This window comes from Propionibacterium ruminifibrarum (genome assembly GCF_900289195.1).
Classification (GTDB): domain Bacteria; phylum Actinomycetota; class Actinomycetes; order Propionibacteriales; family Propionibacteriaceae; genus Propionibacterium; species Propionibacterium ruminifibrarum.
Map to the genome: position 1 here is coordinate 113,901 of NZ_OMOH01000004.1, position 230,686 is coordinate 344,586.

Annotated in this window: 195 protein-coding genes, 1 tRNA gene, 4 pseudogenes, 1 CRISPR repeat array and 1 riboswitch (2 of these 202 only partly in view); of the genes and pseudogenes, 85 read left to right on the forward strand and 115 right to left on the reverse strand. The window is 68.7% G+C overall.

Going from position 1 to position 230,686, the window contains the following annotated elements; all coding sequences use genetic code 11:
* The 5 genes from PROPJV5_RS05845 to PROPJV5_RS05865 all read right to left on the reverse strand — a co-directional run.
* On the reverse strand, positions 1–730 hold the start of the coding sequence (locus tag PROPJV5_RS05845; RefSeq protein ID WP_119715412.1) for a DUF5682 family protein. Its footprint begins 1,589 nt before the window's first position; 730 of the gene's 2,319 nt are visible here — the first part of the coding sequence; its start codon is at positions 728–730; its stop codon lies off the left edge, out of view.
* Positions 727–1,818: an ATP-binding protein gene (locus PROPJV5_RS05850; protein ID WP_119715413.1), complete on the reverse strand. Its 1,092-nt coding sequence runs from the start codon at positions 1,816–1,818 to the stop codon at positions 727–729. Before PROPJV5_RS05850 ends, PROPJV5_RS05845 begins: the two co-directional genes overlap by 4 nt.
* A complete protein-coding gene (locus PROPJV5_RS05855) occupies positions 1,815–3,278 on the reverse strand; it encodes a DUF5691 domain-containing protein (protein WP_119715414.1) in 1,464 nt (487 codons plus the stop codon). Before PROPJV5_RS05855 ends, PROPJV5_RS05850 begins: the two co-directional genes overlap by 4 nt.
* A complete protein-coding gene (locus tag PROPJV5_RS05860; RefSeq protein WP_119715597.1) occupies positions 3,275–4,597 on the reverse strand; it encodes an SWIM zinc finger family protein in 1,323 nt (440 codons plus the stop codon). The genes PROPJV5_RS05855 and PROPJV5_RS05860 overlap by 4 nt, the downstream gene beginning before the upstream one ends.
* A 190-nt stretch (positions 4,598–4,787) precedes the next feature.
* A complete protein-coding gene (locus PROPJV5_RS05865; RefSeq protein WP_119715415.1) occupies positions 4,788–5,369 on the reverse strand; it encodes a TetR/AcrR family transcriptional regulator in 582 nt (193 codons plus the stop codon).
* A gap of 30 nt (positions 5,370–5,399) precedes the next feature.
* On the opposite strand from PROPJV5_RS05865, the gene PROPJV5_RS05870 reads away from it, so the two are divergent.
* Together PROPJV5_RS05870 and PROPJV5_RS05875 are read left to right on the forward strand one after the other, a co-directional pair.
* Positions 5,400–6,101: a hypothetical protein gene (locus tag PROPJV5_RS05870; RefSeq protein ID WP_220474350.1), complete on the forward strand. Its 702-nt coding sequence runs from the start codon at positions 5,400–5,402 to the stop codon at positions 6,099–6,101.
* The gene (locus tag PROPJV5_RS05875; protein ID WP_220474351.1) at positions 6,094–6,696 is read left to right on the forward strand and encodes a class I SAM-dependent methyltransferase; all 603 of its coding nucleotides are present in this window, start codon (positions 6,094–6,096) and stop codon (positions 6,694–6,696) included. Before PROPJV5_RS05870 ends, PROPJV5_RS05875 begins: the two co-directional genes overlap by 8 nt.
* Positions 6,697–6,723: 27 nt before the next feature.
* Here the strand turns inward: PROPJV5_RS05875 and PROPJV5_RS05880 are convergent, their stop codons facing one another.
* The 3 genes from PROPJV5_RS05880 to PROPJV5_RS05890 form a co-directional block, all read right to left on the reverse strand.
* The gene (locus PROPJV5_RS05880; RefSeq protein ID WP_119715417.1) at positions 6,724–7,347 is read right to left on the reverse strand and encodes a class E sortase; all 624 of its coding nucleotides are present in this window, start codon (positions 7,345–7,347) and stop codon (positions 6,724–6,726) included.
* A gap of 183 nt (positions 7,348–7,530) precedes the next feature.
* The gene (locus PROPJV5_RS05885) at positions 7,531–9,129 is read right to left on the reverse strand and encodes an alpha/beta hydrolase (RefSeq protein WP_182858593.1); all 1,599 of its coding nucleotides are present in this window, start codon (positions 9,127–9,129) and stop codon (positions 7,531–7,533) included.
* Between the two features lie 238 nt (positions 9,130–9,367).
* On the reverse strand, positions 9,368–10,198 hold the full coding sequence (locus tag PROPJV5_RS05890) for a spermidine synthase (RefSeq protein ID WP_119715419.1): 831 nt from the start codon (positions 10,196–10,198) through the stop codon (positions 9,368–9,370).
* A gap of 143 nt (positions 10,199–10,341) precedes the next feature.
* Here PROPJV5_RS05890 and PROPJV5_RS05895 point away from each other — a divergent pair, with 143 nt between their 5' ends.
* Positions 10,342–10,524, forward strand: coding sequence for an Rv0909 family putative TA system antitoxin (locus PROPJV5_RS05895; RefSeq protein WP_119162906.1), 183 nt, complete (start codon positions 10,342–10,344; stop codon positions 10,522–10,524).
* Positions 10,525–10,626: 102 nt separating this feature from the next.
* Here PROPJV5_RS05895 and clpB read toward each other — a convergent pair whose 3' ends face one another.
* Entirely contained in the window at positions 10,627–13,230 is a 2,604-nt protein-coding gene (gene clpB / locus PROPJV5_RS05900) for an ATP-dependent chaperone ClpB (RefSeq protein WP_119715420.1), read from the reverse strand.
* Positions 13,231–13,456: 226 nt separating this feature from the next.
* On the opposite strand from clpB, the gene PROPJV5_RS05905 reads away from it, so the two are divergent.
* On the forward strand, positions 13,457–14,356 hold the full coding sequence (locus PROPJV5_RS05905; RefSeq protein ID WP_119715421.1) for a sulfurtransferase: 900 nt from the start codon (positions 13,457–13,459) through the stop codon (positions 14,354–14,356).
* A gap of 145 nt (positions 14,357–14,501) precedes the next feature.
* On the opposite strand, the gene PROPJV5_RS05910 is transcribed toward PROPJV5_RS05905, so the two are convergent.
* Genes PROPJV5_RS05910 through PROPJV5_RS05920 form a run of 3 tightly spaced genes read right to left on the reverse strand, consistent with a single transcriptional unit; the run spans position 14,502 to position 18,363 of the window.
* Complete coding sequence (locus tag PROPJV5_RS05910; RefSeq protein ID WP_119715598.1) at positions 14,502–16,568, reverse strand: PTS fructose transporter subunit IIABC; 2,067 nt, start codon at positions 16,566–16,568, stop codon at positions 14,502–14,504.
* 26 nt (positions 16,569–16,594) lie between these two features.
* Positions 16,595–17,605, reverse strand: coding sequence for a 1-phosphofructokinase family hexose kinase (locus PROPJV5_RS05915; protein WP_119715422.1), 1,011 nt, complete (start codon positions 17,603–17,605; stop codon positions 16,595–16,597).
* A complete protein-coding gene (locus tag PROPJV5_RS05920; protein ID WP_119715423.1) occupies positions 17,602–18,363 on the reverse strand; it encodes a DeoR/GlpR family DNA-binding transcription regulator in 762 nt (253 codons plus the stop codon). Before PROPJV5_RS05920 ends, PROPJV5_RS05915 begins: the two co-directional genes overlap by 4 nt.
* Before the next feature lie 340 nt (positions 18,364–18,703).
* On the opposite strand from PROPJV5_RS05920, the gene PROPJV5_RS05925 reads away from it, so the two are divergent.
* On the forward strand, positions 18,704–20,269 hold the full coding sequence (locus PROPJV5_RS05925; protein ID WP_119715424.1) for an aspartate:alanine exchanger family transporter: 1,566 nt from the start codon (positions 18,704–18,706) through the stop codon (positions 20,267–20,269).
* Positions 20,270–20,376: 107 nt separating this feature from the next.
* Here the strand turns inward: PROPJV5_RS05925 and PROPJV5_RS05930 are convergent, their stop codons facing one another.
* The 5 genes from PROPJV5_RS05930 to PROPJV5_RS05950 form a co-directional block, all read right to left on the reverse strand.
* Positions 20,377–21,111: a hypothetical protein gene (locus PROPJV5_RS05930; protein ID WP_147385365.1), complete on the reverse strand. Its 735-nt coding sequence runs from the start codon at positions 21,109–21,111 to the stop codon at positions 20,377–20,379.
* 73 nt (positions 21,112–21,184) lie between these two features.
* Complete coding sequence (locus PROPJV5_RS05935) at positions 21,185–22,633, reverse strand: APC family permease (protein WP_119715426.1); 1,449 nt, start codon at positions 22,631–22,633, stop codon at positions 21,185–21,187.
* 268 nt (positions 22,634–22,901) lie between these two features.
* Positions 22,902–23,126: an NIL domain-containing protein gene (locus PROPJV5_RS05940; RefSeq protein ID WP_119715427.1), complete on the reverse strand. Its 225-nt coding sequence runs from the start codon at positions 23,124–23,126 to the stop codon at positions 22,902–22,904.
* A 493-nt stretch (positions 23,127–23,619) separates the two neighbouring features.
* Positions 23,620–24,666 carry a zinc-dependent dehydrogenase gene (locus tag PROPJV5_RS05945; RefSeq protein WP_119715428.1) on the reverse strand — a complete coding sequence of 349 codons (1,047 nt, stop codon included), beginning with the start codon at positions 24,664–24,666 and terminating at the stop codon, positions 23,620–23,622.
* Positions 24,667–24,671: 5 nt separating this feature from the next.
* Entirely contained in the window at positions 24,672–26,636 is a 1,965-nt protein-coding gene (locus PROPJV5_RS05950) for a PTS mannitol transporter subunit IICBA (RefSeq protein ID WP_119715429.1), read from the reverse strand.
* An 845-nt stretch (positions 26,637–27,481) separates the two neighbouring features.
* On the opposite strand from PROPJV5_RS05950, the gene PROPJV5_RS05955 reads away from it, so the two are divergent.
* The 4 genes from PROPJV5_RS05955 (at position 27,482) to PROPJV5_RS05970 (ending at position 30,781) form a co-directional block, all read left to right on the forward strand.
* Positions 27,482–28,963, forward strand: a complete 1,482-nt coding sequence (locus PROPJV5_RS05955) for an amino acid adenylation domain-containing protein (RefSeq protein WP_119715430.1) — start codon at positions 27,482–27,484, stop codon at positions 28,961–28,963.
* On the forward strand, positions 28,951–29,442 hold the full coding sequence (locus tag PROPJV5_RS05960) for a GNAT family N-acetyltransferase (protein ID WP_220474352.1): 492 nt from the start codon (positions 28,951–28,953) through the stop codon (positions 29,440–29,442). The genes PROPJV5_RS05955 and PROPJV5_RS05960 overlap by 13 nt, the downstream gene beginning before the upstream one ends.
* Positions 29,443–29,682: 240 nt before the next feature.
* On the forward strand, positions 29,683–30,087 hold the full coding sequence (locus PROPJV5_RS05965; RefSeq protein WP_220474353.1) for a winged helix-turn-helix transcriptional regulator: 405 nt from the start codon (positions 29,683–29,685) through the stop codon (positions 30,085–30,087).
* Positions 30,080–30,781, forward strand: coding sequence for an alpha/beta hydrolase (locus PROPJV5_RS05970; protein ID WP_182858594.1), 702 nt, complete (start codon positions 30,080–30,082; stop codon positions 30,779–30,781). The genes PROPJV5_RS05965 and PROPJV5_RS05970 overlap by 8 nt, the downstream gene beginning before the upstream one ends.
* A 154-nt stretch (positions 30,782–30,935) precedes the next feature.
* Here the strand turns inward: PROPJV5_RS05970 and PROPJV5_RS05975 are convergent, their stop codons facing one another.
* The 5 genes from PROPJV5_RS05975 to PROPJV5_RS05995 form a co-directional block, all read right to left on the reverse strand.
* Positions 30,936–31,361 carry a heat shock protein transcriptional repressor HspR gene (locus PROPJV5_RS05975; protein WP_119715432.1) on the reverse strand — a complete coding sequence of 142 codons (426 nt, stop codon included), beginning with the start codon at positions 31,359–31,361 and terminating at the stop codon, positions 30,936–30,938.
* 4 nt (positions 31,362–31,365) lie between these two features.
* Complete coding sequence (dnaJ, locus tag PROPJV5_RS05980) at positions 31,366–32,520, reverse strand: molecular chaperone DnaJ (protein ID WP_119715433.1); 1,155 nt, start codon at positions 32,518–32,520, stop codon at positions 31,366–31,368.
* Between the two features lie 72 nt (positions 32,521–32,592).
* Positions 32,593–33,258, reverse strand: a complete 666-nt coding sequence (locus tag PROPJV5_RS13035) for a nucleotide exchange factor GrpE (protein WP_119715434.1) — start codon at positions 33,256–33,258, stop codon at positions 32,593–32,595.
* Positions 33,259–33,484: 226 nt separating this feature from the next.
* On the reverse strand, positions 33,485–35,332 hold the full coding sequence (gene dnaK / locus PROPJV5_RS05990) for a molecular chaperone DnaK (protein WP_119715435.1): 1,848 nt from the start codon (positions 35,330–35,332) through the stop codon (positions 33,485–33,487).
* Between the two features lie 435 nt (positions 35,333–35,767).
* Positions 35,768–36,124: a hypothetical protein gene (locus PROPJV5_RS05995; RefSeq protein ID WP_119715436.1), complete on the reverse strand. Its 357-nt coding sequence runs from the start codon at positions 36,122–36,124 to the stop codon at positions 35,768–35,770.
* Positions 36,125–36,521: 397 nt separating this feature from the next.
* Here PROPJV5_RS05995 and PROPJV5_RS06000 point away from each other — a divergent pair, with 397 nt between their 5' ends.
* On the forward strand, positions 36,522–36,962 hold the full coding sequence (locus tag PROPJV5_RS06000; protein WP_182858595.1) for a DUF4213 domain-containing protein: 441 nt from the start codon (positions 36,522–36,524) through the stop codon (positions 36,960–36,962).
* Between the two features lie 18 nt (positions 36,963–36,980).
* Here PROPJV5_RS06000 and PROPJV5_RS12870 read toward each other — a convergent pair whose 3' ends face one another.
* The 7 genes from PROPJV5_RS12870 to PROPJV5_RS06035 all read right to left on the reverse strand — a co-directional run bounded on the left by PROPJV5_RS12870 (position 36,981) and on the right by PROPJV5_RS06035 (position 45,080).
* Positions 36,981–37,385 (reverse strand): endonuclease domain-containing protein, encoded by a 405-nt coding sequence (locus tag PROPJV5_RS12870; RefSeq protein WP_147385366.1) that lies wholly within the window; start codon positions 37,383–37,385, stop codon positions 36,981–36,983.
* Entirely contained in the window at positions 37,348–37,902 is a 555-nt protein-coding gene (locus PROPJV5_RS06010) for a type IV toxin-antitoxin system AbiEi family antitoxin domain-containing protein (protein ID WP_119715439.1), read from the reverse strand. The genes PROPJV5_RS12870 and PROPJV5_RS06010 overlap by 38 nt, the downstream gene beginning before the upstream one ends.
* Before the next feature lie 337 nt (positions 37,903–38,239).
* Positions 38,240–38,806, reverse strand: coding sequence for a DinB family protein (locus PROPJV5_RS06015; protein ID WP_119715440.1), 567 nt, complete (start codon positions 38,804–38,806; stop codon positions 38,240–38,242).
* 450 nt (positions 38,807–39,256) lie between these two features.
* Positions 39,257–40,366: an NADH:flavin oxidoreductase/NADH oxidase gene (locus PROPJV5_RS06020; protein ID WP_119715441.1), complete on the reverse strand. Its 1,110-nt coding sequence runs from the start codon at positions 40,364–40,366 to the stop codon at positions 39,257–39,259.
* 556 nt (positions 40,367–40,922) lie between these two features.
* A complete protein-coding gene (gene gadC, locus PROPJV5_RS06025; RefSeq protein ID WP_220474354.1) occupies positions 40,923–42,470 on the reverse strand; it encodes a glutamate/gamma-aminobutyrate antiporter GadC in 1,548 nt (515 codons plus the stop codon).
* A gap of 11 nt (positions 42,471–42,481) precedes the next feature.
* Positions 42,482–43,906, reverse strand: a complete 1,425-nt coding sequence (gene gad / locus PROPJV5_RS06030; protein WP_119715442.1) for a glutamate decarboxylase — start codon at positions 43,904–43,906, stop codon at positions 42,482–42,484.
* Positions 43,907–44,183: 277 nt separating this feature from the next.
* Positions 44,184–45,080, reverse strand: a complete 897-nt coding sequence (locus PROPJV5_RS06035) for a LysR family transcriptional regulator (protein WP_119715443.1) — start codon at positions 45,078–45,080, stop codon at positions 44,184–44,186.
* A gap of 293 nt (positions 45,081–45,373) precedes the next feature.
* On the opposite strand from PROPJV5_RS06035, the gene PROPJV5_RS06040 reads away from it, so the two are divergent.
* The 7 genes from PROPJV5_RS06040 to hrpB all read left to right on the forward strand — a co-directional run bounded on the left by PROPJV5_RS06040 (position 45,374) and on the right by hrpB (position 52,389).
* On the forward strand, positions 45,374–45,772 hold the full coding sequence (locus tag PROPJV5_RS06040) for a VOC family protein (protein WP_220474355.1): 399 nt from the start codon (positions 45,374–45,376) through the stop codon (positions 45,770–45,772).
* 330 nt (positions 45,773–46,102) lie between these two features.
* On the forward strand, positions 46,103–46,825 hold the full coding sequence (locus PROPJV5_RS06045) for an energy-coupling factor ABC transporter permease (protein WP_119715444.1): 723 nt from the start codon (positions 46,103–46,105) through the stop codon (positions 46,823–46,825).
* A complete protein-coding gene (locus PROPJV5_RS06050) occupies positions 46,818–47,243 on the forward strand; it encodes an energy-coupling factor ABC transporter substrate-binding protein (RefSeq protein ID WP_119715445.1) in 426 nt (141 codons plus the stop codon). Before PROPJV5_RS06045 ends, PROPJV5_RS06050 begins: the two co-directional genes overlap by 8 nt.
* On the forward strand, positions 47,240–48,043 hold the full coding sequence (cbiQ, locus tag PROPJV5_RS12695) for a cobalt ECF transporter T component CbiQ (protein WP_220474356.1): 804 nt from the start codon (positions 47,240–47,242) through the stop codon (positions 48,041–48,043). The genes PROPJV5_RS06050 and cbiQ overlap by 4 nt, the downstream gene beginning before the upstream one ends.
* Positions 48,040–48,858, forward strand: a complete 819-nt coding sequence (locus PROPJV5_RS12700) for an energy-coupling factor ABC transporter ATP-binding protein (RefSeq protein ID WP_220474357.1) — start codon at positions 48,040–48,042, stop codon at positions 48,856–48,858. The genes cbiQ and PROPJV5_RS12700 overlap by 4 nt, the downstream gene beginning before the upstream one ends.
* Positions 48,859–48,887: 29 nt before the next feature.
* A complete protein-coding gene (cobA, locus tag PROPJV5_RS06060; RefSeq protein WP_119715446.1) occupies positions 48,888–49,661 on the forward strand; it encodes a uroporphyrinogen-III C-methyltransferase in 774 nt (257 codons plus the stop codon).
* A 139-nt stretch (positions 49,662–49,800) separates the two neighbouring features.
* Positions 49,801–52,389: an ATP-dependent helicase HrpB gene (hrpB, locus tag PROPJV5_RS06065; protein ID WP_119715604.1), complete on the forward strand. Its 2,589-nt coding sequence runs from the start codon at positions 49,801–49,803 to the stop codon at positions 52,387–52,389.
* Between the two features lie 29 nt (positions 52,390–52,418).
* Here the strand turns inward: hrpB and PROPJV5_RS06070 are convergent, their stop codons facing one another.
* The 3 genes from PROPJV5_RS06070 to PROPJV5_RS06080 form a co-directional block, all read right to left on the reverse strand.
* A complete protein-coding gene (locus tag PROPJV5_RS06070) occupies positions 52,419–54,161 on the reverse strand; it encodes an alpha/beta-hydrolase family protein (RefSeq protein ID WP_119715447.1) in 1,743 nt (580 codons plus the stop codon).
* A gap of 73 nt (positions 54,162–54,234) precedes the next feature.
* A complete protein-coding gene (locus PROPJV5_RS06075; RefSeq protein ID WP_119715448.1) occupies positions 54,235–54,462 on the reverse strand; it encodes a hypothetical protein in 228 nt (75 codons plus the stop codon).
* Positions 54,459–55,712, reverse strand: coding sequence for an inorganic phosphate transporter (locus tag PROPJV5_RS06080; protein WP_119715449.1), 1,254 nt, complete (start codon positions 55,710–55,712; stop codon positions 54,459–54,461). Before PROPJV5_RS06080 ends, PROPJV5_RS06075 begins: the two co-directional genes overlap by 4 nt.
* A gap of 359 nt (positions 55,713–56,071) precedes the next feature.
* Between PROPJV5_RS06080 and PROPJV5_RS06085 the strand changes: the two genes are divergently transcribed.
* The 3 genes from PROPJV5_RS06085 to PROPJV5_RS06095 all read left to right on the forward strand — a co-directional run bounded on the left by PROPJV5_RS06085 (position 56,072) and on the right by PROPJV5_RS06095 (position 58,864).
* Positions 56,072–56,806 (forward strand): response regulator transcription factor, encoded by a 735-nt coding sequence (locus PROPJV5_RS06085; protein WP_119715450.1) that lies wholly within the window; start codon positions 56,072–56,074, stop codon positions 56,804–56,806.
* A gap of 73 nt (positions 56,807–56,879) precedes the next feature.
* Positions 56,880–58,547: a sensor histidine kinase gene (locus tag PROPJV5_RS06090; protein WP_182858596.1), complete on the forward strand. Its 1,668-nt coding sequence runs from the start codon at positions 56,880–56,882 to the stop codon at positions 58,545–58,547.
* 110 nt (positions 58,548–58,657) lie between these two features.
* Entirely contained in the window at positions 58,658–58,864 is a 207-nt protein-coding gene (locus PROPJV5_RS06095; RefSeq protein WP_147385367.1) for a hypothetical protein, read from the forward strand.
* A 32-nt stretch (positions 58,865–58,896) separates the two neighbouring features.
* Here PROPJV5_RS06095 and PROPJV5_RS06100 read toward each other — a convergent pair whose 3' ends face one another.
* The 3 genes from PROPJV5_RS06100 to PROPJV5_RS06110 all read right to left on the reverse strand — a co-directional run bounded on the left by PROPJV5_RS06100 (position 58,897) and on the right by PROPJV5_RS06110 (position 64,706).
* Positions 58,897–60,669 carry an FHA domain-containing protein gene (locus PROPJV5_RS06100; RefSeq protein WP_119715453.1) on the reverse strand — a complete coding sequence of 591 codons (1,773 nt, stop codon included), beginning with the start codon at positions 60,667–60,669 and terminating at the stop codon, positions 58,897–58,899.
* A gap of 118 nt (positions 60,670–60,787) precedes the next feature.
* Positions 60,788–63,445: a pyruvate, phosphate dikinase gene (gene ppdK, locus PROPJV5_RS06105; RefSeq protein WP_119715454.1), complete on the reverse strand. Its 2,658-nt coding sequence runs from the start codon at positions 63,443–63,445 to the stop codon at positions 60,788–60,790.
* A gap of 370 nt (positions 63,446–63,815) precedes the next feature.
* Positions 63,816–64,706, reverse strand: a complete 891-nt coding sequence (locus PROPJV5_RS06110) for a pyruvate, water dikinase regulatory protein (protein ID WP_119715455.1) — start codon at positions 64,704–64,706, stop codon at positions 63,816–63,818.
* A 485-nt stretch (positions 64,707–65,191) separates the two neighbouring features.
* Here PROPJV5_RS06110 and PROPJV5_RS06115 point away from each other — a divergent pair, with 485 nt between their 5' ends.
* Positions 65,192–65,995, forward strand: coding sequence for a CPBP family intramembrane glutamic endopeptidase (locus PROPJV5_RS06115; protein WP_182858597.1), 804 nt, complete (start codon positions 65,192–65,194; stop codon positions 65,993–65,995).
* Between the two features lie 208 nt (positions 65,996–66,203).
* On the opposite strand, the gene PROPJV5_RS06120 is transcribed toward PROPJV5_RS06115, so the two are convergent.
* Positions 66,204–67,037 (reverse strand): carbon-nitrogen hydrolase family protein, encoded by an 834-nt coding sequence (locus tag PROPJV5_RS06120; protein ID WP_119715457.1) that lies wholly within the window; start codon positions 67,035–67,037, stop codon positions 66,204–66,206.
* A 233-nt stretch (positions 67,038–67,270) separates the two neighbouring features.
* Between PROPJV5_RS06120 and PROPJV5_RS06125 the strand changes: the two genes are divergently transcribed.
* The gene (locus tag PROPJV5_RS06125) at positions 67,271–67,633 is read left to right on the forward strand and encodes a hypothetical protein (RefSeq protein ID WP_119715458.1); all 363 of its coding nucleotides are present in this window, start codon (positions 67,271–67,273) and stop codon (positions 67,631–67,633) included.
* Between the two features lie 58 nt (positions 67,634–67,691).
* Here PROPJV5_RS06125 and PROPJV5_RS06130 read toward each other — a convergent pair whose 3' ends face one another.
* Positions 67,692–68,630, reverse strand: coding sequence for a hypothetical protein (locus PROPJV5_RS06130; protein WP_119715459.1), 939 nt, complete (start codon positions 68,628–68,630; stop codon positions 67,692–67,694).
* 426 nt (positions 68,631–69,056) lie between these two features.
* Here PROPJV5_RS06130 and PROPJV5_RS12380 point away from each other — a divergent pair, with 426 nt between their 5' ends.
* Complete coding sequence (locus tag PROPJV5_RS12380; protein WP_147385368.1) at positions 69,057–69,284, forward strand: IS110 family transposase; 228 nt, start codon at positions 69,057–69,059, stop codon at positions 69,282–69,284.
* 416 nt (positions 69,285–69,700) lie between these two features.
* On the opposite strand, the gene PROPJV5_RS06135 is transcribed toward PROPJV5_RS12380, so the two are convergent.
* The 7 genes and pseudogenes from PROPJV5_RS06135 to PROPJV5_RS06160 form a co-directional block, all read right to left on the reverse strand.
* The gene (locus PROPJV5_RS06135; protein ID WP_239018412.1) at positions 69,701–70,690 is read right to left on the reverse strand and encodes a zinc-ribbon domain-containing protein; all 990 of its coding nucleotides are present in this window, start codon (positions 70,688–70,690) and stop codon (positions 69,701–69,703) included.
* A 75-nt stretch (positions 70,691–70,765) separates the two neighbouring features.
* A pseudogene (locus PROPJV5_RS13135) lies at positions 70,766–71,512 on the reverse strand (zinc-ribbon domain-containing protein); the annotation flags it as partial.
* 175 nt (positions 71,513–71,687) lie between these two features.
* Positions 71,688–72,242 (reverse strand): hypothetical protein, encoded by a 555-nt coding sequence (locus PROPJV5_RS06140; RefSeq protein WP_220474358.1) that lies wholly within the window; start codon positions 72,240–72,242, stop codon positions 71,688–71,690.
* A gap of 183 nt (positions 72,243–72,425) precedes the next feature.
* Positions 72,426–73,100 carry a DUF4241 domain-containing protein gene (locus tag PROPJV5_RS06145; protein ID WP_182858599.1) on the reverse strand — a complete coding sequence of 225 codons (675 nt, stop codon included), beginning with the start codon at positions 73,098–73,100 and terminating at the stop codon, positions 72,426–72,428.
* A gap of 255 nt (positions 73,101–73,355) precedes the next feature.
* Complete coding sequence (locus PROPJV5_RS06150) at positions 73,356–73,889, reverse strand: cyclophilin-like fold protein (RefSeq protein WP_220474359.1); 534 nt, start codon at positions 73,887–73,889, stop codon at positions 73,356–73,358.
* A 94-nt stretch (positions 73,890–73,983) separates the two neighbouring features.
* Positions 73,984–74,211 carry a hypothetical protein gene (locus tag PROPJV5_RS06155; RefSeq protein WP_119162873.1) on the reverse strand — a complete coding sequence of 76 codons (228 nt, stop codon included), beginning with the start codon at positions 74,209–74,211 and terminating at the stop codon, positions 73,984–73,986.
* Positions 74,212–74,250: 39 nt separating this feature from the next.
* Positions 74,251–75,573 (reverse strand): MATE family efflux transporter, encoded by a 1,323-nt coding sequence (locus PROPJV5_RS06160; protein ID WP_119715461.1) that lies wholly within the window; start codon positions 75,571–75,573, stop codon positions 74,251–74,253.
* A 167-nt stretch (positions 75,574–75,740) separates the two neighbouring features.
* Here PROPJV5_RS06160 and gdhA point away from each other — a divergent pair, with 167 nt between their 5' ends.
* The 6 genes from gdhA to PROPJV5_RS06190 all read left to right on the forward strand — a co-directional run bounded on the left by gdhA (position 75,741) and on the right by PROPJV5_RS06190 (position 84,198).
* Positions 75,741–77,087, forward strand: coding sequence for an NADP-specific glutamate dehydrogenase (gene gdhA / locus PROPJV5_RS06165; RefSeq protein WP_119715462.1), 1,347 nt, complete (start codon positions 75,741–75,743; stop codon positions 77,085–77,087).
* A 387-nt stretch (positions 77,088–77,474) separates the two neighbouring features.
* Positions 77,475–78,464 carry a class I SAM-dependent methyltransferase gene (locus PROPJV5_RS06170; RefSeq protein WP_119715463.1) on the forward strand — a complete coding sequence of 330 codons (990 nt, stop codon included), beginning with the start codon at positions 77,475–77,477 and terminating at the stop codon, positions 78,462–78,464.
* A 307-nt stretch (positions 78,465–78,771) separates the two neighbouring features.
* Positions 78,772–79,563, forward strand: a complete 792-nt coding sequence (locus PROPJV5_RS06175) for a YwiC-like family protein (protein ID WP_119715464.1) — start codon at positions 78,772–78,774, stop codon at positions 79,561–79,563.
* Positions 79,564–79,919: 356 nt separating this feature from the next.
* A complete protein-coding gene (locus PROPJV5_RS06180; protein WP_119715465.1) occupies positions 79,920–80,777 on the forward strand; it encodes an aldo/keto reductase in 858 nt (285 codons plus the stop codon).
* A gap of 301 nt (positions 80,778–81,078) precedes the next feature.
* On the forward strand, positions 81,079–82,266 hold the full coding sequence (locus PROPJV5_RS06185) for a DUF1015 family protein (RefSeq protein WP_119715466.1): 1,188 nt from the start codon (positions 81,079–81,081) through the stop codon (positions 82,264–82,266).
* Positions 82,267–82,683: 417 nt separating this feature from the next.
* Positions 82,684–84,198, forward strand: coding sequence for an acetyl-CoA hydrolase/transferase family protein (locus PROPJV5_RS06190; RefSeq protein ID WP_119715467.1), 1,515 nt, complete (start codon positions 82,684–82,686; stop codon positions 84,196–84,198).
* Positions 84,199–84,428: 230 nt separating this feature from the next.
* On the opposite strand, the gene PROPJV5_RS06195 is transcribed toward PROPJV5_RS06190, so the two are convergent.
* On the reverse strand, positions 84,429–85,079 hold the full coding sequence (locus PROPJV5_RS06195; RefSeq protein WP_119715468.1) for an HAD family hydrolase: 651 nt from the start codon (positions 85,077–85,079) through the stop codon (positions 84,429–84,431).
* A gap of 472 nt (positions 85,080–85,551) precedes the next feature.
* Here PROPJV5_RS06195 and PROPJV5_RS06200 point away from each other — a divergent pair, with 472 nt between their 5' ends.
* From PROPJV5_RS06200 to PROPJV5_RS06210, 3 genes are all read left to right on the forward strand, one after another.
* A complete protein-coding gene (locus tag PROPJV5_RS06200; RefSeq protein WP_119715469.1) occupies positions 85,552–86,346 on the forward strand; it encodes a hypothetical protein in 795 nt (264 codons plus the stop codon).
* Between the two features lie 14 nt (positions 86,347–86,360).
* Entirely contained in the window at positions 86,361–86,978 is a 618-nt protein-coding gene (locus tag PROPJV5_RS12875; protein WP_239018413.1) for a type II toxin-antitoxin system PemK/MazF family toxin, read from the forward strand.
* A 79-nt stretch (positions 86,979–87,057) separates the two neighbouring features.
* Positions 87,058–87,131: transfer RNA gene (locus tag PROPJV5_RS06210), tRNA-Gly, on the forward strand.
* Between the two features lie 229 nt (positions 87,132–87,360).
* Here the strand turns inward: PROPJV5_RS06210 and PROPJV5_RS06215 are convergent.
* Positions 87,361–88,986 (reverse strand): ABC-F family ATP-binding cassette domain-containing protein, encoded by a 1,626-nt coding sequence (locus tag PROPJV5_RS06215; protein WP_119715470.1) that lies wholly within the window; start codon positions 88,984–88,986, stop codon positions 87,361–87,363.
* Between the two features lie 471 nt (positions 88,987–89,457).
* Here PROPJV5_RS06215 and PROPJV5_RS06220 point away from each other — a divergent pair, with 471 nt between their 5' ends.
* The gene (locus PROPJV5_RS06220) at positions 89,458–89,886 is read left to right on the forward strand and encodes a hypothetical protein (protein ID WP_119715471.1); all 429 of its coding nucleotides are present in this window, start codon (positions 89,458–89,460) and stop codon (positions 89,884–89,886) included.
* Positions 89,887–90,133: 247 nt separating this feature from the next.
* Positions 90,134–90,364 carry a hypothetical protein gene (locus PROPJV5_RS12385; RefSeq protein WP_147385370.1) on the forward strand — a complete coding sequence of 77 codons (231 nt, stop codon included), beginning with the start codon at positions 90,134–90,136 and terminating at the stop codon, positions 90,362–90,364.
* A gap of 178 nt (positions 90,365–90,542) precedes the next feature.
* Here PROPJV5_RS12385 and PROPJV5_RS06225 read toward each other — a convergent pair whose 3' ends face one another.
* Together PROPJV5_RS06225 and PROPJV5_RS06230 are read right to left on the reverse strand one after the other, a co-directional pair.
* Positions 90,543–91,724, reverse strand: coding sequence for an aminotransferase class I/II-fold pyridoxal phosphate-dependent enzyme (locus tag PROPJV5_RS06225; RefSeq protein WP_119715472.1), 1,182 nt, complete (start codon positions 91,722–91,724; stop codon positions 90,543–90,545).
* Between the two features lie 297 nt (positions 91,725–92,021).
* A complete protein-coding gene (locus PROPJV5_RS06230; RefSeq protein ID WP_220474360.1) occupies positions 92,022–92,681 on the reverse strand; it encodes an endonuclease III domain-containing protein in 660 nt (219 codons plus the stop codon).
* A gap of 132 nt (positions 92,682–92,813) precedes the next feature.
* On the opposite strand from PROPJV5_RS06230, the gene PROPJV5_RS06235 reads away from it, so the two are divergent.
* The 3 genes from PROPJV5_RS06235 to PROPJV5_RS06245 all read left to right on the forward strand — a co-directional run bounded on the left by PROPJV5_RS06235 (position 92,814) and on the right by PROPJV5_RS06245 (position 95,331).
* Positions 92,814–93,323 (forward strand): cyclophilin-like fold protein, encoded by a 510-nt coding sequence (locus PROPJV5_RS06235; RefSeq protein ID WP_119715473.1) that lies wholly within the window; start codon positions 92,814–92,816, stop codon positions 93,321–93,323.
* A gap of 210 nt (positions 93,324–93,533) precedes the next feature.
* Positions 93,534–94,235 (forward strand): ATP-binding cassette domain-containing protein, encoded by a 702-nt coding sequence (locus tag PROPJV5_RS06240; RefSeq protein ID WP_220474361.1) that lies wholly within the window; start codon positions 93,534–93,536, stop codon positions 94,233–94,235.
* 70 nt (positions 94,236–94,305) lie between these two features.
* Positions 94,306–95,331 (forward strand): hypothetical protein, encoded by a 1,026-nt coding sequence (locus tag PROPJV5_RS06245; protein WP_147385372.1) that lies wholly within the window; start codon positions 94,306–94,308, stop codon positions 95,329–95,331.
* 166 nt (positions 95,332–95,497) lie between these two features.
* Here PROPJV5_RS06245 and PROPJV5_RS06250 read toward each other — a convergent pair whose 3' ends face one another.
* Entirely contained in the window at positions 95,498–95,917 is a 420-nt protein-coding gene (locus tag PROPJV5_RS06250; RefSeq protein ID WP_182858600.1) for an MmcQ/YjbR family DNA-binding protein, read from the reverse strand.
* A gap of 319 nt (positions 95,918–96,236) precedes the next feature.
* On the opposite strand from PROPJV5_RS06250, the gene PROPJV5_RS06255 reads away from it, so the two are divergent.
* From PROPJV5_RS06255 to PROPJV5_RS06275, 5 genes are all read left to right on the forward strand, one after another.
* Positions 96,237–97,193 carry an L-lactate dehydrogenase gene (locus tag PROPJV5_RS06255; RefSeq protein ID WP_119715476.1) on the forward strand — a complete coding sequence of 319 codons (957 nt, stop codon included), beginning with the start codon at positions 96,237–96,239 and terminating at the stop codon, positions 97,191–97,193.
* An 81-nt stretch (positions 97,194–97,274) separates the two neighbouring features.
* Positions 97,275–97,646, forward strand: coding sequence for a nuclear transport factor 2 family protein (locus PROPJV5_RS06260; protein ID WP_119715477.1), 372 nt, complete (start codon positions 97,275–97,277; stop codon positions 97,644–97,646).
* A gap of 270 nt (positions 97,647–97,916) precedes the next feature.
* The gene (locus PROPJV5_RS06265) at positions 97,917–99,407 is read left to right on the forward strand and encodes a carboxylesterase/lipase family protein (protein ID WP_182858601.1); all 1,491 of its coding nucleotides are present in this window, start codon (positions 97,917–97,919) and stop codon (positions 99,405–99,407) included.
* Positions 99,408–99,616: 209 nt separating this feature from the next.
* Positions 99,617–102,115, forward strand: a complete 2,499-nt coding sequence (locus PROPJV5_RS06270; protein ID WP_119715479.1) for a glycoside hydrolase family 31 protein — start codon at positions 99,617–99,619, stop codon at positions 102,113–102,115.
* Positions 102,116–102,244: 129 nt separating this feature from the next.
* Positions 102,245–102,808 (forward strand): DUF1707 SHOCT-like domain-containing protein, encoded by a 564-nt coding sequence (locus PROPJV5_RS06275; RefSeq protein WP_119715480.1) that lies wholly within the window; start codon positions 102,245–102,247, stop codon positions 102,806–102,808.
* 476 nt (positions 102,809–103,284) lie between these two features.
* Positions 103,285–105,124: a CRISPR direct-repeat array (repeat unit 36 nt; unit sequence GTTTCCCCACCTGAATAGGTGGGGCTCCATTGAGGC).
* 452 nt (positions 105,125–105,576) lie between these two features.
* Here the strand turns inward: PROPJV5_RS06275 and galE are convergent.
* A complete protein-coding gene (galE, locus tag PROPJV5_RS06280; RefSeq protein WP_119715481.1) occupies positions 105,577–106,545 on the reverse strand; it encodes a UDP-glucose 4-epimerase GalE in 969 nt (322 codons plus the stop codon).
* A 278-nt stretch (positions 106,546–106,823) separates the two neighbouring features.
* On the opposite strand from galE, the gene bsh reads away from it, so the two are divergent.
* Positions 106,824–107,819, forward strand: coding sequence for a choloylglycine hydrolase (gene bsh / locus PROPJV5_RS06285; protein ID WP_119715482.1), 996 nt, complete (start codon positions 106,824–106,826; stop codon positions 107,817–107,819).
* A 171-nt stretch (positions 107,820–107,990) separates the two neighbouring features.
* Here bsh and PROPJV5_RS06290 read toward each other — a convergent pair whose 3' ends face one another.
* The 5 genes from PROPJV5_RS06290 to PROPJV5_RS06310 all read right to left on the reverse strand — a co-directional run bounded on the left by PROPJV5_RS06290 (position 107,991) and on the right by PROPJV5_RS06310 (position 113,106).
* Positions 107,991–108,779: a class I SAM-dependent methyltransferase gene (locus tag PROPJV5_RS06290; RefSeq protein WP_119715483.1), complete on the reverse strand. Its 789-nt coding sequence runs from the start codon at positions 108,777–108,779 to the stop codon at positions 107,991–107,993.
* Positions 108,776–109,576 (reverse strand): ABC transporter ATP-binding protein, encoded by an 801-nt coding sequence (locus tag PROPJV5_RS06295; RefSeq protein WP_119715484.1) that lies wholly within the window; start codon positions 109,574–109,576, stop codon positions 108,776–108,778. The genes PROPJV5_RS06290 and PROPJV5_RS06295 overlap by 4 nt, the downstream gene beginning before the upstream one ends.
* Complete coding sequence (locus PROPJV5_RS06300) at positions 109,573–110,574, reverse strand: ABC transporter substrate-binding protein (protein WP_119715485.1); 1,002 nt, start codon at positions 110,572–110,574, stop codon at positions 109,573–109,575. The genes PROPJV5_RS06295 and PROPJV5_RS06300 overlap by 4 nt, the downstream gene beginning before the upstream one ends.
* Positions 110,575–110,625: 51 nt before the next feature.
* Positions 110,626–111,603 carry a FecCD family ABC transporter permease gene (locus PROPJV5_RS06305; RefSeq protein ID WP_420812719.1) on the reverse strand — a complete coding sequence of 326 codons (978 nt, stop codon included), beginning with the start codon at positions 111,601–111,603 and terminating at the stop codon, positions 110,626–110,628.
* A gap of 591 nt (positions 111,604–112,194) precedes the next feature.
* The gene (locus PROPJV5_RS06310; RefSeq protein ID WP_119715487.1) at positions 112,195–113,106 is read right to left on the reverse strand and encodes a sulfite exporter TauE/SafE family protein; all 912 of its coding nucleotides are present in this window, start codon (positions 113,104–113,106) and stop codon (positions 112,195–112,197) included.
* Between the two features lie 392 nt (positions 113,107–113,498).
* Between PROPJV5_RS06310 and PROPJV5_RS06315 the strand changes: the two genes are divergently transcribed.
* Positions 113,499–114,083, forward strand: a complete 585-nt coding sequence (locus tag PROPJV5_RS06315) for a hypothetical protein (RefSeq protein WP_119715488.1) — start codon at positions 113,499–113,501, stop codon at positions 114,081–114,083.
* 6 nt (positions 114,084–114,089) lie between these two features.
* On the opposite strand, the gene PROPJV5_RS06320 is transcribed toward PROPJV5_RS06315, so the two are convergent.
* The gene (locus PROPJV5_RS06320) at positions 114,090–115,487 is read right to left on the reverse strand and encodes a hypothetical protein (RefSeq protein WP_119715489.1); all 1,398 of its coding nucleotides are present in this window, start codon (positions 115,485–115,487) and stop codon (positions 114,090–114,092) included.
* A gap of 153 nt (positions 115,488–115,640) precedes the next feature.
* On the opposite strand from PROPJV5_RS06320, the gene ppgK reads away from it, so the two are divergent.
* Complete coding sequence (ppgK, locus tag PROPJV5_RS06325) at positions 115,641–116,384, forward strand: polyphosphate--glucose phosphotransferase (protein WP_119715490.1); 744 nt, start codon at positions 115,641–115,643, stop codon at positions 116,382–116,384.
* A 303-nt stretch (positions 116,385–116,687) separates the two neighbouring features.
* Here the strand turns inward: ppgK and larC are convergent, their stop codons facing one another.
* The 6 genes from larC to PROPJV5_RS06355 form a co-directional block, all read right to left on the reverse strand.
* Positions 116,688–118,019, reverse strand: coding sequence for a nickel pincer cofactor biosynthesis protein LarC (larC, locus tag PROPJV5_RS06330; RefSeq protein WP_119715491.1), 1,332 nt, complete (start codon positions 118,017–118,019; stop codon positions 116,688–116,690).
* Positions 118,020–118,029: 10 nt separating this feature from the next.
* Entirely contained in the window at positions 118,030–118,743 is a 714-nt protein-coding gene (larB, locus tag PROPJV5_RS06335; protein ID WP_119715492.1) for a nickel pincer cofactor biosynthesis protein LarB, read from the reverse strand.
* Positions 118,736–119,605, reverse strand: a complete 870-nt coding sequence (gene larE / locus PROPJV5_RS06340) for an ATP-dependent sacrificial sulfur transferase LarE (protein WP_119715493.1) — start codon at positions 119,603–119,605, stop codon at positions 118,736–118,738. Before larE ends, larB begins: the two co-directional genes overlap by 8 nt.
* Positions 119,602–121,236, reverse strand: coding sequence for an arginine--tRNA ligase (gene argS, locus PROPJV5_RS06345; protein ID WP_119715494.1), 1,635 nt, complete (start codon positions 121,234–121,236; stop codon positions 119,602–119,604). The genes larE and argS overlap by 4 nt, the downstream gene beginning before the upstream one ends.
* 151 nt (positions 121,237–121,387) lie before the next feature.
* A complete protein-coding gene (locus PROPJV5_RS06350; RefSeq protein ID WP_119715495.1) occupies positions 121,388–122,047 on the reverse strand; it encodes a SanA/YdcF family protein in 660 nt (219 codons plus the stop codon).
* A gap of 148 nt (positions 122,048–122,195) precedes the next feature.
* The gene (locus PROPJV5_RS06355; protein ID WP_119715496.1) at positions 122,196–123,971 is read right to left on the reverse strand and encodes a DEAD/DEAH box helicase; all 1,776 of its coding nucleotides are present in this window, start codon (positions 123,969–123,971) and stop codon (positions 122,196–122,198) included.
* Between the two features lie 453 nt (positions 123,972–124,424).
* Here PROPJV5_RS06355 and PROPJV5_RS06360 point away from each other — a divergent pair, with 453 nt between their 5' ends.
* Complete coding sequence (locus tag PROPJV5_RS06360) at positions 124,425–126,437, forward strand: S1C family serine protease (RefSeq protein WP_119715497.1); 2,013 nt, start codon at positions 124,425–124,427, stop codon at positions 126,435–126,437.
* Positions 126,438–126,702: 265 nt separating this feature from the next.
* The gene (locus PROPJV5_RS06365; protein ID WP_119715498.1) at positions 126,703–130,101 is read left to right on the forward strand and encodes a PPi-type phosphoenolpyruvate carboxykinase family protein; all 3,399 of its coding nucleotides are present in this window, start codon (positions 126,703–126,705) and stop codon (positions 130,099–130,101) included.
* 64 nt (positions 130,102–130,165) lie between these two features.
* Here PROPJV5_RS06365 and PROPJV5_RS06370 read toward each other — a convergent pair whose 3' ends face one another.
* Entirely contained in the window at positions 130,166–130,807 is a 642-nt protein-coding gene (locus tag PROPJV5_RS06370) for an aminodeoxychorismate/anthranilate synthase component II (RefSeq protein ID WP_119715499.1), read from the reverse strand.
* Positions 130,808–131,134: 327 nt separating this feature from the next.
* Between PROPJV5_RS06370 and PROPJV5_RS06375 the strand changes: the two genes are divergently transcribed.
* The 9 genes from PROPJV5_RS06375 (at position 131,135) to PROPJV5_RS06415 (ending at position 137,281) form a co-directional block, all read left to right on the forward strand.
* Positions 131,135–131,374: a CopG family transcriptional regulator gene (locus PROPJV5_RS06375; RefSeq protein WP_119715500.1), complete on the forward strand. Its 240-nt coding sequence runs from the start codon at positions 131,135–131,137 to the stop codon at positions 131,372–131,374.
* A 390-nt stretch (positions 131,375–131,764) separates the two neighbouring features.
* A complete protein-coding gene (locus PROPJV5_RS06380) occupies positions 131,765–132,403 on the forward strand; it encodes a hypothetical protein (protein WP_119715501.1) in 639 nt (212 codons plus the stop codon).
* Between the two features lie 161 nt (positions 132,404–132,564).
* Positions 132,565–133,194 carry an RNA polymerase sigma factor gene (locus PROPJV5_RS06385; RefSeq protein ID WP_220474362.1) on the forward strand — a complete coding sequence of 210 codons (630 nt, stop codon included), beginning with the start codon at positions 132,565–132,567 and terminating at the stop codon, positions 133,192–133,194.
* Positions 133,187–133,984: a hypothetical protein gene (locus PROPJV5_RS06390; RefSeq protein ID WP_119715502.1), complete on the forward strand. Its 798-nt coding sequence runs from the start codon at positions 133,187–133,189 to the stop codon at positions 133,982–133,984. Before PROPJV5_RS06385 ends, PROPJV5_RS06390 begins: the two co-directional genes overlap by 8 nt.
* 65 nt (positions 133,985–134,049) lie before the next feature.
* Entirely contained in the window at positions 134,050–134,676 is a 627-nt protein-coding gene (locus tag PROPJV5_RS06395) for a hypothetical protein (RefSeq protein ID WP_119715503.1), read from the forward strand.
* Positions 134,673–135,449, forward strand: coding sequence for a murein hydrolase transporter LrgB (locus PROPJV5_RS06400; protein ID WP_119715504.1), 777 nt, complete (start codon positions 134,673–134,675; stop codon positions 135,447–135,449). Before PROPJV5_RS06395 ends, PROPJV5_RS06400 begins: the two co-directional genes overlap by 4 nt.
* Before the next feature lie 11 nt (positions 135,450–135,460).
* The gene (locus tag PROPJV5_RS06405) at positions 135,461–136,327 is read left to right on the forward strand and encodes an ATP-binding cassette domain-containing protein (protein ID WP_119715505.1); all 867 of its coding nucleotides are present in this window, start codon (positions 135,461–135,463) and stop codon (positions 136,325–136,327) included.
* Positions 136,324–136,698: a hypothetical protein gene (locus PROPJV5_RS06410; RefSeq protein WP_220474363.1), complete on the forward strand. Its 375-nt coding sequence runs from the start codon at positions 136,324–136,326 to the stop codon at positions 136,696–136,698. Before PROPJV5_RS06405 ends, PROPJV5_RS06410 begins: the two co-directional genes overlap by 4 nt.
* Positions 136,699–136,993: 295 nt before the next feature.
* The gene (locus PROPJV5_RS06415) at positions 136,994–137,281 is read left to right on the forward strand and encodes a cell division protein CrgA (protein WP_119715506.1); all 288 of its coding nucleotides are present in this window, start codon (positions 136,994–136,996) and stop codon (positions 137,279–137,281) included.
* A gap of 31 nt (positions 137,282–137,312) precedes the next feature.
* Here PROPJV5_RS06415 and PROPJV5_RS13085 read toward each other — a convergent pair whose 3' ends face one another.
* The 14 genes from PROPJV5_RS13085 to PROPJV5_RS06485 form a co-directional block, all read right to left on the reverse strand.
* Positions 137,313–138,587, reverse strand: coding sequence for a dihydrolipoamide acetyltransferase family protein (locus PROPJV5_RS13085; RefSeq protein ID WP_119715507.1), 1,275 nt, complete (start codon positions 138,585–138,587; stop codon positions 137,313–137,315).
* A gap of 18 nt (positions 138,588–138,605) precedes the next feature.
* Positions 138,606–139,577, reverse strand: coding sequence for an alpha-ketoacid dehydrogenase subunit beta (locus PROPJV5_RS06425; protein ID WP_119715508.1), 972 nt, complete (start codon positions 139,575–139,577; stop codon positions 138,606–138,608).
* Positions 139,574–140,671: a thiamine pyrophosphate-dependent enzyme gene (locus PROPJV5_RS06430; protein WP_119715509.1), complete on the reverse strand. Its 1,098-nt coding sequence runs from the start codon at positions 140,669–140,671 to the stop codon at positions 139,574–139,576. The genes PROPJV5_RS06425 and PROPJV5_RS06430 overlap by 4 nt, the downstream gene beginning before the upstream one ends.
* A 178-nt stretch (positions 140,672–140,849) precedes the next feature.
* A riboswitch (cobalamin riboswitch) is annotated at positions 140,850–140,971 on the forward strand.
* Between the two features lie 390 nt (positions 140,972–141,361).
* Positions 141,362–141,709 (reverse strand): hypothetical protein, encoded by a 348-nt coding sequence (locus PROPJV5_RS12705; RefSeq protein WP_220474364.1) that lies wholly within the window; start codon positions 141,707–141,709, stop codon positions 141,362–141,364.
* Positions 141,710–141,716: 7 nt separating this feature from the next.
* Positions 141,717–143,294: a class I adenylate-forming enzyme family protein gene (locus tag PROPJV5_RS06440; protein WP_119715510.1), complete on the reverse strand. Its 1,578-nt coding sequence runs from the start codon at positions 143,292–143,294 to the stop codon at positions 141,717–141,719.
* A 25-nt stretch (positions 143,295–143,319) separates the two neighbouring features.
* Complete coding sequence (locus tag PROPJV5_RS06445; RefSeq protein ID WP_182858602.1) at positions 143,320–143,742, reverse strand: nuclear transport factor 2 family protein; 423 nt, start codon at positions 143,740–143,742, stop codon at positions 143,320–143,322.
* Positions 143,729–144,142, reverse strand: a complete 414-nt coding sequence (locus tag PROPJV5_RS06450) for a nuclear transport factor 2 family protein (RefSeq protein ID WP_119715512.1) — start codon at positions 144,140–144,142, stop codon at positions 143,729–143,731. The genes PROPJV5_RS06445 and PROPJV5_RS06450 overlap by 14 nt, the downstream gene beginning before the upstream one ends.
* A 28-nt stretch (positions 144,143–144,170) precedes the next feature.
* A complete protein-coding gene (locus tag PROPJV5_RS06455; protein WP_182858603.1) occupies positions 144,171–145,088 on the reverse strand; it encodes an MBL fold metallo-hydrolase in 918 nt (305 codons plus the stop codon).
* A 14-nt stretch (positions 145,089–145,102) separates the two neighbouring features.
* Positions 145,103–145,996 (reverse strand): aromatase/cyclase, encoded by an 894-nt coding sequence (locus tag PROPJV5_RS06460; protein WP_119715514.1) that lies wholly within the window; start codon positions 145,994–145,996, stop codon positions 145,103–145,105.
* 21 nt (positions 145,997–146,017) lie between these two features.
* Positions 146,018–146,791, reverse strand: a complete 774-nt coding sequence (locus PROPJV5_RS06465; protein ID WP_119715515.1) for an SDR family NAD(P)-dependent oxidoreductase — start codon at positions 146,789–146,791, stop codon at positions 146,018–146,020.
* 19 nt (positions 146,792–146,810) lie between these two features.
* Positions 146,811–147,062, reverse strand: a complete 252-nt coding sequence (locus tag PROPJV5_RS06470; protein ID WP_119715516.1) for a phosphopantetheine-binding protein — start codon at positions 147,060–147,062, stop codon at positions 146,811–146,813.
* Between the two features lie 29 nt (positions 147,063–147,091).
* The gene (locus PROPJV5_RS06475) at positions 147,092–148,288 is read right to left on the reverse strand and encodes a beta-ketoacyl synthase N-terminal-like domain-containing protein (protein ID WP_119715517.1); all 1,197 of its coding nucleotides are present in this window, start codon (positions 148,286–148,288) and stop codon (positions 147,092–147,094) included.
* Positions 148,285–149,610, reverse strand: coding sequence for a beta-ketoacyl-[acyl-carrier-protein] synthase family protein (locus tag PROPJV5_RS06480; RefSeq protein WP_119715518.1), 1,326 nt, complete (start codon positions 149,608–149,610; stop codon positions 148,285–148,287). The genes PROPJV5_RS06475 and PROPJV5_RS06480 overlap by 4 nt, the downstream gene beginning before the upstream one ends.
* 23 nt (positions 149,611–149,633) lie before the next feature.
* On the reverse strand, positions 149,634–150,335 hold the full coding sequence (locus PROPJV5_RS06485) for a TetR/AcrR family transcriptional regulator (protein WP_119715519.1): 702 nt from the start codon (positions 150,333–150,335) through the stop codon (positions 149,634–149,636).
* Positions 150,336–150,878: 543 nt separating this feature from the next.
* Here PROPJV5_RS06485 and PROPJV5_RS06490 point away from each other — a divergent pair.
* The 3 genes and pseudogenes from PROPJV5_RS06490 to PROPJV5_RS06500 all read left to right on the forward strand — a co-directional run.
* Positions 150,879–151,253, forward strand: a pseudogene (locus PROPJV5_RS06490) (FecCD family ABC transporter permease); the annotation flags it as partial.
* Positions 151,250–152,077 carry an ABC transporter ATP-binding protein gene (locus PROPJV5_RS06495; protein ID WP_119715521.1) on the forward strand — a complete coding sequence of 276 codons (828 nt, stop codon included), beginning with the start codon at positions 151,250–151,252 and terminating at the stop codon, positions 152,075–152,077. The pseudogene PROPJV5_RS06490 and the gene PROPJV5_RS06495, both read left to right, overlap by 4 nt.
* Positions 152,074–153,159: an ABC transporter substrate-binding protein gene (locus PROPJV5_RS06500; RefSeq protein ID WP_119715522.1), complete on the forward strand. Its 1,086-nt coding sequence runs from the start codon at positions 152,074–152,076 to the stop codon at positions 153,157–153,159. Before PROPJV5_RS06495 ends, PROPJV5_RS06500 begins: the two co-directional genes overlap by 4 nt.
* A gap of 113 nt (positions 153,160–153,272) precedes the next feature.
* Here PROPJV5_RS06500 and PROPJV5_RS06505 read toward each other — a convergent pair whose 3' ends face one another.
* Positions 153,273–154,604, reverse strand: a complete 1,332-nt coding sequence (locus tag PROPJV5_RS06505) for a dicarboxylate/amino acid:cation symporter (protein WP_119715523.1) — start codon at positions 154,602–154,604, stop codon at positions 153,273–153,275.
* A 262-nt stretch (positions 154,605–154,866) separates the two neighbouring features.
* Here PROPJV5_RS06505 and nhaA point away from each other — a divergent pair, with 262 nt between their 5' ends.
* The gene (gene nhaA, locus PROPJV5_RS06510; RefSeq protein WP_119715524.1) at positions 154,867–156,735 is read left to right on the forward strand and encodes a Na+/H+ antiporter NhaA; all 1,869 of its coding nucleotides are present in this window, start codon (positions 154,867–154,869) and stop codon (positions 156,733–156,735) included.
* Positions 156,736–156,933: 198 nt separating this feature from the next.
* Here the strand turns inward: nhaA and lysS are convergent, their stop codons facing one another.
* The 9 genes from lysS to PROPJV5_RS06555 all read right to left on the reverse strand — a co-directional run bounded on the left by lysS (position 156,934) and on the right by PROPJV5_RS06555 (position 169,378).
* Entirely contained in the window at positions 156,934–158,400 is a 1,467-nt protein-coding gene (lysS, locus tag PROPJV5_RS06515) for a lysine--tRNA ligase (RefSeq protein WP_119715525.1), read from the reverse strand.
* A 138-nt stretch (positions 158,401–158,538) separates the two neighbouring features.
* The gene (locus tag PROPJV5_RS06520) at positions 158,539–159,999 is read right to left on the reverse strand and encodes a UDP-glucose dehydrogenase family protein (protein WP_119715526.1); all 1,461 of its coding nucleotides are present in this window, start codon (positions 159,997–159,999) and stop codon (positions 158,539–158,541) included.
* A 50-nt stretch (positions 160,000–160,049) separates the two neighbouring features.
* Positions 160,050–161,051 carry a phosphotransferase gene (locus PROPJV5_RS06525; RefSeq protein WP_119715527.1) on the reverse strand — a complete coding sequence of 334 codons (1,002 nt, stop codon included), beginning with the start codon at positions 161,049–161,051 and terminating at the stop codon, positions 160,050–160,052.
* The gene (locus tag PROPJV5_RS06530; protein WP_147385374.1) at positions 161,048–162,172 is read right to left on the reverse strand and encodes an aminoglycoside phosphotransferase family protein; all 1,125 of its coding nucleotides are present in this window, start codon (positions 162,170–162,172) and stop codon (positions 161,048–161,050) included. The genes PROPJV5_RS06525 and PROPJV5_RS06530 overlap by 4 nt, the downstream gene beginning before the upstream one ends.
* Before the next feature lie 2 nt (positions 162,173–162,174).
* Complete coding sequence (locus PROPJV5_RS06535) at positions 162,175–163,977, reverse strand: ABC transporter ATP-binding protein (RefSeq protein ID WP_182858604.1); 1,803 nt, start codon at positions 163,975–163,977, stop codon at positions 162,175–162,177.
* Positions 163,970–165,100, reverse strand: a complete 1,131-nt coding sequence (locus PROPJV5_RS06540) for a glycosyltransferase family 4 protein (protein WP_119715529.1) — start codon at positions 165,098–165,100, stop codon at positions 163,970–163,972. Before PROPJV5_RS06540 ends, PROPJV5_RS06535 begins: the two co-directional genes overlap by 8 nt.
* Positions 165,100–167,496: a glycosyltransferase gene (locus PROPJV5_RS12890; RefSeq protein ID WP_239018414.1), complete on the reverse strand. Its 2,397-nt coding sequence runs from the start codon at positions 167,494–167,496 to the stop codon at positions 165,100–165,102. Before PROPJV5_RS12890 ends, PROPJV5_RS06540 begins: the two co-directional genes overlap by 1 nt.
* A gap of 569 nt (positions 167,497–168,065) precedes the next feature.
* A complete protein-coding gene (locus tag PROPJV5_RS06550; RefSeq protein ID WP_239018415.1) occupies positions 168,066–169,028 on the reverse strand; it encodes a class I SAM-dependent methyltransferase in 963 nt (320 codons plus the stop codon).
* The gene (locus tag PROPJV5_RS06555; RefSeq protein WP_119715530.1) at positions 169,025–169,378 is read right to left on the reverse strand and encodes a cupin domain-containing protein; all 354 of its coding nucleotides are present in this window, start codon (positions 169,376–169,378) and stop codon (positions 169,025–169,027) included. The genes PROPJV5_RS06550 and PROPJV5_RS06555 overlap by 4 nt, the downstream gene beginning before the upstream one ends.
* 225 nt (positions 169,379–169,603) lie before the next feature.
* On the opposite strand from PROPJV5_RS06555, the gene PROPJV5_RS06560 reads away from it, so the two are divergent.
* The 5 genes from PROPJV5_RS06560 to PROPJV5_RS06580 all read left to right on the forward strand — a co-directional run bounded on the left by PROPJV5_RS06560 (position 169,604) and on the right by PROPJV5_RS06580 (position 175,297).
* Positions 169,604–170,209: a TetR/AcrR family transcriptional regulator gene (locus tag PROPJV5_RS06560; protein WP_220474365.1), complete on the forward strand. Its 606-nt coding sequence runs from the start codon at positions 169,604–169,606 to the stop codon at positions 170,207–170,209.
* Positions 170,210–170,222: 13 nt separating this feature from the next.
* A complete protein-coding gene (locus PROPJV5_RS06565; RefSeq protein ID WP_119715532.1) occupies positions 170,223–171,959 on the forward strand; it encodes an ABC transporter ATP-binding protein in 1,737 nt (578 codons plus the stop codon).
* On the forward strand, positions 171,956–173,947 hold the full coding sequence (locus PROPJV5_RS06570; RefSeq protein WP_119715533.1) for an ABC transporter ATP-binding protein: 1,992 nt from the start codon (positions 171,956–171,958) through the stop codon (positions 173,945–173,947). The genes PROPJV5_RS06565 and PROPJV5_RS06570 overlap by 4 nt, the downstream gene beginning before the upstream one ends.
* 227 nt (positions 173,948–174,174) lie before the next feature.
* Positions 174,175–174,792 carry an NADPH-dependent F420 reductase gene (locus PROPJV5_RS06575; RefSeq protein ID WP_119715534.1) on the forward strand — a complete coding sequence of 206 codons (618 nt, stop codon included), beginning with the start codon at positions 174,175–174,177 and terminating at the stop codon, positions 174,790–174,792.
* 103 nt (positions 174,793–174,895) lie between these two features.
* On the forward strand, positions 174,896–175,297 hold the full coding sequence (locus tag PROPJV5_RS06580; protein WP_119715535.1) for a winged helix-turn-helix transcriptional regulator: 402 nt from the start codon (positions 174,896–174,898) through the stop codon (positions 175,295–175,297).
* A gap of 21 nt (positions 175,298–175,318) precedes the next feature.
* Here the strand turns inward: PROPJV5_RS06580 and PROPJV5_RS06585 are convergent, their stop codons facing one another.
* The 4 genes from PROPJV5_RS06585 to PROPJV5_RS06600 form a co-directional block, all read right to left on the reverse strand.
* A complete protein-coding gene (locus tag PROPJV5_RS06585; protein WP_119715536.1) occupies positions 175,319–176,146 on the reverse strand; it encodes an NAD(P)H-binding protein in 828 nt (275 codons plus the stop codon).
* A 157-nt stretch (positions 176,147–176,303) separates the two neighbouring features.
* Positions 176,304–176,882 carry a hypothetical protein gene (locus tag PROPJV5_RS06590; RefSeq protein WP_147385375.1) on the reverse strand — a complete coding sequence of 193 codons (579 nt, stop codon included), beginning with the start codon at positions 176,880–176,882 and terminating at the stop codon, positions 176,304–176,306.
* A gap of 109 nt (positions 176,883–176,991) precedes the next feature.
* Positions 176,992–179,352: a glycoside hydrolase family 31 protein gene (locus PROPJV5_RS06595; protein WP_119715538.1), complete on the reverse strand. Its 2,361-nt coding sequence runs from the start codon at positions 179,350–179,352 to the stop codon at positions 176,992–176,994.
* A 64-nt stretch (positions 179,353–179,416) separates the two neighbouring features.
* Positions 179,417–180,010: a hypothetical protein gene (locus PROPJV5_RS06600; protein WP_119715539.1), complete on the reverse strand. Its 594-nt coding sequence runs from the start codon at positions 180,008–180,010 to the stop codon at positions 179,417–179,419.
* Between the two features lie 272 nt (positions 180,011–180,282).
* Between PROPJV5_RS06600 and PROPJV5_RS06605 the strand changes: the two genes are divergently transcribed.
* The 3 genes from PROPJV5_RS06605 (at position 180,283) to PROPJV5_RS06615 (ending at position 182,595) form a co-directional block, all read left to right on the forward strand.
* Positions 180,283–180,888, forward strand: a complete 606-nt coding sequence (locus tag PROPJV5_RS06605; protein ID WP_119715540.1) for an FMN-dependent NADH-azoreductase — start codon at positions 180,283–180,285, stop codon at positions 180,886–180,888.
* Between the two features lie 295 nt (positions 180,889–181,183).
* Positions 181,184–181,846, forward strand: a complete 663-nt coding sequence (locus PROPJV5_RS06610) for a hypothetical protein (protein ID WP_119715541.1) — start codon at positions 181,184–181,186, stop codon at positions 181,844–181,846.
* Positions 181,847–181,935: 89 nt separating this feature from the next.
* Positions 181,936–182,595 carry an ankyrin repeat domain-containing protein gene (locus PROPJV5_RS06615; RefSeq protein WP_119715542.1) on the forward strand — a complete coding sequence of 220 codons (660 nt, stop codon included), beginning with the start codon at positions 181,936–181,938 and terminating at the stop codon, positions 182,593–182,595.
* A 201-nt stretch (positions 182,596–182,796) separates the two neighbouring features.
* Here the strand turns inward: PROPJV5_RS06615 and PROPJV5_RS06620 are convergent, their stop codons facing one another.
* The 6 genes and pseudogenes from PROPJV5_RS06620 to uriH all read right to left on the reverse strand — a co-directional run bounded on the left by PROPJV5_RS06620 (position 182,797) and on the right by uriH (position 187,584).
* Positions 182,797–183,105, reverse strand: a complete 309-nt coding sequence (locus tag PROPJV5_RS06620; protein ID WP_119162010.1) for an AzlD domain-containing protein — start codon at positions 183,103–183,105, stop codon at positions 182,797–182,799.
* A complete protein-coding gene (locus PROPJV5_RS06625) occupies positions 183,102–183,812 on the reverse strand; it encodes an AzlC family ABC transporter permease (protein WP_119715543.1) in 711 nt (236 codons plus the stop codon). Before PROPJV5_RS06625 ends, PROPJV5_RS06620 begins: the two co-directional genes overlap by 4 nt.
* 329 nt (positions 183,813–184,141) lie before the next feature.
* Positions 184,142–185,089, reverse strand: coding sequence for a nucleoside hydrolase (locus PROPJV5_RS06630; RefSeq protein WP_119715544.1), 948 nt, complete (start codon positions 185,087–185,089; stop codon positions 184,142–184,144).
* 118 nt (positions 185,090–185,207) lie between these two features.
* Complete coding sequence (locus PROPJV5_RS06635) at positions 185,208–186,305, reverse strand: nucleoside transporter C-terminal domain-containing protein (RefSeq protein ID WP_220474366.1); 1,098 nt, start codon at positions 186,303–186,305, stop codon at positions 185,208–185,210.
* Positions 186,306–186,353: 48 nt separating this feature from the next.
* Positions 186,354–186,479, reverse strand: a pseudogene (locus PROPJV5_RS13140) (hypothetical protein); the annotation flags it as partial.
* Between the two features lie 163 nt (positions 186,480–186,642).
* Entirely contained in the window at positions 186,643–187,584 is a 942-nt protein-coding gene (gene uriH / locus PROPJV5_RS06640) for a uridine-preferring nucleoside hydrolase UriH (RefSeq protein ID WP_119715545.1), read from the reverse strand.
* Between the two features lie 188 nt (positions 187,585–187,772).
* Between uriH and PROPJV5_RS06645 the strand changes: the two genes are divergently transcribed.
* The 6 genes from PROPJV5_RS06645 (at position 187,773) to PROPJV5_RS06670 (ending at position 192,272) form a co-directional block, all read left to right on the forward strand.
* Complete coding sequence (locus PROPJV5_RS06645) at positions 187,773–188,861, forward strand: LacI family DNA-binding transcriptional regulator (RefSeq protein WP_182858605.1); 1,089 nt, start codon at positions 187,773–187,775, stop codon at positions 188,859–188,861.
* A gap of 94 nt (positions 188,862–188,955) precedes the next feature.
* On the forward strand, positions 188,956–189,864 hold the full coding sequence (locus tag PROPJV5_RS06650) for a ribokinase (protein WP_119715547.1): 909 nt from the start codon (positions 188,956–188,958) through the stop codon (positions 189,862–189,864).
* A gap of 160 nt (positions 189,865–190,024) precedes the next feature.
* Entirely contained in the window at positions 190,025–190,465 is a 441-nt protein-coding gene (locus PROPJV5_RS06655) for a hypothetical protein (protein ID WP_220474367.1), read from the forward strand.
* Between the two features lie 347 nt (positions 190,466–190,812).
* Entirely contained in the window at positions 190,813–191,541 is a 729-nt protein-coding gene (locus PROPJV5_RS06660; protein WP_119715548.1) for a hypothetical protein, read from the forward strand.
* A gap of 120 nt (positions 191,542–191,661) precedes the next feature.
* On the forward strand, positions 191,662–191,937 hold the full coding sequence (locus tag PROPJV5_RS06665) for a hypothetical protein (protein ID WP_119715549.1): 276 nt from the start codon (positions 191,662–191,664) through the stop codon (positions 191,935–191,937).
* A 71-nt stretch (positions 191,938–192,008) separates the two neighbouring features.
* Positions 192,009–192,272: a helix-turn-helix domain-containing protein gene (locus PROPJV5_RS06670; protein ID WP_275403704.1), complete on the forward strand. Its 264-nt coding sequence runs from the start codon at positions 192,009–192,011 to the stop codon at positions 192,270–192,272.
* Between the two features lie 337 nt (positions 192,273–192,609).
* Here PROPJV5_RS06670 and PROPJV5_RS06675 read toward each other — a convergent pair whose 3' ends face one another.
* From PROPJV5_RS06675 to PROPJV5_RS06700, 6 genes are all read right to left on the reverse strand, one after another.
* Positions 192,610–195,693, reverse strand: a complete 3,084-nt coding sequence (locus PROPJV5_RS06675) for a type I restriction endonuclease subunit R (protein WP_119715551.1) — start codon at positions 195,691–195,693, stop codon at positions 192,610–192,612.
* Complete coding sequence (locus PROPJV5_RS06680; RefSeq protein ID WP_182858606.1) at positions 195,690–196,856, reverse strand: restriction endonuclease subunit S; 1,167 nt, start codon at positions 196,854–196,856, stop codon at positions 195,690–195,692. The genes PROPJV5_RS06675 and PROPJV5_RS06680 overlap by 4 nt, the downstream gene beginning before the upstream one ends.
* On the reverse strand, positions 196,853–198,412 hold the full coding sequence (locus PROPJV5_RS06685) for a type I restriction-modification system subunit M (RefSeq protein WP_119715552.1): 1,560 nt from the start codon (positions 198,410–198,412) through the stop codon (positions 196,853–196,855). Before PROPJV5_RS06685 ends, PROPJV5_RS06680 begins: the two co-directional genes overlap by 4 nt.
* 466 nt (positions 198,413–198,878) lie before the next feature.
* On the reverse strand, positions 198,879–199,886 hold the full coding sequence (locus PROPJV5_RS06690) for a dihydroorotate dehydrogenase-like protein (protein ID WP_275403705.1): 1,008 nt from the start codon (positions 199,884–199,886) through the stop codon (positions 198,879–198,881).
* Positions 199,887–199,977: 91 nt separating this feature from the next.
* Positions 199,978–203,568, reverse strand: a complete 3,591-nt coding sequence (gene nifJ, locus PROPJV5_RS06695; protein WP_119715618.1) for a pyruvate:ferredoxin (flavodoxin) oxidoreductase — start codon at positions 203,566–203,568, stop codon at positions 199,978–199,980.
* A 185-nt stretch (positions 203,569–203,753) separates the two neighbouring features.
* The gene (locus PROPJV5_RS06700; RefSeq protein WP_119715554.1) at positions 203,754–205,382 is read right to left on the reverse strand and encodes an NAD(P)-binding protein; all 1,629 of its coding nucleotides are present in this window, start codon (positions 205,380–205,382) and stop codon (positions 203,754–203,756) included.
* Positions 205,383–205,960: 578 nt separating this feature from the next.
* Between PROPJV5_RS06700 and PROPJV5_RS06705 the strand changes: the two genes are divergently transcribed.
* Positions 205,961–206,194, forward strand: coding sequence for a DUF2191 domain-containing protein (locus PROPJV5_RS06705; protein WP_119715555.1), 234 nt, complete (start codon positions 205,961–205,963; stop codon positions 206,192–206,194).
* A gap of 5 nt (positions 206,195–206,199) precedes the next feature.
* Positions 206,200–206,637 carry a TA system VapC family ribonuclease toxin gene (locus tag PROPJV5_RS06710; RefSeq protein WP_119715556.1) on the forward strand — a complete coding sequence of 146 codons (438 nt, stop codon included), beginning with the start codon at positions 206,200–206,202 and terminating at the stop codon, positions 206,635–206,637.
* 46 nt (positions 206,638–206,683) lie between these two features.
* Here PROPJV5_RS06710 and PROPJV5_RS06715 read toward each other — a convergent pair whose 3' ends face one another.
* On the reverse strand, positions 206,684–206,992 hold the full coding sequence (locus tag PROPJV5_RS06715) for a thiamine-binding protein (protein ID WP_119715557.1): 309 nt from the start codon (positions 206,990–206,992) through the stop codon (positions 206,684–206,686).
* A 163-nt stretch (positions 206,993–207,155) separates the two neighbouring features.
* Here PROPJV5_RS06715 and PROPJV5_RS06720 point away from each other — a divergent pair, with 163 nt between their 5' ends.
* Positions 207,156–207,746: a YagU family protein gene (locus tag PROPJV5_RS06720; RefSeq protein ID WP_119715558.1), complete on the forward strand. Its 591-nt coding sequence runs from the start codon at positions 207,156–207,158 to the stop codon at positions 207,744–207,746.
* Between the two features lie 23 nt (positions 207,747–207,769).
* On the opposite strand, the gene cydC is transcribed toward PROPJV5_RS06720, so the two are convergent.
* From cydC to PROPJV5_RS06740, 5 genes and pseudogenes are all read right to left on the reverse strand, one after another.
* Complete coding sequence (gene cydC / locus PROPJV5_RS12720) at positions 207,770–209,338, reverse strand: thiol reductant ABC exporter subunit CydC (RefSeq protein WP_420812720.1); 1,569 nt, start codon at positions 209,336–209,338, stop codon at positions 207,770–207,772.
* 234 nt (positions 209,339–209,572) lie between these two features.
* Positions 209,573–211,183: pseudogene (cydD, locus tag PROPJV5_RS12725) on the reverse strand (thiol reductant ABC exporter subunit CydD); the annotation flags it as partial.
* A gap of 140 nt (positions 211,184–211,323) precedes the next feature.
* Positions 211,324–212,448: a cytochrome d ubiquinol oxidase subunit II gene (gene cydB / locus PROPJV5_RS06730; RefSeq protein ID WP_420812721.1), complete on the reverse strand. Its 1,125-nt coding sequence runs from the start codon at positions 212,446–212,448 to the stop codon at positions 211,324–211,326.
* 26 nt (positions 212,449–212,474) lie between these two features.
* Positions 212,475–213,983 carry a cytochrome ubiquinol oxidase subunit I gene (locus PROPJV5_RS06735; RefSeq protein WP_119715561.1) on the reverse strand — a complete coding sequence of 503 codons (1,509 nt, stop codon included), beginning with the start codon at positions 213,981–213,983 and terminating at the stop codon, positions 212,475–212,477.
* Positions 213,984–214,205: 222 nt separating this feature from the next.
* Complete coding sequence (locus PROPJV5_RS06740) at positions 214,206–214,829, reverse strand: 3'-5' exonuclease (protein WP_119715562.1); 624 nt, start codon at positions 214,827–214,829, stop codon at positions 214,206–214,208.
* Positions 214,830–215,049: 220 nt separating this feature from the next.
* Here PROPJV5_RS06740 and PROPJV5_RS06745 point away from each other — a divergent pair, with 220 nt between their 5' ends.
* From PROPJV5_RS06745 to PROPJV5_RS06780, 8 genes are all read left to right on the forward strand, one after another.
* Positions 215,050–216,135 (forward strand): heme biosynthesis HemY N-terminal domain-containing protein, encoded by a 1,086-nt coding sequence (locus tag PROPJV5_RS06745; protein ID WP_119715563.1) that lies wholly within the window; start codon positions 215,050–215,052, stop codon positions 216,133–216,135.
* 67 nt (positions 216,136–216,202) lie between these two features.
* On the forward strand, positions 216,203–217,426 hold the full coding sequence (locus PROPJV5_RS06750; protein ID WP_147385376.1) for a hypothetical protein: 1,224 nt from the start codon (positions 216,203–216,205) through the stop codon (positions 217,424–217,426).
* A gap of 110 nt (positions 217,427–217,536) precedes the next feature.
* Positions 217,537–218,757, forward strand: coding sequence for a hypothetical protein (locus PROPJV5_RS06755; protein ID WP_119715565.1), 1,221 nt, complete (start codon positions 217,537–217,539; stop codon positions 218,755–218,757).
* 8 nt (positions 218,758–218,765) lie between these two features.
* Positions 218,766–219,797, forward strand: a complete 1,032-nt coding sequence (locus PROPJV5_RS06760; protein ID WP_119715566.1) for a hypothetical protein — start codon at positions 218,766–218,768, stop codon at positions 219,795–219,797.
* 119 nt (positions 219,798–219,916) lie between these two features.
* Complete coding sequence (locus PROPJV5_RS06765; protein WP_119715567.1) at positions 219,917–221,062, forward strand: hypothetical protein; 1,146 nt, start codon at positions 219,917–219,919, stop codon at positions 221,060–221,062.
* Positions 221,063–221,328: 266 nt separating this feature from the next.
* On the forward strand, positions 221,329–222,717 hold the full coding sequence (locus PROPJV5_RS06770; RefSeq protein WP_119715568.1) for a flagellar basal body-associated FliL family protein: 1,389 nt from the start codon (positions 221,329–221,331) through the stop codon (positions 222,715–222,717).
* On the forward strand, positions 222,705–223,352 hold the full coding sequence (locus PROPJV5_RS06775; protein ID WP_239018416.1) for a nucleoside/nucleotide kinase family protein: 648 nt from the start codon (positions 222,705–222,707) through the stop codon (positions 223,350–223,352). Before PROPJV5_RS06770 ends, PROPJV5_RS06775 begins: the two co-directional genes overlap by 13 nt.
* Before the next feature lie 52 nt (positions 223,353–223,404).
* On the forward strand, positions 223,405–223,779 hold the full coding sequence (locus PROPJV5_RS06780; protein WP_119715569.1) for an FKBP-type peptidyl-prolyl cis-trans isomerase: 375 nt from the start codon (positions 223,405–223,407) through the stop codon (positions 223,777–223,779).
* Positions 223,780–224,080: 301 nt separating this feature from the next.
* On the opposite strand, the gene PROPJV5_RS06785 is transcribed toward PROPJV5_RS06780, so the two are convergent.
* From PROPJV5_RS06785 to PROPJV5_RS06810, 6 genes are all read right to left on the reverse strand, one after another.
* The gene (locus tag PROPJV5_RS06785) at positions 224,081–224,806 is read right to left on the reverse strand and encodes a hypothetical protein (protein ID WP_147385377.1); all 726 of its coding nucleotides are present in this window, start codon (positions 224,804–224,806) and stop codon (positions 224,081–224,083) included.
* 129 nt (positions 224,807–224,935) lie between these two features.
* The gene (locus PROPJV5_RS06790) at positions 224,936–225,838 is read right to left on the reverse strand and encodes a sensor histidine kinase (RefSeq protein WP_119715571.1); all 903 of its coding nucleotides are present in this window, start codon (positions 225,836–225,838) and stop codon (positions 224,936–224,938) included.
* 12 nt (positions 225,839–225,850) lie between these two features.
* Positions 225,851–226,678 carry a hypothetical protein gene (locus tag PROPJV5_RS06795; RefSeq protein WP_119715572.1) on the reverse strand — a complete coding sequence of 276 codons (828 nt, stop codon included), beginning with the start codon at positions 226,676–226,678 and terminating at the stop codon, positions 225,851–225,853.
* A gap of 1 nt (position 226,679) precedes the next feature.
* Entirely contained in the window at positions 226,680–227,582 is a 903-nt protein-coding gene (locus PROPJV5_RS06800; RefSeq protein ID WP_182858607.1) for an ABC transporter ATP-binding protein, read from the reverse strand.
* A 116-nt stretch (positions 227,583–227,698) separates the two neighbouring features.
* Positions 227,699–228,385: a response regulator transcription factor gene (locus PROPJV5_RS06805; RefSeq protein ID WP_182858608.1), complete on the reverse strand. Its 687-nt coding sequence runs from the start codon at positions 228,383–228,385 to the stop codon at positions 227,699–227,701.
* A gap of 56 nt (positions 228,386–228,441) precedes the next feature.
* Positions 228,442–230,686, reverse strand: partial view of a heavy metal translocating P-type ATPase gene (locus tag PROPJV5_RS06810; protein ID WP_119715575.1) — the 3' portion only. It continues 29 nt past the right edge of the window; the window shows 2,245 of its 2,274 coding nt (coding positions 30–2,274); its start codon lies beyond the right edge, outside the window; the stop codon is at positions 228,442–228,444.

Sequence of the window (230,686 nt, forward strand, 5' to 3'; positions counted from 1 at the left end):
CCCGTTCGTGGCCGCGCCGCCTGGCGGCCCTGAGCACCTTGCGCATGTGGGCCTCGCGGCGCAGGGTGCGCGGATCGGTCTCGGGCGTGGCCTCGCGCAGCAGACCGATGGCCTCGGTGAGGTCGTCGAAGGGATCCCCCGTGCTGCGCAGTTCCACCGCGTCCTCCCACCAGGCCTCCGGGTCGTCGTAGCCGGCGATCCGCGCCAGTTCCGCGATGGGGTCGGTGCGGTGGCCGGCCCGTGGGTCCTCCTCGGGCGCCTCCCCGGCCGGTCCTTCGGGGTCGTCGGTGAGCCGGTCGGCCCCGGCCTCGGGAAGCTCCCCGTCGGCCGGTACCTGGCCCTGCGCGTCGTCCGGATCGGGTTCGTCCGGGTCCTGCCGGCCGGTGGCGGCGAGTGTCATGGCGGCGGGCAGGTCCATGAAGTGGGTCTCGGCGCCGTTGCGGGTGGCCCAGCCCAACGCCTGCCACTCCGGCGAGAACACGGCCATCGGCCAGAACGCGGCGTTGGCGGGACGATCGGTCTGCCAGGCCAGCAGCGCCACGGGCGGCCTCATGACGGGGTCGGCGACCCACTCGATGAGCTTGTCAGCGTCGGCGGGCCCCTCGATGAGCACGCAGTCCGGGGCGTAGGCGTCGAGCGCGGCCGCGAGGGCGCGGGCGGACCCGGGGCCGTGGTGGCGCACCCCGAAGACCCGTACCGGCGGGGGCGCCGCGGCCTCGGCGCTGCTCACTCGTCCACCTCGCGGCAGGCGCGGTAGAAGTCGGCCCAGTCGGGGCGCTCGCGCACCACGGTCTCGAGGTACTCGGTCCAGACGGCCCGGTCCGACACCGGGTCGGAGACGACGGCGCCGAGGATGCCGGCGGCCACGTCCCTGGGGCGCAGCACGCCGTCGCCGAAGTGGGCGCTCATGGCCAGCCCGTTCGTCACCACCGAGATGGCCTCGGCGGTGGACAGCGTGCCCGAGGGGCTCTTGAGGCTCGTCGCCCCGTCCTCGGTGGCGCCCTGGCGCAGTTCGCGGAACACGGTGACGACGCGGCGGATCTCGTCGACCGCCTGGTCGGCGGGCGGCAGCTGGAGGGCCGAGCCGAGGTCCCGGACGCGGCGGGTGACGATCGTCACCTCCTCCTCGGCGGAGGCCGGCAGCGGGAGCACCACCGTGTTGAAGCGGCGGCGCAGGGCCGAGGACAGGTCGTTGACGCCCCGGTCGCGGTCGTTGGCTGTGGCGATGAGGTTGAAGCCGCCGCGGGCCTGCACCTCGCTGCCCAGCTCGGGCACGGGCAGGGTCTTCTCGCTGAGCACGGTGATGAGGGCGTCCTGGACGTCGGAGGGCATGCGGGTGAGTTCCTCGACGCGGGCGATGCGGCCCGAACCCATGGCCTCCATGACGGGCGAGGGCACGAGTGCGGCCTGCGAGGGGCCCTCGGCGATGAGCCGGGCGTAGTTCCAGCCGTAGCGGACGGCCTCCTCGGTAGTGCCAGCGGTGCCCTGGACGAGCAGCGTGGACGTGCCGCTGATGGCGGCGGCGAGGTGTTCACTCACCCACGACTTGGCGGTGCCGGGCACGCCGAGGAGCAGCAGGGCGCGGTCGGTGACCAGGGTGGCGACGGCGATCTCGGCGAGCCGCCGGTTGCCGACGTACTTGGGCGTGATGACGGTGCCGTCGCCCAGCGTGCCGCCCATGAGGTAGGTGACGACGGCCCAGGGCGAGAGCCGCCAGTTGGCGGGTCTCGGCCGGTCGTCCACGGCGGCCAGGGCGGCCAGCTCGCCGGCGTAGCGCTGCTCGGCGTGGGGGCGCAGGAGGGTGGTCTGGGTGTTCATGTGGTCTCCTCGTCGATGATCCGGGTGAGTTCCTGGCGTCCGCGCAGATGGCTCAGTGCCTGCTCGATGCCCCGAGTGTTCTGCTTGGGGGCGACCGGGACGGCCTCGAGCAGGGACAGCGCCTCGGGGATCAGCTCCGCCGGGGTGTCCTGCGCCATGACCCAGCACAGCTCGAACAGCTCGAGCCCCATCCGCTGAGTCGAGGACCAGGCGGTTGCCTCGGCGACCCGGTGCAGCATCGCCCGGGACAGTGGCCGTGGCCAGAAGCGCCCACGGAACCTGGCGAGGGTGGGCGTGTCGAACAGTTCCAGGATGAGCTGCTCACGCCGGCCCGCGCCGAGGACGTCGAGGAGCTCGCTGGGCTCGGGGCGGGCCCTGAGAAGGGCCTCTGCCAACTCCGCGTCATGGAACTTGTGGGCAGACCTCTTGAGCGCGTCCTGGAACGCCTCGCTGATGTCGGCACCCTCGAGGAGCACGTGGGCGGACGCGAGTTCGGTGGTGGACAGGCCGATGAGCCCCGCCAGGCGGCGGGACGGCACCCGACTCACCGCCAGCTGCAGCCGCGTGACCGGCATCGGCGTGCCGAAGCCGTGCTCCCAGTCGTAGCCGTCGCGGATGAGCTCGTCGGTCGGCTCGATCGGCGTGCCGTCGATCACGGGGGGATCGGGCGGGCCCGCGCTGACTTCCAGGTGTGTTTTGAGCAGTTCCTCGGCCTGCCGGACAGTCCTCGAACCCTTGATCGAGCTCAAGAGCTCGGCTGCGACCCACCGGACGTGTGCGTCCTCGTCGTCGAGGAGGGCCTCGAGATGGGGTTCGTCGTCGGGACCGAGCCCGACCGACATCTTCTTCAGCATCAAACTGCGTATCTTCGACTCCTCGCCCAGCCAGGTGCCGTCGGCGAGCAGGGTCCAGGCTGCCGTGGGGTCATCGCGTCGCACCTGCCCGAGGTAGTCGACGCGTTGCCAGGGCGTGCCCTCGTCCCACAGCGCACGACCGGACTTCGGGATGTCCAGGCCCGGTCTGTCGGTGTCGAACAGGGCGCGGGCCCTGTCGTCCATGATCACGTGGGCGCGGTCGGGCGTGGGAAGGGAGTTCAGCACGCGCAGCAGCAGGTCGGGCGGCAGGGTCCAGCCCTGGGCACCGACCATGCTCAGGGTCTCGTGAAACAGCTTGCGCCGCGCCTGGTCGCCGAACAGGCGGCGGACTCTCGTCTCCAGATGTGGCGGCAGCACCTCGCGGGTGGCCGGGGGGAGCCCGAGCGGACGGGCCCGCGGAGAGGAGCCGATCCGGGCGCGGTGCGCGACCGCGTAGGCCGCAGCGGCGTCGAGTGCCAGGTCTGTGGTCGTGGCCGAGTCCTCGGCCAGGGCCGACCGCACCTCTGGTTCGAGGCCGTCGGCGGTGAGGGGCCGGGTTCCCAGCCCCACCGTCGCGCACCGCACCAGCTCGTCGAAGCCGTTCACAGCGACCTCACCCGCCCGCCGTCGAGGACGCTCAGGGGCCGCAGCCCCTCGGTGGAGAGTTCGCCGAATGCGACGAGGTCGTCGCGACCCGCCGCCAGGGCGAGCCTGCGCAGGCCCACGAGGCCGCCGACGAGCGGCAGCGCCCCGTCGTCGTCGCTCAGGGCGTAGCTGCCCGAGTCGTCGACGGCCAGGCGTCCGGCGACGAGCACCGGGTGGTTCTCGGTCCACGGGTCGAGGGCCACCGCGTCCCGCCACGCCACGCGTGCCGCGGCGGTGCCGACCGGCTGGGGCTGCCAGGACAGCGGCTGGGGCTCGCGCTGCGAGGAGAGGGCGCAGCGCAGCTGGCCGCGGCCCGGGTAGGGGTGGGTGCTGGCTTCCACCTGCTGGCCGGGGAACAGGTCGGCCGGAAGCGCCACGTGGTTCGCCGCGAAGGACAGCTGGAGCGCCCAGCGGCCGGTCCGCCGGCCGAGCAGCCACACGCGGCGCGCGACGACCCGACCCTCCTTGCTGTCACGCATGCCAAGGACGGCCCAAGTGTCCTCGATGCCGGGGCCCGCGAGGACGTCCTCGACGTGCACCGGCACGCCGAGGTGGGAGCGGACGGTGGCCGCGACGTCCTCGGGCAGTTCGGCGCGGCGCTGCCAGGCTCTGGTCAGCAGCCGCATCATGCCGAACCCTTCGACGACGGCGGCGGGCCAGCCGGGTGTGGCGTCGCTGACGTCGGCGAGCGCGGTGAGCCGGGTGGCCATGCCTGGGGCCTGGGCGTCGACCATCCGGGCGGCCATGTCGCGCAGCTCGTCGCGGCGGTGCGTGCCGGCCCTGGCCAGCCCCTCGTGCAGCTGGTCACCGAGCCAGCGGTCGAGATCGGCGAGCCCGTCGGTGATGCGCTGCTCGCGGCGGGCGGCCCGCGCCTCGGCGTCGGCCCTCTGCTCGGCGGAGCGTTCGCTCCTGGAGGTCTTGGCGGCCGCTTTCGTGGCACGGTCGGCCCGGCGCCTGCGCCATTCCTCGGCGAAGTCGGCGGGCTCGGCCGGCTCGACCTCGCCCTGGCTCCACAGGTGGAGCAGGGCGACGGCGTGCTTGCAGGGGAACTTGCGGCTCGGGCAGGAGCACTTGTAGGCGGGGCCCGACAGGTCGACGCACACCTGGTAGGGCTTCTTGCCCGATCCCTGGCACAGGCCCCACAGCAGGGCTTCGGAGACACCGAGCCCGGGCCACCGATCCGGCACGGCCAGTTTGAGACCCGCCCTGGTCGTCTGGGCGTCGGGGGCCTGCGCGTCGATGCGCTCGGTCGTCCATCGTTCGATGGCGGGGGTGCTCATGGATGCCACCCTAACGGAGCCCTCCGACACGAATCGGTCTGTTCATCAGATGCGTCCCGCTGCGAAGTGACCCTCGGAACAGCCGTCTCGCAGCCCCGGTGGCCGGGGAGCATTCACCGATCGCACCGGCCGCAGCCGTGTCGTTCACCCACCGAGGAGCCCTCGGATGCACCTCCGTGATGCTCTTCCGTCAGTCCCCCAGGGCCGCGATGGCTCGGGCGCAGGCGGCGGTGGCGTCGTCGATCCAGTCGGGAATCGGCCCGCCCAGGTGAGGACGCACCAGCCCGTAGGGGCACTGTCTGGTGGCCGTGGTCAGCAGCGTGGTCCGCCACTCATCGGCGACTCCGTAGCGTCTGCGTGTCAGTTCGAGCGAGAGGGCGTTGACCTGATCGTTGACGGTCGCCACCTCGTCTCGCAGGGACTCGGGGGCGGCACGGACCAGCTCGGCCTGCCGATAAAGCGTCATGGCTCGCGCCTCGGCCGGATGCTCACGGCAGTAGACCGGGATGTGCCGTGCCGCGGCCACGACGGCGTCGGCTGCCGGCTCCAGGCGGCAGGCCGCCATGAAGCCCTGCTGGAAGTCGCGCACGGAGCGCAGCCAGAGGCTGACGAGCAGCTCGTCCCGTGAGGCGAAGCGGTAGTAGACCGAGCCGACGGGCGCCCCGACCTCGCGGGCGATCTCCGCGACCGGCGGGCTCCCTGAGCGTGTGAGAACGACTCGGGCGGCGGCATCGAGGATGTCATCGGCGCTGAACTTCACCGGCCTTGCCACGGTCCGAAGTGTACAAGGACAATTTAGAACATGGATTCTAAAACTGTTTCGCAGGCAGCGACCACGGGCCGCCGACCGCAGCGCTGGGCGACAATCGCCTGCTGGACCGCCTTCTGTTCGGTGCTGCCCTCAGCGGCATGGCGCCTGGCGATGCTCGCCGGCGTGGATACCGGATTCGGATATGCGCAGTTCTACCGCGACGGCGGCGCAATGACGGCCTATGTGCTGAGGCTGGAGGCGATTCAGCTCGGCGCCGCGGCACTGTGCCTGGGCCTGTGCCATTCGTGGGGCGAACGGGTGCCGCGGTGGGTGCCGGGAATCGGCGGGCGCGTGATCCCCCGCTCGCTGCCCGTCGCGATCGGCGGACTGGGCGACGCGATGCTGTACGCGATCATCGGTAGCACGGCGGCCAGGTTCGCCAGCAGGTGGATGGGGATGTCAGTGGGGCTGACGCCCACCGATGGCATGAGCTCGGGCGCGGTCACCGTCCTGGCCCTCGCCTACGCCCCCATGCTCATCTGGCCCGTCGCGCTGACTGTTGCCCTGGTGGGCTACTGGAGGCGGCGCTCGCCACGCGCGCACCGACATGCGCCGCCTGGTGATCGTCGAAGGGGACGGGCCGATGAGACGGGAGAGGACGACGCCGACCGGAGACCGAGCTCTGCCCATCGGGCGTCTGACGCGTCGCCGCGGCGGCCGGAACAGGGGGACCATGAAGAAAACCATGGATGACTACTGGAACCACAACACCGCGTACCACCGGTGGATCCTGCGCACCGTCGAACGGCAGGGGCACCGCGACGTCCTCGACGTCGGCTGCGGCGAGGGGCTGCTGCTGCAGCGGCTGGCGCCCCTGGTGTCGACCGTCACCGGTGTTGAACCGGATGCGGAGGCCCTAGAGAGGGCCCGGGTACGCCTCGCCGGGCTGCCCACCGCGCGCCTCGTCCCGGACCGGTTCGAGCAGGCCGCTCTGGACGAGGCGGGCTACGACCTCATCACCTTCGTCGCGAGCCTGCACCACATGGAGCCCCGGCGGGCGCTGAGCCGTGCGGCGCGGCTGCTCAGGCCCGGCGGTGACCTGCTGGTGGTCGGCCTGGCGGCGAATCGCAGCCCGGTGGACTGGGCGTTCAGTGCCCTGACACTGCCGGCCGCCAGGATCGGCTCACTGGCGCATCACGAGACCCGCGACATCGGCGTGCCGGTCGCCGAACCCCCGGAGGACCTGCGCGAGATCCGCCGGACGGCCGGGGAACTCCTGCCCGGCGCGCGGATCAGGCGGGGCCTGTACTACCGCTACCTACTGCGCTGGACGAGACCCGCCGACTGAACCCGGAACACCCGGGCCTCGCCCTCGCTACTCCTGCAGGTGCGCGAACCCGACCGCACGGTCGCCGGTGGGCAGCAGATCCTGGTTCGCGGTCAGCGTCATGACCGCCTCCGTCGGCAGCTGCTCGGGACGCCCCGGCACCGCGTCGAGCACCCAGCCGTCGTCGGAGGCCACCGTGAGATCGCGCGGAGCCACGTCGATGACGTAGGTGTAGGTGTCCTGGCAGACCTGCACCGTGATCTCGTCGCCCTCGTCGAGGTCGAGGAGGCCGGCGAACGGTTGGCCGTAGCCGACGCGGTAGCCGGCCACGGCGAAGTTGCCGACCTGTCCGGGTTCGGCGCTCGTGGGGTACCAGCCGACCCCGCCGCGCAGCGAGACACCGCCGGTGCCCTTGCGAATGGGGGCCTCGACGTCCAGCGCCGGGATGGACAGCGAGCCGATGACCTCGCCGTCGGCGGCCGCGTCGAACTCCTGCCCGGTGCAGCCGGCGCGGTAGGTAGCCAGCGCGTCCGCCTGGTGCGAGGAGGCCCAGGCCGTGGAGCCCCAGCCGACCCAGGCGATGCATGCGGCACCGGCCACGACGGCCAGCACGAGGACGCCGACGACCACGCCGAACAGCCGTGACCGTCTCCCCTGCGCGTGCCCGACCATGGCCCCCAGCTTATGGCCCGCCCTCTGCCGGGTGCGGACCGAACCAGACGCAAGGCCAGGGCGCAGGTCACGCCCCGCCTCGGACGATGGCGGGACGAGCACGGCAGCCGTGCGGGGCTGCACGGCATGACCGCCGCATCGTGGCCGCTCGCCTGCGGCTGCCGGCCGATGGGCACCCGGCCGTCATTTCTGAAGTTTGCCCTCGCAGACAAGGTCCTCGCCGGGCAGTTCGCCACGCAGCAGGTAGGTGTCCACCGTGTCGTTGACGCAGTCGCCCAGCCGCTGGTAGGCGCCGTGCCCGTTGCCCGTCACGGTCACCAGACGGCCGTATTTGAGCTGGGAGACCAGGGCCTGGGCCCACTCGTACGGGGTTGCGGGGTCGCCGGTGACGCCGAGGACGAGGATCGGCGCGGCCCCGGTCGACGTGAGTTCGGCGGGCTCGTGCCCGCTGTGGTGGCCCCACCCCTGGCAGAAGGCGTCCTGGTAGGCGAGGCCCTCGCCCATGATCGGTGCGACCTCCTTGATCCTGGCAGCCTCGGCCTCCCAGGCGGCATGGTCGCCCTTGACCGGGTAGTCCTGGCAGTCGACCGCCCGGTCGGCGGCCTGGTTGGCCAGCTTCCTGGCGGCCGCCTCCGGGGTCTCGTCGGGATCCTGCGGGTCGATCAGGTCGTTGAGGGCCGTGGCGTCGTTGTCGGTCATCGCCTTGCTCAGCGCCTCGTTCAGTTCCGGCCAGAGCCGGTCGTCGTAGAGCAGGTTCCCGATGCCGGTGACCATGTCCCGCCCGTTGAGGGCCTCCCCGGACTCGCCCACGGGGATCGGTTCGGCGTCGGCACGGTCGATCAGATCCTTGAGTTTGGCCTTGCCTTCCTCGAAGTCCCCGGTCAGCGGGCAGCCGAAGCCGGCCTGGCAGGACTCGATGTAGGTGTCGAGGGCCCGTTCCAGCGCGGCCGCCTGGTCGATGCGCAACTGGGCCTGCTGCAGTGAGGGGTCCTGGGCGCTGTCGAGTACCATGCGTCCGACGTTGTCGGGGAAGATCTCCGCGTACCTGGCCCCGAGGTAGGTTCCGTACGAGGCGCCCAAGTAGTGCAGCTTCGAGTCCCCGGCGAGGGCGCGCAGCATGTCCATGTCCCTGGCCACCGACGCGGTGTCCATGTGGTCGAGCAGGCCCTGCGCGGAGTTCTGCTCGCACGCCGCGGCCAGCTCGACGGCCGACTTGGTGGAGCCCTGGGCCGAGTCCTCCCCCGAACCCGCCGATTCCTCCGCGCCCAGGGGGTCCTCCCCCTTCTTCACGGCTTCGGTCGCCTCGGTGATCTCCTCAGGGCTCAGGCAGGTCAGCGGGGTTGACTCGCCGACGCCGCGGGGGTCGAAACCGATGATGTCGTACGACCTTCGCAGGTTCTTGGTGAAGGCCTCCTTCTCGCTGACGTATTCCAGGCCGCTACCGCCGGGGCCGCCGGGGTTGACGAGCAGGGAGCCGATGGGCTTGCCGGAGCTCGCGGGGAGCTTCTTGAGCGCCAAGTCGATGCGTTTACCCGCGGGATCGTCGTAGTCGAGGGGCGCCTGGACGGTCGCGCACTGGTAGTCCCTGTCGTCCTCGCAGGTCTGCCAGGACACCTTCTGCAGGTAGAAGTCCTCGAGCCCCTTGGGTACGGGGGCTGCGGAGGGGGATATGGCGACGGGCTCGATGGAGCCCTGGGCGCAGCCGGAGATCATGATGCCGGCCACTATGGCGGACGTCAGGGGCAGTAGCCACGCCCTGCCGTTCTGGAAAGCGATTCGCATGAAGGGAAGCGTAGGGTCACTACTGCTCATAGCAGTTCCCCCTCGTGGACGAATTGTGTCCGCCGCATGCCTCCACCGCCGGGAGGGGCGCGTCAGCCCGCGGGTGGAGCATCATGGCCCGACGTCATCGGCCGAACCTCGATCTCTCCGGCCGGGCTGACCGGCGCCGACCCGTCCGCCGCGTACCCCATCGCACGCCGCTGCGCACGCGATGACGGCTCCGGGGTACGACCGGCCGTCACGAGAAGCGCGTCCGGGTGTCTCCCGATATCGGGCTGGGTACGGGCGCCGTGTCGTCGAAGGGCTCGACCCGCCCGCGCCAGCGGGTCATCTCGTCGGGCTGGATCCAGCGGTAGGGGAAGACCGCCGAGGCGCCCCTGCGCAGCAGGTCCTCCATGGGGAGCCGCCGGTTCGAGGCGAACATGACGAGGTTCCCCATGCGGCGGCCCTTGAGGATCGCCGGTTCGGAGCTGACCGCCTGTTCGCTGAAGCGGGTGGCGGCCCCGGCCAGGACGCCGCGGGCCCAGCCGAACGGCCTGGTGTCGGTGACGTTGAGCACCACGACGCCGCGCGGGGTGAGCACCCTGGCGTACTCGGCGAAGGCCTGCCGGGTGACGAGTTCGCCGGGCACGGACAGGTCGGTGAAGGCGTCGACGATGACCATCTCGGCGTAGTCCGCGGGCATGGCGGCCAGGCCGGTGCGGCCGTCCTGGGCACGCACCTTGATGCCGGAGCGCGGCGGCAGCGGCAGCTTCTCGCGCACCTCCGCGGTCAGCCCGGCGTCCGGTTCGAGGACGATCTGCGGCGAGGTCGGGCGGGTGTGCGCGACGTAGCGGGCCAGCGTCATGCCCGCGCCCCCGACGTGGACGACGCGGAAGCGCTCACCGGCCGGCGCCCACAGGTCGATCAGTTCGCAGATGCGTTCCATGTAGGGGAACTCGACGTGCGTGGGATCGGCCGGGTCGACGAACGAGTGCTCCACCCCGCCGCCAGCGACGACGAAGGCACCCGGCACGTAGCGGTCGGGGACGACACGCAGGACGGAATCGCCGTGCGGCTGCTCGCCCATCGCGCCCCTCCCCCACTCGACGGCCCCGGCCCGGCGGGACGTGGCCAGGCTAGCGCCGCGCTGGCGGCCGGGACGACCGGCTGGCACGATGGGGTGCGGCGGGTGCCGCCCGGCGCCCGTCTGGCCGACGAAAGGAGAACTGCATGGGTCTGGATGATCTCGCGAAGAAGGCCGGGGACGCGCTCCACAGCGATCAGGTCGAGAAGGCCAGCGACCAGCTCCTCGGCAAGGCGAAGGACACGGCGAAGAAGGTCACTGGCGGCAAGTTCGACGAACAGATCGACAAGGCCGCCGAGAAGGCCGACAAGGCCATCGGCACCGAGTGACCTGCACATGACGAGGTGCCGCACCCCTGGGGTGCGGCACCTCCGCCGTGTCAGTGGGAGCCGAGACGGTTCCCGTCGCCGGGGCCCACCGGCCCGGCCCGCTCAGTCCCGCTGATCCTCGTCGATCGTCTCGGCGATGCGCAGACCCGTGCCACCGTCCTGGTCGAAGCGGACGCGCTGGCCGTCGGTGACGCCGCCGGACAGCATGGCGCGGGCCAGCTGGTCCTCGACGGTGGTCTGCATGAGGCGGCGCAGCGGGCGGGCGCCGTACACCGGGTCGTAGCCGGTGTCGGCCAGCCAGGCCCGGGCCGCCTCGGTGGTCTCGACCGCGATCCGGCGCTCTGCCAGCCGCCGGTTGAGCCGGTCGAGGTTGATCTCGACGATGCGGTCGAGGTCCTCGCGGCTCAGCGCGTCGAAGAGCACCACCTCGTCCAGCCTGTTGAGGAACTCGGGCCGGAAGGCGTCGCGGACGACGGCCATCACCCGGTCGCGGCGCTCCTGCTCGTTCAGCGTCGGATCGGCCATGTACTGCGAGCCGAGGTTGCTGGTGAGGATGAGGATCGTGTTGCGGAAGTCGACGGTGCGCCCCTGCCCGTCGGTGAGGCGGCCGTCGTCGAGCACCTGCAGCAGGATGTTGAAGACGTCCGGGTGGGCCTTCTCGATCTCGTCGAGCAGCACCACCGAGTAGGGGCGGCGCCGCACCGACTCGGTGAGCTGGCCGCCCTCCTCGTAGCCGACGTAGCCGGGCGGGGCGCCGACCAGGCGCGAGACGGCGTGCTTCTCCATGTACTCGCTCATGTCGATGCGCACCATGGCGGTCTCGTCGTCGAAGAGGAACTCGGCCAGTGCCTTGGCCAGCTCGGTCTTGCCGACGCCGGTGGGGCCCAGGAACAGGAACGAGCCGGTCGGCCGGTTCGGGTCGGAGATGCCGGCCCGGGCGCGCCGGACGGCGTCGGAGACCGCCCTCACCGCGGTCTCCTGGCCCACCAGGCGGACGGCCAGCCGGTTCTCCATGTCGAGCAGTTTGGTGCTCTCGCCCTCGAGCATCTTGCCGACGGGGATGCCCGTCCAGGCCGAGATGACCTCGGCGATGTCCTCGCTGGTGACCTCCTCGGAGACCATCGCGGTGCGCTGGCCGTCCTCCTCGGCGGCGGTGGCCTCGTCGAGCTGCTTCTCCAGGGCCGGGATCTCGCCGTAGAGGATCTGGCTGGCGCGCGCGAGGTCGCCATCGCGGGTGTAACGCTCGGCGTCGGTGCGCAGGGCGTCGATCTGGGTCTTCAGCTCGCCGACCCTGTTGAGCCCCTCCTTCTCGGCGGCCCAGCGGGCCTCCAGGCCCCGCAGCTCCTCCTTCGCGTCGGCCAACTCCTGGCTCAGGTGGGCCAGGCGGGCCTTGGAGGCGGGGTCGTCCTCCTTCTCGACGGCGAACTGCTCCATCGTGAGCCGGTCGACCTGGCGGCGCAGGTTGTCGATCTCCTCGGGGCTCGAGTCGATCTCCATGCGCAGCCGGCTGGCGGCCTCGTCGACGAGGTCGATGGCCTTGTCGGGCAGCTGACGGCCGGTGATGTAGCGGTGCGAGAGCTGCGCGGCGGCGACGAGTGCCGAGTCGGTGATGCGCACCTTGTGGTGGGCCTCGTAGCGTTCGCGCAGGCCGCGCAGGATGGCGACGGTGTCCTCGACGGAGGGCTCGCCGACGAACACCTGTTGGAAGCGGCGTTCCAGGGCGGGGTCCTTCTCGATGCGCTCGCGGTACTCGTCGAGGGTCGTGGCGCCGATGAGGCGGAGCTGGCCGCGGGCGAGCATGGGCTTGAGCATGTTCGAGGCGTCCATCGAGCCCTCGGAGGCGCCCGCCCCCACGACGGTGTGCAGCTCGTCGATGAAGGTGATGACCTGGCCGGAGGCCTCCTGGATCTCCTTGAGGACGGCCTTGAGGCGTTCCTCGAACTCGCCGCGGTACTTCGCGCCGGCCACCATGGAGGACAGGTCGAGCGAGACGAGGCGGCGGCCGCGCAGCGAGTCGGGCACGTCGCCCTTGACGATGCGCTGGGCCAGGCCCTCGACGACGGCGGTCTTGCCGACGCCGGGTTCGCCGATGAGCACCGGGTTGTTCTTGGTGCGGCGGCTGAGCACCTGGGCGACGCGCCGGATCTCGGCGTCCCGGCCGATGACGGGGTCGAGTTTACCGTCGGCGGCCTCCTTGGTGAGGTCGACGGAGTACTTGTCGAGCGCGCTCTCGCCGCCCTCGGCCTCGGGGTTGGTGATGCGCCGGTCGCCGCGGGACTCGTTGAAGGCCTGTTCGAGGGCCTCGGTGCCCACGCCCGCGCCGGACAGGATGGTCTGCGCCTCGCCCGCCACGGCGGTGAGGGCGATGAGCAGGTGCTCGGTGCTGACGTACTGGTCGCCCAGCCGGTCGGCCCGGTTCTCGGCGTCGGCCATGACGCGCGCGAATGCGCCGGACAGCTGGGGCTGGGAGACCGACGAGCCGCTGGTGCTGGGGAGTCGCTTGATGGCGCGCTGGGCCTCGGCGTCGATGCGCGCGGGATCCGCGCCGACGCCGCTCAGCAGCGGACCGACGGAGTTCTCCGGCACCATCAGCATGGCGTGCAGCAGGTGCACGGGCTCGGCGGTCGGGTTGCCCTCGGTGAGGGCCAGCCGCACAGCGGTCGTGACCGCGTCACGGCTCATCGTGGTGAGTTTCTCGGTGTCCATGGGTCCTTCTTGCTCGAACGAAGACTAAGTTGAGTCTACCTCACTCAACTCTTGGGGAGGGGTATCTATTCCATCTGGGGCCACGCGGACGAGGTACGCCCTCGTGAAGGGCAGCTCCACAGGGCATGGACCGGCCCAGCCCCACGCGGCGAATTGCTCGATGACGACTCAGCTCCCAGTACGCTGAAGTCAGCCGGAACAGCGTCGCCCCGCGAGAGGAGCACCGATGAGCGATACGACACCGGACAGCACCCGGACGCCAGGTCCCGCCGCCGGAACCGGGGCGGGAGCACCCGCGCTGGTGGACGTGTCCTGGCTCGCCGAGCACCTGGGCGAGCCGGGCCTGGTGGTGCTCGACGCCACGATGGGCCCGTCACCGTCCTCGCCGCGCATCCCGGGCGCCCGGTGGTTCGACCACGACGAGGCCATGGCCGCGCCCGGCTCGGACCTTCCCCACACACTGCCCGGCATCGAGCACTTCCAGGAGCAGGTGCGCCGGCTGGGCGTCGACGATGCCGGTCACGTCGTCGTCTACGACGGCACGGGGATCTTCTCCTCGCCGCGGGCCCGGTGGATGTTGCGGCAGGCCGGGCACGGCCGGGTCAGCGTCCTCGACGGGGGCCTGCCCGCCTGGCTGGACGCCGGCCTGCCCACCGAGCCCTGGCCCGAGGAGGCCGACCCGCGCCAGGGCCCCGAACCAGGCGACTTCACGGCGACCGGGAGCTTCGAGCCGGCCGTCGTGCCCTTGGCGGGGCTGGAAGCGCTGCTGACCGATCCGGGGTTCACCGTCGTCGACGCCCGCGCCCACGAGCGTTTCACCGGGCAGGTGCCCGAGCCGCGCCCGGGGCTGCGCTCCGGCCACATGCCCGGCGCGGTCAACCTGCCCTTCACCGAACTGCTCGTGGACGGACGCCTCATGCGTTCACCCGACGAGCTGCGCCGGATCCTCGACGCCGCGATCCCACCGGGCACCCGGCCCGTCGCGTCCTGCGGCTCGGGGGTCACGGCGACCGTCATCCTGTTCGCCCTGGAACTGGTCGGGCGCGGTGACGGGCTGCTCTACGACGGCTCCTGGTCTCAGTGGGGGCGCCCCGACGGCGGGGCGGTCGTGACCGGCGAGGCCTGAGCCGGCACAGCGCAGGCACCCCGGCCCCTCCCCTCTGAACGCCGTGGGGCCGGGGTGATGGCCCGGCCGGGAATGCCAGTGGCGCCCGGGCCGGAGCCCGGGCGCCACTGGGTGTGCGAAGCGGAGAAGTGGTCCTTGTCGGCCGTCAGGCGGCTACGGCCTCTGCCTCAGGGGCCGCCTCCTGCTGGGACTCGGCGTTCTTCTTGCGCCAGGCCGCGCCCTTGAGCACGGTGACGAGCAGGCCCGCGACGATCGCGCCGACAACGATCGACAGCACGAAGGCCCAGAACCTCTCGATGGCGAAGAAGACGAAGATGCCGCCGTGCGGGGCCATGGACGCGGCGCCGAGCGCCATGGACAGGGCACCGGTGACGGCGCCGCCAGCCATCATCGAGGGGATGACGCGCAGCGGGTCGGCCGCGGCGAACGGGATGGCGCCCTCGGAGATGAACGAGGCGCCGAGCAGCCAGGCCGCCGTGCCGTTCTCGCGTTCGGCGGGCGTGTAGTACTTCGGGCGCAGGGCCGTCGACAGGGCCAGGGCCAGCGGGGGCACCATGCCGGCCGCCATCGTCGCGGCCATGACGCGCATCGAGCCGACGTTGTTGATGTCCAGGTTCGTCGTGGCGAACAGGTAGGCGGCCTTGTTGATCGGGCCACCCAGGTCGAAGCACATCATGAGGCCGAGGATGATGCCCAGGATGATCGCCGAGGTGCCGCTCATGCCCGACAGAGCGTTGTTCATCGTCGTGGTGAGCCAGGCCAGCGGCCGGCCGAGGACGACGTACATGAGGCCGCCGGAGATCAGCGAGCCGACGAGCGGGATGACGGCGACCGGCATGAGGCCGCGCAGCCAGCGCGGCGCGTTGAGCGTGGTGAACCAGTAGGCGACGAAGCCGCCGACCAGGCCGCCGACGATGGCGCCGATGAAGCCGGCGCCGGTCAGGGACGCGATCGCGCCGGCGACGAAGCCGGGCACGATGCCGGGACGCTCGGCCAGGCCGAAGCCGATGTAGCCGGCCAGTGCCGGCAGCAGGAAGCCGAAGGCTGCCTGCCCGACCGCGAAGAGCACGGCGCCGATGTAGGTCATGAGGGCCGAGCCGGCCAGGGCGTGGCCGGTGGCCTCGGGCAGGTTCGCGAGGCTGTTCTCCAGGGCGATGTCCAGGCCGTTGTCGGCGATCTCGTAGCCGCCGAACAGGAAGCCGAGGGCGATGAGCAGACCGCCGGCGGCGACGAAGGGGATCATGTACGAGACGCCGGTCATGAGGGACTGCTGGATGCGCTTGCCCCAGCCGAGCTGGGAGGCCTCCTCCTCGGCGTCGGCGCTCGCCCCCTCGGCGACGGCGTGCACCTTGTGGGCGTTGGGGTCGCCGATGGCGGCGATGGCCTCGGCGACCATGACGTCGGGCTCGTTGACGGCGCGTTTGACGCCGGACTCGATGACGGGCAGGCCGGCGAAGCGGTTGCGGCCCTTGACGCCCACGTCGGTGGCGAAGATGACGGCGTCGGCGGACTTGATGACCTCGGGCGGCAGGGGCTCGTAGCCGGAGGAGCCCTGGGGCTCGGCCTGCAACTCGACGCCGGCCTTCTTCGCCGACTCGGTGAGGTAATCGGCGGCCATGTAGGTGTGGGCGATGCCGGTGGGGCAGGCGGTGACGGCGACGATGCGGGCCTTGGGGGCCTCGCCGGACGCGGCCGGGGCCTCATCGGCCGCCTCGGTAGCGGCCGCTGCGGCCTGGGGGGCCGGCTCGGCCGCGGCGGGCTGCGGTTCGACGATGCCGCGCACCAGGGTGACGATCGCGTCGGCGTCGGGGGCCTCGCGCAGTGACTGCACGAAGTCCTTCTTGACCATGGCGCGGGCCAGTTTGGTGAGCAGCTTCATGTGCTCCTCGCCGCCGTCGGCGCCGGCCGCGATGAGGAAGACGATGTCGGCCGGGCCGTCCTTGCCGCCGAAGTCGACGGGATTGGCGAGCCTGGCGAAACCGAGCGAGGACCTGCTCACGGCCTCGGAGCGGCAGTGCGGGATGGCGAAGCGGCCGGGCATGCCGGTGGGGAACTTCTCCTCACGGGCCAGCGCATCGCGTGTCAGACCCTCGGCCTCGGCACGCCCCGCCGCGGCGATGATGCCGGCCAAGGCGGTGATGACCTCGGTCTTGGTCGAGCCGAGATCGACGTCGAGAGCGACGATCTCCGGCTCGATGATGGACTCGGACATGAACATTTCTCCTAACCAGGATGTTCTCAGGATGGGATGTGTTCGGCGCGCTGCTGGGGCCGGGCGCCTTCGGTGGGTGTCTGGACGGCCGTGACGCTGGTCTGCACCTGCGCCGCGAGGTCGGGGTCGGGAATGGTGGATCCGGGCAGGCCGGCTGCGGCCGTGCCCCAGGCGACGGCCCCTGCCAGGGCCGCGTCTTCATCGGCGTCGCCGGTGAGCCCGATGAGCAGGCCCGCCAGGGAGGAGTCCCCCGCTCCGACGGTCGAGCGCACCTCGATGGGCGCGGAAACGGCGTGCCAGGCGCCGCTCGCGGTGACGAGCAGGGCGCCCGCGCCGCCGAGGGTCACCATGACGCGTTCGATGCCCCGGGCGACCAGGCCGCGGGCCCCGTCGAGGACGGCGTCGAAGTCGCCGCGCGCGGCGGCCTCCTCCATGGCCTCGCCGTCGCCGCCGCAGATCTGGGCGAGTTCGGTGGAGTTGGGCTTGATCAGGTCGGGGGCGGCCTGCGGCAGCGCCTCGGCCAGTGCCAGGAGCGGGGCGTCCGAGGTGTCGACGCAGACCCGGGCGCCGCGGGCGCGGATCCTGGGCACCATCTGGGCGTACCAGTCGGCGGGGAGGCCGGGCGGCAGGGAGCCGGTCATGACGACCCAGTCGGCCCCGTCGGCCGCCGCGAGCACGGCGTCCTCGAGCCGGGCGCGTTCCGCCTCACTCAGCTCGGCCCCGGGCTCGTTGAACTTGGTGGTGGTGCCGTCGGGCTCGGTGACCGTCAGGTTCGTCCGCACCGCGTGGGTGACGGGCACCCCGCGATGGTCGATGCCGGCCGCGACCATGCCCTCGAGCAGCGGGTCGTGCTCGGGGGCCGGGACGACGGCCAGCGTCGGGACGGCCGCATTGTGCAGGGCGCGCGAGATGTTGACCCCCTTGCCGGCTGCGACGGTGGTGATGTCGGTCAGGCGGTGCACCTGGCCGCGGACGATGGGCGCGGACAGGGCCGCGGAACGGTCGAGGCTCGGGTTGGGAGTGACTGTGACGATCATGCGCAGACCACCTTCAGGTCCTTGTTCTGGATGAGTTCGAGTTGACGGTGTGGGATGCCGGTGTCGGTGATGAGGACGTCGATGTCGTCGAGTGTGGCGAAACGCACTGTGGACTCGGCGCCGATCTTACGGGAGTCGGCGAGGACGACGACGGTGCGGGCCGCGCCGATCATGGCTGTCTTCGTGGCGGCCTCGTCGACGTCGGGGGTCGACAGGCCGTGCTCGACCGAGAGCGCGTTGGTCCCCATGAAGGCCACGTCGACGCGCAGCCGCTCGAACTCGCCCACATTGCCGACGGTGGCGGCCGTCGTGCCGCGCAGCCGCCCGCCGACGAGGCGCACCTCGCAGCTCGTGCGCGCCCCGACCTGGGCGGCGATGGGGGCCGAGTTCGTGAAGACGATGAAGTGCGCGTCCGCCGGCAGGTGGGCCGCCAGCCGCGCGGCCGAGGAGCCGGCGTCCAGCAGGACCGTGCCGCCGTCCGCCGGCAGGTGTTCGACCGCCTTGAGGGCCATGCGCTCCTTCTCGTCGACCGCGGAGGCGTCGCGGGTGTCGAGCGGGGCGTCACCCAGTTGGTCGAAGTCGGCGGGGATCGCGCCGCCGTGGACGCGCCGCAGCAGCGCCTTGGCGTCGAGCGTGTCGAGATCGCGTCGGATCGTCTCGGGAACGACGCCGAGATGGGCGGAGGCCTCGGCCACCGAGACGCGGCCGTTCTGGCGCGCGTGCTCGACGAGCCACTTGTGGCGTTCCTGCGGATACATCCGCCCACCTCCTGCCCGGAACCGCCGTGGAGCCGGTGTCAGGGCGATACTCCTCGCATCGCCTTCGGAGCGGGGCCGGGAGGATCATCGCAACCCCGTCGTTGACCGCGTCACGTTCCCAGCCCACTGAATGTTGTTATGCGTTGGACATTAGCGGGATCTCCGGGAAAAAGCTAGCCCTTTGACCCACAAGAACTCACTCATCCCAACATTCAGGTTCTGAGGGCCCTCCCACCGGACGGCGGTAGGCTCGACGGGTCCGCAGCGCAGTGGTCAGGCGCCGCCCGCGCCGACGGCTCCGGCACGGACGTCCACCAGAACCGAGCGTCCAGGGCCAGGAATGATCGCATATCTCGTCGCGCACCCGCTCCTCACCATCATGGGTGTCCTCGCCCTCGGGGCGCTGCTGGGCCAGATCAGATTCGGTCCGCTGCGCTTCGGTGCCGCCGGCGCGCTCTTCGTCGGCCTGCTCGTCGGCATGGTCGATCCGGGGCTGGGCGACGGGCTCGGCCTGGTCAGGCAGCTCGGCGTCGTCCTGTTCTGCTACGCGGTCGGCCTGTCGGCCGGCGCCACCTTCCTGACGGACCTGAGGCGCCAGTGGACGCTCATGGCGGCGAGCGTCGCGGCACTGATCCTCACGGCGGGGGCGGGCGTCGTCGCCGGCAGGGCCGCCGGCCTGACCCCGGCCCACGTCTCGGGCCTGTTCGCCGGCGTGCTCACCTCCCCCGCCATCGACGCCGCCCAGCAGGCCACCGGCGACGACCCCGACACCCTGTTCGCCTATGCGGTCTCGTACCCGACCGGTGTCGTCGTCGCCATGATCATGGTCGCCCTCGTCGCCACCCGGCGCTGGCCCAGCAGGCGCGACAACGTCTCGATGGCCGAGGCCGGCATCAAGGCGGTCAGCACGAAGGTGACCCGCGACACCGCCATCGAGCAGATTCCCGGCTGGCCGTCGCGGATCCGCATGAGCTATCTGCTGCGCGACGGCCAGATGCGCGTCATGAGCCGGCGCGACGAACTGCACCGCGGCGACGAGGTCCTCGTCGTGGGCATGCCCGCCGACGTCAACGAGGCGGTCGGTTTCCTCGGCTACCGCACCCGGCACGTCCTCACCGAGAACCGCCGCGACGTCGACTTCCGCAGGTTCGTCGTGTCGAACCCGAACCTGGCGGGACGGGCCCTCGGCGACATCGACGTCCGGGAGCAGTGCGACGGGCTGGTCACCAGGGTGCGCCGCGGGGACCTGGAGATGCTCGCCACCGACGACCTCGTCCTGCAGCCCGGCGACCGGGTACTGGCGGTCGTGCCCCGCGGGCGGCTCGGGGACGCCCAGGACTTCTTCGGCGACTCGGAGGCCCGCGTATCCCAGGTCGATGCGCTGACACTCGGCCTGGGGATCGCCATCGGCCTGCTGGCCGGCGCCGTCTCGGTGCCGCTGCCCGGTGGCCTGCGGTTCAGCCTCGGCGCGGCGGCCGGGCCGCTCATCGCCGGCATGGTGCTCGGCGCCCTGCACCGCACGGGGCCCTTCCGCTGGCAGCTGTCACATGCGACGAACCAGGTGCTGCGCCAGTTCGGCCTCATGATCTTCCTGGCCTGCGTCGGCCTCGCGACGGGCCCGGCCTTCCGGTCCGATCTGCTCAGCTGGGACTGTCTCAAGGTCGTGCTCGTCTCGGCCGGCTGCCTGGCCCTGGGCGGCGGCGGGCTGCTCCTGGCGGCCAACCGGCTCGGGCTGTCGGCGCAGCGCGCCGCGGGCGGGTTCGCCGGATTCGTCGGCCAGCCGGCGGTGCTCGGTTACGCGAATTCGCTCGTCAACGACGAACGCATCGACTCGGCCTACGGCGCCCTCTTCGCCCTGGGCACGGTGGTCAAGATCCTGCTCGTGCAGGTGATCGCGCTGGCCTGAGCCGGCCGCTGCGGCCCGGGCTGCTACGGCCGCCGGTCGTCCTCCCGGGGCTGGAATCCGCAGGAAACCCCCGGGTCGGGTTCACCCGTTCCGGTCGGCGATCCGGCTCAGCCGCCGGTGCCGTCGACCGTTTCCTCGGCGGCCGGCGGCTCGTGCACCGGCACGTCGTCCCAGCGGTCGAAGGTCAACGTGCTCGCGCCGTCGGTCATCGAGATCGGCAGTTTCGTGTCCGGGTCGATGACGAACTCGGTGTTGTGGCCGTCCGAGAACACCCAGGTCTCGGCGCCGTCCTCTGTGCTGCCGACGCTGGCGCGGTTGACCGTGCTGGTGTCGAGGTCGGCCATGACGAGGTCGATGAGCGCGCTCGGTGCGGTCGACTTGCCGAGCCGCTCGCTGTCCTCGGCACCGACCTTGACCCACTTGTCCTTGATGAACTCGTACTGCTCGCTGGTGATCCCGTTGGCAGTCCAGTAGGCCTCGTTGCCGCGCACGTAGGTGGTGCCGTCGACGACGACGATCTCGGCGGACCGGTCGTCCTCGGTGACCATGGCGTAGACGTTCGAGCCGTCGACCGTGCCGAGGATGTCCGCGTTGCGCATCGTCCCCTCCTGGTCGATGCGCCAGCTGCCCACCACGTGCACCGACGAGACCTGGGCGATGGCGTCGTTCATCTGCTGCAGGGCAGTCTCGGGCGCGACGGACGGGGTGGGGGTCGGGGTTGGCGTCGCGCTCGATGCGGAGGCACCGTCGGCCGAGCCGTTCTCGTCGGAGCCGCAGCCGGCGAGGCCGCCCACGGCGAGGATACCGGCCATGACGACCGCCGTCAGACGCATCTTTCTCATGTCGCTCCCTGATGGACGAGGATCTCGCCTCGATCTTCCCACACCGGCCCGGTCCACCGGGCGGCCGCGGGGTTCAGCCCACGTATTCGCGCACCTTCCTGCCGCGGATGTAGCCGACCAGTGCGAGCAGGACGATGAAGGCCAGCGTACCCAGCGTCAGGGCCTCGAAGGAGGCGTAGGAGACGCCGGAGGCCTGTGAGAAGTCGTAGTCGATGCCGATCAGCGTCTCGAGCGTGCCGGGGAAGATGCTCACCCACGAGCCGAGGGCGACGAACGCCGTGGTGATGATGCACAGCGCGCTGAAGACTCCGTTGGGGCCGGGCACCCGGAAGGGCCGCACGGCCTCCGGCACGGACAGGCGCAGCTTCATGGCGGCCGGGATGACGATGAGATAGCTGAACAGGTAGGTCGTGATCGAGACGCCGAGGACGACGTCGAAAAGGGCCGCGCTGGAGCCGGTGAGGCTCATGGCGGCGATCATGAAGCTGGTCGAGACGACGCCCGACAGCAGGTTGACGCGGATCGGCGTGCCGAGCCTGGGGTGGAAGCGACCGAAGAAGCCGCCGAAGAACGAGCCGTCGGCCGCGGCCATGGCCTGCATGCGGTCGGACATGATCATCCAGGCGGCGCCCTGGCCGATGTTGGCGAGCGTGAACATGGCGACGGCGAGCGTCATCATGACCGGGGCGGCCTCGCCGTAGACCGAGAAGACGGTGGACACGGCGGCCAGCAGCCCGGAGACGCCGTCGATCTGGCTCGGCGGGATGACGAGCAGGATCGTCAGCACGGGGATCGTGTAGAAGACGCCGGCCATCGCCGAGGACCGCAGCACCGAGACCGAGACGTCGCGCTGGGCGTTCTTCATCTCGCCCGAGGCGCTCGAGGAACTCTCGAAGCCGAGGAAGGCGAACAGCAGCAGCGGGATGAGGGTGATGAAGCCCTCCTTGGTCGGGACGAAGTCGGAGCCGCCCAGCGGCTGGATGCCGTCCCTGGCCCCGTAGACGATGGCGGTGCCGACGAACAGGGCGATGAAGCCGAGCTTGAAGAAGGCCCCCACCGTCGGGATCCACTTGGCCTTCGACAGCGACAAGATGGCGGCCAGCACGGTGATCCAGATGAAGCAGATCTTGAAGGCGTAGTCGGCGGCCGATCCCTCGTGGAAGTGGACGAGGTAGGTGCGGGCGGCCTCGGCGTTGAGGAAGGCCATGGACCCGCCCACCCACACAGGCTGGGTGATCCAGGTGAGGGCGGATGCGACGGCCGCGGCGGGGCGTCCGAAGGCCCGGCGGGCCCACAGGTAGACGCCGCCCTCGCCGGGGAATGCCGAGCCGGTCTCGGCGAAGATCAGGGCGTAGGGGACGAGGAAGACGATGATGAGGAAGACCAGCCAGGTGAAGGTCTCCGGCCCCTGCGCCGACACCGAGCCCAGCATCTCGAGGCCGACGACGGCCGAGAAGATGAGGAAGACGATGTCGAAGCGGCCGAGGGTGCGTTGCAGGCGCCCGGTCTGCCGCTGCGCCATGCGCGTGTCGGTGGAGTGGTCCGCCCCGGCGGGGCGGTTCGCCCTGGTGGGTTGATCCGTTGTCGCTGTCACATCTGCCTTCCCGGCCGCGCGGCCGGCGCGCGCCTGAACCGCCCCCGGTCCCGGCGGGCAGGGGCACCTGGACGATCGTAGGCCCTGCACGGGGTCCGGGGCGAGTGGCAGGGCGGGGATGGACGGGCGGCAGGCCCGGCCCGTGGCGAACGACCGGCCCGGGTTCCGTCCGCCCAGCGCCCGGTGCCCGCGCGGATCAGCGGGCGATCCAGTGGATGCCGTGCGCGTCGAACCAGCTCGTGGCGGCGGTCTGCGCGTCGGCGTCGGCGTCGAACTCGACGGTCGTCACGTGCACCGGGAAGATCTCCATGGTGGTGGTGCGGCTGCCCGTGACGCGGGAGGCGAGGCCGAGGTCGGTGGTGAGCCTGTCGAGGACGGAGCGGGTGGCGTCCTTCTGGACGAAGAACAAGTCGAGAGTCATGATCGGTTCCTGGGCGTCGTGGTGGTTGGTGCCGGGGCGGTGCCTGCTGCGTACCGACGGGCGCCGGACCGTTCACCGGTGGGACGCCGTCAGGAGCGGGCGCAACAGCACTGACAACAACGGTCAGCGGGCATGGTGAACCGCGGCATTCGCGCACGCGTCACCTGGAACATGCCTGAGAGTGTAGGCCGGGCGGCGCGGCGAGGCCAAGTACCCCGTCCACTGGGTGGACAGGCCTCACGCCGACATCCGGCATGTAACCCGGCGAGACGGGCGCCGAGATCCTGCCGTGCCGGCCGGACCGGCCACGCCGGTCCCTCACGGCGTGGCCGTCCCGAGTCTGCGCCATCGCTCGGCACACTCCCGAGTGGCCCGGCTTGCAGGCGCGCTCCACCGCCGGCCCACCAGTCCCGGACACGCAGGTGCCCCCGCCCACTCAGTGGAGTGGGCGGGGGCACCGTGCCGGTCACGGCTTCACCGTGGTACGGAGCCGTCAGGGCTCGACGGTGACCTTGATGGCCTCACCCTTGGCCACGACGTCGAAGGCGTCGAGGGCGTTCTCCAGCGGGATGTGGCGGGTGATGAGGTCGGCGACGGGCACCTGGCCCGAGGCGATGTAGGCCAGGGCGCGCTTGTTGTGCTCGGGGGCCGAGCCGTTGGCGCCGTGGATGTGCAGCTGGCGGTAGTGCACCAGGTTGGAGTCGCAGGTGATCGTCGGGTTGGTCTTGGGCAGCCCGCCGAAGAACGAGATGCGACCGTTGCGGGCGGCCATCGCCAGCGCCTGCTCCTGCGCCACGTTGGCCGGGGTGGCGGTGATGATGACGTCGGCGCCGCGGCCGCCGGTGAGCTCCATCACCTTGGCGACGACGTCCTCGGTGGAGCCGTCGATCGTGATGTCGGGGCTGACGGCCTGGGCGGACATCGCCAGCCGCTCGGCGTTGATGTCGATCATGACGATCGTCCCGGCCTTGTGCACGCCGCGGGCGATGCGGGTGTGCATGCAGCCGATCGGGCCGGCGCCGAAGATGACGACGAAGTCGCCCTCCTCGATACCGAGCTGCTCCTGGGCATTGATGGCGCAGGCGAAGGGCTCGGCGGCGCTCGCCTCGTCGTAGCCGACGCCGTCGGGGATCTTGTTGAGGCCGTCGACCTTGAGCACCTCGGCCGGCACGATCATGTACTCGGCGAAACCGCCGTCGTACTGGTAGCCGACGCTGGTCTGGTTCTGGCAGACCTGCATCCAGCCCTTCCGGCACTCGTAGCACTCGCCGCAGGGCACGGCGGCGATCGACTGGACGCGGTCGCCGATCTTCCAGTCACCGGTCACATCGGCGCCGATCTCGACGATCTCACCGGCCACCTCGTGGCCCATCGTCGTGACGCGGGTGATGTTCTGGTGCCCGTTGTGGAAGATCTTCACGTCGGTGCCGCAGGTGGAGCAGTTCTTCACCTTGATCTTGATCTGGTCGGGCCCGCACTCGGGCTCGGGGACGTCCTCGAGCCTGACGTCCTCGGGGGCGTGGAAACGCAGTGCCTTCATTGTGTTCAGTCCTCCTCCGGTGCAAGGAGTTCCTGCACCTGTTCAACGGTGGTGGCGGTGCGCAGCTGCTCCGCCCTGTTCTTGTCGGCCAGCACGCTCGCGAGTGCTGACATGATGCCGATGTGCTCGTCCGAGGCCGAGGCGATGGGGATGGCCACGTAGCACGTCTTGCCGTTCCAGTCGACGCCGTCGGGGAACTGCAGGAACCCCAGGGCGGCGTGCTTGATGTGGGCGCGGGCCTCGTTGGTGCCGTGCGGGATCGAGAAGCCCTCGCCCATGTAGGTGGACACCTGGCCCTCACGCTCGATCATGCCATCGACGTACTCGGGGCCGGCGGCCTGGACGTCGACGAGCACCTGACCGGCCTGGCGGACGGCGTCGTCCTTGTCCACGGCGCTCAGACCCAGCTTGATGGCCTCCGCGGGCAGGATGTCGGGCGCCAGGGACTTCTTCTTGCGGGTGGCCCGGGCGGCAGCGACCGCCACGGCGGCGTCGCCGTCACCGGCGGCAGGGGCCTCGGCGGCCTGCGAGCCACCGGAGTGGGCGGCCTTGACCTTCTCCTCGACCTCGGTGAAGACCGGGTCGCCGACGTAGTTCTTGAACGGGACGACGGCGGCCTGCGGCACCTTGGCGTGGGCCCGTTCGGCCAGGCCCTCCTGGGTGAGGACGACGGTGGCGTCGGACGGGATCGAGTCGATCGGGGTGTGGATGACCTCGACGCCGTACGGAGCCAGCTTCTTCTTCATGGTCGAGGCGACCATGACCGAGGAGCCCATGCCGGCGTCGCAGGCGATGACCAGCCTGGTGAGGGAGGCCGCGTCGAAATCGCCGCTGGGGAGCGAGGCGGCCGTTTCGGAAGCGGTCGCCTCCGCTGCAACGGCACCGCCCTCCTCGGCGGCGGCCGCCGCCTCGTCCTTCTTCTTGTCGGGGCGGATGAGCGCCGCGGCGACGAGGAACGAGACCGCAGTGGCGACGACGAAGTCGGCGATCATCGGCAGGTAGCCGCTGCGCGGGCACATGAGGAACCAGGCGATGATCGAGCCCGGCGAGGCCGGGCCGGACAGGCCGGCCCCGAGCAGGGTGCCAACGGCCAGGCCGGACATGGCGCCGGCGATGGTGGCGAGGATCGTCTTCGGCTTCATGAGCACGTAGGGGAAGAAGATCTCGTGGATGCCGCCGAACAGGTGGATGATGACCGCGCCGGGCACGGACTGGCGGATGTGCTTGGCGCCGAAGGCCCAGTAGGCCAGCAGCAGGCCGAGGCCGGGGCCGGGGTTGGACTCCACCATGAACAGGATCGACTGGCCGGCGGCGTGCACCTGCTCGGTGCCGAGCGGGGTGAGGATGCCGTGGTTGATCGCGTTGTTGAGGAAGAGCACCTTGGCGGGCTCGACGAGGATCGAGGCCAGGGGCAGCATGTGGTGACCGATGAGGAAGTCGACGCCGGCGGCCATCCACCCCATGAAGAGGTTGACCAGCGGGCCGATGCCCTGGTGGCCGAGGATGGCCAGGAGCAGGCCGAGAATGCCCAGCGAGAAGTTGTCGACGAGCATCTCGAAGCCGGAGGGGACCTTGGACTCGAGGAAGCCGTCGATCTTCTTGAGCAGCCACGCCGCGAGGGGGCCCATCACCATGGCGCCGATGAACATGGGGATCTCGGCGCCGACGATGACACCCATCGTGGCGATCGCGCCGACGACGGCGCCACGGGTGCCGTGGACGGTCCGGCCGCCGGTGTAGCCGATGAGTAGCGGGAGTAGGTAGTTGAGCATGGGATCGCTCAACGTGACGAGGTTCTCGTTGGGGATCCACCCGGTCGAGATGAACAGGGCCGCCACGAAGCCCCAGGCGATGAAGGCACCGATGTTCGGCATGATCATCCCGGCGAGGAAGCTGCCGAAACGCTGGATCGAGGCACGGACGCCCCTGCCCTCAAGGTTCTTGTTGACTGTTGCGTCAGGTAGAGACATCGAATCTCCTGATGAACGGTGCCGCGAACGGCAGGATCTGCTTTGATCTGTGTTCGATTCTGGTTGTGTTGGTTTCTGTTGTCAAGGGGACAGAACCAGAAACTTATTCGGGCAAGCTCCAACATGGATGCGCAGACCGGCACCCCACCCCGCAACCGACGCACCAAGCCACCCCCGCCCCGCGCGCGGAACCCGAGGTGGCGCTGGTCGCATTCATTGCGGACGCACGGGCCCCCGCCCCGGGCGAAGACCCGAGGGGCGGCGCCACTGGCGGGTGTCGGAGGCGACGGGCCCATACCCCGCGCGAAGCCCCAGGATCCAACGGCGTCGGGCACAGCCCCTGCACGATCGCCCACGCCCCGCGCCGGACCCGAGGGCCCTTTTGGCGCAGGCGCAGCCGTTGCGGGCACAGCACCGCCGCAACCCAGACGGGTCAACAGCGCCACCGCGCCCGCCCTCTGCGAGCACGGCGTACAGGAGCGCGATCCGCACGGGCGGGGACGATGGTCACGGCATCGGATCACGCGGCACGCAGCCGCCCGGCTCCCAGATCGGAGCGCCGGGCGAGTCGGGTGACCGCCCGGCCCCGGCGACCACGGACGCACCACACCCGGGGAGCCCCCGCACCCGGGGCAATCGGCACAGGCCACCCGGGGTGAGGCTCTGCGCCCTGGGCGAAATCACCGCGTGGCGGCACAGGGGTCTCACCCCCGGAAAAGCCGCTCACCTTGGTATCGCCGAGCGTACTAAGTACGGTAATTCTGGGTACTTGATCCACTATCACACCGTGATATAAATTACGTACACCCCGTTCCGAGTGAAAACATATTATGCGTACTCCAACAATGAATACGATCATCCGGACCATAACACAGAAAACGAAGGAATCCCCCTCCGCGAAGTCGGTTTTCGACGCCGAACGCACTCTTTCCAGGGAAGATCTCGCAGCACTCGCCGATACCATTGCGGCACGCCTGCCGACCGACTGCGATCGTGTCGGGATCGTCATGGATCATTCCGTTGAAATGATCGCCGCCATACTCGCCGTACTGAAGAAGGGTGCGGCATATGTGCCGGCAGAACCATTCCTCCCGACCGAACGCATCCGGTTCATGATGCGCGACTCCGGGGCCCAGGTCGTCATCACGAACTCGCATCACGAGGAACTGCTCAACGGCTTTGATCTCCTGATCGTCGACCGCGGCCTACCGGTGGCCACCGATGCCGGCTACGCGACGACGACAGGCAACCAGGACCAACTGGCCTACATTCTGTACACATCGGGGACGACCGGCAGACCAAAAGGAATCGCCGTCACTGATGCGAATGTCAGCCACTACGTGCGGGCCTTCCAGAACGAGTTCCACCCGACCGATTCCGACATCATGCTGCAGCACTCGGTGTGCTCCTTCGACATATTCGTCGAGGAAGTGTTCGGCGCGCTGCTGTCCGGAGCCGCACTCGCGATCCCGAGCGTCGCGGAGCGCAACGACATCGGCTCGCTGATGGGTTTCATCGAGAAGAACCACGTGACCATGCTCACCGGCTTCCCGTATCTGCTGCAGGAAATGAATGAGCTCCCGGCGATCCCGCCGAGTCTGCGGCTGCTGATCAGCGGCGGCGACGTGATCCGGGAGGCCTATGTGACGAATCTCGTGGACAGGATCCCGGTGTACAACACCTACGGCCCCACCGAGACGACCGTGTGCGCCTCCTACTACAACTGCTCGACCGGGAAGGCCCTGCCGGACGGCACCTACCCCGTCGGCAAACCCATCCTGGGCGTCGACGTCGTGGTCATGGACGAGGCCGGAAACATCGTGCCCGACGGCCGCCCCGGAGAACTGTGCATCCTGGGCGGTGGCGTCTCGAACGGCTACGTCGGCGACCGCGAGAAGGAGAACGAGGCCTTCGTCACCCTGGCGGACGGCCGGCGGATGTACCGCAGCGGGGACCTCGGCTACGTGCTCCCGGACGGCAACATCGCCTTCCTGCACCGCAAGGACACCCAGATCATGATCCTCGGCAAGCGGGTCGAGGTCAGCGAGGTGGAGAACGTCCTCATGCAGTCCGGACTCGTGCGGCAGGCCCACGTCAGCCCGAGAACGGACGACCGGGAACTGTCGTACATGGTCGCCTACGTCGTGCCGGAGCGGGAGGAGACGACGACGGACGAGATCAGGACCTATCTGAGCGACTACCTGACCGACTTCATGATTCCCGAGTTCATCGTCAACCTGGACTCGCTCCCGCTGACCCCCAACGGCAAGGTGGATGTGGACGCTCTTCCCGCCACACCGCGCAGGACGGCCCCGTGCCCGAGCTGACGATCACGCAGATGACCCCCTCGGACATCACCCTGCTCGTCGCGCTGAGGATGGAGGTGCTCTCCCACGTGTTCGAGCAGGAGAAGAGGGGCATGTCTGAGCGGGAATGGGAGGACCTGGCCGAGCAGAACCGGGAATATTATCTCCGGGAACTCCCCGCCGGGAGGCACCTCGCCTGCGTCGCGTATCTGGGCAATGATGTCGTCGGTTGCGGCGGCGTCTGCTTCCAAAGAGAACTGCCCTCCCCCGACAACAGGAGCGGGCTGTGCGCCTATCTCATGAACATCTACACCAGAGCGGAGTTCCGGGGCAGTGGGTTCGCCCGCCGGATCTGTGAGTGGCTGATCGAGAAGGCACGAGCCGCGGGTGCCGGGAAAATCTACTTGGAGAGTTCAGCCGACGGCCGGGCGCTTTACCACTCGCTCGGCTTCCACGACATGGCGGACTACATGGCGCTGCCGACCGCGACCCCGGCCTGACCCGGCACCCATGCCGGTTCCCAGCCACGGGCCTCGGCCGCCCAGCAGCCGCTCGGCCCGCGGCGAATGCCCCGCCCCGTTCCGATTGCCGGTACCGGCCGTGCCGATTCTGCCGGGCGCCTTCCCGGCGTTCGACGCCCGAGCCGGGGTTCCGGCCCCGGCGCGTCGCGTATGATGCGGGAAGCGGCAGCGCCCTGACGATCCCTCCCCGCCGCGCGGTGCGGGGAACCGAGGAGCACAATGGCTGACAGCACCGGTGACTACATGTCGTACGAGGAATATCTCACCCGGGTCAAGGAGGGTGTGCTGACCGAGAGCGGGAACTGCCCGGTGACGCCCTTCCTGCTCATGGTGCAGGGCAAGTGGAAGGCTCAGCTGCTGTACGAGATGTGCATCTACGACAGTGTCCGCTTCGGCCAGCTCAAGAGGGACCTGCCGGGCATCACGAACACCATGCTCACCAGGAGTCTGCGCGAACTGGAAGAGGACGGACTCATCAAACGCGAACAGTTCAATGAGATCCCTCCGCACGTCGAGTACTCCTTCACCGACATGGGGAAGGACCTTCTCCCGGTTTTCTACGCCATCACGAACTGGGGCTTCCGGCACGAGCAGGAACTCTACAAGGACGCGCCCGATGAGTGAACACGACAACCAGCCGGGGCGACGTGCCATGCGCGTCGGCGGAAAGGACGTGACGGTCTTCCCGGCCACCGGGCAGGACGCGCCCCTCGTCCTGCTCCACACGGTCAGGGGCGAGGGCCCTCTCGTGCACGATGCCGTGCGCGAGCTGACCGATTCCCCCTTCTCCCTGGCCGCCATCGGGGATCTGAACTGGGACGACGACATGACGCCATGGCCGATCCCGCCGATCTCGGCCGATGATTCCCCGTGCGCCGGGCTCGCGGATCACCACCTCGCCACGCTCACCCAGGAGATCCTCCCCGAGGTCGGGGCAGGATTGCCCTCCGAGCCGTCCTTCATCGCCCTGTCGGGGTATTCGCTCGCCGGGCTCTTCGCCGTCTACGCCCTGTACCGGACAGACGTCTTCGACCGGGTCGCGAGTGCCTCCGGCTCGTTCTGGTACCCGGGATTCATCGACTTCGCGACGACGCACGAACCCGTGAAAAAGCCCGACTGCGTGTACTTCTCGCTCGGCGACACCGAGGAGAACAGCCCGTACCCGATCCTGCAGCCCGTCCGAACCAATACGGAACGGCTTGCCGAGTGGTACCGCGGGCAGGGCGTCAGGACGACATTCGAGCTGAACCCGGGGGATCATTTCAGGCAGGGCGTCGAGCGCCTGGCGAAAGCCATCGCCTGGGTGCTGGACCACTGACGCCGCTCAGCGGGTGCGTGCGCCGAATCGGCCCCGGAACGCGCCCGGTCCGCCGCCTGCACCAGCCCGGTCCGTGCGGGCCGGGCGCGCCGCGGGAACAACAGGACCGGCTGCTTTCTGCGGCCCGGATCGGCCGGTGCGGCCGGGCGTGCCCTCACATCTCGATGGCGCGTGGCCTGGGGGGTCTGCGGTACCGGCTGTAGTCGACCTCGCCGCCCGGGCCGGCCAGGAAGACCCGCTGGGCCTCCTCCTGCACCTCGGTCATCCGCGCCATGAGTTCGGCCATCTGGTCGAGTTTGCGCTGCATCTGGTCGAGCTCGTCCTGCATGTCGATGATGCGCCGGATGCCGTTGAGGTTGATGCCCTCCTCCTGCGACAGCTGCTGGATCAGCCGCAGCCGGGAGATGTCCCGCGGCGAGTAGCGCCTGCCCCGCCCCTTCGCGCGTCTGGGCACGACGAGACCCATGCGGTCGTAGCCGCGCAGGGTCTGCGGGTGCATGCCGGCCAGTGAGGCCGCCACCGAGACGGTGAAGATCGGGGCGTCCGGGTCGATGACCTGGGGCAGTCTGTCCTCGAACATTGCGTCACCTCATCGCTGCCTTCGCGGCCAGGCCGGCCCTCGGGTCCGGCTCGTTGACCGCCCGTGCGTAGTCCTCCAGTGCGGCGCGGGCCGCGTCCGACAGGTGCGGCGGCACCTGCACCTCGACGCTCACGAGCAGGTCGCCGTAACCTCCCCGGGCCTTGCTGATGCCCTTGCCGCGGACGCGGAAGGTGCGCCCGTTCGGGGTGCCGGCGGGGACACGCAGCCGCACCTGGCCGCCCTCCAGGGTGGGCACCTCGATCTCGGCGCCGAGCGCCGCCTCGGCGTAGGTGACCGGGACGGTGACGGTGAGATTGTCCCCGCTGCGGCCGAACAGCGGGTGCTCGGCGACATGCACCAGGACGTACAGGTCGCCGGGCGCTCCTCCGTTCTCGCCCTTGCTGCCCTTGCCCTTGACGCGGATGCGCTGGCCGTCGGTGACGCCAGCGGGAATGCGCACCTGCATGGTGCGCTGGCTCTTGGCCCGCCCCGAACCGTGACAGTTCGTGCACGGGTCGTCGACGATCATGCCGCGCCCGCTGCACGTCGGGCAGGGCTCGGTGAGCCCGAAGACGCCCTGGGCGCTGCCGGTCTGCACGCCCGAGCCCTGGCAGTTGGGGCAGACGCGCGGGACGGTGCCCGTCTTGGCGCCGGTTCCCCGGCAGGTCGGGCAGGCCTCGTCGGAAACCATCTGCATGCCGACCGTGGTGCCCTTGACGGACTCCCCGAAGGAGATCGATACCTCGCCCTCGACATCGGCGCCGCGACGGGCGTGGCGGACGTTCGTGCGGCGGGTTGCCCCCGTGTTGAACAGGCCGCCGAACAGGTCGCCGAGTCCGCTGTCGCCCATGGTGCCGGTCATGTTCCTGAAGACGTCGTTGACGTTGCCGCCGCCGGCCCCGCCCGGGCGGGAGAAGTGGAAGCCGCCGCCGGCGCGCAGTTCGTCGTACTCCTTGCGCTTGGCCGGATCGGACAGCACGTCATGGGCCTCGGAGGCCTCCTTGAAGCGTTCCTCGGCCTTCTTGTCACCCGGATGCTGATCGGGATGGTTCTCGCGGGCGATCCTGCGGAACGCCTTCTTGATCTGCTCGGGCTTGGCGTTCTTGGAGACGCCCAGGACCTTGTAGTAATCCTTCTCGAGCCAGTCCTTCGTGCTCATCGTGGCGCCTCCTCACCGTGCCGTGCCATTGCGAACGTCATCCCGGTTCTCCCCGACGGATCGTCTGCGTCCCTAGGCGCCCTCCGGTTCGTCACCGTCCTGCGACTGTTCGCCCTCAGCGGCCGTGTCGTCCTCCCCGCCCGCGGGAACGGCGACGACGACGCGCGCCGGACGCACGATGGTGCCGGCCAGCTCGAAGCCGCGTTGCATGACCTCGTGGATGGACATCTCATCACTGCCCGGCACGGGCACCTGCATGAGGGCCTCGTGACGGCGCGGGTCGAACTCCTCACCGGGCTCGCCGAAGGCGACCAGCCCGTGCCGGGACGTGACCTTGGCGAGTTCGTCGGCGACGAGCCGGAAACCGCCGGTCAGCTCGCCGTGGGCCTCGGCCTGGACGATGGCGTCGAGCACCGGCATGAGGTCCCGGACGATCGACTCGACGCCCTGGGTGCGGGCGACGTCGCGGTCGCGTTCGACGCGCTTGCGGTAGTTGACGTACTCGGCCTGCAGGCGTTTGAGGTCCTCGGTGCGCTCGGCGAGTTCGGTGCGGGCGGCCGTGAGCGGATCGGCGGACTCCTCCTCCCCCTCGGCCGCTGGCTCCGCTGCGGCCGGCTCGGCGGCCGTGTTGTCCGCGGTCCTCGCGAGGAACTCCTCAGGGGTGAGACCGGCGAACTCCTCGCCGATGCCCTCGGCGGGCTCGTTCTGCTCGGCGCCCGGGTCCGGGGTCTGGGTCATGTGCTCGCTCCTCATGCGCTGGCACCGGGTGATCGTCCGGTGCGCTGCGGCCGTGCGGGGCGACCCGCACGGCCAGTGGGTACTAGTTCAGTTCTGTTCGGCACTGCTGGGCGGGCGGGGGATGACGGCCGGGAGGCCGTCCGGGTGACTGGACGGCCTCCCGCCGTGATCCCGCTGGAGCCGCGCTCTCAGCAGGTCTGGAACGCCGCTCGGCGACGCTCGACGGTCACTTGTCGTCGTCGACGATCTCGGCGTCGACGACATCCCCATCGTCGCCGCCGTCGCCCTCGCTCGAGCCGCTGTCGCCGGCGGGGGCCGAGGCGGCAGCGGCCTGGGCGGCCTGGTACATGGCCTGGCCCATGGCCGAGGCCTTCTGGTTCAGGTCGTCCATGGCGGCCCGGACCTCGTCGTCGTTGTCGGTGCCCTTGAGGGCCTCCTTCAGCTTCTCGACGGCCTCGGTGACCGGCGCCTTGACGTCGTCGGAGATCTGCTCGGCGTTGTCGGCCAGCAGTTTCTCGGTGCGGAAGACCAGGGAGTCGGCCTCGTTGCGCATCTCGACGGCCTCGCGACGCTTCTTGTCGGCGGCCTCGTTTGCCTCGGCGTCCTTGACCATGCGGTCGATCTCGTCCTTGCTCAGGGCCGAGCCGCCGGTGACGGTCATCGACTGCTCCTTGCCCGTCGCGGTGTCCTTGGCGTAGACGTGCACGATGCCGTTGGCGTCGATGTCGAAGGTCACCTCGATCTGCGGCATGCCGCGCGGGGCGGGCATCAGGCCGGTGAGCTCGAAGTTGCCGAGCGACTTGTTGTCGCGGGCGAACTCGCGCTCGCCCTGGTAGACCTGGATCATCACCGACGGCTGGTTGTCCTCGGCCGTGGTGAAGATCTCCGAACGCTTGGTCGGGATCGTCGTATTGCGCTCGATCATGCGGGTCATCACGCCGCCGCGGGTCTCGATGCCCAGGCTCAGCGGGGTGACGTCGAGCAGCAGCACGTCCTTGACCTCGCCCTTGAGCACGCCGGCCTGCAGGCTGGCGCCCAGCGCGACGACCTCGTCGGGGTTGACCGACTGGTTCGGGTCCTTGCCGCCGGACAGCTCCTTGACCAGGTCGCGCACGGCCGGCATGCGGGTGGAACCGCCGACCAGGATGATCTGGTCGATGTCGCCGACGCTCGTCTTGCCGTCCTTGAGCACGGAGCGGAAGGGCTCACGGCAGCGGTCCAGCAGGTCCTGCGTCAGACGCTGGAACTCGGCGCGGGTGAGCGTCTCCTCCAGGTGCAGCGGTCCGGACTGGTTGGCCGTGATGTACGGGATGTTGATGTTGGTGCTCGTGGCCTGCGACAGTTCGATCTTGGCCTTCTCGGCGGCCTCCTGCAGACGCTGCTTGGCCATCTTGTCGTTGGCCAGGTCGACGCCGTTCTTGTTCTTGAACTGCTCGACGAGCCAGTCGACGATGCGCTGGTCCCAGTCGTCGCCGCCCAGCCGGGCGTCGCCCTTGGTGGCCTTCACCTCGAAGACGCCGTCGGAGATGTCGAGCAGCGAGACGTCGAAGGTGCCGCCGCCCAGGTCGAAGACGAGAACCGTCTGCTCCTGGTCGGCCTTGTCGAGGCCGTAGGCCAGGGCCGCGGCGGTGGGCTCGTTGATGATGCGGTCGACGACGAGACCCGCGATCTCACCGGCCTCCTTGGTGGCCTGGCGCTCGGCGTCGCCGAAGTAGGCCGGGACGGTGATGACGGCGTTCGTGACGTCCTCGCCCAGGTAGGCCTCGGCGTCGCGCTTCAGCTTCTGCAGCACGTAGGCGCTGACCTGCTGGGGGCGGTAGTCCTTGCCGTCGATCTGGGTGGTCCAGTTGGTGCCCATGTGACGCTTGACCGAGCGGATGGTGCGCTCGGGATTTGTGACGGCCTGACGCTTGGCGACGTCACCGACCAGCACCTCGGCGTTCTTCGAGAAGGCGACGACCGACGGGGTCGTGCGGGAGCCCTCCGCGTTCTGGATGACGGTGGGCTCGCCGCCCTCCAGAACGGCGATGACCGAGTTGGTGGTGCCGAGGTCGATACCTACTGCACGAGCCATTGTTGTTCCTCCACTAGTGGGACGGCCTTCACCGCCCTGCTTCCATGCCTCCCGGACCGCACCTGGTGCGACCCGGGCGAGTGTTGAATTGTTCGGGCCGGCTACGCCGGGCTACTGTTCGTATCCGGCCCGCAAGCCTTGTTCGCTCCTGCGGTGCGTCCAACGCCCGCCGAGCGGCACACCGTTGAGTGTAGCGCACTCAACCCGTCACGTTGAGTCCACATGGCTCAACCGTTTCATGACGGTGATTATTCCGGATCGGCGGCGCAACCGTGCAGTCGCCCCGGGCGCGTCGCGCGGATCGCAACATCGCCCGGGGGCAGTGGCCGTGGCCAGGCAGTCGCTCCTGGCGCGCCGCGCGGATCGTGCGGCCGCCGCAGGCGCCGCGTCCATCCCGGACTCCCCCGGTGCCGTCGGCTGCCGCGGTGTGACGGGTCACCAGATCCAGTCGGGCCCGTCGGAGTGCGTGCCGGGACGATGCAGGACGGCGTGATCGGGTCGGACGCGGATGTCCTCCCCGTCGACACGGCCCCACCCGTCGAGGACGAGGCTGTGGCCGTGGCGCGCCGGCGACGGCCACACGAGGGTGACGAGGGGGTTCCCGGCGACGCGGCGCAGACCGGCCGGGTGGGGCGCGACGATGACGACCTCGACGCCGCCGGCCGTGCCCTCGGCGCGGGCGTCGACGGTGAGCACCCGCGACCAGCCGTCGGGCCGGGGCGTCACCATGACGGCCGAGCCGAACCGGTCGAGGACGGCCAACAGGGCCTCGTCGGGAACGGGAATGGTCATCGTCGGCTCCTTCGTCCGGATATCAGCACCATCATCGCGCCGAAGGGGCGCCCACGGTTCGCGACAGTGCCACCCCCGCGGGGCGCCGGGCGGCCCTCCACTGCGACCCGGTCATGGCCTGCTGGTGGACCGCGCCCCAGCGGGGCACGGGGCGGCCCTCCACTGGGACCCGGTCATGGCCTGCTGGTGGACCGCACCCCCGCGGGGCGCGGGGCGGCCGGAGGCAGCTGCTCAGCCGGCGCCGGCCGCGCCCCGGTCGGATGAGGGGCCTGGCGCACAACGACGCCCCGTCCGACCGCGGAACGCCGCGCAGCTGTCGTCGGCGCCGAGGCGTGGCACGATGTCGAGCACGAAGGCATCACGGCCGTGCGTGGCGCACCCGGGATGGAGGAATGCCATGACGGATCCCTGGCACCTGTACGAACGTCTCGTAGACGGGGTGCCCGCCGGTATCACGGTGACGCGGGCGCTGGTGAACCGCTGGACCGTGGTCGGCACCGATGACGGCACGATGGGTGTCGCCATGACCTGCCGCGGTGGGCCCCGGCTCCCCGAGCCGGTGATCGTGGGCGCCGAGCTGCGCGAGGTGGCCGCGCTCGTGACGAGCTGGGACCTGCGGCTGGCGAGCCTGGGCGTGGCCGCGCTCAACGCCTGGTATGCCCAGCCGGCGCGCCTGGAGGGTCTGGCGGGGCTGGTCTGGGACGAGCAGGCGGACTGGGCGGCCCGGCTCGCGCCGCACCTGGGAGCCAAACCGAGTGCGGTCGTCGGGCACTTCCCGGTCGCCCGGCGGTTCGCCTCGCCCTGCCCCAGGCTTCGTCCTGCGGTCTTCGTGAAATGACGCACAAGAAACGCGGGGCTATGCCGCCGAGGCGGTACGGCAGCGGGGGCAGCGGGCGAGCCGGCCCGACCAGCCCTTGCGATGCAGCACCGCGGCGATCTGCGCCGCGACGTCACAGGGTCGCCCAACCACATCGGCCCAGCCATAGCGGAGCGTCTCGATGCCCAGCTCCGCTGCACTGAAGTTGTCGCGTTCCATGTCACGGAACCGGCGGTCCTTGTGATAGCGCTCACCGTCCAGTTCGACTGCGAGCCCGAACCACGGCCAGTAGCAGTCGAGCCGCGCGAAGAAGAACGGGACCTGCCGCAGCGGGCGCACGAGCTGGTGGGCCTCCACCACGTCCTTCGCGAAGCGGAGCTCCAGCGGGCTGTCGACCCCCACCAGGTCAGTGCACAACTCGGTGATGAGCCGTCGATGACTCACCCTTGCCCTGCGGTCCATTGCCTCGAGAAGCCGCTCGCGGGTCGTCGCCCTCGACCGCATGACCTGTCCCAGGACGTCGATGACCTCCCCCCTGCGAGGCGCCGCGGGCCAGATCGAGGATGCTGTCCTCCGGGTAGGTGCGCACCGGGTGTCCATGAGCGGGACGCGATCCCTCACGGAAGACGACCCCCGGGCAGTGCGCCCGCCTGGCCGTGTGGGTGCGCCAGATGAGGATCGACGCCGGCTCGTCGCTGAGCGCGCCGTCCAGGTAGAGGGCGGCGGCCCCGCCGATCACCGCGTCGCCGCGGCAGCACAGCACTCCGGCCCAGACCCGGGACCGCCACGTGGGCTCCTTGATGCAGTAGACGCCGCGGGCGAGGGTCACCCAGCCGCGCGCCAGGCCTCGCGTCTGCTCGGCGCTGAGCCCGGCGGCGAGGCACTGCCGGCGGGTGAGGCACCCGCCCTGTGCGTTGGCGAGGGAGATGAGGCGGGCTGGTGGGGTGGCGTGGCGTCGCATGCACGTACTGTGTCCAGGACGGATCCCGCCCGATCAGGCGGCACCGCCCTGTGTACAGCGGTCGCACCGCGCTCTCACTCTGCGGTTCTCGTGTGTCATTCCACGACGACCGCAGGACGATTATCGCGAAGCTCGCGGGACGAACCTCGGACAGGCTCCGCACCGGCGGCAGCCGCGTCCCGCACCCCACCTCACCCTGCGGTTCTCGTGCGTCATTCCACGAGAACCGCAGGACGAAACCTGGGATGACTTTGCACTAGCAGCGGCCCTGTCCCGCACCCCGCCTCACCCTGCGGTTCTCGTGCGTCATTCCACGACGACCGCAGGACGAACGCGGTCAGGGTTGCGGGGCGAACCGGTGAAGGTACAGGTCGCGCAGCAGGGCGATCTCCGCGCCGTGATGGATGAGCTCCCGGTTGATGTGCAGGACGAGGGAGGCGCGGCTCACGCGCGGGTGCAGGAAGGGCTCGGCGTCGCCGACCGGAAGAGCGAGGTCCTCGGTGCTCCAGGACCGCACACCGGCGATCCACTGGGCGTAGAAGTCGTCGAGCAGGGCCAGGGCCTCACGGGCGTGCCCCGGAAACTCGAAGTGCGCGTAGTCGATGGGCGAGCCCCCGAAGTGACTCGCGATCCTCACCCCGAGGACGCTGACGAGGATGTGGTTGAGGCGCCACGCGATCGTCGTCACCGGGGCGGGATCCGGCGCTGGGAACACAAGGTCGATCGTCCACTCACCAGTACCGGGCGAGAAGGCCGACTCCGATGTCCGACGCAGATTCCAACTGCCCTCGACGGGCTCCCACAGATATTCCTCGTCGGTGAGACCGTACAGCCGGGCACGCAACTGGCGCATGTTCATGTCGGCCTGGGTGGTGAGTTCCGCAGTGACGTCAAGATCAGCCATGACCGCATGATGGCATGTTGAGAGGCGACTGGCCTTGCGCTTCCCGTGGCAGGACACCCCAGAAACGCAGGCCGATCATCGCCGCTGGCGCCAGGACGGCGGACGAGCGCTCGGCCCTCTTGTGGGACTGAGCAGCAACTGCGGTCTGGCCCTGCGTTTTTCGTGCGTCATTTCACGACGACCGCAGACCGAAACCTGGGACTGGCTCCACACCGGCGGCAGCCGCGTCCCGCACCCCGGCCCCACCCTGCGGTTCTCGTGCGTCTTTTCACGACGACCGCAGGACGAACCTCGGACAGGCTCCGCACCGGCGGCAGCCGCGTCACGCACCCCGGCCCCACCCTGCGGTTCTCGTGCGTCATTCCACGAGAACCGCAGGACGAACGCGGTCGGGGCTGTGGACTGAACACTGTTGGAGGCCGAAGGTCGGGCGGGATGCCCAGGGCGGTGTCAGTGGCGCCAGGCGCCGCGGAAGCGCTGCGGGGCCCAGGGGGCCTGGTCGTTGGGCAGGCCCAGTTCGTGGGCCGCGCGCAGCGGCCAGTTGGTGTCGCGCAGCGCGGCCCGTCCGAGATCGATGGCGTCGGCGCGGCCCTCGGCGAGGATCTGCTCGGCCTGGGCCGGGTCGTCGATGAGACCGACGGCGACGGTGGGCAGGTCGGCCTCGCGGCGGATCCTCTCAGCGAACGGCACCTGGTAGCCGGGACCCACCGTGATGTCGGCGCCCGGGAGCCCGCCCGAGGAGGCGTCGATCGCGTCGACGCCGATCTGCTTGAGGCGTTTGGCGAGTTCCACCGAGTCCTCTGGGGCGAAGCCCTCGGGGTGCCAGTCGCTGCACGTCAGCCGGATGAGAACCGGCTTGTCGGCGGGGAAGGCCTCGCGGACGGCGCGGGCCACCTCGAGGATCAGGCGGCTGCGGCCCTCGGCGTCGCCGCCCCAGCGGTCGGTGCGGTGATTCGTGAGCGGCGAGTAGAACTCGTGCAGCAGGTAGCCGTGAGCGCCGTGGATCTCGACGGTGTCCAGGCCGGCGGCGTCGGCGCGGCGGGCGGCGTCGGCGAAGTCGGCGATCACCTGGACGATACCGTCCTCATCCAGCCCGTGGACGGGCACGGTGGAGCCGTCCAGGGCGGTCAGGGTGTCGTCCTGGGGGCCGACCGGTTCCCAGCCGCCCTGCGTCGCGGGCACGACGCCCTCGAGGACGCCGGGCCACCACTGGTTCGTACTGGCCTTGAAACCGGCGTGGCCGAGCTGTGCGCCGAGCGCGGCGCCGTGCGCGTGGACGAAGTCCGCGATGCGAGCCCAGGCGGGCACCTGGGCGTCGTCCCACAGACCGAGGTCGAAGGGCGTGATGCGGCCGACGGGCTGCACGCCGCTGGCCTCGGCGATGATGAGGCCGAAGCCGCCGATCGCCAGCGAGCCGTAGTGGACGAGGTGGTAGGTGTTCGGCACGCCGTCACGGGTCTCCACCGAGTACTGACACATCGGCGGCACCCAGGCGCGGTTCCGCACGGTGAGTCCGCGGAGCGTGAGTGGTTCGAACAGGAGTGGACGATCAGGGGCCATGGGTTTCCTCTCCTCAGCATGTCTTCGGCACACGCCATTGTGCCAAGTCGCGGCCAAGACGCGGGGATTGTTCCCCGGACCGTGAACGCGCCCCGGCAGCGGACGCGCCCGGAGCCCGCGAGCCGTGCGGCGCCCGACAACACTCACGTCTGATCACCCCCGACCGGACGCACCGCGGCCCAGGACGCGGGCGCGGCGCGGCAGGGCGGCGCCCGCGGATCGTGGGCGGTCCCCGATCATGAGCGGCCTGTCGAGACCGGCCTCAGGGCGTTTCACAGATCGTGGGCGGCCCCCTGGTCCAGCCCGCCAGGGGCTCAGGGAACCACATGCGCACGGTCCAGTACGCCCATCCCATCCGCGCCCGGGACCCACCCTGTCCACCGGGTTGCCCAGCTCCGCCGCGTGCCCCGTTCCGGCCGCGCCCGGGCCCACGTTGGGGAGCGCCCGGAAGACGCCGGGCAGGGCGCCGGCGCACGGGCCGGGCCCGGGCCGCGACCGCACCCAGGAATCCTGGATGATCGGCCGACGGACCGGGCCCGGCCCCGCCAGGGGCGCCTCAGGCGGCGTCAGGGGTCTCCGTGTCGGTGGTCTTGCGGGACATGATCGCCGTCTCGATGATCCGCCGCGCGGCTGCCGAGTCGCCACCCAGCCCCGACTTCGGCGGGTTCACCAGGATGTCCTCCCCGGTGGCGTGGTCCGGTTCGAGGCACCAGCGCGGCTTGCGCAGCGCGTAGAAGATGAGCGGCGGTGCGCCGAGCACGACGATGACCACGCCCACCACGAGGCCGTATCCCACCGTGCTGAGCCCGGTGAACCCGGCCGGGCGGATGAACGACAGGACGAAGGCCGCGGCGCAGGCCACGAAGCCGACACCGGCCACCAGCCGCATCGCCGGGGTGCGGTAGGTGCGCTTCACCTGGGGCCGCGTCGTCCGCAGCCGGATGGCGGCGGCGAACATGAGCATGTACATGATGAGGTAGAGCGCGGCCGCCATGTCGATGAGGGTGACGAAGGCCGTGTTGCCGTTGGGGATCACGACGAACAGCAGCGCCAGGATCGTCACGATGAGGCCCTGCAGCACGAGGATCGAGCGCTGCACGCCGGCCCTGTTGCGCCGCTGGAGCAACGGCGGCAACAGGCCCGTCCTGGCCGCGGCGAGCAGGCCCTTGGACGGCCCGGCGATCCAGGTGACCACGGAGGCGAAGGCGCCGAGTGCGATGAGCAGTGACATCACCGGCGTTCCCCAACCGATGTGCCAGTGGTCGAAGAAGGCCTGGAAGGCCAGGTTGATGCCGTCGACGACGCCGAGGCTGCGCTGGGGAACGGCGATGGCGATCGCCAGCGTGGGCAGGATGAAGATCGCCAGGATCATGGCGGCCGAGGTCAGCACCGAGCGCGGGTAGCCCCGCCCGGGGTCGGCCATCTCGTTGGCGTGCACCGCGTTCACCTCCATTCCGGCATAGGCGAGCACATTCGACACGATGAGCACGATGGACGCCAGGCCGGTCCAGGGCGGCAGGGCGGCCTGGGCGGTCAGCGGGGTCTGCGAGGGTGTGCCGGTGGCCAGCCAGGCCAGGCCGAGGACGACGAGCAGCACCGCCGGGAAGATGGTGCCCACGATGCCGCTCCACGACCCCACCTTGGCGAAGAGATTGCCGCCCGCCAGGGTGATGAAGGTGGACACCCAGTAGAGCACGATGATGACGATGGCCACGTAGAGGCCGTTGCCGGCCAGCTCGCCGCGGTTGACCACGTAGGACAGGCTCACGGCGATGAAGGCGATCTGCGTGGGGTACCACACGACGTTCTGCACCCACTGCAGCCAGATGGCCAGGAAGCCCCAGCGCTCACCGAAGGCCTCCCGCACCCAGATGAACACGCCGCCCTTCCAGCCGGTGGCGAGTTCGGCGGCCACCAGGGCGGTGGGGATGAGGAACAGGACCGCGGGAATGACGAAGAGCAGCACCGAGGCCAGCCCGTAGCTGGCCATGGCGGGCAGCGAACGGAGTGAGGCCACCGCCACCACGGTGAGCATGGCCAGGTTGAAGACGGACATCGCGGCGGGTGCGCGACCCGTTGCGGCGCCGGTTGTGTTGGTTGTCATCTCGATCCTCCTCAGTGGTGGAAGGCCGCGGGCCGGCCGGACTCGTGGGGCAGCGGCCCGTCGAGCCGGTCGAGGTAGGCGACCTCGGCCCGCAGGTCCTCGAGGAAGGCGTCGGCCAGGTCGTGGCTGAGCCCGTTGCGGACGACGATCCGCTGCACCGTGACATCGGTGAGGTCGTCGGGCATCGGGTAGGCGGGCACCAGCCAGCCCTTCATGCGCAGCCGATCGGACAGGTCGTACAGGTCCCACCTGTCCGTGTGCCCGTCGCGCAGCCGCCAGGCGAACACGGGGATGTCCGAGCCGTCGTTCCACAGCTCGAACGGGCCCATGCCGGCGATCTCACCGGCCAGGTAGCGGGCCACGTCGCGGCTGTTGGTCTGCACGCGCCGGTAGCCGTCGAACCCGAGCCGCAGGAACATGTAGTACTGCAGCAGCACCTGGGCGCCCGGCCGGGAGAAGTTGAGCGCGAACGTCGGCATCTGCCCGCCGAGATAGGAGACCTCGAAGATGAGTTCATCGGGCAGGGCCGCCTCGTCGCGCCACACGACCCAGCCGATGCCGGGGTACACCAGCCCGTACTTGTGGCCCGACGTGCTGATGGACGCCACCCGCTTGATGCGGAAGTCCCACGCCAGGTCGGGCTGCACGAAGGGGGCGATCATGGCCCCCGAGGCGCCGTCGACGTGGATGGGGACGTCGAGACCGGTGCGCTCCTCGATGGCGTCCAGCGCCCGGGCTATCTGTGCGACGGGCTCGTACATGCCGGTGTAGGTGACCCCCATGATCGCCACGACGCCGATGGTGTTCTCGTCGACGTAGTTCTCGAGCCCGTGGCCGTCGAGCACCTTGTGCTCCTCGCTGATCGGCACGAAGCGCGGTTCGACGTCCCAGTAGTTGCAGAACTTCTCCCAGCAGACCTGCACGGCGCTCGACATGATGAGGTTGGGCCTGTCGGTCGACTTCCCGGCGGCCTTGCGGGCCTTCTGCCAGCGGCGCTTGAGGGCCAGGCCGCCGAGCATGCAGGCCTCCGAGGACCCGATCGTCGAGGTGCCGATGGTGTGTCGCGGGTCGGGGGCGTGCCACAGGTCGGCGAGCATCGTCCAGCACCGGGTCTCGATCTCGGCGGTGCGGGGGTACTCGTCCTTGTCGATCATGTTCTTGTCGGCGGCCTCGAGGTAGAGCCGGTTGGCGTGGTCGTCCATCCAGGTGCCGACGAAGGTGGCCAGGTTGAGCCGGGCGTTGCCGTCGAGCATCGCCTCGTCGTGGACGACCTGGTAGGCGGTCTCGGGCAGTGCCTCCGTGCTGGGGAACCGGAACTTCGGTAGATCGGAGGCTTCTCCAGGACGGGCGAAGAGCGGGTTGAGCTCGCTGGCTCCCAGATCCTTGACCGAGGACAGGGCCTGGGCAGTCGAGCACTGCGAAACTGATCGTGACATGTCGAAAACTCCTCTCAGCAAGTGGGTTGCCCGAAGGTTTTCACCAATGTGCATTCCGTGCCACGAGAAGCACCTATCGCCCGATAGCCCCCACCTATCAGGGTAGGATCAGGGTGCACCATCAGGGCCAGCTCAGGGTGTCATCGCGGGCCGGGGCCGTCCTGTCCTGGGCGCAGATTCAACCCGGAGGCGCTTGCCGGCCCCCGGTGAGGCCCGAACGCCGACCTCGCCGGCGGCCCCGAGGTTCAGATCACCTGCCGTTCCCCCGGCGGCTGCGTCACCGAGCGCCCGCGGCGCTGGAGCACACGGTGACGGCGGACTCGACCAGCGCCTCGACGACCGGGCTCATGGGCTCGGCGGAGCGGTGCGCCAGCACGATCCGGGTCTGGACGACCGGTTCGACGAGTTCGAGGAGCGCCAGGTCGGTCACCTGCCCGGAGTCGAGCACCCAGCGGTCCGGCACCACGCTGGCCCACCGGCCGGTGTTGACGAAGCCGAACAGCGAGGCCACCGAGTCGGTCCGGATGGTGATGTGGGGAGTCACGCCGGAGGCCTCGAAGGCCCCGACCATGGGCGTCAGGCCGTGGGTGGGGCCGAGCATCACCAGCGGGTAGCTGGCCGCCTGCGCCCAGGTGATGGACTCCGCGGCCTCGTCCACCATGTGCTGGGGGGCGAGGAAGGCCCAGGTCTCGTCGTAGAGCGGCCGGTAGCGCACCAGTTCGTTGCCCACCGGGTAGCAGATGCCGGCGTCGAGGTCGTAGTTGGAGATCTGCTGGATGATGTCGTTGGTGGACAGCATCGACTCGATGTGCACCTCGACCAGCGGGTGCTCGGCGCAGAATCTGTCCAGCACCCTGGCGACCGTGGTGGTGGCCGCCGGGACGACCCCGACGCGCAGTGTTCCACTCAGCCCCGATCGCAGGACCGCGGCCGCGTCGTGCAGGGCCCGGCGGTCGTCGACCATGCGCTGCGCCCAGACCACCAGGCGGCTGCCCTCGGGGGTGAGCCCCTGGAAGGTGTGGCCCCTGCGGATGAGTGGCATCCCGAGTTCCTGCTCCAGCTTGCGCACGCCGTCGGAGAGGGTCGGCTGGGAGACCCCGCAGACCTCAGCGGCGCGGGCGAAGTGCCGTTCGTGCGCCACCGCGACGAAGTACTCCAACTGTCTGAGGAGCATGCGGCCCTCAGCCTCCCACCAGGTCGTTCACAAAAAGGCGAGTGTAGGCAGCCGCGAACAGGTGCCAGCTGTGCCCCGGATGTGACATTCCTGTCGGCCACGCCGCGCCGAACGGCCCCGCCCGGGGCCTCCAGGGCGTGCGGATCGGGCCGACGATCTGGATGGCCGACACCGCCCGGGCCACCTGAGCACGGCGGCGGCCCGTCGTGCGCGCACCGCCCGTACCGCCGTGGCCCCGATGGACCGACGGGACACGCTTCCCCGGGGCGGGCGCAGGTGGTTGACTCGGGGCCATGAGCAGAAATCCCGGGATTGCCGGCATCCACCACATCGGCATCACCGTCACCGACCTTCAGGCCAGCGTGGAGTGGTTCACCAGCGTGCTGGGCGCCGAAGAGGTGGAGCGGTTCGACATCGGCCCGATGTCGAAGGCCATGATCCGTCTGGGGGACGTGACGCTCAGCCTGGTGAGCCACGGGCCCGCGGGGATAGCCGGGCCCTTCGACGAGCATCGGGTGGGGCTGGACCACCTGAGTTTCGCGGTGCCGAATGCCGGCGTCCTCAAGACGTGGTCCGGCCGGCTCGACGACGCCGGGGTGGAGCACAGCGGCATCGTCGCCGGCGCGATGGGTTCGCTCCTGGCCTTCCGCGGCCCGGACAACATCGCCCTGGAGTTCTACACCCTCGGCTGACCACGACGGGCCCTGCGCCGGCCCTCCGCCACATCGCATGCGAGCCCCACCGGGCCGCCACCATGCCGGACGATGAGGATCACGCCGGCGGGCCCGCCCGTTCATCGGTCTTCCCGGGCCACCGGCCGGCCCGAGGAGACCGACGGGAAGCGGCGGTGCGATACTCGGAACACAACTGAACAACGCGAACAGCCACCGAGGCGGCAGGAAGCCGGGAGAAGCCGGCACGGTCGCGCCACTGTGCACGCCCTGCGGGACGGGAGTCAGGAACTGCGCCTCGGCGGACCCTTTCCACGACGGGACGCACGATCCCGAGAAAGGAATGACTTCATGCACATCGCTGAAGGCGTTCTCCCCCCTGTCCAATGCGCCATCTGGTACGCGGCGGCCGCCCCATTCGTCGTCCACGGCGCCTACCGAATCGTCAAGGAGGTGCGGGAACGCCCCGAGAACAAGCTCCTGCTGGCCACGGCCGGCGCCTGCACCTTCCTGCTGAGCTCCATCAAGCTGCCGAGCGTCACCGGCTCGAGCTCGCACCCCACCGGCACCGGCGTGGGGGCGATCCTGTTCAAGCCACCGGTCATGGCCTTCATGGGCCTCATCGTGCTGATCTTCCAGGCGCTCCTGCTCGCCCACGGCGGCATCACCACGCTCGGCGCCAACACCTTCTCCATGGCCATCGCCGGCCCGTGGATCGGCTACTGGGTCTACCTGCTGACGAAGAAGCTGCACGGCCCGAACGCCCTGGCGATCTTCCTGTGCATGGCGCTCAGCGACCTGGCCACCTACTGCGTGACCAGCCTGCAGCTGGCCTTCGCCTTCCCGGACGCCTCCAGCGGCGTCCTGGGTGCGGCGGCCAAGTTCCTGGGCGTCTTCGCCGTCTCACAGATCCCGCTGGCCATCATGGAGGGCTTCCTCGGCATCCTGCTGTTCCGCTTCCTGGTGAAGGTCGCCGCCCCGCAGCTGGCCGGTCTCGGCCTCGACCTCGTACCGGGCGGCCGGGCCGCCGACCCCGCGTCCGACGCCACCGCGAAGGAGGGCTCGCATGCCTGAGACATCAAGCACCCTGACCAGCCAGAAGAAGTGGGTGAGCTGGGCCCTGCTCGGCGCGGTCGTCCTGGTCTTCCTCATCTCGCTCGTCGTGGGGAACCAGATGGCCGGCGGCTCCGAAGAGGCCTTCGGCGGCACGGACGACGCGGCGACCGAGGCGGCCGAGGAGGCCGGCGCCGAACCCTGGTTCGAGCCGCTGTTCGAGCCGGCCGGCGAGGTCGAGTCGGGCCTGTTCGCCATCCAGGCGGCCATCGGCTCGGGCATCATCTTCTTCTGCCTCGGCCGCATGAGCGGCCGGCACGCCGCGGCCCGCCGGGACGCGTCCGAGGACGGTTCGACCGAGGCCGCCCGGGTGGCCGATGCGGAGACGGCCGGGGCGCAGGCGCTCGACCGGACCGCACCGACCGAGTCGGACGCATGAGCGCCCACTCGCACCACATCAACGCCCTCGACGACGCCGCCTGGGACTCCCCGTGGCGGCGTCGCCGCGTCGGCGAGAAGGTGCTCTGCTCGATGGGTCTGGTGCTCACCGCGCTGCTCACGCCGGTCTGGCCGGGCACCGTCCTGGTCGCGGTGGCCGCCGTCTGCTTCATCATCGGTTCGGCGCGGATCGGCCCGCGTGTCCTGGCCGAGGCGATGACCGGCCCCGCCATCTTCCTCGTGCTGGGCGGCGTCTCGGTGCTCTTCTCGGTGGGCCAGTCCCCCACCGACGCGTGGTGGAGCCTGGGCGCGCTCAGTATCGGCCCCACCTCCGCCGCCCAGGCCCTGCGCCTGTTCCTGCACGGCATGGCGGGGACGCTGGCCGTCATGGTGCTGGCCACCACCACGCCGATGGTCGACCTGCTCACCTGGCTGCGCCGCTTCCGCATCCCCGAGCCGCTGCTGGAGATCGCCAACCTGACCTACCGCCTGCTGTTCGTCCTGCTCGACACGATGCTCACGGTCATGGAGGCCCAGCGCTGCCGCCTCGGCGACAACCCCGTCGGGCCGATGCGGGGCCTGCGTCGCCGCTGGGAGAACACGGCAGCGGCCATCGGCGCCATCGGCGTCCTGGCCTGGGAGCGGGCGGGTCGTCTCAACGAGGGCATGAGCCATCGGGGTTTCGAGACCACGCTGGCCACCCTGCCGGTGCGGCGCACCGCCTCACCGGGTTTCATCGTCACCACCGTCGTCGTCATCGCGGCGATCTGGGCCATCAGCTGGGGGGTTTCCGCACTGTGACAGCACTTCTCGAGGCCGAGCACATCCTCGCCGGGCATCCCGGCCGACCACAGGTGCTGGACGGCGTCGACCTGCGCATCGAACGGGGCACCCGTCTCGCGCTGCTCGGCGCGAACGGTTCGGGCAAGACGACGCTCATGAGCGTCCTGGCCGGTTCGCTGGAGCCGGCCTCGGGCCGTGTCCTGCGCGAGGGGGAGCCCCTGGCGTGGTCGCGCAGGGCGCTGCGCGAGCACCGCCGCCACGTCCAGATGGTGCTGCAGGACCCCGACGCCCAGCTGTTCAGCGCCGACGTGGCCCAGGACGTCTCGTTCGGACCGATGAACCTCGGCCTGCCCGCCGAGCAGGTGCGCGACCGGGTCGACGAGGCGCTGCGGCTGCTCGGCGCCGACCACCTGGCCGAACGCGCCACCCACCACCTGTCGTACGGCGAACGCAAACGCGTCGCGACGGCCGGGGCGGTGGCCATGCGCCCCGACCTGCTCCTGCTCGACGAGCCGACCGCCGGCCTCGACCCGGCCGGTGTCCGCCAGACCCGCGAGGCGCTCGACCGGCTCACGGCCGCGGGCACGACGATCCTCATGGCCACCCACGACGTGGCGCTGGCCCTGGACTGGGCCGATGAGGTCGCCGTCGTCCACGACGCCACCGTGCGTCAGGGGCCCGCCGACGAGCTGCTGGCCGACGCCGAACTCGTCGCACGGGCCCACCTCGAGACGCCCTGGCCCCTTGCCCTGGCCGCGGCGCTGGGATACCGGCAGCGACCCCGTAATCTTGAGCAGGCCATCGCTCTGCTCACCGAGCCTGGCACGCACTGAGCCGCGCGTCGGCGGGCAAGGAAGGACACATGGACATCACATTGCAGCCCGGCACCGTCACCCTTGTGGGGGGCGGACCCGGTGATCCCGATCTCATCACCCTCGCCGGGCTCAAGGCCATCCGGCAGGCCGACGCCGTGCTCTACGACCGGCTGGCGCCGGCCGAGGTCCTCGACGAGGCGCCGGCCGGCGCCGAACGCATCCCGGTCGGCAAGGTCCCGCAGGGCGAGTACGTGCCCCAGGAGCGGATCAACCAGCTGCTCGTCGCCCACGCCCAGGCGGGCGAGAGGGTGGTGCGGCTCAAGGGCGGCGACTGCTTCGTCTTCGGCCGCGGCGGCGAGGAGTGGCAGGCCTGCGCGGAGGCGGGCGTCCCGGTGCGCGTCGTGCCCGGCGTCACCTCGTCGACCTCGGGCCCGGCGCTGGCGGGCATCCCGCTGACGCACCGCCACCTGGTGCAGGGCTTCACCGTGGTCTCCGGGCACGTCTCGCCGAACGACCCGCGTTCGGAGGTGCCCTGGCGGGAGCTGGCCAGGACGCGGACCACGCTGGTGATCCTCATGGGTGTCGCCCACCTGCGCGACATCGCCCCCGAGCTGATGGCCGGCGGGCTGCCCCCCGCCACGCCGGTCGGCGTGGTGTCCAACGCCTCGCTGCACGACCAGGACTCGTGGACGACCACCCTCGGCGAGGCCGCCGAGGCGATGGCCGCCCGCAGGGTGCGGCCCCCGTCGCTGGTCGTCGTCGGCGAGCTGGCGGCCATCGACCTCGACCACCCGGAGCGCCGGGCGCCGAGCGACCACTGAGCCTGCCGTACCCCATCGCGGCCGGCGCAGCCGTCCACGGCCACGCGGCCGCTCGCCGTGCCCCGGGGCCGGGGACGACACACACCCGCGCCCGCCCCAGGGGCTGCCCGCTGTGGCGGGGGCGTGGCAGACTTCGGACGTGTTCGACATCGCCACCATCGCGGCGGGACTGCCCGTCGGGCAACGGGCCCCACAGCTGGCCGGGGCCGCGGCGGCGGCCGGTGCGCGTCTGGTCGTCACCGCTCCCCCGGGCTCGGGCAAGACGACGGTGGTCCCGGCCGTCCTCGCCAACGTCTTGGAGGGGCTCGACCCGGCTCGGCCCGGGCGGGTCGTCGTGACCCAGCCGCGGCGCATGGCGGCCCGTGCCGCGGCCCGCCGGCTGGCGCACCTGGCCGGGGTGCGGCTCGGACGCGAGGTGGGTTTCACGGTGCGGGGGCAGTCCCGCACCAGCGCCGCGACACGCGTCGAGTTCGTGACGGCCGGGGTCCTGGTGAACCGGCTGCTGGGCGATCCGGACATGACCGGTGTGGGGGCGATCGTCCTGGACGAGGTGCACGAACGCGACCTGGACACCGACCTGGCGTTCGCCATGGCCCACGACGTGGCCGAACTGCGCGGCGACCTGACGCTGGCCGTCATGTCCGCCACCCTCGACGCGGGGGCCTGGGCCGAGCTGCTGGGGCCCGCCGCGCGGGTCATCGACGCACCGGGCGCGCTCTTCGACCTCGAGGTCTCGTACGCGCCCGTGCCGGGCGGCGCGGCCGCCTCGCACCGCGGGCGCCTGTCGCGCGCCATCGCCGCGCACCTGGCCGGCCTCGCCGAGGAGCTGGCGGCGCGCACCGACGGTTCGGTGCTGGTCTTCGTCCCAACCAGGCGCGACGTGGCGGACCTGCTGGGACTCATCCGGGTGCCCGGCGTCGAGACGCTGGGGCTGTCGGGCGCGCAGTCGGCCCGCGAGCAGGACGCCGTGCTGGCCGGCGGCGACGTGCCACGCATCATCGTGGCCACCTCCGTGGCCGAGTCGAGCCTCACGGTGCCCGGGGTGCGGGCCGTCGTCGACTCCGGCCTGTCGCGCGAACCCCGCTTCGACGCGGGACGCGGCGTGCAGGGCCTGGTGACGATCCGCGAATCGCGGGCCGGCGCAGAGCAGCGGGCCGGCCGGGCGGCCCGGCTCGGCCCCGGCACGGCGGTGCGCTGCTTCGGCGCCGACGAGTGGGCGGGCATGGCCGCTCAGGCCACCCCGCAGGTGCGGGTCGCCGACCTGTCGGGCGCCGTCCTGACCCTGGCCTGCTGGGGGGACGCGCGCGGCGTCTCGATGGCCCTTCCCGATCCGCTGCCGGCGGCGGGTGCCGACCGGGCGGTCGGCCTGCTGCAGCGCCTCGGCGCGCTCGACGCCGGCGAGCGCGTCACCGACCTGGGCCGCCGCCTGGCCCGGATACCCGCCGAGCCACGGCTCGCCCGGGCGCTCCTCGACGGCGCGGACCGGGTCGGTGCGCGGGCCGCCGCCCAGGTGGTCGCGATGCTCGCCGCCGAGGACGCACCCGCCGACGGCGACCTGGTCGCCCAGTACCGCGCGCTGGCCGGCGGCGGCACGCCGCGGGCGCGGGAGTGGGCGCGTGAGACCGCGCGGCTGGCCGCCCTCGCGTCCCGGCCCGAACCGGGCGCACCGGCCGACCGCACCGAACCACCGGCGGGAGGCGACGAGACCGGAGCCGGCCGGCCTCAGACGTCCCCGTCGTCCCGGGCGATCGGGCTGGTCACCGCGCTGGCGCACCCGGAGTGGATCGCCCGTCGGCGCGCCGACGGCCGCTCCTTCCTCACCGTCGCGGGCACCGGCGCCGACGTCCCGCCGGGCCCGCTGGGCCGCCACGAGTGGCTCGCCATCGGCCGGCTCAGCCGCGTCGAGACCGGCCGGACGAACACCTCCGGCAGCCTCGTGCGGGCAGCGGCCCCCATCGACGAGGCCACCGCCCTGGCAGCCGGGCCCGCCGTGGACGAGTCGACCGCGCTGAGCTGGGACCGCGGCAGCGGCCGGATCCGGGGTCGCGTCGAACGACGGCTCGGGGCGATCGTCCTGTCGAGTACGCCCTGCACGCCCAGGCCGCAGGAGCAGGAGGCGTTCGCCGTCGAGCAGCTCGCCGTGCAGGGGCTGGGGCTCGACGGCCCCGGGCTGCTGCGCTGGTCGGACGCGGCGCTGGCGCTGCGCGACCGGCTCGCCTTCGTGCACCGGGCACGGGGCGGGCCGTGGCCGGACATGAGCGCCGAGTCGCTCGCCGCCCGGGCGCCGGCCTGGCTCGCCCACCGGCTGGGCGTCTGCTCCAGCACCTACGACGTGGACATGGCCGAGGCGCTGCGCGAACTCCTCGACTGGCGCCGGCTGGCCGAACTCGACCAGATCGCGCCGGAGCGCGTGGAGGTGCCGACCGGTTCGCGCATCCGCGTACGGTACCCGGCCGCCGGGACGGACGGCCCGCCCGTGCTCAGCGTGAAACTGCAGGAGTGCTTCGGCATGCGGGACGGCCCCAGCATCGCCGGCGTCCCGGTGCTCATGGAGCTGCTGAGCCCGGCCCGCCGGCCGCTCGCGCTGACCGACGACCTGGCGTCCTTCTGGGTGAACGTCTACCCCCAGGTGCGAGCCGAGAACCGGGGCCGCTACGCGAAACACCCGTGGCCGCAGGACCCGCTGACCGCCCCGGCCCGCCGCGGGACGACCCGGTCCGGCCGGTAGCGTTCCCGGCCTGGCGGCCCGGCACCCGGTCAGTGCCGCCGGGGGCCGCTGCCGCGGATGTCCTCGAGCAGGGCGTCGATGATCGCCTGGTTGTCGTCGGTGGGCTCACCGCCGAGCACCGACGCCCAGGCGGGCACGACCTGCGTGGCCGAGTACTTGTGGCCGAAGCCCTCGAGCATGCGCGCGCACACGGGCATGTCGCAGGCCACCTGCCAGAAGGTGACGAACGGCACCCAGTGCATGCGCGCCATCGTGCTGCCGGCAGGACGCAGCCCGTCGAACCATTCGGGTTTGCGCCACAGCAGTCTCGTGCCCCACCACACGACGGGGTCGGTGTCGTTCTGCAGGTAGACGATCCGGGGGAACGCCCAGGGGCCGAGTTCGCGACCGAACTCGGAGTGGGTTAGGTGCCAGGGCTGGCCGGCGAAGCGCACGTGCCGGCCGTCGTCGACGACCGGCACGACCACCGTCGACCCCTCGTCGCGGCCAACGGTCAGCTCGGACTTGAGGGGGGTGAAGTCGGGCGCCCCCATCCAGACGGCGCCATCGACGCGGGCGAGCAGGTCCTCCACATCGGCGAAGACGCCGTTGGAGCCGAAGGCGCCGAGCGACTCGCCGGCCAGGTGGACCCGGGGCCGCTGCCCGGGGGGCAGCGTCGACAGGCGGTGCTCGATGGCGTCGAAGAGCGCTCGCGAGGCGACGACGGGGATCTGCTTGTCGGTGAACAGCGTGATGGCACTGGGCAGGCCCGAGTACTGCATGCCGATGGTGCAGCAGTCGCCCCCGGTCAGGTATTCGAAGGCCGAGGCGCTCCACTCGTTGGCGCTGCCGCGCCCGGTGGTGGTGACGATGCACAGGTGCGCACGGTGCCACGCGTCGGTGCGGTCCATCTCGGCCAGGACCGCCTCCGTGACGCCCCGCAGGCTGCGCGAACCCATCGCCGCGTAGACCCGCAGCGGCTCCTTAGCCGGGCGGGCCGTCACCTGTTCGATGCGCGCCGCGTCGGGCCCGCCGGTGACGAAGATCTTGCCCTGCAGGCCGAGGGAGGACCAGGCCTCGCGCGAGTCTGGGCTGCCCGACCGGGTGGGTGAGGCGGGCTCGTGCATGCCCTCGGGCGTGGTGAGGTCGAGACGGCCCGAGGCGGTGCGTCCCACCTGGATGACGCCGTGCAGGATGACGGTGTCGAAGATGACGACGATGGTGGTCAGCACGACGAGTGTCGCCACGAGACGTTCGGCCACCCGCCAGGCGATACGGCCGTGCAGCCGCGAACCGACCCAGTCGATGGCCGCGGCGGTGGCCCGCCACTGGGCCTGGAGCAGCAGGAAGAGGCCCGCCCCGGCGGCCGCCGAGGCGAGCTGCCAGCCGGCCGTCGGCTCGTCGGCGCGGCAGGCCCGGGCCGTGCGGCGCTGGGAGCGCAGGGCCGCCAGCGGGACCCCGACGGCGGCGGCCGCTGCGGCGGTGAGCGCCGCGGCGGTGAGGGCGCGCTGGGCGCCCCGGCCGAGTCGCCTGGGGTCGAACCGCATGCCCAGCACGTCGCCGAGCAGGCCCGCGCCCCACCCGGTGAGCATTCCCACCTGGTAGCCGAAGGCGGACGAGACGGCGGCGACGACGCCCTGGAAGGTCCAGGTGCGTGGCAGCAGGGACGGCGAGTACGCGGCGACATATCCGGCGAACGCACCGATCGAACCCCCCACCGACGGCGGCTCGGCGTGCGGTCGGCGGATGCGCGGCCGGTGGCCGGGGCTCGGGTGTGGACGGTGCAGCCGCATGCCGACCAGTCTAGAGGCGCCTGGCGGTCCGGCCGGGGCGGTGCTCCACCCGCCGGCGGGCCGGCCGGGTCCGTCAGAAGTACGGGATCATCACCCACAGGCCGAACAGCAGGATGGCCACGCAGCAGCAGACGAGGGCGATGGCGGCGGCCCTCAGCGCCGGCGAGGGCCGGCCCGCCTGGGCGCGTGCGTGTGACATGTCGACGAGGAGTGCCGCGCACGAGACCACGCAGACGACGAAGACCGTGCCGAGCAGGGTGACGAGGCTGACGACGCCCAGCGCACCCCAGTTGATGTTCACGGGCCGACTCCGCTACCGGTGAGGCGCTGGCCCCGGTCCTGCCCGGGCAGGAGGCCGGCGCCGCGCTCCCTCGCGTCGTCGAGCACCAGCTCGGCCTCGTGCGCGACGGTGCCGGCAGGTGCCGGGACGTCCTCGACGGTGCGTTCGGCACCGGGAGCGGGCGTGTCGTTGACGTTGTCGCGGTGGACCTTGTTGCGGTTTGCCTTGGCGAGGATGGCGACGGCCGCCGCGACGAGGAGCGCGCTCACGATGAGCATGCCGACGATGCCGCGCTCGGCGAGCCAGCCGGCCAGGGCTCCGACGACTGCCGCGCACGGCAGGGTGGCGATCCAGGCGCTGCCCATCTGGCCGGCGATCGACCAGTTGACCTTGGTGCGCCGCCCGACGCCCGAACCGAGGATGGAGCCGGTGCACACGTGGGTGGTGGACAGGCCGAAACCGAGGTGGCTGGAGGCCAGGATGGCGACGGTCGAGGCCGTCTCGGCGCAGAAGCCCTGCGGCGGCTCGACCTTCACCAGGCGGCTGCCCATGGTGCGCATGATCCGCCAGCCACCGGAGTAGGTGCCCAGCCCGATGGCGCCGCCGGCCAGGGCGATGACCCACCAGTGCGGGTGGGTGCCGGGCTCCTGCATGCCGGCGGCCACGAGGACGAGCGTGATGATGCCCATCGTCTTCTGCCCGTCGGAGGTGCCGTGCGCCAGGGCCACCATCGAGGCCGAGACGCGCTGACCCATCTGGAAGGACCTGCTGGCGTGCGTCACCGAGTGGCTGGTGATGCGGTAGGCGCACCAGGTGGAGACCGCGGCGGCGACGCCGGCCACGAAGGGCGCCACGAGCGCGGGCAGCACGATCTTGGAGATGATGACGCCCCAGTGCACGCCATTGTGGCCCGCCGTGACGAGGACGGCGCCGATGAGCCCGCCGAACATGGCGTGCGAGGAGCTGGACGGCAGGCCGAGCAGCCACGTGACGAGGTTCCAGATGATGGCGCCGGCCAGACCCGCGAAGACCATCGTCGGGGTCACCAGGGAGTCATTGACGATGCCGGAGCTGATCGTCTTGGCGACCTCGGTGGACAGGCAGGCGCCGACGACGTTGAGGACGGCCGCCACGGCGACAGCGGTCCGGGGCTTGAAGGCGCCGGTGGCCACGGAGGTGGCCATGGCGTTCGAGGAGTCGTGGAAGCCGTTCGTGAAGTCGAACACGAGAGCCGTGATGACGACGATCACCACGAGAGCCAATGTCATCATCGATGCTCACGCCTGTCAGGACAGTCGCTTGCAACTGCTGTCATCACGCACCTCACGCAATCATGGCAGTCCGGCTCGATCGGACCGGTCGCCCCGGGATGTCCACCCTCCGGACGAGACGTCCGCAGGGTTTGGGCGACATCTGGTTGTCGAATTCGATTCTTGCGCATCCGAGCCTGCCGCCCCAGGACGGGGCGCCCCTGTTCACCAAGTGTTCATCTTGCCGCCGGTCCCGCGCGCACGGACCGCGGCATCGGCGGCCGCCGGCCCCGCGCGCACCGATCAGCACCTGTTCTTCTCACAGAAAACCGAAAGCAGATGTATAGAAAGGTCAGGAGAAGAGCTGTCACAGTAGACACATGCCAGGTCCACAGTCTCCGGAAACGATCTCACGTCCAGACGGCACACCGATCCGCGTGCTCGCCGTCGACGACGAACCGAGTCTCACCGAGCTCCTGTCCATGGCCATGCGCTACGAGGGCTGGGATCCCAGCACCGCGGCCAGTGGTTCGGAAGCGGTTCGCGTCGCCCGCGATGTGCACCCCGATGCCGTCGTCCTCGACATGATGCTGCCCGACTTCGACGGCCTCGAGGTCATGCGCCGCATCCGCGCCGAACAGCCCGAGGTGCCCGTCATCTTCCTCACCGCGAAGGACGCCGTCAACGACCGCATCAACGGCCTCACCGCCGGCGGCGACGACTACGTCACCAAGCCCTTCAGCGTCGAGGAGGTGATGGCGCGCCTGCGCGCCCTGCTGCGCCGCAGCGGCGCCGCCTCCAAGCGCTCCGAGTCCGAGCTGATCGTCGGCGACCTCGTCCTGGACGAGGACTCGCACGAGGTCACCCGGGGCGGTGAGGAGATCCACCTGACCGCCACCGAGTTCGAGTTGCTGCGCTATCTCATGCGGAATCCCAAGCGCGTGCTGTCGAAGGCGCAGATCCTCGACCGGGTCTGGAACTACGACTTCGGCGGCCAGGCGAACGTCGTGGAACTGTACATCAGCTATCTGCGCAAGAAGATCGACGCCGGCCGCGCACCGATGATCCACACCATGAGGGGCGCCGGATATGTTCTCAAGCCGGCAGTCGGCTGAGCCGAAACGCTCCGCTCCCCCCACATCCGACGAACTGGCTGCCGTCAGCGATTCCGAAGAGAACCACGCCGCGATGTCCGATGGGGGCGGGGGGGAACAGCCCTGGCACCCGATGGGCCGGGGCACGCTGAGCTACAAGCTCGTCGTCCGGCTCAGCGCGATCGTCGCCGTCGTGGCGATCATCCTGAGCATGTTCAGCGCCATCATGGTGCACCACATCCTGGTGCAGCAGGTGGACGCCCAGCTTGCGGAGGCCCTCGGCCTGCAGGGGGCGACGAGTAAGCAGCCGCAGGACAGCCCCTCCGGTTCGGGGGGTGACACATCGGACGGCCAGAACCAGGGCACCTCGGCCACCGACTCGATCTTCGGCACGAGCGACGTCCCGCTGGGCGGCCTGCCGGTCGGCGCCGTCGTCGTCCTCATCGACACCGAGGACAACGTCCAGGGCATCATCGAGGACGTCGACCGGCGCAACACCGTCAAGACCTCCGACGAGGTGAACACGAAGATCGCCGAGATCACCGCGGACGGCAAGCCCCACGACATCAAGCTGCCCGAGCTGGGCGGCTACCGGATCATGGCCCGCTCGGTCATGGTCGCCATCGTCGGCGAGGACGGCTCCACGTCGAGTGTGCGCGGCACGCTCTACGTCGGGGTCCCGATGACGCAGTGGACCCGCGTGATGCAGCGGCTGATCATGGCCGAGGCCATCATCGTGGGGCTCGCCATCGTCGCCTCGGCGGTCGCCGCGACGGCCGTCGTGCGGCAGACGCTGGCGCCGCTCAACCGCCTCATGACCACGGCCAACACCGTCTCCGAGATGGACCTCGAGACGGGCCTGGTCACCCTGCCGGACCGTCTCGACGCCCGCGACCTCAACCCGCGCAACGAGGTGGGGCGCGTCGGCCGCTCCTTCAACCGCATGCTCGACAACGTCGAGGGCGCGCTGAAGGCCCGCGAGCAGTCCGAGTCGAAGGTCAAACAGTTCGTCGCGGACGCCAGCCACGAGCTGCGCAACCCGCTGGCCGCCATCCGCGGCTACGCGGAACTCAGCCTCAAACGTCCCGAGCAGCTCAGCGAGAACACCGAGTTCGCCATGAACCGCATCGCGAGTGAGGCGCGGCGCATGAGCTCGCTCGTCGACGACATGCTCCTGCTGGCCCGTCTCGACGCCGGCCGCGAGACCGAGTTCACCGACGTGGACACCGGCGAGGTCGTGCTCAACGCGGTCTCCGACGCGCAGGTCTCCAGCCGCGACCACACCTGGCAGCTCAACCTGCCCGACAGCCCGCTCATGGTGCGCGCCGACGAGCTCCAGCTGCACCAGGTCGTCGCCAATCTGCTGTCGAACGCCCGCAAGCACACGCCGGCCGGCACGGTCGTCACGACGACGCTGCGGGCCGACGGCCGGGACGCGGTGATCACCGTCGAGGACAACGGCCCGGGCGTGCCGCCCGAGATCATCGACCACGTCTTCGAACGCTTCGCCCGCGCCGACACGGCACGCACCCACTCCGAGGAGGGCTCCACCGGCCTGGGCCTGGCGATCGTGGCCTCGGTCATGAACGCCCACCACGGCAGTGCAACGGTGGACTCCCGTCCCGGCTACTCCTGTTTCACGCTGCGCATGCCGCGCATCGTGGAGCCGGGCGAGGTGGACGACACGCTCGTGGACGAACCGCTGTCCGGTCCGGCCGCCAGGGCCAAGGGACGTCAGGGGCCCTTCCGCGGGCGCCGCTGAACCGGAGCGCTCGTGTCTGCGGCACGGCTCTCGGCCCTGTCGTACTCTGAGAGTCAGGGCGGGCCGGGGCCACCGGCCCGGGAACCGGAAGCATGTCGGGGGCGATCACGATGTCGCAGTTGGTCTCATACACCGAGTCGGGGGAACAGGACGAGCAGCGCCCATCAGGCGCGCTCAGCACCGTGCGCCGCAGCCGGGGCGGCCTCACCCGGGTCGCGGGCGGCGTCATGCGGTCCCGTGCCCTGCACGTCGCGTTGGCGCTCACCCCGGCCGTCATCGCCGTCGTGCAGACGATCGTGACGCGCAGGCGGCGCTGACCCGCGCCGGGCCGCCTCGGCCGGGCACCCGCTCAGCTCAACGGCACCGAGAGGTTGACCTGCTCGCCGTCCCCCAGGTCGAGTGTCGTACCCACCGGGACGAGGATCGACTGGCCGTCCTCGAGCCGCAGCGGGTTCGCATTGGGCATGTAGATGATCGTGCCGTTCGTGGAGTTCATGTCGGCGACGAGGATCTGGCCGTCCTGTGGCTCCAGGTAGACGTGGGAACGCGAGATGTCGTGATGCGGACTCGGGACGCGCAGGGTCTCGGCCGTCATGCCCTCGGGCAGCTGCGGGGAGCGTCCGATGAGCAGCGGGCCGTTCAGCGGCTGCGACAGGCCACTGATGGTGACGACCTGGGCGAAGGCCCTGGGCTGCGCCTGCGGCGACCAATCGCCACGTGAGGGGCTGGACGATCCGACGGCCTCCTGGCCGAGGGTCCGTTCGGCCGGAGCGTACTGCTCCTGCGGGCCTCCGGAGCCCTGGTCCCCGGGGGCCCCGACGGCCTCCTGGCCGAGGGTCCGTTCGGCCGGGACGTACTGCTCCTGCGGGGCGCCGACGGCCTCCTGGCCGAGGGTCCGTTCGGCCGGGACGTACTGCTCCTGCGGGGCGCCGGGGCCATAGCCCGCCGAGGGCCCCGGACCGTAGCCGTCGGCCGGGGTCCACGGCGTGCCGTCCCAGGCGGGCGGCGAGTCGTTCCCGGGCTGCTGCTGGGCGGCGGCCTCATCGGCCGCGTACTGCTGAGCGGCGGCCTCATCGGCCGCGTACTGCTGAGCGGCGGCCTCATCGGCCGCCGGGCCCTGCTGGTAGCTGCTGGGCGAGGGCTGCCCGGGGCCGCCCAGGGGCCCTGGACCGTTCCCGAGCACCTCGGTCTTCTCGTACATGAAGGAGTCGTCGCGGGGTTGCTGCGCCATCCAGTTCATCGCCGCGTTGTCGGCGGGCTCGTTCTGCTCGCCCTGAGCCGGTTGCGGCTCATAGGGGCCGGTCGGCGATGCCGCCGAGGTGGACGCCGGCCGGTCGTCCTGGTCGTCGGAGGTGTCGGCGAGGACGTCGAACTTCATGGTGGACACCGACGAACCGGCGGGCTGCACCGTGCCGACGGGGCCGGTCGTCTCGGCCGCCGGGCCCTGGCCCTCCTCGGCCTGCTCTTCCTGGTTGACCGGGCCGCCCCAGTCGCGGTGGTGGTCGACCCCGAGTTCCGCGGCGCCCTGAACGTCGCCGGCGACCGGATGCCACTGGTCGCCCTGGGCGCCATCGTCCGGCTGGGCCACGGCAACGGGCTGCTCCTCGACGGCTACGGGCGGCAGGTCGTCCAGGTCGACGAGCAGGCCGGAGCACTGGGCCGCGCCGACGACGAGCGGCAGCTCGAGCCCGCCGCCGGTCTGGCCGACGTCGACCCGGACGCGGCCGGTGGGGATCTGGGCCTCACGCCACGTGATGACACCGGTGCCCTCGACGAGGGACGCCCCCGTGTCGGCGTCGAGCACCCGCACCCCGCCACGGACGAGGGTGCGCATGACCCCGTTCTCGATGAACAGGACGACCAGGTCGGCGATGCGGTCCAGGCCACGCGCCGCGAGCTTGCTCACGAGAGCGGCGACCGAGGCGGCGCCGACGACGTCCTCCCACAGGTCGTTGACGAACTCGCTGGCCTGACCGGGCTGGGCGTCCAGCATCACGAGCGAACTGGGGCCGGACAGCACGAGCCACGAGCCGGGCTGGTAGGTGACTCGCCAGCCACCGAGCCCGGCGTGGGAGAAGTTCCGGGACTGTGCGTTCGCGGCGTCGTTGACCTGGTCAGCCATGCGTCGTGGTCCTTTCATCGGCTTCACCGCCTGAGCGGTCTTTCTTCATTGTGACCCGTCATGACCGGTCACAGTCAATGGGCGCGGGGCCGACTCGCGGCCCCGCGCCCATGTGCGGTCACTTCGCGGCGTCTGCCTGGGCCAGCTTGGCCTTGGCCGCCGCGAACCGGGCGATCGGGACGCGGTACGGCGAGCAGGACACGTAGTCCAGGCCCACCGTCTGGAAGAAGGCGATCGAGTCGGGGTCGCCGCCATGCTCGCCGCAGATGCCCGTGTTGAGCTGCGGGTTCACCGAGCGGCCCTTCTCGACGCCCATCTTCACCAGCTGGCCGACGCCGTCGACATCGATCGTGGCGAACGGGTCGCGCTGGACGACGCCGGAGCTCTCGTACCAGCCGAGGAAGCCGTTCTCGGCGTCGTCACGGCTGATGCCCAGCGTGGTCTGGGTCAGGTCGTTCGTGCCGAAGCTGAAGAAGTCGGCGTGCTCGGCGATCTGGTCGGCGCACAGGGCCGCGCGCGGCAGCTCGATCATGGTGCCGACCTTGTAGTCGAGCTGCTTGCCGGCCTTGGCGAGCTCGTCGTCGACGGCCTTGACGACGATCTCGCGCTGGGTCTTCAGCTCCTGCTCCAAGTGGACGAGCGGGATCATGATCTGCAGCTGCACGGTCTCGCCCTCACGGTCGAGGACGGCCAGGGCGGCGCGGGTGATGGCGCGGGCCTGCATGTCGGGGATCTGCGGGTAGAGCATGCCCAGACGGCAGCCGCGCGTGCCGAGCATCGGGTTCTGCTCGTGCAGCTTGCGGACCTGCGCCAGGAGCGTGCGCTCGGACTCCAGGGTGGCCTCGTCGGCGCCGGTGAGCTCCAGCTCCTGCACCTTGAGGGCCTGGCTGACCAGGTCGGGCATGAACTCGTGCAGCGGCGGGTCGAGCAGGCGCACGGTGACGGGCAGGCCCTTCATCGCGGTGAAGATCGCCTCGAAGTCGTCCTGCTGCATCGGCAGGATCTTGTCGAGGGCGCTCTGGCGCTCCTCGTCGTTGGTGGCGAGGATCATCTCGTGCATGGCCGGCAGGCGGTGCTCGCCGAAGAACATGTGCTCGGTGCGGCACAGGCCGATGCCCTCGGCGCCCAGCTCGCGGGCCTTCGCCGCGTCCGGGCCGTTGTCGGCGTTGGCCTCGACACCCAGGTCGCGGATCTCGTCGGCCCAGCCGACCACCTTCAGGAAGTCCTCGTTGAGGCGCGGCGGGATGAGCGTGAGCTCCTCGTTGAAGACCTCGCCGGTGGAACCGTTGATGGTGATCATGTCGCCCTCGCTGATGACGGTGTCACCGACGGTGACGGTCTTGGCGTCGGGGTCGATCTTGATCGTCGTGGCGCCGGCGACGCACGGCTTGCCGAAGCCGCGGGCGACGACGGCCGCGTGGCTCGTCATGCCGCCGTGGGCGGTGAGCACGCCCTGGGCCTGCAGCACGCCGTGGATGTCGTCGGGGGTCGTCTCGAAGCGGATGAGGATGACGGGCTCGCCGGCGGCGCCCTTCTCGGCGGCCGTGTCGGCGTCGAAGACGGCGGCACCCACGCCGGCGCCGGGGCTGGCGGGCAGGCCCGTGACGACCGGGCTGGCGGTGTGGTTGGGGTCGATGGCCGGGTGCAGGAGCTGGTCGAGCTGCTCGGGCTCGATACGGCGAACCGCTTCCTCCTTGTCGATGAGGCCCTCGTCGACGAGATCGGCGGCGACCTTCAGCGCGGCGGCGGCGGTGCGCTTGCCGTTGCGGGTCTGCAGCATGTAGAGCTTGCCGTTCTCGATGGTGAACTCCATGTCCTGCATGTCGCGGTAGTGGTTCTCCATCGTGCCCATCGTGGCGATGAGCTGGTCATAGGCCTCCGGCAGCACGTCCTTGAGCTCGGACAGCGGGCGCGGGGTGCGGATGCCGGCGACGACGTCCTCGCCCTGGGCGTTGGTGAGGAACTCGCCGTACAGGGCCTTCTCGCCGGTGGAGGGGTTGCGGGTGAAGCAGACGCCGGTGGCGCTGGTGTCACCGCGGTTGCCGAAGACCATCTGCATGACGTTGACGGCGGTGCCGAGGTCATCGGGGATGTGGTTGGCCTTGCGGTAGACCTGGGCGCGCGGGTTCTGCCAGCTGCGGAAGACGGCCTCGACGGCGCGGAACAGCTGCTCGCGGGGATCGTTCGTCCAGTTGCCGCCCAGCTCCTCGTTGGAGATGCGCTTGAACTCGGCGGTGAGCTCCTTGAGGTCCTCGGCGGTCAGGTCGGTGTCCGCCTCGACGCCCTTGGCCTGCTTCATGGCGGTCAGCGCGTCCTCGTAGACGTGGGAGCTGAGGCCCTCGACGACCTCGCCGTACATCTGGATGAAGCGGCGGTAGCAGTCCCAGGCGAAACGCTCGTTGCCGGACTCGGCGGCGATGGCGCCGACCGACTCGTCGGAGATGCCGAGGTTGAGGATGGTGTCCATCATGCCGGGCATCGACACGACGGCGCCGGAGCGGACGGAGACGAGCAGGGGCTTCTCCGTAGCGCCGAGCACGCGGCCGGCGCGCTGTTCGAAGCGGGCGAGTGCGTCGGCGATCTGATCGCGGAGACCATCGGGCCATTCGCCGTTGTTGTTCATGGTCTCGATGCAGGCCTGGGTGGTGACGGTGAACCCGTCGGGAACCGGAACACCGAGACGCATCATCTCGGCGACACCGGCGCCCTTACCGCCCAGGAGCGGCTTCATCGAAGCGTCGCCCTCGGACAGGTCGTAGATGTACTTTTCACTCACTGCGCATTCTCCTTTGACATGCCTCTGCGTGGGCGGGCCCCTGCCGGACGCCCGTAACACCCACCGGCGACGGCCAGCGCTGACGATGGGTCGGCACCGATGGCTGTGACGCCTGCATTCCACTTGTCTCTTCGATTGTGCGGACCGACCGGCCACCCACTACTGGTTTCCGGTGGTTCCGCGCTCGTGCACGCCGGTGACGGGCGCACGACTGATTCTCCCCTTTCCGGGCGGGGGCCTCAACCTGCCCGCCACGGAGCGAGACCGGCGACACGGGGCCGGTCCCTCGACAAGGTCACTGTAAGCCCTGGACGGGCCGTCCGGCGATTCCTTGGATGTTTGCTTCCGACGAACGCGACGAATCACCCGGTCATGGGGCCAGTTTCATGGAGCCGGCGGGGCGCCGCAGGTGGGCGCCGGCCCTGCGGGCGCGTTCCTCGACGATCTCGATGACCCGGGCCGCCGCCTCCTCCAGGGCCAGCCCGGTGGTGTCGACGACCGGGCAGCCGAGGGAACGCTGGACCTGGCCGACCTCGTCGAGTTCGTCGTAGATGCTCAGCAGGTCGGCGTAGCCGTCCTGCTGTCCGAAACCGCCCATGCCCTTCACGCGGCGGGTGCGGATCTGAAGCAGGCGTTCGGCGTCGATCGTCAGGCCGACGATGCGCCACCGGTCGATGGTCCGCAGCTGCGGGGGCGGGGCGATGCCCGGCACGATCGGCACGTTCACCGTCTTGTAGCCGGCGTAGCCGAGGTAGATGGACAGCGGCGTCTTGCCCGAGCGGGAGGCGCCCACCAGGCAGATGTCGCACTCGCGCAGCGAGTCGGGCATGACGCCGTCGTCGTTGCGCACGGCGAACTCCATCGCCGAGATGCGGTCGAAGTAGTCGGCCTCGACGCCGACCGGGCGCATCGGCACCTCGTCGGCGTCCGCGCCGGCGGCCTCGCCCAGCGCGGCGAGGGCGTCACCCATGAGGTCGGCGCACGGGATGGACTTGTCGCTGCAGAAGCGGGCCACCATGCCGCGCAGCTCGCCGTTGACGAGCGTGTAGAAGATGGCGCGCCCGGCCTGGCCCCGTTCGGGGTCGGCGGAGGCACTGATCGCGTCGAACACCTCGAGCATCTGCTCGGCGTTGTGCACCCGGGAGTGCCGGACGATCTGGAACTCGTGGTCGGGGAACTGCATGCGGGCCGCCCTGGCCAGCCGCGCGGCCGTCTCACCCGAGGAGTCGGCGATGACGTGGATCTCCAGTGATGGGCTCATGGGCGGAAGTCTACGGGCAGCCGGGGCAGCGAGGAGGCTCGGCGACCAGCCGGGCTCACAGGGGTAGGGCGCAGGAACTTCGACGAAAGCGCCTTGGGTCGTCAGACCATTTGTTACGAACCGGCCGGAAGATCGCGCCGACGGCGAGCAGCCCCTCGACGTGTTGACGTCTCCCCTTATCGGATAACGATTCTTGGTTCACGGGAAAACATGTGGTATTGTGCGCTCGCGCATCGTGCCCTGTGCCTTTCACGCCCCCTTCGTGAATAGCCTCCAAGGGCCTGTTCAGTGCCGCCCCGGGATGCGCATGCTCGAACCATGGCGAAGCCCTTCGAGGGGCGCCACGGAAATCCTCTTGACGACGCCGAGGATAGATGAGTGGGGCGAAACTCCACGTGACAGTCCACCGAGCATGGACCCACTGGCCGAATCAAGGACACGCCGATGTGACATCCACTGCGGGCGTCGCACGACAAGGAGACAATGTGACACGAACGAGAACTGCGCGGATCACGATTGCATGCGCGATCGCCTACATCCTCGTCATGGGGCTGGGCAATGCAATCGTCCACAACTTCTCCCACGTTAGTTACGGGGATACCAATTATGTCAGGGCGATGCTGCCCTTCCTCTTCCTCTTGGCCGCGGGGACACTGTGTTGCTTCCTCGTCCGCAGGAAGCAGCTGGCCCCGGTGAGCAATGAACGCGGCAGGCTGCCGCTGTTCCTGTTGCTGTTCCTCCCACTGGTGGGCATGGCCCTGTTCTACGTCTTCACGAACGGGGAGCTGAGCGCCGCGTTCCTGACCCCGCTCGTAGCCACCCTGCTCGTGGGTTTCGCCGAGGAGATGATGTTCCGTCGGATTCTCTACATGGGACTGCTTCGCGAGCCCGGCGGGCAGAGCCTCAAGGGCGCCCTGCTCGTCTCCTCAGTCGTCTTCAGTCTGCTTCACTCGGTCAATGTCCTCGCCGGATCCCCCTTCTCGAACGTGCTGGTGCAGCTTGTAACCACTTTCGTCGCCGGATTGTTCTACGCCTTGATGTACGACTACACGAGAAACATCGGCCTGCTCATTGCCTCGCACTTCCTCTGGGATTATCTCCTGCTGGGCGGGGCCGCGACGAAGATTCCCGTATTCGGCGTCGTTATCACGATGCTGAACGTCGCACAGTTCATCATCGTCGTCGTGTTCCTCGTGCAGAGGTGGAAGCAGGAGAAGGCGCACGAGACCGCCCAGCAGGCTGCAGCGCCCCGCGACCACGATTCGATGAACACCACGACCGGGATGTGAGGCCGCTCCGCCGCTGCCCGGACCCCGATCGCACGGGCCAACCTTCTCAGGGGCGTGACGATGCGGCGGGGCAGCCCAATGCTCTCGGACTGGGCTGCCCCGCCGTACTCATGTGACGGCCGACAGTCCGCAAGGATCGGTTCAGAACCGCCTCGGATGAGCGGTCATGGCTGCCCGACCCGACCCTCACCTCAAGCCGCGCGTCGGATCAGAGGACATTCTCAGACCCGTCGTCGGCCCAGCCGCTCCTCGTGGTGAGGAGACGGGGCGAGTAGCTCACGTCGGCCAGGACGGGCAGCCGCTCCCTGGCCCGGTCGGCCAGGGCGAGGTCGAGGTTGACGACGGCCAGGTCGGGCTGCTCCCCCAGTTCGAGGAGCACCCGGCCCGAGGGGTCCACGACCATCGAGTGGCCCACCCCGGTGGGCAGACCGTAATCCTCGGCGGGGCCGGCCTGGTCGACGGCGACGACGAAGGACACCGAGTCCATCGCCCGCGCCGTGACGAGGGTCCGCCACTGGTGCACCTTGTCCGGGCCGGGCGCCCAGGAGGCGCACACGAGCATGGCGCGGGCGCCGCGGCGGGCCAGCTCGGTGAACTGGGCCGGGAAGCGGACGTCGTAGCAGATGGCGAGGCCGAGGCGTTCGCCCGCGACCTCGGCGACGACCAGCCGGTCGCCGGGCGCCACCCGGTCGGACTCCCGCTGCCCGAGGGCGTCGAAGAGGTGGATCTTGTCGTAGCAGACCAGGTCCCGGTCCGTGACGAGAAGCGTGTTGCGCACCCTGCCGTCCGGGGCCGTCGTGAACATGCCAGCCGCGATGACGACGCCCAGCTCGGCGGCGAGGGCCTGCACGGCGCTCGCCCACGGCCCGCCGGCGGGCTCGGCCGCCCTCGCCGGGTTCCGGCGGAAGGAACACATCGTGGCCTCGGGGAACACGACGAGTTCGGCCCCCTCGCGTGCGGCGCGGGAGGCGAAATCCGAGACCAGCGCCAGGTTCTCCTGGGGATCGGTGGTGACCGTGAGCTGGGCGAGAGCGATCCGCATGGGCCCACTCTCGTCCCTGAGCGCCGCCTGCGGCAACACCCTCTCGCGGGGACCCGACCCTGCCGTCCGCGTTCGCCCTCACCGACGCGATACAGCATCGCCCACTCGCGGGCCGTGACTCATGCTCCGCCGGGCACAACGCCTTCGCGGCGCGCCAATACTGAATCACCGGTGCGTCTCCGGGACTGTGGACAGTGCCGCGCGCCCGACCGTCCGGTTCTAGACTTCGCGGCATGGCCGTCTTCGAGCAGCACACCACCCTCAGCAGGCAGTACCCCCTGCCCTACGCCACCGTCTTCAACGCAGTACCCCAGGTGATCCAGCACCTGGGCCACCGACTGCAACACGCGGACCCGAACCAGGGCATCATCCGGTTCTCGACCGGCATGAGTCTCACCACGTGGGGCGAGAACCTCACGGCGCAGATCGCCCCGGTCGACCCGCAGCAGTCGGCAACCGCCGTCCAGCTGACCTCCAGCGGCGCCCTGCCCACGCTCATCGCTCAGGGCAAGCGCAACCGCAAGGTGATCAACGCGTTCTTCGATGAGTTGGACCGGGCCCTGCAGTGGCAGCAGGGCGCCCCCGGGCAGGGCTGAGACGGCGGGCGCCCGACACTCCGCGGCCGCCACGACGCCATCGGCTTGGCGTCCCGGACTATTCGAGCCCCATGACGAACCGCCGACTGAATACCATCCCCGGTTGGATAACGAGCGTTCCGTCCTCGGGCAGATCGAGGTCGTGACCATGACTGGCGGCACGATCATGGACCTCTTGGTAACTACCCATCTGAGGTTCGATCGTGCCGTCCGGCGCCCAGTAGAAGACATTGCGGCTCAAAAGCCCTCCGGGATTGTTGAACCCCGCCTCAGGGGTGAAGGAGCCAATCATCTGGGCGATGCCGAGGATACTGGTGAGGCCTTCTTCGCGCGTCGGGAGCGAATACATCAGGAGTGACCGGTTCGGCACCGCGAAGAGCAGGCCGTCAGGCGCCTCCACGCCGAGCCGCCCCAGCAGCGCGGGTATGTTCCCGATCTTGGACGCGATGAACATCGAGTCGCCTGTTACAAAGTGCACGCCACCCTCGTCGAAGGTTTCATCGATCGGTTCAGCATCGGTGTTGATCTGCCCCAAACCGAAGAGCACGTCAAGAGGCACCTCAAGATCGCCGATGTTCTTGTCGGTCAGCGTGACGACATGGGTCGGGTAGTCGAGGCAGAGCACTTGGAACAGGCCCTCTGCGAAAGGGCGTCCATAGTCGCAGCCGTCGGCATCGGCTGTGGCGATGATGCGGGTGTACACGATGGGCAGCACTTCATCAACGCTGAGCCTGGGTGCCGACTGGGCCCGGGATGCCTCAATGGCGAATTGCACCCATCGTTGCAACGTCGCCTCCCACTGTGACTGCGGGGTTCGCATCAGGTCGTCTGCGACGTTCTCCATCGACAACCTGCCCATGTCAGCGAGCTGGAGGGCTTTGCCATGCTCGGTCATGACGGGTTCCGCGGTGATGCCTTGCCGGACCAGTTCCTGGATGAGGTAACCCGCGGCACCGTTGAGCACCGAATCCCTGTCCGGCCCTTGATCAGCACTCATGGCACCTCCATAGTCATTGCTTGCTCCAAGCTTAGGCGGTAAGGGTGACCCCGAATTGTGGCGAGGCTCTGCGGGCCAGAGCCTAGCCGCGTAACGATGCGTGGGTTGCCGGACAGGGGCCTGTCTGGCCTCACACGGCCATACGTATGCCCGGTTGTTCACGTGCGCGGGCGAGTGTTGGTCTGGACATGCATGCTCACTCCGTCGTAGCGCATATGACGAACGCCAAGACCGACAAGATCTTCAGGGACTAGGTTCTGCCCCGACTCGGACGAGATCATGGCTCGACAGAACCCTGTTAAGGCCAGCTGCCGTGATATACGAGACCGACCCGATTAGATGCAGCTCTACCAAAGCACTCCCGTCGCAAGGCATCAGGACAGTGGTCGCCGCTCCCTCGAAACACCAGAATCCCTCAGATCGAGGGTGAAAGCCGAAGCGATCGACGCCAAGCACCTCTCGACTCTGCTGTGTCTGGATGCGTCCACCGCAGTGACGGTCCCCGACGAGTTGACCGAGGCTGCTCGTAATCTTGTCAGGGTCCGTGAGGACTGCCGCCCGGATCTGACGCGGGTCCGGCACCGGTTGTCGAAACTGCTGCTGCGACACGGGATCGCCAACTTCGCGGGGGCAGGCCCGGCCCAGGGCTCATAACGCGTGGCTACGCGGGCAGCGGTTCGATTCACTCCACCCGGGCCTCATTCGATAAAGCCTACGAGAGTGTGGCCCCGATCACGGCACCGTGACCGTCTCGACGAACACATCGCCGCCATGGCCGTTGACAGCCGATACACGCCTGTGAGCCGAGGGCTGGGGGTTTGCGTGGAATCTCCACCCTGACCAGGTTCGCCCAGTGGTCAAGATCAATGACTGGTCCCAGTTCATTGGTAACTCGCTCGCCGGACTAGTCCTCTCGAAGAATTCGTCAGGACAGAAACGAAGCCAAGGGCCAGTCACCAAGACCAACAACAGCCATGCCTGTGGCGCACCTCACCACTCCACGCCAGAGCCAGCAGCAAGAGCACCCATACCCTTCATATCTCGCGACGACAGAAAGCAGGAGATTACACTTATCTAATGATCATCTCATCGATACGCGCGACATCGCGAGCTGGGTCCTGGGCAGCGGGATACACGGTGAACTCGTAATAGTTAGGATGCGCGATCTGCAGTGACGGAAGTGGAGACTCTCTGAGTCGAACGAGGATGAAGGTGTCTGCGAGGAGGTCTAAACTCTTGGCGCGATCGGTGTCGAATTTGTCGCGATGCCAGTATGATCCGTCGTATTCAATTGCGAGTCGCTCATCCGCTGTCAGATTAACTAACACATCAATAGTCCACGACGAATGGGTTCGGAATCTTGCAGAGTGGACGCGAAAGCCTGATTTCGCATTCCCCCATCGCGCGAGAGCCGCCAAATAGTACTCGCCCTCAATCCGCGACTTGCCAGTTTCAATACACTCGGGACATTGAGATCCATTAACTCTGGCTGTCGGCATTGCCCGCCATACGTGAGTCGGATCATTTTTACATACCCACAGGGGCGGTTCTTTAAGTTGGGTGGTATTTGAACGAATTTCCCATGGGGAAATTGGATTATCAACCGACCACTCTTCAGCCAGTTCTGGATAGTGATATGCCAGCGAGTCAAGGATAGTGCGGCACAGCGGACACCTCCAGCGGTCGTACTTGTCGCGCTCACGGGGCGTGGCTTGGAACTCATGACCACAGACAGGATCTCGCCACCAGATCATGCGACGAGAGTTTGGAGAGATGTTCGCGAGTCGCAGATTGCCGTTCTTCGTAGGATGCCATTGACTACTGATCTCGGGCGTCAACCGGCTTGCGGCAGGGTTCACATCCGCTCGTTTTGCATTAGCCTCGCGCGTCTCGTTAGCCTTGCAAGCAGAACAGCCATCAAAAAGATAACTGAGAGGGCTGCGCGTATTGCGATGACCAGAAGGGCATCGAAATCTGTAGCCCGAGCCCATGTATTTCTTATCGACCAGAACATTCGCTGGCGGGATGTCTTCGTCCCAAGCAGTCAAAAGCTCGGGCACGTCAGCAATGGTCTTCCCCCTAAGCAACGCCAACTTTTCTTCCCAAGCCGCCCGCCTAATCGATTGACACTCCGGACACGAGAAGGAGTCGTTCGTGACATCGAGGATACGAGCTTTGAATGAATGACCTTCAGAACAAGTCCACCAGGCTTCGCGACGGGATTTGATCGTTGCGACTTCCCAAAAGGAATCCGAGTTGCATTCGTGATCCCACCATACGATCGCTCGATTGTCAGAGTTCTTGAGAAGGTTCGCACCCTGAGTCTTCTTGGTGCCTACTGTCGCAGTTTTTTGATTTCGCCGACATGAACAGCCCCAACCAATATCCCCGCTTCGCTGCGCCTCAACTCTGCCACAGGAATTACAGCGTGTAGCATGGGGGTCATCTTCAAGACTGGGATTCGTTAGCGGACCAAGATAAGTGAACCCATTCTCTTCCGCAGCCTGTCGCACGGTGGATATATCTACGGCCCGTTCAGCTCTGCCCGACATGGAACGTGCGTTTCTAGCCCACGAACGCCAGTAGCACGCTCGACAAACAGCTTCACCAACTTGTATTCGGTCAAGAATATACTCGAAACGGTAGTGCCCTTGGAAATTGCATCGTATACATCGAGTCAACAAGTAAGCAGATGGCTTGGTGAAGTCTTCAAGCAGGATCAGGCCACCTTGAGAATAAAGTTGACAGAGGTGATCGCGGCACCATGTTGGCCGCGTTCGAGTTGCAAATGCTCCGGGTTGTTCACACCCTTCCACACTGCAAGTCTTCATGATGTACCTCATTTCGTCCTTGACTATTAACACCATAGTTGAACCACTCATACAACCAGCTCGTACGAGTAATAACTAATGCCCCAACCAAGGTTGAAAGCTTTGACCACACGCAATCGCAGGATCGCGTCCGTAGCGAAGAGCTGCCACTGGGAACAGTCCTAGCCCTGGTGCGGGCACGGCATGGGGACGAGGAGTCCAGGTGAATGAGACAGCATGGCGTTGACTAGGAGCGGAGCGTGTACTGGGTGCGACGTGGTGGGCCTCGTCCTCCACGAGGACGTCGAAGGCGTAGCGGCGCGCCGACCCCGCCCTGCCGTCGTCGGCGAGCAGCAGATTGGTGCGCGGGGCCTCCAGGGCTCGGCGCAGCGGTTCGAGCTGGTAGGACTCCCGAGCGGAAGGGCGCCTGGAAGGCCTTCGGGTCGGCCGAGGTCACCGCGCCCCAGCGGACGGCGTCGACGAAGGCGCCGAGCGTGTCCGGCTCGTCGAACGAGGATGCGTCGATCGTCTCGGGCAGGCCGCGGTCGGGGACGATCGAGGTGCCGACCTCGAGCTCCCAGACGACGGTGAGTTCCTCGCCCATGCGGTCCTCGGCGAGTGACTGCAACGCGACCAGGTGTTCCAGGCCGGCACGTGCCTCGTCTGCGGGGCTGCGGGACAGGCCCTGCTCACGGACGTCGGTGACCGCCCAGGTGGCGCCACGGACCTGGACGACCTGGCCGGGTTCTGGCACAGAGACCGGCCCTGTGGGCGTGGACGTGTTGAGCTGTTCGGTGGTCATCGCATCCCTTGGCTTGGTTCGCACAGTCGCCGTGCGACGACGTCACCCTATCGGAAGGGTCCGACATCACGGTGCAAGCTCAGGCGTGGCGCGGGCGACACAAAGCGTATCGAGGGGTTGGCGCACGGGGCGTCACCAGGTGGCCGGCTGCCGAGGCCCCGCACAAGACCGCGGGCCTCAGCGTCACTGCGGCTCGGGAAAGCTGCCCACAACCCCGAGGTCGATGTGCAACCCCAGCGGCACGCCATCGGCGTCGCGGGTGAGCACGACCGGATAGACGCCGTCGCCCCAGCCGGAGTTCGAGATCACGACGTTCTCCCCGTTCGAGGCGAGCGGCATGACGATGTTGGCCGAGCCTTCACGGTAGTACTCGGGGTCGTACAGGAGATCGAACCACGAGCCGGGCTCTTCGGATTCAAAGACCTCACAGTCCCACTCGAGGTCATCGGGCGGCATAGCGGTGGCGACGGCGTCATGGTCGACGAAACCGACCGTTCCTGCGTCCACGAAAACGCCTGACTTCCTGCCGTCCGCCGTCTGGGCGTCCTCGACGGAGGCGGCCTCGCCGTCTGCAAGGATGACGGACAGATAGGCCTCGCGCAGGTGCGCGCCGTCCTGCGTCGGAGAGACGTCGGCGACCGTGACCCGCACCGGGTAGTCGCCCGGCTCGACGGCGAAGAACGGACCGTTACCAAGGGTGACGAAGGGGTCACAGGCCTCCAGGCGCCCCGAGGGCACCCGCAGCATCCCCAGGTCAGTCACGGTGAGCCCGACTGACCCGGCGGGGTAGTAAAAACCGTCCTCGAAAGGGCTTGGCACCAGCCCGGAGACGAGGGCGTAGAAGTCGAGATCAGGCATGGTCCGAATACTACTGGGAGCGTTGCCGCACGCAGGTGGCGCTGTGGCGGGCCGGGTGAGCTTTCGACGCATCGCTGGCGGGTGGGGTCGGACCGTCATGGCGATCTCGACCGTCAATCAGTTGTCGGGCCTGGCGCGACCTGACGTTGCTGCCGCTGCGCGCGGAATCCGCATCAAGGGTCCAGCCGACCCGCTCGACCGCCCAGCGGAGCAGCTCAGGGGCGACGCCGACATGGGCGACCACCGCAGCACCTCCTAAGAGACCGAGAAGGTCATGCGCACATCGCCCGACCCGAGCAGCGCGCCCAGTTCGTCGTCGCTCATGCCCCGGATCCTTCCCAGCCTCGTGTACTCCCAGGTGTTGGATCCGTAGAACACGACGATCTGGTCGCCCGTGTACAGGACGATGTCGCCGGCCTCCGTGGTGATCCGCTCGTCGTCGTGGGGTAGGTCGAAGCCGAGGCCACCGACCTGCTCGAAACCGCCGTACCTCGACATCTGCACGGTCACCGGCTCGTCCGCGGCGGCGTCGGCCAGCGCGCGGACCGTCTCGTTGTCCTCCCACGCGACGTCGACGTCGCGGCCGTCTATGGACAGGGTGAGCATGCCGTCCTCCTCGTCGTGTCGCGCGGTGGACGAGCCCGTGGGCGAGGACTGCCCGGCGGCGGGTGCGTCGTCGGCGCCACCGCTCCCGCGGCCGCAGCCTGCCGAGGCGACGAGTGTCGCGGAGGCGGCCCCGGTGAGCAGCGCCGCGAAACCCCGGCGCGACAGGGCGATCCTGTTCAACATGGGCTGGTCACGTCCCTTCCCTAGGAAAACCGAATGGTGTGAAGGGGACCATTCCATGGTGCCACAGCGCACCCCAGGAGGAGCCCGGCGTCTCCTATTCCTCTTGCCCGTCCGGCCCGGCGATCCTGCGGAATGCGACCGTCTGGTTCTTCAGGGATATCTTGTCGACCCGATAGCCGAAGTCGAGCAGTTCCTTCTTGTAGGTCAGGAAGGAGTGGTCGATCGGTACACCGGCGATGTCGCCGATCTGCTCGAAACTCAGCTGGAACGACGAGCGGCCGTCTTCCTGCACGTGCCGCCACAGTGCGTCGTACTTGCTCATGTGTTCCCCTCCCCCCTGAACACCAGGTTCACGAGCCGTCTACTCGGCGCCCGTGCGCAGCCAGCGACCGGTCCGGGCGCGCAGGGTGAGGGTCAAAGCCCGGGCAGCGAGGAAACCAGAGTAGGCCACCCACAGCCAGACCAGGCCGGCGGGCCCGCCGGTGCACCAGTGCGCCACCGCCACGAGCATCGGCAGGTGGCAGGCCGCGACGAACATCCCGGCCAGCGCCAGGTAGCGGGTGTCGCCGGCGCCGATGAGCACCCCGTCGAGCACGAACACGAGCGCGGCCAGCGGCATGATGGCCGCCAGCACGACGAAGGAGTGCATGGCCAGCTGCTGCACCGCCGCGTCGGAGGTGAACAGCCGCACCAGCGGGGGCCTGAGCGCGACGAGCAGCAGCCCCATGACGACGGCCTGCACGCAGCCCCAGCCCAGGGCCCGTTTCATGACAGTCCGCGCCCCGGCCGTCTCGCCGGCCCCGAGGTGGCGTCCGATGAGGGCCTGGCAGGCGATGGCCAGGGAGTCGAGGGCGAAGGTGAGGACGGTGTACAGCGAGTTCGTCACCTGGTGGGCGGCCAGGGTCAGCGAGCCCAGGCCGGTGGCGACGACGGTGGTCGCGGTGAGCGAGAACCACAAGGTGGCGGTGCGCAGCACGAGCCAGCCCCCGGACGACGCCGAGGCGACCATGCCGCGCGGGTCCGGGCGCAGCCGCATGCCCAGCCCTCGGCAGCGGCGGATGATGACGGCGGCGAGCGCGAGGCACGACAGCCCCTGGGCGGTGGCGGTGGCGACGGCCGAGCCGGCGATCCCCAGGCCGAAACCGTAGATGAGCAGGGCGTCCAGGCCGATGTTCGCCACGTTGACGCCGATCGCCACCACCATGGGGGTGCGGGTGTCCTGCAGGCCGCGCAGCAGCCCGGTCGAGGCGAGCACGACGAGCTGGAAGGGCAGGCCGGCCGCGACGATCCGCAGATAGGTGACGGCCGCGTCGGCCACGTCCGGCGCGGGCCCGTACCAGCCGACGATCGTCGGGGCCAGCAGGGCGAGCAGCCCGGCGAGCACCACACCGAGCGCCCCGCCGAGGGCCATGCCGTCACGGCCGGCCTCGTAGGCCGCCAGGTCGCGGCCCGCGCCGAGGCGGTGGGCGACGACGCTGGTCGTCGAGTAGGCCAGGAAGACGCACATGCCGGTGATGACGCCCAGCACGTTGCCGCCCAGCCCGAGTCCTGCCAGCGGGACGGCGCCGACGTGCCCGATGAACGCGGTGTCGGCCATGACGAGCAGCGGCTCGGAGACGAGGGTGGCGAAGGTGGGCAGGGCCAGCGCCAGCAGGTCACGGTCGTTTCTCGTCCACAGCGCCACGGGCCACGAGGCTACCCCGCCGGCCCGGTAACCGGGGTGAAACACAATCGTTACAAATATCTTGACGTCAAGACATGAGATTGCTTCATTTCGCGCAGGTCGCGGTGACATATTCAAGATGTCCCCGGTGAAGGCCGGGAGGAATCGAAGTGACAAGGAGCCACGCCATGCGCGAAGCCGTTCAGTCCATCTACGACGGGGTGGTCGCCCGCAACCCCGGCCAGCCCGAGTTCCAGCAGGCCGTCAGGGAGGTCTTCGAGAGCGTCGAACCCGCGTTGGAGCGCAAACCCGAGTACCTCGACGCGGCGATCCTCGAGCGCATCGCCGAGCCCGAGCGCCAGATCATGTTCCGCGTCCCGTGGGTGGACGACGCCGGGAGGGTCCGGGTCAACCGCGGCTACCGCATCGAGTTCAACTCGGCGCTCGGCCCCTACAAAGGCGGCCTGCGGTTCCGCGAGAACGTCGACCTGTCCATCATCAAGTTCCTCGGGTTCGAGCAGATCTTCAAGAACTCGCTCACCGGCTTGGCCATGGGCGGCGGCAAGGGCGGCTCAGACTTCGACCCGCACGGCAAGTCCGACGCCGAGGTCATGCGCTTCTGTCAGTCCTTCATGACCGAGCTGTACCGCCACATCGGCCTCAACACCGACGTCCCGGCCGGCGACATCGGCGTGGGCGGCCGCGAGATCGGCTACCTGTTCGGCCAGTACAAGCGCATCACCAACCGCTTCGACGCCGGCGTGCTCACCGGCAAGGGACTCGCCTGGGGCGGCTCGCTGGCCCGCACCGAGGCCACCGGCTTCGGCACCGTCTACTTCACCAACCGCATGCTCGGCACCAGGAACGACTCGATCGACGGCAAGCGCGTCGTCGTGTCGGGCTCGGGCAATGTGGCCATCTACGCCATCGCGAAGGCCCAGGAGCTGGGCGCCACCGTCGTGGCCTGCTCCGACTCCTCGGGCTTCGTCGTCGACGAGAAGGGCATCGACGTCGCCCTGCTGCAGTCGGTCAAGGAGCAGCGCCGGGCCCGCATCAGCACCTACGCCGAGGAGCGCGGCGCCTCCGCCACGTTCACGCCCGCCGACAAGGGCCGCATCTGGCAGGTCACCGCCGACGTCGCCCTGCCCTGCGCCACCCAGAACGAGCTGGACCTGGACGACGCGAAGACCCTCATCGCCAACGGCGTGAAGGCCGTTGCCGAGGGCGCCAACATGCCCTGCACGCCCGAGGCCTTCCACGCCTTCCAGGAGGCCGGGGTGCTCTACGCGCCCGGCAAGGCATCGAACGCCGGCGGCGTCGCCACCAGCGGCCTCGAGATGGCCCAGAACGCCGCCCGCGACTCCTGGACCTTCGAGAAGACCGACGGCCAGCTGCACGCGATCATGGACAACATCCACGACACCTGCCAGGCGACGGCCGAGGAGTACGGCCGCCCCGACGACTACGTCGTCGGCGCCAACATCGCCGGCTTCACCAAGGTCGCCGACGCCATGCTCGACTTCGGCCTGGTCTGATACGGCAGCAGGCCCGGCCCGCCCGGCGGTTCCGTCGCTGATACGGCGGCCCCACGCCGTTGGGCAGGTCCGGCCCGGCCCAGCAGACCCGAACGACTCGGAGGCGGTCACCTGCACGGTGGCCGCCTCCGGCGTTCCCGCCCGGCGCCCAGCACGCGTATCAAGCCGGTCCCCGGGTCGGGACGCACCCGGCTCGGGCAGGCCGCGCCGGGCGCCGGGTCACCGGCGGGAACACTTCGTGGCTCACACGACCAGCGTTCCCGTGCCGTACAGGAGCGCATCGGATGCCCGCTGGCCGCGCAACTCATGGCTCCCGGACCATCCGGGCCGGTGCACCGTCTCCCCTGACAGGATCGCCGCCTTCCTCCCGTGGATAGGTTGGGGCCCATGGATGCCGTGGAGCGCCTCATCGTCGCCGAATCCCCCGAGCGCGCCGGGCACGTGCTCGTCATCAACTGCCCGGGCCTGGTCGAGGCCGCCCAGGAGATCGCGCCGCGGGTGAGCGTGTGGTGCGACGACCGCCGCGACGCCGACGAGGGGCCCGCCGGCCTGCTGCTGGACGCCTTCGACGAGCCCTCCCTGGCCGGCGTCGACCTGGTGTGGCTGCGCCTGCCCAAGGCCCTGTCGGCCCTCGACGACTACACCGAACGCCTCGCCGTCTGGGCGGCGCCCGAGGTGCGCCTGATCGCCGCCGGGCGCCAGAAGAACATGACGCATTCGATGAATGACGTGCTGCGCCGCCACTTCGGCGAGGTCTCGGCGTCGCTGGGGGTCGGCAAGTGCCGAGCCCTGCGGGCCTCCCAGCCGAGGAAGCGCCGGCTGCGCTGGCCCCGCGAGAGGACGCACCCCGAGCTGGGCATCGGCGTCATCGCGCACGGCGAGGTCTTCGCCACCAACGAGGTGGACGACGGCACCCGCCTGCTCGCCGAGCTGTGCGGCGACATCCACGGGGACGACCTGCTCGACCTGGGCTGCGGCTCGGGCATCCTGGCCACGCTGCTGGCCCGCGCCAACCCCGGCGCACGGGTGCACGCCGTCGACGTGAGCCGCGCCGCCGTCGAGTCGGCCCGGCTGACCGCCGAGGCCAACGGCAAGGACGTCCAGGTGCACTGGGCGTCCCGGCTCGACGGCTGGGCCCCGGACAGTCTCGACGTCGTCGTCATGAACCCGCCCTTCCACCGCGGCATCGCCAAGGACTCCGAACCGGCCCTGGCCATGTTCGACGACGCGGCCCGCCTGTTGCGGCCGGGCGGCGAGCTGTGGTGCGTCTACAACTCGCACCTGCCGTGGCGCAAACGACTGAACGAGAAGGTCGGCCGGACCACCGTCGTGAGGCAGAACCCCTTCTACACCGTCACCCGCACGATCGCCCGCTGAGCAGCACCGGGCACCGGGCGGCGCGTCCCCCCGCTCGGCGGGGCCCGAGGACCGGCACCGGCTCGTCTGCGGCATGCCCTCGCGATCCGGCGTCGAGGGCTGCCGGGCCGGGGCGTAGCGACACCCAGCTCAACGCCTACACCCTCCGCCCTGTCGGGATGCCCGGGTCGGGGCGGCAGCAGGATCAGCATGTGCCCGCAAGCCGACACCAAGGCCCCGGACCCCACCAGGAGCGCAAGGAAATACACCGGATTCCCCCGGTTTTTGGGACTCCCCGTCGCTGCAGAGTTGCCACTATCGTTCGGGCATGGCCGCGGCGAAGAACTGGAAGAAGCGGTGGCTGCCGAATCAGCACGGGGCGTGGGCGATGCTCATCGTCCCCTTCGTCGTCGGCGCCCTGACCCGCCATCGCGCGGACGGGCTGCCGATGTGGTGGGTCCCGCTGGCCGTCATGTGGCTCGTCGGCTACTGCCTGTTCGCCCAGTGCGTCAGCTGGCTGAAGACACCGGCACGGCGCCGGGGCGAGCTGCGCACCCCGATCATCACCTACTTCGTCGTCTGCGTGGCCTGCGGCCTGGTGGTCCTGGCCCTGGGCGGGGCCGGACTGGCGATCTGGCTGGTGGGTTTCGCACCCCTCGTCGCAGCGGCATTCGCCCTGGTCCGCAACCGCGAGGAGCGTTCGGTCACCTCGGGCATGACGACGGTCGCGGCGGCCTGCCTCATGTTCTACGTGGTGCGCTGCGGCGGCTGGCCGGTGCTCAGCCCCGGCCTGCACGACACGGTGACCGGGATTCTGCTGTACGGCTACTTCGCCGGCACCGTCTTCCACGTGAAGTCCTTCATCCGCGAGAAGAACAATCCGGCGGCGGCCCGCAACTCGACGCTGTGGCACGGGGCCTGGCTCGTCGCGGCGGCAGTCGCGTGCGGGCCCTGGCTCGGCCTCGGCTCGCCCTGGTGGATCGTCTTCTTCGCAGTGGCCCTGGCCCGCACGATGGTCATGAAACGGATGCAGAACAACGGTTTCCCCTTCCGTCCGGGGACGCTGGGTGTCATCGAGATCATCCTCAGCGCCTCCGCCATCGCCTGCTCGCTGCTCTGAGCGCCGCCCACCCCGCACTCCGCGCAAACCCTGCGCTTCTCGTGTGTCATTTCACGACAGCCGCAGGCCCACGCACTCCAGCACAAGAGCTCACTCCAGCGTCCCGCACATGTTCCATACATAGGGCTGCGCTTCTCGTGCGTCTTTTCACGACAACCGCAGGACAGCCCGATGCGACCAGCTCCACCGCGAAACGCAGGGCGTTGGCCCCTCGCCGCAGCAGGACAAGCCAGCCCCAGCCTTCCACCTAGACCCTGCGTTTCCTGTGTGTCATTTCACGACGACCGCAGGACTACCCGCCCCGGGCTTCGCCCGAAACGCGGGCCAGATCTTCCCCGCGGGACTACGGTGGGGCCATGACAGCTGTTCCCGCATCGATGATCCGACTCAGCAACGCCACCAACGGCACCGTCGAGATCCCCCAGCTGGGTTTCGGCACCTACAAGGTGCCGCCCGCCGAGGCCGAACGCGTCGTGGGCGAGGCGCTCGAGGTCGGCTACCGCCACATCGACACCGCGCAGATGTACGCGAACGAGGCCGGTGTGGGTCGCGCGATCGCCGCCAGCGGCATCGACCGTGACGACCTGTTCGTCACGAGCAAGCTCAACAACAGCAACCACGCCCGCGACGACGCCCTGCGGTCCTTCGACCAGACCCTCAAGGACCTTCAGCTCGAACGGCTCGACCTGTTCCTCGTGCACTGGCCGATGGCCGCCGCGACGAATCTCGTCGAGACCTGGCAGACCATGATCGAGATCCTGCAGTCCGGCCGGGTCCGCGCGATCGGCGTCTCGAACTACCAGCCCGACCACCTGCGCACGATCACCGACGCCACCGGCATCGCCCCGGCCGTCAACCAGGTCGAGATCAGCCCCTACCTGACCCAGGAGCCGCTGCGCGCCCTGCACACCCAGATGGGCATCGCCACCGAGTCCTGGTCGCCACTCGCCCGTGGCAAGGTGGCCGACGACCCGGCGATCAAGGCGATCGGCGAAGAACTCGGCCGCACCGCATCCCAGGTCGTGCTGCGCTGGCACCTGCAGCGCGGCGACATCGTGTTCCCCAAGTCGATGCACCGCGAACGCATGGTCGAGAACGCCCAGCTGTTCGACTTCACGCTCTCGGCCGCCCAGATGGACGCGATCAGCGCCCTCAACCGGGACGAGCGGCAGGGCAGCCACCCCGACGAGGTGCAGTGGACCAAGCAGCCCTGATCCCGTATCGCTCGGGGCCACCGCGCCTGGTCCACGGCTGTCATCTCAGTCGATTGCCCTGGTCCTGCGCCAGGACCACCGCCCTGCACGACGGCGAATCGGCCACCCAGCCCCCAGGCTACGGGCAGCGGTCGGCGCCGATCGTAGAGCCGTGACCGGTGCCGCGTCTCTCCCCGGCCTCCCGGGAAGCGGCCATCCCCGGCAAGGTGGCCGGCCCGGTCACGCCCGCGCCGGCCGCACCATTCGACTTTGCCCTGCGGCCAATGGCGCGGCGCAAGGCCCGTCCCGCTAGCCTTGGCCCATGCCGCGTTTCGAGCCCTTTCCCGCACTGCGCTATGCACCGCAGACCGACCTTGACGCCGTCATCGCGCCGCCCTACGACGTACTGAGCGACGCCGACATCGACGCGCTGGAGGCCCGCGACCCGTACAACATCGCCTGGATCGACGATCCGCGCGGTGGCGAGGACCGCTACGAGAAGGCCGCCCAGACCCTCAGGCAGTGGCTCGCCGAGGGCGTCATGGTGCCCGACCCCGTGCCGAGCTTCACGATCTACCGCATGGCCTTCACCGACGCCACTGGGGCGAGCCGTGTCATCTCCGGCGTGCTAGGCGGTCTGGAGGTCGTCGACGAGGGTGCCGGGGGCGTGCTCCCCCACGAGCGCACCACGAAGAAGGCCGTCACCGACCGCCTCGACCTGACCCGCGCCACTGCCACCAACGGCTCCCCGGTGTGGGGCCTGTCGCTCGCGTCCGGCCTCACCCAGGCCCTCCAGGCCCCGGCAGAGCCGGTCGGCGAGATCACCGTCGACGGTGTCCGGCACAGCGTCGAGCGCGTCACCGATCCCGACCGCATCGCCGAGATCAGCGCCATCATCGGCTCCGACGACGTCCTCGTCGCCGACGGGCACCACCGCTACTCGATCTCGCGCACCTACCGCGACGAGGTGCGCGCCGCCACCGGCCGCACCGACACCGAGGCCGAACTCACGTTGACCTTCGTCAACGAGCTGGTGGACGACCAGCTGTCGATCGAGGCCATTCACCGCCTGGTCGACGGCATCTCCTGGGACGACCTGGTCGCCGCGCTGGAGCGCTTCTTCACCGTCGAGCCCCTCGACGAGGAGCTCAGCCCAGCCACCCTGGCCCGCATGGTCGCCGAGGGCCGGCTGGTGCTGCTCTCCCCCGACGGCCGGGCCTGCTGGCTGACCGCCCGGCCCGGCGTCTTCGACGACGTCCGCTCCCTCGACGGGGCCTGGCTCGAGAAGGCCCTGGGTGACACGAGCGCCGTCTTCAGCTACCAGCACGGCCTGGACGAGATGCGTGAGGCCGTCACCGGCCACACCGCAGGCATCCTGATCCGCCCGACCAGCCTGGACGAGATCATGCGCACCGCCCGCGAGGGCCTGCTCATGCCGCCGAAGTCGACCTTCTTCACCCCGAAGCTGCGCACCGGCTTCGTCATGCGCCCCACCGCCCCGCTGGGCTGAGCAGCAGAGCAGAGCCGACCAACGTCGGCGGGCGTCCGGGGCAGCACGGTCCCGGACGCCCGCCGGCTGCCGTCGGTGTCCACGCTCGTCCAGATCCGGGGCCAGCACGGTCCCGGACGCCCGGCTCGACGGGCTCACGGGCCTCCCCGTCGCCCACCTGACGTGTCCGGGCGGCCCGGCACGGCGTTCGCCTCGCCGGCCAAGGACCGGGGCCGCCATCACGCGCAAAGCCGGTCGGGCCGAATTCCCCTCGACCGCCGGGGACCGAGGACTTCCACTTGGTTCATGGCCGCACGGCATGAGTTCTGCTCTGCGCCGTACTCGCCGCCCTGCCGTCGGGGGCGGGGAAATGCCACGCTAAAGTCAGTGAATGGGCCGTGACACCGGCGTGCGCGGCCACGGACCAGGAGAGGAAACATGACAGACCGCATTGCCAACGCACAGCTGCGCGGCAAGGTGATGAGCGCGGACGAGGCTGCCGCCCTCATCCCGGCCGGGGCCCAGATCGGTTTCGGCGGATTCACCGGATCCGGTTACCCCAAGGAGCTTCCCCAAGCTCTCGCCGCCCGCATCAGGGCTGCGCACGAGGCCGGTGAGGACTTCACCGTCAACGCGTTCACCGGTGCCTCCACCGCTCCAGAGCTCGACGGCGCACTGGCCGACGCCAACGGCATCGGCCTGCGCACCCCGTACCAGTCCGATCCGCACATGCGCGCCAAGATCAACGACGGCACGTCCTACTACATCGACACCCATCTCTCCCATGCCGCCCAGGTGGTGGCGGAGGGCTTCTACGGCAAGCTCGACTTCGCCGTCGTCGAGGCCACCCGCATCACCGAGGAGGGCAACATCATCCCGACGTCCTCGATCGGCAACAACAAGACCTACCTCGACTGCGCCGAGAAAATCATCATCGAGGTCAACTCCTGGCAGTCCCTCGATCTTGAGGGCATGCACGACGTCTGGAACGGCTACCTCACTCCTCCCAACCGCCCGATCATCCCGATCGTCAAGCCCGGAAACCGCATCGGCGACAACTTCCTGACGATCGACCCGAACAAGGTCGTCGCCATCATCGAAACCGACGACCCCGACCGCAACACGCCGTTCAAGCCGATCGACGACGATTCTCGCGCCATCGCCGGCTACCTGCTCGACTTCTACGACAACGAGGTCAAGCACGGCCGCCTGCCGAAGAACCTGCTGCCGCTGCAGTCCGGTGTCGGCAACATCCCGAACGCCGTGCTCGACGGCCTGCTCAACTCCGACCTGGAGAACCTCACCAGCTACACCGAGGTCATCCAGGACGGCATGGTCGACCTCATCGACGCCGGCAAGCTGACCGTCGCCTCGGCCACGGCCTTCTCGCTGAGCCCCGAGTACGCCCACAAGATGAACGACGAGGCGGCCAGGTACCGCAACTCGATCATCCTGCGCTCGCAGGAGATCTCGAACCATCCCGAGGTGATCCGTCGTCTCGGTGTGCTGAGCTGCAACGGCATGATCGAGGCCGACATCTACGGCAACGTGAACTCCACCCACGTCGCTGGCACCCGCATGATGAACGGCATCGGCGGCTCGGGCGACTTCACGCGCAACGCCTACATCTCGGCGTTCGTCTCGCCGTCGGTCGCCAAGGACGGCGCCATCTCGGCGATCACCCCGATGGTCAGCCACGTCGACCACACCGAGCACGACGTCATGGTGATTATCACCGAGCAGGGCCTGGCGGACCTGCGCGGTCTGGCGCCGCGTCAGCGGGCCAAGAAGATCATCGAGAACTGCGCCCATCCCGATTACAAGGCCCAGCTCACCGAGTACTACGAGGCCGCGCTGAAGTCCTCGAAGGCCAAGCACACGCCGCATGACCTGGCGCACAGCTTCGACTTCCACCGCAGCTTCCTCGAGAACGGCACGATGAAGCTGAGCTGACGCTCCTGGACACGCTGAGGGGGTCACCGTGACGGTGGCCCCCTCATGCTGTTCCTGGCTTTGGCCGCCGGGCCACGGCACGGGCACATGGCCCCGTGCCACGCGCCCCTCCCCGGGCCAGGGGTTCGCGCGGCGGCAGACCACCCCTCGATCCATCGGGGTGTGTTCTCGCGCCCGGTTGGGTCCTCTCACCGCTGGCCGCCCACCCCACGGCACCCGGCAGGGCGGGATCAGCCGAGCAGCCGGGCGGCGAGCTGATCGGGGGTGTCGACGACGGCGACGGCCTCTTCGGCCCGCAGTTCGTCCGGGTTCCCGGCGCCCCAGGTGACGCCGATGCCTGGCATCTTGGCGGCTCGGGCCGCCCGCAGGTCCCAGACGGCGTCCCCGACGTAGGCGACCGAGCCGAGGGAGCCGCCCATGCGGGTCAGCCCTGCCAGCAGCGGCTCGGGGTCGGGCTTGTGCCTGGTGGTGTCCTCGACGCCGCAGGCCACCTCGATGAGATCGCCGTAGCCGGACACATCCAGGCCGTGCTCGGCGAGGGAACGCATCTTGGCGGTGACGACGCCGACGCGCAGCCCCGCGTCCCGCAGGCGGCCGACGAGGTCGACCATGCCGGCGTAGGCGGTGACGTACTCGTCGTGGTGGGCGACGTTCCACTCGTGGTAGAGGCGGACGACCTCGTCGGGACGGTCGGGCACGACACTGGCGACGGCCTGGCGAAGGGGCAGGCCGATGAGCGGGGTGACCTCGTCGCGGGACAGCTGCCGGTCGAGGACCTCACGGCCCAGGTACTGCCAGGTGGCGACGATGAGGTCGATCGAGTTGATGAGGGTCCCGTCCAGGTCGAAGAGGACGAGTTCGTAGGGCGCCGCGGTGCTCACGGGACGAGTCTATGGCGCCCTCGTCCGGCCGCGTCCGGCCCGATGATCCGGACGACGACAACCCCGGTCTGCGATGGCTCGCGGCGAGGGAGCCGGCACAGCGCATGCTGGGTGGGGTCAGCCACGAAACCCCGACCGAGGACTTCCAAGGAGTCGGCGCGGCGCACGGGCAGCGGCCCGCCCCGGCACCCCCGGCCCCGTGCCGCCGGCCGGGCCCGGACCGCGAGGGGCCGAGGTCGTTGCCGATGTGCCAGGCGGGGTGGTGGCGGCAGCGGGCAGAGGCAACCCGCTCAATTTGCCACCGCCCTCGTGGCACAGCGGGCCGGGCGCGCGCGGGCAGAGGTCGGCCACGTCGTCGGGGACGCTGATCCCCAGGCAGCGGGCCGGGCCGGCGGGGGCAGAGGGGCAGTAGGCTTGGCGGGGGCCGAGCGACCCGACGCAACCGACGAGGCAGATGAGGTGAGCCCGCAGCATGAGTTCCGACCCGAGCGCCCAGGGCGTGCCGCCGAGTGAGCAGGACCCCGCATCCGGAGCGCGCCGCGTCGGTGAGGCCCGGGCCCCGCTGGACGAGTCCACCCGCCCGAACCGCCGGGCACTGCCCGGCGAGGTGACGCCCGCCACCGGCGGTGGGGCCGAGGCGCAGGTCGCCTCCGCGGCAGACCCGGCCGGCCCCGGGGAATGGCAGGGCATCGGCCAGGCACCGGCACACCGCGTCGAGACGCTTCCTCCCCTGGAGGAGATGCACCATGGCGTGCCCGTGTCCCCCCGCACGGGGGAACCGAGACGCACAGGCCCGCTCGTCGCGTTGCAGTGCTTCCTGTACGCGGCCGCCACCGCCAGCGGACTGGGATACGCCCTGTACTGGTGGCGGGCGATGCACGTGGAGAACTTCGACCGGTCGGCGTGGATCATCGGCCTGCTCGACCCGCGCCCCGGCAGCGCGGGCTCCATCGTGCTCGTCATCGTGCTGGCACTGCTCGTCATCGTCATGGTCGGTGCGCCGTCCGTCGCCGCCTACCAGGCGTGGACGGGTGAGCGCTTCGCACAGAAGCTGGCACTCGTCGCGCTGGGGGTCGCCTTCCTCGGCGCACTGCTCAACCCGCTGGCCTGCGCCGCCGTCCCGCTGGCGGCCGCCGGCGTGGCGTTGTCGCGCACGAGCGGCGTGACGAGCTACTTCGACGCCTGGGAGGCGCTGCGCGCACCGGTGCGCGAGACCGAGACTGCGGGCAGGAACGTCTTCTACGGGCGCCTGCCCCGGTTCCAGTGAGAGGTGGGCCGATCGTGGCGAACAACCAGGTTTGGGGCGCGCTCGGACGCATCGCCCGCGACGTGCTGCGCAGCTCCCTGCGCGAGGCGGAGAAGAAGGCGCGCAGGGACGCGCGAAGAGCCACGAGGCAACCAGCTCGTACCCCTTCTCAGCGCGGCAACGGCGAACAGACCCGTCTGCAGCAGGGTGTCGCTGCCGCGCGCCCCGCGCCGCATCCGACGAAGGACTACCCGGGCGACTACGTCCGCAAACCCGCCCTGACCTACGACCCGCACCCCGACCGGATGGCCGATCCGGGTGAGGTGGTGTGGACCTGGGTGCCATTCGAGGAGAACTACGCGCTGGGCAAGGACCGTCCGGTGCTCATCATCGGCCGTGACGACGACTGGCTGCTGGGGCTCATGCTGAGCAGCCAGGACCACGACGACAGGGCCCAGGTGGAGCAGCGCGAGGGTCGCTGGTGGTGCAACATCGGCTCGGGCGAGTGGGACCAGCAGGGGCGCGAGTCCGAGGTGCGCACCGACCGCATCATCCGGGTCGACCCCGGCAACGTGCGGCGCCTGGCCGGCAGGCTCGACAAGAAGCGGTTCGACCTGGTGGCGTCCGAGGTGGAGAAGCACTGGAACGACTGAGTCGGGCTGCTGCACCAAGCGCGACCAGGCTGCGCCGGACGGGCCGGGTGCGCTACAGTTGTCCCGGCCTCACGGCCACGCGGGCGTAGCTCAATGGTAGAGCGCCAGCTTCCCAAGCTGGACACGCGGGTTCGATTCCCGTCGCCCGCTCCAGTTTTGCAGCAAGCACGTTCCCATCTGATTTGCTGCTCCACGAGCGGTCGCTCAACTCGTCCTCACCTCGGTGGAATCGGCGGCTCGCCTTTTAGGCAGAGAAGATGACCACTTGTCATGGCCGGGGCACCGACCAGCATCAGGGCACAACGCGGTGAGCGAAACCCCGTTGTGCAACCCAATCGGAGCTCTAATAGAGGAAAGACACGAACCGAGACAAACAGGCGCGTCAGGCCGGTTCGAGGTGCAGGCCGCGCCCATGCCAGTGGTCGATGAGCCAGCGGTCGTGGCTGGCGACGACCAGCGTCCCGGTCCACCTGTGGAGCGCTTCCTCCAGTGCCTCCATGGTGTCGAGGTCGAGGTAGTTGGTCGGTTCGTCGATCACGAGGACGGGCGGGCGCCCGGCGAGCGCCATCGCGAGTTGAGCGCGCCGCTGATTGCCCGCCGACAGTTCCGGAACGGGGACTGTCCACATGGACGGGTGGAGGATTCCCCGCCCGAGTTCACCGATCCCCCTGAGCCAGATCTCCTCGGCGAACCCCGGATCGCCCGCTCTCGGCAGGTGTTGGGGAACGAATCCGATGGGCCGGTCGGATGCGATCGTTCCGCTGGCCTGCGCACCGGCAGGCGGCTTCCCAGTGGCGATCCAGCTCAGCAGCGTGGTTTTCCCGGCCCCGTTGGAGCCCGTCACGAGCAGGTGCTCACCACGGGCGAGGTCGAAGCTGGTCGACGCCAGCCGCCGTCTCACCGCCACCCGGCGTGCGGACAGCGCCGACCCAGGGCGGACCGGCACCGGATTCATCGGAAACGAAAGCTCGTAGCCGCGAGGTTTGCGCACCTCCTGACGTGAGAGGTCCTCCAGCCGCCGGTCATCGTTGCGGGTCCGGCGGGTGGCTGTCGCCGCCGCCCGGTCGGCGAAGTACTTCTTGGCCATGCCCTCGGCCCTGGCCAGCCGGACGCCGCCTCGGGCGATCCTGGCGCCGGCCTGCCGATGCTCCCGCAACCCGCGCTTCTCGGCCTGCTGGGCGGCATGCAGTTCCGAATGCCTGGCGCGGGCCCTCCTCTTCTCTTCGAGATAGTCGGAGTAGTTACCCGCGCATCGGTGGAGGCCGGTGAATTCGTCGGCCCCCTCGGCCCTTGCGAGGGCGCGCCACACGTCGATGTCCATGTCGTAGGTGACCGTGGCGGTGTCCTCGATGAAGGCGCGGTCGTGGCTCGCCATCAGCACCGGCCCGTGCCAGTGGTTGACGGTCCGCGCCAGGAAGCCCACCGCGCCGGCGTCGAGGTGGTTGGTCGGTTCGTCCAGGATCAGCGTCTCGGGTCGGACGAGGAGTGTCGCCGCCAGCCGGAGTCGCCCGCGCTGGCCGGGGGACAACGATCCCAGGCTTCTGCCGCGCCCGGGGCCAGTGAGTTCGGACAGGCCGAGCCCCGCGAGCGTCTCGTCCACCCGTGCGTCGAGCGACCACACATCGCGGGCCGTCATCTGGGCGAGCAGCCGGTCATACTCCCGTGCCAGGCGATCGCCGCCGCCTTCGGAGATCCGGGCAGTGATCTCCTCAAACCTCGTGAAGAGCACGCGCAATGGGCGAAGTGACGCGTCGAGGTACTCGCCGACGGAACCGCCAGAGCCTTCGGTGTCCGGGATGAGGCGTGGGCCGGCATCGCCGGCACACGTCACCGTGCCCCGATCCGGCAGTAGGCGGCCGGTGACGATACGGAGCAACGTGGTCTTGCCGCATCCGTTCGGGCCGATCAGGCACGCACGCTCGCCGTCACCGACGCGAAGGCTGACGTGATCCAGCAGCGGGGATGACGAATAGGAGAAAGAAATGTCGTCGAGAATGATGGCAGGCACAGTGATCTCCGGGACGCGGGAACTGGTCAGCGTCTCAGCCGGGCTGAGTGAAGATCACATGAACATCGCTGCGGCATCCTCCTCGGCAGAACCGGCAGCGCCCTTGGGGCGCGCCGCCGCGGCCAAGTGTAGTCGACTCCCCTCCATCCTCACCGGCCCCGGGCGGGAGTCCGCCGAGAGCGTCGGCGGTGTGACGGTGCGGTGGGACCCAGCCGCTCGTGGCGCCGTGGATCGGCGCGCCTGCGCCGCCACCTGGTCGACGGGCTCGGCAGCCCATGGCGGTGTGGGGGCACGTTCTCCCCTTCACGTCTTGGGCGCTGAGACGGCCGTACTCGCCCCGGGACCGGCCGGAACCCGTACCGTGGTGGTCGAAGCGCTGCCATGAGCGGGAAGGCCGCCAACGGTGAGCGGACGGATCACACCAGGGGCCAACCTGCGGGGTCCGGGCCCGTGGAGACAGGAGCAGCAGGGATGAAACGACTGGTCAAAGCCGGAGCGGCGCTGGCCGGACTCGCGGTCGTCGTGCTGGCGGTGGTCATCGCCGTAGCGGTTGCGACGGCCCCCGGACCCGATCCGGCCGTGCTCGTCGAGGGTGAGAGCAGGACGTCGTCGTCGGGCCAGTACACGTCCGAGTTCTTCTCCGAGGACAGCGACGGACAACACCTCGTGTATCCGGTGATCAAGGATGCGGCAGGCGCGGTGGTGTGGAGCGACGACGAACGCTATCTGCAGAGCGCGCACCCGGTCGGGGTCGTCTGGCAGGAGGACGCCGACGTGCTGTGGCTGCTGTCCAGCGACATCGGCAATTCCAGGGTGGTGCAGGTCGACGGGGAGTGGACCAAGGACTGGGACCAGGCCACGCCGCCGCCCGACATCGCGAGGATCGACGAGGGCCGCTGAGCAGTGGTTCCCGTGGGCCCTGCCCTGAGAGCCGCTCCGTTACCCTGCGCGCCCAGGAACCGACAGAATCCTCGGCCGCGGGCGGCCAGCAGCACGGAATCAAACCAGTCACCGTGACCATGCCGTTCCGCGTTTCTTCTCATTGGACGAGAGGACATCCCCATATCTTCATCCCACGGCACTTTGCCCTCCAGCCCCAGACGAGTGATGCGACCAGCACCCAGGGCCACGCAACAATGGAGGCACCATGCGAGAACCTGACAAAGGAAGAACCATCACCCCGAATCACAACAACCAGTTGATCGAGACACGGCGACCCTTGGGTCGTCACCGGCTCGTCGCGAAACAGGCCGTGCGCGAGGTTTCCCACGGCGCCCCAGCCGTCGATTCCAAGGCCTTCAGACGCGATATCGCTGACCTTCTCGGCCAAGACATGGGCCCGGTGAATAACGCAACAGACCTGTGGCAGACCTTCTGATCGCCTCAGCAGCCCTCACCGAGGACCTGCCGCTCGTCACCAGGGATCCCAACGACTTCGCCGGTCTCGAAGGACTTGTCACCATCATCGCCGTCTGAGGATGATGGCGCGGTCAACGGGGCGTCGGGGCACTCGCGACCCCAAGACCTGTTCCCCGCCCCAGGGCGACGGGCACCCCTCACAGTCCGGCGACGAATCCGCCCAGCCGCTCCAGCCCCTCGGCGAGTTCGTCACGGCCGGCCGCATAGGACAACCGCACGTGCGTGTCACCCGTCGCCGGCCCGAAGTCGAGGCCTGGGGTGAGCGCCACGTGCGCCTCCTCGAGGGCGCGCTCGCAGAAGGTCCACGCGTCCAGCCCCGTGGCGCTGACGTCGAAGTAGACGTAGAAGGCGCCGTCCGGCCGGACCGGCACCGGCAGGCCGATCCGTTCGAGCCCGTCCAGGACGATGCCGCGGCGCGCCAGCAGTTCGAGCCTGCGGTCTTCACAGGCCGCGATCGCCTCGGGAGTGAAGCACGCCATCGCCGCTAGCTGCGTTGGCATTGCCGCGCAGAGGAAGAAGTTGACGGCCAGGTTCTCGGCCGGTTCGACGAGTTCCTCGGGCAGCACCAGCCAGCCCAGCCGCCAGCCGGTCATGCCGAAGTACTTGGAGAACGAGGACACGATGAGGGCGTCCGGGTCGGTCTCGAGGGCGGTGCGCGCCGGGGAGCCGTCGTCGGCCGGGTCGGCCAGCGCCAGGTAGATCTCGTCGATGACCCGCCAGGCGCCGCGCTCACGGGCGGCCGCGCAGATCGCGGTGAGTTCGCCGTAGTCGATGGTGGTGCCCGTCGGGTTCGAGGGCGTCGCCAGCTGCACGGCGGCGGTGCGGCCGGTCCATACCGCCTCCATGGTGGCCCGGTCGAGCTGGTAGCGGGTGGCGGGCGTCGTCGGCGCGAGCACGACCCGGCCGCCGAAGGCGTCGACGAGTTCCCGGTTGCACGGGTAGCACGGGTCGGCCATGACGACGTCGTCGCCGTGGTCGGTGGTGAGCGCGGTAGCCAGCAGCAGGCCGGCCGAGGCGCCGGCCGTGATGAGGATGCGCCGGGGATCGAGGTCGAGGCCGTGGCGCTGCCGGTAGAAACCGGCCACCTCCTCGCGCAGCGCGGGCAGTCCAGCCGCCGGGGTGTACGGCAGGGGCCGGCCGTCCATGGCCTCGCGCATCGCCTCGTGTACCCCGGGCGGCGCCCCGAAGGAGGGCTCGCCGAGACTCAGCTTGGCGATACTGGCGCCCCCGGTCTCGAGCTCGCGGGCGCGCGCCCCGATACTCATGGCGTGGAACGGCTGGGCGGACAGGGCCCGCTGCGCGATCTTCGGCGTGGTCATGACGGCTCCCGGTGCTCGTCGTCCACCGCCGGGCGACGGCGGACCGCGGGTTCAGCCTAGGGCAGGCGAGCGGCCGGGGCCTGCCGGGCCCGTCCCTCGGTCCTACCCAGGGTCTCGTCCTGCGAGTCTCGTGAAATGGCTGCTCAGAACCGCGCAGGTCAACGCGCTACTCAGCTCGTCCTGCGAGTCTCGTGAAATGACACACGAAAGACGCAGGACGAAATCGGAGGAACGCCGCCCACCGGTTGTACCTGCGGTGCGGTTTCCGCCCTGTCCGCGAGACGGACGAGGAGTACGTCATGGCGTGCGACCTGCGGCCCGCATGAGCCGGGGCCAGTGGATCAGCCAGCCGCCCGCCGCCCGGGCGTCCTGCCCGGCGCGGATGATGAGGGCGTGGAAGACCGCGAACTCGTCGACGGTGAAGCCCTCGGCCTGCACTCTCGCGTTGAGCGCGGCGCGGGCCCGGCCGTAGTCCGGGTGTTCGCCGAAACCGGCCACGGCGAGCAGCCGACGGGCGTAGCTGTCGAAGACGAACACCGGGCGGCGGTAGGCGTACAGGCTGATCGCGTCGGCGGTCTCGGCCCCGACGCCCCGCACCGCGAGCAGTGAGGAGCGCAGTTCCGCGTCGTCCCAGGCGGCGGCGTCCCCGTCGTGGCGCACGAACCAGTCCGCCAGTTCCTTGAGGCTGCGACTCTTGGCCGTCATGAAGCCGGATGGCCGGATGATCTCGGCCAGGGCCTCCCGGTCGATCCCGCGCATCGCCGCCGCGTCCAGCAGGCCTGCGGCGCGCAGGGCGTCGACGGAGCGTTCCACGTTCGTCCACGCCGTGTTCTGCACGAGCACGGCGCCGGCCATCATCTCAAAACGGGTCTCCGCCGGCCACCAGTCCTCTGAGGCGGTCGTGGCGGACAGCACGTCGAAGAGTGCGCGGAAGGTCGGCACGGCTGGGTCTCGCACACGCCGAGTCTAGGGGTGATGGGTGCCTGACGGGGCACCTCGGGGGCCGTCTCGAAGACGGTGCCGTCGACCGCGGCAGGAGCATCATCGAAACCGTCTCCTCGGGCAGCGGAGGGCGGCTACCCTGAGGCCATGCGCCGAACCCACCCCACCGGCCCTCGTGGCCGCGCCATCGTGCCCGGCATTCTCGCTCTCGTAATGGCCCTCGCCCTCACCACCGGCTGCTCCAGCCTGGCCGGGTCGGACGACACCCAGGAACCGTCCGCCGCCAGCACGCTGCCCACCCTGGCGGCGGTGACCCTGACCGTCGGGGACCACACGACGATCGTCACCCTGTACGACACACCGGCCTCACGCGAGCTGCTCGACAGGATGCCCCTGACATTGCCCGTCAATGACGTCTGGAACCAAGTCAAGTGGCTCGAGATCCCCGATGGGCTGACCACCGAGGGGACCGAGACCACCACGCACGCCGACAACGGTGCCATCACCTACGCCGAGAGCGGCAGCATGCTCATGCTCGCCTACATCCCGACGGACTTCAGCTCAGAGGTCTACCAGATCGGCACCTACGATGTCGCCGATAAGGAGTTCATCAAGAGCATCGAGAGAGGCACCGAGGCGACCCTGTCCCACGGCTGAGGATGCGGGGTGATCTTTAAGTAAGCGCTTGACGGCGTGTCCTGAAACCGGTCCGTTCCTCACGGAGATCATTCGGGGACAACGGGTCGGCTCCCCCACTCGAACCCCGGGCCACCGAGAACTGATTGACAGCTCCGTAGCGCAACCCTAATTTGAGGCACCGGAACGACCGCACCACTGTGGGCAGGGAGGGTGGTGGACATCATTGCCGTGACACAAGACGCTCCCCTGCTGACGATTGAGGGTCTTTCCGCGTGGTACGAGCCGAATCATCCGGTCCTCAAGGACATCAACATCGAGGTTCGCCCCGGAGAGGCCGTCGGGCTACTCGGGGCCAACGGCGCGGGGAAGACCACCCTCTTGCACTCGATCTGCGCCGTGCACCGGAAGATGGATTACCGGTCATTCCTCCTCAACGGGGAACCATCGAGCCCGCGGAGTGAGGCGTTCAAGCATCAGCGCTACCTGAGCCTGACCGAGGACAAATCCTTTCCCACGTGGGATCTGTCCAATTTCATCCGCTTCATCGAACGCGCGTACCGGATGCGGCACGACGCGGCCCGGCTCGAGTCGCTGGTACGGGGATTCCATTTCGAGAGCTACCGGACAACCGTGTTCGCCGAACTGTCGAGCGGTTCGCGGAAGAAGGCCAATCTAATTGCCGCGTTCCACGCCCCAGCACCCCTGCTGCTGCTCGATGAGCCAGTCGACTTCCTGGACTTCACCGCGACCGAATTCCTCTACTCCGCCATCGTGGCCGCTCGGGACGACGGACGGTCCGTCCTCCTCAGCTCGCACATCGCCGAGTCCTTCACCCGATGCACCAGCAGCGTCCACGTGCTGAAGGACGGTATCCTCACCGGCCCGTTCCCGACCCCGCAGGATCCTCATGACGTGGCATCGCTCATCTGACGGCGCGAGCGCCCTCGTCGCACTCGGCGGACAGTTCATCACGGTCCGTTCCATTCTGTGTGGAGCCTCGTTGAGCGCAATCGCGGTGTTCCTCGCCCTGAACATCGGGGTCCGGGTGCGGATGGAAGTCGTCGTGGCATCGCTGTGCGTGGCCCTGCTGGGTTCGGCATCAACGATCGGCAGAACGTGGATCAGCACCCAGAAATGGGCAGTCCTGCTGGCGTTTCCGATCAGGGAGAGCACCCTCATCCGCCAGACCGTCCTGGTCGCCACGGGAGTACTGGGGCTCGACGTCGTCTGCCCGGTCATCCTGTTCGCGGCGCTGTCCGCAGACGATCCCGGCATCTGGGAGATCTGCTGTGCCGCACTCTTCGGGTTCGGGGCAGCCGTGCTCTCAGTGATCGCGCTGTCCGCCACGAACATTCGCGCCCGGCTGGGCTCGCTGGGCGCCCTGCTCGTCGCCGCTCCCCTCGGCATCGCCCATGTCGGCATCGGAGCCGCATTCGCCGTCGCGGCGGCAGCCGTGAGCCTCGCCACGATCCGCGAGCTGGGCACCGCGCCCCAAACCAGGCGGCGCGCGGCAGCGGGCTCGGGTCTCCTGCTGGGGGAGTTGCGATCCAGCACCATGGCGCTTGCGAACACCATCGGCCTGGTCGTGATGAGCGCGGTCTTCACCGTCACGATGGCAGGTCAGGGCTTCGTCTCGCCCTTGGGCATGGCCATCGTCACCGCCAACACCCCTCTCAACTCGTACTTCTCGAGATACCCGAGCACCTACGCGGTGGTCATGGCCGCCCCCAGATCGGACGTGGTCTTCGCCCGGTATTACCTGGGTGTCTGCCTCTTCTACGCGATGAGCGGGGCACCGGCCGGCGTCGTACTCGCCCGCGGCGGAGCCGGGGCCCTCGTCGCCGTCTCGGAGCTCGCCGCCTGCGCCACTGCGGCTGCGCTCGCCGCATGGGCGATGGAGAGATTCCGCCCCGTCACCACGTGGAAGTCCGAACGCGAGGTGCTGCGCCACCCCCGGAAGTACCTCCCACCAGCAGCCGGGCTGGCAGCGGCGACGCTCGTAATGCTCGCAACCTCACCGGCCTGAACCTGGCCCATCGGCCGCGGCCCCGTCCTCCGACACGAGGCAGTCGGGCAAGCTGCTTCTTTCACCAAGGCAGGCCAGTCAGCCGATTGTGATGCCGACAAGTCCATCTGGTCGCGTGAATCTCACGCACCCACACCGCCTGCCAAATCATTGGGTACGCAGGCGCCTACCCGGACGTTCTTCTCTTCTCGAGAACCACCTTCTGGTTCCTCAGTTTCGATGAGGTGGCATCGTAACTGTCATCCAGCCACTGGCAGATCTCCTCGAAGGGAACAGTGCCGTCCAGCACGATCGAAACCCAGTTCCATGCAACGCTCGGGTAGCCACGGAGGTAGCCGGGCTGCTGCACCAGTGAGTCGGCCAGCGGTGGGTCATCGATCTTCAGACTCACGATCTGCGCATCACCATCACCGTCCAGACCTAACTGGCTGCGGGACTTGACGATGAAGACGGCGAACCACTTGCCGTTGTCCGAGTGCCGCAAGACGGCATAGTCCTCATGCTTGAATGGCAGCTGCTCCGGCTCCACCCCGTACTTCTTCCTCGCGTAGGCCTCCAGCCGCTCACGCAGCATCTCATTGTTCATGGCGCACCTCCCGTACATCGGCATGAGAACACACATGCACTGCGCGGCTGCCGGTCCTTCCGCCACGCCCGTCACGGCGCCTGCTTTGAATGCACAACCCTGACGCATCGGCAAGGCCCCAGGTCACCGGGCACGTGGCGGCAGCACCCGTGACGATCCTCCCGGTCTCCCCCAGTGTGCCCCTGCCGCACGGCACCTCCCACCGGCCGGCACGGACGCTCGGGCATGGCGCCCCGGCCAGGGCTGTGAGAGTGCCACGCCTCGAACCAGTACGAACGTTTCCTTCCCCACCCTCGGGCCCGACGTCTACCGTTGGGTCATGCGAACGTCCACGCGTCATCCCTCGAAACTGTCCATCGTCGGCGCCGGTGCGGTCGGCACCTCCCTCGCCTACGCCGCGCTCATCCGTGACTCGGCCCAGGTCATCTCCCTTTACGACATCGCCACGAAGAAGGTCGACGCCGAGGTCAAGGATCTCGCGCACGGCACCCAGTTCACGAACTCCGTCGTCATGGGCGGGGACGACATCTCCGTGGTCAAGGACTCGTCCATCGTCATCATCACCGCAGGCGCCAAGCAGAAACCGGGCCAGACCAGGCTCGATCTGGCCGCGACGAACGCGAAGATCCTCGCCTCGATGATGCCCCAGCTCGTGGAGCAGGCCCCCGACGCGCTCTACGTGCTCGTCACGAACCCCTGCGACGTGCTCACCGTCGTCGCGCAGAAGGTCTCCGGCCTGCCGACGGCGCAGGTGCTGTCCACCGGCACGCTGCTCGACACCTCGCGTCTGCGCTATCTCATCGCCCGGAAGGCCCAGGTGGCCCAGCCGAACGTGCACTCGATGATCGTCGGCGAGCACGGCGACTCGGAGTTCCCGCTGTGGTCGAGCGCCACGATCTCGTCGGTGCCGATCCGCGACTGGACGGTGGCGGGCGAGCGCGTCTTCACCCAGCCGGTGCTCGACGGCCTGGCGCACGAGGCGGCATTCGCCGCGTACGAGGTCATCGAGGGCAAGGGCGCGACGAACTACGCCATCGGTCTCGCCGGGGCCCGGCTCGTCGAGGCGCTGCTGTCGCCCACCCGCAGCGTGCTGCCGGTCTCGAGCGTCCTGGACGGCTACTACGACATCTCCGGCGTCGCGCTCAGCCTGCCCACCCTGGTGAGCGAGCACGGCGTCGACCGCGTCGTCGAGGCACCGATGAGCGCGGACGAGGTGAGCCTGCTGCACGCCTCAGCCGAGCGCATCCGCGAGACGGTGGCCTCGGTCGGATTCTGACTCCTCGCCCCTGCCCCACGCCCTGCGTTCTTCGTGCGTCACCCCACGAAGAACGCAGGGCGTTACGCATAGCCTGGATGCATGACCGACGAAGAACTCATCCTCGAGTGCTGGAACGCCCAGCTCGACGCCATGGACGCCGCCGACACAGCGGCGCTGGGCGCCTGTTTCACCCCTGACGCGCACCTGGTGCACATGACCGGCCGCGTCCAGCCCCTCGACTCCTGGCTGGCCGGTATCCGCGCCGGTCAGTTCGTCTATCACCGCATCGACCGCCGATCGGTCACGGTGACCGACGTGACCGGCACCACCGCCCACCTCGTCGGCCACGTCACGACCGGCATCACCGACGACGGTTCCGGCCAGGCCTGGCCGCTGCGGATGGCCCAGACCTACGTGCGCAGCGGCGACAGCTGGCTGTGCAGCGAGTCACGGGTCACCTTCGACCGCTGACCGGCCGATGGTCCCGCGGCGTGCTCACGGGCGCGCCGCAGGCCCATGCCGTCGCAGACCCGCGCCGCCCCTGGCCGGCCCGGCCCTCAGAAACCAGGGCCGCGGACAGCTCCGAGGCACTGCCCAGGGCGGGCCGGACCACGAGCACGATCGCACCCCGCACCCGTCCCGGAGCCAACAAACGGCAGGTCGGCCCGCCGCCCCGGTTCATCGGCGACCATGGTGCCCCTGGCCGGCGACGCCGCCGTGCCCGACACGAAAGGAGGGTCAATGCAGATCACACCCTATGGAAGCGTCCTGGCCGACGTCACCGGCGGACGGGTCGTCGGTGTCGTCGACAACGACGGCATGAAGATCTTCCGGGGCATCCCGTACGCGGCAGCCCCGTACGGCGCCAACCGCTTCAAGGCGCCCCAGCCGGTCGAGCCGTGGGACGGCGAACGCGACGCGACGACCTTCGGCCCCAGCACCTACCAGATCGAGCCGCTGTTCCGCGGCCACGGCTTCAACTACCGCGCCATCATGAGCCCGGGGTGGCGTCCCGGCGACGAGACGCTCAACCTCAACATCTGGACCCCCGGCGAGGCGGGCGACAACCTTCCCGTGCTCGTCTACATCCATGGCGGCGCCTTCCTCACCGGCAACGGCGGCCTGCCCGCCTACGACGGCCACCACCTGGCCGAGCGCGGGGCCGTCTACGTCTCGATCCACTACCGCACCGGCACCGAGGGCTTCGGGGCCTTCGAGGGGGCGGCCACCAACCGCGGCCTGCGCGACCAGATCGCGGCCCTGGCCTGGGTACAGGAGAACATCGCCCGCTTCGGCGGCGACCCCGGCCGCGTCATGGTGCACGGCGAGTCGGCGGGCGGCATGAGCATCGCCCTGCTGCTGGCCAGCCCGGCCGCCGACGGGCTCTTCCACCGCGCGGTCGTCCAGTCCGGCTCGGCCCCGATGGCCGAGGGCCCCGAGCAGGCGGCGGACCGGGCGCGCCGGATCGCCGCGGCCCTGGGCACCGAGCCGACGGCCGGCGCGATCGCCGCCGTCGACCAGAAGACACTGCTCGACACCGCGCTGGCGGCCCTGGCCGAGCACCACACCGACCGGTGGGACATGCTCGCGCTCGGCCCGTGGGTGGACGGCGAGATCGTCCCCGAGCACCTCGACACGGCGATGCTGTCCCGGCCCGCGCGCCGGACGGTCTGGGGCACCAACCGCGACGAGGGCAATCTGTTCCTCATCACGCCCGACATGATGGCCACCGCCACCGAGGAGACCCTGGCCGGTTACCTGCTGGCGTCCCACGGCGCGGTCGAGCCGCTGCGCACGATGCTGCTGGAACGCACCCGCATCCACGAGCCCGGCATGGCGCTGGCCCAGCACCTGTCCTGGACGACCTTCACCGGCCCGACGATGACGGCCGTCGACCAGCTGGCCCGGGACGGGCGCCCCACCTGGCTGTACCGCTTCGACTACGCCTCACGCGCCGACGACGGCCGCGCCCAGGCATGCCACATGAGCGAGTTCCCGTTCGTCTGGGACAACCTCGACAGCCCCGCGCACCGGCAGATGACCGGCCCCAACCCGCCCCAGCGGCTAGCCACGGAGATGGCCGACGCCTGGGTGCGCTTCGCCGCCACCGGCGACCCGGGCTGGCCGGCCTTCACCGACCCGCAGCGGATCGCCCACGTCTTCGACACCACCAGCAGTGACGTGCCCGGCCTCGACCAAGAGCTCTGGCGGGCCTGGACCGGCAAGGACTGACCGCACCGGACCGCGCCCGCCCACTCCCCGGACCGGCAACCCAGGACAAGAGTCTGGCAACAGGCGGCAATGCGGGGCATGACAATGCTCGTTGCCTACAGAGTATGAAGAACCATTCCGCCGGGCTGCTTCGGCGGGACAACAGCGTCCCGCCCGGTGAGGCCGCCGGCGCGTGAGCGTACGACCTCGACGAGGAGAATCCACCGAGCATGAGAACACTCGACCAGATCGCCGGCTTCACCCAGACCCCGACCGGCCTGCGCGCGGAGATCGCCGGTGGCTTCACGCTGCACCTCGACATCCTCGAGAACACCCTGGCACGCGTACGCGTCCTGCCGGCCGACGCCCCCGCCGTCACCGGCACCTGGCTGATCACCCCGGGCCGACCCGTCGACGAGGACACCGGCCTGGACCCCGAGCACCTGCTGACCCCGGCCGAGGACGTGCCATGGTCGGGCCGGAACCGTTCGGATCTGAGCGGCTTCACCTGCCCGGCGGTCACCGTCGAGGAGGTCGACCTGGAGGCCGACGGCCCGGCCGTCACGGGCATGGGCCGCAACGCCACCGACGAGATGGCGATCTTCGACCGCCCGCGCCCCGGCCAGCACCGCATCATCGTCGCCAGCGGCGACCTGCGGGCCGTCGTCCAGGACATCCCGTTGCGCATCTGCTGGCAGGTGCGCGTCGACGACGGGTGGACGACCATCACCGAGGACCGGCGCACCGGCGGCTACGAGATCAACCCGCGGACCGGGCGGGTCGCGCACTACATCATGCGCGAACCCGAGGACCGCTACTACGGGCTCGGCGAGAAGGGCGGCGACCTGGAGCGCACCGGGTCCAGCTACGACATGCGCTGCCTGGACGCGATGGGCTACGACGCCGTCGAGACCGACCCGCTGTACAAGCACGTGCCGTTCATCATGACCCGCCGCGCCGGGGCCGGGGCCGCCGGCATCCTCTACGACAACCAGACGGCCGCCGTGCTCGACATGGGACGGGTCAAGGACAACTACCACCGCCCCTTCATCAGCTGGACGGCCGAGGGCGGTGACATCGACTACTACGTCATGGTCGGGCGGCGGCTCGCCGACCTGACCAGGGCCGTCGTGCGCCTGACCGGCGACAACGCCTTCCTGCCGCGCTGGGCGCTGGGCTACTCCGGCTCGACGATGCACTACACCGACGCCCCGGACGCCGCCGGGAAGCTGCTGGAGTTCCTCGACCTGCTGGGCGAGCACCGGATCCCCTGCGACTCCTTCCAGATGTCCAGCGGCTACACGAGCATCGGCCCGAAGCGCTACGTCTTCAACTGGAACCGGGACAAGTTCCCCGACCCGCGGGCCACCGCGCAGGCGTACGCCGACAAGGGGCTCCACCTGGCGGCCAACATCAAACCGGCCCTGCTCGTCGACCATCCGCTGTTCGACGAGGCCGCGGCCCGGGGTGTCTTCGTCACCGATGCCGAGACCGGCGAACCCGAGCTGAGCCTGTTCTGGGGCGACCGCGGCGCGCACGTCGACTTCACCTCGCCGGCCGGGCGGGACTGGTGGAAGGAGAACGTCCGCACCAAGCTGCTCGAGATGGGCATCGGCTCCACCTGGAACGACAACAACGAGTACGAGGTCTGGGACGACCGCGCGGTGTGCGAGGGTTTCGGCTCGAAGGCGCCGCTGGCTCTCATCCGCCCCGTCCAGTCCCTGCTCATGATGCGCGCCTCCGCCGAGGCCCAGCGCGAGTTCGCGCCGACCGAGCGCCCCTACCTCATCTCGCGTTCGGGCATGCTCGGCATGCAGCGCTACGTCCAGACGTGGAGCGGCGACAACTACACCAGCTGGAAGACCCTGAAGTACAACACCCGCATGGGCACCGGCATGTCGATGAGCGGCGTGTTCAACGTCGGCCACGACGTCGGCGGGTTCTCCGGCGCCGCCCGACCCTCGCCGGAGCTGTTCGTCCGGTGGGTGCAGAACGGCGTCATGCACCCGCGTTTCACGATCCACTCCTGGCACGACGACGGCTCGGTCAACGAGCCGTGGATGTACCCGGAGGTCACCGACCTGATCCGGGACGCCATCGAGCTGCGCTACCGCCTCATGCCGTACCTGTACACGGCCCTCTACCTGGGATCGCAGCGCCGCGAACCGATCATCGCCCCGACCTTCTACGCGGACGAGTCCGACGAGTCCCTGTTCGTCGAGAACGACGACTTCCTGCTGGGCCGTGACCTGCTCGTGGCCAGTGTCGTCGAGGAGGGCGCCACGACCCGCACCGTGCGGCTGCCCGGCGTGCCGGGCGGCTGGTTCGAGTTCGACACCGGCGTCCACCACGACGGCGGGCAGACGGTCACCGTCGACGCGCCGCTGGAGCGGCTGCCGCTGTTCGTGCGCGCCGGCGCGGGCATCCCGCTGGCCGAGCTTCCCGATGACGCCGACATCGTCACGACGACCTCGCTGGAGGCCACCGGTCGGCGGGTCGTCCTCTACCTGCCCGAGCGCGTCACCGACGCCCAGGGCTTCCTGTTCGAGGACGACGGCGTCAGCGACGCCTACCTGGACGGCGACGGGCTGTGGCTGCGCTGGAGCGTCGACGCCGACGAGACGCAGGTGCGCGTCCACACCGAGCGCGCTGGCCGGTTCGCCCCGGCCTGGGGGCAGGTCGAGTTCGTGCTGCGGCCCGGCGACGACCGAGAGATCGTCGTCGACTGACGCACCGGGGCTTCGGCCCCGTGAATGATGGCGGACACGCGGCGCCTCGGCCCCGCCAGGGTCATCTGCCGGCCCGGAAGACAGCGGACACCGTGGGCGGGCGGCGCCGGCACGGCTAGGCTTTGAGGCGTGAGTGAGCCCGGATCGGTCAATGCGCTGCGCGTCGGCGACGCGGATCGCGGTGCCGTCGTCGAGATGCTGACCAGGGCACACGCCGAGGGACGCCTCGACCTGGCGGAGCACTCCGACCGCTCCGACCGGGCCCTGACGGCCAGGACGGTGGGCGACCTGCTCGCCCTGGTCGAGGACCTCACACCGGCACGCATCCCCCAGGCCGCACTGCCCGCGCCCAGGGGCTCGGGGGCGGTCCGCGCGACGTTGGGCAGCACCCGCCGCGCGGGGGCCTGGATGGTGCCCGAGACACTGCACGTCTCGGTCCTCATGGGCGACGCCAAGATCGACATGACCGAGGCCGTCTTCACCCACCCCGTCGTGGAACTCGATGTGAGCATCATCATGGGCGACGTGAAGTTGTACGTGCCGGCGGGGCTCACCGTCATCGACGAGTGCACCCACATCATGAGCGACTTCAAGATCAAGGGGATGCTTCAGCCGGCTCAAGGCGCCCCCACGATCATCGTCAAGGGTTCGAGCATCATGGGCGACGTGAAGGTGCGGGTGCGCCCCTCTTAGATCAGAGCGCTGAGACTCCCACACGAACCCGCGAACCGCTGGAACACTCCCAGGTGAGATGGCGATGACATCAGCGATGCCCGCGGATGGACGGTTGCCGCCCGCCACCGTCTCGATATTCCCCGCCGCCCCGGCGAAACCATTGAAATGTTCAATGCATGGCACCAGAGATGGCGCTCGCCGAGGGCTGGCTTCCTTCGACGGGAAGAGGACCAGTGGTTGCCGTTGACCCGACTCAGGAGAGTGTGACGGGCATGAGGCGCATCGAGAAGCCATTTCGATGTAGGATGATGTCGACGTGGGGCCAGTGCGAGAGCCGGTGTCCCGCCACCGCCCCGCGTGAGCGCTCGCACCCTTGTCAGAGCCATGTTCGTGTTGACAAGACCATAGGGACGCCCTACGATTCCGGCAAGAGCGAGGGAGCGCTCGCAACACGAGGTATCGCCGCTTGTCAGCCCCCACAAAATCTGACAGACGTTTCCCCACCTGAATAGGTGGGGCTCCATTGAGGCGTTCCGGACGCCCCAGTTAAATTGCTCGATGGTTTCGTTTCCCCACCTGAATAGGTGGGGCTCCATTGAGGCGCGTTGATCCCCGCGATGGCATTCTCATAGTCGCCTGTTTCCCCACCTGAATAGGTGGGGCTCCATTGAGGCCTTGACAGTGTGCACGCCCGAATGTCATTCACCGAAGTTTCCCCACCTGAATAGGTGGGGCTCCATTGAGGCCCTATGACATGGCCGTATGGGAGTGATGACGATGAGTTTCCCCACCTGAATAGGTGGGGCTCCATTGAGGCATCAGCTTGAGCAGCATGCTCTTTAACTGAGTGCCGTTTCCCCACCTGAATAGGTGGGGCTCCATTGAGGCTCGTGGACTGCATTGAGGGTTGCTGCCACCACGCCAGGTTTCCCCACCTGAATAGGTGGGGCTCCATTGAGGCACGGTGCGAGGCATGGTGGTCACGCAAGACAAGAAAAGTTTCCCCACCTGAATAGGTGGGGCTCCATTGAGGCTTCTGAAACTCGTTGACGTTGCACATGAGCACATGGTTTCCCCACCTGAATAGGTGGGGCTCCATTGAGGCTGTTGGACTTGCCGAACATCTTGATCTGGTGTGCCGTTTCCCCACCTGAATAGGTGGGGCTCCATTGAGGCCAGTGGGCGACGTTGACGGCGACGGCGTTGCCGGCCTGTTTCCCCACCTGAATAGGTGGGGCTCCATTGAGGCACCGCCATGAGGAAACTGCCCTCGCCCTGTGCGAGGGGTTTCCCCACCTGAATAGGTGGGGCTCCATTGAGGCTTGCGACTCAAGTCCTCAACGTCTCTGCCACGGCCCAGTTTCCCCACCTGAATAGGTGGGGCTCCATTGAGGCTTGCCGTAGTGGTCTGCGAGGCCACGCAGGGCCTCGTTTCCCCACCTGAATAGGTGGGGCTCCATTGAGGCAGGGTTTCGCCGGCGGTGATGATGTAGACCTCGGGGTGTTTCCCCACCTGAATAGGTGGGGCTCCATTGAGGCAGGACGATGTGTACGACACGGCCGTTGTCGAGCAGTGTTTCCCCACCTGAATAGGTGGGGCTCCATTGAGGCTCTCATGTACTCCGGTACCTCACCGGAGTGCTGTGCCCGTTTCCCCACCTGAATAGGTGGGGCTCCATTGAGGCGGTCATCATAGCTAAGGGATATGAAACTGAACTCGTGTTTCCCCACCTGAATAGGTGGGGCTCCATTGAGGCCGCTCGACCTGGTGGACGAACAGACCCGCGAGCGGGCGTTTCCCCACCTGAATAGGTGGGGCTCCATTGAGGCGCCGAGCTGGACAAGGAGATGCTCGCCCAGTACGAGTTTCCCCACCTGAATAGGTGGGGCTCCATTGAGGCGTGAGGAACCCCGATCTCGTCACCCAGTGACCCTTCGTTTCCCCACCTGAATAGGTGGGGCTCCATTGAGGCGCGGCAATGGTGGTGACGGGTTCGGCGTGGGCCGGGTTTCCCCACCTGAATAGGTGGGGCTCCATTGAGGCGGCGCCAGCCGGTACGAGGTCGCCCCCCAGCTCGGCGTTTCCCCACCTGAATAGGTGGGGCTCCATTGAGGCGAGATGGAGGCGATCAACCCGGCGATCTCGGCGGCCGTTTCCCCACCTGAATAGGTGGGGCTCCATTGAGGCGCCAGGGCTCGTGACACTGACGACTTACCGACACCGAGTTTCCCCATCTGAATAGGTGGGGCTCCATTGAGGCTGGTCTCGCTGGGTTTCGGGCATGGCGGCCAGGATCGGTTTCCCCACCTGAATAGGTGGGGCTCCATTGAGGCGATTCTTTGATCGTCTCCAGGGCGATTCAGACCCCAGATCGTGAAGAACCTGAAACCGGTCTACGGGGCTGCCGATGCCACCGATGCCGGGCAGGCGTGTGAGGAGTTCACCGCCAAGTGGGGCAGACCTGCCTCGCGATCGTCCGGCTCTGGCGCGGCGCCTGGGGTCAGCAGAGCCCTGTTCCTGGACCACCGAACCTCGGGGAGCCGTAAGGTTCTCTGCCCTCTCGAACCCGAATCGAAAGCCTCAATGCCAGGTTCGGTCGCGCGGTGAGAGCGAGGAGCCACTCACCAGAACGAACTGGCCGCATTGAAACCTTGTCCCTGGCCGCCAGATCGCCCGCACCGTACCGCCCGGCCCCGGGGCGAGCACTCGCGCCAGGACTCGGAGGCCAAGGATGAAGAAGAGGGGCCGCGGAACGATCGTTCCGCGGCCCCTCTTCTGGTTCGAGTCAGCCCTGGTGGGCCTTGCGGGCCGACCAGGCCGAGGCGACCATGTCGTCGAGGCTGTTGCGCATCTTCCAGTCGATGTCGCGGGCCGCGAGCTCGCCGCGGGCGACGATGCGGGCCGGGTCGCCGGGACGCCGGGGCGCGATCTCGGGGGTGAAGTCGATGCCGGTGACGCGGGCGATGGCCGCCATGATCTCACGCACCGACGAACCATTGCCCGAGCCCAGGTTGTAGGAGGGCTCCAGGGGGCGGCCGGCCATCATGGCCTCGGCCGCCGCCACGTGCGAGCGGGCCAGGTCGGCGACGTGGATGTAGTCGCGCACGCAGGTGCCGTCGGGCGTCGGGTAGTCGTCGCCGTTGATGCGCGGCGTCCGGCCCTCGAGGAGCATGTCGAAGACGATCGGGAACAGGTTGTGCGGGCTGGCGTCGTACAGCTCGTCCGTGCCGGAGCCGACCACGTTGAAGTAGCGCAGGTTCACCGACTGCCAGGCCTCGTCGACGGCGGCCATGTCCCTGTTGAGCCATTCGCCGATGAGTTTGGTCTCGCCGTAGGGCGACTCGGGGTGCAGCGGGGTGTCCTCGGTGACCGGGTCGGTCTCGGGCGTGCCGTAGACCGAGGCGGACGAGCTGAACACGTAGCGGTGGACGCCGGCCTCGCGCATGGCCCGCAGCAGCGAGACGGTGCCGGTGACGTTCTGCGTGTAGGTGTGCAGCGGGCGTGAGACGGACACGCCCGCGTACTTGAAGCCGGCCAGGTGGACGACGCCCTGGCAGGAGTGCTCGGTGAGCGCGCGGCGCACGAGAGCTGTGTCGAGGATGCTGCCCTGTACGAAGGGCACCTCGCGGGGTACGAAGTCGGCGAAACCGCTCGACAGGTCGTCGATGACGACCGGCTCGATACCTGCCTGCTGGAAGGCCCGCACGATGTGCGAGCCGATGTACCCTGCCCCGCCAGTGACCAACCAGCTCATGAATCCTCCTTGCGCGCCTGTCGGACGGGCCGACGCTTCGCCCTCGGCCGAGCCTACCGAGTGTCTGCCCTCCGCCGGCAGTGACGCACCCATGTGCTTCTCACTGACCAATCCATCCCCGGCATGTCCGCGACATGTGAATTCACTCGCGGCATCCTGTGAAACGCCTCTGGAATGGGCCTGGCAGGCGCGAATGCCACGACCGCGCCCTTGCTGCGGGCTAATGTTCCCGAACAACAGAACAGCGGCGAGGCTGTTCACGGACGCAAGGAGTCCTCATGTGCACGGGAATCAGGTTCACGGACAGTGACGGGAACATGTACTTCGGGCGCAACCTGGACTGGAGCACCTCGTACGGTGAGCATGTCGTCATCGTGCCGAAGGGCTTCCCGTCCGATTGGGCGTTCATGGCCGACGCCCCGGCCGGCCACGCGGTGATCGGCATGGGCATCGTCTACGAGAATCACCCGCTGTACTTCGACTGCGGCAACGACGCGGGCCTGGCCGTCGCCGGGCTGAACTTCCCCGGCTACGCCCAGTACGAGGACGCCCCCGTCGAGGGCCGGACCAATGTGGCCGCCTACGAGTTCCCGCTGTGGGTCGCCTCGACGTTCTCCACCGTGGACGAGGTCGAGGCCGCCCTCGCCGACACCGCCATCGTGGGCAGGCCCGTGAGCGAGAACCTGGACGTGTCCCTGCTGCACTGGATCATCGGCGACGGGCAACGCAGCATCGTCGTGGAGTACATGGCGGACGGCATGCACGTCCACCATGACACCGTCGACACGCTGGCGAACCAGCCGGCCTTCGACTGGCACCTGGAGAACCTGCGCAGCTACATCACGGCGACGGGCGGCCTGCCCGAGCCCGCCCACTGGCGGGACGCCGAGCTCGCCCCCTACGGCTCGGGGGCTGGGATGCGGGGCATCCCGGGCGACTACTACTCGCCGTCACGCTTCGTCAAGGCGGCCTTCCTCAACGCCCACTACCCGACCAAGGACACCGAGGCCGAGAACGTGGCCCGCCTGTTCCACACCCTGGGGAACGTGTCCATGGTCGACGGCGCGGCGCTCATGGCGAACGGCGCCTACGAACGCACCCTGTACACCAGCTGCTTCTCGGCCAGCACCGGCACCTACTACTACTCGACCTACGACGAACCGGCCCTGCGCCGCGTCCGTCTGGGCGACCACGCCGACGCCGACCCGGGGCGCCTGCTGGAGCTCGACCCGCAGCCCGGGGCGATCTCGGCGACCATTCGTCGTGTGTTCTGATGGGGGTGACTCCACCAGAACACACGACGAATCGCCAATGACCCGGGCCTTGTCCGGGGCCTGCGACCTGGGTCCAGCAGGCGGCGCCACCGGCGGTGGCCCCTGGCGCCGGGACAGGAGGGGCACGTCGTCCACGTCGAGCGATCTGTGGCGCTCCCCTCTGCCTGGAGCCTACCCGGTGCCACCGCCGCATCCCGGTTCCGGCAGGCGGGCGAAGACGACCCGGTCGTCCAGCAGCTGGTAGAGCTGGCCGGTCTCGGTGAACCCGGCGGCGCGCAGGGCGGCCACATGGAAATCCAGGCTCACCTTCACCGTGGGGTGGTCGTCGGCCCAGACCCTCTCGCGTTCAGCGGCCTCCTGCTCCCAGCCGGGCATGCCGGTGGCGGCCGCCCACCACTCGTCCCAGCCCATCACACCGCCATCGGCCACCGCGTCCTGCTGGAACGCCGCCCTCGCCGCCGGGGCGTATGCCGCCAGCCAGGGCGTGTGCTGCGCGTCGTAAAACAGGTGGTCGGCGTTCATGAACAGCGCGCCGGGCCCCAGCAGGTGCGGCAGGCGCTGGTAAAGCGCCACCAGGTCGTCCGGGTCCAGCCAGTGCAGGGCGGTCGCGCTGAAGGCGGCGTCGTACGGTCCGGCGGGGAGGCGGTCGGGCAGGTCGGGTGCGGTGAGGTCCGCCTCGATGATCCGCAGCCGGTCGCCGTACCGGTTCGTCTCGCGTGCCAGGCGCAGCAGTACCGGGTCGCAGTCGACGGCCACGGCCTCGCCATCGGGCAGCACGGCCAGGGCAGCGGACGCCAGGCTGGCCGGGCCGCCGCCCAGATCGAGCAGCCGCAGCGGACGCGCCCTCTCCTCGCGCAGCCGAACGAGGGCGTCCGTGATCATGCGGGTGCGCAGCTCGCGGAACTCGATGAAGGCGGTCTGTTGCCGGTGCCAGGCCTCGAGTAGTTCGTTCGGGGTCATCTGTTTCCTTCCTCGTCGGGTGTTTCCCCGGCCGCGTCCCGGGGCTCGGAGTCGAAGAGCAGATAGGGCCTGCCCCGGTGCTCGACGCGGTCCACGCGCATCCGGTAGACGGGAGCGATCCGTTCGGGGGTCAGCACGTCGGCCGGCTCGCCCGAGGCCACCACGTGTCCGTCGGCCAGCAGCATCACCTCGTCGCAGAAGCGCGCCGCCATGTTGAGGTCGTGCAACACGATCACCGTCGTGCAGTCGAGCTCACGCACGAGCTCCAGCAGGGCGAACTGATGGCGCAGGTCCAGATGGTTCGTCGGCTCGTCGAGCAGCAGATGGCTGGCCTGCTGGGCGATCGCCCGGGCCACCATCGCCCGCTGCCGCTCCCCGCCGGAGATGCGCGTGACGAGCCGGTCGGCCAGCCCGGTGAGTTCGACCCTGCCCAGCGCCTCGTCCACCAGGGCGGCGTCCGCGTCATTGCCGTAGTCGAACATCGTGCTGGTCGCGAGCCGCCCCAGGGCGACGCTGTCGCGCACCGTCAGCGGGAGCACCGCCTCGTTCTCCTGGGCGACCACCGCCACGCGGCGGGCGATCTCGCGGCGCGACAGGCCGGTGACGTCGTCGCCGTCGATGAGCACCCGGCCCCCGGCCACCCGCAGCGCCCGGTTGAGCGACAGCAGGAACGTGGTCTTGCCCGAGCCGTTCGGCCCGACGACGCCCACCACCTGGCCGGGGTTCACGGTCAGGTTCATCCCGTGGCAGATGGTCCGGCCGCCCCGGTCGATGGTGACGTCCTCGGCCTGGATCACCGTGCCTCGCCGATGAGCTGCGACAGGCGCACGGCGCCCTGCACCGACAACGTGTTCGGCGGGTCGGTCAGCCGGAAGGGCAGGACGAGCACGTGGCCGTCCTTGACCGCCTGCAGGTCGGCGGCCCCGTTGAGACCCATGAGGGTCTCGGTGAGCTGCTCGGTCGTCGTGCCGGCGTCGCCCATGAGGACGATCCACTGCGGGTTGCGGTCGAGCAGGTCCTCCATCGAGGCGTCGAAGACGCGTTCCTGGGTGTCCTCGTAGGTGTTCTTCAGCCCGTTCGCCTCGAAGATCGGCTGGACCATGGAGGGCGTGCCGTAGGCGTAGAAGACGTCCGACCCGGGTGTGAGGTACAGCGCCGCGGCGCTCTGGCCGGCAGCCGAGGTCTGCTCGATGTCGTCGAGCCGGGCGCGGACGCCGTCCATGAGGGCGGGCACCTTGTCGGAGACGCCGAAGATCGTGGCGGTCTTGGTGACCTCGTCCTCGACGTTGTCCCAGGTGGCGTGTTCCAGGGTCAGCTCGTCGCAGAAGGCATCCGGGGCGTAGAGCGGCACCCCCGCCTCGCGGAGCGCGTCGCGTTCGACGCCGCTGTCGTAGCCGATGACCAGGTCGGGGCGCACCGACAAGACGGCCTCGGTGGAGACGACGCGACCACCCGTGGCGTTGCCACTCGACTCGATCTCGGGGATGGCCTCGATCCGGCTCTGCAGATCGGGGTCGGCGTCCTGGAGGCCGGGGTCACCGGCGCGGGCGACGACATGGTCCATGAGGTCGAGGTCCTTGAGGATCGAGGCGCTGGTCCCGCCGATGATGACGACGCGCTCGGGCGCGGAGTCGAAGTGCAGGGTCTCGGTGCAACTGGTGACCTCGGCGGGGAAACCGGCGGCGCCGGCGGCCTCGCGCGCCGACGAGGCCGCCCGGTCGGCTGCGGACGAGCCGCAGGCCGTGAGCATCATCGTCGCGGCCAGTGCCGCGACGGCGGGTGCGAGTCTCTTCATGAGTTCCTTCCTTGTTGGTTCGCGGTGGTTTTGTGAGGCTGAGCCAGCAGGTCACCACGTGGCCCGGCTCCGGCGGATGATGACGATGAGGAAGGGGGCCCCGACGAGCCCCGTGATGACGCCGAGCGGCAGTTCGGCCGGTGCGAAGACGATGCGGGCCACCGTGTCGGTCCACACGCAGAACAGCGCGGCGGCCAGCGCCGTGCCGATGACGAGCAGGCGGTGCGAATGCCCGATGAACGAGCGCATCAGGTGGGGGATGATGAGGCCGATGAAACCGATCCCGCCGGCCCCGGCGACGGCGATGGCGACGGCCGCCGACACGGGAATGAGCAGGCCGATGCGCACCCGCCCCGGCTCGATGCCCACCGACTGGGCGGTGCGGTCGCCACTGGCCAGGGCGTCGAGCACGGGCCCCAGAACGGCCATGGCGATGACGAGGACGACGGCGGTGACGATCATGCGCGGCAGGTCGCCGTTGCCGATGCGGGCCATCGAGCCGAGCATCCAGAAGGTCACGGCCTGGCCGGCCTCGGCCGAGTCGGCCGAGAAGATGATGAGATTCGTCAACGCCTGGAAACCGAAGCCGACGGCCAGGCCGCCGAGCACCAGGTGCAGCGGGCTGTGGGTCCGGCCCGCCACGGCGAGCACGGCCGCAGTCGCCAGGGCGGCGCCGGCGAAGGCCAGCAGGCCGACCCCCGTGCCCGAGGAGATGCCGAGCACGATCATGGCGAGTGCCGCACCGGTCGAGGCGCCCGAGCTCACCCCCAGCACGTAGGGCTCGGCCAGCGGGTTGCGGACGATCGCCTGCATGACGACACCCGACACGCCGAGGATCGCGCCGACGGTCATGGCGCCGATGATGCGCGGCAGCCGGGTCTGCCAGACGATGGCGTCGGTCGTCCGGTCCCAGGTGATCTCGACGGGCAGGGAGGGCACGTGGCTGGCGATGACGCCGAAGACGTCGTGCAGGGGCACCGCGGCCGGCCCCATGGCGATGGTGAGTGCCGGTGAGAGGGCGAGAAGCACAGTGAGAAGGACGATCCGGCGCACCGTCGCGACGCGCCGCGATCGGGCCGCCGCCCGAGCCGTCGGTATCACGGCCTCCGACGCTCCGCTCGGGTTATCGGCTGGTGCACCGCGTCGGTGCTGGAGTGCGCTCATGTCTTCTTCCGTTGGTCACGCGAGGATCGCTACCCGTCCTTCGTCACGGAGCACAACTATGCTAAATAAGAATCATTCGCACAAATCCAGGATGACCCTGTACACGGCTCCGCAACGGCAGACAGCGGCCAGGCCCAGTCCGTACACGGTGACCCGACGGCCGACGCCCGTGTTGCCCGCGGTGGTGCGGCAGCTGGAGCTCACCATTGATGGACCGAGCCGACGGACTCACTGTCGCACATGACCCGGCCAGAACCCCATGTCATGGGCCAGTGAGAAGCTCACGGACCACGAGTTCGGGACCCGGGCCGCCGTGTCCGCACCGACGCGGCGGCGCAGAACAGAACAACGGACTGGCCGCGTCCCGCCCGTCTTTCGCGCATCGGTCCGCGGCCGGCGGGGCGCCCGCAGCCCCCGACTCCGGCAGAAGACGGCTCCTGCCGCGCACGGGCCGGGTCAGACCGGCTCGGCGACGACCTGGGGGACGCCGGGCGCGGCACTGCGCTCAACGGCGCTGCGGTCGGTGGCCACGACGAGAACGGCGATCGCCCACACCATGAGCAGCACGACGGCCGCGGGGACGAGGGCCCCCTGGGGCAACCCCAGGCTGCTGAACAACTGCCCCAGGTTCGTCATGACGATCGCCCCGCCCACGAGGGCACCCATGATCTTCGGCGGGATCCGGCTCACGAGCCATGCGGCGATCGGAGCGGCGACCAGGCCGCCGGCGAGCAGCACCAGGACATGGGTCAGTCGCACTCCGGAGCCGCCCAGGCCGACGATGAAGCCCGCCGAGGCGGCCAGCGACACCAGGAACTCCGAGGTGTCCACCGAGCCGATGACCGTGCGCGGCGAGGTGCGTCCGGCGCTCACCAGGGCCGTGGTCGAGACCGGCCCCCAGCCGCCACCGCCGGTGGCGTCCACGAACCCGCCGAGCAGCCCGAGCGGGACGAGGAAGCGCCGGCCGTGCGGGGAGACGCGGGACTCGCTGACGGCGGCGCCGCGACGCCGGAAGGAGCGGAACAGGATGAACAGCCCGAGCCCCACCAGGAGGAGGGCCATCACGGGTCTGGCCGCCTCAGTCGACAGGCTGGACAACACGGTGGCACCGAGGAACGCGCCGACGGCCCCGGGGACGCCCAGCCGCAGCACGAGCCACCAGTCGACGTTGCGCAGCCGCCAGTGCGAGACCCCGGAGGCCACGGTGGTGCCGAGTTCGGCCATGTGCACCGAGGCGCTGGCCGTGGCCGGTGTCAGGCCGCCCGCGAGCAGCACCGAGGTGGAGGTGACGCCGTAGCCCATGCCCAGTGATCCGTCGATCAGCTGGGCGGCGAGACCGGCCGCGGCGAGAAGAACGAGTTGCTTCATCTGAGGATTCCTTGCCCGAGTTCCTGAAGGAGTACGTGGAAGGGCCACGGACGGAATCACTGCTGCTGAAGGAGATGGAAGGACCACGACATGGTCGTCTTCCCGCTGCCCGCCCGGCCCGGGCAGCCGCGAGGGGAACGGCTGCGGTCAGAGGCGAGGAGTACGACAGGCCATCGCGGCGACACGCACCAGGTCGATGTGGCGCCGGACGACGAGACGAAGCATGACACGAGGGTATCGCCCCGGGCCCCGGTCGGGCAATGCGGAGCATCCCCGACGGCGGGCGTCGGGCGCGTGGCGTTGCTAGGGTTCACTCATCACCGGGCCGGTTCGCGTGGCATGGCACGGCGGCCGGATCCCGACCACCGATCGTCTGACTCCAAGGGGAGGACATGCTCGGAACCAGGTACCCCCGCGTGGGCCGGGCAGTGGCGTTGTCGTCGCTGGCGGCGGTGCTCTGCGCGACCGCGTGCACGCCCTCCCCCTCGCCTCGTCCCCAGCGTTCGGGCAGCGGCTCGGCCGCCCCGGCGAGCAGCGCGGCCTACGACTACTCCCCCTTCACCGAGCAGACCTACGAGCAGGTCGAGGTGAGCGACGACCCCACCCGGGTCACCCGCTTCCTGCCCGAGCTGAACGTCTCGCAGGCCCACTCGATGATCGCCAGCCGGGAGAGCCCCCGCGAAATCCCCGGCCCCGACCCCCAGTACTGGATGAACGCGGTAGTCACACTCGAACAGGACTCGGTCGAGGCGCTGGCTGAACGCGTCGATCCCCACGAGTTGAGCACGCTGCCCGCCCTCGCCCCCGAGCTCCAGCAGTACGTCCCGGAGGGCTGCACCTTCACCCGGCTGCCGCTGAAGAACGCGACGCCCGTCACAGGTGCCACGCCGGCCAGCGCCGACAGTTTCCAGCTCACCGCGTTCTCGCTGTCGACCGGCTGCTCGACGGCGATCATCATGGCCGAGATCGTCTACTGAGCGGCCTCAGCGCCCGGGCGCATGGACCGTGCTCGTGGCCCCGGACTCCTCGACGAGCAGGCCGTCGACGACCGTCGTGAATCGTGGCGCCTCGCGCAGCATGGCCCCGTCGCTGGAGTAGATCGTCCAGCTGTCGTCCCTGCTGGCCCTGCCGCCGTGGGTGTAGGTGCGGGCCAGCACCATCGACCCATCGGCGCTGACCAGATCGATGAAGTCGGCATCGATGAGTTCGCGTGAGGGCAGCATCCTGATGCTGCCGCCGAAACGGATGGCCACCACCTCGCCCGAGGCATCGACACCGGCCTTGGTCGTGAACCGGCTGCTCATGAGCAGGTCGTCCCGGGAGTAGAGCAGCCCGCTCGAACCGTAGCCGGGCAGGTTGATCGCGTCGACGTCCCCACGGCGGTTGCCGTTCAGGTCGAAGACGAGCCGGGACAGCCCGCCGCCGTTGCCGTTGGTCGTGAAGCCGTTCCACAGCCATTCGACCGACAGTTCGTCGCCGGCGTGGTCGTACTCGGTGGGGTCCAGGCTGAACCGGCCGGTGTCCAGGTCGATGACGGCGATCTGCGCGTCGGCATACGAGACGCACCCGAGATGATCGCCGAGGAAGCGGCACTGGCCCCACCAGGGCAGGTCGAGCCGCCAGTCCACCGCGCCGTCGGGGCCGACGGCGAGCACCTGTTGGTTGTCGGGGCCGGCCGCCTCGGTGATGACCAGGGTTCCGTCGCGCTCGCCCTGGGCTTGGACGAAGGACAACTCCTCACTGTCCTCGAGGACGACCCGCTGCCCGCCGGTCGCTATGTCGACGGCCACGAGCCGGTTGAGCCCGTCGTCCGTCACCCGCGCGCAGTAGACGGAGCTGGCCAGGACGGCGGCACGGCCCATGCACCTCAGCCCGGTGACCCGCCAGCGTTCGGCGCCGGTGGCGGTGTCGAGGCCGACCAGGTCCTCGCTGCTCTCGTCCTGGCCGTTGGAGCCGCGTTGCGTTGCGACCGTCGTCCAGTCCGAGGAGCGGCCCAGCACCGTCGCATCGGTGCGCCACGAGGTGTACCCGTCGGCGTAGCCGGTGTTGAGCCAGTCGCCGTCGGAGCTCTGCGGCGAGTAGGCGACCCGCCGGGCGGCGTACTCGGCAGTGCCCGGGCCGCCCAGGAGGGTGTTGGTCACGAGCCCTGCCACGAGGACGAAGACCACTGCGAAAATGACGAGCCAGACCCGCAGGATCCTGCGGGCGCGGTCACCCAGACCGCGGCGGGCCGGCAGTACCGGGGTGTCGGGGTCGTCGGTGCTGGCCCGCCGAGGGGAGGCCTCGGGATGCAGCGTCGGGCCACTGGCGTGGCCGGGCTGCTCGGTGCTCGATGACGCGTCCGGTTCGGGGGTGTCGGACGCGCCCTGCTGCTGCGACATTGGTGTTTCTCCCAGATTGTGTGCGCCCCATCCAATCAGCCCGTCGGCTGTGATGGTGTGCGCCCACGCCCGGCGCCGCCGCAATGGCCGCCCCTGCGGGCGGGGAGGAGGCGCCGAGTAGCCCATCAGGTCCGAGCCACGTAGCATGAGCCCATGGCCTACACCCTCGGAATCGACATCGGCGGCTCGGGCATCAAGGGCGCCCCGGCCGACCTCGACAAGGGCGAGTTCGCGCTCCCCCGCCTGCGCATCCCCACGCCGCAGCCATCGACGCCGCAGGCCTGTGCGCAGGTCATCAGCGAGATCGTGGACCACTTCGGCGACCAGACCGAGGGGCCGATCGGCGTCACCGTCCCGGCGCCGGTCATCCACGGCGTCACGCCCTCGATGGCCAATCTCGACCAGGGCTGGGCGGGGTTCGCCGCGCAGGACTTCCTTGCCGAACAGCTGCACCGCCCGGTCAGGCTCCTCAACGACGCCGACGCCGCCGGCATCGCCGAGATGCGCTTCGGCGCCGGCCGCGACAGGGATGGCCTGGTCATCATGACGACGCTCGGCACCGGCATCGGCACGGCCCTGTTCTACAACGGGGTGCTCATCCCCAACAGCGAACTCGGCCACATGGAGGTCAACGGCCACGACGCCGAGACCCGCGCCTCGTCCGGCTACCGCGAGCGCGAGGGCCTCAGCTACAAGAAGTGGGCCAAGTCGTTGCAGCGCTACTACGCGGCGCTGGAGCGCCTGCTGTGCCCCGATCTGTTCATCGTCGGCGGCGGCGTGAGCAAGAAGCACGACCGTTTCCTGCCCCTGCTCGACCTTCACACGCCCATCGTGCCGGCCCAGCTGCGCAACGAGGCCGGCATCATCGGCGCGGCCCTGGCCGCGGCGCAGGACTAGGCCAGTTCCCAGCAGGGCCTGCTGACCCCACATTTCGCGCTCACCCTGCGTTTCTCGTGCGTCTTTTCACGAAGAACGCAGGATCGCCAGCCCGACGACGAGGTCTCCACCCAGCCGACCCCCTCCGGGCCACAGACGCCCTGCGGTTTCCGTGTGTCTTTTCACGAGAAACGCAGGGTTTCTCACTCGACGATCAGCCGCCAACCACCCAGAGAATCGCCTGCCAACCCCAGGCCTCGCGCTCACCCTGCGGTTTCCGTGCGTCATTCCACGAGAAACGCAGGACGAGGCCGCAGGGGCGCCTCAGCCGAGGCGTTCGCCGGAGCGGAGCCCGGCGGCCTCGGCGGCCGCACGGGCGCCTGCGAGGACATCGGCCACGGGGCGGCCGAGGTCGGCGGCCAGGGCCGCCACGTCGTCGAACTCGGGCTGGGCCTGGACGATGACGCCGTCCCGGTGCCCGATCTTGACCCACACCGCGTGGCCGTCGACGGTGACCGTGCGCCAATCGCGGGCCAGCACGTCACGGACGACACCGGCGTAGCGGCGCACACCGAAAGTGCTCGTCAGCGTCATGATCCGGGCACTCAGGGCGTCGGCCTGGGCCGGCGCGCAGAGCACGTGGAGCACGTGTGCGGGACGGCCCTTCTTCATGACCGCCGGCTCCGACCAGGCGTCGAAGGCACCGGCCGTCATGAGGGCGGCGAGCACCTCCGGCCAGACACGCGGGTCGAGGTCGTCGATGTTGGCGGCCAACTCGCAGACCTCATCGGAGCCTGCCGGCTGGGTGTCCTCGTCGCCGAGCACGACCCGCACCACGTTGGGACGTCCCGGGATGTCCTTGGTGCCGGCCCCCACGCCGACGGCTCGGGTCGTCATGGCGGGCTGGGGGCCGGGGCGCTCGGCGAGGACGGTGACGAGGGCCATGCCGGTCGGGGTGCAGAGCTCTCCCGGCATCGGACCGCCGGCCCCGCCGTGGCCCTGGTGCCCCGCGGCATGCTCGTGGGTGTCGTGGCCGTGCGGATGCGTGTGGGCGTGGTCGCCCCCGTGGTGGCCGTGGTGGTGCCCGTGGTGTCCTGCCGGCACGAGCCCGGCCGTGGTCGGCCAGCCCAGGGCGAGCTGCGCGACGGCCGGGACCGGCACGGGCATGAGCCCGTGGGCCACCTGCACCTCGCCGGCGCCGACGGCGACCGGGGTGGCCACGACCCTCTCGACGCCGAGCAGGCGAAGCCCCTCGCAGCAGGCGACGACGTCGGCGATGGAGTCGAGCGCGCCCACCTCGTGGAAGTGGATCTGCTCGGGGTCGACGCCGTGCACATGGCCCTCGGCCCGGGCGATCGCCTCGAAGACGGCCAGGGCGCGAGCCCTCGTCGTCGGTGCCAGCTCGGCCCGCTCCAGCAGGGCGCGGATACTCGCCCAGGTGCGGTGCGGCGGGTCGTCGACGAGGGTGGCGACCTCCGCCTTGGTGGCGCGCATGCCCTGGCGCGTGGCCGGTGCTGCGGTCAGGCGGACGGAGCCGGGGATGACGGCGTCGACGGCGGCCTGCAGGGCGTCGACGTCGGCGCCCGCGTCGATGAGTGCGCCCATCATCATGTCGCCGGCCATGCCGGCGGAGGCGTCCAGCCACAGGGTCGTCATCGTGTTCTCCTCATTGATCTGTCGGGGCAAGATTCGCGTGCGCGATCTGTGCGGCGAGGTGGCCGGCTCCGTAGCCGTTGTCGATGTTGACCACCGCCACGCCCGGTGCGCAGGCGTTGAGCATGGCCAGCAGCGCGGTCATCCCCTCGAAGGCCGCCCCGTAGCCCACCGAGGTGGGCACGGCGATGACCGGGGCCGCGACGAGCCCGGCCACCACCGATGGCAGGGCACCATCCATACCGGCCACGACGACGATGACGGACGCCTGTTCCAGCAGGGTACGCCGCGCGAGCACCCGGTGCAGCCCGGCCACCCCCACATCGACGACCAGCTCCGCGCGACAGCCCAGGTAGCGGGCCGTCAGCCAGGCCTCCCGGGCCACCGGGATGTCGGAGGTACCGGCGCAGGCGACGACGACGAGACCGCCGCGGGCCGCCGGCACCTCGCCGGGCCACGCGAGCAGGCCGGCCTGCTCGTCCCACAGCGCGCCGGGCAGGGCCTCTGCGACGGCCTCGGCGCGCCGGGCGTCCATGCGGGTGAACAGGGCCACCTGCCCCGCGGGGCGTTCGCGCAGCGCCGCGGCGATGGCGACCAGCTGGCCGACCGACTTGCCGGGCCCGTAGACGGCCTCGGGGATGCCGCGGCGATCGGCGCGGGCGGCGTCGAGGTCGGCGATCCCGTCCAGGGGGCCGGGCCCGGGCCCGGCGGCGGCGCGCTCACTCATGGCGGTTCACGCTCACCAGTGGCAGGGTGAACGCGCCCGACTGGATACCCGCCAGGTCGAGCGTCACGAAACGGAAGCCGGCCGCCCGCACGCCGTCGACGACGCGCCGGCGCAGCTCGTCGTCGGCGAGGCGTCCAAGCTCGTCGGCGGGCACCTCGATGCGGGCGACGGCGCCGTGGTGGCGCACCCGCACGTCGCTGAAGCCCTCGGCCAGGACGACGTCCTCGGCGGCGTCGATCTGACGCAGCTTCTGCCCGGTCACCTGCTGCCCGTGCGGGATGCGGCTGGCCAGGCAGGGGGCGGCTGGCTTGTCGGCGACGGGCACGCCCCAGGCGCGGGCGATGGCCCGCACCTGCGCCTTGCTGAGGCCGCATTCGGCGAGGGGGCGCAGCACCGCGTGGTTGGTCGCGGCGCGGGCGCCGGGGCGGTCGGGCCGCAGCCTGTCGTCGGCGTTCTCGCCGTAGGCGACGGCGGCCAGCTGGTAGTCGCCGGCGATTTGCTCGTCGATGACGGTGAACAGCTCGTTCTTGCAGAAGAAGCAGCGGTCGGCGCCGTTGGCCGTGTAGCCGGGTATCTCGTCCTCGTGCGTCGTGATCTCGGCGAGTCGCACGCCGATGGCCTCCGCGGTCTCGTGCGCCGTCCGGCGTTCGCGGCGGGCCAGCGAGTCCGAGACGGCCAGCAGCGCCACGACCCGGTCGGGGCCGAGGGCCCGGACCGCTGCCGCGCACAGCAGCGCCGAGTCGACGCCGCCCGAGTAGGCGATGCCGAGGCGCCCGGTGGGCAGCGCCGCGCGCAGGTGCTCGACCAGCAGCGCGGCCTTCTCGCCGACGCCGCCGTGAGCCGGGACTGGTACAGCGCTCACATGCGCTCCGGGGCTGCCATGCCGAGCAGGTCGAGGCCGGCGGCCAGCACCTGGCGGGTGGCGGCGCACAGGCCCAGCCGTGAGGAGAGGACCTGCCCCTCGCTCCTGAGCACGGGGCACTTCTCGTAGAAGACCGAGTACTTGGTGGCCAGTTCGAACAGGTAGGTGCACAGCTTGTGCGGGGTCAGTTCGGCGGCCACCTCGTCGACCGCCTCGCCGAAGCGGGTCAGCCACAGGGCCAGTTCCTGCTCGGCGGGTTCGTCGATGACGGTGACGGGCCCCGTCCGGTGGCCCTCGGCCTCGGCCCTGCGCAGGATCTGGCAGACGCGGGCGTGCGCGTACTGCAGGTAGGGGCCGGTGTCGCCGGTGGTGGCCGTCATGCGTTCGGGGTCGAAGACGTAGTCCTTCTGCAGCGCGTTCGACAGGTCGGCGTACTTGATCGCGGCCAGCGCGATCTGGGGGGCGGCGTGCTGTTCGGCCTCGTCCAGCAGGTCGTCCAGGTGCACGGCCGTGCCCTCGCGGGTGGAGAACTTCTTGCCGTCGGGGCCGAGCACCATGCCGTAGCCGACGTGGCGTGCCTCGACCCGCTCGGGCAGGTAGCCGGCCTGGCGGGTGAGCGCGAAGATGAGGTTGAAGTGGTAGGTCTGTTCCGAGCCGACGACGTAGATGAGCCGGTCGGCGCCCAGCTCGTCGACGCGGTAGCGGACGGCCGCCACGTCGGTGACGTCGTAGCCGTAGCCGCCCTGGGAGTTGCGCAGGATGGCGGGGGCGTCGAAGCCGTCGACGAAGACGACGAGGGCGCCCTGGTCGTGCACGGCGATGCCGCGTTCCTCGAGGTCGGCGCAGACCTGCGGGAGCATCTCGTTGTAGATCGACTCGCCGGCGTAGTCGGCGTCGGTCAGGCGCACGTTCATGCGCGCATAGGTCTGGTTGAAGCCGTTCTTCGACAGGCCGACGAGCTTGTCCCACATCCGGCCGGTGGTCTCGTCGCCGGCCTGCAGGGCGACGACCCGGTCGCGGGAGCGGGCGGCGAAGTCGTCGTCGGCCTTGATGTGGGCGTTGGCGCGCTGGTACAGCTCCTCGGCGCCGGCCAGGTCGAGGGCGTCGAGGTCGAGGCCCTCGTCGAGGGCCTGTTCGATGAGCATGCCGAACTGGCGGCCCCAGTCGCCGATGTGGTTCTGCGCGATGACGGTGTGTCCCTTGGCCGCCAGGACGCGGTGGAAGCAGTCGCCGATGATCGTCGAGCGCAGGTGCCCGACGTGCATCTGCTTGGCGGCGTTAGGCGCCGAGTAGTCGATGACGACGCGCTGGGGGGTCTGGGCCTGGGCGATGCCCGCGTGCTCGTCGGCGAGCTGGGCGTTGACCGCGGCGGCCAGCACGTCGGAACGCAGCCGCAGATTGATGAACCCGGGGCCGGCCACGTCGGGGGTCTCGCACAGGTCGTCGATGTCGAGCCTGGCGACGATGTCGGCCGCGACCTCGCGCGGCGGGCGTCCCTCGGCCTTGGCCAGGCGCAGGGCGACGTTCGACTGGAAGTGCCCGAACTGGGGCTTCGTGGCGGGTCGCAGCTCGGGATCGACGCCGGCGACGGCCTCGATGCGGGCGGCCAGCTGGGACGGCAAGGACGGCATGACATTCATTCTCTCACGGGGCCGGGGGCCGGCCACCGCAGTGCAACCGGCTTGCAGTGACCGGGCCGGCGAGCAGGGCCAGGCGCCACCTGCCGCCCCGGGGGCCCGTGACAGGCCTGCGCCGTGGGACGGGCCGGCTGAGCCTGGCCGCTCAGCGCCCGTGGCGGGCCAGGGCGTCGGTGACGGACGTCTCCTGTGCGCCCATGATCGTCGCCTCGCGGCGTTGCACCAGGTCCACGATGAGCTTGGTGTTCGAGCCGAGCTCGCGGACGACGCCCCAGCGCCACGTGCTCGTCGCGTGGGGCTGCTCGTTGCCGACGCCGATGGCGTCCAGGCCGAGCATCCGGCAGGTCGTGACGGCCCGTGCGATGTGGTAGCTCTGCCCGATCACGGTCACCGAGGTGACGCCGAAGATGTCGCGCGCCCGGTAGCAGGAGTCGTAGGTGTCGAGCCCGGCGTAGTCGGCGACCACGTCCTCGCGCGGCACGCCCTGCTCGACGAGGTAGCCGACCATCGCGTCCGGTTCGGAGTAGGAGGTGGTGCGGTTGTCGCCGCTGACGAGGATGACGCTCACCGAGCCCGCGTTGTACAGCGCGACGGCCTCGTCCAAGCGGCCCGACAGATATGGCGACGGCGTGCCGTCCGCTGACAGCCCCGCCCCCAACACGAGGGCGACGTCACGGTAGGGGGCCTCGGTCGCGTCGTAGATGCGGTCGTGGGCGACGACGCGCACCCATGCGAAACCGCCTGCGGCGACGATGACTGCCAGCACGATGACGGCGCCGACGAGGCGGCGCAGGAATTTGAACATCGCGGGCTCCTCCGATGATCGGGGTTGTTCGTGCAGGGGTTTTCGCGCGGGGCGCTCTTTCGAGGCTACCCGGGGATCACCTGTCGGCCGGTATCCGCCCCGGCGTGGCCGCACCCTGTACGCCCCGGAGGGCGTCTTCGCGGCTGCGTCAGCGCGGCCGCAGCTCGGGGTGCAGGAACCATTCGCGCAGCGTGCTGGTGCGCTCGGCGACCTGCTCGGTCGTGCACTGGGCCAGTCGGGGCCCGCCGCAGTGCCTGCGCAGCGCGGCGTGCACGTGCGAGTGCGGCACCCCGACAGTGCGGGCGTACTGGGACACGAGCGAGTTCAACTCCTTGCGGGACGCCTCGAGCGCCTTGTGCAGGCTCACCTGCTGCGGCACCTTGGCCTTGCGGTCGGCCTTCTCGTGGCGGCGCATCTGGCGGCGCTGACGCTCCCGCAGCAGCGCACTCACCTGGTCGGGTTCGAGCAGCCCCGGCAGCCCGAGGTAGTCGGCCTCGTCCTGGCTGGTGGCGTCGGCCGGCAGCCCGTAGGCCTGCGAGTCGAAGAGCACGTGGTCGAAGTTCGCGTGCGCCTCGAGCGCCTCGAAGCTGCCGAGCAGGTCGTCGCTGGCCTGTTCGGCGCGGTTGGCGGCCGCGAGCAGTGCCTCCTCGGGCGCCCACAGGTCGCCCTCGTCGTTACGCGGGCGGCCGATGACGTGGTCGCGTTCGCGTTCGAGCAGGGCGGCGTGCGCCAGGAGGATCGGCACGGTCGGCAGGAAGACGGTCGCCAGCTCGCCCTTGCGGCGGGTGCGGACGAAACGCCCGACGGCCTGGGCGAAGAACAGCGGCGTCGAGGTGTTCGTCGCGTAGACGCCCACGGCCAGGCGCGGCACGTCGACCCCCTCGGAGACCATGCGCACGGCGACCATCCAGCGTTCGTCGGACTCGGAGAACTCGGCGATGCGGCGGCCGGCGTTCGCGTCGTCCGAGACGACCAGCGCCGGAAGCTCACCGGTGACCTGGTGGAGGATCCGCTGGTAGGCGCGGGCCAGCTCCTGGTCGGATGCGATGACCAAGCCGCCGGCGTCGGGCATGTGGGTGCGCACCTGGCTCAGCCGGGTGTCGGCGGCGCGCAGCACCGAGCCCATCCACTCGCCCTTCGGGTCGAGTGCGGTGCGCCAGGCCGACGCCGTGACGTCCTTCGTCGCCGGTGCCGCCAGGTCGGCCTCGATCTCGTCGCCCATCCTGGTGCGCCAGCGCATCTGCCCGCCGTAGGCCATGAAGATGACGGGACGGACGACCTGGTCGCGCAGCGCCTCCGCGTAGCCGTAGGTGTAGTCGGCGTGCGAGTGCAGGGAGCCGTCGTCGAAGCGGTCGTAGCGGACGAACGGGATCGGCGAGTCGTCGCTGCGGAAGGGCGTGCCGGTCAGGGCCAGGCGGCGGGTTGCGGGTTCGAAGGCCTCGGCGATCGCGTCGCCCCAGCTCAGCGAGTCACCGGCGTGGTGGATCTCGTCGAGGATGACGAGCGTCTTGAAGTTCTCGGTGCGGGCCCGGTAGTGGAAGACGCGGGCGGCGACGCCGGCGTAGGTGACGGCCACCCCGTCGTACTGGCGGCTGCGGCCCTTGCGGCCGGCACCGCCCAGGCCGGGGTCGAGCTGGATACCGACCTTGGCCGCGGCCTGGGCCCACTGGGTCTTCAGGTGCTCGGTGGGGCACACGACGATGACGCGCTGCACGATGCGGGCGCCGAGCAGTTCGGCGGCTACCCGCAGAGCGAACGTCGTCTTGCCCGCGCCGGGGGTTGCCACTGCGAGGAAGTCGCGCGGTGATGCCTCGTTGTAGCGGGCGAGGGCGTCACGCTGCCAGGCGCGCAGCCGGCCCGATGTGCCCCACGGCGCACGGCCGGGGAAGGCGGGCGACAGGTGCTCGAAGGCCGAGGTGCTCATGGCGCCGCTCCCCTCGATTCATCGGTTCCGCCTGGTCAGCGCCCGGTTCAGAGCGCTTGACGTCTTCTTCGCCGCCCTCGGCACGGTTCAGTCGGCCGATGCGGCACAAGGCTCCACATGGTAGCGATTCGGGGCGGTGTGGCGAAAAACCAGCGGCCTCCCCACGTGTCCGCTCCGGGGCGAACAGCCTCCCCGACGCCTCCCTGATGCGAGGGCTGGGGGCTTGGCAAGGGGGTGTGCGATGGAGAAAAATTGCGTTGTTCGTCTCCGGCGGGGCATCCGCCGAGCCGGGACGAGCGGGTGGAACGTGAGTCCCGAGACACCGCCTCACGGATCACCCCTACCGACGCACGGAGCTGGGTACCCCTCGACGAGCGCCTGACCACATGTGTCGGGTCATCGGAAACCGCCGGCCTCGCGCCTCACGACAGCGGTGGCGCATGAAAGGTGAGCATGAGCGAGAACAACGGCCACGACATCCCCTGGCCCGGCGCTCAGCCCAACGGGACGAATGACCCCACCCGATACAATCCCGTGCAGGGCCCCGGCCGGCCGGCCGAACCCCGCGGGCCGCAGCCCGATGACGACGCGACACGCTCCTGGGGCACCGACGAAACCATGGCATTCGGCCCGGACGACCAGAAGACCATGGCATTCGGCCCGGACGACCAGAAGACCATGGCATTCGGCCCGGACGACCAGAAGACCATGGCATTCGGCCCGGACGACCAGAAGACCATGGCATTCGGCCCGGACGACCAGAAGACCATGGCATTCGGCCCTGGTGCGAACCAGGCGGGCCCCCACGGCAACCCGCCCGAGCAGCCCGGAAAACCCGCCGGTCAAGACGAGCCGGGCGCCGAGAAGACCCTCTTCGACGTGACCGGCCAGGGTCCCACGGCACCGGGCCAGTGGCCCCAGCCTGACCCGTCGGCCATGTGGCCGGGTCAGGCGGGTGCTGCGATGCCCGCCGGGCAGCAGAATCCCCAGGCCGGCTGGGCCCCCGACCAGCCCTACCAGCCACCCCAGAACGGATCCCAGCCCTACCAGGGCCAGAACGCATACCAGCAGCCCTACCAGGGACAGCAGCCCTACCAGGGCTCCGGCGGGTACCCGTACCAGGGGCAGGCCGATTACCAGCAGGGCGGGTACCAGCAGTACTACGAGCAGGGCGGGTACCAGCAACCGGCGCAGCCCGGTTATGGCCAGCCCTGGTCGGACCCACGGGCCGAGAACATCGCCGGCCACACCAGCTGGGACGCCTCCGGCCAGTTCATCCCGTACCAGCAGCCGAACCCTCAGGTTCAGGGCTTCTACAACCAGCTGGGCCAGTGGGTGCCCTACCAGCAGCCGCAGCCGCCCCGGTCGAGGTCGAAGAAGGTCGCCGGGGTCGTGGCGGCCGTCGTCCTCGGTCTCAGCGCGCTGGCGCTGGGCGCCAACGAGGTGAACAATGCGCTGAACCCGACGCCGACGTACACCCCGACTCACCCGCCCTCCTCGGTGCCCTTCCCTACGCCGAGCACGGATGTCCCGAGCGCGTCGACGAGTGAGCAGACCCCGGCCACCGACGCCCAGTCGCGGGGTGTCGTCCTCATCGAGAGCGAGCTGTCGAACGCCACGTCGGCCGGTACCGGCATGGTGCTCAGCTCAGACGGCTACGTGCTGACGAACTACCACGTCGTGCAGACGAGCACCGCGATCTACGTGAAGGTGGCCAGTACCGGTGACACCTTCGAGGCGACGATGATCGGGCACGACGCCACCAACGACGTCGCGCTGCTCAAGCTCAACGGCGCCAGCGGCCTGGACACGGTGAAGGTCGACGACGACACCGTCTCCGTCGGTGACGACGTCACCGCCGTCGGCAACTCGAACGGCCAGGGCTACCTGTCCGCCGCGGACGGGAAGATCACCAACACATCCACGACCGTCACCGTCGGCTCAGAGCTCGCCGACAGCGGCGAGGAGACCCTGGTCGACGTGTACGAGACCACGTCGCAGGCGGTCCCCGGCGACTCGGGCGGGCCGCTGTACGACGACGAGGGCGAGGTCACCGGCATGACGACCGCCGGCGAGCAGGACAGCAATGGCGCCTCGGCCACGACGCTGCGCAGCTGGGCGATCCCCATCGCGCATGCGATGAAGATCGTCGACCAGATCGAGGCCGGCGACGAGTCCGGCACGGTCTCGATCGGGCCGAAGGCCTACCTGGGTGTCAGCGTCGAGGAGGCCGCCGGCGCCCTGATGATTACCTCCGTTGTCGAGGACGGCCCGGCCGCGAAGGCCGACCTCCAGGAGGGCGACAAGATCGTCTCGGTCAACGGCACCCCGGTGACCACTCAGAGCGCGCTGTCGTCGGTACTGGAGGATCTGGAACCGGGTGACACCGCCACCCTCGAGGTCACCCCGCTGGCCGGCGGGGACAGGACCGTCAAGGTGACCCTCGGCGAGAGCCCCGTCAACTGATCTGGGGTTTTCTGTCACGTGGCAGGGTCAGGTGCCCCCGCGCTGGTTGCGCGGGGGCACCTGTTCGTTGCCGGTGCCGGGGCAGGGATGCCAAATCCGACGGGATCCGGCCGTTTCCGCGCTTTTCCGGTCTGAAACGGCCAGATCCTGTCAGGAAAAGCATGCCCACGGCGCCGGTCGCACCGGGATGCCCGAGGTTGTCTTGTAGGTCCATTTGCCAGCCCGGGGCTGTTCGTGCGAACCGGAACGGGCGAGAATGGGTCCCATGACCGCACAGGACCGTTCACGCATCAATGCAGCCATCAACCTCCGCCTGTCGCTCTTGGGTCTGCCGCTGCCGGAGAATGCCGACGGAAGCACCGAGACCGCTCTGGTCGAGCCGCTCCTCGCCCGCCAGCGCGAGTTGAGCCGCCGCCTCAACCAGCAGTTGAGCGCCCCTGACAAGCGTGTCCAGACATTCCTCGACGACTACCTGTCCGACACCGGCCTGCAGCCGCAGCTGCCGCGCACCACTCTCGTCCTGGACGAGCCGGGCCTGGCCCGCGGCCTGTCGCTGCCGGTGGACGGCGACGAGTTCCACTCCCCCGTGATCGAGTCGTACCGGCTCGTCAACGGCGTCCTGCACAACCCGAAGAACGACCGGCGCACCACCGCAGGCGTCTTCCACATCGCCACCGGCGGCCTGCCGATCCCCGAGGACAAGATCGAGGTCGACAAGACCGTGTTCGCCCGCATCCTCGAGGCGGCCCTGCAGGCCCCCGACGACGAACTGATGCTGCCGTACACCGCGAACATGACCACGCCGGCCCGCTGCTGGGTCTCGCTGCTCATGCACCCGATCGTCGTCCCCGAGGTGCCCGGGCGGGCCCGCCGCCGCAGCTACGAGGTGCGTTTCATCGCGCCGGGCGGCCTGGTCGCCAACCTCGACTTCGTCGAAGCCATCTTCGGCAACGGCGGCGACCCCTACCTGCCCGAGAACGACGCCTCGCTGGACCCGGCCTCGTGGACCGGCACGACCGGCTGCGTCATCCTGGCGCCGCACCTGGTGGGCACCCTCACGAAGAAGGATCTGGGGCTGCCGTCCTGGGACGAGGCCACCGAGCGGCAGCGCCGGGACGGCCAGTGCTGGAAGAGCGCCGACGAGCTCTACAACGACGGCAAGTCCTTCAAGGTGTGCGCCCGCGACGAGCGCGGCGTCATCGTCACCGTGCTGGCCGACAACTACTTCGGCTACTGCAAGAAGGAGGTCAAGACCCAGATCTCCTACTCGGCGAACCTGCTGGGCTCCGCCGAGGAGGAGCACTCCGGCGGTGCCATCACCTACCCGGCGTGGAACCTGGGCGTCGAGTTCACCGACCGCACCCCCGACGGCTGGACGCTCGACGACGCCCTGGCCCGCAACCCGGACCGTTTCGCGGTGCAGCCCGAGGGCCATGCCATCGACCGGAAGTGGCCGAACATCGTCCTGGTGCCCGAGCATGCGCGCTATTCGATGCGTGAGCAGAGGATCTCGTGGTCCAGGGGCGGTGTCGAGCAGTCCATCAAGCTGCTCGCCGACAAGCAGTACCTGTCCCCCGACGGCTACCGGGTGCACGCCAAGCACCGTGAGATGGACGCCACCCAGTGGCACCTGATCGGTGTCCTGCAGGAGGCCACCCAGTGCCACAAGCCGGCCACCGTCTCCGGCGGCGGCAAGTCGGAGATCTCCAAGTCGATCGCCGACGCCTTCCAGTTCGGCAACGCCCACGTCTCCGATTTCGAGGCGGACATGGACGCGGTCGACGAGTTGTTCCGCCGGGACTACTGCAACCGCTTCGCCGACGACTCCCTCAACGGCACCGACCACCGGCCCGTGCTGAGCAGGGAACGCAGCCTCGGATCGGTCATCAAGCTGCTGACGCCCTCACGCGCCTACACCGAGGAGTACAACACCTTCCTGCGCAGCATCCGCCAGGACGTCAAGGAACTGGCGTTCATCATCAAACGCCACTACCGCCCCGAGTGGGGCGACGACTGGCGTTCGCACTTCACCGTCGACACCATGAACGGCCACCACGGCAACATGGTGCGACTGGACGGCGAGAAGGTCATCATCAACATGCTGCGCGTCGGTTTCGAGCCCGACGGCTCGTGGCGCATCTTCAGCCTGCGCCCCGACTTCAGCCCGGCTGTCAAGGTGCAGTCCGAGGACGACATCACCGCCAGCACCGTCACCCCGCCGTGGGGAGACCCCGAGGGGACGCCGCGCAAGTACGTCGAGAACTGCGAAATGCTGCTCTTCCAGCGTCCCGACGACGCCATCCACCGCGGCTACGACAAGCAGGCCGAGGCCGACCTGGCCGGCGCCGACGACACCTTCATCTCGAACTTCGAGCCGCTCACCAGGGCGCAGGCCCGCGAGATGCTCACCGACGTGCAGACGCTCAGCGAGTTCACCAAGCCCGTCCAGGACCTCATCGCGAAGGCCGCGGCCGGCGCCGACGACGAGTCCCCGACCTTCTGGACCTGTTCCGACGAGCCGCGTCACCTGCCCGACGGCACCCGCTCGAGGAATCCCCGCTACCTTCAGCGGCGTCCTGTCGACGCCAACCCGGAGCTCACGGCGGTGGCCGACGTGGCCAGCAAGCTCTTCCTCAAGCTGCCGATGGACGAGCCGGCCCCGCTGCCGGTCGACCTGGTGGCGGCGGGCCGGCGCAACAACCCGCCCGAGGGCAAGATCCCGCCGCTGTGCGCCTACAACCCGCTGCACTACATGGAGCTCCCCGAACTGTTCATGGAGTTCATCAGCTCGATGACCGGCAAGTCGCCGTCCACGACGGGGGCCGGCTCCGAGGGCGCCCTGACGAAGGGCCCGTTCAACGCGCTGGCCCCGGTCGTCGACCTCAACGCTGCGCTGCTCAGCTACGTGCTGACCGGCTATGACGGCTGGTTGAGCTCGGCCGGGTACATCGGCCCGAACGTGCGCGTCGACCACGACATCTCGATGCTCGTGCCCGAACTGTTCAGCCACATGAAGCCGCACGAGCGCGACGCGAGGACCCTCATCGAGCAGGGCTTCCTCGACAAACTCGAGGACTACGAGTTCAACGGCCGCACCGTGCAGGCCTCGCGCCTGGGCTACCGCATGAACGACCGGCTCGCGACCACCTACTTCGGGCGCATCTTCCTGCACCCCGACGTGGTGTTCACCGACGAGATGCTACGCCCGGAGCTGCAGGACGAGCAGGTCTACGCCGACTCGATCGACGTGATCGTCGCCACCCACCAGCGGGTCGCCCAGCTGTACATCGACGACGGCACGATCTCGCAGGCGATCCCCCCGCTCAAGGGGCTGCTCGAGATCATGGCCAACGGCCGGACCGCCGAGGGCTGGACCCTCGGCTCGCCGGAGTTCCGCGAGTTGTTCACCCGCGAGTCCGTGCTGGCCTCGGACTGGTACGCCGCCCGCCTGGACGCCATGCAGGCCGAGGAGCTGCGCCTGACGAACGAGGGCATCGCGCGTCTGCGCGAGTACACCGAGCGCCCGGACGCCCTGGCCACCGCGGAACGCGTTGGTCTGCCGCAGCGTCTGGCCGCCCTCGAGGAGGACGCCCGGCGCATCGCCTCCGACGAGTACCGCGCCTCACTGGTCGGCACCCTCGGCCGTCAGGTGAGCTTCCGCTGATCGCCAGCTGACATGTGCTGGGGCCGCGCGAGACGCGGCCCCAGCACTTTTCGTACCTCGTTCCTCAGGCGCCCTCGGCGGCCGTCATGAGCGGGGCCAGGCCCTCGGCTCGGGCGAGCGCCTGGTCGTCGCCGCAGGCGGTGAGCCAGTTGGCGAGCATCAGGTGGCCGCCCTCGCTCAGCACCGACTCGGGGTGGAACTGGACGGCCTCGACGGGCAGGGTGCGGTGCCGCATGGCCATGATGATGCCGTCGTCGGTCGTCGAGGTGACCTCGAGCTCGGCCGGTACGGTGGCCGGGTCGACGGCGAGCGAGTGGTAGCGGGTGACGGTCATCGGGTTCGGCAGTCCCGTGAAGCAGCCCCTGCCGTCGTGGCTGATCAGGCTCGTCTTGCCGTGTCGCAGCTGCGGGGCGCGGGTGACGCTGGCGCCGAAGGCGACGGCCATGGCCTGCAGGCCGAGGCAGACCCCGAAGACGGGCAGCCGGTGGCCGATCGTCGCGATGACGTCGACGCAGACGCCGGCGTCCTCGGGGGCGCCGGGGCCGGGCGAGACGAGCACCCCGTCGAAACCCTCGTGCCAGCCGTCGTGCCCGAACCGCGGGTCGTCGTTGCGCCAGACCTCGACCTCGGCGCCGAGCTGGGCGAGGTACTGGACGATGTTGTAGACGAACGAGTCGTAGTTGTCGATGACGAGGATCCGGGACATGGCCGAAGTCTAGGCCGGATGTGGCCCTGGCCCCAGAACGGGCAGTACCGTGGTTGTCCGGCTACCCGAACGCAAGGGACGACACCCCACGCCAGAGCTGGTGCTGCATGCGAAGAGCTTCTTCCACTGCCTAGCCAGATCCTAGCCCTGCCTGCCATGCTGTGACCTGTGCAGGGGGCCGGTGGTTGAGCCCGATGCCAGTGGCGGCTGCTGGAGCACATCGCGGTGACGGACGAGCCCGATGGCTGGTTTCCCATACCATGCTCGCCACGCAGAAGGTTCTCATCGAGGTCGGACTGGGGGTGACCACCAGATGGGTGACACGACGTGAACGGGGTCCGGTTCACCGACGAGGACATCGAGCGGTGGGCCACCGAGTCCGAGAAGGGCTACAACGGCAAATACTTGGGCCGCTCGGTTCCCGGACGCCCCATCAGTGCGGGTGAACGGGCGCGCTCGTTCACTCTTCGTCTTGATGCAGAGCGCCGGGCGAAGCTGGATGAGGTGGCGCGGGAGCGCCGCATCACGGCCTCGCAGCTGATGCGCGACCTCATCGACTCGCTCTGACGGACCTGCCAGCAAAGGGTCCAGGCACCGTGGCCGAGGAATTGACCGGCCAGCACCGGGGCGTGCCTGTGCACAGGCGCAGGCCGGGGCTGGGTGGCGAGTTCATTCCTGTTCTAGGCTGCGGATGAATTGGCAGTTCGCGTTGGAGGCGTCATGGGTGGCAATGGGTTCCCCTCCATGCCGTCAAGCGAGCTCAAACGTCTTCTGTGCGTGCAGCTCGGTTACCGAACTGGGAGACTCGGGTAAAGGGTCGCACTGTTGGCTGGTGTCAGAAACGCATCCGCGCATACGATGGGCTTTCCACCGCAGGGAGGTCAGCAGCATCGAGGTCCGCAGGCTCTTGGTGAACCAGGTCGGTCTGACACTCGAGGAGGCAAGGAGATTGGTGAAGTGATCATTCACGCGATCGTCTCGGCCTACGGACCAGCGTCGTTCGGCCTGTCCAGCCCACAGCTGCCCGAACTCTTCGCCGGAAGCGGCTCGCTGGACGAGTACGACCAGGACGGCATCGTCGCTCTTCTCAGTGAAGCGGGCGCTCCTGACGAATACCAGTTGTGCGTTCACCGTCAGGTCTACACGTCCCGCGAGGACCGAGAGTGGTTCGTTCGCTTGTTCCAGGATCCTCGCCCTGACGACGCGGCAGACCGCAGAACCACTCTGCGTCTGCTGCGCGGGCTGCTTGAAACAACGCCTGCGCCTGTTGATGACGCCCGACATGCCGTGACCGGCGAAGTACTGTTCATCATCGCCCGCCCCGAGGACACTCTCGGCTGGCTGACCGAGCAACTCCATGCCCACGACGTCGCAACAATCGTCACCCGGGCCGGGGACAACTCCCTGTTGATGCTGGACGTCACCAGGAGTGGAGACATCGAGGGCACGCAGTATCAGCCGGAAACCACCGTGATCCAGCTCATGGAACGCAGCAGGGGCAAGGCGCATTCGCACGCATCGGCTCCCGACTTCTTGACCGGAACAGTTCCGGCCGAGGTTTCTCGGGTCGGCGAGCTCATCAGCGTTGGCCACTGAGCGCGCTGCCGCCCGGCTGCCGGGTGAAGCTACGTCGCCGTTCCTACACGTCAGGCATGGACTTGGAGGATCTCTCCGGGGTTGAGGGTCTGCTTCCAGAGCGCGCCAGTGATCTTCGACGAACCGGGCTGCCTCAGTCTCTCCTCATCAACAGACTCGCGATGCAGCAGAAAAACACCATGACGGGTGTCGGCCAGCGCCCGGCATCGGTGAACCATCCGGCCGGTGAGTGCTACAAGCTAAGTGTGGACTCCGACCCGGTTGAGCTGCTGCGTCGCGTGGGCGGCGGGGACGAGCACGCCCTGGCCGAGCTGTACTCGCGGTTCGCGGCGTCGGTCCACGGGTTCGTGGCCAGGCGGGTTGCGGACCGAGGCGTGGCCGAGGAGGTCTGCGCGGACGTGTGGCTGGGGTGCTGGCGGTCGGCGCGGTCGTTTCGCGGGGACAGCCGGGTCCTCACCTGGCTGCTGGGCATCGCATCACGCCAGGTGCACATGCACACCCGCCGCAAACGCCACCCGACCGTTCCCCTCGACTCGGTGGCCGACACCACGGCCGACCAGAGTCCCAGTCCTGACGATGTGGCGGTCTCGCGGGCCGGGTCGCAGGCAGTGGTGGACGCCATCGGGCGCCTGCCGGACGACGTGTACGAGGTCGTCGTCCTGGCGTGGCTTTACGACCTGCCCTACGGCGAGATCAGCGACGTCGTCGGTGTCCCGTTGGGGACGGTCAAGAGCCGGGTGTCGCGGGCTCGTCGCCTGCTGCGCGAAGAGATCGGAGAGCATCATGACTGAGCCGGATCAGAACGAGGCCGAGCAGTTCCGGGCGGCGCTCGCCCGGGTCGAGGCGTCCAGGGCCGGTTCGCTGCCGGGCTTCGAGACGGTGTGGCGCTCCGTCGCCGCGTCGGTGTCGCCGATGGACGCGCCGCAGTGGCCCCTGGCGCGCGGCATCCGGGTGACGGGCGCCCTGGTGCTGGCGCAGGCACGGGTCGCGTCGTGGCTCATCGTTCCCGCGGCGCTCGTGAGCGCGGCCCTCGCGGTGCTGGCCGCCAGGTGGCTGGGCGCCGCCCAGGGCTCCTCCGCCGTGACATCGGGGTTCGCCGCGCTCATCCTGGCCGGGGCCGTCGTCACGATGACGATGGCCGTCTCCCGACGGGCCGCCGACTCGGTGTCGGCCGCCACCCCGGTGGGGCCGGCGGCCGTCCTGTTCGCCCGGGTGACGATGGTGCTGATCGTCGACTGCCTCGCGGGCGGGGCGGCCTCGTGGCTGGCCACCGTTTCGGGTTCGGTGGCCGCGTTCGGCCCGCTGGTCATGACCTGGCTGGCCCCGATGGTGCTCGTCACCGGGCTGACGACGCTCCTTGCGGTCTGGGCCGCCCCCTGGGTCGGCGCGCTCGTCGGGTTCGTGACGATCCCGGTACTCGTCCCCGCGCCCGAGCCGATGGTGCGGGTCGGTCTCGGGGCGGTGCTCGGGGTGGTGCACGACGCCCTGCCCTCGTTCGCCGTGGTGGGCGTCGGGGCAGTTTTGTTCACGGTGGCCCTGCTGACGGCCCGCAGGGCCACCGCCGGTCTGGCCGCCGCGTGAACCGTGCCGGCCCCGCCGGCTACTCACCAGGTGACGGCCCCTGGCCGGGAACACCGAGGAGGGTCATGTCCCATACGAGGATCCGCGCCCAGTTCAGGCGCATCGGGGCGCCGGCGGCAGCGCTGCCGCTCGCATCCGGTGTCGCCGTGGCCGCGGCCGGCGTGACCATGGCCGGGTCGTGGCCGGTGACGCAGACGGCGGTCGCCATGATCTGGTTCACCGCGATGTTTCCGATCGCGGTCGGCATCGCCGCGGTCGCGGCGCTGACGGGCGACCCGATCATCGAACTGCACGAGTCCACGCCCACGTCGTTCCGCGCGGCACAGCTGACCCGCTGCTCCCTCGTCCTGGCGATCGCGGTGCTTGCGGCCCTCGCGATGTTCGCGCCCCTGCACCTGCGGGGGGTGTGGCCGAGGGACGCCGGCTGGGTCAGCGCCCTGGGCCCGGTCAGCGCCGCGGTCTTCATCGTGGCGGTGGCGCTGATGGCCGCCGCCTTCTCCAAGTCCGCGTCGACGACGGTCATCGCCGTGATCGCGGGATGGATGTTCGTGGCCCTGGTGTGGGAGCCCTACGTCGATGTGCTGGCCGTGCGGTGCGGCGTCCTGCTCGCCCTGGCCGCCGGGTTCGCCGCCGCCGCGGCCCGGCGCCTCGGGGATGCGGAGAAGAACATCGCGAAGGTGGTGACGGCATGACGTTGATCAACGCCGCGGGCGCCCACGCGCGCATCACGCGCCGGCGCGTCTGGCTGTGGTTCGCGATCGTGCCGCTGACGGCTTTCGGCGCCCTGCTGGCGTTCGTGTCCCCGGGTGCCCCGCGCACCGGGGACACGCCGGACCTGGTCTTCACCGGCCAGATCATCGCCCTGTTCTGCGGGGCCGCCTACGCCGCGGCGTTCACCGACTTCTTCGCCTCCACGTCGCGTCGCAGCATGGACGAGATCGAGGCCTCGACGCCCGTCGCCCCGCCGGTGCGCCACGCCGCCCTCGTCCTGGGGACGCTCGGGGTCGTCCTCGTCCCGAGCGCCGTCGTCCTGGTGGGTGCCGGTATCTGGCAGACCGCCGCCGGCCACGGGGCGGCCGTCCCGGCGGCGATCGCCGTGCTGGGGACGATCGTCCTGCCCAGCGCGCTGATCGCCACCTGCCTGTCGGCGTTCCTCGGCGCCCTGCTGCCGCACGGGGTGGCGCGCGTCGCGGCGGTGCTGCTCTGGTTCGGGGCCGTGTTCTCCACGCCACTGATCCCCCTGCCCACGCTCAACGGCACCGTCCTCAACCTCGTCGGCGACACGGTTGCGGCCGGGCTCTACGGGGCGCAGCCCCTCTACCCCCGCTACGCACCCACCGGCCCGCTCGGCCTGGACGCCGCCACGCCACGTGCCGCGGCCCTGTCCCTGGCCTGGCAGGCCGTGCTCATCGCGCTGCTCCTGACCGCCGGCTCGTCCCTCGCCCGCGCCCGGAACCGCAGCTGAAAGGAGAACCCGTGTTCATCTCCATCGACCACGTCACCAAGGACTTCCGCAGGAAGCCGGGGGCCCTCGACGAGGTCACCCTCGACCTGCCCGCCGGGATGATCGGACTGCTGGGCTCCAACGGCGCAGGCAAGACCACCCTCATGCGCATCGTCTGCGGGATCATCGAGCCCACGCGCGGCCGTGTCCTCGTCGACGGACACGACCTGTCCGACCGGCGGGCGCGGCGCACGCTCAAAAAGACCCTCGGCTACCTCCCCCAGGACGTCGAGCCGTACCCGAATCTCACCCCGGTCGAGTTCCTGGACTACATCGGCGTCCTCAAGGGGGTCACCCCGCGCGCCGAGAGACGCAGGCAGGCCCACGAACTCCTCGACCAGGTCGGTCTCGCCGACGCCTCCCGGCGACGCATCGGCGGGTTCTCCGGCGGCATGCGCAGACGCCTGGGGATCGCCCAGGCGATGGTGGGCGGCCCGCGGCTGCTCGTCGTGGACGAGCCCACCGCCGGGCTCGACCCGGAGGAACGCATCCGCTTCCGCACCCTGCTCGCCAGGCTCGGCGGCGAACGGACCGTCATCCTGTCCACCCACATCCTCGACGACGTCGCCCAGACCTGCCCCTACGTGTTCGTCCTGCGCGACGGGCACAAGACCTTCGCTGGGCCCACCACGGGCCTGGTCGACGAGGCGCGCGGCCGCACCTGGCTCACCGCCCCGCAGGCGGCGCCACCGGTTGACGCCATCGTCGTGAACGCGACGAGCACCACCCGGGGGACCCGCTACCGCATCGTCACCCGCACCCCACCGGCCGACGCCGAGCCGGTCGACCCGTCCCTCGAGGACGGCTACATGGCCCTGGCAACGAAGGAGACATCATGATGACCAAGACCATCGGCACGATTCTCACCGGCGCGGCCGCCGCCCTGCTCGTCGCCGCAACAAGCGGCTGCGGGGCCCTCCACTCCGAGGACTACCCGACGGACGGCCCCTCCAGGACGGCGACCAGCAACCCGCAGGAGGTCACCGCCGAGCAGTTCGGCCACTCATGGGCACTCGACGTGGACCGCGGCACCGTCGGCTGCGAGAGGAACGCCGACGGCGACCCGGTGCTCACCTTCACGTCCCCGGACGGCACCAGGTACGCGCTCAACCGCGTCGAGGGCAACCGCGACCTGCCCGACGTCTCCGAGATCGCCAACGGATCGATCGGCCCGCTCCGGTCCTTCGCCTTCAGCGTCTGCGACGTCTGAGACCCGCGGGGCCAGGGGAAACCGCCCGGAGCGTCGGCCCTGACGGGTGCGGCAGGGCCACCAGATCGGAACCGACACGAAAGAGGCTCCGCCGGCGGGCCCCCGGCAGTGCCGACGGGGCGCCCCACGGCCCACGGCCGGTCGTGGCGAGGACACGCGCCTGTTGCTCCCCTGATGCCCGCCGGTCTCACCCGCAGATCACAGGCCCGGCGTGTTTGGGGCCGGTCCACTAGGCTTGCCATGTTGCGCCTTCAACGCGGCGCAGTCAGCCATCGTCCACGAGGAGCAGCGAACCGTGCCGGAATCCAAGGCTCGCAAGAAGGCCGTCGACAAGAAGAAGTCGAAGAACAAGGCCAAGGCGAAGGAGGCCTCGAACAAGAAGCTGCAGGCCGTCCGCATCGCCGACCGCGCCTGGGTGCCCTACGTGTTCGTGCCGGTCGGTCTCATCGGCGTGGCGTGGCTGGTGCTCTTCTACATCGCCGGCTACACGATCCCCTTCATGGCGGTGCTCGGCAACTGGAACTTCGCCATCGGCCTGGGGCTCATCGCCGCCAGCTTCTTCATCGCGACCTTCTGGAAGTAGCGCCGCCGGCCTCGCACACGCCCGCGGATGCTCAGTACATCATCGCCAGCGCCGGGTTGGTGATGAGCGCGGCGAGATCGGACAGGAACCGTGCCGCCTCGACGCCGTCGATGAGCCGGTGGTCGAAGGACAGCGACATCGACGAGGTCCAGCGCGGCTCGATGAACTCCTCGCCGTCGCGTTCGCTCACCCACGGCCTGCGTCGGATGGAACCGATCGCCAGGATCGCGCTCTCGTCCCCACTGATGATCGGAGTACCGGCGTCCAGACCGAGGCCACCCAGGTTGGTGATCGAGAAGGTGCCGCCGCTGTAGTCGGCCGGCTGCAACTGCCCCGCCTTGGCGAGTTTGACCAGGCGCCCCAGCTCGGCGGCCATGTCCTTCAGATCGCGGTCCTGGGCGTCCCGGATCACGGGTACGAGCAGTCCGTGCGGGGTGTCGGCGGCGAATCCGATGTTGACCGACTCGTGCAGGGTGATCCGGTCGTGCTCGCTGGGCCAGCTGGCGTTGATGATCGGGTTGGTGCGCATCGCCAGGCAGACGGCCTTGCACCAGATGAGCAGCGGGGTCACGTGCAGGCCGGCGAAGTCGCGCCGGGCGCGCAGCGTGGCGACCAGGTCGACGACGGCTCCGGCATCGACCTCGACGAAGGCCGTCGTGTGCACCTTGCCGTCCTTCGAGGCGGTGACGTTGCGGGCGGTCGCCCGGCGCACCGCGTCGGCGTCCTGCAGGTCGTCGCGCCTGGGGCGGGCGCCGGTGCGTCGGTCGACTGCGTGCTCGCGTCGGCGCCTGGCCCGCGGCGGGACGCGCCCGGGCGTGGCGCCGTAGCCGACGAGGATCGGCGCCCCGGCCTCGGATGCGGGCCCGGACGGTGCCGCGGCCGCGGGACCCGATGGCTCGGCTGCGCCCTCGGCACCGCGGGACGCGTAGCGAGGGGCCCCGGGCGCGGGGCCCTCGACGGCCCCGTCGTCCTGGCTCGCCCCGGGGTGCGGGGTCCCGGGCGCGGGGCTCTCGGCGGCCTCCTGGTGCTCCCGCGAGCGCTCGTCGCCCCGATTCGCGTCGGCGGGTTCGGAACCGTCGTCGATGACGACGACGGGTGTCCCGACCTCGACGGTGTCGCCCTCGGCGGCGAGAATCCGCGTGACGGTTCCGGCGAACGGCGAGGGCAGTTCGACGACCGACTTGGCCGTCTCAACCGACAGCAGGTCGTCGTTGACCGCCACCCGGTCGCCGACCGAGACGTGCCATTCGACGATGACGGCCTCGATGAGGCCCTCGCCCGCGTCGGGCATGAGATAGCTGGGCACGGTTGCTCCTTGCTGTGTTCAGTAGGCGAATGACCTGTCGACTGCGTCGAGGACGCGTTCGGCGTCAGGCAGGTAGTCGTGCTCGACCCGGGCCGGCGGGTAGCGGACGTCCCAGGCGGCGACACGCAGCACCGGCGCGTCCAGTGAGCCCCACATCTCCTCGTCCAGCCGGGCGGCGATCTCGGCGCCCGGCCCGAGCGTGCGGCGCGCCTCGTGGACGACGACGACCCTGCGGGTGCGGGCCGCGCTGGCCCGGATCACCGCCATGTCGAGTGGTGCCAGGGCGCGCAGGTCGATGACCTCCAGGTCGCGGCCCTCGCGGGCGGCCGCCTCGGCGGCGTCCAGGCAGGTTCGGACGGTCGGCCCGTAGGCCAGCAGGGTGGCGTCGCGGCCCGGCCGGACGGTTCTGGCGGCTGTCATCGGCAGGTCGGGGGCCGGGCCCACCTCGCCCTTGACGTAGTAGCGGGCCTTCGGTTCGAAGAGGATCACGGGGTCGGGGCACTCGATCGCCTGGCGCAGCAGCCAGTGGGCGTCGTGGGGCGATCCGCAGCTGAGCACGTGCAGGCCCGGGGTGTGCATGAAGTAGGCCTCGGGCGACTCGGAGTGGTGCTCGACCGCGCCGATGTCGCCGCCGAAGGGGACCCGGATCACCATGGGCAGGCTGGTACGTCCGTGGGTGCGGGCACGGTAGCCGGCCACCTGGTTGACGATCTGGTCGAAGGCGGGGAAGACGAAGCCGTCGAACTGGATCTCGACGACCGGTCTGAATCCGCGCAGGGCGAGGCCGACGGCGGTGCCGACGATGCCGGACTCGGCCAGCGGCATGTCGCGGACGCGTCGCGGGCCGAAGGCGTCGTACAGGCCCTCGGTGATGCGGAAGACCCCGCCGAGGCGGCCGACGTCCTCGCCCATGACGAGCACCCGGGAGTCCTCCGCCATCGCCGCGTGCAGGGCCGTGTTGAGGGCCTTCGCGAGGGTGAGCTCGGTCATGCCGCGTCTCCTTCGTCGGGTGCGGTGGACAGCCAGTCCAGGCAGTCGGCGCGTTCGGCGCGCAGGTAGTCGCCGGGCTCGCCGATGAGCTCGTCGAAGGCCCGCTCGATCGGGGTGTCGTCGAGTTCGCGGCAGGTCCGGCGCACGTCGGCGCCGAAGTCGTCGAGTTCGGCGTCCATGGCCCTCAGCCAGGCGTCGTCGACGAGTCCGGTGTCGAGCAGGTGCCGGCGGAGCCGTTCGATCGGGTCCTTGGCGGCCCAGTCGGCGCTGGTCTCGTCGCCGCGGTAGCGGCCGGGGTCGTCGCTGGTGGTGTGGGCGCCCATGCGGTAGGTGTAGGCCTCGACGAGCACCGGGTGTCCGGCGCGGGCCCGGTCGAGCGCCCAGCCGATGACGGCGGCGCCGGCCAGCGGGTCGTTGCCGTCCACGCGGATACCGGGGATGCCGAAGCCGTGGGCGCGCTGGTACAGCGGCACCCGGCTCTGGCTGGTGACGGGCTCGCTGATGGCCCACTGGTTGTTGACGCAGCAGAACACGACGGGCGCGTCCTGGGCGGCGGCGAAGACGAGTGCCTCGTTGACGTCGCCCTGGCTGGAGGCGCCATCGCCGTAGAGGGCCAGCGTGGCGGGCACGGGCCCGTCGCCGAAGCGTTCCAGGTCGACACCCATGGCATAGCCGACTGCGTGCAGCGGGTGCGAGCCGATGATGATCGAGAAGGGCGCGACGCGGGTGGCCTCGCTGTCCCAGCGCGACATGCCCGCCCCGCGCCACAGGGCGAGCAGATCGGCCACACCGACGCCCATGGCCAGGGCCAGGGCCTGCTCGCGGTAGGTGGCGAAGACCATGTCGGCCGGTTCGATCACGGCGGCGATACCCGCCTGGTAGCCCTCCTGGCCGCGCAGCGGCGGCCACAGGCCGAGCTCGCCGTGGCGTTGGAGCGCCGCGCCCTCGGTGTCGAGGCGACGGCCGAGCATCATGCGCCGCAGCATCGTCACCAGTTCGGTGTCGCCGCCCCGCCAGGCGAACCGCGGGTCCTCGACACGTCGGCCGTCGGGCGTGAGCAGTTGCACCGGCCGGGTCGGGTCGTCTGCGCCCATGCTGGTCCTCTCCTCGAACAAAACCTACGTTTCAGTAACCTACCGAACCGTAAAGACCGAGTTCAAGGGCCGCCGAGGACGGCCCGCTGTGAGAACCCGATGAGAGGTCGACTCGACGCGCGGCGTGCGCAGGGCCTATGCTGCGAGCGAGTCGATCGCGCCCATGACGATGGGCGCCAGGGAACTCCGGTGCAAATCCGGGACTGGCGCGCAGCGGTGAAGGTGACGGGGCCGGCACAGAGAACCCACTGGGGAGACCCGGGAAGGGGCCGGCCTCGGATGACCCGAGTCCGAAGACCTAGACCCCAACCCGGTCAATCACGTCTGGAACGCCGCAAGAACCACACCTCAAGCATCCAACGCAAGACCCCAGAGGAAATCCTCAGCGTGGTCAGCACCTACATTATAGGTCGCATCTTTGACCTACGATTTTAAGCAGCTTCCTAAACTCAATCAACAACCGATTTCGTTTCAAAACAGCCAGACAACAAGTTGGGTATGACAACCCTCGATCACAGCCATCGCAAAAACCACAACGAAGGACCACACCGAGTCACCCTCGACAACTTCTCACCACGAGAAACCTTCCAGTAGCCCTCGCTACCCCCTACCACTTGACATAACCTAGAGCTAGCTTGTGATATTACAGCCGGACAGAATTATGAGATGATCTGGGTCTTTCAGCTGCGATCAGATTAGCCAGGCTGTCAGACCATGAACGATGAAGGCCACTCCTGCTCCACCTACCATGCCCCATTCTTTCTTTCCAGCACCGATGATAGCATCGACAATTTGAACAAGAGCGGCCGCAATAAGCAGCGCCTTGGTTGGCCACTGGCTAGCAAAGGAAATGAATGGTAATGCTCCAACAAGAATCCCAAGGGGAATTGCGCGAGTCGCGTACATGTTCGCGAAAAACCGTTCACCCTCAACCACGTTGCGAGAGCCACTGAATGCACTCGGCCTCGCGAGCGCAAGGCAGGCGGCGATTATCGTGGACAGAGCGATCACCGCGTTGATGATTTGCAATATTAACATTGGATTCCTACTTTCCACAAAGGCTTGTAATGCTGATAATGTTTGTTTGAGCAAAATTCAAGGATCGGACTACAGGCAGATGTGCCAGCAAAGTCTTACGGTCGATCTTTCCATTAATAGGAAGACGTGGAATGTGGTCTACTAAGTAGATTTCATCACACGCATCAATGTATCGAAAATCAGCGCTACTTAAAGCAGGTTTATCAGCTGAGGCTACAGCTTCGCGAAGCACCACAAAAGCGACTACGGATAGAGGAGATGAGGTATCCGATGACTCCAGTATGACCCCAGCCTCCTTAACGCCAGGATGAGCTTCAAACTGACGTTCGAGTTCAGAGGGGGAAATCACAGTTCCATTACGGTATCCGATATCCACCAAACGATCAATAACGAACAAATGATCATCAGCGTCAAGATAACCAATATCACCGGTCATAAACCATCCACCCTTTGCGAATGGCTCGAGGTCAGGTCGGTTCATGTAGCAATCCATCAGTTGTGGACCGCGAATCTCAATTTCGCCAATCGAACCAACTGGCAAAAGTTCACGTGTAACGACATCGACGACGCGCGTGTCAGTATTAGGAAGGTTCATGCCAACGGACCCATGCACAGGATTGTCAGGATCATCGACATGAGAATGGTAAGCTGTTTCAGTCTGTCCGTATCCTTGGAAAACCTTGATCCCGAAGCGTTGCTCAAGCGATGCGCTGAGCTGGGGCGCGAGGGCCTTGGACCCACACGAAAAATACTTCACAGTCTCAAGCTGCTCAGCGTCGATACTAGGATCGTTTTCCAGCAATCCAAACAGGGTTGGGATTCCATAAAAATGTGTGACTTGGTATCGTTCCAAGCGATCAGCTATTGCGCCGCTCTCCCACGCAGGATCAATCACAAAGGATGCACCAACAGAGATAGCCGCATTCAAATGCAGCGGGTTCATGATAGGCATATTGACGAAGATCACCGATTGACCCCACATGCGATGGGCCGATGCTACCATAAGTGCATTAGCGACAACGTTCTTGTGGGTGAGTCTGACACATTTTGAAGGACCGGTAGTACCACTGGTGAAAGCCAGCACGGCGGGGTCGTCAGAGGCGGGCGAAGTCCTGATTCTCGTCAACGATTGACCTAGTCGATCTGACAATTCATTCGCTACTGCGACAAGATTAAAAGTCGTAAATCGTTGAGCGAGATCGGAAATCTTCTCACGGGTCGTCTCGTCGAGAATCAAGAAATCAGGTTGAGTCTCCTCAACAGCACGGACCAGCTCCACAGCGGGCTTGGGCGGCATAAGACCAACCATGATTGCTCCGGCGCGAAGTACCGAATAGTAGGTAATGACACCATCAAGTGTCGGGGTCCATGTGAGCCCAATCCGCTTCCATCGCTCCCCAGAGACGAGAGGGCGAATGGCTTGTGCTAGTTTCTCCACACGTGCATTGAGTTCCTTATATGTGAGCTCATACCCTCTGTCTATGACTGCAATAGAGTTGGGCGAGCGTGCAGCCGTGGCGCGAAGTAGATCAGGAATTGCTATTTCAGGTATCTCGATCCTTTTTGTATGTTGAGTTTGGATCATGTCAGTTCTTCCGAAGTAGGTTTAATCAGCCAGATAGTGATATGGTACGGAATTGAATAGTGGGTTCATGGCCCGCGCCGCAAACGATGATGTCGTCACAAATGACGCTCGCAAGAATCGACGCGAATCCGTGGCGAAGAATCTGCATGATCAGGACACGTGACGATGCCCCGATCAAACCGTTATCAAGATAACGTATCAAGGGAGTGAACATAAAATGACGCGACTGCAATCGAATTGCTTTTCTCGCTACAAAATTATCCATCGCAACCGAGTGAATAGTGTCACGTCCTATGAGACGACTGTTGTTGGCAGTGTTGACGATTACTGCCTGTAGGGCGAATGTATTAGAATATTGGGCAATGTCACCCTCGTCGATGGCTTGAGTTTGACGAGCATATAGTTGACTGATTTTGAAAAACGTGTTCGCTTGTTCACTGCCGTCCATCGAACGAGATCCTCCGAGCTTGCACGGTCCAGCGACCTTTATAAACGAGTTCGTCTCGCACCACGGTCGACAATAACCTTTGCTGAGTTTCAGAACCATCGAGCATGACAACAAGAACGTATGACGTCACGCTTGCTCTCCCGTCACTGGAAGCATTGATATGCACCCCAGACTGATAATGTCGATTCTTCAAGCCTTGTTGAGATCGCATTTCATGAGCTTTTGATGCTACGTTGAAGATTTTCTCCGCTGTCGTCACATCCGTCGTTGGAGACACAAACTTCGCATCATCGGCGAAATCGCCAGCCCAGCCTTGGATATCACCTTCGTCAATCCGAGCAAAATGTTCGCCATAAAACTGGAGGATAGAAAAGAACTGATTACTTAATGGGTCATTCATCGACAAATAAACCTTCCGTGCGGCGCAACTAAACGGTGCCAAGCCCACGATGCAGGCTAGTACGGTTCTTCCACTTCTCCATAACAGCCAATTCGGCTAAAACATCAAAATCATCAGCGCCGCGAAGATCCGCAAAAGCGCGAGCGATATTTGCAATGTTCCGCTCATTGTCGATTTTCACGTTAGTGCTTTCTCGCTCAAATTCTTCAGCGGTTTCCCAGACATTCGCACCTGTGTTGATCCCTTGTTCGGCATAGACAAGAATCAGCCGTAGATAATCAAGACAGTCTTGGAGCATCTCAGCCCCTCCGACAGGTCCGTGACCAGGCACAACAGTTTGGGCATCTAATCTTTGAAGTATTTCAAGAGCCTCGATAGATCCGGTGACAGAGCCCATAAGAGCAAAGGGTGTAACGTTATTCCATGCAATATCACCAGTGAAGAGAACCCTCTCTGTAGGCAACCAAACGACAAGATCACTGGCCGTATGGGCATCTTTGAACTCAAGAAATTGGACATCACCCCACGCTGTCGAAATACTGTACCCATTCGAAACCAGCTTAGTGGGAGGAGTGACCTGAACATTACCGAAGTTGATACCGGGTTGCCTGCGCACGAGGTCGTCCCCGGCAAGCACAATCAACTCCGCCGTTAACTCCGTCCCAAGAATATTGCCGTCCGAGAATATAAAGTTCCCAAAAGTATGGTCACCGTGAAAATGAGTATTAACGACGTCAATCTGGACAGCGGCGAGGGTTTCCAATGCACGCCGCAACATGAGGTTTCTTGCCTCGATTGCGACAGTATCAACGAGGAGTACTGCGCCGGCTTGGTCGAGTTGGATGATGCCAACATTGTTCTGACACCAAGAGCCAGGGAGCTGTTGGTAAGCAAAAGCGTGTTTACTCAGCCGCACTACGGGGCTATTACTTGGGAGTGCCAACATCAGTTTACAGCTCCTCATGCTGTCAAGCGCTTAATCGCAGCCAACGTCGAGAGACTACTCTGGCTCAAGCTGGCGCTGAGCCGAGTAACTAGATCCGGTAGCGACACGTTTCCTGCACGCTCAAGCAGAGCAAGGTGCCGGACGGTTACACGAGTACCGCCCTCAGCCTCTTCGAACGTCCAAGTTCCTGCATGTCCATACACACCAGCTGGGGTCTGGATCTGCTTGAAAGCAACCCATTGATCAGGACGCGCTACCCGCACAGATTCGACCGAATGGGCTTGTTCAGCGTTACGGCCGAGCTCCATTGAGAACCGTTGCTGATTGATTCCTTGCGAATGCACTGTGACTGCACCCACGTGGTCCAAGAAGTCAGGCCACATGTTAACTTCCCAAAGAGGCATAAACACCTCGTGTACATCGGCATCGATCCAGACCTCATCTTGGCTACGGACGATATGTTCTGACAGAGAACTTCCATATGTCTCAGCAAGGGTCTTAATGTTCGCTAGTTCGACGGTGCTGTTATAATCAGTAATGGTCTGCGCTGCCCGGAGTGCATCTTCGTCAGCTGCAGCGAGAGTATGACTTAGCGTCAATTCAGTGGACTTCTCATCGATATCTCTGATTGTCCATACTCCTGTCATCTCGGTCAGGGGTGGTGCTGGTTCTAGCTGCTGGAAGGTGACATTCCGCCGGTCAGCGCTGAACTGACGCGAGGAGCGCCAAGAAACGGTCGTGTCAAGTTCACCCTTACGCGCCCAAAGTCTAAGTTCTTCGTGTGCTTCATCTCTGCGATTTCGCTCGCAAGCAACTGTAGGAGTAAAGAAGATTGGCCAGTTCTCTGCGTCACTGATAATGCGTTGAACGACGTCAGCAGGGGCATTGATGGTGCTTGAATGTTTCATGGGGGTTCCTATTCAATGTCTCTAAAATCGACCTAAACCACCGCACACGTTCAGTGCTTGACCCGTGATAGCTGCTGCTTCTGGGCCAGCAAGGTAATTGACAAGCGAGGCAACCTCTGAGGGGGTGGAGTACCGACCGATGGGGATCTTGTTTTCGAACTCGCTGCGAACCTCTTCAATAGTGCGTCCAAAAATTTCAGCATGGCATCTGACAACTGTATCAGCCATAGGAGTCTCGACGTATCCAGGGCACACAGCGTTGACAGTAATGTTTCGCTTCGCATATTCAAGAGCAAGCGATCTAGTAATTCCGATCACTGCATGCTTCGAGGCATTGTAAGGTGCTGACAAGGGAATCCCTTGCTTCCCCGCAGTCGAGGCGATGTTGATGATGCGCCCATGCTCATTGTCCAGGATCCCTCCTTCGCGGAGAACAGCGCGACTCATGAAGAAAACAGAATCACAATTTGTTGTCATGATATGACGCCAAATATCCGTGGAGAGCTCATGGAAAGGCCCCCCACCTGAGGTTCCAGCATTGTTAACAAGGCAGTTAATCTTGCCACATCGAGCAACAATATCCTTGATGTACTGGTCGACATCTTTCTCGTTCGCCACATCACACACCGAACCAGTAACAGTCAACCCTTCATTTTGCCACCGTCTTTCATGCAGATTCACAGATTCTGCGCAACGCCCGCAGAATTCAACATGCATGCCTGCTTGTGCAAGAGTCTCGACTATTGCTTCGCCAATGCCCGAAGTGCCACCACTTACCACTGCCACTTTCGTCATATACTTCACCTCCTTGGAACTAGCTAGTCAACTGGTCATTAGCGATAGAAATGAGTTCACGTGGTGTGATTAACGCGTAATTTCGCCCTTCGGGAAACTTGAAGTCATGATTCTGTTCAAGCTTAGCTTTGATGGCAATGACGTTCAGCGAATCAAAATTCAATTTTTCAAAAGACATGTCCAGGATTGATTCATCGATCGTGAGCTCCTCATCTTCTCCGACAACGGTTTGAGTGATCTTGATCAGTTCATCGACAGTTATAGTCGTCATGAGATGTCTCCTTTTGATTGCAGCTACTGTCAACCATTGAGTCGCAAAAGTGCTGCGGAACGGTATCCTCCAGTGCCAGTCGAAAGCACTAAAGCGGTGTCTTTCTGAATTGGTCGGCCTTCGCCGTACACAAGGTTCAAATGTTCATCTGGATCCTGTCCACCGAGGCGAATAGCGAGTGGTGGGATCCATTGATTACGCAATGTTAGAGCCGCAAGAGCGACATCAACCGCTGAAGCGCCAGCAAATAGGCGGCCAAATCCGGTCTTGGGGGCCGTCGTCGGAGGCTGCTTGTCGCCGAAGATCTTAACTAAAGTCTCGCGCTCTCGAGTGTCCACTCCGGGAACTCCCACTGCGTCGCTATAGACAACGCCAATATCAAAGGGCGTTACCCCCGATTCAGTGAACAGTCGTTCCACGACATCACGAAGAACATTTCCCGACTGCCCGCTCTGAAATCCTCGAGCGGCTCCGATCAACTCAATATCACGCTGTGCGGGCGGTGTCATACGTTCGCTCTGAAGCATCAACAATGCTCCCCCAGCCCCGGGCACGTAACCGATTGACTCTGCGCTGTAGGGAGCAAAACCCTCGGCAGCAGTTTCAGGTGCTAGTGTACTTGTGCCTGAATACATAGATGCGATGCCAAACGGACTTCGAGTACCATCAATGGCACCAGTAATCATGAAGTCTGTTCCTGATAAAATCTCGTAGTTAGCGAGACTTAGGGCGTCAATTCCACTACAGGCCTCGGTCGCGACGGTCCCGCTCGGCCCCTTCAATTTATGGCGAACCGAGATCTGACCGGTATTGACTGAATAGAACCACGCAAATGATTGATAAGGGCTAACCGCTCCAGGCCCATTTTCACTGAGATTTGTCAGTTCCCTTTGAGCAAAAGATAAGCCACCGTAATTATTCCCCAGCTGGACACCGATCTCGTCTCTGTGGTCCAAGACCTCACTATTATCACCGCTCAAAAGCTGATCTGACAGGGCGAGGGCGGCTTGCGTGATTGGATCCGTCTGTATCTTGATGCGTTCGGTCAGCCCGACGGCCATACGCTCTGTATCGAGATCGCCAAAGAGTATTTGCCTCCCCTCGCAGTCCTCAAGTGTTGAGAATGTTGTACGACCTTTGACGACTGCGTCCCATACTTCCTCAGTGGACGTTCCTTGGGATGTAGCGATGGCGATTTGTGTGATAAACGTTCTCCCGTTTCTCATATTATCTCGTCTCTACGCTTAGGATTTTCAATCACTATCGCTGATTGAAATCCACCGAATCCACTTGCAGTTGACAGTGCACCGTTAATGACTGCCCGTCTTGCAGTATTAGGAACATAATCTAGATCACACCGTTCGTCGGGAATCTCATAATTAATCGTCGGAGGCACTAAGTTCTCTGCTATAGCTAATACACAAGCAATAATCTCAATTGCACCAACAGCGCCGAGGGAGTGGCCAATGGAAGATTTAATTGAACTGATTGGAACATGCCGAGAGTGCTCGCCGAGAGCTTTTTTGAGTGCCTCAGTTTCGTGCACGTCGTTCTGCTGAGTGCTCGAACCATGAGCGTTGACGTAGTCAATCTGCTCCGGCTTGATTCCTGCCTTCAGTAGCGCTTTCGAGATAGCATCAGCAAGTTCCGCACCTTCATTGTCTAGCCCAGTCATGTGGTAGCCGTTTGTAGTCCGCGCAAACCCGGTAATCTCGGCATATACGTGTGCACCGCGAGCGCGCGCATGTTCAAGATCCTCAAGCACTAGCGTCGCAGCACCTTCGGCAAGCACGAAACCATTTCGTTTAGCGTCAAATGGACGCGAAGCCTCCTCTGGTTTCTTGTTCGAAGGACTGGTAGCTTTGATCGCGTCAAAACTTGCGACTGTGATTGGCAACAAGGGAGCGTCCGTGCCGCCAGCAATGACGATGTGACTCTCTCCACGCTGGATCATCGCCGCGCCTTGACCGACCGCATCTAGCCCGGAGGTGCATCCAGCCGACACTATGGCGACTGGTCCGTTCACATGGTAACGGTCGGCAAGGCACGCTCCCAACGTGCTTGGCAGGAGCCCTTCAAAGAGCGCCTCGTTCTTGTCTCCAAGCGGACACCGCCAATACTTTCCCCCATCCGTGAAATGATCATAAAGTTCAACCATACGCTGGGAAGCACCAACCGCTGACCCGTACGAGATTCCGATTCGGTCAGAAGTGCTGCATGTCTCATACCCGCTGTCAAAAGCGTCACCGAGCGCTTCATCAGTCGCTGCGACCGCCAAGCGTATACTGCGGTCAACCGCACTGAGGTCTTCGCCATCACCAAATTCCTGGATAACGATACCGTCATCTTCAATATTACACTCACCGGCAATTTGTGAGCGGAACGAACTAGGGTCAAATTGACTGATTCGACGCACTGCAGAACCTCCGGAAGTGATCAATGACCAGAACGCATCGCGCCCCGGTTCGCCAGGAGCGATGACACCGATCCCGGTGATGGCAACTCTTCTGACCTCAACCTGATCATTGTTTCCGAAACCTTCCGACATTGTGTTTCCCCTCAAAATAATTCTTAATCCAGCTGAAGCTTAATTGGACACTGTACCGGAACGCTCGTTTGCGCCAGCCCTCGGGTAAATGTATGTATTGCCCATTGCGCTCGTTCGACTGGCGTCGCTATCATTGCCATATGGGAAAGTCGACTTAGGTGTGGAAAATTCTCAGGATCCAATCCAGATAAAACGTTCTCAGCCTCGTAAAGATGCTCTTTGCCTAAGGTTGCCTCAAACGCAGAGATCTCGTTTGCTTCCGTGATGACGATAGAATTGAGTACGTCGACTGCGAGCAGCGAGGTCATTTCATCATGACTTGAATCGAGGAGAATTTTAAGATATCTCTCTGAGATACGAAGCAACGCTTCAGCGCTTGGAACTCGCCCAACCATTCCTGCGCTCAGCCCTGGGTACCTAACGAGCGATTCCACTGTCCGCATTGCCAAAGCTTCAAGTTGAGCATCCCAAGCCATATCACCCTCTGCGTTATGGATCTCAACTTCTGACAAAACAGTATTAATGAGTGTGTCCACAAGAGACTGTCTGTTCTTGAAATATACGTATAATGCAGCAGGACCAGTCTCAAGTTCTTGGGCAAGCGAGCGCATTGTCAGCGCATTAAAACCTCGCTCAGTGATCAGTTTCAACGCACTATCCACGATGAGCTGTCTCGTCAGGGGAGCTTTACTGGCGCCTCCCCGTCGACCTTGCGGTTCATTCATCCTTCGCTCCTCAGGTGTAACGAACACTGTTCGTTACGAACGATGTTCACCCTAGCACCCCGGACAGATGTTGACTAGAGCCTGATACTGGTAGCTGGACAGGATCGCTGAGTCCCCGACGCGGTCGTAGTACTTGTCGGCGTCGAATCTGGCTAGCCGCTACCAGCATCTACCCCCTTGACCTTGGCCCTGTACGTCGCGGTGGTAGCTCCGGCTCGAAGTCGGTGTACGTGATCGGAAACACGCCGCTGATATGGTCTCCGAACTTGATCCAAGCCCTAGCTTGGTCCCAGCGCACGGAGCCAGGCAACCCTGCCACAGGTGTTGAGCCCTGGACACCGAAGCTGTCTCCCCGATCTGTCGAGCGGCTACGCGCAAAGGCCCCTAAGAGGGATGGTGGTGACGACCGACGTGCTACACATCCAGACTACGGCCGCCGAACAGGGTCTCGCACAGCACGACGGCTACGTGCTGACAACTAACCAACCAGCTTGGACTGTACAAGATTGTGAAACACCTGTCCTAGCCTGATAATCCCGCCTCTGGATGGATGCCCTGGCGGCCGGCCCCGAGACGGCCGCGGCGCTCGGTGTGCGGGTCGGGGCCATGCGCGTCGGCCTGTTCGTCGGGCTGGGCGTGCTCATCGGCTGCCTGGTGGCGGTCAGCGGCGGCATCGGCTTCGTCGGTCTCATCGTCCCGCACGCGGCGCGCATGATGGTCGGCTCACTGCACCGGCGCATGCTGCCGATCGCCGCGCTGACCGGCGCGCTGTTCCTGCTGTGGGTCGACGTCATCTCGCGGGTCGCCGTCCGCCCGCAGGAGATCCCCATCGGCGTGGTCACCGGCGTGATCGGCGCCCCCGTCTTCCTGGTGCTCATGGGGCGGCGCCGGTACGCGTTCGGGGGTCGTGACGCATGAAGACCAGGACCAGGAAACCGGCACGCCCCAGCCGTACCGCGCAGATTCCCGAGATCCGGCTCGAGGACGTCGCCGCCCAGGTCGAGGGCCACGTCGTCGTCCGCGGCGTCAGCCTCACGATCGGGCCGGGCACGAAACTGGCGCTGGTCGGCACGAACGGCGCCGGCAAGTCGACGCTGCTGCGCACCATCGCCGGCATCGCGGCCCCGGCGGCCGGCCGGGTGCTGCTCGACGGGCAGCCGCTGAGGGACCTCGCGCCGCGGGAACGGGCCCGCATCATCGCCTTCGTCTCCCAGGAGGAGACCCCGCCGGACGACCTGCGCCTGGGCGAGATGGTCGCCCTGGGACGCATCCCGTACCGCAGCCCGTGGTCGATGACCACGCACGGCGAGCTGCACATCGTCCGCGAGGCGCTGTCCGCGCTCGGACTCGGCGACCGGCTGGAGACGCCCTGCACGAACCTGTCCGGCGGGGAGCGGCGGCGCGCCATGATCGCCCGCGGCCTGGCCCAGCGCTGCCCGGTGCTCATGCTCGACGAACCGACGAACCACCTCGACATCGCCTGGCAGCTGCGGCTGCTCGACCTGCTCGGCGCCCAGCCGACGACGGTCATCGCGGCCATCCACGACATCGACACCGTGCTGCGCCACTTCGACCTGGTGGCCGTCCTCCACGACGGACGCCTCCAGGCCTTCGGCAGGCCCACCGAGGTGCTCGACACCGGCCTCATGGGCGAGGCCTTCGCCGTCGAGGCCATGCAGATATCCCACCCGGAAACCCACCAGAGTCACCTGCTCATCAGCGGGGGAAAGGACCACCGATGAAGATCTCCCGGCTCGCACCCGCCGGACTGCTCACCCTGGCGCTCGTCGCCGCCGGATGCGGCTCGGGCACGGACTCCGGCGCCGACGCGAACTCCGACTCCTCGTCCGCCGGCACCGTCCAGCTCACCAACTGCGGCGAGACCAAGCAGTACCCGAGCCCGACCACCCGGCTGTTCGTCAACGACGGCAACATCATCTCGATCGCCCTGGCCGCGGGGGCTGCCGACGACATCGTCGCCGTGTCGAGCATGCAGCGCGACCGGGACGTGCTGGCCCTCAAGTACGGCGCCGAGACGGTCGACGGCCTCAACCAGGTCGCCGAGAAGTACCCGACGATGGAGAACATCGTCGCCGCCTCGCCGCAGGTGGTCTTCGCCGGCTGGGGCTACGGCTTCTCCGAGGAGAAGAACCTCACCCCGGACGGGCTGAGCCAGCAGGGCATCGAGAGCTATCTGCTGTCGGAGACCTGCCGGCAGGACGACGGCAACCGCGGCACGATGGACCCCTGGGACGCCCTGACCACCGACATCGCCAATGTGGGCGAGATGACCGGCCACGAGGAGACCGCCGAGTCGGTCGTGGCAGACATCAACGACCGGCGCCAGGCGCTGGAGCAGGCCCCGCAGGCCGACACCAGGCCCACCGCTTTCCTGTTCGACTCCAGCTCGGACACCATCTTCTCGTCCGGGTCCTTCGGCGCCCCGCAGGCCATGATGGACTCGGCCGGTGTCACCAACGCCCTCGCCGACGTCGAGGACACCTGGACCTCGGTGAGCTGGGAGCGTCTGGCCACCGCCGACCCCGACATCATCTTCTTCGTCGACTACCCGGGCCAGAGCTACGACGAGAAGATCGAAGCGCTGCGGTCGAACGACGCGACGAAGGACCTGGCGGCGGTCAAGGAGGAGCGCTTCGTCAACCTGCCCTACGCCATGTGGACCTCGGGCCCGCTCAACATCGACGGCGCCGAATACCTGCGCGTCGCGCTCGAGCACTACGGCCTGCAGCCGGCCTCGGGCGTCCAGACCCGGCTGGACCTGTCCGAACTGGCCGACCTGCCCGGCAACGAGTGGATGAAGTAGACGCTCGGCGTGGGACGGGCGCCCGCAGCCATGCCCGGCAGGGCATGGCCAGCCGGCCCCCGGCGGGTGCAACCGCAGGGGGCCGGTCGGGCTGACGCGAGGAGTCCCGCCCCTCAGCCGGCCGTCTGCGAGCCGCTCTCCTTGGCTGAGGCCGCCAGTTCCTCGGAGCTGACGAGGCCGGTGACCGAGACGCCGTCGAGGTAGGCCATCGGGTCGAAGTCCTGCTCGCGGGCGCTGCCGCCCCTGCGGATCCGGCCGCCCGCCATCGTGTCGATGATGATCGCGAGGGCGCCGTCGCCGGTGACATTGGTGGCGGTGCCGAAGGAGTCGAGGGCGATGTAGGTGGCGATCATGAGTGCCACCTGGGCCTCGTCGAAGCCCAGCATCGAGGTGAGCAGGCCGGTCGCGGCCATGATGGCCCCGCCGGGCACGCCGGGGGCGGCGACCATCGTGATGCCGAGCATGAAGATGAAGCCGACCCACTGGACGGCGGAGACGTCGATGCCCTGGGTCCAGGCGATCGCGAAGGCGAAGGCGAAGATCTTCGACGTGGAGCCGGCCAGGTGGATCGTCGCGCACAGCGGCACGGTGAAGGAGGCGACGGCGTCGGACACGCCGTTGCGGCGGGTCTGACGCAGGGTGACGGGGATGGTCGCGGCCGAGGACGAGGTGCCCAGGGCGGTCAGATAGGCGGGCAGCATCGTGACGAGGGCCTTCACCGGGTTCCGGCGGCCGGCGAGACCGGCGACGCAGTACTGGGCGCCGAGGATGACGACCTCGAGGAGCAGGACGACGACGACCACCCGGACGAGCGTGCGCATGATCGCCCAGGCCTCGCCGGTGTAGGTGAGGTTGAGGAAGATGCCGAAGATGTGCAGGGGCAGCAACGGGATGATGATCCGCTCGATGAGCTTGGTGATGATCGCGCGGAACTCGATGAATCCCTTGCGCAGGACACCGCGCGGCACCATGGCCAACCCGATGCCGACGACGAAGGACAGGAGCAGGGCGGTCATGACCTCGACCACCGGGGGCATCTCGACGGTGAAGTAGCTCTCGAGGGCCGATCCCGGCTCCTCGACGTCGGCGAGGGACGACCCGGCCAGCACCCGCGGGAAGGTCGTCGCGCACACGAGGTAGGTGAGGAAGCCGGAGAAGAGCGTCGATGTGTAGGCCAGGGCCGCCGTGACGCCGAGCCACTTGCCGGCGCCGCGTCCCAGGTCGGCGATGGCCGGGGTGACCAGCCCGATGATGATGAGCGGGATCGAGAAGGTGAGGAACTGGCTGAACAGGTCGGAGAAGGTCGCGAAGACACGGCCGACGCCGACCGGCAGCACGTGGCGGCCACCAATGGTCACCGAGCCGAGCACGAGGGCGAGGACGATGGCTGCGAGCACCCACACGAGGATGCCGCCCCTGGACAGGGCTGAGCGGAGCGAGGACATGCGGGTCCTTTCGACAGAGGGGCGGCGGGCGGCCTGCCCTTTCGCACGAAAGGATCTCATACGCGCGGGCGGCATGGCGCACTGGCGGCCGGGCGCGGACGGCCGCCCGGTTCTGGTTGGGCCGCGCTCATAAAATAACCAGGGTTTTCCGGACATTCCCAGCCGACGCCGGGTCCGGGCGCACCTCGGGCCGCGGCGCACGAGACGATCGCCCCTGCGCCCGGCATCGGATCATCGGATTCACTTCAGACACGGAGACCGAATGAGCAATACCCTTCTCCCGGCCCCGACCCCGGGCCTCCGCGACACCGTGGACACATACATTCGGCGCAGGGGGCGGCTCCTCGCCTTCCAGACCAACGAGACCTACGCCGCGGCGGCGCTCGCCCTGGGCACTCTCGCCGCCCTGATCTGGGCGAACATCGGGGACAGCTATCACGTGTTCTGGCAGACCCCGACGACGCTCGCCGCCGGCCCGTTCGGCGTCGACCTCACCCTGCACGAGTGGGTGGACGAGGGCCTCATGGCGGTCTTCTTCTTCATGGTGGGCCTCGACGTGCGCCGCGACCTAACCCTGGGCGAGCTGCGCCTGCCCGGACGAGCGCTGCTGCCGGCCGCCGCCGCGATCGGCGGGCTGGTGGTCCCGGCGCTCGTCTACCTGCTCATCATCGGCGACTCGGGCGGCGCCCACGCGTGGGGCTCGGTGATCTCCACCGACACGGCCTTCGCCCTGGGCATGCTCGCCCTCATCGGCCCCAAGCGGGCGCCGCGGCTGCGGCTGTTCCTGCTCGCCTTCGCCGTCATCGACGACATCGGCGCGCTGGCGGTCATCGCGATCTTCTACTCCGGCTCGCTCAACCTCGTCGCCCTCGGGGCCGCGGCGGCCGGCCTGCTCCTGGTGTGGCTGATGGCCCGCCGGGGCGTGTGGCGGGTGCCGCCCTATCTCGTGCTCGGCGTCGTCATCTGGTACGCGGTCTACCGGTCGGGCGTGCACGCCACCCTGGCCGGGGTGCTCATCGCCCTGCTCATGCCCGTGTACAACGTGCGCAGCGAGGACGTCGATGCCGCCGGCGAGTTCACCGCGCTGTACCGGCAGGCGCCGGCGCCCGGCACCGCCAGGATGCTGCGGGAGTCGCTGAACCACTCCATGCCGCTCAACCAGCGACTGGCGTTCGTGCTGCCCCCGTACGTCAACTACGTGGTGGTGCCCCTGTTCGCCCTGGCCAACGCGGGCGTCGAACTGAGCGCCGACATCATCGGCGGGCTGGTGATCGGCAAGCTCATCGGCGTCGTCCTCGGTGCGGGCCTCGTGCTGCGGTTCGTGCCGGCCTCGCGCATGCCGGGCCTGGACGTGCCCCGGATCCTGGGGCTGGGTGCCCTGTCCGGCATGGGGTTCACCATCTCGCTGCTCGTGGTGAACATCGCGCTGGAGGACGAGACCCTGCGCGACCAGGCTCGCCTCGGCGTCCTCGTGGCGTCCCTGGCGGCGTTCGTCCTCGCCGCCGTCATCTTCCGGGTCACCAGCCGCATCTGGCCGCTTCCGGCTCCGCGCGGGGAGACCCTGTGCCGGCCGCCCTCGCCCGACCAGGAGCTGACCTTCGGCAGTCTCGACGCCCCGCACGTGCTCATCAACTACGCCGACATGAGTCACGAGGACCGCTGGCGTCTCGCCGAGGCCCTCTACGGCCTCCAGCCACTCATCGATTCCGGTGAGGTGCTGCTGATCCTGCGTCACAAGCTGTCGGGGCCGGAGAGCCTGCTCGCGGCGCTCGCGCTCGAGGCGGCCGGGGCGAACAAGGAGCCGAACCTGTGGCCCTTCCACGACGCCATCGCCGTGCTGCGTGGTCGTATCAGCCCACGGTCCATCACCCGGGTCGCCCGCGAGGTCGGCATCGACGTCGAGGCCCTGTGGCGGCGCATCGACTCCCGGGCGGACGAGGCCAAGGTGCTCGCCGACTCCGCCGAGGTCGAGGGGCTGACCGAGGACGCCAGCCCGGTCGTCTACATCGACGGGCGCCGATTCGACCAGCTGCTCAACCGCTGGACGTTCTCCGAGGAGATCACCCGGTTGCAGCAGGCCGCAGCGGACTCGGGCCCCGATCCGGCCCCCGACGAGGCCGACGAGGCCTGAGCAGGTCGGGCACGGCGCCGGTAGGGTCGAGGAGCGCACTTCCAGCGGGCCGACAGTGCTGCACGGCCACGGCGCCAGTTCGCGCAGGGTGTGCCCTTGGCAGGGAAGGACCCGCACCGGGACGCACCCGGGTCGAATGGAGGGCTCTCACCCAAGGCCGCCACGACACCGCCCGGCCATTGGCGGCCGGGCGGAGGGTCAGCCCTGGGGGCGCAGCAGCGGGAACAGGATCGTCTCGCGGATCCCGGTGCCGGTGAACAGCATGATGAGCCGGTCGACGCCCAGGCCGAGCCCGCCCATGGGCGGGCAGCCCTGTTCGAGCGCGGCGAGGAAGTCCTCGTCGAGCTGCATGGCCTCGGGGTCGCCGGCGGCCGCGGCGAGCGACTGGGCCGTGAGGATCTCGCGCTGGACGACAGGGTCGACGAGTTCACTGAAGCCGGTGCCGCGCTCCATGCCGCCGATGATGAGGTCCCAGGCCTCGATGCAACCGGGCTTGGAGCGGTGGCGGCGTGCCAGCGGCTGGGCGATCTCGGGATAGTCGCAGACGAAGGTCGGCTGCAGCAGGTCCTTCTCGACGAGCTCGCCGAAGAGTTCGACGACCATCTTCTGAGCCCCCCAGTCCGCGCTGAAGCCCACCTGATGGGCCTCGGCGATCCGGCGCAGCTCATCGAGGGGGGTCTCGGGGGTGATCTCCTGGCCGAGCCGGTTGGACAGGCCCTCGTGGACGGGCAGCCACGCCCATTCGCCGTCGAGGTCGATGACGCCGCGCTCGGTCTCGATCCGGTGGGTGCCGAGGGCGTCGGCGACCCGCATGATGACGGCCTTGAGGGTGTCGGCGATCGTGAACTGGTCGCCCCAGCTCTGGTAGGCCTCGAGCATCGTGAACTCGGGGCTGTGCGAGGAGTCGACGCCCTCGTTGCGGAAGACCCGCCCGATCTCGTAGACCCGGTCGGCGCCGCCGACCATGACGCGCTTGAGGTGCAGCTCGAGCGCGATGCGCAGGTACATGTCGATGTCGAAGGCGTTCAGGTGAGTGGCGAACGGGCGGGCTGCGGCGCCGCCGTGCAGGGTCTGCAGGACCGGGCCCTCGACCTCGAGGTAGCCCTGCTCCTCGAGTTCGGCGCGGATGGCGCGGGTGATGTGCGCGCGGGTACGCAGCATGGTGCGGGCCTGCTCGCGGACGATGAGGTCGTTGTGGCGCTGGCGTACGCGCGACTCCTCGGACAGCTCCTTGTGGAGGGTCGGCAGCGGGCGCAGGGCCTTGGAGGCGAGCCGCCACTGCGAGGCCAGCACCGACAGCTCGCCGCGTTTGGACGCGATGACGCGGCCGCGCACCCAGACGAAGTCACCCAGGTCGATGTCGGACTTCCACGAGGCGAGGGCCTCCTCGCCGATCTCGGCGCGCGAGAGCATGATCTGCAGGCGTTCGGCGTCGGCGTCCGGTGTGAAGCCGTCCTGGACGGTGGCGAAGCACAGCTTCCCCGAGTTGCGCAGGAGCACGACCCGGCCGCCGACGGTCACCTCGTCCTGGGTCTCCTGCCCGGGCTCCAGGTCGGGCCAGCCGGCCCGCACCTGGGCGAGCGTGTGGGTCCGTCGCAGGTCGACCGGGTAGGGCTGCTTGCCCTCGTCGAGGCAGCGCCGACGCTTCTCGGCGCGGACGCGCATCTGCTCGGGAAGGTCCTGCTCAGACGCCTGGTTCGTGGGGCTGGTCGGCTGCTGGGAACTCACCCGGACAGACTACCGTGGGGCGCGCGCGGCCCCGCCACCGTGACAACCGATGGCGGGGCCGCGCGCGCGTCCGGTTCACCGCCTGCCGGGGCCGCCGCACCGCAGCAGCCGGCGACGGCTGCCGACCGACCCGCTGAGTTGGCGTTCGGGCCGCCTGGCGGTGGCCGGGGTCGCGCGGTGCCGGGCCAGCTCGGGCCGTGACAGCCCGGGGCCGGACGGCGGCCGCCCCAGGCCGAGGTGGGTCCAGCCGGCCTCACGCCAGCGCCCGGGGTCCAGGGCGTTGCGACCGTCGATGACGACCGGGCGCGCCACCTGGCCAGCGGCCTCGGCCGGGTCCAAGTCGATGAACTCCTGCCACTCGGTCAGCAGCAGCACCACCTCGGCGCCCTCGAGGGCGGCCAGGGGGTCGCGGCGGGTGTCGAGCCCGGGGTGGAGGCGCTCGACGACATCCAGCGCCCGGGGATCGCACACCCGCACCAGGGCGCCCCGGTCGGCCAGGCGCAGGGCGACATCGAGGGCCGGTGAGTCGCGCACGTCGTCGCTGTCGGGTTTGAAGGCGGCGCCGAGCACCGTGACCCGCGCACCGGCCACGTCACCGCCCAGCCAGCGTTCGGCCAGGGCCACGACCCGGTCGCGGCGGCGCTGGTTGATGGCGTCGACCTGCTTGAGGAAGGTGAGGGCGTCCCCGACGCCCAGCTCCTCGGCGCGGGCGACGAAGGCGCGGATGTCCTTCGGCAGGCAGCCGCCGCCGAACCCGACGCCGGCGCGCAGGAACTTCCGGCCGATGCGGTCGTCGTAGCCGAGCACGTCGGCCAGGGCCACGACGTCGCCGCCGGTCGCCTCGCACAGCTCGGCCATGGCGTTGATGAAGCTGATCTTCGTGGCGAGGAAGGAGTTGGCCGCCATCTTGACCAGCTCGGCGGTCGGGTAGTTCGTGGCGATCCGGGGGATGCCCTCGGCCAGCAGCGGGGCGTAGGCGGCGTCCAGCGCCTCGCGGCCGCGCCGGGCCTGCGCGGGGTCGTCGGGCAGCCCGTAGACGATGCGGTCCGGGTGCAGGGTGTCCTCGACGGCGCGGCCCTCGCGCAGGAATTCGGGGTTCCACACCAGGGTGGCCCCGCTCGCGGCGAGGCGCTCGGCGAGACGTTTCGCGGTACCCACCGGCACCGTCGACTTGCCGGCGACGACGGGCCGGGCGCCGACGGGCACGGCCGCGAGGATCGTGTCGAGGGCCGACTCGACGGCGCTCAGGTCTGCCGAGCCGTCGTCGGACTGCGGGGTGCCGACGGTGATGAAGTGCAGTTCCGCGTCGGCCAGCCCGTCGTCGGCCGGCGTGGTCGTGAACCGCAGCCGGCCGCTGCGCACGGCCCGCTGGAGCAGTTCGCCCAGGCCGGGTTCGAAGAAGGGGGGCCTGCCGTCGGCGAGGGCGTTGACGCGTGCGGCGTCGACGTCCACGCCCAGGACATCATGACCGAGGGACGCCAGGGCGGCGGCGTGCACGGCTCCGAGATAACCGCAGCCAAGAACGGAGATTCGCATGGTGGGGTTCCTTTCCGTGGTGTCGGTCGGTTCTGGTGCCGCCGGGGCGATCACGGCGGCCGCGGACCCGCCAGGCAGGCCTCGACCCACTGTTCGAGCCAGCGGTCCGCGGCGGGCCGGAAGGAGTGGACGAAGGCCAGCCGCAGGCGGGCGGCCCTCCAGTAGCGGTCGACGTGGGCCGGGCTCGCCCCCAGGCCGCGGGCCAGGTCGGCCAGGTGCCCGGTCACCCGCCGGTGGCCGTCGGCGCTGAGCGAGCCCGCCAGGCGGCTCAGTTCGGCGTGGGCCAGCAGGTTCCCCACGTCCAGGGCGGCCTCGCCCCGGGCCGCGGTGTCCAGGTCGAGGACGCCGAGCGCGGCGCCGTCCCACAGCAGCTGGCCGTCGTGCAGGTCGCGGTGCAGCAGCGCCGGCGGGTCGGTACCGGCCGCCAGGTCGGCGCAGGCCCGTTCGACCGCGCGGCGCAGCGGCCCGAGCGGGCCCACGGCGCCGTGCTCGGCGGCGGCGGTGTACCAGCGGTCGAGTACCGCGGCCTCGTCGGCGGGAGAGTGCTCGGCGCGGGCCTGGTCCACGTGGCGGGCGATGAGCGGCCAGGCGCCGGCCAGGCGGGCCCAGCCGTCCAGGCCGTCGTCGCCCAGTTCGTGCAGTGAGCGTCCCGGCAGCAGGGTGAACTCGACGCGCGCCTCGGTGGCGTCCAGCACCCGCGCGGCCCGCAGCCCGGTGCCGGCGCACAGGCCGGCGATCCGGCTGGAGACGGCGGCCACGCGGGCTGCGCGGCCGGGGCGCAGCAGTTTGACGGCCCGGTCGGGGCACATGACGACGGCGCGGCGGCCGAACCGGTGCACGACGAGCCGGCCGCGGGTCGGGGCGGACAGTTCGGGCAGGCTGGGGTCGGTGGCGTAGCCGGTCAGCTCGCTCTCGCCCCAGACGTCGATGCGTCCGGCGCGCAGCAGGCCGTCCGGGTCGCGCTGCTCGAAGGTGATGGCGCCCTGCCGCGCCGGCCATGCCCGGATGATCCCGTCGGTCGCCCGCAGTGTCGTCAGTGCCGCGCTCGTCATCGGAGCACCTCCTCGAGCCGGTCCAGCCGCTCGCCGACGAGCCGCGCCCAGCCGGGCCGTGCCTCGCGCAGGGGTTCGACGGCCCGCAGGAGCAGGGCCCCGGCGAGCGCTGTGCGCTGCTGCGGGCCTGACGGGACGTGTCCGCCGGCGTCCCGGTAGCCCGCCAGGAACGCCTGGACGCCGGGCTCGTCGGCCGTCATGAGCCAAGAACCCAGGTCGGCTGCGGCGGGCGCCAGGTGGGCCCGGTCGAAGTCGGTCAGCCAGACCCCGCCGTCACCGCTGGTGAGCACCTGGTCGGGCGAGAAATCGCCGTGTACGAGCACCACCGGGCCCGGCAGCCCGGCCAGGGCGCGGGCGGCGAGGGCGCGCATCCGCTGCGCCAGCGGCCGGTCCAGGGCGTCGAGGACGCCGGCATGGGCCTCGGCCTGCCGCCACGGGTCGACGACGCGGCGGGACAGTGGTTCGCGCAGCGGGCCGGGCAGCTGGTCGGTGCTGCGGTGGAGGGCCGCGATGAGGGCGCCGGCGGTCCGGCTGCCCCGCGGGTCGGGCCGGCGCCCCAGGTCGCTGTCACCGGTGTAGCGCAGCACGGCCAGGTGCGGGTCCGCGCCGTCGTCGACCCGTTCGGGGACGGCCACATGGGCGGACACGAAGTCGTGCACGTCGCGGCCCAGCGGGTCGGCCTCGGCTAGGACCCGCACCACCAGGTCGTCGCGGCGCAGCACCAGGCGTCTCAGCGGGTTGTAGCGCAGCGCCGTCTCCTCGGGACGGCCGCCGACGAGCCCTCTGCCGCCGGCCTGCCTCAGCGGGCGGCGGAGCCTGGGGTCGGCGAGGATCTCGCCGTGCTGGAGCACCAGCCCGCCGGGCAGGGTGCGCCAGCCCACGAGCAGGCCGCGCCGGGCGGCGCTCATGCTGGTCTTGTCGGCCTTCGACAGGCCGCCGGGCCACAGGATGCGTGCCCAGCCGCGGGACCGGCCCGTGCCGGGGTCGGCGAGGGAGACGGTCACCGAGGTGTCGGGTTTGATCCGCAGGTGATCGGCCCGCACGTCGCAGCCGAGCAGTCCGCTGAGCCTGGAGGCGTCCAGCACGGCATCCACGACGTCCAGGGTTCGGGTGCCGTCCACCGTCACCGCCCCCCGATCCTGATCTCGCCGCTGTGGTGGCCGCTGGCCTCGACCCAGCCGCGGAAGATCCGGCTGGTCTCCATCAGGTCCTGCGGCTGGCCGTCGAGCATGATGTTCCCGTCCTGCACCCAGACGACGCGGGTGGCGCGCAGCGCGACCTCGGCGTCATGGGTGACGGCCAGGGTGGTGCGGCCCACCACGAGGTGACTGATCGCGTCCAGCACCAGGCGCGCCGAGGCTGGGTCCAGCCCGGTGGTCGCCTCGTCGAGGATCACGACCGGGGCGTCGCGCAGCAGGGCGCGGGCGATGGCCACGCGCTGGCGCTGGCCGCCGGACAGGGTGCCGCCCCGCTCGCCGACGGTCGTGTCGTACCCGTCGGGCAGCTCCATGATGAAGTCGTGGGCGTAGGCGGCGCGGGCCGCCTGCTCGACCTCGGCGTCGCTGGCCCCCTGACGGCCCAGCCGGATGTTCTCCCGCACCGTGCCGGCGAACAGGACGGCCTCCTGGTGCAGCAGCGAGATGTTCGCCCGCAGTTCCTTCAGGTCGAGGTCGCGCAGCCGGTTGCCGTCCAGGGTGACCTCGCCGTACGTCGGGTCCTGGGCGCGCACCAGCAGGGACACGAGGGTGGACTTGCCGGCCCCGGAGGGTCCGATGAGTGCCACGACCTCGCCGGGCGCGGCGCTCAGGCTCAGCCCGTGGAGCACCTCGGTGTCCTCGTAGGCGGCGTGCACGTTCTCGAAGCGCACCATGCCGCGAGCCCGCCCGATCCGCAACGGGCTGGGCGGGTTGACGATGTCGGGTTGCACCGCCATGAGGTCGGCCACGCGTTCCCCGGAGGCCGTGGCCTGGGCGATCCGGCCCGTGTACTTCGCCATGTCGCGCAGGGGTTTCATCGTCGTGCGCAGGTAGCTGGTGAAGAGCACGAGGTCGCCCAGGCTCATGGCGCCGTCGAGGGCCCGCAGCGCCCCGCTGACCATGACGATGGCGGTGGCGAGGCCGATGATGACGTCCGTGGTGCGTTCGAGCCGGGCGGACAGGCGCCGGGAGGCCACGCCCGAGCGCAGGGACGTCTGGTTGGCCGAGCCGAACCGGTCGGAGATGAGTTCCTCCAGGCCGTAGGCCTGCACCACCTGGATGGCGGCGAGCGACTCCTGGGCGGTGTTCGCCAGGTGCCCCTCGCCCTTGCGGGTCTTGCGGGCCGCCGCCGTGATCTTCTGCGAGTTGCCCGCCGAGGTGAGGGCGAACAGGACGATCGCGCCGACCACGACGAGCGACAGCAGGGGGTCGAGCACGACCATGACCCCGAGCATGACCACCAGGGTGATGACGTTGGCGACGAGCGGCAGGCCCGCGGTGATCACCACGTCCTGCATCCGGCCCACGTCGCTGACGATGCGCTGGACGGTGTCGGCGCTGCGGTTGCGGGAGTGGAACTGCAGGGAGAGCCCCTGCACGTGCCGGAAGATCCTGGCGCGCAGCGAGGTGGCCACGCGCGAACCGGCGAGGGCGAAGGCGACGGTGGCCAGGTAGTTCGTCAGGGCCCGCAGCCCGGTCAGGGCCAGCTGCGCGAAACCCCACCACATGAGCAGCCCGAGCGTGGCGGGGCGGTGCGAGCTGTCGGCGCCGAGCGCCGCCGAGACGGAGTCGACGACGTACTTCATGGGCCACGGCTCCAGCACCCGGAAGATCACCTCGGCCAGCAGGGCGCACACGCCGCCCGCCAGGAGTCTCGTGTGGGCGCGCGCGTCGGGGGCCAGCAGGCGCAGGGTGCGCACCAGGGCCTGTTTCCTGATCCGTTCAGCCATGGTCGTCCTCCATTCCGGCGAGCCGCATGATCCGGTCGACGACGCCCGCCCAGGAGTGACGCTCCTCGGCGCGGCGCCGCCCGGCGCGGCCGAGCTCGTCCCGGCGGTCGGGGTCGGCGGCGAGGGCGTCGATGGCCCGGGCGAGGGCCGCCGGGTCTGACGGGGGGACGAGAACGCCCAGCCCGTCGAGGATCTCGGGCAGCTGCCCGACCCGGGAGGCCACCACGGGCAGGCCCGCCGCGAGGTACTCGTAGACCTTGAGCGGTGAGAAGTACTGGTCGTCCTCGGCACCGGTCCTCGGGTAGGGGGCGGCGCCGATGGCCGCACCGGCCAGGTGGGAGGGCATGTCCTGGGGGGCGACGGCCCCGCGGAAGTCGGCCCGCAGGCCGAGCCGGGCGGCCAGGCGTTCCAGTTCGGCACGCCGCGGCCCGTCGCCGATGATCCGCAGCCGCCAGGGCTCGCCGGCCAGGGACGCGGCCTTGAGCAGGTCCTCCACCCCGTGCCAGGGCTTGAGGGTGCCGACGAAGGCCACCACGGGAACGCCCGGGGACGGGGGCCTGGGCACGATGCGGCGCACGCTGACGCCGTTGGGCACCGTGGCGGCTCGGGTGGCGCCGGTGCGTTCGACGACCCACCGGCGTACCGGGTCCGAGACGCAGATCGTCGCCGCGGCGGCCTCCACCTGGGCGCGCAGCGCCGCCAGGGCACCGGCCTCGTCGACCAGGCCGCGGTAGGTGCGCTGCTCGTCGATGAGGGGGGCGTTGACCTCGAGGACGCCGGGGACCCCGGCGCTCTCGTGCAGTCCGGCGAGCACGGTGGAGAACAGCGAGTAGCGTTCGTAGACCATGTCGGCGCCCTCGGACAGGAGACGGCGGGTGATCTCGGCCACGGCCTCCTGCTGGGCGCGTTCCCGCCCGGCCGGGTCCTGGGCGGCCACCGGCAGCTCGGTCACGGGCAGGCCGGCGAGGTCGTCGGGCACCTCGTGGCCGCGGCGCGTCGTGTAGACCCGCACCTCGTGGCCGCGCGCCAGCAGCTCGCGCACCACCTCCTGCACGTGCACGGAGGCGCCCTTGGTGCCGAACACGGGGATGCCGGGGTCGACGGTGACGTAGGCGATGCGCATCAGCGCTCACCTCCTCCCGCCTCACCCGCTTCCCAGGTGGACAGGGCGGCCGCCTGTTTGCGGCTGTCGAACTTCTCCTCGATGAGGGCCCTGGCGTTGCGGGCCATGCCGGTCAGGTCGTAGCCGCCGGCGGCCACGCGCGTCAGGGCCGCGGCCAGCGCGTCGACGTCGCCGGGGTCGAGCAGGATGCCGGTGTCCTGGTCCCGGACGACCTCGGGCAGGCCCGAGACGGAGGTCGCAATGACGGGCGTGCCGCTGGCCATGGCCTCCAGCACCACCGTGGGCAGGCCGTCGATGTTGCCGTCGGCGGCCTGGATGCACGGGGCGGCGAAGACGTGCGCGCCGGACAGCAGCCGCTTGACCTCCTCCTGGGTGAGTGGTCCGAGCAGCCGCACGTGGCCGGTGAGACCGCGTCGGCGGATCCGGGCGGCCAGCTCGCCGGCCAGCTCCCCGTCGCCGGCGATGGACGCGGTGACGTCGAGCCCGGCCGAGCGGGCCTGGGCGACGGCGTCGATGAGGTCGGCGAAACCCTTCTTGGGCACGAGCCGGCCCAGGGCCGCCACCCGCAGCGGTGCGCTGACCCGCGGCGGGTCGTGGTAGGGGAAGCGCGCCAGTTCCAGGGCGTTGTACTGCAGGCTGACCCGTGCTCCGGTGCCGTCCAGGACCTGCCGGAGGTAGGCCTCGTTGAACTCGCTGATGGCCACGACGCGTTCGGCGTCCCCGCAGATGCGGCGCAGCCAGAACAGGTCGACCGAGTCGTGGAAGATGTCCTTGGCGTGCGTGGTGACCGTGTAGGGCACGCCCGTCAGGCGCGAGGCCAGCCAGGTCATGCGGCCGGCCAGGGACGCGAAGTGGGCGTGCAGGTGGGTGATGCCGTCCTCGAGCACGGACCGGGCGAGCGCCACGCCCTGAGCGACCTCGTCGCCGGGCAGTTCGGCGAGTTCGGGCAGCAGGCCGGCGAGGTTCTCGCGCAGCCGCGGGTGGCTGACCGCCCCGGCCAGCTGCTCCCACATGTCCGTGGCCTTGAGGGGGCGCGGCACCCAGGTCACCCGCGCCCCGACCCGGGCGATCTCGGGGTGGAAGCGCTGGTCGGTCGTCGGGCGCAGCGCGTAGATGCTCAGGTCGTCGCCGAGGGCCTCCCGGGCGAGCATCTCGGTGACGACGAAGGTCTCGGAGAAGCGGGGGTAGACCTTGAGCACGTAGCCGATCCGGGGCCGGGCCGGGGACGCCTCGAGGGCCGCCGCGTCGGCGAGGAGTTCGGCCGCGTAGCGGGCGGCCGTCGTCAGCCCGTCCAGGGCGAGGGCGGAGCGGCTGACATGACGGCCGACCGCCCCGGCCGCCCAGGAGCCCAGGGCCGCCGGGCTCATCTGCTCGGCCCGCATGACGTCGAGGGCGCCCACGTCGGCCAGCGACCGGGCGCGGATGAGCTGTTCGCGTCGTGGCTCCTCGCGGGGCACGATGAGCGCGGGCGTGTCGGTGGCGAGGATCTCGCACGTCGTGTTGTAGCCGCCCATGGCGATGACGGCGTCGGCGTCGGCGATCTGGTTGCTCAGGCCGGGCCAGGAGCGGTGGACGTGGGTGCGCGGACCGGCCAGCGCCTGGACGGCCGTGGCGTCGGCGAGCTGCGGCCCGGTGACGATGACGTGCTCGTACCCGTCCGGCACGTCCATCGCCGCCGCCGCCCGCAGCAGGTCGTGCCCGTCCGAACCGCCCCCGGCGGTGGTGAGGATGAACGGGGCCCGGCGCGGCTCGCCCGCCCCGTCGAGTTCGCGCCGACCGTTCGCCAGGTACCCGGTGAACCGGACCTTGTCGGCGAGGGCCAGGGGCACCTCTCCGCTGGCGATGGGGTCGTGGACGTCCTGGTCGCCGTAGACCCACACCTCGTCGACGAGGCGGCGCAGCTCCGAGAGGTCGCCCAGGGCGCGCCACTCGGCCGCGGCGGCGGCCGGCTCGTCGAGCACCTCGCGCAGCCCGAGGACCACGCGTGCGCAGGGGCGGCGGGCGCGCAGCCGGCGCAGTGGTCGGCGCAGTTCCCGCCAGACCCCGTAGATGTGGCGGTCGATGACGACCAGGTCGGGGGCGAAGGACAGCATCGCCGACTCGATGAGGACCGAGCGCAGGTCGATGAGCCGGCTCGTGGGGCCGGCCAGGTTGCGGGGCTCGTAGCCGTTGCTGCCCTTGGCCACCCCCGGGATCGTCAGCCAGTCGAATCCTTGGGGGAGCAGGACGTCGTCGCCCATCGGCAGCCCCGAAACGAGCAGTCCCGAGACCGGACGGCCGGTCCGCTCGGGGATGGTGCGGGCCAGGTGGTGGGCGAGCGCCAGGTTGCGGCGCACGTGGCCCAGCCCCTGTGAGTCATGGCTGTACAGGAGTACTCGAATGGTGGTGTCGTCCACGGGAGGTTCCGATCAGGTCCGGCAACCGACACCTCGGCAGTGGGATTCTTCCCTGCGGCGGGGCCACGGGACTGCGCCGGGTGGAGTGCGCGTTGTTCATGGCTTGGGTCACTGCTGGGCCAGGGGCCGCGTTCCTCGGCGCGGCCCGGCACGGGGACAGCCGGCTTGGGTGCCACATGATGCCCGATCTCGCTGCGGGCTGCTGCCTTGGTTCCTCCCATGGTAGCCGCAACTCCCCAAATGCGGCCCCTCTGGGCTCTGATCGGCTCGCGGCACGGCCCCGGCGAGGCCGCCCGACCGACCCGAAGCAAGACCCGGCAACCAGCGGGCCGCGAAGACGCGGGCCCCGGAACACGGATGCGGGTCACCGGTGCTCGCCCACACCGGTGACCCGCATCCTTCCTCAAGCGATTCGCCAAGGCTACCCTAATTCAAAGCAAGCGGAATGGGAAGCCCGGATTTCTTCTTCCCGAACCCGTCGCCGACAGCACCGCCCCCGGCCGGCCCGATCCCCCCGGCGTTCTCCACCCCAGCTCTTCGGGGTGCCGGGCCCCGCGCCCATGAGTCGTTCAGGGCTTGCGCAGGACGATGCCGACCGCCGTCAGATCGTCCTTGTGCGCCTTGAAGCCCTCGCGCATGGCGTGCACCCGGCGTCTGGCCTCGGGGCGCCTGCGCAGGTTGTTGAGGAACCTGACCGAGCCGATGATCCCCTCATCGGCGATGATGCGGCCCGGGTCGAGGAGGCGCATCGGGGCGCACCCGACCCAGACGACCTCGAAGCCGGCCCCCTCGAAGAGCGCCCGCCATGCCGCGATCTTGAGCGGGCGGGCCCCGACCTTGATCCGCGCGGAGAGGTCACGGCCGACCGGGCCGCGGGCGTTCTCGTCGGGGTCGTCGGCCTGGTCGGTGAGGGCGAGTTCGTGCACGGCGTAGCGACCCCCTGTGTCGAGCACGCGCCATGCCTCGGCCAGGATCGTGCGGCGCTGCGCCGGTGGACACATCGTGAGCATGGCCTCGCCGACGATGAGATCGGCGCTGGCGTCGGGCAGCGTGGTCTCGGCCGCGTCGGCGGTGACGACCCGGGCGCGGGGGTTGCCGTCGAGGACGGCGTCGAGCTGGGCGCGCCCCTCGGGGTTGGGGTCGACGCCCGTGTACGAGACCGGGTCGACCGCCAGGAGCATCCCGGCGGTCAGCCCCACGCCGGGGCCGAACTCGACGATGCGGTCGTGGCTGCTCGGGTGCGCCCGGTCGAGCAGCCGCCTGGTGAGCCCCCGACCTCCGGGGCGCAGTACTCGCTTGCCGAGTGAGGCGAGCAGCCAGTGGCCCTGCAGCCGCGCGTCCTGGGCCGGGCCGGCGTCACGTCCCGCCTCGCCGGCATCTGCCGCCTCACCGGCCGGCCCGGCTCCGGGCGCCCCTTGGCGGGCGAGGCGGCCGGCCTCTGCCATGGCACCGGGGTCGACCTGGCTGCACAGGCACTGGCCCTGCTCCGGCTCGGCCTCGACGTCGACAGCCCCGGCACGCTGCCCGTTCACCGGCCCGCCGCGGCGACATCGACGAGGACGAGCGTCATGCGGCAATCGGTCTCGGCCTTGAGGGAGTGCAGCACGTCGGGCGCCATGTAGAGGCAGTCACCGGCGTGCAGCAGGTGGGGCTCGCCGCTCAGCGTGAACGTCATCTCGCCCTCGAGGAGCTGGACGACCACGCCCTTCGGGGCGGCGTGCTCACTGAGCATCTGACCGGCGCCGAAGGTGAACTGGGTGACCTGGAGCAGGTCGTTCTTCACCAGGATGCGCGATGTGGTGCTCTCGGGGACGATGGGGAGCTCGTCAGCCACGCCGGTGCTGACGACGTTCTCGGTGTACGTGGTCTGGTCATCGCTCATGGTCGATCTCCTTCGTACTCGGGGTGCGCCGGAGCGGATCCCGCGGCCGCACAGTCCTCCGTGAACTAAGGTAATCCTCATTGAGTAATTAGCACGGAAGAAATCCCACATATTGGAGACCGGCTGGCTCGGCGGCGCATCCGGCACTCGATGCAACGAGTTGCCGCCGCTGCAACCAAGTGCCGTGCTTTGAAATGAGTGAGCGCTCACTCATACCCTCGTCGTGTGAGCCGAGCAGCACCCATGTCGCCTGAGGAGCGGCGAAGGACGATCATCGAAGCGGCCCGGCCGCTTCTCGTCGCCAATGGGGGCCGGTTCACGACGAAGCAGGTGGCCGAGGCGGCCGGGATCGCCGAGGGCACCATTTTTCGTGTCTTCCCCACCAAGCAGGCCCTCTACGACGCGGTGATCGCCGACGTGCTCGACCCCACGCCCACGGTCGAGGCGTTCCGGACAATGCCCGAGCATCACAGCCTCGAGGAGCGCATCACCGCCGTCCTGACCCTGCTGTACTCGGACATGGACACGATCGAGGAGGTGTTCATGGCGGTCCACGCCATGCCCTCCGACGACCTGTCGCCCCGCAAGCCCCCGATGAAGAACTGCGACGGCGCCCCGACCCGCTCCGACGACCTGCGCGGGGCCATGGCCGAGGCCATCGCCCCCTGGCGGGACGAGTTGTCGGTCTCGCTGGAGGAGGCCGCGGCCTGGCTCCGTTCCGTCGCAATGGCGACCTCACACCCCTTCCTCAAGCGGGGCGCGGACTTTCCCCCCGAACTCGCCGCCCGCCTGATCACCCACGGTCTCACGAAAGGATCCACACGGCCTTGAAAGGGGATTGCGCATGTTGAGGAGACTCATCGGGCGCTTCGGCGGGCAGTACCGCGGCCAGTTCGCCCTCGTGGTGCTGCTGCAGGCGGTGGCCTCCGTGGCCTCCCTGATGCTGCCCAATCTGAACGCCCGCATCATCGACACCGGCGTGGCGAACGGCGACACCACCTACATCTGGCACGCCGGCGCCAGGATGCTCGCCGTCGGCGGCACCCAGGCCGTGGCCCAGTGCCTCGCGGCCGTCTTCGGCGCGCGGCTCGCGATGGGGATCGGCCGTGACATTCGTGCCGGCCTGTTCGACACCGTGTTGAACTACTCGAGCCAGGAGGTCAACCATTTCGGGGCCCCGTCGCTGATCACCCGCACCACCAATGACGTGCAGCAGGTGCAGCAGTTCCTCCTCATGACCTGCATCATGATCCTCGGCGCACCGATCACCATGATCGGCGCCATCGTCATGGCGCTGCGCGAGGACATGGGCCTGTCGTGGATCGTCGCCGTGGCCGTCCTCGTCATGGTCGTCGTGGTGGGGATCATCGTCAGCCGGATGACCCCGGCCTTCAAGAGGAACCAGGAGAGCATCGACCGGATCAACCAGGTCGTGCGCGAGCAGCTGAGCGGCATCCGCGTCATCCGCGCCTTCGTCCGCGAGCACCGGGAGCGCAAGCGCTTCGACGTGGCCAATCAGTCGTTGATGCTGCTGGGGTTCAGGATCGGCACCTTCTTCTCGCTCCTGGCGCCGATGGTCATGATGATCATGAATGCCTCGACCGTCGCCGTGTGGTGGTTCGGCGCCCTGCGGGTCGACAGCGGCGACATGCAGGTGGGCCAGATCACGGCCTTCATGACGTACATGATCCAGATGCTCTTGAGCGTGATGATGGCCGCGATGATGATGATCCAGCTGCCTCGCGCGCAGGTCTGCGCAGGCCGCATCATGGAGGTCCTGCGCACCCCCTCGACCGTCACGCCGGCTGCCAAGCCCGTCCGGGAGCTCCCCATGACCGGGGCGATGGACCTGACCAACGTGGAGTTCAGTTACCCCGGGGCCGAGGCGCCGGTGCTCCACGACATCAACATCTCGCTGCGACCGGGGACGACCACCGCCGTCATCGGCTCGACCGGCTCGGGAAAGACGACCCTGGCCAATCTCGTCCCCCGCCTGTACGACGTGACCGGCGGCTCGATCAAGCTGGATGGCGTCGACCTGCGCAAGATCGACATGGACCTCATGTGGAGCCGTATCGGCCTGGTCCCGCAGAAGCCGTATCTGTTCAGCGGCACGATCGCCTCCAACCTGCGGTACGGCAATCCCGAGGCCACCGAGGACGAGATGTGGGCCGCGCTGCGCACCGCTCAGGCCGCCGACTTCGTCGAGCAGATGGACGGCCGGCTCGACGCCCCCATCGCCCAGGGCGGCACGAACGTCTCCGGCGGCCAGCGCCAGCGCCTGTCGATCGCCCGGGCCCTCATCAAGAAGCCCGAGATCTACGTCTTCGACGACGCCTTCAGCGCCCTCGACGTCGCCACCGATGCCCGCCTGCGCGCCGCCCTGGCCGCCGAGACCCAGGACGCGGCGGTACTCATCGTCGCCCAGCGCGTCTCGACCATCCGCGACGCGGACCAGATCATCGTGCTCGACTCCGGCCACGTCGTCGGTCGCGGCACCCATGCGGAACTGCTCGACAGCTGCAGTACCTACCAGGAGATCGTGTCCTCGCAGATGAGCTCTCAGGAGGCGGCGGCATGAGCAGGGCCGACAGGAAGAACCGGGACAGGGGCACCGTGACCAGGGCCCATGAGCGCCCCGACTACGCCAAGAACGTCCACCACGGCGGCGGCCCCGGCGGGGGCAGGGTGCAGGAGAAGGCCGTCAACTTCGGCCCCTCCCTGCGCCGCCTGGTCGGCGAGCTCGCACCGCACCGGTGGGCGATCCTGTTCGTCATCGTGATGGGTTCGGCCGGCGTTGCCTTCAACGTCTACTCCCCCAGGCTGCTGGGGCGGGCGACGAACGTCGTCTACGAGGGCTTCATCGGCAGGATGCTCCCCGCCGGACTGACCAAGGAGCAGGCCATCGCCGCCTTGGAGGCGGCCGGCAAATCCGACCAGGCGCAGATGATCTCTGCCCTGGACGTCGTACCCGGCCAGGGCATCGACTTCACGCGCCTGGCCCACATCCTGCTGGCCTGCCTGACGCTGTACGTGCTGGCCTCGGTGCTGCAGTTCCTGCAGGGCTACATCCTCAACCGCGTCGTCCAGCACTCGGTGTACTCGATGCGCGACCAGGTGAGCAGCAAGCTCGACCGCCTGCCGCTGAGCTACTTCGACGCGCAGCCCCGCGGTGAGTTGCTCAGCCGCATCACGAACGACATCGACAACATCCAGCAGACCCTGCAGCAGACACTCACCCAGATGCTCAATGCCGTGCTGCAGCTGGCCGGCGTGCTCATCATGATGCTGACGGTCAGCCCGCGCCTGACGATCATCGCGCTGTGCGCCATTCCCGTCTCGTTCGTCGTCTCGGTGTCGATCGGCCGGGTGGCCCAGAAGCGCTTCGTGGGCATGTGGACCGCCACCGGCGTCCTCAACGGCCAGGTCGAGGAGGCCTTCACCGGACACTCCCTGGTCAAGGTCTTCGGCCGCCGCCGTGAGGTCGAGGCGGAGTTCGCCACGACGAACGGGGAGCTCTACAAGCAGAGCTTCGGCGCCCAGGCGGTCAGCGCCCTGCTCATGCCGATCAACTTCTTCGTCGGGAACCTGACGTATGTGGCAGTGGCCGTCGTCGGCGGCCTACGCGTGGCGAGCGGCCAGATGCTCCTGGGCGACGTGACCTCGTTCATCCAGTACTCGCGGATGTTCACCCAGCCGATCACGCAGGTGGCCTCGATGGCGAACCTGCTGCAGTCGGGCGTGGCCAGCGCCGAGCGCGTCTTCGAGGTCCTCGACGCCGCCGAGCAGACCCCCGACCGCGAGGGCTCGCTGGAGTTGCCCGTCAAGGGCCACGTCGAATTCGATCACGTCGAGTTCTCCTACCGTCCCGATCAGCCACTCATCAAGGACCTCTCGCTCGACGTGCGCCCTGGACAGCAGATCGCCATCGTCGGCCCGACCGGGGCCGGCAAGACGACGATGGTCAACCTGCTGGAGCGCTTCTACGACGTGGACGGCGGTGCCATCCGCATCGACGGCGTCGACATCAACGACGTACCGCGCGCGCAGTTGCGCGACCAGCTCGGCATGGTCCTGCAGGACACCTGGCTGTTCGGCGGTTCGGTCCGCGACAACATCGCCTACGGCAAGCCGGGCGCCACGGACGAGGAGATCGCCGAGGCGGCGAAGCAGGCCTACGTGGACCGCTTCGTCCAGACCCTGCCGGCCGGCTACGACACGGTCATCAACGACGAGGGGACGAACATCTCGGCGGGCGAGAAGCAGTTGCTCACCATCGCCCGTGCGTTCATCTCCGACCCGTCGATCCTCATCCTCGACGAGGCCACGAGCTCTGTCGACACCCGCACCGAGGCCCTCATCCAGAAGGCCATGGCGCGGCTGCGCGTCGGACGGACGAGCTTCGTCATCGCACACCGCCTCTCGACGATCCGTGACGCCGACACCATCCTCGTGATGGAGCACGGCGACATCGTCGAGCAGGGGAACCACGACGAACTGATCGCGGCCGAGGGCGCCTACTGGCGTCTCTACCAGGCCCAGTTCGCCGGAGGCCAGGAGGCCGCCTAGGGCAGAAGGCATCCTCCGTGGGACCGCCTGGGGCAGTGGGCGGATCGCAGTGAGAGGGGAACCCCGGTACCGAACACCCTCCGGTACCGGGGTTCCCCCTTGTCCCAGGCCGATTCATCACCCATGGCGCTCAGCCCTGTTCTCCATGGGCGAATGTTACTTTCTTGTATAAAGGAACTTTCTATGAGAAAGTATTCATTGTTCCGATCCCCGAAAGGAGAAATCCCATGACCTCAGTTTCGATACTCGGTGCAGGCAGTATTGGCTCGGCCGTCGCCACCGTGTTCGCCAAGGCCGGCGCCGACGTGCAGGTGCTCGCCCGTGACACCGCCAAGGGCGCAGACATTGAGGGCGTCACCGTCTCCCCGCTGGGAGAGCCCATCACCGGTGACGTCGTCGTCCTGGCCCTCCCCTACCCGGCCGTGGCCGAGGTCATCGACCAGTACGGCGCGAGCGCCTTCGACGGCCGGATCGTCGTCGACCCCACCAATCCGGTGAGCATCCCCGAGCTCACCGCGCTGCTCCCCGCCGGCACGTCGGCTGCCGCCGAGATCGCCGCGAAGCTGCCCGGCGCCAGGGTCGTGAAGGCCTTCAACACGAACTTCGCGGCCACGATCGCGGCCGGCACGGCGTCCAACGGCGCGACGACAGTCGTCCTCGCCGCGGGCGATGACACCGAGGCCAAGGAGGCCCTGCGTTCACTCGTCGAGGGCGGCGGTCTGGCCTTCGCCGACGGCGGCGGCCTCGCCAATGCCGTGCGCCTCGAGGCGGTGGGCGCCGTCGGGATGCACCTCGCCCTGGCCGGCCGGATCGGCTGGACGGGCGGGTTGCTCATCACCGAGTGACTGAACCGATCGCTGCGCACAACGAATGCCGCCGGAGCCACGGTTCCGGCGGCATTCGTGCGTGCCCGTGTTCTGTACAGTGGTCCCAGATGTTCTGGGGGTGATGATGTCCGAAGCGCCGGGCGGAGCGGGCGAGGGCTCCTTCAATCCTTATTCCCGGGCGTGCCCCTCGCGGCGGTTTCTGAAGTTCCTCGGCGATCTGTGGACGGTTCTCGTCATCGGGGCGCTGTACGAGGCCGGTTCGCCGCAGCGGTTCACGGAGATCTCCCTGCGTGTCGACGGGATCTCCACGAAGATGCTGACCAATACCCTGCGCGCCCTGGAACGCGACGGCCTGGTCCTGAGGCACCAGTACGCCGAGATGCCTCCGCGCGTCACCTACGAGCTGAGTCCGATGGGGCAGGACCTGGCGAACGTCCTGCGGGACGTCGAGGGATGGGCGACGGGTCACATGCAGGACGTCCTCGACGCGCGCGAGTCGTACGACGTCGCTCACGGCGAGTGACCCGGCCACCCGCCCTGAACCTCAGTGCGTCAGCAGCTGGGACAGCGACAATGCTTCGCGGCCGGTCAGGGCGCGCACGTCATCGGTGACCATGGCGACCTCTCCGGCGGCGATGGCCGTATAGGTGCTGACCCACGCGTCCAGCTGCCAGTCGGGAACGCCGTAACGGGCGCGGTCTGCGTAGGCCTCCTCGACGGTCTGGGGCCGGTAGCTCGTCGGCACACCGGTCAGGCGGGTGACGGTCTCGGCCACCTGCGCCAGGCTGATCGCCTGCGGGCCGGTCAGGTTGTAGGTGAGTCCGGCGTGCCGCGCTGGATCGGTCAGGACGGCGGCGGCACTCGCCGCCACGTCGGCCTGGGCGACGGCTCCGACGACGCCGTCACCGGCGGGACCGGCGATGACCCCGTCCACGGCCATCTCGGGCAGGAAGTCGAGGTAGAAGCTGTCGCGCAGGAAGGTGAAGGCCATGCCCGATGCCCGAATGGCCTGCTCGGTGGCCCAGTGGGTGCGAGACAGGGTGAACACGGCATCGGGCGCCGCGCCCAGAAATGACGTGTAGACCACGTGGGACACGCCGGCCGCCGCGGCTGAGGCGATGAACGCCCGGTGCTGGTCGAGACGGTCGGCGCTCTCGGCCGCCGAGACCATGAACAGCACGTCGAGCCCGGCCAGCGCCTCACGATTGGCGGGGTCGCCGTACCCGTCGGTGACGCGCACCTGCCAGGGTCCCTGCGGGGCGCGCGAGGCGTCACGGACGACGAGAACGAGTTCGTCCGGTCCCCCTGCGAGCAGTCGCGCCACCATGCCGCCGATGTGGCCGGTCGCTCCCGTGATCCCGATCCGTGTCATGGATGCCCTCCTTGTTCATCCTGATTCTTCAGCAGTTCCTGGTCACAGGCCCCGATGTCCAAGACATCCGGGGCCAGGACATGACCCGGCAGGTCGCCGGGCGCGCCACGAGGAGCAGGGCGGCCGCCCCAGCAGTTCGTGCCTGCTCGGCAGGTGTTCACAGCGCGGCATCCTGCCGGGAGAACCCGGCGTAGCGTTGGTGTGCCCGGATGATGATCGCCCAGGTCCGCTCGGGCTCCTTGCCGAGGACGGTGTTGGGCACCGGTACGCTCTCGGCCGGCTGCTCGGGGGTGGCGGGGATCTGCAGGTGGCAGATGCGGTTGTTCGACCGGCCGATGCGGTCCACCGTGACCTGTGAGATCTCGTGCCAACGGTAGGCGTACTGACGCCGCCAGACGCCCTTGACCTGTTCCTCGTGGACGATGCCGATGGTGCTCAGCGCCACCTGGTGGGGCCGGGCGAGCAGTCTGGTCATCGCATAGCTGCCGATGATGCTCAGGACCGCCGTGCCGCCGAAGACGGCGATCATCGCCAGGTCGTGGCCCCAGAGGCCGATGAGTCCGAAGATGAGTGCGACGCTGACGGCGCCCCCGCTGAGCAGCAGGAAGTCCCGCCGCGGCCCGGCCGGGTCGGACGTCATGACGAGGGGCCAGCCGGTGTCGATGTGCGCCAGGGCGTCCTCGACACCCTGGTCCGCGGACGCGTCGTTCATCCAGGGGGCGGGCTCTTGTCTCATCGACCACGATCGTAGCGGAGCGCCGCCGCGCCATGTGCCGACCGGGGCCGGGGCCGACGGGCTCACGGTGATCCACGCCGCAGCGAACCCGGTTGCCAGGTGCGGGGTGTCAATGGCCCGGATCGGCGACGATGATCTCGCTGACGGCCTCGACGAGGTCCTCGGGCAGGGGCGCGGCCTCGCCGTGGACGATCCCGCGCACCCGCGCCTCGCGCAGCGCGACGACCTGGTCGAGCGGTTCGCCGGCGGCGACGAGCTCGCTGATGGCGTTCTTCGCGGTGTGCGCGCACTGCGCCGCCACGAGCAGTTCGTGGATGCGCGGGGCGGGCTCGTTGGAGCCCAGGTCCGTCCCCTCGGGCAGCTGGACGACCAGGCCCTCAACGGCCCGGGCCTCACCGAGGTAGACCACGGACCCCGAACCGTCGCCTTCCGGTTCCGCGCCAATGACGCGCGCCCTCCAGCGCCGCCGGTCGGGCACCACCCAGGTGGCCCCCTTGGCCGGGTGCACGGTCAGCGTCCGTCCCGCCTGGTCCCACTCGATGCGGGTGCGGGCGGTGGCGGGCTCGAGCGCCCCGTCGTCCTCGACGAGCTCGTAGGAGGCGTCGGCTCCTGGCACGACGAGCAGCTCGATCTCGTCGGGGTTGTCGGTGGCGGCTCCGGTGCTCGTCGGGATGATGGAGCCGGCACGGGCGAACACGGGGATGGTCTTCAACCCCCGGCGCACGGTGAGGAAGCGGTCTCCCCGGTAGACGAGCCCGGTGAAGACGTCCACCCAGGTGCCCGGGGGGAACCAGACGCGGGCGGACGCGGTCTGCGAGGCCTTGTCGAGGGGCCGCGTGATCGGGGCGACGAGCAGGTCGCGCCCGAGCAGGTACTCACCGGAGGCCTCGTAGGACTCGAAGCGGTCGCCCCACTCGTGGTAGACGGGCCGCACGAGTGGGGCCCCGGTGGCCCACTCGGTGTAGAGATAGGGCACCAGGGCGTGACGCAGGCGCAGGAACCGGGTCATGACCGACCGCGCAACGGTTCCGTAGTTCCACGGTTCCTTGCCGGCGAACGGGTCATCGCTCGAGTGCAGCCGGGTGAACGGCGAGAACACACCGAATTGCAGCCAGCGAGTGGCCAGCTCGTCGTCGTGGGACCCGAAGACATGCCCGCCGATGTCGTGGCTCCACATGCCGTAACCGATGTTGGCGGCCGTCGCTGTGAACCTCGGCTGGAAGGCGAGGGAGGCCCACGTGGCGACGGCGTCGCCGGAGAAGCCCACCGGGAAGCGGTGGGAGCCGGGTCCGGCGTACCGCGACAGGATCAGCGGGCGCCTGCCCCGGGCCGCCATGTCGGCGGTGTGCGCCTGGTTGAGCCGCCACAGCGGGTCCACGCCGTCGGTACCGACCGTGCCCTGCTGCCAGTCGATCCACCAGAAGTCGACGCCCATGTCCTCCAGCGGGTGGTGCACCTGCTCGAAGTAGGCCCTGGTGAACGCCGGGTCGGACAGGTCGAACTCCACCGGGAGCCCGGCCTCGGGGTCCCGCCCCATGGCCTCGCACACCGCCGGGTAGCAGTCCTCGTAGGCGCGGATGCCGTCGGCGGGGTGCACGTTGAGCGTGACGTGCAGGCCCCGCGCGTGCAGGCCGGCGAGGAAGCCCTCGGGATCGGCGAACAGATCGCGGTTCCACGTATACCCGGTCCAGCCGTGCCCGTAGGCGGGGTCGATGTCGGTGATGTGCCAGTCCATGTCGATGACCGCCACCGAGAAGGGGACGTTCTCGGCGGCGAAACGGTCCATGAGCCGCTCGTACTCGTCCTGCGTGTAGGCGTGGTAGCGGCTCCACCAGTTGCCGAAGGCCCAGCGGGGGATCAATGGCGGGGCTCCCGCGATGCGGTAGAAGTCCTCGACCGCCCCGGCGTGGTCGAGCCCGTGGACGAAGACGTAGACGTCGACGGTGCCCGGGGCCCTGGGGACGAGCCGGTCGCCGTCGATGACGAGCGAGGCCGAGTCGTCGAGCACCGCCAGACCGTTACGGGTGGCCAGGCCCTCCCCCATGGCGATGGGCCCGTCGGCGCCGTCGAGGGTGCGCGCGGTGCCGCCGAGGTTGGACGCCAGCCCAAGGGCGGCGCCGAACATGTTCGGCAGTGGCTGGCCGTAGCGCCACGCCGACTCGTAGTCGCCCCGGCCCTTGACCCGCAGGGACTGCGGTGACGGCTCGGTGCCGTCGTAGTCGAGTTGGAAGGCGGCGGTGATGACCTGCACGACACCCGGTTCGTCGCGCACCTGGGCGCGGACCGGGCTGAAGGGGCGTCTGGTCACGACCTGGGTGGGACGGTCCTCGAAGACGCCCTGCGGGCTCCACTCGTAGCGCAGCAGGTGCTCACCGAGGACGCTGATGCGCCAGTGCTCGCCGCTCAGCTGCAACCGCTCGGACTCGCCCATCCCCATGTGATCCCCCTTGTCGTAGGCCAGTCGTGACATACGAGGGCCAGCCTAGCGGTTGTCGGCTCAGGCGTCATGGAGTTCAGGCGGCGGCGGTGAACGTTCAGTTGGCGGCCTGGAACTGCTTCGACCACTCGTAGTAGCGCATGTGGGCCTGCTGCATGAGGAACCAGACGTGCTCCCTCTCCTGCACGTCACGGATGACATAGTCCGGGAACGCGACGACGGTTTCCTCACCGACGCCGCGTTTGGGTCTGAGCTGGCAGATCTTGATCGTGCGGCCTGACCTGACGGCGACCACGTCGACCTTGTCCACGTCGCACCAGCGGTACGCGAACTTGTTCACCCACCCGCCGTCCCTGAGCGTGTCGTGGACGACGCCGCGGCTGTTGATGACGACCCTGACGGGGGCCTTCTGGATGAAGTTGTAGGCGATCGCGCGCACCACGGCGACGAAGGCCGCGACGACGATGACCCAGGCGAGGGTCGTCCTGGTGATGAGGGCGGCGACAAGAGCACCGACGAGGATCACTGCGCAGATGACCAGGAGCCAGATCCTGAATCGTTTCGACTTCGTGGGCTCGAAGGTGTAAAGGAGGTCCTCACCGGCATCCAGGCCGGAGAACATCCGGTTGAGTTCGTCCGGGGAGACCTGGGACCGCGTTTGGTAGATCGGAGGGGGGTCGATTGCGCTCATGAGAGGTGTCCGTCTTGTCCTGGTCGTGTGCCACCGTCATGGGCGGGGCAGTGCGGGGTGTTCCCGCTGAACGATACACCCGGCCCCAGTTGTCCCTCCCCTTGAACGGCGTCGTCGATACCCAGGAGAGAACCCCGGGATCTGCTGGGTGATGGGTCGGATGAGCAAGCACAGAGTTTCATTGAAACTTGAAACGCTTGACGGTGACGATAGTCTCGCTCTTGCGCACTCAGCGCGTGAACGAACCCACCCCCGCAACCCGAGGAGCAGACATGACGACCGTGCTCATCGTCAGGGCCCATGTGCTCGACGCCACCCGCTCGCACTCGATGAAGGGCCTGGACCGGTTCATCGAGGTCTACTCGGCCACCCACCCCGGCGACACCCTCGAGGTCCTCGACGTCTACGACGGCTCCGTGCCGGAGATCGACGCCGACATCGTGGCCCACCTGTACCCCGACGGCACCCAGCCCTCACCCGAGGCGGCCGCCAAGGGCGCCCGATTCGACGCGCTCACCGACCAGTTCCTGGCAGCGGACAAGATCGTCATCGCCAACCCGCTGTGGAATCTCAACCTGCCGTCGAGGCTGCACTCCTGGGTCGACACGATCTGCGTCGCCGGCAAGACCTTCACGTACACCGAGCAGGGCCCGGTCGGGTTGGCCGCCGGCAAGAAGGTGCTGCACATCCAGTCGAGCGGCGGGGTCTACGGCGGCAAGGAGCCGGGCTCGACGTACCTCGAGCAGGTCCTGAGGCTGACCGGCATCACCGACATCACCTCCGTGTTCATCGAGGGCCAGGACTACGCCCCGGACAAGGACGCGGAGATCACCGCGGCCGCCCTGGCCCGGATCGAGGAGATCGCCAAGGACTTCTGAGCCGAACTCGGCGAAGAGGGCCGCCCGTCGCCGACACGATGTTCGCGGCGGCCGGCGCCGATCTGCGACCGGCCCGTTCGGCACCTGCCAGGCCCCGGTGCGTGGGCATGCGCCGCCATGCGAACATCATCGCCAGGCAGCATCACGCATCGGGGCCGCCGCGCCTGGGACCACGGGGGCACCCGAAGCGGTCGTCCCGGCACGATGCCGGCCCTTCGTGCATCGTCTCGGTGGGCCCCACGTCGGCGCCATCGCCTAGCATGGTCACCGGAACACCCCAGCCCCTGGAGATCACATGAAGCGCCATTCCCGCGCGGCCGCCCTCGCCGCTGTTCTCACCGCCCTCACCCTGTCGATGTCGGCATGCTCGACCGCATCGGACGGCACCACCGGGTCACCGGAGTCCAGCGAGGCGGCCAGCTCACCCACTCCCACTGTCCCCGACGGGTACGCCCTCACCGAGGTGCCTGGAACCGGGCTCTCCATCGCCATCCCCTCCAGCTGGGAGACGCTGACCGCCGAGAACAGCTCGGACGATGCGCTCGTCGAACGCATCGCGCAGGCCCGGGGGATGGCGCCGGAGGCCCTGACCATGAGGCTGGAGGACTCCCAGCTCATCAGCGTCGACACCTCCGACACCACCGATTACGCGGAGAACATCACCGCGATGCAGGACACGGAAGAGGAGCTCGACGGGCTGCCCAGCGAGGAGGAGTTCACCGAGGAGTTCCTCTCCGACCGTGAGATCGACTCCGGCGAGTACGCCAGGGTGACGACGGGGAGCGGCGCCGATGCCGTTCGTTTCGTCTTCACCGCGACGGGGGCCGACGGTCAGAAGCACCACGCGTCCCTCGTCCTCCTCGAGACTGGGGAGCACACCTTCTTCGCTGTGGCAGTCGACGCCGCCTCCACCAGCCGCGCGCAGGAGCTCGCCGACGCGGTCATCGGATCTCTCTGAGCCCACCGCCCGACGGAGGGGAGACGGCCCCGTCCCACGGGCATGAACCCGCCGGGCTTAGCGAACCGGCGGGTGGCTACCGTTCTCTCATGGAACACGAGTTGCCCGACCTGGTGAACACCCTCGCCGGCCTGGGCCGGATCTGCGCCGAGGCCCCCGAGGGCGACAGGGCGTCGCTGCTGGTGGCGCGGGATGTCGTGAGGGACCGTGCCGTACAGATGGCCTACGAGCGAGCCAAGGCGGGAGACTGGCGGACGGTCCTCGAGGCGTGGGCGCGCCACGAGATGTTCGCCCGCGGGTGCGCCCACCACGCCAAGCCGAGTTCGGGGTGGTCGTTCCTACACCAGGCCGCGTTCTGGGGCCACGAGGCGGCGTGCCGTGAACTCATCCGGTGGGGAGCTGACATCCACCTCAATGGCAAGGACGGCATGACCCCGTCCCAGGTGGCCACCGCGCGGGGGCACGGTGGCCTCGCGGCGCTCCTCGACCAAGCCGGCGAGCACGCCCGTGCCGCGTGGACTGCCCCCTCAGAGGCGTCACTGCTGCCGGCGAGCAATGCCTTCACTGAGGGCACCGCCTGGACCCCGCCTCACAACGACCGGGTCCGCTACGGCAACGGGTCGGTGCCGATCATCGCGGGGATCCCGGTCTGGGTCGATGACTTCCAGCGGATCCTGGTGGGATGGCGCGGCTCCATGACCCCTCCCTACGATATGGACCTCAAATCGCTGATTCCCGGTGTCGACTGAACGGTGGGGCCTCCAGCAACTCGTTCGTCGGCGCGCCCCTGGCCCGGCACCACGCCATGCTTCGGCAGCGCCCCGCACCGGTCGCCTGCCACGCGCGCACCCGGACGAGGCCGACAAACGACCTGAAGGCCAAGGCCGCCCGCGCCTGCCACACGCGCTTGGACCAGGCGCGGTGTCCCGACAGGACGGACCATACGTACCTCAGGTCAGGAGCTGAAGGGCCTCGGCCGCGCCGATGGCCAGGGCGGCGCCCAGGACCACCGCCGACAGGTCGTGGCCGCGCCAGCCGAGCACGAGGGCGACCCCCAGGGCGACGAGCCCGGTGGCGAGTGAGGGGGCGTCGGTGAGGATGGCGGGGAAGGCCATCGCCGCCAGCACCACGTAGGGCAGGTAGTGCAGGAAGCTGAGCGCCCACTGGTTCGTGATGCGTCGCCGGATGGCCAGCAGGGGGACGGCCCGCATGAGATAGGTGACGACGGCCATGATCGCCACGCCGAACCACAGGTTCATGCCTGCGCCCCATGCTCGTCCGACGCTCGGACCGGGGCGATGGTGGCGAGCACCGCCGAGACCACCAGGGCGGTGACGATGATCCGCCAGCCCGAGGCGAGGTCGGTCCACACGGCGAGCACGGCGCTCAACCCGGCGCCGCCCGCCACGGCGCCGAGCACGGAGCGCGCCCGGGCGGCGACGGGGGTGACGATCGCCACGAACATGACGTACATGAGCAGGCCGAAGGCGGCGGTGAGCCGGGCCGGGAGTGCGTCGCCCACCAGCCCGCCGAGTACCGTGCCGCTGGTCCACCCGATGATGGGCAGCACGCAGCCGCTCAGGTAGGAGGCGACGGTGAGCCGCGTGCGTGACATTCCCAGGGCGTAGATCTCGTCGGTGATCCCCCACGCCAGCAGCATGCGCTGCCAGGTACCGGCACCAGGCCCCAGACGCTGGCCCAGCGAGATCGACATGAGCACATAGCGCAGGTTCACCAGGAAGACCCCGAGGGCGAGCTGCAACCACGAGCCGCCGCTGGTGATCACCGTCACCCCGGCCAGTTGGCCCGAGGAGGAGACGTTGGTGAGCGAGATGAGCCCGGACATCGCCGGGGGGATTCCGCCGCGGGCGCAGAACAGCCCGAAGGCCATGGCCACGAAGAAGTAGCCGACCATGATGGGGATCGAGTCCCTCATGGCGGTGGTGATCTCCTCGCGTCCGGTCACTGCGACACCCTACGCGCGCAGGGGACCCGTCGCCGAGTCATCCCACCCCTCGAAGCCGGTCTCACGCAGCGCACAGGCTCTCGCCCTGCACCCGGGATACGGGCGAGTCTGTCGACGGTGGCCCTCGAAAGTCATGCGCGGGGAGGGCCCGGAGCCGCCTCGGACACGGGCACGACTGTGGTGACCCGCCCCGTGCGTGTCTCGGATCACCCGGTGCCGCCCGGGTACGGGCACGACCCTCCCCGCCCGGCGTGCCGGCAGCCTCTCGGCCCATGCCCGGCACCATGGAATGATGCGGGTCATGGGCCGGCCGGCCCGCGACGCCCCGGTCAGGTCAGGACGGAGCCGACTCGCGTCATGAACTCCCCGAGGAAGCGCTCGACGTCGACCTGCACCGCGACCTCAACCGTCTTCACCGGATCCGATAGCCCCTCGAGACTGCCGATGGTGCGTCCCCGGGTCGGCCCCTCCAGATCGACCTGCATGTTGATGGGGAGCAGGGTGACCAGGCTCTGATCGGCGGCCACGGCGACGGCGAGCGGGTCGTGCAGACCACAGCCGGCGATGTCCATGGCCCTTGTCTCGAAATCGATGTAGTAGTCCGTCATGTCCGCGTAGCAGCGGCCGGCCTCCGTGCCCAGGTCGCGCCACGTCGAGGTCTCGGCCTTGGTCAGGAGGGTCTGGTGGGTGACGTCCAGGCCGATCATGATCACCCTGGCCCCGGACCGGAACAGCCGGTCGGTGGCCTCGGGGTCCTGGCTGACGTTCGCCTCCGTCCATGCGTTCACATTGCCCTCGGTGGTCAGCGCGCCGCCCATCATGACGATCGGCCCCATGAGGCCCTTGATCGCCGGGTCCTTCTCGAGGGCTGTGACGATGTTCGTCGCCGCCCCGGTCGGGATGCACATGAGCTCCTCGCCGTACCGGTGCGCCGATTCGATGATGAAGTCGACGGCAGGTTGGTGCTCGACGGGGCGCTTCGCATCGGGGATCTCGACCTCGCCGATGCCGTTCTGGCCATGGACGAAGGTCGAGATCTCGGTCGGGGTGAAGGAATCGGCGGTCATCGAGTGGCCGACCCCGGCGAACACCGGCACATCCGTGCGCCCCAGCATCTCGAGAACGGCCAGTGAATTGCGTACCGACCGCTCGACCGTGACGTTGCCGTAGGTGGCGGTGATGCCGATGAGTTCGAGCTCCGGGCTTCCGAGGGCGTAGGCGATCGCGAGCGCGTCGTCGATCCCGGTGTCGAGGTCGAGAATGATTTTCTTGGTCATGCTGCTCTCCTTTCCGTGGGTTCTTGCGTGTCAGTGGTTCCGGAGGAGTCGGCTCGGGGCATCGAGCGGGGAAGCAGTCGGCCCTTCCCGGAGCAGAGGGGGACCAGGCCCGTTCCCGTCACCAGACGAAGAGTCCGACCATGCCCGCCGAGAGCAGGGAGACGAGGATTCCCGACAGGAGCATGCGGCCGACGTTCTTCGCAATGAGTTCGTTGCGCTCCTTGTCGACGATGCCCTTGAAGGTGCCGATGATCATGCCGAGGGTCCCGAAGTTGGCGAAGGAGGTGAGGAACACCGTGAGGACCGCTTGGTGATGCGGGGAGAACGTGGTGATGGTGTCCATGACCTGCCCCATGGCGACGAATTCGTTGGTGACGAGTTTGAGGCCCATGACCTGTGACATGTCCCACGCGGTGGCGGGGTCGAGCCCGAGCAGGAGCGAGGGGACGTACAGGAAGACGCCGAGGATCGATTCGAGGGACAGGGGCGACCAGATGGCGCCGAGGATCTTGTCGATGAGGGCCGCGAGGGCCACGAAGGTGATGACGTTCGCCGTGACGATGAGGACGAGCCGGCCGCCGTTGAGGATCGAGTCGCCGAGGAAGGAGAAGAAGGGTTCCTTCTTGGGCCGGTTCGGATCGCGCCTGACGATCTTCTCGAACCAGCCGCCGAGCCCCGGTTTCACCGCCGTCTCGACTGCCGCCGGGGCCTCCGCGGGCCGGGACGTCGCATCCGCCTCGGATACGGCCGCCGTCGACACGGGCTGCTTCTCCGCGTCCTGGGCCAAGGCGTCCTCGTAGGTGTAGACGACGTCCTCCTCCGCGGTGACCTCGACGGGGTAGAGCATCGACGTCACGATGAGGGCGTTGAGGCAGTTGAGCGGAACCGCGGTGAGGATGTACTCCGCCGGCATCATCTGGATGTACGCGGCGAGAATCGATGCCGTCACGCAGCTCATCGTCATCATCGCGACCACGACGTTGCGGGCCGGTGACATCTTCTGGAGCTGGAGTTTGGAGACGACGGGCGCCTCCGTGTTGCCGAGGAACATCATCTCGATGGAGTAGAAGGTCTCGAACTTCGGCCGGCGGGTGATGAAGCTCAGGATGCGGCCGATCCACTTGATGAGCCATGGCAGGAAACCGATGTACGTGAGGATGTCGAAGATCGGCAGGATCAGGAGGATCGGGAGCAGCGCGGAGACCACGAAGTTCACCGGTTCGGGGTTGACGCCATCGGCGCCGACCCAGTTGGCGAGCGCGAAGTTGATGCCCGTCCAGGCGACGTCGACGAGCTCGTTGAAGGCCGCCGCGGCTCCTCGAACAGCCGCCCGCCCCAGGGAAAAACTGGTGAGGAGCCACGCCAGCGCGAGGTTGAGCGCCGTGAGGATGCCGACGGACTGTCAGTCGATCTTCTTGCGGTCGTGCGAGAACGCCAGGCCGATTGCGAGGAATACGACGACGCCCACGATGTTGAGTGCGAGATACATGTGAGACCCTTCGGGGTGATGGTGGTTTGCCGGAAATGGAAAAGGGGTTCGCGCGCCGAGGCGATCAGGTCTGGGGCAGCCTGCGGAGGGCGTCCTCGACGGCGCCCCAGAAACGATCGACGTCCAGACCCGTGCCGATCCTGGTCCGGCACTCCGGGTCCTCTTCCCCGCGCATGTCGGCGACCGTCATGCCATAGGTGATCCGCCCGCGGATCTCGACGTCGAGGGGCGCCCGGCGGGTCTCGACGATCGACGGGTCGATGACGTAGGCCACGGCGCACGGATCGTGCGTGGGCGGATCGGCAAAGGCCTGCTGATCCCGGTAGGCGGCGCGGAAGAAGTCCATGAGCCCGTTGACGACTCCCGCCAGCCTCGGGTTGGCCGCGCAGAGCCGCTCCTGGACCTCGTGAGTGCACAGCGCGCGGTGCGTCACGTCCAGCCCGATCATCGTCACCGGCCACGTCTCGTTGAAGACGATGTGCGCGGCCTCGGGATCGCACAGGATGTTGAACTCCGCCACGGGCGTGGCGTTCCCCGGCCCGTGCGCGCCGCCCATGAGGACGACCTGCTTGACCCGGTCGACGATGCGCGGTTCGAGCCTGGCCGCCAGCGCGATGTTCGTCAGCGGCCCCGTCGGCACGAGAACGACCGTTCCCGGATCACGGGTCATGATCTCGCCGATCATCCACTCGACCGCGTGCCACTGGGAGAGCTCGCGGGTCGGCGCCGGGAGCTCCACGCCGTCGAGCCCCGTCTGGCCATGGATCCCGGCCGCATCGATCGCCTCCCGGATCAGCGGGCGGCGGGCACCGGCGTGCACGGGAACATCGGGGGCGCCGGCCACCTCGCACACCGCCCGGGCGTTGTATGTGACCTTGTCCAGGGAATGGTTGCCACCGACAGTGGTGATGCCGATGAGGTCGATCTCGGGGCTGCCGAGCGCCATGAGGATGGCGATCGCGTCGTCGTGCCCCGGGTCGCAGTCAAGGATGATTGATGTTGCCACGATGAAACTCCTTCGTTCGCGTGGTTCGGCCCTGCGACGCGCCCCTTCTTCGGGGTGCCGCCCGACCACGGGCCCCGCCCGTCCCGCTCTCGCCGATCCGTGTTGGCGCGATGCGCGGTCTTGACGATTCGGTTGGCTCGTGCGAAAGTTGTAGCACGTTTGGAAACGTTTCCACAAGGGGGTGGCCGATGACGAATCCCACTGAGCCCGGGCCGACGGTCCCGACGGGTTCCCCACAAGGCATCGAGGCGCAGTCGACGAACAGGGCTCCTCGCGCCCGCCCGACCATCAAGGACGTCGCCGCACTCGCCGGCGTATCGCTCGGAACCGCCTCGCGGGTTCTGACCAACCACCCGGCCACTTCCGCGACCGCTCGCGAGAAGGTCCGCGCCGCCGCCCTCAGCCTCGGCTACCAGGTCAACCTGAGGGCCCGCTCGCTGCGCACCTCCCGCACGAACGCGATCGGCCTGATCGTGCCCGACATCCGCAACCCCTTCTTCGCCGGGCTCGCCCAGTCCATTCAGTCGGAGGGTCTGGACGACGGCATCACGGTCTTCATCGCCTCCTCGCAGGAGGATCCGGACCAGCAGGACCAGCACCTGCGGACCCTTCTGAAGGAGCAGGTCGATGGCCTCATCGTCGTCCCCCTCGGAGGGATGACGCCGATGCTCGAGCAGCTCAGGGATCAACAGATCCCCTTCGTCACCGTTGACCGCACACTCGACGAGCTCAAGGCCCCGTCCGTGGACGCCGACCCCCTCCCCGGCGTGTACGCCGCCGTGGAGGCCCTCAGGAATCTCGGCCACCGGAGGATCGTCTACGTCGGCTCCCTTCTCGACTCCTCGACCGGACGCGAACGTCTCCTCGCCTTCGACAACGCCGGCGACGCACTCCTGCCGGGGGGCGACGCGCGCATGGTGATCGCAGCCCCTCTCGATGACGACGGCTGGCTCCGTGAGCTCGACTCGTTCCTCGACGACGGGGCGACGGCCGCCATCTTCGGTCACTCGCGGCACGCCCTTCGCGCGTTCGGCCACCTTCGTGACGCAGGACGAGTCATCGGCGATCGGGGGGTCTCGCTCGTCTCCTTCGACGATCTCGACGTCTTCAGTCTCCTCACCCCCGCCATCACTGCCATCACCCAGCATCCGGAGCAACTCGCCAGCAGGGCGATGGCCATGCTGTCCGCCATGATCGGCGGTGACAGACCGGGCTCGGTGCGGATCGAGACCTCGCTGATACCCCGGGAGTCCCTTGCCGCGCCGCCCGCCGGATGACCAAGCGACTCAACACAACCGAGCCACCGGCCGGGGAACGGAGCACCGCCCCGGGCCCATGGCATCCAGCAACCACCGAACAGAGGGACCACTCATGGGACGCGTCATCGTCATCGGATCCATCAACCAGGACATCACGGTCACGGTCGACCGCCTGCCCGAGCCCGGGGAGACCCTGTTGGGCACATCGTTGACGTACCGGCTCGGCGGCAAGGGCGCGAACCAGTCGGCCGCGGCCGCCCACGCCGGCGCACCGAGCCTTTTCATCGGCAGGGTGGGAGCCGACCAAGCGGGAATGGTCCTCGTCGATGAGCTCTCCTCGCACGGAGTCGACGTGTCGCACCTGCTCGTCGACGAGGACGCCACCACGGGCATCGCCCTGATCACCGTGAGCGCCTCCGGCGAGAACACGATCATCCTCGACGCGGGCGCCAACGGGCGAGTGACGGCCGAGCAGGCCCGAGAGGCCGTCGAACCGTCCCGCGAGGACGTCATCGTCCTGCAGGGGGAGATCGGCGCCGAGGTCAACGAGCAGGTGATCCGTTGGGCGCACCGGACCGGCGCCCGGACCGTCTTCAACATCGCCCCCGCATACGAGGTCGCCCCCGAGGTTCTCGCCCTGGTCGACTGCGTCGTCGTCAATGAGACCGAGGCCGGGATCGTCCTCGGCCGTCCGGCGCCCCAGGACGCCGACAGCGCCCTCGATGCGGCGGCCGCCGTCGTGGACCTGGGCCCGCGTCTGGCACTCGTGACCCTGGGGGGACATGGTGCGGCATGGTCGGACGGCGATCGGAGCGAGCACGTGCCGGCACTGCGCCTGGGCCCCGTCGTCGATACGACGGGGGCGGGCGATGCCGCCGTGGGCGCGCTCGCAGCCGCACTCGCCATGGACTGGGACTTCCCCGAGGCCGTCCGGGCGGGGGTGCGCGCGGGATCGACCGCCGTTCTCGCCGAGGGCGCGGCCGCCTCCTACGCCGGGATCGAACCCCTGCAAGCCCCCTGAACCATTCGGAACCGCGCGATGGCAGCCGAGGGCGAAACGGTGACAGCACGAGCAGCAGAAAACCTGTATCCCTGCAAGCTGCTGCCCTGCGATGTGCGCAGTAGTGTCGTTTTCGGCAATGACGACTCCGAATCGCCCCCGAGTAGAGAGGTGGGAACTCATGGCCGAGTGGTCCTTCGAAGCACAGATGCAGGCCGTCGAGGCGCTCTCTGACGCCTGCGCCCGCTGGATGCGCTCCTCCCACATTGAGGAGATGTCCATCGATGTCCAGGCCGTCGGTACGCGCGCCGGCGTGCACAGCCGCGCCCTGCGCTCCTCAGGGCTGATGCGTCGGGGCGGCTGGAAGGACAACATCGTCCCCCGGGAGGTCGTGGAGCCCGCGGTCCAGGTGCGCACCGCCATGGCCCGCCCTGGCGGCGGCACCTGGACCCGGGGCGTGTTCACCATGAACAAACAGGACTACCAGCTCGTCTCCGACTTCGACTACGACCACGAGCCCGTACTCAACCCGCCCTACAGCCCGGAGGACGTCGCCGACGAGCTGAGGCTCTTCCCGCGGGACCCCGGGGCGACCCCCGACTGGATGAGGCCGGGCCAGTGAGCAGCCTCCTGCCCGACCATCCCCGTAGCGCCCCCGCGGGCGTCGCCTCCAACACCGGCTCGGCTTGAGCTCGGTGGCCCGTACCCTGCGGGCCAGGCGTACCAGCTCCCGCTGAGAGCGCCGACAGGCGTGGGATCGCCTGATCGTCGGCGTGTGTGGCGAGTGAGCCGGCCACGGCGGGGCCGTGTCGGACGGACGCCGCACCCCGGTCCGGGAACGCCGGCGCACGGGTCTTGACGGGGCAGCCCCGCCGAGTAACATATCGATTATCAATGCATCGATAATCGATATGCATGGATGGTTCATCGCAGACTCATCCACCGTGCAGTCTCACCGAGGAGGCCGTCATGACCGTGTCAGCATCCGACAGCGCCCGGCCCACCTGGACGCCGGCGGTCGGCGTCGTCGGTTTCTTCGCCTTCCTCGCCGCGGGGGCCGTTCTGGAGGGCCCGTGGCGGATGCTCAACGACATCGTGGGCGGCAGGGGCGTGTACGTCGCCGTCGTCAATGAAACACCGCCCACGGGGACGCCGGGCGCCCTGCCCGGGCCCCTCGCCACAGCGATCGACTTCACCCCGGACGCCTCTCCCCTCGCCGGGCACATCACCTCGGTGCCGGCCGCCGCCCAGGCCACCATCGCCGTCACGGAGGTCCTCGTCATCGCATCGACCCTCGCATCACTCGTCGGCCTGTACCGCCTGCTGGCTGTGGCTCGCCCGCAGCTGGCCGATCCCTGGGAACGGCTCGTGACCCGCAGCAGGACCCTGCGCAATCTGCTGTTCGCAACGGCGGCCGCCTGGACCCTGGAGCATTTCCTGACGGTGTTCGTCCTTCGTGCCGCGGTCCCCGAGGAGGTGAACAGACTGTGGCTGGAGCAGGGGCACCCCAGTCCGTCGATCGTGCCGGCGACGAGCAGCGCCACCTATGTCATCGTCGCCATCCTCGGCTGGGCGCTCAGCTATCTGCTGTCCGCCATGGCCCGCCTGCACCAGCGCAGCACCGAGCTGGAGGAGGACAACGAGGAACTGATGAGCCGCAACGCGACTCTGACCGCCGAGACGGAAGGACTGGTGTGAACCGGGTGAGCCGACCCCTCAGAAACCATCGTCACGGAACACGACGGCACGGGCCGACCGCCGTGGCCGGTGCGCGCGACGAGCACCACTGACCCAGGGACCGGCGAGGGAGGAGAAACCATGAACACAGACCCGGTAGACGCCGAACCAGCCGCCTTTCAGCAGGGCACCGAAGGACCCTCGGCGCTGCGCACCCGTGTCGCCCTCTGGCGCCGGGTGCGCGCCGTGGTCAACGAGTTCGCCCCCGAGGGGGACGTCCCTGACGTCGGACGAATCAGCGTCACGATCAGTTCCGCGGTCATCGGGCTGTGCCTGGTGGTTCCACGGTACGAGCGCACCACCAGCCCGGCTGCCGAAAACACCGAGCTGCTCGAACAGACCGAGGGGCTGGTGTGACGGCGACCGCCGCGCACCGGGCGGCCGTTGGCGACGTCGGCTCCGGGGATGCTGCACCTATGGTTGGCGCTGTGAGCGCCGCACCGTCACCCGACCCGCACGTCGTCTGCCACCTGGACCGGCTCCTCGCGGCGCGCGGCATGACGCTCGTGGAGCTCTCCGAGCAGGTCGGGGTCACCGTCGTGAACCTCTCGGTGCTGAAGAACAACCGGGCGAAGGCCATCCGCTTCTCAACGCTCGTGGCGATCTGCGAGGCGCTGGGCTGCGAAGTCGGCGAACTGCTGGAGGTCACCACGGAGGAGGCGGAACCCGGTGCGCACGGCACTGAGGACTGATGCATCCAGGCGCGAACGCCGCTGAGCGCGTACGAACCCGACAGAACAACAGAGCAAGTGCTCCCGACAAAGAAGATGGGGACTCGGCCCCGACGGTGTCGGAGGTGTCCCCATCTGTCCCCGAGGGTATACAGCCGCTCGGATGAGCGTCCAGCAACCGGTGTTCTCACGTTGCTCGTGGCCTTCGACGCAGGGTTCCCGGGAAAAACCGCCTCACCCTCCACAGCTGCTACCTGCAGGGCTCACCCCCGTGTCGTCGAGGGCTACCTATGCCGACCGCATGATCATGTAAAGGCTCGGTCGTAGTTCCACACTCCCAACCACGTTAATCGCCCACCTACAGCTCACACCAGAGATCTCTGAACCTCTCCACGTAAGCGGTCAGCGCCTCGACGACGCGCGCCTTGCGCTCGTCATGGCTCTGGCCGGCTGCGGCCTTGCGGAAACGGGAGACTCTTGGGAGCAGCCGAGTGATCGCCGTGCCCTCGGTAGGAACAACTCCACTACGCAGGGCAGCGCCGATGAACTCCTCGGTTTCTGTCTCGTGGAGGCCTTCGGCGGTAACGATGGCGTCCAACTCTGCGGCCATCCGCGCCGCGATGAATTCCTTCCACTGCTCGTCCACCGTCCCGTTACTGGAGACGGACCTGACGAAGTCCTCGATGAGGTCCCGCTTGGAGTGGAGCGTGGGACTGGAGGCGATGGCGCGCGTGATCTCCACGGGGATCTCCCGGTCCTCGCCGTCGCCCCGCTGGGTGCGCTTGTCCTCGACGAGCCGCAGGATGTAGTCGACACCGACCTCTACCTGCTTGATGAGCTCGATCTCGAAGACGAGGTCCTCGTTGACGACTTCCTTTTCCGCCTCGGAGGCCGCGCGCATCTGGGCGTGGATCTCCAGGTACATGCTGGTGTAGTCGGCGAGGTCGGCGTCGTTGAGGCCACCCATGTTGTCCTCAGCGAACTCGTCGAAGGAGACGAGGATGTTCCGCAGCCTGAGGATCTGACCAAACAGCGTCACGAACTCCTTCTGGGCTTCCTCCGAGAGGATCACCTCACCAGGCTGCCACTTGCCGCGCAATAGCGCGACCTTGGCGATGAACTCCTCCAGGTACTCGCGGTAGGAGCGCAGGAGGATGGTGCCACTGGCGTTCTTGTTGCCGAACAGGGCGATGGCGGCATCTGTCTCGGCCTGAAGATTGCGGAAGCAGACGATGTTTCCGTAACTCTTGACGGCATTAAGGATGCGGTTGGTGCGAGAGAAGGCCTGAATGAGGCCGTGAGTACGCAGCGGCTTGTCGACCCACAGGGTGTTGAGGGTCTTGGAGTCGAAACCGGTGAGGAACATGTTGACGACGATGACCAGGTCGATCTGCCGCTTGGTGAGGCGCGCGGAGATGTCCTCGTAGTAGCCCTCGAAGCCTGAGAAGCTGGTGTCGTAGCTGGTTCCGAACTGCTGGTTGTAGTCGGCGATGGCGGCGTCGAGGAAAGCCCGGTCGTCGGCGGACAGTGCGGTTGGGTCGGTGGATTCCTCGGCGAGTGAGTCGCCGGGTGCTTCGGCGTTGGCAGCGTAAGAGTAGATGATGCCGACGCTGAGCCGCTGGTCGCTCGGCAGCCCCTGCTGCTGGCGGGCGAACTCCTGGTAGTAGGCGCGCGCGGCAGGGATGGAGGCGGTAGCGAGCAGTGAGTTGAAGCCGGCCAGGCGTTGTTGTCCGAGCGTGTAGGTCCGGTTGCGCCGGGTCTTCTGGTTGAAGTGCTCACGAATGTAGGTGACTACCTGCGCGATCCTCCCCGGGGCGAGGAGCGCCCGCTCGGTGTCGATGGCACTGACTTCCGCGTCGACGACGTCGTCGCGGCTGTGCACGGTGTCGATGTAGTCGATGCGGAACGGCAGGACGTTCTTGTCGCCGATGGCGTCGACGATCGTGTAGGAGTGGAGCTGGTCGCCGAATGCCTGGGCGGTGGTGCGCAGTTGCACGTTGCCGCTGGAGCCGGCGTTCTCGGCGAAGATGGGTGTGCCGGTGAAACCGAAGAGGTGGTAGTTGCGGAAGGCCTTGGTGATGGCGGTGTGCATGTCGCCGAACTGGCTGCGGTGACATTCGTCGAAGATGAGTACGACGTGTCCCGTGTAGACGGCGTGCTTACGGTTGCGACCAACGAAAGTGGACAGCTTCTGGATCGTGGTGACGATGATCTTGACCGTGGGGTCGTTGATCTGGGCTGTCAGCTGGGTGGTGGACTGGTTGGCGGAGACGGTGCCCTCGGCGAAGCGGTTGTATTCCTTGATGGTCTGGTGGTCGAGGTCTTTGCGGTCGACGACGAAGATGACCTTGTCGATCTCCTCCATTCCGGCGGCGAGCTTGGCGGTCTTGAAGGAGGTGAGGGTCTTGCCGCTGCCGGTGGTGTGCCAGATGTATCCGCCGGCGGCGAGGGTGCCTGTTTGACGGGCGTTGGTGGAGGTGTTGATGCGCTGGAGGATCGCCTCGGTGGCGGCGATCTGGTAGGGCCGCATGACCAGGAGTTTGCGGTCGGCGAGGGTGTCGGCGACGGTGAAGACGCAGTAGCGGGTCAGGACGGCGAGCAGTGTGTGCTTGGACAGGAAGGTGCGGGTGAAGTCGACGAGGTCGGTGATGCGCTGGTTGGTGGCGTCGGTCCACCAGGAGGTGAACTCGTATGCGTCCGATGTCGCGGCCTTCACCTGCCGCTGGGTGCCTCGGTTCTCGGTGACGTGGTCCTGGCGGGTGGTGTTGGCGTAGTACTTGGTGTAGGTGCCGTTGGAGATGATGAAGATCTGGACGTAGCCGAACAGGCCAGCTCCGGACCAGAAGGAGTCGCGCTGGTAGCGGTTGATCTGGTTGAAGGCCTCGCGGATGTCGACGCCGCGCCGTTTGAGCTCGACGTGGACGAGTGGGAGCCCGTTGACCAGGATGGTGACGTCGTAGCGGTTGGAGCGCGCAGCGTTGGTGGCGACGTACTGGTTGGTGACCTGCAGCCGGTTGTTGTGGATGTGCTGCTTGTCGATGAGGCGGATGTTCTTGGACTCGCCGTTGTCCCGGGTGAGGACCTGGACGTGGTCCTCCTGGATGCGTTGGGTCTTCTCTACGACGTCGAGCGCGCCTCCGGTGGTGAGGATGGAGTGCTCGAAGAAGCGCTTCCACTCGGCGTCGGTGAAGCGGTAGTCGTTGAGCATCTCTAGCTGGGTGCGAAGGTTCGCGATGAGTTCGGCTTCGGCGTTGTCGGGGCTGAACTGGATGTACTCGTAGGCCTGGTCCTGGAGCTGGGCGATGAAGGCGCGTTCGAGGTCCGCCTCGGACTGATAGGTTTTGCTGGTGCGTTCGCTCGGCTCGTAGGCGCCAACGACGGTGGACTCGTCGGTCAGGATGACGGGCTCAATGCGCACAGCACGGGCTTCGCGGATGGTCATGCTGACGCACCCTTCTCCGGGAAGGTCAGGAGCCTGTCCCGGTAGTACTCGTACTGCTTGCGCCGCGCCGCGATCTCCGCGGGCAGGCCGGAGTTCAGGTCGTTGACGAGGGCGTCGAACTTGTCGAGGATGTCCGCGATGCGTCGCTGTTCTTCCAACGGCGGAACAGCGACCATCGTCGCCCCGACAATTTTGGAGTTTAGGTTACTTACCGTCCCACTACCAACGCGCCGCGAAAAATCCGCCTGAATCGGCGCAGATCGCAATAAATGATACAGATAGTCGACATTAAAAGCATCTTGATAATCAGACAGGACGAGCCAGCCATCATGAACACAACCCTCAATCGCAGAAATGTATGGACGTCCATAACTCATAGAGTTCGACAATATGAAGTCATCGGGATAAACTCGGCGCGACTTAGCTGCACCAGCCTCCGTAATATACTGACGCGTACCCGTAACGAACTTATCCAACGGAGACACATCACCGATCTTTATCCAGGGAACACCGGAGCTATCCGCAAAGTACCGACGAATCGGCCGCGGGGAAGCTCCTCGAACAATCGAGAGTACGTCACCCAAGCGAACACTACGAGCATCTGGAAGTGACACGGTAAGGTGATCGCGATAATACGCGTATTGCGTCTTTCGCGCCTCCAGTTCCGCCTCCAGTTCCGCCTCCAGCTGGGTGAACTGGTCCAATATTCTCACAATTTCACGCTGTACCGCAAGCGGAGGAATCTGTACGACCATGCGAGCCAAGTCCTTGCCATAGACATTCGGAACCCCAGCAACCGAAGCCATTGCGTTGATCTCACGCTGCCGACGCCTAAGGACATGGAACAGGAACTTCGGAACAATACCCGAAGACTCATTAGGGTCCACAGAAAAAGCATTTGACACATAAATGGGTTCATTCCAGAAAGAAACAAATCCGGCATACGCACCAGAAGACGCGACAACAATAGTCTCACCGCGACGATTACTCTCGTCATGCCAAGCGCTCACATTCTGCGAACTGGTAACAACAGGTATTGTTCCTTCGTGTAACTCTGAAGCCTTTATCCATCGGCCACGGTTGAAAGTGCACAGGTCTCCCAGAGGAACTCCCATAACGCCGTCGGGGCACAGTTCCTTGACCAGGTCGTCGATGCGGCTCACTTGGCGCCCCCTTCCAGGTCGGCGACGATCGCGTCGATGCTGGCGCGCAGCTCGGCCTGGCGCGCCACGATGCGCGCAATCTCGGCGTTCAGCGCCACGATGTCGACCTCCTCGCGGGTGTCCTCCGCCTCCACATAAGCCGACACCGAGAGGTTGTAGCCGTTCTCGGCAAGCTGCTCGGCGCCTACCACAGCGGAGCGGTGCGCTATCACCTCACGCTTGGACACGGCGTCGACAATGAAGTCGCGGTGCTCGGCGGCGAGATGGTTCTTGTTGCCGGTGCGGACGAACTGGTCGGAGGCGTCGAGGAAGAAGACGTCGTTGGTGGTCTTCGACTTCTTGAGCACGATGATGCAGGTGCCGATCGTCGTGCCGAAGAACAGGTCGGGCGGCAGCTGGATGACCGCCTCAACGTAGTTGTTCTCGATCAGGTACTTGCGGATCTTCTGCTCCTCCCTGTCCCGGTACAGGACGCCCGGGAACTCGACGATCGCCGCTGTGCCTTTGACGTCCAGCCAGGACAGCATGTGCATGGTGAACGCCAGGTCGGCCTTCGACTTCGGAGCCAGGACGCCCGCGGGCGCGAAGCGGGGATCGTTTATCAAGGCCGGATCGTCCTTGCCGATCCAATGGGTTGAGTACGGCGGATTGGAGACGATCGCCTCGAAGGGCTCGTCATCCCAGTGCGCCGGATGCCGCAGCGTGTCACCGTGCGCGATGTTGAAGTCTGCGAAGTTGATGTCGTGGAGGAACATGTTGATGCGGCACAGGTTGTAGGTGGTCAGGTTGATCTCCTGGCCGAAGAACCCGCCACGCACGTTCTCCTTGCCGAGCACCTTGGCGAACTGGAGCAGCAGCGAACCCGAGCCACAGGCCGGGTCGTAGACCCGGTTGACGTTCGTCTTGCCGGCCACGGCGATGCGCGCGAGGACCTCGCTGACCTCCTGCGGGGTGAAGAACTCGCCACCGCTCTTGCCCGCCGAGGAGGCATACATGGTCATCAAGTACTCGTAGGCGTCCCCGAAGGTGTCGATGGTCGAATCGCCGTAGGACAGGTCGAGGTCCCCGACGGCATTGATGATCCGCACCAGCTTCTCGTTGCGCTGCGCGACCGTGGAGCCGAGCTTGTTGGAGTTGACGTCGACGTCGTCGAACAGTCCGCGCAGGTCCGACTCGGCTCCGGTACCGAAGGCCGAGAGCTCGATGTTCTTGAAGATCCTGGACAGCGTCTCGTTCAGGTTCTCATCGTGCGGCGCCCGCTCACGCACGTTGCCGAACAGCTCCGAAGGGGCGATGAAGAAGCCCTTCTCGTTGATGATGCCGTCGCGCGCCTCCCAGGCAACGGTGTCGCCCAGTTCCGCGTAATCGAAGTCATGGTCACCGGCGGCTCGCTCGTCGGCGTTGATGTACTCGGTGAGATTCTCCGAGATGAACCGATAGAAGAGGAAGCCCAGCACGTAGGCCTTGAAGTCCCAGCCGTCCACGCTCCCGCGCAACTCGTTGGCGACCTTCCAGATCGTCCGGTGGAGCTCGTCGCGCTCGGTCTCTTTGGTCACAGGTTCCTCGTCTCTTCGTTGGTGCGGCGCCGGAGTCGGGCACCACAGGACAGTGTCGCACCCCACCCCCGACACGAACACGAGGCACCCCAGCAGGTGGCCAAACTGTGTTCTGCACCGGCCAGTCACCTCGGGGCTCAGGGATCCAGCCACGCAGGTCGCGGAGGGTTACCCGTATACGGCTCGCGAACTCCGGCGCGCGCATTGTCCTCCCCCGCATCAGCGGGGACAACGCCACAAGAGACCTCACACTATGATTCATCCCCTGGACACCAGGGAACGGACGTGACGACGTCCAGCCTAGTCAAGCGGTACTCTTGAGTCATATCGCGCGGCCCCCTCTGCGCGGAAGACTCATGGTGTCGGGGGCATGTTCAGAGCGTCAGAAGGTGCCTGTCAAGAGTGCTGACGACCGTGATATGACCTCGAACAACAGCGGCAAGCGGCCTCAAGACGGAGCAAGGGCTCACAGGCCGTGGCGCCGCCTGGCCTGCTCCAGCACCGCGAGGTAGCCGGAGCGCTCGTACTCGTCGACCCGGGTGTCAGCGGGCACGGCGAGCATCCCCCGCAGCCGGCCCAGCGTGAGCTGGTTGCGGATGAGGTAGTGCCGCAGCCCGTTGACGAGTTCGCCGGCGTAGCTGGCTCCGTGCCGGACCAGCGCCGAAGTGGTCATCACGACGTCGGCGCCGGCGAGCAGGGCCTTGACCACGTCATCGGGGCCCGCCACGCCGCTTGCCGCGGCCAGTGAGGCCCTGACCTTGCCGTGCAGCGCCGCCAGCCAGGTGCGGGACAACAGCCCCTCGTCCTGGCCGGACAATCCGGCCCCGGCGACGACCTCCTTGCGGCGGATGTCGATGTCGGGCTGCAGGAAACGGTTGAACAGCACGAGCGCGTCGGCGCCGGCCTCGTCCAGCCGCAGCGCCATCTGCCCGAGGCTGGAGAAGTACGGCGAGAGCTTGACCGCGACCGGCACGGACACGACGTCCTTGACCGACTGGAGGATCTCCAGGTGGCGGTCCTCGACCTCGGCGCCGCTCATCGACAGGTCGCCGGGCACGGCGTAGATGTTCACCTCGATGGCCGACGCGCCGGCGTCCTGCATGCGGCGGGCGGTCGCCGTCCACTCGCCGCCCCGGAACCCGTTGAGACTCGCGATGAGCGGCACGGACAGTTCCCCGGCACCGGCCTCGAGCAGCCGCAGGTACGCGTCCGTCGCGGCCGGCTCATCGCTCTGGGACGCCGGAGGGGCCTCCGGCGATCCGGCCTCCTCGCGACGCACCTGCTCCTCGAACAGCGAGAACATGACGATCGCGCCGACCCCGGACTCCTCCAGCTCCTTCATGGAGTCGAGCGACTGCGACAGCGGACCCGCCGACGCCACCAGCGGCGACGGCAGGCGGAGCCCCATGTACTCCGTCGCGAGCTCACCGCCGGCCGGCGTGTCGACCTGGGCGCCCGCCTGCTCGACGGGCATGAGCAGATCAGTCGCGCCACTGCCCGCCGCCGACTTCGCGGCGGCGGACTCGGCGGCGGCCCTCAGGGCCTCGTTGAACTCGACGGCCATGTCAGTCGGCCCTCCGGGCCACGGAGGCGAACATCTCGGCCGGCCGCGAGGCCATCTCCTCGTAGTCGGCCCAGCGACGATTCACCTGCTCCTGGGCGATGTCGGTGAGGCGCCTGGCCTCGTCCGGGTCCGAGGTCATGAGCATCTTGTACCTCAGCTCGCCCTTGCGGTACTCCTCCAGCGGGATGCGCGGGCGGGCGGAGTCCAGCAGGAACGGGTTGCCCCCGGCGTTGCGCGTCTCGGGGTTGTAACGGAACAGCGGCCAGTGGCCGGAGGCCACCGCCTTGTACTGCTGTTCAAGGCCGAGCCGCATCGGGAAGCCGTGCGAAATGCAGTGGCTGTAGGCGATGATCAGGCTCGGGCCGTGGTAGGCCTCGGCCTCCCTGAAGGCCTTCAGCGTCTGCTCCGGGTCGGCACCCATGGCCACACGGGCCACGTAGACGTCGCCGTACGAGACGGCCTGCATGGCCATGTCCTTCTTGTTCGTCACCTTGCCCGCCGTGGCGAACTTCGCCACCGAGCCCATCGGCGTCGACTTGGACGCCTGGCCGCCGGTGTTCGAGTACACCTCGGTGTCGAGCACGAGCACGTTGATGTCACGGCCCGAGGCGAGCACGTGGTCGACACCGCCCGAACCGATGTCGTAGGCCCAGCCGTCGCCGCCGACGATCCACACCGAGCGGCGCAGCAGATTGTCGGCGACCGACCGCAGGTCCTCGACACGGAGGCGGGTGGTCTCGTCGAGCGCCGGGTCGGCCGCCATGCCGGCGAGCCTCTCCTTGAGGGTCTCGACGCGCCGGGCCTGGGCGCGCAGCTCGGACTCGAAGGACTGCTCGGCGCCCAGCAGCGCGTCGACGAGTTCGTCGTCGGCGATCAGCGGGCGCAGTTCGGCGAGGCGCTGGCAGGCCAGTTCGTGGTGCAGGTCGGCGGCCATGCGCATGCCCAGACCGAACTCGGCGTTGTCCTCGAACAGGGAGTTGCTCCAGCTCGGGCCGCGTCCCTCGGCGTTCTTCGCCCACGGGGTGGTCGGCAGGTTGCCGCCGTAGATCGACGAGCAGCCGGTGGCGTTGGCCACCTGGGCGCGGTCGCCGAACAGCTGGGTGAGCAGCTTGAGGTACGGCGTCTCACCGCAGCCCGGGCAGGCGCCGGAGAACTCGAACAGCGGTTCGAGGAACTGGGTGCCGCGCACCGAGCCGAAGTTCACCCGGGTGCGCTGCGGGTTCGGGATCTTCTGGAAGAACTCGACGTTGGCGCGCTCGTTCGTGCGGTCGAGCACGGACTCCAGGTTGATGGCCTTGCGCTGGGGCTGGCCGATCGGGCGCACCGGGCAGGCCTCGACGCACAGGCCACAGCCCGTGCAGTCCTCGGCGAAGACCTGCAGCGTGTACCGGGTATCGGGCAGGCCGGCGGCGTCCAGGGGCATGGACTGGAAGCCGGCCGGTGCGGAGTTGAGCACGCCCGGTTCGTAGTACTTGGCGCGCAGCACGCCGTGCGGGCAGACGAACGAGCAGTTGCCGCACTGGATGCAGTTCTCCTCGTCCCAGACCGCGATGATCTCCGAGACGTTGCGCTTCTCGAAGCGGGTGGTGCCCGAGGGGTAGGAGCCGTCGGCCGGCACCTTGGAGACCGGCAGGGTCTCGCCGCGCTCGGTCATCATGGCGGCCGTGACGTCCTTGACGAAGTCAGGCGCGTTGTCCGGCACCGGCGGCAGGTAACCGGTCGTACTCGTCACCTGGCCGGGCACCTCGATCCGGTGCAGGTGCTCCAGCGCAGCGTCGACGGCGGCGTGGTTCTTGTTCACGATGTCCATCGACTTCTTGGCGTAGGTCGCGGTGATCGAGTCCTTGATGGCCCTGATCGCATGCTCGGCCTCGAGCACGCCCGAGATCGCGAAGTAACAGGTCTGCAGCACCGTGTTCGTACGGTTACCCAGGCCAGCCTGTCGGGCGACGGCGCCGGCGTCGATCGCGTACACCTGGAGTTCGAGGTCGATGATCTTCTGCTGCATCGGGGCGGGCAGCAGGTCCCAGACCTCCTCGGCCGGGTAGGGCGAGTTGATGAGCACGGTCGTGCCCTTGCGGGCGAAGACGAGGACGTCGATGCGCTCCAGATCCGCCCAGTGGTGGACGCCGATGAACCCGGCCTGGGTGACCAGGTAGGGGGCCTTGATCGGGTCGGGCCCGAAGCGCAGGTGGCTGGTGGTGCGCCCGCCGGACTTCTTCGAGTCGTAGACGAAGTAGCCCTGGGCGTAGATGCCCGGCTCGTGGCCGAGGATCTTGATGGTGTTCTTGTTGGCGCCGACGGTGCCGTCCGAGCCGATGCCGTAGAAGACGGCGCGCTGGGTCCGCGGGTCCTCCAGGTCGACGGTGTCGTCCCACGGGATCGACAGGTTCGTCACGTCGTCGGTGATGCCGATGGTGAAGCGGCGCTTGGGCTTGTCCTTGGCCAACTCCTCGAAGACGGCGGCGCACATGCCCGGCGTGAACTCCTTGCTCGACAGGCCGTAGCGGCCGCCGGTGACAAGAGGCAGCCAGGGGCGCTCGCCGGCCGCGTAGGCCTCGGCCAGCGTGGTGGCCACGTCGAGGAACAGCGGCTCACCGTTGGAACCGGGTTCCTTGGTGCGGTCGAGTACGGCGACCCGGCGCACCGTGGCGGGCAGGGCGTCGAGCAGCTGGGCGGCCGGGAACGGGCGGTACAGGCGTACGACGAGCAGGCCGACCTTGGCGCCCTGCTCGTTGAGCCTGCTAACGGTCTGCTGGACGGTCTCGGCCCCCGATCCCATGATGACGATGACGCGTTCGGCGTCGGGCGCACCGTAGTAGTCGACCAGGTGGTACTGGCGGCCGGTCAGCGCCGCGAAGTCGTCCATGGCCTCCTGAAGGATGGTGGGGACGGCGTTGTAGTACTTGTTGGCGGCCTCGCGCCCCTGGAAGTAGACGTCGGGATTCTGCGCCGTGCCGCGGATGAACGGATGCTCGGGGCTGAGGGCGCGCTCGCGGTGGGCGCGGATGAGCGAGTCGGGCACCATGGAGCGCAGCTCGTCGTCGGTGAGCTGGATGCACGTATTGAGCTCATGGCTGGTGCGGAACCCGTCGAAGAAGTGCATGAACGGCACGCGCGAGCGCAGCGTGGCGACCTGAGCGATGAGCGCATTGTCGTGGCACTGCTGGACACCGGTTGAGCACAGCATCGCCCAACCGGTCTGGCGGCAGGCCATGACGTCCTGGTGGTCGCCGAAGATCGACAGCCCCTGGGCGGCCAGGGACCGGGCCGCGACGTGCATGACCGTGCTGGTGAGTTCGCCGGCGATCTTGTACATGTTCGGGATCATGAGGAGCAGGCCCTGGCTGGCGGTGAAGGTCGTCGACAGCGCACCGCCTTGCAGCGCGCCGTGCAGCGCACCCGCGGCACCGCCCTCCGACTGCATCTCCATGACGTGCGGCACCTGGCCCCAGATGTTGGGACGGGCCTTGGCCGCCCATTCGTCGGCCAGTTCGGCCATCGGGGAACTCGGCGTGATCGGGTAGATCGAGCAGAGCTCGTTGATGCGGAAGGCGACATCGGAGGCGGCGGTGTTGCCGTCGCAGATCATCTGGTTGCGGCGATCGCGCTCCTCCCGGGTCTCCCTGACCTCCTCGACGGCGTCCTCGGCGCCTTCGGCGATGTCGACCGGCGAGGGGGTGGCGGTGGCCGCCTCGCCGGTGGGGATCGAGTTGTCGACCGACATGGCGTCGGAACCTGGGACTGGGCGGCGGGTGGTTGTCGTGCTCATGTCAATCACCTCTCCGGGATCATTTCAATGGCGTGGACGGGGCACTGCTCGTAGCAGGTGCCACACCCGGTGCACTTCTCGTAGTCGAAGCGGTAGCGGTGGCCCTTGCCGAGTTTGATGATGGCGTCCTCGGGGCATGACCCGAAGCAGCCGTCGCATTCGAAGCAGTTGCCGCAGCTGAGGCAGCGGCGGGCCTCGAAGATGGCCTCCTCCTCGGTGAGGCCCTTGACGACCTCACCGAAGTCGATGCGCTCGCTCGGGTCGAGCTCGGCCTGGACCTCGCGCGGGTGGTCGCCGAAGTACCACAGGTGCAGGTCGTCGAAGTGGACGATCGGGTGCTTGACGCGCGGGCTCGGGGCCAGGTGGTTGAGCCAGGTGTCGATCTGCCGGGCGGCGCGCTTGCCGTGCCCGACACCGACGGTGACCGTGCGCTCGGAGGGGACGGCGTCGCCGCCGGCGAAGATGCCGGGCACGTCGGTCATGAGTGTCGTGGGGTCGACGCGGACGACGTCGCCGTTGAACTGCATCCCGGGGATCTTCTGCAGGAAGCCGGTGTCCGCGACCTGACCGACGGCCATGATGACGGTGTCCGCAGCGAGCCGCTCGAACTGTCCGGTGCCGTGGGGCCTGCCGTTCTCGTCGAGTTCCATGATCTCGACCTCGACGCCCTCGGCGTCCATCTGGTTGATGGTGCGCAGCCAGTGCATCTGCACGCCCTCACGCTCGGCCTCGTCGAGTTCCTCCTTGTGGGCCGGCATCTGCTCCTCGGTGCGGCGGTAGATGATCACCGCGTCCTCGGCCCCGAGGCGCCTGGCCACGCGGGCGGCGTCCATGGCCGTGTTGCCGCCGCCGTAGACGGCGACCCGGCGGCCGATGACCGGCTTGTCGCCGCTGGCGACACCGCGCAGGAAGTCGACGGCGTCGACCATGCGGCCGGCGTCCATGCTGGGGATCTCGACGCGGCGCGACAGGTGCGCGCCGATGGCGACGAAGACGGCGTCGAAGTTGCCGTCCCGCTGCTCCGCCAGCAGGTCCTCGACCGGATGATTGAGGACGATCTTGACGCCCAGTTCCTCGATGCGGGCGATCTCGACGTCCACGACGTCGCGCGGCAGCCGGTACTCGGGGATGCCGTACCGCATCATGCCGCCCGCCTTCTCGCCCGCGTCGTGGATCTCGACCTCGTGACCGAGACGCGCCAGGTGGTAGGCGGCGGACAGGCCGGCGGGGCCCGCGCCGATGATCAGCACGCGATAGCCGGTGTTGTTGCGGGGACGGTTGAACTTCCAGCCGCGCTCGATGGCCATGTCACCCAGGTAGCGCTCCACGGAGTGAATCGAGACGGACTGGTCGAGGTCGCCGCGGTTGCACGCGGTCTCGCACGGGTGGTAGCAGACGCGGCCGTGAATTGCCGGGAATGGGTTGTCGCGCACGAGCTGACGCCAGGCGTTCTCGGGGTCGGTCTCCTTGACCAGGCGCAGCCACTCCTGGCAGTTCTCGCCCGCGGGGCAGGCGTTGTTGCACGGCGGCAGCAGGTCCACGTAGATCGGCATGCGCGTGCGCACCGGACCCACTCGGCCGGCACTGGACGCAAGGTCGGGGAGCATCGTGATGTCGCTGCGCTCGGTGGTCATGGCGAACCCTTTTCCTTTGCCTCGTCAGCGGGACTCCACAGTGAGCGGGGCCTCGTTGAACCCGCGCCAAGAACCCCGCATCAGTCGCAGGACCTTGGCCACTGACTTTCCGGCGGGCCTGCGGGGGACCTGGGTCCACCACAGGTAACGGACCGGCTTGGTCCCAAACTACATCAGAATGCGTGGAAAGTAACCCCCGGCGGCTTGGGTTCTTGGTATTTTTTCTGGCTCGCAGGGAGTTATTCACGGTCCAGTCACGACGCCGGCAGAATCACCCTCCGCTCCGAGCCACCGGGTATTCACGGTGCCATTACGGTGAGGCTCGCCTTAATTACTTCATCGACCATCAATGCCGCCCCATTGACAACCGCGATCCGGGGAGAATTATCGGAACTGCCGCCACGAACGAACTGAAAAGGAAAGCCTCGCCTTGGCAAATGCGAGGGGCCGGAGTCGAGAGGAGCCCCGGCCACACGTTTACGAGACACCCTGCCACCGCGCTGCGAGCCGGGTCGGCGACATGAGAATCGCAAGGGCTCATTCTTGATACGTTGATGTCGTGATGCGATGATGTGTTTATGCGGACAACTCTTGACCTCGACGACAAGGTTCTGGCGGTGGCCCGTGAACGAGCGCGACGCGAAGGGATCTCCCTGGGGCGTGCAGTGTCTCAACTGGCCCTGCTGGGCATCACCGGCACCTCGTTCAAGACCGGGAGCCGAGGCGTCCCTCTGTTCGCCCCACCACCGGGAAGCAACCCCCACCCGGTCACGCCTGAACTCATCGAACAGCACCGTGACGAAGACGAGTGAAACCCATGACGCGGCATCGGACACGACTCCTCGACGTCAATGTCGTCATCGCATTGTCCCTGCCATCCCATGTTCATCACGAGATCGTCACGGCCTGGTTCGAGGACGTCAGGGACTGGGCGACCTGTCCGATCACGCAGTCGGCGTATGTACGACTGCTGCTCAACCAGAATGTGACGGGGTTCCGGATCGCGCCGGGCGACGTTCTTGCCGGACTGGCCGCCCTGTGCGCCGTGGACGGACACGAGTTCCTGTCCGATGACGCACCGCTGAGTGAGCCCCTGATCGACTTCTCCGTCCTGTCCGGCAGCAAGCAGATCACCGATCTTCATCTCGTCGACCTGGCGGCCCGGCATCGCGCGGTTCTAGCGACAATGGACAGCCGGATCCCGGACGCGCTCACCCCCGATGACCGCAGGCATGTGGAACTGATCCCCGTCTGAGCGGGAAGGGCGTTCGGCGCGGCCAGGACCACGAAGGGGCCGGCCGTCAGCCGATCTGCTTGAGGGCCTCGTCCAGGCGGTCGAGCTTGCCGGTCATCTCGCCGGTGAAACCGGTGTGGATGTCGGCCTTGAGGACGAGCGAGACACGCGGACTCACCGCTGCCACCGCCTCGCAGGCGTCGTGAATGACCCCCATGCACTCGTCCCAGGTGCCCTCGATGTTCGTGAACATCGAGTTGGTCTCGTTGGGCAGCCCCGACTCGCGGACGACCTTCACCGCCGCGGCCACCGCATCGTGGATGTAGCCGTGGGCGTCGTCGCCGCCGGCTGGGCTGATCGCAAAGGCAACAAGCATGACACGAGACTACGACACCCGCCCGCCCCTCCGGGAGCCCCTGTGGCCCTGGACTCCAGGAGCCCTGCGTGCCAGAGTGTGGCCCATCAGCCGAGGGACTCACTCCCGATCCGGTCATCACCGTCCTTGAATCCGGTCATCACCGTCCTTGAGGGGAACGATCATGTCAGAACGAACCGCTCGCATCCTCGGCAGCACCGAGCCCGCGCGACGCCACGTCGGGACGGCGCTCCTCGTCGGCGCCATAGCCGGCCTCTTCTCGGCCATCGTCAAGTTCGGTTGGGAGGTGCCCTTCCCGCCCCGCACGCCCGAACGTAACGCCACCAACCCTCCCCAGACCATGCTTGAGCAGTGGTTCGGCATGAGCCCCGAGCAGTCCCATACGACCGTGTCCTTCAACCTCAACGACACGCTCCCGATCTACTCCTTCATCGTCCACTTCGCCTTCTCGATCGCCGTCGCGCTCTTCTACTGCGTGGCGGCCGAGTACGTCCCCAGGATCAAGCTGTGGCAGGGCGCGGCGTTCGGCCTGCTCGTCTGGATCGGCGCGCACCTCGTCCTCATGCCGCTCACCGGCATCGTCCCCTCGCCCTTCCCCTGGGTGGACGGCGGCCAGACCTGGTCGGAGCACTTCTCCGAGGCTCTCGGCCACATCGTGTGGATGTGGTCGATCGAAGTCGTCCGCAGGGACCTGCGCAACCGCATCACGCACGAACCGGACGCCGAGATCCCCCTGGCAGCCGCCACCCGCTAGGACCGGTCCGGCAGCACCGGCCTTCAGACCCGCACCGCCGAGCGGAGCCCGACCCGCCGGTCGCAGGCCTCGACCAGACCCGGGTCGTGGGTGATGACGAGCACCCCGGCGGCCCCGACACCCGCCCACACGTCACCCATGAGCGCCTCAGCCGTGTCGTGGTCGAGGTGCTCGGTGGGCTCGTCCAGGATGACCAGCCGGTTTCGGTCGCGGCTCACGAGCAGACGCGCCATCGCCACCCGGCGAGCCTCACCGCCGGAGAGGGTCGCGCCGGCCTCCCCCACCTCGCGGTCGGGGTTCATGGCCCGCAGGCCGGCCGCGTCGAGGGCGGCACGCACCTGCTCATCGGTGGCGTCCTTGTTCCCGATCCGCACGTTCTCGGTGATCGAGGTGGCGAAGATGTGGGCGTCCTGGGCGAGGTAGCCGATGCCGGACGGTGCCCTCATCCGGCCACCGCGCGGGGGGATGAGGCCCATGACGGTGGCGGCCAGGGTCGTCTTGCCGGCTCCGGACGGTCCGGTGAGCGCCACCCGCTCGCCGGGGTCGATGCGCAGGCTGACGGGTTCGGTGACGATCGGCCCGTCGGGCCAGCCCACCTGCAGGCCGTCGAGCTCGAGTTCGCGCACGCCGTTGTCGACGCCTATCTCCCGGTCGCCGCGGCCCACGGGCTCAGCGGTCATGATCGCGAGCACCCGGCTCAGGGCCGTACGGGCCCGGGTGAGGCTCTGCGCCGCCTTGATCAGGTCATTGAAGCTCTCGTTGAGGGCGAGTGGCGTCAGGACGAGGACGGCGAGTTCGCGACGGAGTAGCGTCCCGGCCATGACGGCACGCCCGCCGATCAGCAGGCCCCCGGTGACGGCGATGCCGCACAGGAGCATCTGGCCGGCGGCGGCCAGGCCCCGGGTCCAGGCCGCGCGGGCCTCGGCGGCGGCCAGCCGGCCGTCGATCTCCTGCAGCCGGGCCAGGGCGGTCCCGGCGCCTCCGTAGGCGACCAGTTCTGGAGCGCAGCGGGTCATCTGGCGCACCTCGTCGCCCAGATCCCCTCGTAGGGGGATGACCGCGCGGTCGGCCTGCTCGGACAGCCGCTGGCCCAGCCAGGGCAGGACGAAGCCGGCGAGGGCGCTCGTGACGAACAGCAGCACGGCTGCGGCGGGCGAGAAGGCCCACATGACGGCGCTCGCGGCGACGACGACCAGCCCCGAGCCGAGGAAGGGCACGAGCACGCGGACGACGATGTCGAGTACGCCCTCGACATCGGCGGTGACGCGCACCAGCAGGTCGCCGCGGCGGCGGCCCAGCAGCGTGGTGCGGGCGAGCCGGGCGAAGATGGTCTCGCGAAGGGCGCTCTCCATGCGCAGGGCCAGGTCGTGGCCGAGCAGGCGCTCGGCGTAGCGGAAGGCGCCTCGCCCGATGCCGAAGAAGCGCACGAGCACGGCGGCGGCCATCAGGTGGAGCACCGGCGGGTGCTCGGCGGCGCGGCTGAGCAGCCAGCCGGCCACCCCCATCAGACCGACGGACGACCCGGTCGCGCAGACGGCGAGCAGGGCGGCGCCGGCCAACCGCGCGTAACCGGCCGGTACCACCGCGAGCAGGCGCCCGACGAGCCGGGCCGGTGTCTCGACGCGGCACTGCGACGGGTCGAGGCCGGGTAGCCGGTTCCTCTCGGGGGGCCTGCGGTCCAGGGCGTGCGGGTGGCCGCCGTTGGCGAGAAGGAAGGTGTCCTCGTCCGCGCCGGACCCGGGACCGTCCACTGGTCCGGGCTCCGCGGCAGTCCCGGTCTCGGCCCGGGGCGCCGGCTCGGTGGGCGCCGGGGGCATGGCGACGGTGACGACCTGATCGGCCGTCTCCATCATGGCCGGCCGGTGCGAGATGACGATGGCGGAGGCGCCGCTGGAGCGCACGGCGGCGATGGCGCGGGCCTCGGTGTCCTGGTCGAGGCCGGCGGTCGGCTCGTCCAGGACGAGGAGCCCGGCGCCCCCCAGCTCGATGCGCAGCAGGGCCCGGGCGAGGGCGACACGGCGGCGCTCCCCCGAGCTGAGCCCCTCGCCCTCATCGGCCACGCGGTGGTCGAGGGTGAGCGCCTCGCCCCCGGCACGGTCGAGGGCCGCGCGCAGCTGCAGGTCGTCGGCGGCCGGGAAGCCGGCGCGGATGTTCTCGGCGATCGTCCCATTGAGCATGGCCGGGTCCTGCGAGACGTAGGCGATGCGGGCACGCCACGAGTCGAGGTCGATCCGCGCCAGGTCGACGTCGCCGACGAGGACGCGTCCGCTCGTGGCGGGCTGGAAACCCATGAGAACGTTGAGGGCGGTGGATTTCCCGCCGCCGGAGGGCCCGGCGAGGACGAGCACCTGGCCGGGGTCGAGGCGGCAGCTGAGTGGGGCGAGAGCCGGGCCGGCGGCCCCCGGATAGGTGACCGACAGGTCGTCGAGGATCACCGGCGCCCGGGCCGGGTCGGGCGCCGGGACCGTGCCGCCGGATGCGTTCGCCTCGGCCCGCTCGATGATCTCGAAGGCCTGGGCGGCTGCCGCGGTGCCGTCGGCGGAGTCGTGGAAGTGGACACCGACCTGACGGATCGGCAGGTAGACCTCGGGGGTCAGGATCAGGACGAACAGCGAGGTGCGCAGGTCGAACTGGCCGGCGACGACGCGCATGCCCATCGAGACGGCCACGAGCGCCACGGACAGGGTGCTGAGCAGTTCGAGGACGAAGGACGACAGGAACGCCAGGCGCAGGGTCCGCATCGTCTCGGTGCGGTGGGCGCGTTCGGTGCGGCGCAGGCCCTCGAGCTGGGCGCGGGCGCGACCGAAGACCTGCAGGGTGGGCAGGCCGGCCACGAGGTCGGCGAAGTGGTTCGACAGGCGGGTCTGCTGGGTGAAACGCCGGTCGACCTGCTTGGCGGTTGCGATGCCGATGAGCGCCATGAAGACCGGGATGAGGGGGATCGTCACGGCGATCATGACTGCCGAGCGCAGGTCCTGGGTGAGGATCGCGACGCCGATGATGAGCGGCACGCTGGCGGCCATCATGAGTTGCGGCAGATATTTCGAGTAGTAGCCGTCGAGGGCGTCAAGCCCCTGCGTGACGAGCGTGATGAGCGTGCCGGAGGGCGCCGACGCGTCGTTGGGTTGCTGCAGGCGGGCCCGCATGACGTCGGTACGAAGCTGGGACTTCACGGCGGAGCAGGCGCGATGGGCGAACAGCTGCGAGACCCAGTTCAAGATGGCGCGTGCGGCGAAGACGGCCAGCAGCAGGACCGCGGTGCGCGCGATACCGTCCATGTCGCCGGTGTCGACGACGTGTGCGACGCCGTCTGCGATGAGCCGCGCCTGGGCGAGCACGAGGAAGGCCGTCGCCACGCCGACCAGCGCGATCGCGACGAGGAAGAATCTCGTCGCCCTGGCCCGCCTGATCAGGCGCGGGTCGAGTGGGCTCGGCATCGGCCGGTCTCCTCCCCCAGTCGTTCCGCACTGCCGCCGTGGGCCCTCGCACACGATTTTTCACGATGATACCCATGAAAATAATGTCGGCAGGGCAACTCCCAGTGAGACCGTACCTGCATGGTCCCGCCGCCGGCGACTCACGTCCAATCCGTCGCCGGGACCTCGTTGGGCTCGTTCTCGTGCTCGGGCAGTTCCCGGCTGCTGATGCGCTTGCGGAAGACCCAGTAGCTCCAGATCTGGTAGCCCAGGACGACCGGCACGATGCAGACCGCGAAGATCGTCATGAGCCGCAGGGTGTGCGGCGAGCTCGACGCGTTGACCATGGTGATCGGGTTGGTCGGGTCTTCGGAGACGAAACCGAGCGTGCCGTAGAGCTTGGTGAAGACCATGACGAAGAAGGTCACGATCGACACCCCGGTGAAGAAGAAGGCCCGCCCGTTGCGCTCGGCGCGCTGGGCCAGCACCGCTGCCGTCAGGGCGAGGACCGAGCCGAGACCGCCCGCCCACATCACGACGGCGGCCGGGGTGCCGAGGTAGGGGTTCTCGCCGGCGCCGTGGACGGAGCAGGCGGCGAGCACGAAGACGGCGAGGACCGCCACGGTGATCGGGCCGAGGGTCCGCAGCACCGTCATGGCGCGCTCACGCACATCACCGTAGGTCTTGAGGGCCAGGAAGACCGCGCCGTGGGTGCAGAACAGCAGGACGAGCAGCACCCCGCCGAGCAGGCCGAACGGGTTGAACAGGCTCCAGAAGCCCCCCGTGAACAGATTGGGCGCCCCGAAGGCGGCACTCGTGTCGGGGGCGACGGGCAGGCCGCGGACGAGGTTCGCGAAGCCGATGCCGAGCACCAGCGTGACGATGAACGAGCCGGCGCTGGCGCAGGTGTCGAAAGTGTTCCGCCATCGGTCGTCGGGCATCTTGGCGCGGTACTCGAAGGAGACCCCGCGGGCGATGAGCCCGACGAGGACGAGGAAGAGCGGGAGGTACAGGGCGCTGAACAGTGTGGAGTACCAGCCGGGGAAGGCCGCGAACATGGCGCCGCCGGCGGTCAGCAGCCAGACCTCGTTGCCGTCCCAGACCGGGCCGATCGTGTTGATCATGACGCGGCGCTGCCTGGGGTCCCGGCCGAGCACCGGGTAGAGCATGGCGACACCGAAGTCGAAGCCCTCGAGGAAGAAGAACCCGGTCCACAGCAGGGCGATCAGGAAGAACCAGACGATCTGCAGTGGGCCCGCGTCGAGCGGGATCTGCAGGGGAACCATGGTGGTCAGCATGGGTCGGTCACCTCTCAGTACGCGAAGGACATCGGGCGGTCGGTGTCGCTCGCGGCGGGAGCGACCAGTTCGGGCAGACCTTCCCTGATCGTCCGGATGAACAGCTTCAGCACGACCACGGCCACGGCGGCGTAGATCAGCGTGTACAGGACCATCGTGAGGAGCACGTCGAGTGCGCTGTTGCCCGGTGAGACGCCGGCGGCGGTGGGCAGGACGCCATAGACGATCCAGGGTTGACGGCCCATCTCGGTGAAGATCCAGCCGAAGGAGTTGGCGAACAGCGGCAGGAACGGCAGACACACCATGACGGCGGTGTAGAGACGGCCCCCGCCGGGGACACGGCCGGCGCGGGTGAGCCACAGCATGACGGCACCGATGCCGATGGCCAGGCAGCCGAGGGCGATCATGAGGCGGAAGCTGTAGAAGCTCACCATCACGTTCGGCACCGGGTCGACCGGCATGTCCCTGAGTTCGGCGGCGAATGCCTCCTGCAGCTGGTTGACCTCGCCGTCGTTGTCCCGGTAGCCCTCGTCGAGGTACTGCTGGCGCAGGTCCTGGATGCCCTGGACGGTGGCGTTCGGGTCGTGCTGGGCGAGGACCGACAGCACGTAGGGCACCTCGATGCTGAGCACCTTGTGGTAGGTGGTCTCGGCGCCCTCGCCCTCGGTGGTGATGATGGCGACGATGGAGAACGGCGCGCCCTCCTCGGCCTCGATGAGTCCCTCGGACGCGGCCAGTTTCATGGGCTGGTACTGGGTCTCGACCTGGGCCTGCAGGTCACCCGAGACGAGGGTGGCGGCGCCGGCGAACAGCAGCACCCAGGCGCCCAGGCGGGCGGACTTGCGCCACGTGTCGACGTCGGCCTGCCCGCCTGCGTCGGCCAGGGCCTCACGCCGCTTGGCGGCGAGCCACCAGCCGCTCACGCCGAGCAGCAGGGCGCCGGCGACCATGAGTGAGGCGCCGATCTGGTGCGGGAAGGTGGCGAGGAAGAAGGGATTGGTGAGCACATCGGTGAAGCTCGACAGCTCGGCGCGTCCCGCCGCCTCGTTGTAGACGGCGCCGACCGGGTTCTGCATCCAGCAGTTGGCCGACAGGATGAAGGCGGCCGAGGCGGTGCTGCCGAGGGCGACGAGGTAGATGCAGGCCAGGTGCAGCGCCCTGGGCAGCCGGTTCCAGCCGAAGATCCACAGGCCGATGAAGGTTGACTCCATGAAGAAGGCGATCAGGGCCTCGAGCGCCAGGGGTGCGCCGAAGATGTCGCCGACGAACCGTGAGTACTCCGACCAGTTCATGCCGAACTGGAACTCCTGCACGATGCCGGTGACGACACCGGCGGCGAAATTGATGAGCATGAGCTTGGCGAAGAACTTCACCAGGCGCAGCCATTGGTCGTCTCGCGTACGCATCCAGGCGGTCTGCATCCCGGCGATGAGCCAGGTGATGCCGATGGTGATGGGTACGAAGAGGAAGTGGTAAACGGTGGTGATGCCGAACTGCCACCGCGAGAGAACCTCAGCGTCCATGGCAGGCAGGCTAGGCCCTGCGACACCCTGACGCAAAAATCAGGGATCGCACCGTTCGCGTCCGGCTGACGAGTCCGCCCCCCGAACCTCTCGACAACTGTTTAGGTCTGGCCCCAGCCATACAAAACAGCCAGAGAAATTCCTTGTCGGAGAGGATTCTTCCGGTCATTTCACCTGTTGTGAACACGGCGCTCCCCAGCCGGGGGAGAACCCACTGGGAGGCTATGCCCGCAGGAGGAGGGGGGCGTCGGCGGGGTCGGTGAGACCCGCCGGCCAGGCGTAGGCCTCGGCCCGGCCACGGGCCCGTGACCAGGGCACGGGGCCATCGAGGGCATCGGCCATGCCCATGTAGACGCCGAACAGTTCCGCGGTGGCCCGCGCATCCCCCAGGGCGGAGTGGGCGTGCTCCAGGTTGACGCCCGCCGCCCGGCAGCAGTCGGCGAGCTTGAAGGTGGGCGGGCGGGGGCTCAGCAGCCTGCGGCCCAGGCGCATCGTGCAGGCCGAGGGCATCCGCTCCGGCGGCAGCTCGGTGCCGACGCGCCGCAGCTCGGAGTCGAGGAAGGACACGTCGAAGGACGCGTTGTGCGCGACGACGAGCCTGCCGCGCAGCTGGTCGACGAGACGCCCGGTGACCTGTCCCAGGGTGGGGGCGGCGGCGACATCGCGTTCGGTGATGTGGTGCACGGCGGTGGCCCCCACATCGCGGCCCGGTTGGATGAGCGTGCCCCACTCCCCCTGCCTGCGGCCCTGCTCGTCGAGCAGCACGACGCCTATCTCGACGATCCGGTCGCCCATTCTCGGCGAGAATCCGGTCGTCTCGAGGTCGAGCACTGCGTATCCGGGCATGCAGCGATTCTTGCACCCGGCACCGACCGGCCCGAGCCCCGTCCATCGACCCGGCGCCCACGACCGGCCGGAGCCCGGCCGTCTCACCACAACGGCCAGGACCCTCGCCTCGAAATGTCCCAATCCCCATGACCGGGGACCACCAAGACCGGTAGGTTCGGAACATCACCCCAGACCGGTCACCCCGGACGACCCGTCTCCATGGAAGGAGATCGACCTCGTGAGCGCACCCCAGCCGCCGGGCACCGGCCTGCCCGCCGCCCCGAAACCCGCCGGGCGACGTCCCGTGAACCAGCGGCTCATCGTCGGCATCGTCATCGCCCTCGCCCTCGCGATGGTCGCCGCCGGCATCGTGACCAGCTGGGTGCGCGACCGCGGGACGCTGGGGAAGGCCCGGGAGGTCGTCGAGGACTACCTGACCGCCGTCGCCGAGGGGGACGCGGACCGGGCCCGCAGCCATCTGGACACCTCTCGCAACTATTCCGGGGACGACTCCCTGCTCACCGACGAGGTGCTCCGGGCCTCGAAGGAACGCGCGCCGATGAGCGGCATCGACGTCGGCGAGGCCACCAAGGATCAGGACCGATCGGCCACCTATCACGTGCCGGTCTCCTACACCGTCGGCGAGGACACGGTGTCCACCACCGTCGAGGTGCAGGTCATCAGCTCCCCCGACGATCCCGTGGTCATCAGCCTCACGCGTCTGAGGCTGGACCAGTACAGGGGTGCCGAGGTCACGGTCAACGGCGTCACCGCGCGCAGCAACGCCCCGGCCGTCTTCCCCGGCAGCTACACGGTGGCGCCCGCCAGCGAGTACCTCGAGATCGTCCGCGGCGACGTCGCGGCAACCGACGTCGCCAAGGAGGACTACACCCCGTCGAAGGAGAGCCATCTGGCCGTCTCCGAAGCAGGCGTGGAACTGTTCCGCGACAAGGTCGTCGCCGAGGCCGAGAGGTGCCTGGCCTCCACCAGGCTCGACCCGGGCTGCGGCGCCGTGATGCCCCAGCACCCGGACCCGGCCCTCTACTTCAAGTGCGCCGAGGTCAGGGAGGGCTCGGTCCACCGCTGGCAGGAGCCCGAGGAGGCCGCCAGGCTGCACTCGGTGACACCCGAACCCAAGATCGGGTCACCGACCGTCATCAGGGCAGATGGTGACCAGCTCGGCCGCATCAGGCTCACCGCCACCTGCCGCCAGGGCGACACCTGGAGCGAACGTGAAATGGACCGGTACGACCCGGGCACCCGGTTCGGTTCCCCGTCCCTCGACCTGACCGATCCGGACCGGAAGATCATGTGGACCACCTGACCCGCCGGCACGCCCTGTCCGGGCCGGCCCGTTCGTCCGGCTCGCCCCGACCAGGAAGGATCATTCCATGAGCACACCCCAGCCACCGGTCCACGGCGCACCGGGCCCGTTCCCGATGGGCGGCCAGGCCCCCCAGAACGCGTGGCCCGGCCAGGCCCCCCAGAACGCGTGGCCCGGCCAGGGCCCCTATGCGGGGGCCTGGCCCACGCCGGGCGGCACGCCCGCTCCGACGGGTCGCACCACTCGACCAAGGAGGACCCGGGCAGTCATCATCATCGGCGCGGTCGTGCTGGCGCTGATCATCGGCGCCGCCCTGACGCGCACCGCCCTGGGTGGCTCCGACGAGGACCTGTCCAGGAAGATCGTCGAGGAGTACCTCACCGCGGTCGCCGAGGGAGACGCCGACAAGGCCAAGGGCTTCCTGTCCTACTCCTCCGCTGACGAGTCCCTGCTCACCGACGAGGTGCTCCGCGTCTCGAACGAGCTCGCCCCGATGACGAACATCACCGTCGGCAGTGTCACAGCGAGCAGCGAACACGCCAACGACTACCTGGTGCAGGCCTCCTATGACATCGGGGACGAATCCGTCTCGACCACCATGACGGTGTTCATCACCAGCAGGAGGTCACTCCTGCCCAGCAAGAAAATCGTGACCATCACGGACCACACAAGACTGTCACTGAGTTTGTTCGAAGACGTCGACTTCACGGTCAATGGCGTCACTCCCGACACGGACTATCCCGACGTCTTCCCCGGCACCTATGAGTTGGCGGTGAGCAACGAGTACCTCGAGATCACCGGCGACCCCATCGCGGCCCTCGACCCGGCCGGGAACGCCTATTCCCCCTTCGACACGGGTCCCGACGGGCGGCGCGAGAAGAACACCGTGGGCGTCTCCGAGGCCGGCGTGCAGATGTTCCGCGAGAAGGTCGTCGCCGAGGCCACCGAATGCCTGGCCTCCACCAGGCTCAGTCCCGGCTGCGGCACCTGGGTGCCGCAACGCCCGGACAGAGAGTTACGATGCGAAGAGGTCCGCGAGGACTCGGTCCACCGCTGGCAGGAGCCCGAGGAGGCCGCCAAGCTGCAAAATGTCACGCCCGTCCACAGGCTCGGTCCGCCGACAACCCTCGAGGCCGTTTCCACCCAACTCGGCGACATCGAGGTCACCGCCACCTGCCGCCAGGGCGACACCTGGACCGAACAGCGACTGTACAGCTATGAGGCCACCTATTTCGGCACCGCCTCCATCGACCTGACCGACCCGGACCTCGCGGTCGTCTGGGGCCGCTGAGCACGCCGGCACGGCCCACGTGCGACCCGGGCGCCGCCCGCACGGTTCATGACACGCCCGGCCGGCGACCGCGCGCCTGGGATGATGGTGCCGCGGAGAGGAGCACGCCCATGAGCACACCCCAGCACCCCGGCGACGGCGACGCCGGGCAGCCGGCCGACTGGGCGAGCCGGCCGGCCAGGCCCGCCGACGGCTGGTGGCCGAGCCCAGCGGCGGCCGGCCCGGGCCACGAACCCACGGCCGCAGCACCTGCGTCCGTGCAGGGCGCCGTCACCGGGCGGGCGGGGCGCCCGGCTCTCGCCGTGGCGTCCACCGGCGGATCGAGGGCGACGGTCGTCATCGTCGCCGCGGTCCTCCTGGCCATGCTCATCGCCGCCGTCACGCTGAGCACCGCCGTGAACTCGAACGAGGGCCGCGCCAGGCGGATCGTCAGGGAGTACCTCACCGCGGTCGCCGAGGGGGACGCCGAGAAGGCGCGCGGCTACCTGAGCGAGGTCGACGACGACTCCCTGCTCACCGGCGAGGTGCTCCGCGTCTCGAACGAGCTCGCCCCGATGACCGACATCTCCGTCGGCAGGGTGAGGCACTCGCGCTACATCAGCACGGACTACCAGGTGCGGGTCTCCTACCGGATCGGAGACGAGACGGTCTCGACCATCATGGATGTGTCCCTCCCCCGCCAGAACTCGTCCACCGCGGTCAAGAGCGCCGGTGTCGCCAGCCTCTCCTCGCTGTGGCTGACCGGGTTCGGCGACATCGACGTCACGGTCAACGGCGTCATCCCCGACACGAACAGACCGGCCGTCTTCCCCGGCAACTACAAGATCGCGGCGAGCAACGAGTACCTCGAGATCACCGGCGACCCCATCGCCGCCACCGACCCGTCCGAGCACAGTTACTCCGCCGCTGCCGCCGGCAATGAGTTGGCCGTCTCCGAGGCCGGCGTGCAGATGTTCCGCGACAAAGTCATCGCCGCCGCCCGGGAATGCCTGGCCTCCACCAAACTCAGCCCCGGCTGCGGCACCAAAGTGCCCCAGTACCCGAACAACAATCCACGGTGCGAGGAGGTCCGTGAGGACTCCGTCCACCGTCGGCAGGAACCCGAGGAGGCAGCCAAACTGGAGTCGTTCACGCCCAAGCTCAAGGCCGGGGCCCCGATGACCATCACGGCCGGCCCCACCGATCTCGGCTACTTCACGCCCACCGCCACCTGCCGCACGGGCGACACCTGGACCGAGCAGCAGTTGTACGGCCCCACCGAGGCCACTCGTTTCAGCGCCCCGTCCATCGACCTGACCGACCCCGACCTCGCGCTCGCCTGGGAGGGCTGAGTACCGCCATGAGACCGCACACCACCCCGAACACCACGAAGCGCACGGCCGTCGTCGCTACCGTCCTCCTGTCCCTGGTCATCGGTGTCGCGCTGGCGACCGCCATCTGGCACCGGGCCGCCATCGGGCACCGGGACGGGCAGGCGGCCAGGGAGACGGTCGGGGCCTATCTCACCGCCGTCGCCGAGGGAGACGCCGAAACGGCCCGCGGCTATCTGGGCGAGGTCGACGACGACTCCCTGCTCACCGACGAGGTACTCGAGGAATCCCGTGCGCGCGCCCCCATGACCGACATCACCGTCGGCCGCGCCACCAAGAACTGGCTCGAAGACGGCGTCTACGACGTGCAGGTCGCCTACACCCTCGGGGAGGAGGTCTCCACCGTCATGCGAGTGGAGACCGCCGGTGGCCTGGTCATCACCAGCGTGTCCTGGTTGTGGCTGGCCGAGTTCACCGACGTCGACTTCACGGTCAATGGCGCCATCCCCGCCACCGATGAACCGAACGTCTTCCCCGGCAGCTATCTGCTGGAGGCCAGCAACGAGTACCTCGAGATCGCCGGCGAGCCCATCGCGGCCACGGACACGAGCATCGCGCCCTACGGCCCCTCTGTGGAGAACGAGCTGGTCGTCTCCGAGGCCGGCATCCAGATGTTCCGCGGCAAGGTCGTCGCCGAGGCCACCGAATGCCTGGCCTCCACCAGGCTCGACCCCGGCTGCGGAATCCACGCGATACCCCAGTACCCCGACTCGGTACCCGAATGTGAGGAGATCGGTGAGGACTCCGTCCAACGCCACCTGGACGCCGGCCAGGCAGCCCGGCTCGAAACGGTGACCCCCGAACCCGACCATTGGGAGCCGACCATCATCAAGGTCCTGTTCACCGAGCTCGGCCGCTTCACCGTCACCGTCAGTTGCCGCACCGGCGACACCTGGAGCAGCCGCGAGATCGCCGACTACAGCCAGATCCGGGGCCTCTTCTTCGGTTCCCCGTCCATCGACCTGACCGACCCCGATCTCGCGGTCGTCTGGGACAGATGACCCGCCACACCGACACGGGCCGCCGCGACCACCTGGGGCACACCCCCTGTTCCGACGCAGTCCGCTCTGGCGAGGCGGCCCTGTCCCTGCCATGATGGCCCGCAGGAGAGGACCCCACCATGAGCGCACCCCGGCAGTCCGGCGCAGACGGCGCCGGAGCGGCCCACGACTGGGCGAGCCGACCGGCCCGGCCCTCCGACGGCTGGCGGCCGGGACAGACCCCGCACACCGGGGTACCCGCCCCGGCGGGCCCGGCCGGCACGCCGCAGCCCGCGCAACTCATCGCCATCGGCGCGCTCGTCCTCACCCTGCTCATCGGCGCCATGACGGCAGCAATCGTCGCGGACCGCTCCGCCCTGCGGACCGCGGAACGGGCCGCCCAGGAGGCCGCCCGGACCTATCTCACCGCCATCGCCGAGGGGGACGCCGAGACGGCCCGCGGCTACCTGGAGGTCGACGACGACTCCCTGCTCACCGACGAGGTGCTCCGGGTCTCGAACGAGCTCGCCCCGATGACCGACATCACCGTCGGCGAGGTGACCAGGGACAGACGTATCGTCACCCACCAGTGGGTGCGTGTCGGCTACCGCGTCGGTGGCGTGGAGGTCTCCGCCCTGTTGAGCGTGAGTCGCTCCGATGATCCGACCATCTTCAACGCCTCCGAGCTGTCGCTGCACGGGTCCCCCGACGTCGGTATCACGGTCAACGGCGCCATCCCCGCCACCAGCTCGCCGACCGTCTTCCCCGGCACCTACGAGCTGGCGTCCAACAACGAGTACCTCGACGTCACCGGAGAGCCCATCGCCGCCATCGACCCGACCGAGTACTTCTACGATTCCCTCGGCACGGAGAACGAGGTGGTGGCCTCCGAGGCCGGCGTGCGCATGTTCCGCGAAAAAGTCGTCGCCGCAGCCCAGGAGTGCCTGGCCTCCACCAGACTCGACGCCGGCTGCGGCATCGACGTGCCCCGGTACCCGGAGGGCCTCTCGGAGTGCGAGGAGATCCGGGAGGATTCCGTCCACCGCAGGCAGGACTCCAGCCAGGCGGTCCTGCTCGAAACGGTGACCCCCCGCTTCAAACCCTTCGAACCGAACGCCCTCTGGGCTCCCTTCATCGACCTCGGCCGCGTCGACATCACCGTCACCTGCCGCGTGGGCGACACCTGGACCAATCGTGAGATCACCAGTCACGGCAGGTGGCGCTTCTTCGGTTCCCCGTCCATCGACCTGACCGACCCCGACCTCGCGGTCGCCTGGAACGCCTGACCCCACCAGCACCGACCCGGCTCACCGAGGGCGGGCTTCATGGCCGGCCCTCTGAGATGCCGGGGACGTGCGGCGCCGACGCATGCGGCCGATCAGCGCCGTCGGCGGCCTGTTCAGCGCGAGACAATCAGGGCATAGTAGGGGTCATCACCCATGAACACCCTATTCATGGCATGGCCAGAACCAGGGGATCCCATCGTGGACACCGCGTTCCGGACGGCGCATTCTCCTAGAATGGCTATCCCACAGGAGAGGACCAACCCCCTATGAGCACACCTCAGCAGCCGGGCGCAGGCGGCGCCGGGCAGAACAACTGGGCGAACCAGCCCTCCCAGCCGAACAGCGGCTGGCAACCCGGCCAGGGCGCCCCGAGCCAGAACCCCATGGGAAACCAGGGCGCCCCGAATCCGAACGCGCCGTGGCAGCAGCAGCCGCAACAGGGATACCGGCCCCAGCAGGGATACGGGCAGCCGGCGACGCAGCCGCAGCCCACCGCCTTCACCGCCCAGGGCCCCACGCAGCCCAACCCGGCACAGCAGCCCCAGCAGGGCGCCTGGCCGGGCCAGCCCAACGCCTACCCTGGGCAGCCCAACGCCTACCCGGGGCAGACCGCGTACGCGGGTGCACCGGCCGGCCCCGCGGGTTCCCCGCCCAAGTCGAACTCCAAGAAACTGGTCATCATCATCGGCGCGATCGTCCTTGCGCTGATCATCGCCAGCGTGCTGGCCTTCGCCCTCCTCCGGGGCGGTTCGAAGGAACGGAAGGCCAAGCAGGCCGTCCAGGGCTACATCACCGCCATCTCCGAGGGCGACGCCAACAAGGCCAAGGGGTACCTTTCCGACTCGCTGAGCGACACGTCCCTGCTCACCAACGACGTGCTCAAGGATTCCAACGAGCGTGCACCGATCACGGACATCGCCGTCGAGGACGCACAGCAGGTCACCGGCTCCGACATCGAGTACCTGGTCCCCGTCAGCTACACCATCGACGACACGGCCACCCGAACCTCGCTCGTGGTTTCCTTCTACAGCAACAACGATCCCGTCGTGGAGGCGCCCTCCACCCTGCCGCTGAGCCTGCTCGAGGATGTTGAGATCCAGGTCAACGGGGTCACGCCGGACAGCGATTCGCCGTACGTCTTCCCCGGGAGCTACAACGTCACCACCGACAACAAGTACCTGACGATCGAGGACGGCGAGATCGAGGCCTACAGCCCCGAAGAACTCATTCTCGACATCCCTGATGTCGCGGTCTCCGAGGCAGGCAAGCAGATGTTCCGCGAGAAGGTCGTCGCCGCGGCCACCGAGTGCCTGGCCTCCAACCGGCTCGACTCCGGCTGCGGAGAACCGCTCCCGGCCACCTGGGAGACCGGCGAGACCCTCGACGAGGGCACCGTCAAGCGTTCGCAGAACGCCGCGGAGGCCGCCAAGCTGCAGTCGGTGTCCCCCTCTCTCGGCCTCAAGGGACCGACCATCCTCTCGGCGTCCTACGCCGACCTCGGCACCATCGACACCACGGTCGGCTGCAGCAAGGACGGTCAGCACGGCGAGTGCAGCGTGCACAAGACCCTCTTCGGGGTGGAAACGGGCTGGTACTTCGGGTCCCCGTACATCGACGTGACCGACCCGGACCTCGTGGTCAAGTGGGAGGACTGACCGGCTCTTCCGTCCCGGCGACGGTCCCGGCCGGGGACGCCCCGGCGCGGGCAGCCGGTCTGGCCCGTGACGGACGACGTCTCCTCGGCATCGCCGGGGAACCCGGGTCTGGCAAGTCGACGCTGGCCGCCTCGCTCCAGGACTTCCTGGGCGGGGCGGCCGTCGTCGTCCCGATGGACGGTTTCCACTTGGCCCAGCAGCAGTTGGAGCGGCTGGGGCTGGCCGAGCGCAAGGGTGCTCCCGACACGATGGACGCCTGGGGTTTCCTGGCTCTGGTGAGACGCCTGAAAGCGGCGGATGAGCCGACCGTCTGGGCTCCGGAGTACCGCCGCGAACTGCACAACGGCGTCACTGGAGCGATCGAGGTGCCGGCAAGCGTGCCGCTCGTCATCCTCGAGGGCAACTATCTTCTGCTCGACACCGAGCCGTGGGCGCGCATCCGTGCCCACCTCGACGAGAGCTGGTTCGTGTCACTGGATGCCGCCGTCCGGTTGGAACGACTGGTCGCCCGTCACATCGCCACCGGCAAGTCGCCGGACGCGGCTGCTGCGTGGGCGAACGGCCCCGATGAGGAGAACGCGCGCGTGATCCGCGAGAGCGCGAAGAACGCCGACGTGATCGTCGAGGGCCGCTGAACCCGGTGCACCGCGTCCAGGCGGGCTTGGTCTGCCCATTTAGGCTGAGCCCATGACCAATCCCACCAAACCCGACGTCACCCTACCGTCCGCCGCCCCCACCAGCCTCATGGTCGAGGACCTGGCCACGGGCGATGGCACCGAGGCAACAGCAGGCTCACTCGTCGACGTGCACTACGTGGGCGTCGCGCTGAGCACCGGCGAGGAGTTCGATTCGAGCTACGACCGCGGGCAACCGCTGACCTTTCGGCTCGGCGCCGGTCAGGTCATCACCGGCTGGGACAGGGGTGTCCAGGGCATGAGGGTCGGCGGCAGGCGCCAGCTCGTCATTCCCCCGCACATGGGCTATGGCGCACGCGGGGTCGGTGGCGTCATCAAACCGAACGAGACGCTCGTGTTCGTCTGTGACCTCGTCGACGTGCACTGAGCCGCGGCAAGGGCCCGTAACAGAGCGGTGGGCTCGGCGCATCCGACGTCGCCGAGCCCACCATCACCGCTCCGGCTCCGAGATCTAGGCAACCCCCAAGCCCATCTCGGCGGAGCAGCGTTCCGCGCAGTGCGCGGATTCCGATTCCCCTCGATCCACAGGAGGGGGAATCGCACCCCATATGGATTGAGTGGCCGACCCGAGGGCCTGCCCTCGATCCATGGAGAAGATAATCACTCTCAAACGCGAGAACAAGCTATGTGCTGTCAGTGGATTTTCTGTGAAGATGAGTCCGGTCGGTTCATCGCCGCAGCAGGCCCGCAGCCAGTTCCCCGGCCCAGCTGTACTCGGTCATCTCGATGACACGTGACGGGGCGAGTTCGGCGCCCCAGCCGATGCCGGCGCATGAGACGGCGATGGTGATACAGACGTCCTGCAGGCCGGGGACGAGCCATTCGGGTTCGGCCTGCTCGTTGACGAGCTCGCAGAACTCGTGGCGGTCGCCGGCGAGGGCGGCACGGACGACGAGCATGGCGTAGGCGCGGGCGGCGACCTCGGCCTGCTGCTCGGACTCGGTGACGAGCCGCTGTCCCAGTGTCGTGGCCACGAGCTGGGGAAGATCCTCGGGGGCCAGACCGGCACCGCGTTCGGCCAGCCAGTCCGGCACGAGCACGGGCTCGCCGGAGTCGACGGCGGCCCGCATCCGCGTGCCGAGGTCGGTGAGCATGCTGCACGCCAGTGACAGCGCGCCCACGAACTGGCAGACGAAGGTGACCCCATAGGTCAGCCAATTGCTCTCGTCGGAGTCGCCGATGCCCTGGCCCGCCTCGACGGCGCGAGCGTCGGACAGGAGCACGCTCTTGTTGAGCCGCCATGCCTCCTCCCAGGGAACCGTCACGGAGTAGGGCTGGTAGTGGATCTCGCCGTTCTCGTCCGGAGCGGGCGTGGGCACGGGCTCGGCGTCGGGGTCGCCCCACCACTCACCCGTGATCGGGTAGGTGATCTTCTTGTCATGGCTCATGCTCATGGTCAGGCCCTTCGCGTGCGGGACTCGTGGAGTGTTGGTCATCATCGTCAGGCGCCCGGCGGGCAACCGCACTGCGCCGAGACTACCGGTCGGCTCAGTGCGGCCCTCAGCCGCCCCGACGACTTCGGTTCACTCGGCGAGCGGCAGCCTCACGGTGAGGACGATGTCCTTGTCGTCAAGGGCTGCGTGGACCGTGCCGCCCATCCTGTCCACGAGTTCGGCGACGATGGACAGCCCGAGTCCCGCGTGCGGGCCGCTGCGCGCCGGGTCGGCGCGCCAGGAGCGCTCGAACAGGTGCCGCACGTCGGTCTCGTCGATTCCCGCCGCCGGGTTCGCCACGACGAGCACGGCCGTGTCGGCGTCCCGGGACAGTTCGACGCGCAGGGCTCCCCCGCCGTGGACGAGGGCGTTCGAGACGAGGTTGGTGATGACCCTGGTGAACGCCGTGACGTCGACGCGCACCGGCAGCGACGTGGGCGGCAGGGTGACGACTGGTTCGGCGCCGCCCGCAGCGAAGTGCGTCTGGAAGCCGAGCAGGGCCTGGGAGACGAGGTCCGTCGCATCGGCCCTCTCCAGGCGGAGCGTGTGATCGGCCGAGTCCAGGACGCTCAGCTCGAAGAAGTCGTCGACGAGCCGGGACAGATCATCCACCCTTGCCAGCACCACATCCAGCCGGCCGGGGACGGCGTGGGGACCGTCCCGTTCGACCAGCTGCAGATAGCCCTTCACGGCGATCATCGGGGTCTTCAGGTCGTGCGAGATGTTGGCGATCTCGCGGCGCAGCCGCTCCTCGCGCCGCTCGGCCGCGGCCAGGCGTTCCTGCCCGTCCCGCCAGGCCAGGTCGATCTCGGCGGCCAGGGCCTCCAGCTCGTCGTCTCGGGTGTCCACCACCAGGGGCGCCTGCGCCCCTGTAGACCTGCGATCGGCGACCTGGGCTCGCAGCTCCCCGATGCGGGCGCGCAGGCGCCGGGGGCGTTGCGCGAGCAGGATCGCGGCGAGCGCCAGCACGCCCGCCGCGATCCATCCGATCATGCCTCGATCCTGTCAGCTCAGCTCGCGGTTGCGCAGCCGCGCCACGCAGGCCGCCAGGAGCAGCGGGATCCCGACACCGACGAGGATCCACGCCTGGGTGAGCAGTTCGGGCTCGGCCCAGTACCGGGAGATCTGGTAGACGTGGCGCACCGGGTTGATCGAGGTGACGAATTCGAAGACCCTGCCCGGCTCATCGCCGCCGAACGACATGGCGATCGGATGGGCCATGACGAGGACGACCAGCAGGATGAGCGAGACGATACGGCTGGACGTGAGGAGGGCCGCCGTGGCGCCCAGGAGCATGACCACCGTGTACACGCAGAACTGCACCGTGACGAAACCGAGCCAGGTGCGCACCTGGGCGCCGGTGAGTGACTGGTGCTCGCCGACGAGCACCAGCCCCATGGTGAGGCCGTTGTGCGCGAACCACAGCACGCCCGTGACGAGGAGACCGACGACGAGCTTGGAGCAGAACAGCTTCACCTGCGACTGGCCGGCCGCAACGGCGAGCTTCGTGATGCCGGAGCGGTCGTCGGCAGTGGTGATCGTCGTCATCGTGATCATCATGGCGAACAGGGCGATGATGCCGAAGCACGACGCCGAGTAGACCAGCTCCCAGAACTGCGGGTTGTCGGGGTCGGCGTAGGCGAAACCGACGAAGCCGTCGATGAGGGCCACGCCATCCTTCTGGCCGACAGCGCCGCCGAAGGAGAAGACCCCCTCACCCTGGATGAAGAGACAGAGAAAGCCGATGACGAGCGCGAATGACGGGATGATGGTCTTCGCGAAGCGTGAGCGGGTGAAGCGGTAGAGGTCGGCGCGCATGATGTTGACGAACATCTCAGGCTCCTTTCACGATCTCGGTGAAGTAGTCCTCGAGGCTCATCGAGCGGGCCTCCAGGGCACTGACGGCGATGCCGGCGGCCACGAGCCCGGCGTTGATGGCGGCGGCCTCGTCCAGGCGCTCGGTCAGGACGATCTCGTTTCCGGTGACGGTGTAGCGCCTGATGCCGAGGGACTCCTCCAGGACGGTGACCGCCCGGGCCGGGTCGTCGACGGCGATCCGCAGGCCCCGCTCGCACCGTGCGTGCAGTTGCTCGGCACTGATCTGCTGGGCCAGTCGGCCGTGGTGGATGAAGCCGTACCAGCTGGCGAACAGGTCGAGTTCGGCGAGCAGGTGCGAGGAGACGAGGATCGTCGCGCCCTCCTCGTGGGTGCGGCGGACGAGCTCCCGGCGGATCGTGACCATCCAGGTGGGGTCGAGGCCGTTGACGGGTTCGTCGAGGATGAGCAGCTCGGGATTGCCGAGGAAGGCGGCGGCGAGACCGAGCCGCTGACGCATGCCGAGGGAGAAGGCGCGCGCGTTCTTCTTCCCGGTGTCGGCGAGGCCGACGAGGTCGAGGGCCTCGTCCACCCAGTGCCGGCCTGCCAGCCCGCGCTGGATGCGCAGGGCCTCCAGGTTCTGGCGGGCGGTGAGGTCGAGGCTGAGGGCAGGGGCGTCGATGAGGGCACCGATTCTGTGCCGCTGCTCGTTCAGTCCCGTGGCGTGGCCGAACAGTTCGATGCTGCCGCTCGTGGGCCTGGCCAGTCCCGTGAGCAGCCGGATGAGCGTCGTCTTCCCGGCCCCGTTCTGGCCGACCAGACCGTAGATCTGTCCCGGCTGCACCTCGATCGACACCTCGTCGAGGGCTCTGAGTCGCCCATACGCCTTGGTGAGGCCCTGTGTGCGGATGATGGTCTCCATCGCCCACTCCTGTCCCGGGGACGCGCCCCGCTGTCTGACTGATGGGACGATCCTCATGGGCGGATCTCAAGAAAATGTGAAGAGACGGGTCAAGAATTCCTCAAGAAACGACGAGTTCAGGCCGGGCGCAGCGTGTAGCCGATGCCCCAGACGGTGCGAATCGGGTCGTCTCCGCTGGCCTCGCGGATCTTGCGACGCAGATTCGACATGTGCGTGTTGACGGTGCGCTCGTCGTATCCGGCCTCGGCTCCCCACACCTCGGCGTAGAGCTGGGGTTTGGACAGGACCAGGCGCGGGGCACGGATGAGTGCGGTGAGCAGGCCGAACTCGGTGCTCGTGAGGGCGAGTTCGTGGCCGCCGGCGGTGGCCCGCCGCTCGGTTTCGTCGAGCAGCAGGCCGGCGGCCTCGTGGACGACCCCGACCGTCCCCGCGCTGCCGGCGCGGCGCAGCGCAGCCTCGGCTCGGGCGACGACCTCGTCGACGTCGAAGGGCTTGGTGACGTAGTCGTCGGCGCCCATGTGCAGCAGGTCGATCTTGGTCCGGGTGGTCTCGCGGGCGGAGACGACGATGACGGGCACCTGTGACTCGGCGCGGATCGCGGCGAGGACCTCGTCTCCGCTCTTGAAGGGCAGCATGAGGTCGAGGAGCACCAGGTCGGGGTGCTCGGCGTGGGCCATACGGATGCCGTCGGGCCCGGTGCGTGCCGCGACGACGCGCCAGCCCTGCTCGGCGAAAATGTCGCCGAGCAGCCGGCCGGCCTGTTTGTCGTCCTCGACGATCAACACCACGGGTTCGGAGTCCACGGCGCCATTGTGCCAGCGGCAGACCGCTGGGGCCCGGCCCGCGTCCGTCCCGAGGCTCAGCGCGTCGGCCGGAAGCCGCGCAGGCGCAGGCTGTTCGTCACGACGAAGACCGAGCTGAACGCCATGGCGGCACCGGCGATCATCGGGTTGAGCAGGCCTGCCGCGGCGATCGGGATGGCGCACACGTTGTAGAAGAAGGCCCAGAACAGGTTGCCGTGGATGGTGCGCAGCGTGGCGCGCGAGAGGTCGATGGCGTCGACGGCGAGCATGAGGTCGTGGCGCATGAGCGTCAGGTCACTGGCCGCGATGGCAGCGTCGGTGCCGGTGCCCATGGCGATGCCGAGCTCGGCGGCGGCCAGGGCGGCGGCGTCGTTCACGCCGTCACCGATCATGGCGACCCGGTGGCCCTTCTCGCGCAGGTCGGTGATGACGGACAGCTTCTGCTCGGGCAGCACCTGGGCGTGCACCTCATCGATGCCCACCTGGGAGGCCACGTGGCCGGCCGCCCGCTCGTTGTCGCCGGTCAGCATGACCGTGCGCAGGCCCAGCGCGTGGAGGCGCTCGACGGCTCGCGCCGAGTTGTCGGCGACCTCGTCGGAGACGGCGATGACCCCGCGGACGGCGCCCGACCAGGCGACGAAGACGACCGTCGCCCCCTGAGCTGAGGCGGTGTCGGCGGCCTCGGTGAGCGGGCCGGGGATCGGCAGGGCCTGCTCCTCCATGAGGGCCGTGTTGCCCGCGAAGGCCGTCCTGCCCTCGAGATCGGCCTGTACGCCGCGGCCCGGGATGATGCGGAAGCCGTCGGCCGGTGGCACGGCTCCCTGCTCCGCGGCCCTGGCGACGATGGCCTCGGCGATCGGGTGCTCCGAGCCGGCCTCGAGCGCCGCGGCGTTGGCGAGGACGGTGGCGTCGTCCTCGCCGTCGGCCGGCACGACCCGCTGAACGCTCATCTCGCCCCTGGTGAGGGTGCCGGTCTTGTCCATGACGACCGTGTCGATGGTCCGCGCCTGTTCCAGGGCCTCGGGGCCGCGGATGACGACACCGAGCTGGGCGCCGCGCCCGGTGCCTGCGAGCAGGGCGGTCGGGGTGGCCAGGCCGAGGGCGCAGGGACAGCTGATGATGAGCACCGAGACGCCCGCGGTGATGGCGAAACTGGCGCCTGCGCCTGCGATGAGCCAGCCGAGCAGGGTGACGAGGGCGATACCGATGACGACCGGCACGAACACGGAGGCGATCCGGTCGGCCAGGCGTTGGGCATTGGACTTGCCGGTCTGGGCCTGTTCGACGAGGTGGGCGATCTGGGCCAGCTGGGTGTCGGCGCCCACGGCCGTGGCCCGCACGACGATGCGGCCCGTGGTGTTGAGCGTGGCGCCGACGACCCGGTCGCCCGGGCCGACCTCGACGGGAACGGACTCGCCCGTGATGACGTGGGCGTCGATGGCCGAATTGCCCTCGACGACCTCGCCGTCCGAGGCGACCTTCTCGCCGGGGCGGACGACGAAACGCCGGCCCACCGTGAGGGTCTCGATCGGCTTGGTGGTCTCGGTCCCGTCGTCGTCGAGGACGTGGACGAGTTTGGCCCCCATCTTGAGCAGCTCACGCAGGGCCGAGCCGGCCTCGGACTTGGAACGGGCCTCGATCCAACGGCCCAGGAGGATGAAGGTGATGGTGCCGCAGGCCGCCTCGAAGTAGACGGCGTCGAGGTTGTCGGCGCGCATCAGGTGAAGGCTGAAGGGGTGCTTCATGCCGATCATTCCGGCATTGCCGAAGAGCAGGCAGTAGGCACTCCAGAAGTAGGCGGCCAGCGTGCCGACGGAGATGAGCGTGTCCATCGTGAAGGCGCCGTGCCTGAGGTTGACCCACGCGGAGTGGTGGAAGCTCCAGCCTCCCCAGAACAGTACGGGGGTGGTGAGCACGAGACTCGCCCACTGCCACCCGGGGAACTGCAGGGGGGTGATCATCGACACGAGGATGACCGGCACGGCGATGCAGGCCGAGAAGACGAGGCGGCGCCTGATCCGGTCCGCGTGCTCGCGGGCCCTGGCCTCGGTGTCCTCGGCGGGATCGGGCAGGCTGGCGTCGTAGCCGGCGGCGCGGACCACCTCGATGAGTGACTCCGTGCTGGTGCCGTAGGGGGCCAGCACGTGCGCCTTGTTCGTCGCATAGTTCACCGCGGCCTGGACGCCGTCGACCTTGTTGAGTTTCTTCTGGATGCGCGCGGCGCAGGAGGCGCAGGTCATGCCCTGCACGTCGAGGTCGATGCTCGAGAACTCCGGCGACGCGGTCCTGCCGGCGCCCGAG

Bases quoted from the DNA above. Each gene is read 5' to 3' on its own strand.
- PROPJV5_RS06145 (WP_182858599.1), bottom strand. From the start codon at position 73,100: ATGCCTGATCTCGACTTCTACGCCCTCGTCTCCGGGCTGGTGCCAAGC.
- PROPJV5_RS06265 (WP_182858601.1), top strand. From the start codon at position 97,917: ATGCAGATCACACCCTATGGAAGCGTCCTGGCCGACGTCACCGGCGGA.
- PROPJV5_RS06615 (WP_119715542.1), top strand. From the start codon at position 181,936: ATGGAACACGAGTTGCCCGACCTGGTGAACACCCTCGCCGGCCTGGGC.
- PROPJV5_RS05945 (WP_119715428.1), bottom strand. From the start codon at position 24,666: ATGAAGGCACTGCGTTTCCACGCCCCCGAGGACGTCAGGCTCGAGGAC.
- PROPJV5_RS06180 (WP_119715465.1), top strand. From the start codon at position 79,920: ATGACAGCTGTTCCCGCATCGATGATCCGACTCAGCAACGCCACCAAC.
- PROPJV5_RS06395 (WP_119715503.1), top strand. From the start codon at position 134,050: ATGTCCCATACGAGGATCCGCGCCCAGTTCAGGCGCATCGGGGCGCCG.
- cbiQ (WP_220474356.1), top strand. From the start codon at position 47,240: ATGAGCGCCCACTCGCACCACATCAACGCCCTCGACGACGCCGCCTGG.
- PROPJV5_RS06755 (WP_119715565.1), top strand. From the start codon at position 217,537: ATGAGCACACCCCAGCACCCCGGCGACGGCGACGCCGGGCAGCCGGCC.
- cydB (WP_420812721.1), bottom strand. From the start codon at position 212,448: ATGGTTCCCCTGCAGATCCCGCTCGACGCGGGCCCACTGCAGATCGTC.
- PROPJV5_RS06070 (WP_119715447.1), bottom strand. From the start codon at position 54,161: ATGCGGCTGCACCGTCCACACCCGAGCCCCGGCCACCGGCCGCGCATC.
- PROPJV5_RS06795 (WP_119715572.1), bottom strand. From the start codon at position 226,678: ATGTTCGTCAACATCATGCGCGCCGACCTCTACCGCTTCACCCGCTCA.
- PROPJV5_RS05940 (WP_119715427.1), bottom strand. From the start codon at position 23,126: ATGACTCTCGACTTGTTCTTCGTCCAGAAGGACGCCACCCGCTCCGTC.
- PROPJV5_RS06450 (WP_119715512.1), bottom strand. From the start codon at position 144,142: ATGAATGACCCATTAAGTAATCAGTTCTTTTCTATCCTCCAGTTTTAT.
- PROPJV5_RS06485 (WP_119715519.1), bottom strand. From the start codon at position 150,335: ATGAATGAACCGCAAGGTCGACGGGGAGGCGCCAGTAAAGCTCCCCTG.
- PROPJV5_RS06465 (WP_119715515.1), bottom strand. From the start codon at position 146,791: ATGACGAAAGTGGCAGTGGTAAGTGGTGGCACTTCGGGCATTGGCGAA.
- PROPJV5_RS06590 (WP_147385375.1), bottom strand. From the start codon at position 176,882: ATGAGACAAGAGCCCGCCCCCTGGATGAACGACGCGTCCGCGGACCAG.
- PROPJV5_RS05860 (WP_119715597.1), bottom strand. From the start codon at position 4,597: ATGAGCACCCCCGCCATCGAACGATGGACGACCGAGCGCATCGACGCG.
- PROPJV5_RS06610 (WP_119715541.1), top strand. From the start codon at position 181,184: ATGAAGCGCCATTCCCGCGCGGCCGCCCTCGCCGCTGTTCTCACCGCC.
- PROPJV5_RS06655 (WP_220474367.1), top strand. From the start codon at position 190,025: ATGGCCGAGTGGTCCTTCGAAGCACAGATGCAGGCCGTCGAGGCGCTC.
- PROPJV5_RS06255 (WP_119715476.1), top strand. From the start codon at position 96,237: ATGCGAACGTCCACGCGTCATCCCTCGAAACTGTCCATCGTCGGCGCC.
- PROPJV5_RS06090 (WP_182858596.1), top strand. From the start codon at position 56,880: ATGTCCGATGGGGGCGGGGGGGAACAGCCCTGGCACCCGATGGGCCGG.
- PROPJV5_RS05880 (WP_119715417.1), bottom strand. From the start codon at position 7,347: ATGGTCGGGCACGCGCAGGGGAGACGGTCACGGCTGTTCGGCGTGGTC.
- PROPJV5_RS12385 (WP_147385370.1), top strand. From the start codon at position 90,134: ATGCGAGAACCTGACAAAGGAAGAACCATCACCCCGAATCACAACAAC.
- PROPJV5_RS06720 (WP_119715558.1), top strand. From the start codon at position 207,156: ATGTCAGAACGAACCGCTCGCATCCTCGGCAGCACCGAGCCCGCGCGA.
- PROPJV5_RS06765 (WP_119715567.1), top strand. From the start codon at position 219,917: ATGAGCGCACCCCGGCAGTCCGGCGCAGACGGCGCCGGAGCGGCCCAC.
- PROPJV5_RS06095 (WP_147385367.1), top strand. From the start codon at position 58,658: ATGTCGCAGTTGGTCTCATACACCGAGTCGGGGGAACAGGACGAGCAG.
- PROPJV5_RS06540 (WP_119715529.1), bottom strand. From the start codon at position 165,100: ATGCGCATCGCCTACGTCACCGTCGACCCCGGCATCCCCGTGTTCGGC.
- PROPJV5_RS06470 (WP_119715516.1), bottom strand. From the start codon at position 147,062: ATGACGACTATAACTGTCGATGAACTGATCAAGATCACTCAAACCGTT.
- galE (WP_119715481.1), bottom strand. From the start codon at position 106,545: ATGAGCTGGTTGGTCACTGGCGGGGCAGGGTACATCGGCTCGCACATC.
- PROPJV5_RS13035 (WP_119715434.1), bottom strand. From the start codon at position 33,258: ATGACCCAGACCCCGGACCCGGGCGCCGAGCAGAACGAGCCCGCCGAG.
- PROPJV5_RS05955 (WP_119715430.1), top strand. From the start codon at position 27,482: ATGAATACGATCATCCGGACCATAACACAGAAAACGAAGGAATCCCCC.
- PROPJV5_RS06505 (WP_119715523.1), bottom strand. From the start codon at position 154,604: ATGTCCTCGCTCCGCTCAGCCCTGTCCAGGGGCGGCATCCTCGTGTGG.
- PROPJV5_RS06570 (WP_119715533.1), top strand. From the start codon at position 171,956: ATGAGCAGGGCCGACAGGAAGAACCGGGACAGGGGCACCGTGACCAGG.
- PROPJV5_RS06585 (WP_119715536.1), bottom strand. From the start codon at position 176,146: ATGACACGGATCGGGATCACGGGAGCGACCGGCCACATCGGCGGCATG.
- PROPJV5_RS06605 (WP_119715540.1), top strand. From the start codon at position 180,283: ATGACGACCGTGCTCATCGTCAGGGCCCATGTGCTCGACGCCACCCGC.
- PROPJV5_RS06315 (WP_119715488.1), top strand. From the start codon at position 113,499: ATGCTCGGAACCAGGTACCCCCGCGTGGGCCGGGCAGTGGCGTTGTCG.
- PROPJV5_RS06595 (WP_119715538.1), bottom strand. From the start codon at position 179,352: ATGTCACGACTGGCCTACGACAAGGGGGATCACATGGGGATGGGCGAG.
- PROPJV5_RS06780 (WP_119715569.1), top strand. From the start codon at position 223,405: ATGACCAATCCCACCAAACCCGACGTCACCCTACCGTCCGCCGCCCCC.
- PROPJV5_RS05885 (WP_182858593.1), bottom strand. From the start codon at position 9,129: ATGCGAATCGCTTTCCAGAACGGCAGGGCGTGGCTACTGCCCCTGACG.
- PROPJV5_RS06715 (WP_119715557.1), bottom strand. From the start codon at position 206,992: ATGCTTGTTGCCTTTGCGATCAGCCCAGCCGGCGGCGACGACGCCCAC.
- PROPJV5_RS06495 (WP_119715521.1), top strand. From the start codon at position 151,250: ATGAAGACCAGGACCAGGAAACCGGCACGCCCCAGCCGTACCGCGCAG.
- PROPJV5_RS05995 (WP_119715436.1), bottom strand. From the start codon at position 36,124: ATGACCATTCCCGTTCCCGACGAGGCCCTGTTGGCCGTCCTCGACCGG.
- PROPJV5_RS06360 (WP_119715497.1), top strand. From the start codon at position 124,425: ATGAGCGAGAACAACGGCCACGACATCCCCTGGCCCGGCGCTCAGCCC.
- PROPJV5_RS06460 (WP_119715514.1), bottom strand. From the start codon at position 145,996: ATGAAACATTCAAGCACCATCAATGCCCCTGCTGACGTCGTTCAACGC.
- PROPJV5_RS06580 (WP_119715535.1), top strand. From the start codon at position 174,896: ATGATGTCCGAAGCGCCGGGCGGAGCGGGCGAGGGCTCCTTCAATCCT.
- PROPJV5_RS06035 (WP_119715443.1), bottom strand. From the start codon at position 45,080: ATGCTCCTCAGACAGTTGGAGTACTTCGTCGCGGTGGCGCACGAACGG.
- PROPJV5_RS06410 (WP_220474363.1), top strand. From the start codon at position 136,324: ATGATGACCAAGACCATCGGCACGATTCTCACCGGCGCGGCCGCCGCC.
- PROPJV5_RS06015 (WP_119715440.1), bottom strand. From the start codon at position 38,806: ATGGCTGATCTTGACGTCACTGCGGAACTCACCACCCAGGCCGACATG.
- gdhA (WP_119715462.1), top strand. From the start codon at position 75,741: ATGCGCGAAGCCGTTCAGTCCATCTACGACGGGGTGGTCGCCCGCAAC.
- PROPJV5_RS06705 (WP_119715555.1), top strand. From the start codon at position 205,961: ATGCGGACAACTCTTGACCTCGACGACAAGGTTCTGGCGGTGGCCCGT.
- PROPJV5_RS12705 (WP_220474364.1), bottom strand. From the start codon at position 141,709: ATGTTAATATTGCAAATCATCAACGCGGTGATCGCTCTGTCCACGATA.
- PROPJV5_RS06185 (WP_119715466.1), top strand. From the start codon at position 81,079: ATGCCGCGTTTCGAGCCCTTTCCCGCACTGCGCTATGCACCGCAGACC.
- PROPJV5_RS06600 (WP_119715539.1), bottom strand. From the start codon at position 180,010: ATGAGCGCAATCGACCCCCCTCCGATCTACCAAACGCGGTCCCAGGTC.
- PROPJV5_RS05895 (WP_119162906.1), top strand. From the start codon at position 10,342: ATGGGTCTGGATGATCTCGCGAAGAAGGCCGGGGACGCGCTCCACAGC.
- gadC (WP_220474354.1), bottom strand. From the start codon at position 42,470: ATGACAACCAACACAACCGGCGCCGCAACGGGTCGCGCACCCGCCGCG.
- PROPJV5_RS06150 (WP_220474359.1), bottom strand. From the start codon at position 73,889: ATGTTGAACAGGATCGCCCTGTCGCGCCGGGGTTTCGCGGCGCTGCTC.
- PROPJV5_RS06130 (WP_119715459.1), bottom strand. From the start codon at position 68,630: ATGAGTGCTGATCAAGGGCCGGACAGGGATTCGGTGCTCAACGGTGCC.
- PROPJV5_RS05970 (WP_182858594.1), top strand. From the start codon at position 30,080: ATGAGTGAACACGACAACCAGCCGGGGCGACGTGCCATGCGCGTCGGC.
- PROPJV5_RS06800 (WP_182858607.1), bottom strand. From the start codon at position 227,582: ATGGAGACCATCATCCGCACACAGGGCCTCACCAAGGCGTATGGGCGA.
- PROPJV5_RS05910 (WP_119715598.1), bottom strand. From the start codon at position 16,568: ATGTCCGAGTCCATCATCGAGCCGGAGATCGTCGCTCTCGACGTCGAT.
- PROPJV5_RS05930 (WP_147385365.1), bottom strand. From the start codon at position 21,111: ATGAGAAAGATGCGTCTGACGGCGGTCGTCATGGCCGGTATCCTCGCC.
- clpB (WP_119715420.1), bottom strand. From the start codon at position 13,230: ATGGACACCGAGAAACTCACCACGATGAGCCGTGACGCGGTCACGACC.
- PROPJV5_RS06630 (WP_119715544.1), bottom strand. From the start codon at position 185,089: ATGACCAAGAAAATCATTCTCGACCTCGACACCGGGATCGACGACGCG.
- PROPJV5_RS06040 (WP_220474355.1), top strand. From the start codon at position 45,374: ATGAGCAGAAATCCCGGGATTGCCGGCATCCACCACATCGGCATCACC.
- PROPJV5_RS06190 (WP_119715467.1), top strand. From the start codon at position 82,684: ATGACAGACCGCATTGCCAACGCACAGCTGCGCGGCAAGGTGATGAGC.
- PROPJV5_RS06350 (WP_119715495.1), bottom strand. From the start codon at position 122,047: ATGTTCAAATTCCTGCGCCGCCTCGTCGGCGCCGTCATCGTGCTGGCA.
- PROPJV5_RS06760 (WP_119715566.1), top strand. From the start codon at position 218,766: ATGAGACCGCACACCACCCCGAACACCACGAAGCGCACGGCCGTCGTC.
- PROPJV5_RS06000 (WP_182858595.1), top strand. From the start codon at position 36,522: ATGACGGATCCCTGGCACCTGTACGAACGTCTCGTAGACGGGGTGCCC.
- PROPJV5_RS06125 (WP_119715458.1), top strand. From the start codon at position 67,271: ATGGCCGTCTTCGAGCAGCACACCACCCTCAGCAGGCAGTACCCCCTG.
- PROPJV5_RS06690 (WP_275403705.1), bottom strand. From the start codon at position 199,886: ATGCCCGTCGAGCAGGCGGGCGCCCAGGTCGACACGCCGGCCGGCGGT.
- PROPJV5_RS06710 (WP_119715556.1), top strand. From the start codon at position 206,200: ATGACGCGGCATCGGACACGACTCCTCGACGTCAATGTCGTCATCGCA.
- PROPJV5_RS05905 (WP_119715421.1), top strand. From the start codon at position 13,457: ATGAGCGATACGACACCGGACAGCACCCGGACGCCAGGTCCCGCCGCC.
- PROPJV5_RS05975 (WP_119715432.1), bottom strand. From the start codon at position 31,361: ATGTTCGAGGACAGACTGCCCCAGGTCATCGACCCGGACGCCCCGATC.
- PROPJV5_RS06660 (WP_119715548.1), top strand. From the start codon at position 190,813: ATGACCGTGTCAGCATCCGACAGCGCCCGGCCCACCTGGACGCCGGCG.
- PROPJV5_RS06620 (WP_119162010.1), bottom strand. From the start codon at position 183,105: ATGAACCTGTGGTTCGGCGTGGCGATCATGGCCGTCGTCACCTATCTC.
- PROPJV5_RS06475 (WP_119715517.1), bottom strand. From the start codon at position 148,288: ATGAGAAACGGGAGAACGTTTATCACACAAATCGCCATCGCTACATCC.
- PROPJV5_RS06045 (WP_119715444.1), top strand. From the start codon at position 46,103: ATGCACATCGCTGAAGGCGTTCTCCCCCCTGTCCAATGCGCCATCTGG.
- PROPJV5_RS06120 (WP_119715457.1), bottom strand. From the start codon at position 67,037: ATGCGGATCGCTCTCGCCCAGCTCACGGTCACCACCGATCCCCAGGAG.
- nifJ (WP_119715618.1), bottom strand. From the start codon at position 203,568: ATGATCTGCGACGGCAACACCGCCGCCTCCGATGTCGCCTTCCGCATC.
- PROPJV5_RS06155 (WP_119162873.1), bottom strand. From the start codon at position 74,211: ATGAGCAAGTACGACGCACTGTGGCGGCACGTGCAGGAAGACGGCCGC.
- lysS (WP_119715525.1), bottom strand. From the start codon at position 158,400: ATGCGCGTCCGCGCCGAGAAGCGTCGGCGCTGCCTCGACGAGGGCAAG.
- PROPJV5_RS06260 (WP_119715477.1), top strand. From the start codon at position 97,275: ATGACCGACGAAGAACTCATCCTCGAGTGCTGGAACGCCCAGCTCGAC.
- PROPJV5_RS06645 (WP_182858605.1), top strand. From the start codon at position 187,773: ATGACGAATCCCACTGAGCCCGGGCCGACGGTCCCGACGGGTTCCCCA.
- PROPJV5_RS06520 (WP_119715526.1), bottom strand. From the start codon at position 159,999: ATGCGAATCTCCGTTCTTGGCTGCGGTTATCTCGGAGCCGTGCACGCC.
- PROPJV5_RS06440 (WP_119715510.1), bottom strand. From the start codon at position 143,294: ATGATCCAAACTCAACATACAAAAAGGATCGAGATACCTGAAATAGCA.
- dnaJ (WP_119715433.1), bottom strand. From the start codon at position 32,520: ATGAGCACGAAGGACTGGCTCGAGAAGGATTACTACAAGGTCCTGGGC.
- PROPJV5_RS06665 (WP_119715549.1), top strand. From the start codon at position 191,662: ATGAACACAGACCCGGTAGACGCCGAACCAGCCGCCTTTCAGCAGGGC.
- PROPJV5_RS06290 (WP_119715483.1), bottom strand. From the start codon at position 108,779: ATGACCCCGAACGAACTACTCGAGGCCTGGCACCGGCAACAGACCGCC.
- PROPJV5_RS06140 (WP_220474358.1), bottom strand. From the start codon at position 72,242: ATGACCACCGAACAGCTCAACACGTCCACGCCCACAGGGCCGGTCTCT.
- PROPJV5_RS05870 (WP_220474350.1), top strand. From the start codon at position 5,400: ATGGATTCTAAAACTGTTTCGCAGGCAGCGACCACGGGCCGCCGACCG.
- PROPJV5_RS05875 (WP_220474351.1), top strand. From the start codon at position 6,094: ATGGATGACTACTGGAACCACAACACCGCGTACCACCGGTGGATCCTG.
- PROPJV5_RS06650 (WP_119715547.1), top strand. From the start codon at position 188,956: ATGGGACGCGTCATCGTCATCGGATCCATCAACCAGGACATCACGGTC.
- larC (WP_119715491.1), bottom strand. From the start codon at position 118,019: ATGACGACCCTGTGGCTGGACGCCTCCGCCGGCATGGCCGGCGACATG.
- PROPJV5_RS06175 (WP_119715464.1), top strand. From the start codon at position 78,772: ATGGCCGCGGCGAAGAACTGGAAGAAGCGGTGGCTGCCGAATCAGCAC.
- PROPJV5_RS05925 (WP_119715424.1), top strand. From the start codon at position 18,704: ATGATCGCATATCTCGTCGCGCACCCGCTCCTCACCATCATGGGTGTC.
- bsh (WP_119715482.1), top strand. From the start codon at position 106,824: ATGTGCACGGGAATCAGGTTCACGGACAGTGACGGGAACATGTACTTC.
- PROPJV5_RS06170 (WP_119715463.1), top strand. From the start codon at position 77,475: ATGGATGCCGTGGAGCGCCTCATCGTCGCCGAATCCCCCGAGCGCGCC.
- larB (WP_119715492.1), bottom strand. From the start codon at position 118,743: ATGAGTGAGCGCGCCGCCGCCGGGCCCGGGCCCGGCCCCCTGGACGGG.
- dnaK (WP_119715435.1), bottom strand. From the start codon at position 35,332: ATGGCTCGTGCAGTAGGTATCGACCTCGGCACCACCAACTCGGTCATC.
- PROPJV5_RS06555 (WP_119715530.1), bottom strand. From the start codon at position 169,378: ATGAGCGATGACCAGACCACGTACACCGAGAACGTCGTCAGCACCGGC.
- gad (WP_119715442.1), bottom strand. From the start codon at position 43,906: ATGTCACGATCAGTTTCGCAGTGCTCGACTGCCCAGGCCCTGTCCTCG.
- nhaA (WP_119715524.1), top strand. From the start codon at position 154,867: ATGAGCAATACCCTTCTCCCGGCCCCGACCCCGGGCCTCCGCGACACC.
- PROPJV5_RS06565 (WP_119715532.1), top strand. From the start codon at position 170,223: ATGTTGAGGAGACTCATCGGGCGCTTCGGCGGGCAGTACCGCGGCCAG.
- PROPJV5_RS06750 (WP_147385376.1), top strand. From the start codon at position 216,203: ATGAGCACACCCCAGCCACCGGTCCACGGCGCACCGGGCCCGTTCCCG.
- PROPJV5_RS06425 (WP_119715508.1), bottom strand. From the start codon at position 139,577: ATGACCGAGCTCACCCTCGCGAAGGCCCTCAACACGGCCCTGCACGCG.
- PROPJV5_RS05950 (WP_119715429.1), bottom strand. From the start codon at position 26,636: ATGTCTCTACCTGACGCAACAGTCAACAAGAACCTTGAGGGCAGGGGC.
- PROPJV5_RS06100 (WP_119715453.1), bottom strand. From the start codon at position 60,669: ATGGCTGACCAGGTCAACGACGCCGCGAACGCACAGTCCCGGAACTTC.
- PROPJV5_RS06700 (WP_119715554.1), bottom strand. From the start codon at position 205,382: ATGACCACCGAGCGCAGCGACATCACGATGCTCCCCGACCTTGCGTCC.
- PROPJV5_RS06675 (WP_119715551.1), bottom strand. From the start codon at position 195,693: ATGACCATCCGCGAAGCCCGTGCTGTGCGCATTGAGCCCGTCATCCTG.
- PROPJV5_RS06500 (WP_119715522.1), top strand. From the start codon at position 152,074: ATGAAGATCTCCCGGCTCGCACCCGCCGGACTGCTCACCCTGGCGCTC.
- PROPJV5_RS06785 (WP_147385377.1), bottom strand. From the start codon at position 224,806: ATGAGCATGAGCCATGACAAGAAGATCACCTACCCGATCACGGGTGAG.
- PROPJV5_RS06790 (WP_119715571.1), bottom strand. From the start codon at position 225,838: ATGATCGGATGGATCGCGGCGGGCGTGCTGGCGCTCGCCGCGATCCTG.
- cobA (WP_119715446.1), top strand. From the start codon at position 48,888: ATGGACATCACATTGCAGCCCGGCACCGTCACCCTTGTGGGGGGCGGA.
- PROPJV5_RS06355 (WP_119715496.1), bottom strand. From the start codon at position 123,971: ATGAGCACCTCGGCCTTCGAGCACCTGTCGCCCGCCTTCCCCGGCCGT.
- PROPJV5_RS06525 (WP_119715527.1), bottom strand. From the start codon at position 161,051: ATGACGAGCGCGGCACTGACGACACTGCGGGCGACCGACGGGATCATC.
- PROPJV5_RS06010 (WP_119715439.1), bottom strand. From the start codon at position 37,902: ATGCGACGCCACGCCACCCCACCAGCCCGCCTCATCTCCCTCGCCAAC.
- PROPJV5_RS06535 (WP_182858604.1), bottom strand. From the start codon at position 163,977: ATGGCTGAACGGATCAGGAAACAGGCCCTGGTGCGCACCCTGCGCCTG.
- PROPJV5_RS06250 (WP_182858600.1), bottom strand. From the start codon at position 95,917: ATGAACAATGAGATGCTGCGTGAGCGGCTGGAGGCCTACGCGAGGAAG.
- PROPJV5_RS06480 (WP_119715518.1), bottom strand. From the start codon at position 149,610: ATGTCGGAAGGTTTCGGAAACAATGATCAGGTTGAGGTCAGAAGAGTT.
- PROPJV5_RS06220 (WP_119715471.1), top strand. From the start codon at position 89,458: ATGAAACGACTGGTCAAAGCCGGAGCGGCGCTGGCCGGACTCGCGGTC.
- PROPJV5_RS06200 (WP_119715469.1), top strand. From the start codon at position 85,552: ATGAGTTCCGACCCGAGCGCCCAGGGCGTGCCGCCGAGTGAGCAGGAC.
- argS (WP_119715494.1), bottom strand. From the start codon at position 121,236: ATGCCGTCCTTGCCGTCCCAGCTGGCCGCCCGCATCGAGGCCGTCGCC.
- PROPJV5_RS05850 (WP_119715413.1), bottom strand. From the start codon at position 1,818: ATGAACACCCAGACCACCCTCCTGCGCCCCCACGCCGAGCAGCGCTAC.
- PROPJV5_RS06770 (WP_119715568.1), top strand. From the start codon at position 221,329: ATGAGCACACCTCAGCAGCCGGGCGCAGGCGGCGCCGGGCAGAACAAC.
- PROPJV5_RS06050 (WP_119715445.1), top strand. From the start codon at position 46,818: ATGCCTGAGACATCAAGCACCCTGACCAGCCAGAAGAAGTGGGTGAGC.
- PROPJV5_RS06080 (WP_119715449.1), bottom strand. From the start codon at position 55,712: ATGATGACATTGGCTCTCGTGGTGATCGTCGTCATCACGGCTCTCGTG.
- PROPJV5_RS06445 (WP_182858602.1), bottom strand. From the start codon at position 143,742: ATGGACGGCAGTGAACAAGCGAACACGTTTTTCAAAATCAGTCAACTA.
- PROPJV5_RS06300 (WP_119715485.1), bottom strand. From the start codon at position 110,574: ATGAAGAGACTCGCACCCGCCGTCGCGGCACTGGCCGCGACGATGATG.
- PROPJV5_RS06320 (WP_119715489.1), bottom strand. From the start codon at position 115,487: ATGTCGCAGCAGCAGGGCGCGTCCGACACCCCCGAACCGGACGCGTCA.
- PROPJV5_RS05935 (WP_119715426.1), bottom strand. From the start codon at position 22,633: ATGGCGCAGCGGCAGACCGGGCGCCTGCAACGCACCCTCGGCCGCTTC.
- PROPJV5_RS06365 (WP_119715498.1), top strand. From the start codon at position 126,703: ATGACCGCACAGGACCGTTCACGCATCAATGCAGCCATCAACCTCCGC.
- PROPJV5_RS06020 (WP_119715441.1), bottom strand. From the start codon at position 40,366: ATGGCCCCTGATCGTCCACTCCTGTTCGAACCACTCACGCTCCGCGGA.
- PROPJV5_RS06385 (WP_220474362.1), top strand. From the start codon at position 132,565: ATGCAGCAGAAAAACACCATGACGGGTGTCGGCCAGCGCCCGGCATCG.
- PROPJV5_RS05965 (WP_220474353.1), top strand. From the start codon at position 29,683: ATGGCTGACAGCACCGGTGACTACATGTCGTACGAGGAATATCTCACC.
- PROPJV5_RS06400 (WP_119715504.1), top strand. From the start codon at position 134,673: ATGACGTTGATCAACGCCGCGGGCGCCCACGCGCGCATCACGCGCCGG.
- PROPJV5_RS06455 (WP_182858603.1), bottom strand. From the start codon at position 145,088: ATGTTGGCACTCCCAAGTAATAGCCCCGTAGTGCGGCTGAGTAAACAC.
- PROPJV5_RS05890 (WP_119715419.1), bottom strand. From the start codon at position 10,198: ATGGGCGAGCAGCCGCACGGCGATTCCGTCCTGCGTGTCGTCCCCGAC.
- PROPJV5_RS06225 (WP_119715472.1), bottom strand. From the start codon at position 91,724: ATGACCACGCCGAAGATCGCGCAGCGGGCCCTGTCCGCCCAGCCGTTC.
- PROPJV5_RS06085 (WP_119715450.1), top strand. From the start codon at position 56,072: ATGCCAGGTCCACAGTCTCCGGAAACGATCTCACGTCCAGACGGCACA.
- PROPJV5_RS05920 (WP_119715423.1), bottom strand. From the start codon at position 18,363: ATGTATCCGCAGGAACGCCACAAGTGGCTCGTCGAGCACGCGCGCCAG.
- PROPJV5_RS06740 (WP_119715562.1), bottom strand. From the start codon at position 214,829: ATGCCCGGATACGCAGTGCTCGACCTCGAGACGACCGGATTCTCGCCG.
- PROPJV5_RS06575 (WP_119715534.1), top strand. From the start codon at position 174,175: ATGACCTCAGTTTCGATACTCGGTGCAGGCAGTATTGGCTCGGCCGTC.
- PROPJV5_RS05915 (WP_119715422.1), bottom strand. From the start codon at position 17,605: ATGATCGTCACAGTCACTCCCAACCCGAGCCTCGACCGTTCCGCGGCC.
- PROPJV5_RS06270 (WP_119715479.1), top strand. From the start codon at position 99,617: ATGAGAACACTCGACCAGATCGCCGGCTTCACCCAGACCCCGACCGGC.
- PROPJV5_RS06370 (WP_119715499.1), bottom strand. From the start codon at position 130,807: ATGTCCCGGATCCTCGTCATCGACAACTACGACTCGTTCGTCTACAAC.
- PROPJV5_RS06310 (WP_119715487.1), bottom strand. From the start codon at position 113,106: ATGAAGCAACTCGTTCTTCTCGCCGCGGCCGGTCTCGCCGCCCAGCTG.
- ppgK (WP_119715490.1), top strand. From the start codon at position 115,641: ATGGCCTACACCCTCGGAATCGACATCGGCGGCTCGGGCATCAAGGGC.
- PROPJV5_RS06735 (WP_119715561.1), bottom strand. From the start codon at position 213,983: ATGGACGCTGAGGTTCTCTCGCGGTGGCAGTTCGGCATCACCACCGTT.
- PROPJV5_RS06235 (WP_119715473.1), top strand. From the start codon at position 92,814: ATGCGCCGAACCCACCCCACCGGCCCTCGTGGCCGCGCCATCGTGCCC.
- PROPJV5_RS06430 (WP_119715509.1), bottom strand. From the start codon at position 140,671: ATGGGCGCAGACGACCCGACCCGGCCGGTGCAACTGCTCACGCCCGAC.
- PROPJV5_RS06110 (WP_119715455.1), bottom strand. From the start codon at position 64,706: ATGAGCCCATCACTGGAGATCCACGTCATCGCCGACTCCTCGGGTGAG.
- PROPJV5_RS06390 (WP_119715502.1), top strand. From the start codon at position 133,187: ATGACTGAGCCGGATCAGAACGAGGCCGAGCAGTTCCGGGCGGCGCTC.